Origin of the sequence: Caulobacter segnis, assembly GCF_019931575.1 — a bacterium.
GTDB classification, from domain to species: Bacteria; Pseudomonadota; Alphaproteobacteria; order Caulobacterales; family Caulobacteraceae; genus Caulobacter; species Caulobacter segnis_C.
The window spans coordinates 4,010,463-4,237,912 of record NZ_CP082923.1; the positions used below are offsets into that span (position 1 = coordinate 4,010,463).

The following is a 227,450-nucleotide window of genomic DNA, read 5'->3' on the forward strand; positions in this document are numbered from 1 at the left end:
CCCGGTCAAGTTTCACCATCGAATTGTTAACGCGTTGAATCCTCGCGAAAAGCTCGACAAGAGCGAGCGACGTTTTTTTGTGGATCAAAAACCCTTGCCCTGCCTTTGCTCGGCCTGAACCTGGTCGACTTCGGCGGCGCCGCATCGTTACTCGACGACGACATAAACCTTAACGATCATGCTTAATCAGGACCTGAGGCGACGCCGCCCCGGCGCCGGTCCGGGACGGGCGCCGGGCGGGGGTCTAGCGGCCCCGGATCAGGCGCCGGCCGTCGACGAACAGCTTGGTCACATTGATGGCGATGATGACCACCATCCCGACCTGCACGCTCAGATCGACCGTCCGCTGCAGCTCGACGATCCCCGCGTTGGACGACGCGAGCGCGGTGAACGAGACCAGCGGCTGGGCCGACCACATCGCCGCGCTCAGCGCCAGCCCGCCCAGCGCGCAGACGAGCTCGGCGCCGGCCCGCCCGCGCACCCAGCCGGGCTTGATCACCAGGATGAGAGACGAGACCACCTGCCCCACGGCCAGCGCCAGGATCGGCCAGTACAGAGTCTGGAAGATCGGGCTGAACGTGATCGCCGTCATGTCGTCGCCGTGCGCCCGTCCCGTCGGGAACGGCAGCGCATGCGTCCACCAGGCGATGAACAGGGCGACGGCCGCCAGTTCGAACAGGCCGTCGAAGCGGCTCTTGGCGAACCACGACTTGCCCTCCGGGACGCGGGGCAACTCGCTGGCCTTCCAGTTGGCCAGGCCGCCCACCTTGATCCAGCCGCGCTCGATCGCCGCCCCGACCAGGGTGGCCGCGCCGATCAGGCTGAGCGCCGTGGGAATGAAGTCGCCGAAAACGCCGTTGAACGCGTGGGCGTCGGTATGGCCCGTGGCCAGCAGCACGCCGGCCGGGACCACGGCGGCGAAGGCGGCGATGACCAGCATCACCTTCACCCCGACCAGCCAGAACGGATAGAGCTCCGGCCCGATCAGGGCGCGGTGGGGCCCGTAGCGGCCGGCCACGGCGATCGGATGGCCGATCTCGCGCAGCAGGTCCTCGGTCTCGCGCTTGTCGAGCGGACGGCCCAGGCGCGCCTCGGCCTCCTCGACCCGGTTCATGACCATGTCGCGCAGCTCGGCGACGATGTCCTGGCGCTGAGCCTTGGGCAGCAGGGCGGCGACGGCCGCCAGATAACGATCGACCAGATCGCTCATGGCTTGGTTTCCTTGCGAATGAGGGGCCGCGTCGCTCACAGCAGCGGCTCGAGGGCGGCGTTGATCGCGCGCCATTCGTCGGCGAGGCGGGCCAGCACCGCCCGGCCCTCCTCCGACAGCTGGTAGAAACGCTTCTTGCGCTTGTCTTCCTCGCGCCACTCGCTGGCCAGCAGGCCCTGGGCCTCCAGCCGCCGCAGCATGGGATAGAGCGCGCCTTCGTCGATCTCGACCCCCACCGACGAGAGGGCCTGGCGCAGGCTGTAGCCGTAGCGCTCCTCCCGCAGCTGGGCGAGGACAGCCAGGATCAGGGTCCCGCGCCGCAACTCCTGACGGAGCGATTCAAAGATGTCGGTATCGGTCGGCATGGGGTGTGTGACGCATAGTGTGTGGCACATGGTGTGCGATGCACACTGTGTGATATACAGTATAAGCGAGAGTCAAGTCGACGGAACGCCGTTCGCCTTCGAGGCTTTCCTCCGACGAACGAGACGGAGGTTCATGAATGCTCGGCGATCAGGACGCCCAGGCGACGGTGGCGGTGAGGGACCTGAAGGTCGCGCGGCCCTTCTACGAGAAGGTGCTCGGCCTAAAGCCCCTGCCCTCCGACCAACCCAGCGTGCAGGCCTTCCAGGCCGGGAAGTCGCTGGTGCTGGTCTACGAGTCCGAATTCGCCGGAAGCAACAAGGCCACCGTGCTGACCTGGGCGCTGGGCGAGACCTTCGACGCCGCGGTCGAACTGCTGAGGGACCGGGGCGTGACGTTCGAGCGCTACGACCTGCCGGCGATGAGCCACGACGGCGACGTCCATGTGGCCGGCGGGATGCGGGTCGTGTGGTTCAAGGACCCGGACGGCAACATCCTGAGCCTGGGGAACTACTAGGCGGTCGTTAAGAGAGCCCCTCTCTCTTAGAGAGAGGGCTTCAAACGATCCCCCCGTTCACCCGGATCACCTGGCCGTTGACCCAGGCCCCGTCCGGGCCGGCCAGGAAGGCGATGGCGGCGGCGATGTCCTCGGGCTGGCCCAGGCGCTCCAGCGGCGCGGCCTTGGAGAGGCGCTCGACGACCTCAGCGGGCTTGCCGTCCAGGAACAGCTTGGTGGCCGTCGGTCCGGGCGCGATCGCGTTCACGGTGATCGAGCGGCCGCGCAGCTCCTTGGTCAGGATGGCGCTCAGCGTCTCGACGGCCGCCTTGCTGGCCGCGTAGACGCCGTAGGTCGCGGGCAGCAGGCCGACGACGCTGGACGAGATGTTGATGATCCGGCCGCCGTCGCGCAGGCGGCGAGCGGCCTCGCGCAGGGTGTTGAAGACGCCCTTCAGGTTCACCGCGATGGTCTGGTCGAACAGGGCGTCGTCGGTGTCGGCGATATTGGCCAGCTTCATGATCCCGGCGTTGTTGACCAGCACGTCGACGCCGCCGAAGGCCGCCTCGGCGTGGTCGAACAGCCGGCGCACGGCGGCCGGGTCGCTGACGTCGGCCTGGGCGGTGAGGGCCTTGCCGCCAGCCGCCTCGATCTCGCGGACCACCGCCTCGGCGGGGGCTACGCCGCCGGCGTAGTTGACGATGACGGTGAAGCCGTCGCGGGCCAGGCGCCTGGCGGTCTCGGCGCCGATGCCGCCCGAAGCCCCGGTCACCAGCGCCACCTTGGTTTCGATCGATTGGGTCATGGCAGGTCTCCTTTGCCGGGAGACCATGCGCCTTCGCCGCGCTTGAATAATTCAGCCATCCACGACATCACTGTTCGTATAAGCGAACAATGGAGACGGACGCGTGGATCGGTTCGAGGCGATGCGCCTGTTCGTCCGGATCGTGGAGCGGCGCAGCTTCACCCAGGCGGCCGCCGACCTCGACCTGCCGCGCTCGACCGCCACCGAGGCCGTGCAGCAGCTGGAGGCGCGACTGGGCGCGCGGCTGCTCCAGCGCACCACCCGCCAGGTCAGCCCCACCCTGGACGGCGAGGCCTACTACCAGCGTTGCCTGCGCCTGCTGGACGAGCTGGAGGACGCCGAGGGCGCGTTCCGCCAGCACAAGCCGCGCGGCCTGCTGCGGGTGGACGTCCAGGGCGCCCTGGCGCGACGGTTCCTGCTGCCGGACCTGCCCGACTTCCTGGCGGCCTATCCCGAGCTGCGGATCCAGATGACCGAGGGCGACCGTCTGGTCGACCTGGTGCGCGAGGGCGTCGACTGCGTGTTGCGGATCGGCGACCTGACCGACAGCGCCATGGTCGCGCGGCGGGTGGCCATGCTCCCCGAGGTCACCTGCGCCGCCCCGGCCTATCTGGCGCGCCGCGGCGTTCCGAAGGCGCCGTATCACCTCGCCGACCACCGCATGGTCGGCTTCCTGCAGGCCGCGACGGGCCATCCCCATCCGCTGGAACTGACCGTCGAGGGCAAGCCTCGCCAGGTCGCCGTCGAGGCCGACGTGATCGTCAACTCGGCCGAGAACACGGTGGCCATGGGCCTGCTGGGCCTGGGCCTGATCCAGGTGCCCCGCTACCGCGTCGAGGACGCCCTGGCGGACGGGAGCCTGGTGGAGGTGCTGGCCGACTTCCCGCCGACGCCGACGCCGGTGTCGCTGCTCTACCCGCGCAGCCGCCAGCTGTCCCCGCGCGTGCGGGTGTTCATCGACTGGGTGGTCAGGCGGTTCGAGGTCCAGCGCGCCGCCTAAGTAGTTTTCCGACCCGTAACGCCCCGAACTGACGCCCCGGCGGGCCCGGGCCTAGGGTGGCGGCCACCTATCCGCCATCCGGGAGACGCCACCATGCAAGCGATCATGAAGGCCGCCGTCGTACGCGCCTTTGGCCAGCCGCTGGTCTTCGAGGACGCGCCAAAGCCGACGCCGGGCCCCGGCCAGGTGCTGGTCAAGATCGCCGCCTGCGGCGTCTGCCACACCGACCTGCACGCCGCCCACGGCGACTGGCCGATCAAGCCGACCCTGCCGTTCATTCCGGGCCACGAGGGCGTCGGCGCCGTCGTCGAGCTGGGCCAGGGCGTCACCCACCTGAAGCTGGGCGACCGGGTCGGCGTGCCGTGGCTGCACACCGCCTGCGGCCACTGCGTCCACTGCCTGGGCGGCTGGGAGACCTTGTGCGAGGCCCAGCAGAACACCGGCTATTCCGTCGACGGCGGCTTCGCCGAATACGTGCTGGCCGACGCCGACTATGTGGGGCTGATCCCCGACGCGCTGAGCTATGTCGAGGCCGCCCCGATCCTGTGCGCCGGGGTCACGGTCTACAAGGGCCTGAAGGTGCTGGACGCCAAGGCCGGCGACTGGGTGGCGATCTCGGGCATCGGGGGCCTGGGCCACCTGGCCGTGCAGTACGCCAAGGCCATGGGCTTCAAGGTCGCCGCCGTCGACGTCGCCGAGGACAAGCTGGCCCTGGCCCGCGACCTGGGCGCGGAGATCACCATCGACGCCAGCCGCGAGGATCCGGCGGCGGTGTTGCGCAAGGCCATCGGCGGCGCCCAGGGCGTGCTGGTCACGGCCGTCTCGCGCATCGCCTTCTCGCAGGCCCTGGGCATGGTCCGGCGCGGCGGCACCGTCTCGCTGAACGGCCTGCCGCCCGGCGACTTCCCGCTGGCGATCTTCGACACCGTGCTGCGCGGCATCACCGTGCGCGGTTCGATCGTCGGCACCCGGCTGGACCTGGCCGAGGCCCTGGCCTTCGCCGCCGACGGCCGGGTCAAGGCCACCACCGAGACCGCCCGCCTGGGCGAGGTCAACACGGTGTTCGACCGCATGGAGAAGGGCCAGATCAGCGGCCGCGTGGTGCTGGATTTCGAGGCCGACGCTTGAAGCCGGCGGGCGTCCTGCTGGCCGCCGTCGCCCTGACCCTGGTCGCCGCGCCGGCCCTGGCGCGGCAGGCCTCGGCCAGCAACGGCGAGCGGCTGGCGCGGCGCCACTGCGGCGGCTGCCACGCCGTCCGCGACGGGGTCAGCCCCCTGCCCGACGCCCCGCCGTTCGCCAGCCTGTACGCCCGCTATCCGCCCGGCGGCCTGGCCACGGTCCTCGAGGAGGGCATGCTGGCGCCCCGGCGGCCGCCCGAGGAAGGCGCGCCGCGCAGTCATCCGCGCATGCCGATGACCCAGCTGGACGACGACCAGCGCGCCGACCTCGAAGCCTATCTGCGCGGCCTGGATCCGCGCCGCCCGGCCCCGCCCAGACCCCGCCTGTAGCCTCCGCTCCGCCAGGGCGCGAAGCGTTGCAAGAACAGCACGTCCCCTCCCTTCTTGTTGCAAGTCATTTTCATTTGCGAAAAGGCGGACTATAGGTCCCGCCAATGTCGGACAAACCGACGTCGTGGCGCACTCCCCGCGCCGCGCCCGCCGGCGCTAGGCCGCGCGGGGATTTGTGGAATCCAGTTTTAGGTGGGGCATATGGTTCTGAAGACTACGCTGCTCGCGGGCGGCGCGTTCCTGGCGCTCGTTTCCCAGGCTTCGGCGCAGACGGCGACGTCGTCGAAAAGCGAAGACACGCGCGTCGACGAGGTGGTCATCAACGGCGCGTACACGATCAACAGTCGTGTCGACACGGCGACCGGCCTGGGCCTGACCCTGCGCGAGACCCCGCAGTCGGTGACCGTGATCACCGCCCAGCGCATCAAGGACCAGAACCTGCAGACGATCTCCGACGTCGTGCGCAACACCGCCGGCGTCTCGCTGGTCGAGGTCGACGACGTCCGCAACGTGTTCAACGCCCGCGGCTTTGAGATCAAGAACTACCAGATCGACGGCGTGCCGCTGTCGTGGAGCCTGGCCGGCGACTCCGGCGAGACCGTCGTCGACATGTCGATCTACGAGCGCGTCGAGATCGTGCGCGGCGCCACCGGCCTGCTGACCGGCGCCGGCGATCCGTCCGCGTCGATCAACCTGGTGCGCAAGCACGCCGACGCCCGCGAGTTCACCGGCTCGGTCTCGGCGACCCTGGGCAGCTGGGACAAGCGCCAGGTCGAGGCCGACGTCTCGGGCGCGATCAGGGGCGGGACGATCCGCGGCCGCCTAGTCGGCAAGTACGAGAAGCGCGACACCTATTTCGACCGCCAGAGCACCGAGAAGAACGTCCTCTACGGCGTGGTGGAAGCCGACCTGACTCCCGACACCCTGCTGCGTGTCGGCGCCAGCCGTCAGGAGACCAACCCGAACGCCGCGTTCTGGGGCGCCCTGCCCTCGTTCTACACCGACGGCGGCCGCACCAACCTGCCGGTCTCGACCAACACGGCGGCGAACTGGGCGTACTGGGACACCACCAACACCAACTACTTCGCCAACCTGTCGCACACCTTCTCGAACGGCTGGAAGCTGTCGTTCAACTACAACCGCCTGATCAACGAGCAGGATTCCCAGCTGCTCTATCTGTACGGGACCATCGACCGCGCCACCGGCGTGGGCCTGGCCACCTGGCCCTACAAGAGCAAGGGCAAGACCACCCAGGACAGCTTCGACGTCCAGCTGCACGGCGACTACGCGCTGCTCGGCCGCACGCATGAGTTCACGGCCGGCGCGCTCTACAGCAAGCAGGACTCCGACGTGGTCTACTACGTCGCCGGCGGCGCCAACGCCTTCCTGCCGGCGACCAGCATCTACAGCTGGGACGGCAACTTCCCCATGCCGACCTTCTCGTCGACGCCGACCCAGTACACCGACAACGAGACCAAGCAGACCGGCGCCTTCGCCGCCACGCGCCTGAACGTCACCGACAGCCTGAAGGTGATCGGCGGCGCGCGTCTGTCGACCTGGGAACGCAGCGGCGTCAACGGCGGCGCGGCCGACAACTACGAAGCCAAGAACGTCGTCATTCCCTATATCGGCGTGCTCTACGACCTGACGCCGTCGCACCGCCTGTACGGCAGCTACACCGAGATCTTCCAGCCGCAGAACCTGCGTGACATCAACGCCAAGGTTCTCGACCCGATCACCGGCAAGGCCTACGAACTGGGCCTCAAGAGCGCCTTCTTCGACGATGCGCTGCAGTCGACCGTGGCGGTCTTCAAGATCCAGCAGGATGGCGTGGGCCAGGCCACCGGCCAGGTCGTGCCGGGCTCGAGCCCGCCCGAGCAGGCCTACGCCCCGGCTGACGGCGCCAAGAGCACCGGCTTCGAGGTGGAACTGCTGGGCCGCATCACCCAGGGCTGGAACGTCAGCGCCAACTACGCCCAGTTCGAGGTCGAGGACGCCGACGGCGCCAAGGTCAACACCGACCAGCCGCGCAAGAGCTTCACCGTCTTCTCGACCTACAAGTTCGGCGGCGGGCTGGACGGCCTGGTGGTGGGCGGCGCGTCAACTGGCGCGACACGATCTACTCGGTGACCGGCGCGGCGCGGATCGAGCAGAAGGCCTTCGCGCTGGTGAACCTGATGGCCCGCTACGAGATCAACGAGAACCTGTCCGTGCAGGCCAATGTCGATAACCTGTTCGACAAGACCTACTACAGCCAGATCAGCTATTTCAGCCAGTACCGCTACGGCGCGCCGCGCAACTACACGGTCGCCCTGAAGTACGCGTTCTAGGCGCTGTCCGGGCGCCTCCGGCGGTCAACGACCGCCGGAGGCAAGCCCAACGCTTGCGATCATTCCCCCGAAATGCAATTATAAAGAGCACTGTTCGACGAACACTGCTCTAGCGCGCTATCCGCCTTTGCATTCGGGGGAGCGGATGACACGACACATCCTCTTCCTCGTGCACGGCATGGGCCGCTACGGCGTCTGGGCCGACGGCGGCTACAAGCCCGACCCGAACAGCTGGTTCGAGGCGTGCGAAAAGGAACTCAGGGACAACTACGCCCGGTTCATCCAGGACACGGTCGGTGCCGCCTTCGACGACCTCTTCGTCATCAGGCGCATCGAGTACGACAGCATCCTCGACCACTTCCGCGCGGCCTGGAAAACCCAGTCCGACGACTGGAGCCAGCTTGGGGTCGGCAAGGGCTTCATCGGCGAGATCCAGACGTTCTTTCGCAAGAACAGCGACGACGCCTTCCTGTGGACCCACCTGGCCGATGTCGCCCTCTATATGGCGCCGACCGTCCGGGCCCACGTCCAGGCCCACGTGGCCACCGAGATCACCAAGGTCCTGGCCAAGGCGCTCCGGGACCGCCAGTTCGGTCAGTGGAGCGTGATCGCCCACTCGCTGGGCACGGCCGTCACGCACGACACGGTCTCGCAACTGGCCCGGCTGACCAAGACGCCCTGGGGCGCGGAACTGGGGCCGATCCCCGCGCCGCGCGCCCTGGTCATGGTCGCCAACGTCGCGCGCCTGCTGACCGACAGCACCTCCACCCTGTACGCCGAAACCCTGGCGCCCATCGGCGCGGGCCACCCGACCTACTACATCAGCTGCGCGCATGTCCTCGACCCGTTCACGCGCCTGGCACCGTTCCAGCCGGGCTGGACAAGCCCGCGCTACAGGGCGCTGTCGAAGCTGGGCGTCTACTACCTCGCGCCCGAGGTCATCGACGTCCTGCGTTCGGGGGAGAACCACAACAAGTTCGGCCAGGTCGTTCCGCACGGCTTCAAGCACTACCTGCGCCAGCCCGAGGTCACGGCCACGATGTGGCCGCTGCTGCTGGCCGAGGATCCGGCCGACTATCCCGACATCGCCGACGCGGTCCTGGAAGCCTATCGCGACGAGGAGCGGAAGGCGCTGAAGGCCAAGCTGAAGCCCAAGCTCGACGACCTCCTGGCCCATCTGCCGCCGGCCGACCCGGTTTTGGAGCAACTCCTCAAGCTGCTGAAGGGGCTGCTCTGATGCGCCTCGCCACCCTCCCCTTCACCGCCCTCGCCCTCGCCGCCTGTCTCGCCGCGCCCCTGCCGGTCCGGGCGCAGACTCCGCCGCCGCTGTCGTTCGAAGCGACGCGGACGGCCTGCATCGCCGCCGTCCAGGCCGCGCTGCCGGCGGGATCGACGGCGGACCAGGCGATCGGCGTCCTGGCGCGACAGACCCGCGACGCCGGCCCCACCGACTGCAAGGGCCCCGATCTCGAGCCCTATTCGCCGCCCCGGATCCTGGACGCCGTCCAGGAAGGCGTGACGCGCGGGCGGCTCGACAACGGCTGCTCCGGTGACCTCGCCCAGCCCGCCTGCGAGGGTCTGGCGGCCGCGGCGACGCGCCTGACGACGGCCCGCGCCCTGCTGGGCCTGGACGGTCCCGCCAAGACGGCGGCCCAGCAGAGCGCCCTCGCCGACTACACGACCGCCGTTCACTGGGATCACGCCTATCTCGGCTTCGGCCAGTCCGCCGCGGGCGTCAGCCTTCTGAAGCTGGCCCTGAAGGCCGGCCCTGGCGCCGCGGCGGCGGCCACGGTCGACGCGGCCACCGTCGCCGGCGATTTCCGCACGACGTTCCGCGCCACGCCCGAGGGCGCGGCGCCGTGCGACGCGGCCTGCGCCGCCGCCACGGCCAGGGTCGTCGCGCTGTTCCCCCTGCTGCATGGCCTGGACGTCGCCTGGCAGGGGCCGGCCGGCGAGGGCATGGCGGCGTACGCCGACCACCTTCAGGTCACGCGCGACCGCTGGGACGCCTATCACTTCGGCGGCGGCGACGCCCGGGTGCAGCTGCCCTGGGAGCTGGCGGTCAACGGCCTGATCTTCCAACGGACCCGGCCGCGCCTGCAGGACGGCTCGCGCGAGCCCTTTCCGCGTCCGCCCCGATGGGCCCTGACCGTCGCCCACCCCACCGTCGGCCTGTCGCTGAAGGACACGCGCGGCGCGGACTCCAACCTGGTCGGGGTCGTGGAGGCGCTGGGCTTCTCCAAGTGGACCTATGGCGAGGACAACAGGCGGTCGCGCGAATGGGGCGTGTCGGCGGTCGCCGCCTACCAGCCGCGCGACAACGGGCATGACTGGGGCTACGGCGTGCTGGCGCGCCTGCCCTGGCGCGGGATCAACCTGGCCTGGACCCGCGCGCGGCTCGACAACGGCCAGGATTTCGACCAGCTGCTGGTGAGCGTCGACGTCTCGAAATACATCGGCGGCGGGGCGGGAAACCTGGCGAAGCTGTTCAAGCTCCAGGACCCGGCGAAGTAGATCGCGCCCCTCCCGCCACCTTGCTGCCAGTGCTGTCAGCAGCCCCTCTAGCGTTCGCGTACCGGCGCTCCTAATTTGGAGCCATGCCTCGCAATCCAGATTCCGGCGTTTCCGACGTCTCCACGCCCTTCGTCATGGACGCCGTCGGCGATGTCGCCGCGGGTGTCATGCCCATGCTGTGGACCCCGCACCGCCCCGCGCGGCCGGACAAGTCCGAGGGCGGCAAGAAGTTCAAGCTGGTCAGCGACTACCAGCCCGCCGGCGACCAGCCGACGGCCATCGCCGAACTGGTCGAGGGCATCAACAACCGCGACCAGGACCAGGTGCTGCTGGGCGTCACCGGCTCGGGCAAGACCTTCACCATGGCCCAGGTCATCGAGCGCACCCAGCGCCCGGCCCTGATCCTGGCCCCGAACAAGACCCTGGCGGCCCAGCTCTACAGCGAGATGAAGTCGTTCTTCCCGGAGAACGCGGTCGAGTACTTCGTCAGCTACTACGACTACTACCAGCCCGAGGCCTACGTGCCCCGGACCGACACCTTCATCGAGAAGGATAGCTCGATCAACGAGCAGATCGACCGCATGCGCCACTCGGCCACCCGGGCGATCCTGGAGCGCGACGACGTCATCGTCGTGGCCTCGGTCAGCTGCATCTACGGCATCGGTTCGGTAGAGACCTACACGGCCATGACCTTCACCCTGACGGTCGGCGACAAGGTCAATGAGAAGCAGCTGATCGCCGACCTGGTGGCCCAGCAGTACAAGCGCAACGACCAGGCCTTCGAGCGCGGCACCTTCCGCCGTCGCGGCGACACCATCGAGATCTTCCCTGCCCACTACGAGGACCGCGCCTGGCGCGTGACCATGTTCGGCGACGAGGTCGAGGCGATCTCCGAGTTCGACACCCTGACAGGCAAGAAGACGTCCGAGCTGGAGACCATCAAGGTCTACGCCAACAGCCACCACGTCACGCCGCGCCCGACCCTGCGCCAGGCGATCATCGCCATCCGCCAGGAGCTGAAGGAGCGGCTGGAGTGGCTGGTCGCCAACGGCAAGCTGCTGGAGGCCCAGCGCCTGGAACAGCGCACGACCTTCGACCTGGAAATGATCGAGACCACCGGCTCGTGCGCCGGCATCGAGAACTACAGCCGCTATCTGTCGGGCCGGAAGCCCGGCGAGCCGCCGCCGACCTTCTTCGAATACATCCCCGACAACGCCCTGCTGTTCACCGACGAGAGCCACCAGACGGTTCCGCAGATCGGCGCCATGTACAAGGGCGACCGCAACCGCAAATGGACCCTGGCCGAGTACGGCTTCCGCCTGCCCAGCGCCCTCGACAACCGCCCCCTCAAGTTCGAGGAGTGGGACGCCATGCGGCCGCAGTCGGTGCACGTCAGCGCCACCCCGGCCGACTGGGAGCTGGAGCGGGCCGGCGGCGTCTTCGCCGAGCAGGTCATCCGCCCCACCGGCCTGATCGACCCGCCCGTCGAGGTGCGCCCGGTCTCGAAGGACGGCGCCTCCCAGGTCGACGACGTGGTCGACGAGATCCGCCAGACCATCAAGAAGGGCTACCGCACCCTGGTCACCGTGCTGACCAAGAAGATGGCCGAGGATCTGTCGGAGTACCTCAACGAGCAGGGCATCAAGGTCCGCTACATGCACTCCGACATCGATACGCTGGAGCGCATCGAGATCATCCGCGAGCTGCGGATGGGCAATATCGACGTCCTCGTGGGCATCAACCTGCTGCGCGAAGGCCTGGACATCCCCGAGTGCGGCTTCGTGGCCATTCTCGACGCCGACAAGGAAGGCTTCCTGCGCTCGGAGACCTCGCTGATCCAGACGATCGGCCGGGCCGCGCGGAACGTCGACGGCAAGGTCATCCTCTACGCCGACCGGATCACCGGCTCGATGGAGCGGGCCATGGCCGAGACCGCCCGCCGTCGCGAGAAGCAGCACGCCTACAACCTCGAACACGGCATCACGCCCGAGAGCGTCAAGCGCGACATCAAGGACATCCTCAACAGCCCCTACGAGCGCGGCGACCGCGTGCTGGTGCCGATGGGCATGTCCGAGACCGACGACCGCCCGTTCAGCGGCGACAACTTCAAGGCCGCGCTCAAGGACCTGGAGGCCAAGATGCGCGAGGCCGCCGCCAACCTGGAGTTCGAGACCGCCGCCCGCCTGCGCGACGAGATCAAGCGCATGAAGCTGATGGACCTGGAATTCGCCAACGAGGTCCTGGCCGCCACCGGCGACGAGGTCGACCGGGCCGCGCCCAAGCGTATCCGGGCGGAGATCCGCCAGGAGAAGGCCGAGGAGTTCCGGAAGAAGCGGCGGTGACCCTCTCCCCTTGCGGGAGAGGGTGGCCCACGCAGTGGGCCGGGTGAGGGGTCGCGCGGGTCTGTCGGATAGGACTTTCAACCCCTCATCCGACCGCCTCTGGCGGCCACCTTCTCCCGCAAGGGGAGAAGGATACTCCGCTTGCGGAACGTCGTTATCTCACACAAGCTTGACTGGTCACCCGCCGCGTGGAGCGCGCCAACCATGACCGCCAGGATCCTGATCGTCGGCCAGGACGCCGATACGGTCGACTACGCCGCGCCGGGCATCATGCCCGGCATGACGGCCGAGAAGGTCCGCGCGGGCCTGGCCGCCTCGAAGGCGGCGCTGGAGGCCCAGGGCCACGCCTGCGACGTGCTCGAGGTCCAGCCCGACCCGGCCACCGCCGAGGCCGAGGTCCGCGCCGGCTGGCCGGCGCGGCCTACGACGTGGTGGTGGTCGGCGCGGGCATCCGCAATCCGCCGCCCAAGCTCTTCCTGTTCGAGACGGTATTGAACGCCATCCACACGGGCGCGCCGACCGCCCGGATCGCGTTCAACACCCGGCCGGACGACAGCGACGCGGCGGCCCTGCGCTGGTTGACGTGAAGAGGCGGGCGGGACGCTAGGTTCTCGCCTCACCGGCCAACTCGCGATAGTCAGGGCCCCGGCGGCCGCGCGGGCCGCGCCAGGACGCCGCCGCATGACCGAAGGCCCACGGGACGCCGCCGCTGCTCCGGCCTCCTTCGCCGACAAGCTGACCGGGGGGCTGGTGACCATCGCCCTGGTGAGCGGCGGCCTCGCCAGCCTGACACTGATCCAGGTGCTGTTCGAGCACCGCGACGCCCGGATTCTGCGCACCATTCCCGATGTGCTGGTCACCTGGCGCGAGCCGGCCGACCTGTTCCTGCCGATGATGCTGATCGGCGTCGCGCCGCTGATCCTGGTGCCCGGCTTCTTCGGCCTGAACCGCGCCATGACCGTCTTCGCGCTCCGGACCCGCTGGCGCATGGTGGCCCTGGCGGCCGGCGCCGTCGCGGCCGGCGTCGCCTGGGGCGCGTTGGCCGGCCGCGCCGAGGTCGGGGTCGCCACGCGCTTCGGCGCGGCCTGGCTCTATGACGGCAAGCCTCGCGAGCACTGGTCCTGGGGCGCGGCGACCAGCGTTGGCGCGGCCTGCGTCAACCAGCGCGACGAGGCGACGGGCAAGGTCACGCCGCGACTGAACTACGACGTGGCCTTCCCGAGCGGGCGGGAAGCCAACCTGGCGCGCGACGCCGGCGATGTGCGGAAACTGATGGGGCGGCTGGCCCCGATCGACGAGAGCCTGCGGGCGCGGGGCGTGCCGAGGTTCGTCAGCACCGACGAAGGGTGCATGGCCTATTACGGGCGGGGACTATCCCCAGACGAACAGGCGCGGTTGCGCGGCCTGCTCGGCCGCTGAACGCGGCCGTGCGGGCTTTAAGGATCAGCCGATCTGATCGATGACGATGGCGCGCAGCTCGGCGCGCGTGAGGCCCGGCCACACCCAGTCCGAGGCGGCGGGCCGCGTCGACGAGGTCTTGGCATGAGAGGGCGTGGTGTTGCGGAGCTCGCGCCGAATGGCGGCCTCGCGGGTAACGGTGGTTTTCATAAAGTTCCAGACAAGGGCCGGGCGTGTCGCCAGGCCGTAAAGATCGAAAGAGTGGATGGTTCCGCCCGGGAGCGTCGCGAACGACGCGACCAGCGGGCGACGGAAAACGCCTCAGGCGTTCGACCCTTTCTCCGGTTGGGAGACGGCGGGCCGGAAGCGATTAGCGGCTTCCTGTGTAGCATATGGTTAGCCGTTTGTCGGATTCAACCGCCGCGACATGAACGCGCGGGGAGGACACCCTCGGCGGGCCGCCGACGGACGTTGACAGACGACGGCTTTGCAAACCTGATGGCGGGGTTCGCGCGACCGGATGGCCTGGATGCTGATCAGCCTCTTGCTCTTCTTCTACATCTTCATCTGGCCGCTGATCCTGCCCTTGATCTGCATCGTCGCCGTGGCCCGCGCCCCGCGCTCGACCCTGGTGAAGGTCATCGTGCGCATGGCCGTGCTGATCGCGGTGTCGACCCTCCCGCTCATCGTCGAGATCCAGACCGCCGCCGACCACGACCTCCCCGCGGCGTCCCTGATGCTCTATCCGATCGCGGTGGCCTGCCTGGCGGTCACCGCTCTGGTCCGGGCGATGCTGATCGGGGTGGGCAAGAAGGCGCCGGCTTAGGGGCGGCGATCCCCACCCGACCCGCTACGTGGAGCCTCTTTCCCACACGGAGGAGAGAAGAGCGCGACGCGCGAGTTGACGATCCGGCTCCACCATGACTAGAACATTCCATGAACACGCCGTCTCCATTGCGGAAGCTGGGCGGGAGGATCCGGGCGCTGCGGACGGCGGCCGGACTGGCGCCGGCCCGGCTGGCGGCGGCGGCGATGATCGAGGAGGAGACCCTGGCGGCGATCGAGGCGGGGCGGCGCGACCCCGACTATCTGGTCCTGAAGCGGCTGGCCGAGGCGCTGGGCGTCAGCGTCGGGGCGTTGCTGTCGGCGATGGAGGATCCGGACCAGCCTCCGTAGAGCCACATTCCGCTCATCCCCGCGAAAGCGGGGACCCAAGCGGCGGCGGAGCGTAGAGCCCCGAGCCCAGAAGATCAGACTCGGCTTGGGTCCCCGCTTTCGCGGGGATGAGCGGCGTCTAGCGCATATTGGTTCAGAGCCGCCCGACCAGCTCCGACAGCCGGATCTCCAGGGCGCGGGCCAGCTGGAACAGCGTGGTGGCGCTGGGATTGCGCTCGCCGCGCTCCAGCAGGCCGACATAGTTGCGATGCAGGCCGGCCAGCTCGGCCAGGGCTTCCTGGCTGAGGTTCCGGGCCTTGCGGCGGTCGCGGATTTCTCGCCCCAGGGCGGTCAGGTCGGAGTCTTCGGCCACGCGCGACCCTTGCCTTGGTCGCTCCGCGCATCTACACACCTTCAGTGTGTATTTTTCGCGCCGAAGTCGAGGATCACACGCATGGGTCGCCAAACACGTCCGCTGTCCGTCGCCGTCCATCCGGTCGACCGCCATGTCGGCCAGGTGCTGCGCGCCCGCCGCCGGGCGCTGCAGCTCAGCCAGTCGGCGGTGGCAGCCCGCCTGGGGATCAGCTTCCAGCAGCTGCAGAAGTACGAGCGCGGGACCAACCGGATCAGCGCCTCGGCGCTGCACGGCCTGTCGCTGGCGCTGGACCTGCCGGTGGCGCGGTTCTTCGAGGGCTTGGCCGAGCCGCAGAGCCCCGACAGCGCGCGCGGCCGCGACCTGGTCGCCGAGATGGTCGCCGCCCCGGAGGGCCCGGCCCTGGCCGAGGCCTTCCTGAACCTGCCGCCGGGCCCGATCCGCAACCGGCTGACGGCCCTGGCGCGCGCGATCGGGACGGTGCGGTGAGGCCCAGATCCTCCCCCTAGCGGGGGAGAGGGATGCCCTAACTCTCCTCCCCCTCTGGGGGAGGGGGACCGGCGAACGCCGGTGGAGGGGGCTTTGGGGCGAAGTATGGTCGGCGCCGCTTCGCGGACCCCCTCCGTCTCCGCGCGTATTCGCGCGGATCCACCTCCCCTAATGGGGAGGAGATTTCCGCCCCTACCCCACCATCCCCGCCAGCCGCTGGCGGATGATCGCCTCGGCCTCGGCCACGATCCGGTCGACCAGGTCCTTCACCGTCGGCACGTCGTGGATCAGGCCCTGGACCATGCCGGCGGTCCAGACGCCGTGGTCGACATCGCCGCTCTCCAGGCCCTCGCGGCCGCGCGCGCCCTTCACCAGCTGGGCGACGTCCTCAAACTTGGCGCCGCCGGCCCGCTCGATGGCCACGACCTGCTGGCTGATGGCGTTGCGGGCGACGCGAGCGGTGTTGTGCAGGGTGCGGAAGATCAGGTCGGTGGCGCGCTCGTCGTTGGCGACCATGGCCTGCTTGAAGTTCTCGTGGATCGGCGCCTCCACCGTGGCGCAGAAGCGGGTGCCCATGTTGACGCCGTCCGCGCCCAGGGCCAGGGCCGCGACCAGGCCGCGCGCGTCGCCGAAGCCGCCCGAGGCGATCATGGGGATCTTCACCTTGTCGGCGGCGACCGGGATCAGGATCAGGCCGGGGATGTCGTCCTCGCCCGGATGGCCGGCGCACTCGAAGCCGTCGATCGAGATGGCGTCGACGCCCATCCGCTCGGCCGACAGGGCGTGGCGGACGGCGGTGCACTTGTGGATCACCTTGACCCCGTGGGCCTTCAAGTCATCCACGTGCTCTTGCGGCTTGTAACCTGCGGTCTCGACGATCTTGATCCCGCTCTCGATGATCGCCGCCCGGTACTCGGCGTAGGGCGGCGGGGACATGGCCGGCAGGATGGTCAGGTTCACCCCGAACGGCTTGTCGGTCATCTCGCGGGTGCGGGCGATCTCCTTCGCCAGGGCCTCGGGCGTCGGCTGGGTCAGGGCGGTCAGGAAGCCCAGCGCGCCCGCATTGGCGACGGCGCCGACCAGCTCGGCCTTGCCGACCCACTGCATGCCGCCCTGGGCGATCGGGTGCTCGACCCCGAACAGCTCGGTGAAACGGGTCTTGATCGCCATGGCCTGATGCCTCCCTCTGTTTCGAGGGACTATGCGGCGGCGGCCCTAAGGTCAGGCAAGAGGGCGCAAGCGTCCTACTGCAGGCCCGCGCGGCCGATGGCGTAGAAGCGTTCGGCGCGCTGCTCGCGCAGCTGCTGGGCGCTCATATGGGCCATGGCCTTCAGCTCTTCCTCGACCGCGTCGCCGACGGCCTGGATGGCCACGTCCTGGTTCGAGTGGGCGCCGCCGGCCGGCTCGTCGACGATGCGGTCGACGATGCCCAGCTTGATCAGGTCCTGGGCGGTGATGCGCATGTTGGTGGCCGCGTCCTTGGCCCGGGCGCCGTCGCGCCACAGGATCGAGGCCGCGCCTTCCGGCGAGATCACCGAATAGATCGAGTGCTCCAGGATCAGCACGCGGTTGGCGCCGGCGAGCGCGATGGCTCCGCCCGAACCGCCCTCGCCGACGATCGTGGCGACCATCGGGGTGCCCAGGGTCAGGCAGCGCTCGGTCGAGCGGGCGATGGCCTCGGCCTGGCCGCGCTCCTCGGCGCCCAGGCCCGGATAGGCGCCGGCGGTGTCGACGAAGGTGATGACCGGCAGGGAGAAGCGCTCGGCCATGTCCATCAGCCGGACGGCCTTGCGGTAGCCTTCCGGGCGGGCCATGCCGAAGTTGTGCTTCAGGCGCGTGGTGGTGTCGTGGCCCTTCTCGTGGCCCATGACCACGACGGGCTGGCCGCGGAAGCGGCCCAGGCCGCCGACGATAGCCTGGTCGTCGGCGAACTTGCGGTCGCCGCGCAGCTCGACGAACTCGTCGATCAGGCCCGCGACATAATCGCGCAGGTGCGGACGCTGCGGATGCCGGGCGACCATGGTCTTCTGCCAGGCGTCCAGATTGGCGTAGGCCTCCTTGCGGAGTTCCTGGGCGCGGTCGCGCAGGGCCTGGATCTCGAGGTCGAACGCCCCCGGTCCAGCGGTCTCGGAGAGCCGGGACAGCTCCTCGATTTTGCTTTCCAGGTCAGCGATTGGGCGTTCGAAATCGAGATAATGGGCGGCCATGGACTCTTAAACGTCGCCGTGAATGAAAGGGTGCGAACCTAGTGGCGGAATGCGCCGAGGGAAAGAGGCGAGATTCCGTCGGGCAACCGCCCTCATGACGCCTCGTTTTATCCACAGGCTGAAAGACGCCTTCCCCAGGTGAGTCTCGAAACGAGACTCTCTGCTCTGGTGAATCGCGACATAGAGTCCTATGTTCTTTTGTAGCAGGTCGCGGAAGACGACTTGCGCCCGCGGCCCCCGCCATCGAACGTGAGCGGCCCCGCCTGATGAGAGCGCACAGTTCCCATGCAGGTGTTCACTTTTTTCTGTGTCGAGTCCGACGGCTCGGTCCCCCGCTTCGACGTCACGGCCTGCGCCGATGACAAGGCCGCCCGCGCGCGCGCCTTCGAACTCCTGGACATGCACCACCGCTGCGACTTCGTCGAAGTCTGGCGCGGCTCGCAGCGCGTGTTCGACGTCAGCGCCCAGGCGGTGGCCGCCTAGAGCGCGCCGCCTTCCGCGCGCCATGTCCCGCGCGACGCATGATTGCGCCGCAACCTGAGCGGCTGTAGCCTCCGCGTCCGGATGGCGCCCGAGACGGGCTCCGCATTCCGGAAGGCCGCCGCTCCATGGACGCCACCGTCCTTTCCGCGCCGCTGATCCCACCCGCCCCGAAAGTTCACGCCCGTCCCCTCGGCGGCTCGGTCCTCGGCGACGTCCGGATCGCCCTCGAGATGGGCCGCAACCTGATCGGGGCCTGGTCCGAGGCCGACTTCGACGACCTGATCACCCCCTATCGCTTCATGGGCCAGCCGGGTCTGGTGGTCAGCGACCCCGTCGGCGTGCGTCAGGTCCTTTCGTCTCCCCATTTCCGCCGCCCGGTGAAGCTGGGCCGCCCCTTGAAGCCGCTGGTCGGCGAGGGCCTGCTGCTCAGCGAGGGCGAGGCCTGGAAGCGGCAGCGCAAGAGCCTGGCCCCGGTCTTCACCCCCGCCGCGATCGGCGGCCTGACGCCGCACTTCGTCGACGCTGGCGCCACGCTGGTCGAACGCCTGGCCGGCCGCGATCGCGCCAACCTGTCGGAGGCCTTTCACCACGCCGCCCTCGACGCCGTGCTCCGCGCGCTCTTCTCGCGCCGCGCCGACCAGGATGGCGCCGTGCTCGCAGAGATCGCCCGCCGCTACCTGGAGGGACCTGCGCATTTCCGCTTCCTCGACTTCGTCGGCCGGGGCCTCGACGACCTGACCTTCGCCGATGGCGACCGCCGACGGCTGGGCGGGCGCTGGCTGGCGGCGGTCGATGCGATCATCGCCGAGCGGCGCGTCGCGCCTCAAGCCGGCGACCTGCTGGACCGCCTGCTGGCCGCGCGCGACGAGGACGGCCGCCCCCTGCCCGACCACGAGGTGCGCGACCAGTGCAGCTCGATGCTGGCGGCGGGCTTCGAGACCACCTCGCGGCTGCTGTTCTGGGCGACCTATCTTCTGGCCCTGGACCCGGCGACGCAGGACCGCGTCCGCGCCGAGGTCCAGGCCTTCCCGGCCGCGCGCGTGGCCGGCCTGGACGACCTCAAGGCCTGGCCGCTGATGCGGTCGGTGCTGTTCGAGACCCTGCGGCTCTATCCCGCCGCCCCGACCTTCGGCCGCCAGGCCCTGGTCGATGGCGAGGTGCTGGGCCATCCGATCCAGGCTGGCGGCTCGGTCACCATCAGCCCGTGGCTGATGCACCGGCACCGCAAGCTGTGGGACGCCCCGACCGCCTTCCGGCCCGAGCGCTTCATCGACCAGGCCCATCCCTGGGGCCACGAGGCCTTCATCCCGTTCGGCGCGGGCCCGCGCGTCTGCATCGGGGCCGGCTTCGCCCTGGCGGAGGCCCAGATCGTGCTGGCCAGCCTGTTGGCGCGGTTCCGGCTGGCCATGGCCGACGAGCGGCCCGTGCTGCCCAAGGCCTCGATCACTCTGGGGCCCGACCACGAACCCGAGTTCGTTCTGGAGCCGATCCTGCAAGCGCAGACTTAGATGGGCGCGGCCTTGATGCCGGTGCTAGGAAGCGCGAGCTTCCGCCCATCGCTTCAGGGGATCTCCGCATGACCGACGCCGTCCACACCCGCCCGTTCGCCACGGCCACCGACACCGGCAGCGGCGGCCTGCAGACCTTCGTCACGGCGGGGCCGTCGACGATCGTGGCCGACATCTCGGTCGCCCAGGGCGGGCTGGACCTGGGGCCCGACCCGCACGAGCTGGTCGCCGCCGGCCTGGCGGCCTGCACCAGCATGACCCTGCGGCTCTACGCCAACCAGAAGGGCTGGGAGATCAGCGCCATGCACGTCGAGGTCTTCTCGCACTTTGACGCCGACCAGACCCCGCACGAGCGCTTCGAGCGGATCATCACCCTCGAAGGCAACCTCAACGACGACCAGCGCGAGCGCCTGTTCCAGATCGCCGACAAGTGCCCGATCCACAAGCTGCTGACGGCGGGGGCCAGGGTGGTGACGACGGTGGGCGGGGAGTGAGGATCCCGCCCCTCTCTCCTCCCCCTTAGGGGGAGGGGGACCGGCGAACGCCGGTGGAGGGGGCTTTGGGGCGCTGAACGTCAGAACCGCTTGCGCGGACCCCCTCCGTCTCGATGCGTATTCGCATCGATCCACCTCCCCCTAATGGGGAGGAGGGCTAAAACCCGTACAGCGCCTTGTACTCCGCGTCCTTGCCCGCGATCTGCCGCGCGCAGTCGACCATCACCTTGGCCTGTTTCCAGGTCGCGTCGTCCTGCATCTTGCCGTCGAGCATGGCCACGCCGGTGCCGTCCGGCATCGCCTCCAGGATGCGCTTGGCGAAGGCGACCTCGTCGGGGGCGGGGCTGAACACCGTCTTGGCGATGGCGATCTGGCTGGGGTGCAGGCTCCAGGCGCCGGCGCAGCCCATCAGGAAGGCGTTGCGGAACTGCTGCTCGCAGGCCACGGGATCGTCGATGGCGCCGAACGGGCCATAGAACGGCTTGATACCATGGGCGGCGCAGGCGTCGACCATCTTGGCGAAGGTGTAGTGCCAGAGATCCTGCTGCACGGACACGCGCGGCGATCCGTCCGCATGCGGATCCTCGATGACGCGGTAGCCCGGATGGCCGCCGCCGACCCGGGTGGTCTTCATCGCCCGGCTGGCGGCCAGGTCGGCCGGGCCGAGTGAAATGCCCTGCATGCGCGGGCTGGCGCCGGCGATGGCCTCGACGTTCATCACCCCCTCGGCGGTCTCCAGGATGGCGTGCAGCAGGATCGGCCGGGTGACGCCGTGCTTGGCCTCCAGCGAGGCTAGCAACTGGTCCATGTAGAAGATGTCCCAGGGCCCCTCGACCTTGGGGACCATGATCACGTCGATCTTGTCGCCGGCCTTCTCGACGATGGTGGCGACCTCGTCCAGGTGCCAGGGCGAGTTCAGGCAGTTGATCCGGGTCCAGAAGCCGACGCCCAGCGCCTTGAAGTCGACCTCGCGCGACATCGCCACCAGCCCGGCCAGGGCCGCGCCCTTGGCGTCGGCGGGGATGGCGTCCTCCAGATTGGCCAGGATCACGTCGACGGTCGGGGCGATCTCGGCGACCTTGGCGCGGACCTTGTCCAGGTGCGGCGGCACGAAGTGGATCATCCGCTCCACGCGAGCGGGCGGCTCGCGATACGGCGTCGGCGCCCCGATGGCCAAGGGTTTGAAAAAGCCGCGCGCGGTTTTCATATGATCGCACTCCCCGTTTTTTGTTCTGCCCAAGCCCGCTCATCCCCGCGAAAGCGGGGATCCAAGCGGAGCTGACCGAGGGCGCGCCTGATCTTCGGCTTGGGTCCCCGCTTTCGCGGGGATGAGCGAAATTGGGAGCCATTTCGCAATTGCGAGAAGATTGCGGCGGCGCGGCATGAAGGTCAAGACTGACGCGCGGGTCAGGTCTTGCCCGCCGATGGCGGCGGGGGCCGGGGCGCCTCCTCCGGATCCTCGCGCTCGAGGTCGGCGGCGGCGTCGTTGCTGGAGCCTGGCTTGACCCGGGCGGCGGCCTTGCGGCGGCGGGCGGCGGGCTCCAGGCGCAGGCTGGTCAGGGCGTCCTCGCCCTCTTCTCCGAACAGCCCCCGAACGCGGATGTCGCGCTGCGGATAGGGGATCTCGATCCCCGCCCCGCGCAGCGCGTCGTCGATCAGCCAGGTATAGGCCGCGAAGATCGCCGCCGGGCGGCGCACGGCCTCGACGGTCGGCCAGACGATCAGCTCGAACTTCAGGGCGTGCTCGCCATAGCCGACCAGCCAGACCTGGGCGCGCCGGCTGGCGTCGTCGGGCGAGGTGAACGGCGCGGCCTTGGCGGCCTTCAGCACCGCCTCGCGCACCCTGTCCTTGTCGGCCCCGAAGGCGGTGACGAACGGCACGCGGATGCGGCGGTTGGTGCCGCGCAGGGTCCAGTTGATCACCTGGTCGTTCACCAGCACCGAGTTGGGCACGACGATGTCGGTGCTGTCGTTGGTGCGGATGCGGGTGGCGCGCGGGCCGATCTCGTGGACCACGCCACGCCCGCCGTTGGGCAGCTCGACGAAGTCGCCCACCGCCACCAGGCGCTCGAACACCAGGGAAACCCCCGAGGCGAAGTCCTTGATGATCCCCTGCAGGCCCAGGCCCACGCCGACGCCCAGGGCCCCGGCAAAGACGGTCAGCGAGGTCAGGTCCAGGCCCATGGTCGACAGGCCGGCCATCACCCCGATGATCACCAGGCCGTAGGTGGCGACCTTCTCGACGACGTACAGCGAGGCGGCGCTGCCCGCCGCCCGCTCGCGCAGCCGGCGCAGGCCCGCCGAGGTCAGCCGCGCGGCGATGATGGCGGCCACGACGATCAGCACCCCGGCCGCCAGCCCGCCGACCGTCACCGACGCCTTGCCCAGCTTCAGGAGTTCGAAGGAATCGAGCGTGCGAAGCGGGTTTGCGGCCATGGGTGGGAGTGTGCGGGAAGGTCGCGCGAAGGATCAAGGGTCCTGCGCGCCATGCCCCCGCCCTACCGCACCCAGTTCACCGCCACCGCCGGCGTCACCGAGGCCGTCGTGTTGCGCCCCGCCGGCACGATCCGCGCGCCGACGATCACCCCGACGCTGGGGCTGAAATTGTATTCCACCGCCGGGGCCAGGATCAGCGCCTCGCTGACCGGATAGCGGCGCTCGAAGGCCGCGCCGTCCAGCTGGCCCGTGACCTTGGTCGAGGCGTCGCGCTGCCAGCCGATGTCCATGGCGGCCACCCAGTTGCGGGTGAGGCTGTATTCGAAGGCCAGGTTGACCAGGAAACTGTCGCCCGGCTGGGCCTTGCCGGCGAACCCCTTGGCCGTGCCGTAGACGCTGGCGCCCTTGAGCCTGGCGGTGTCCGAGCGGGTGTAGGCCACGTTCAGCCGCGTGCGCAGGATGCGGCCGTTCGGGGTCCAGAAATAGTATTGCGAGTTGACGCCGAGGGTCGTGGCGTAGGCGCCGCTGCCGAAGCCGTCGTTGGGCCGCTCGTCCAGGCCGTCGTGGCGGCCGATAGGCAGGTTCTCCTGCAGCATGACCGAGAGGGTCGGGACGCGGCCGCCTTCCTTGTACTGGGTCAGGCGGTACTGGACCTGGGCGGTCAGGTCGCCGATCCCCAGCCCCTGGCTCCAGCGTCCGCCCGCGCGGCGATAGCCCAGGTGCGGGATGAAGCCGGCGGTCAGGGTGTCGGTGACGCCGTACAGCATGTAGGCCGACGAGCCGATGTTGTCGGCGTCCGGGGCGCCGTGGCGCTTGCCGTCGGCGTCGAAGCGACCGTACGGCTTGGCGTCGTAGAGATAGGGCTCGAACAGGATATGACCCTTGGGCAGGGTCGAGGCGCCGGACGCCAGCAGCGGCCCGGTCCACCAGGCGTCGTCCAGGCTCTGGCGTTCCGGATTGGGGCGTTGAGGATCGAGGCTTGGGGGCGCGTCGGCCAGGGCCGGCGGGGCCAGGGTCAGAAAGGCCGTCGCCAGGGCGGCGCGGCGGATGGTCCAGCTCATGGAGGTCCTCCCGATCAGCATCGCCGCCGCCTTAGGGCGCGTTCGGTCGCGACGCCGCCCGGAACTTGCGGCAGGACGATCCCGATGCTGTCAGCAGGCCTTTTGGTCGCCCTTCTCCCCCTGCGGGAGAAGGTGGCCCGGAGGGCCGGATGAGGGGTCGCGTCAACGAGAACCGCCGCGACAGCTGTTCGGCTGTAACGGCGGTTATGGCTTTCAACCCCTCACCCGACCGCCTGCGGCGGCCACCCTCTCCCGCAAGGGGAGAGGGAGTCTTTTACCGCCCGACCATCGCCATGCCGGCGGGAGCATAGCGGTCGCCCTCGATCGCCGTTTCCGGCACGGCGGCGGCGATGCGGGCCAGGTCTTCGGGCGAGAGCACGACGTCGACGGCGCCGATGTTCTCCTGCAGGCGCGGAATCTTGGTGGTGCCGGGGATCGGGGCGATGTCCTCGCCCTGATGCAGGATCCAGGACAGGGCCAGCTGGGCCGGGGTGATCCCCTTCTCGGCGGCGATCTGGGTCAGGGCCTCGACCAGGCTAAGATTCTTGGTCAGGGCCTCGCCCTGGAAGCGCGGCAGGCCGCGGCGGAAGTCGTTCTCGGCCAGGGTCTCGGGCTTGATCGCGCCGGTCAGCAGGCCCCGGCCCAGCGGGCTGTAGGGCACCAGGCCGACGCCCAGCTCACGCAGGGTCGGCAGGATCTCGGCCTCCAGCTCGCGGAACCACAGCGAATACTCGCTCTGCAGGGCCGCGACGGGCTGGACGGCGTGGGCCTTGCGGATGGTCGCCGCGCCGGCTTCCGACAGGCCGAAGTGCTTGACCTTGCCCTCGGCGATCAGGTCCTTGACCGCCCCGGCCACGTCCTCGATCGGCACGTTGGGATCGACGCGGTGCTGGTAGAACAGGTCGATGACCTCGACGCCCAGGCGCTTCAGCGAGGCCTCGGCGACTTCGCGGATGTGCTCGGGCCGACTGTTGACCCCGCGCATGCGCGAATAGCCCGAACCCAGCCCCTCGGGGCCGATGTCGAAGCCGAACTTGGTGGCGATCACCACCTTGTCGCGGAAGGGCTTCAGCCCCGCCCCGACCAGCTCCTCGTTCAGGAACGGGCCGTAGACCTCGGCGGTGTCGAAGAAGGTGATTCCCAGCTCGACGGCCTTGGCCAGCACCTCGTTCGCGGCGCTGGCGGTCAGGGGCGTCCCGTAGACCTGGTTCATCCCCATGCAGCCGAGGCCGATGGCCGACACTTCCAGGCCGTCGCCGAGTTTGCGCGTCTTCATGGGGGGATCTCCTTGTGCGGATGGCCAGGCGGCCCCTGCCGCCGGCCGTTCGAAGATGGGGCCTGGATCGCGCCGGATAAGGCCCGGTCGCTCACCACTCTGCTGAGCGCAATTCAGCAATCGCCCCCGCGCTAATCACCGACATGAAGGAATTTCACGGCCGATGTCGGAACGGTCGCTCCGGTTTCGTCCTAGGATCGCGACAACGGAGGACGCCCATGCCCAAGATCACCCCGTTCCTGTGGTTCGACAACCAGGCCGAGGAGGCCGCCAAGCTGTATGTCTCGATCTTCCCGAACGCGCGGATCATCGACGTCGCCTACTATCCCGGCGAGGCGCCCGGCGGCGGCAAGCCGGGCAAGGTGATGACCGTGGCCTTCGAGATCGACGGCCAGAAGATCACCGCTCTCAACGCCGGCCCGACGTTCAAGCTGGACGAGGCCTTTTCGTTCGTCATCGACTGCGACGGCCAGGACGAGGTCGATCACTATTGGAACGCCCTCACCGCCGATGGCGGGCAGGAGAGCCAGTGCGGCTGGCTGAAGGACCGATACGGCCTGTCGTGGCAGGTCACGCCGCGCCAGCTGATCGAGGCGACCACCAGCCCGGACCGCGAGGCCGCCGGCCGCGCCTTCCAGGCCATGATGGGCATGAAGAAGATTGACGTCGCCCAGATCCAGGCGGCGTTCCGGGGAGAGTAGAACACCCCCACCATTCTCCCCCTAACATGCCTCCCTGGGCCTTGTGCCCAGGGCCCAGGTTTCAGCTGGCATGAAGGCGGCCAGGTGTTCGCTAGCGCTGACGGCGCACGGCTCGCAAGCTCCCAGCCCAGCCGCGCCATGGGTCCTCGCCACAAGGGCGAGGAAGGCGGTGTTGTTTTAGCGTGTGACTTCTAAACGCCGCTCTCCGCCTTCACCGGCATGTTCGCCCGGTAACGGAAATTGCTCAGCCGCGCCTCGCCCATCCCGGCGGCGTAGAGCCCGACGCGCAGGGCGAGGAACCCGCCGAACACGTTGTGGTGCAGGCCCGACACCTCCATCCGCGTGCCGTGGCGCGTCCAGGTCCGGCCGTTGTCGTACGAGTAGTGGAAGGTCACCACGTTCTCGACATTGCCGATCCGCAGCCGGACCTCGCGGACGTCGTGCGCGATCCGCGCCCAGGGCAGCTCCTCGGAATATTCGAAGATCTTCAGGGCCGTCGGGGTGAAGCCCAGGCCCACGAAGGCCTTGTGATTGTAGAACAGCAGGATCCCCGCCTCGGCCTCGCCAGACAGCGTGATCGTCACCTCGGTCTCGTACGAGCGGTCGCCGACCAGGCAGGTCAGCGGCGCAGAGTCGGCCGGCGAGGTCCCGCGCCCCGCCAGCCGCAGGCCGCCGGGGACGAAGGCCGCGCGGCCGGCCTCGTCGGGCTTGGGATCGTGGAAACTCCACTGCACGCCGAAGCGGTCCTTCGAGAAGTCGTCCGACAGGCCAGGCGCGGACGGTCCCGTCACGCCTCCCTTGGGCTTGGGCAAGGGCTTGGAAAGGTCGCCGCCCAGGACCCGGAACCAGCCGTCGGCGGTCCACTCGACCGGCGCCAGCAGGGTCTGGCGGCCCAGGGTGCGGTAGCCGTTCTCGTAGCCGTGATAGACCATCCACCAGTCGCCGGCCGGCCCCTCGACCAGGCTGGCGTGGCCACGCGACCACCAGGGCTCGGCGGCGCTCCTTGTGCGGACCAGCGGGTTGCGCGGGCAGTGCTCCCAGGGCCCGTGGATCGAGCGCGAGCGGGCGGCGATGACCATGTGGCCGGTAGCCGGCCCGGCCGTGCCGCCGACGGCGGTGATCAGGTAGAACCAGCCGCCCCGCCGCAGCAGCTTGGGTCCCTCCGGCGCGAAGTTCTCGACCACCCAGTCGTCGGGATAACGCCAGGGCTCGTAGGCCTTCTCCAGCGGCCCGTCGGTCGCCAGGCCGTCGTCGGTCAGGCGGATCCTGCGCACGCCGTTGACGAACAGATAGCGCCGGCCATCCTCGCCGACGACGTGGCCGGGATCGATGCAGCCCGAGATCTTCAGGTCGACGGGCTCACTCCACGGCCCCTCGATGCGGTCGGCCCAGATGGCGTAGATCGACCAGCCCTCGCCCTTCGGATCGGCCGGGATGTAGATGAAGTAGCGGCCATCGTGCTTGATCAGGTCGACCGCCCAGATGACCCCCAGCGGCTTGTGGAGCGCCGCCCCCACGGGGCTCCAGTTCACCAGGTCCGTCGATTTCCAGATCACCAGGCCGGGATACGAGAAGAACGACGAGAACGTCATGTAGTAGGTCCCGCCATCCTTCAGGATGGTCGGGTCCGGATGGTCGCCGCTGACGATCGGATTGCGGAACGTCCCGTCGCCCAGGTCCGCCTTGCGCTGGCCCCCGGCGCCGACGCCCCAGGTGGGAGCGCTGGCCGGCGCGGCGGGCGGCGCGGCCTCGGCCAGGGCGGGCAAGGCGGCCCCCGCCAGCAGGCCCTTGAACAGATGACGACGCGGCAGGGCCATGCGGAGAGGTCCGAGATTGATAGCGCTATCAATCTCTAGAGAGGCGCTCCCGCGTCGTCCAGAAATACGGCCTCAGGCCTTCTTCACGAACTCGGTGCGCAGGACCAGGCCCTTCACCTTGTCGACATTGGCCTCGATCTCTTCGGGGTCGCCGGTCAGGCGGATCTTCTTGACCACCGTGCCGCGCTTGAGCGTGACGCCGCCCGAGCCCTTGACCTTGAGGTCCTTGATCAGGGTGACGGTGTCGCCGTCGGCCAGGACATTGCCGTTGGAGTCGCGGGTTTCGTCGGACATGGAAGCCTCGTTCGGATCGGGCGCCATCGGCAAACCCACACACTAAGTACGGGCTTTCCTAAGGTTTTCCCGGCGCGGGTCAACCGGGCGTCTTCTTCCGCCCTCCGTCTGGGCGTCCCAGCGGGTGCTTGGTCTGGACGACCTGGGCCAGGTGTTCGCCGGCCACGTGGGTGTAGATCTGGGTCGTGGCGATGTCGGCGTGGCCCAGCAGGGTCTGGATGACCCGCAGGTCCGCGCCGCCCTCCAGCAAATGGGTGGCGAAGGCGTGGCGCAGGACGTGCGGGCTGACCTTGGCGCGGTCGATGCCGGCGGCGATGGCGGCGTCTTCCAGCAGTTGCGAGACGCGCCGGGCGGTCAGCCGGCCGCCAGCCCCGCGCGAGGGGAACAGCCAGGGGCTCTCCTTACTCCCCTTGGCCAGGAAGGCTGGCCGCTGGACGAGATAGGCCTTCACCGCCGTGCGGGCCGCGTCGTTGAGGGGCGCCAGCCGCTCCTTGCCGCCCTTGCCCTTGACGATCAGGTAGGCCGGATCGCGCGCCAGGGCCGTCAGCGGCAGGGCCAGCAGCTCGGAGATCCGCAGACCCGAGGCGTAGATCAGCTCGATAATGCAGGTCAGGCGCAAGCCCTGGGCCCCGTCCTTCTGGATGGCGGCGGCCAGCAGGCGCTCGATCTCCTGGCGCTCCAGCACCTTGGGCAGCGGGCGGCCGGCCTTGGGGGCGGCGACGCGGCGGGAGGGATCGTCCTGACGCCAGCCTTCGCCCAGCACGAAGCGGTAGAACTGGCGCACCGAGGAGCGGCGGCGGGCGGCGGTGGCCGGCGACAGGCCGCGCGCGCCCAGGTCCTGGAAATAGGCCTCGATGGTCTCGGCGGCGGCGTCGTCCAGGTCGTGGCCCGAGCGGGCGAGGAAGGCGCGGGCGTCTTCCAGGTCCTTGCCGTAGGCGGTCAGGGTGTTGCGGGCCGCCGCGCGCTCGACGGCCATCATCTCGAGGAAGGCGTCGACCCAGCCGGCTCCCTTCGTGCTCATCTGGCCGTGCTCATTTCACGAAGGCCAGGCCCAGGATTCCCTCGACCACGATGGCGCGGGCGTCGGCGTCCAGGCCGGCGCGGTTCAAGGCGTGGGCGATGCGGGCGCGGTCCACGGGGATCGGGCCGGTCGCGCCGGCGTCGACCGCGATCGACAGGGCCAGCAGGCCGGCCTCGCCCTTGCGCCTGGCCGCCGCGGCGTCCTCCAGAACGATGACCCGCGCCGGCGAGGCGGCGGGCTTGCCGAGGTCGAAGCCGGCGAACTGAGCGCGGGCGTCGGCGCTCAGAGCCCCGCCCAGGCTGGCCAGCAGCACGGCGGCGGCCTGGGTCTTGCCGCCGCCCGAGACGCCGCGACCGATCAGGTTGTCCAGCACCTGGGCGTCGACCTTGCCGGAAGCGGCCGCGATCAGGGCGTCGAGGATGGCCAGGTCGGCGGTCGTCGCGCCGGGAATGGTGTCGCCGGTCAGGCGGCCGCGAATGGCCTGGGCGCTGGCGACGTCGCCGGCCGCCAGGGCCGCGCGGGCCATCAGCACGGGGTCGCGCAACGGCGCGCCGGCGGCGGCCAGGGCGGCGATCGAGGCGGACGAGGCGCGCGACGCGTCCAGGAACGCGGGAAGCGTCTTGGCCTGGCGCAGAAAGGCCAGGTCCGAGGTCTCCTGCGCGGTCAGGTCGGCGCCGGGCGCGACGCCCGACAGGTCGCCGCCGGTCTTGAGCACGGCCTTGAGCGCCGGCGAGGCCGAGGCGATGGCGGCGGCCGACTGGACGTCGAGGTTCAGGCGGCGCGACAGGGCGTAGTTGACGCCGTTCTTCAGGCTGGGCGCGCCGGCCTTAAGGTTAGAGGAGGGCGCCGTCCCGGCCAGGGCCGCGCCCATCAGCCGGGCGTAGTCGAGGTCCTTGGTCTGTTGCTGGGCCAGCTGGAAGGTCAGCTGGGCGGCGTCGGTCTGGCCGGCCTTCAGCTGGCAGAAGGCCCGCAGGCGCAGCCAGTAGGCGCCGCCGCGATCGACGGTCAGGGCGTCCTGCGTGCGGCAGGCCTTGTCGTCGTCGCCGGTGATCAGGGCGGCCTCGGCCGTGGCCATCGACAGGGCGGCGCTGCCCGGCGCGCCGGTCGCGCGGTCGAGGATGGCGTTGGCGCCCTTGGCCTCGCCCAGGGCGATCAGGGCCAGGGCCCGCTGGGCGCCCATCTCGACGTCGTCGCCCACCCCGGCCGGGCCGTTGGCGCCGGTCGACAGCAGCCGCCGCGCCAGGTTGGCGAAGGCCGGCGACAGGGGCTTGGGGCCGGCCAGCTTGGGCAGCACATCGCGCATGATGTCGGGCGCGGCGTCCTTCCAGAGGTCGCCGGGCAAGCCGGTGTCGGCCACCGGGCCGGAGAAGTAGTCGGGGGCGGCCAGGCTCTTGACCTTGACCTCTTCCTGGGCGGCCGCCGGAGCGACGGCGGCCAGGGCCAGCAGCAGCGCCAGGGCGCTTCGAGAACGCATCGAAATGACCATGGACCGGTTATGACGCATGACGGGGTTCTCGCAAACTTGGCGGTTTGGCCAAGCGTCGTGTAAACCCGCGACCGCATCATGACCGAGCCCGACCAAAACCTGGAAACCACCGCCCCCCAGGCCGCCCCCGCGCCGAGGGACGACCTCGCCCCGCTGCGCGAGAAGACGATCGTGCTGGTCGGGCTGATGGGCGTGGGCAAGTCCAGCGTCGGGCGGCGGCTGGCGGGCGTCCTGGGCCTGCCGTTCCGCGACGCCGACCACGAGGTCGAGGCCGCCGCCGGCCGGTCGATCTCGGAGATCTTCGCCGAACTGGGCGAGGCCGCCTTCCGCGACGGCGAGCGCCGGGTCATCGGCCGCCTGCTGGACGAGCCGCCGCACGTGCTGGCCACCGGCGGCGGGGCCTTCGTCAATCCCGAGACCCGGGCCCTGATCAACCAGAAGGCCGTCTCGGTCTGGCTGAAGGCCGACATCGACCTCTTGGCCCGCCGCGTCTCGCGCAAGGACAACCGGCCGCTGGTCAAGGGCAAGGACCCGGTCGAGGTCCTGACCCAGCTGGCCGAGGTCCGCTATCCCGCCTACGCCGAGGCGCAGGTGCATGTTCAGACCGGCGACACGCCGCACATGGTGGCGGTCGACGCCATCCTGGCGGCCCTGCGCCAGAGCCGCGCGTAAGGAGTTCGTCCATGATCCGCACCGTTTCCGTGGGCCTGGGCGACCGCGCCTATGACGTCGTCATCGGTCCGGGCCTGATCGACCGGGCCGGCGAGCGGATCGCGCCGGTCTTGGGCAAGCGCAAGCGCGTGGCCATCGTCACCGACTCGAACGTCGGCGAGCATCACGGCGAACGCCTGGCCGTCTCGCTGGAGAAGGCCGGGATCGCCGTCGATGTGATCAGCATCCCGCCGGGCGAAGAGAGCAAGAGCTTCGAGGGCTTGGCCGACCTGTCCGACCGCCTGCTGGCCCTGGGCCTGGAGCGTGGCGACCAGATCGTGGCCTTCGGCGGCGGCGTGGTCGGCGACCTGGCCGGCTTCGCGGCGGCGATCTACAAGCGCGGCATCGACTTCGTGCAGGTGCCGACCACCCTGCTGGCCCAGGTCGACAGCTCGGTCGGCGGCAAGACCGCCATCGACACCCCGCGCGGCAAGAACCTGATCGGCGCCTTCCACCAGCCGCGCCTCGTCCTGGCCGACCTGGACGTGCTGTGCACCCTGCCCGCCCGCGAGCTGGCCTGCGGCTACGCCGAGATCGTCAAGTACGGCCTGCTGGGCGACTTCGCCTTCTTCGAATGGCTGGAGAAGAACGTCCACGCGGTGCTGGAGCGCGACGTCGACGCCCTGGTCCGCGCGGTTGGCCGCAGCGTCGAGATGAAGGCCGAGATCGTCGCCGAGGACGAGAAGGAGGCCGGCCGCCGCGCCCTGCTGAACCTGGGCCACACCTTCGGCCACGCGATCGAGGCCGAGATGGGCTTCGGCGACGCCCTCAAGCACGGCGAGGCGGTCGGCGTGGGCATGGCCCAGGCGTTCCGCTTCTCGGCCCGGCAGGGCCTGTGCCCCAGCCAGGACGCCGTCCGCGCCACCGTCGCCATCAAGGCCGCCGGCCTGCCGACCACCCTGGCCCAGGTCCGCTCCCAGCCCTTCTCGGCCGACGCCCTGGTCGCCCACTGCGGCCAGGACAAGAAGGCCGAGGGCGGCGCCCTGACCTTCGTCCTCGTGCGCGGCATCGGCGACGCCTTCGTGGCCAAGGACGTGGACCGCGCCGCGCTGAAGGCTTTCCTGATCGAGGAAGGCGCGGTTTAGCGACCAGCGCCCTCCTCCCCTCTGGGGGAGGAGGGGTGAGCGCCTAACCCCGCTTGCGCCCCTTCAGCGCCAGCGAGATCCCCGCCGCCAGGAAGTAGAAGGCCCCGAACGCGGCGTAGGGCGCGATCTCCACGGCCGCCGGCGGATGGCCGCCGCCGCCGATCGAGCGGGCGATCATGAAGACGCCGGCCAGCATCGACTGGGCGCCGCTCAGCACCATCGGCCACTGCGCGCCCACGGCGCGCCAGCGGCGGACGCCGGCGACCAGCTGCAGCAGGCCCGCGAAGCCGGCCCACACGCCGAACACGGTCAGGACCCGGCCCGGCTCCGTCAGCAACGCCAGCAGTACGGCGCCAGCGACCAGCAGGCTGACCGCCACGTTGAAGGTCTGGGGCGGATTGGCCCGGAAGCCGCCGTTCGAGCGGGCGTCCAGGGCGTTGGCCAGGGCGTCCCAGGCCGGATACGCGACCAGCAGCACGCCGGCGGCCAGCGGATTGCCCGCCCCCACCGCGACGGCGGCCAGGATCCAGGCGACGGACACGCCGGCCCGCAGGAAATAGTAGCGCTTGAGCGCGTTGGCGTCGTCGGAATGGACGGGGGCGTGGGCCATGGCGGCCTCCCTGAAGCGTTGAGCGATTTATATGCCGAGACATTATATGTCGCGACATATGATTGCCTCTAGCGACACCCCGCCGGCGAGTCCAGCCGATATTTGTCACGACATATATTTTCGCTGTAGGTAACCGTGCGACCAGGAGCCCGCCGTGTCCGACTACATCCCCACGCTCGACCAGCAGCTTTGCTTCTCGCTGTACGGCGCCAGCATGGCGATCAACCGCGCCTACAAGCCGCTGCTGGACGCCCTGGAGATCACCTATCCGCAGTACCTGGTGCTCAGCGCCCTGTGGGAGACCGACGGCCTTTCGGTCGGCGCCATCGGTGAACGGCTGGGCCTGGACTCCAGCAACGTCACGCCGCTGGTCAAGCGCATGGAGGGCGCGGGCCTGGTCAGCCGCGTCCGCAATCCCGCCGACGAGCGTCAGGTGGTGGTCAGCCTGACCGACGCCGGCCGCGACCTGCAGGTCCGTAGCACCTGCCTGGGCCAGACCCTGTTCGCCGCCGGCGGCATGAGCATCGAACAGCTGGTGCGGCTGAACAAGGACGTCCAGGCGTTCAGGGACTCGGTCGCGCGCTTTGTCAGCGACGCGCCGAAGCCTTAGGAGAGACCCATGCTGACCGCCCTCCTCGGCCTCGCCCCCGTCGTCATCGCGCTGCTGACGCTCTCGGCCCTCTTCTCGGCGGCCGAGACCTCGATGACCGGCGCCAGCCGGGCGCGGATGCACCAGCTGGAGCGCGAGGGCGATCGGCCCGCGCGGCGCGTCAACAAGCTGCTGTCCGACCAGGAGACGATGATCGGGGCCGTCCTGCTGGGCAACAACCTGATCAACATCCTGGCCTCGGCCCTGGCGACCCAGGTGCTGACCACCCTGATCCCCGGCCCCTGGGGCGTGGCCGTGGCGACGGCGGTGATGACCGTGCTCGTCCTGGTCTTCGCCGAGGTGCTGCCCAAGACCGTGGCCATCATCCGCTCGGACGACGTGGCGCGCACCCTGTCAGGCCCCACCCTGCTGGTCGTGCGCCTGTTCGGCCCGATCATCTACGCCATCCAGTGGATCGTCCGCCGCACCCTGCGCGTCTTCGGCGTCAAGCTGGACATGGCCGTCGACGTGCTGGCCGCCCACGAGGAGATCCGCGGCGCGGTCGACTACCACCACTCCGAGGGCCTGGTCGAAAGCGGCGACCGGCGGATGCTGGGCGGGGTGCTGGACCTGTCGGACATGGACGTCTCGGAGATCATGGTCCACCGCAAGTCGATGGTCCTGCTGGACGCCGGCCTGCCCGCCCGCGACCTGGTGCGGGAGGTGCTGGAAGCCCAGCACACCCGCGTGCCGGTCTATCGCGACGAGCCCGACAACATCGTCGGCGTGCTGCACGCCCGCGACCTGCTCAAGGCCCTGGCCGAGTCGCCGAACGGGGTCGAGGGCCTGGACATCGCCGCCATCCTGCGCGAGCCGTGGTTCATCCCCGACACGACGAACCTGAAGGACCAGCTCAACGCCTTCCTCAAGCGCAAGAGCCACTTCGCCCTGGTCGTCGACGAGTACGGCGCCCTGCAGGGCCTGGTGACGCTGGAGGACATCCTCGAGGAGATCGTCGGCGAGATCGACGACGAACACGACACCAGCCTGGAGGGCGTGCGCCGTCAGGCCGACGGCTCGGTCAATGTCGACGGCCACGTCACCGTGCGCGACCTGAACCGGGCCATGGACTGGCGCCTGCCCGAGGGCGAGGCCGTGACGATCGCCGGCCTGGTCATCCACGAGGCCCAGATGATCCCCGAACCCGGCCAGACCTTCATCTTCCACCGTCACCGTTTCCAGGTGTTCCGTCGACAGAGAAACCAGATCACGGCCCTGCGGATCAGCGCACCTCTGGACGACGACAACGAACTCTGAACGTTTTACGCGAAATCATACGGTCAAGGTTCTTGGGAACCAGATCGAGAAAGGCGCGTTTTCGGTCCTTACGGACCAGGGGCGGTCCGCGTGGAGGGGCGTTTGGCCAGGCTGGCTGAGACTGACATTCGCGAGGACGGCGAAGCCGATCTGCGCGCGCGTCTGATCGAGGTCGAGACCGCGCTGGCCGACGAGGTCCACAAGGCCCAGACCCTGGCCCGCGTGGGCGAAGCGGTCGCTTCCAGCACCGACATCGACGCCTGCGTCCAGGCCGTCATCGACGGGGCCCGCGAGATCAGCGGCGCCGCCTACGGGGCCTTCTTCTACAACACAGCCGATGCCGACGGGGACGCCTACACTCTGTATCGCCTGTCGGGCGCGTCGCCCGAGGCGTTCAAGAGCTTCCCGACGCCGCGCAAGACCGAGGTCTTCGCCCCGACCTTCGACGGGACGGGCGTGGTGCGCTCTGACGACATCACCCGCGATCCCCGCTACGGCCGCAACCTGCCGCACCGGGGCATGCCCCACGGCCACCTGCCGGTGCGCAGCTACCTGGCCATTCCGGTCGCCAATCGCCGGGGCGAGGTGCTGGGCGGGCTGTTCTTCGGCCACCCCGAACCCGGCAAGTTCTCGACCCGCGACGAGACCCTGCTGGTGGGCCTGGGCGCCCAGGTCGCCGCCACCATCGAGTCGATCAAGCTGAAAACCGGCGCCCTGGGCGAGCTGGCCCAGCGCCGGCGCGCCGAGGAACGCTTGAAGTTCGCCCTCGACTCCGGCCGCATGGGCTCGTGGGACCTGGACGTGGCCTCCAAGACCTACGAGGCCTCGGACCTGTGCAAGGCCAATTACGGCCGCCGGCCGGACGAGACCTTCACCTTCGCCGACCTGATCGCCACCATCCATCCCGAGGACCGCCCCCGCATCCTGGCGGCGATCGAGGCTGCGATCCGCGACGGGGCCGACTACGACGTCGAATACCGCGTGGTGCACCCGAACGGTGAGCTGCGCTGGCTGCACGCCCGCGGCCGCGCCGCCCAGACCGCCGACGACGGCGGCGTGCGCCGCCTGGCCGGGGTCTCGCTGGACATCACCGAGCGCAAGCGCGCCGAGGAACGCCAGAAGCTGCTGGTCAACGAGCTGAACCACCGGGTGAAGAACAGCCTGGCCACGGTGCAGTCGATCGCCGCCCAGACCCTGCGCTCCAACGCCTCGCCCGAATTCTTCCGCGAGGCCTTCGAGACCCGCCTGATCGCCCTGTCCCAGACCCACGACCTCCTGACCCGCGAAAGCTGGGCCGGCGCCAGTCTGCGCGAGGTGTTCGACGTCGAGTTGAACGCCATGGCCGGCGAGGACCGCGTGGGCTTCACCTACCAGACCGACGTGCGCCTCAACCCGAAGGCCGCCGTGGCCCTGGGCATGGGAATCCACGAACTGGCGACCAACGCGGTCAAGTACGGCGCCCTGTCGGGCCCCGACGGCCGTGTGGCCGTGGACTGGTCCGTCGAGGACGGCGTCCTGCGCCTGACCTGGACCGAAAGCGGCGGTCCGCCCGTCACCCCACCGGCCCGTCGCGGCTTCGGCGCCCGCCTTCTGGAGCGAGGCCTCGCGGCCGAGCTATCCGGCGGGGTCGAGCTGACCTATGATGCGACGGGACTCGTCTGCCAAATGGCGTTGCCCCTGCGCGCGCTGGAGCCCTGACACATGACTACACTCTCGTCCCTCAAGGTCCTGGTCGTCGAAGACGAGGCGCTGGTCTCGATGCTGGTCGAGGACATGCTGACCGATCTGGGCTGCGCGATCGTCGGCCCGGCGGCCGAGATCGAGGAAGCCCTGCGCCTGGCAAACTCGGCCGAGATCGACGCGGCCCTGCTGGACGTCAATCTGGGCGGCCGGCCGATCTTCCCAGTCGCCGACGCCCTGAAGGCGCGCGGCGTGCCCTTCGCCTTCGCCAGCGGCTACGGCGAGGCGGGCCTGACCGAGGACCACAGGGGCGCGACGGTGCTGCAGAAGCCCTTCCGCGAGGCCGACCTGCGCCGCGTCCTGGAAAGCCTGGTCGGCCAGACGGCCTGAGTTTGCATCTTAGATGGGCGGCGGACGTCTGAATTTCAGGCGGCCGCGAAAGCCTAGGTGAAGACCGCGCGTTGGCGTGGTCACATTACGGCGCGCAAATCCGGCCTTTTGGCGCTCAAAAGCCGGCATGTTGGCGCGACGCCGCTATCCCATGCGCAAGATTTACCCCCCAAACCCCCTTGGTTGGGACGCCAACTGCGTCGCTTCACGATCAAAATATTCCAAGATTGACGTGAGTTCGTCGATTTTGTGACTTTTTGGTAACGAACGGCGACCCACGTTGCCCAATTTCGCCACAATCCCTTCTAGCCAGCGCGAAAGCCGATAACGTCGTCATCGAGGAATGGCCCTCTTTTGCTTCCAGGCGCGCGCCGCTCACGCGCACCGGGAGCCCGTATCTTTGAGGACGACTAAAATATGGCGTTGAAACACAAGCTGCTCCTGGCAACGACGATGCTGGGTGGGCTGACGGTGTTCGCACCCTCCGTGACTCTGGCGCAAACCGCGCCGGCCGCGGACAACACCTCGGTTGAGGAAATCGTGGTCACCGGTTCGCGCATCCGTCGCGACACCTTCAACGCCCCCGTGGCCATGTCGGTGATCAGCGGCGAGCAGATCCGTGACTCGGGCAACACGTCGATCGCCGAGACGCTGCTCGACGTTCCGATGATCAACGCCAACACCAACGCCCAGAACTCGTCCAGCTCGCTGTACCTGTCCGGTCAGGCCCGCGCCGACATCCGCGGCCTGGGCGCCTCGCGCACGCTGGTTCTGATGGACGGTCGCCGCATCGTCTTCTCGGACGCCTCGTCGCCCGCCGTCGACCTGAACCTGATCCCGTCGATGATGGTCGAGCGCATCGAGACCGTCGCGGGCGGCGCTTCGGCCGTCTACGGCTCGGAAGCCATCGCCGGCGTCGTCAACGTGCTGATGAAGAAGAAGTACGACGGCTTCGAACTGGACGCCCAGTTCGGCGCCTCGCAGGAAGGCGACGGCCGTGAGCGCCGCATCTCGTTCCTGGCCGGTCACGCCTTCCTGGACGGCCGCCTGAACGTGCTGGCCGGCGGCGAGGTCTCGCACTCCGACCCCGTCTGGCAAAAGGATCGCGACTGGGCCCTGCCGGGCATCCGCCGCAACACCCTGGCCACGCCGCAGACCATCATCCCCAACAGCCGCTCGAACACCGCCCCGACGGCGACGTTCCAGCTGCTCGGCGGCGCGGTTGGCACGGCTCGCTCGGTCACCCTGGACTACCGCGACCCGACCAAGGTGGTGCGCCTGAGCGCCCCCTGCTCGACCCCGACGGTCCAGCCGACCTGTCAGGACGAAGCGCTGATCTACAGCGGCATCTACAACGCGCTGCAGGGCGAGAACAACCGCAAGACGTTCCGCACCTATATCGACTACGAAATCAACGACAACGTGAAGGCGTTCCTGGACGTCAGCTACGCCAAGGTGAAGGGCTACGGCTACTTCCAGCCGCCGTTCTCGTCGGCCGTTGGCGGCGGCACCATGCCCGTCACCCTGAAGGGCGACAACGCCTACCTGGCCGGCACGGACGCCACGGCGACGGCCCTGCGCACCGAGTGGCTGGCCGCGGGCAAGGCCCTGACCTCGACCTCGACCGCCCAGGTCGGCAAGTTCTGGGTCGAGTTCGGCGGTCGTAACGTGATCACCGACCGCGACACCACCCGTCTGGTCGCCGGCATGGAAGGCAAGTTCAACTTCCTGGACCGCAACATCCACTGGGATTGGTACGGCCAGTACGGCGAAACCGGCGGCGCGACGACCTCGCTGAACGTTCCGAACGTGGCGCGAGTCCAACAAGCCACCGACGCCGTCCTGCTGAACGGCCAGATCGTCTGCCGCGACGCCACCGCGCGCGCCAACGGCTGCCAGCCCTGGGACCTGATCCACGGGGGCTCGGCCGCCGCCATCGCCTGGACCAACGCCCAGTCGACCACCGACCAGAAGGTCAAGCAGACGGTCCTGTCGGGCAACCTGTCGACCGACCTGTTCAACCTGCCGGCCGGTCCGGTCGGCGTGGCCGCCGGCCTCGAGTACCGCAAGGAACAAAGCAGCTTCGAACAGGACGCCCTGGGCGCCTCTGGCGCGCTGTTCTTCAACGCCATCGGCGCCCGCAAGGGTAAGTACGACGTGCGTGAAGCCTATGGCGAAATTCGCGTCCCGCTGCTGAAGGACGTGATCCTGGCCGACGACCTGTCGCTCGAGTTCGCCGGCCGCGCCGCCGACTACTCGACGATCGGTCACACCAAGCAGTACGAGATGCGCGCGCTGTGGGCTCCGGTCCGCGACGTCCGCTTCCGCGCCAGCCAGGGCAGCGCCGTCCGCGCCCCGAATATCGTCGAGCTGTTCTCGCCGCAAAGCGTGAACTTCACGACGGCCGCGATCGACCCCTGCGACAAGGACGCCTACGCCGGCGCCTCGGCCACGCAGAAGGCCGCTCGTAACGCGACCTGCGCCGCCGCCATCCCGGGCTGGAACCCGGCGACCTTCGTGTCGAACATCGGTACGGGCCGCTCGTCGCTGCAACTGACCCAGGGCGGCAACCCGGAACTGGGTCCGGAAACGGCCAAGACCTACCAGCTGGGCGTCGTCATCCAGCCGCGTTGGATCCCGCGCCTGTCGGTCTCGCTGGACTTCTTCAAGTACAACATCTCGGATCAGGTCGGCACGATCCCGATCAACACCCTGTTCCAGCAGCTGTGCTATGACTCGACCCAGGCCTACGCCAGCAACCCGTTCTGCGCTCTGATCGTCCGCGATCCGACCGGCACCAACGGCGGCGGCGTGGTCGGCGGCGTGAAGACGGTCAGCCTGACCAACCAGAACGTGGCCAAGATCAAGGTCGAGGGCTGGGACGCGTCGGCCGAGTACGGCTTCAACACCGAAGACCTGTTCAAGCGCGACCTGGGCTCGCTGGCGTTCCGCGTCGACGCGACCTGGATGTACCGCTGGGCCCTGCAAGGCCTGCCGGGCCAAGCCTACACCCAACTGGCGAACAACATCTCGAACGCCACGCCGGAGTGGAAGGCCCAGGGTTCGGTGCAGTGGAGCTACAACAAGTTCTCCGCGGCCTGGACCACGCACTACATCGGCTCGATGGCCTCGACGACGGCCTTCACGCCGACCCAGCTGGACCCGTACTACACGGGCGACTACTGGAGCCACGACGTGCGCGCCAAGTACGAGATCGACGACAAGCTGCAAATCCGCGGCGGCATCCAGAATGTCACCAACGAGACGCCGCCCTACCTGCCGGAAACCCTGACGGGCACGGGCACGGGTTCGTCGAGCTACGACAACCGCGGCCGCTACTACTATGTCGGCGTGACGATGCGTTACTAGGACAGGCGCTTCCGCCGGGCCTTCGGGCCTGGCGGGACACCGTCGAAACGGAAAGGGGACGCCTCGGCGTCCCCTTTTTTGTTGTTCGATCTCGGGAGGAGCGACGCTCAGTCCAGGTCGCGGGGACCGAAAGAGTGGGGCAGCAGGGACCAGAAGGCGACCCGCTCGGTCGGCGCGCCGCCCTGCACCGAGATGATCTCGCAGGTCTGGCCGGCGAACTCGGCGATGCGCTGGCGGCAGCCGCCGCAGGGCTGGACGACGGCGTCGGTGCCGGCCGCGATCAGGACCTTGGCGATGCCGCGCGAGCCGCCGGCCGTGATCATCGCCCCGATCGCCGTCTGCTCGGCGCAGGTCCCGACCGGATAGGCGGCGTTCTCGACATTGACGCCGTAGTGGACCCGTCCCTCGTCGTCGATCACCGCCGCGGCCACCGTGAATTTCGAATAGCGCGCGTACGATCGCGACAGCAGGTCCGGCAGGATCCGCGCGGCTTCGATTTCAAGGTCGGTCGGAGAAGTGACGGCGCTCATGGCGTTCCCTGCCTCCCGGCGGGATCGCGCCGGGGACAGAGGCAATCAGCCGCAGCGACCCAAATCAAGTGAAAAAAGTAAGCGGCCTCTTACGTTTCTCCGGGCGCCGTGGCGATGATCGAAAGGGCGTGGACGGGGCCCGCCAGCTCGTCGGCCAGCACCTTCATGACCATGCGCTGGCGCATCACCCGGGCCTTGCCCGCGAAGGCCTCGGCCTCGATCCGCAGGTTGAAGTGACTTTCGCCCGAACCGCTGTGGCCGGCATGGCCGTGGTGGCGGTCGCTGTCGTCGACCAATTCCAGGCGAGAGGGCGAAAAAGCCTCGGTCAACTTGCTGCGAACGGTGTCGGCGACGGCGCCCATGATGCGACTCTTGCTTGTCAATCCTTGAACGGAAATAGCGCGAGACTACTCTAGACGCCATGAACCGGCCGTTCGAGTACCGTCCCAAATTCACCGACATCCGGGTCCGGCCGCCCAAGAAGGGCGAGGACGACCCGGTGAACGACGTCCTGGGCCTCAAGCCCGGCGAAAAGCGCTGCGATCATCCCGACTGTCGTTTGGCGGGATCGACCAAGGCGCCGAAGTCGCGCGACCTGCCAAACCAGCACTACTGGTTCTGTCAGCAGCACGCGGCCGAGTACAATAAGAACTGGAACTTCTACGCCGGCATGAGCGAGGCGCAGATTCGCGCGGCCCAGGAGGCCGAGCGGATGACCGGCGGTCGTCCGACCTGGAGCTTCAAGGCCGACGCCAATTCGCGCGAGGCCGCCGCCGCCGCCGCCCGCGACGCCCGCGCCTTCGCCGACCCGTTCGGCATCTTCCGCGCCCAGCAGCGCCGCGCCGAATCACAGCGCACGGCCGCCGAACGCAGCCTGGGCAAGCTGGAGCGGCAGGCCCTGGCCGACCTGGACCTGGAAGCCGGCGCCGACAGCGCGGCGATCAAGGCCAAGTACAAGGAGCTGCTCAAGCGCTGCCACCCCGACGCCAACGGCGGCGACCGCAGCGCCGAGCACAAGCTGCAGCGGGTCATCAAGGCCTACAAGCAGCTGCAGAAGTCGGGAATGGTGAAGTCCTGACGGCCTAGCCATCCTGGATGTCGAAGCGGGCCACCTTGCCGTCGCGCAGGTGGAAGACGTGGCCGACCGTCTTGTCCTTAAGGCCGTGCGCCTGATCCTGGCTCGGCGCGCCGTCGAGGTTGCGGATCGTCTGGATCACCTCGGCGACCACCGCCCCGTCCTCGGCGCGCTGGAAGGCCACGGGCTCGACATGCGGGCTGATCAGGCTCCATTGACGCGTCCAGTAGGCGCGGACGCCCTCGTGGCCATGGACGTGGCCGCCGTCCATCCCGTTGGCCCAGGCGACGTCGTCGGTCAGCTGGCGCAGCACCCCGTCGATGTCGCGGGCGTTGAAGCGCGCGTAGAGCCCTTCGATCACGCGGATTTCGTCGTCCATGGCGGCGCTCCTGGCCTGTCGGGTGTTGCGGAAACGGATTTACATATGCACATATGTATCTCGACGAGAACGCGCGCAAGGGGCCGGACGTGATGGAACTGGACGTACTTTCGACGCCGGGACACCTGATCAGCCTGGCGTCGCGCGGCTTCACGCGGCTGAGCGAGGCGCGGCTGAAGCCGCTGGGCTTCGGCGTCGGTCACCTGCCGGTGCTGGTCGCGCTGCGGGACGGCCAGGCCAGCACGCAGCGGGATCTCGCCCGCTTCGCCCGCACCGAGCAGCCGCCGATGGCCCAGATGCTGGCCCGCATGGAGCGCGACGGCCTGATCGCGCGCACGCCCGACCCGGCCGACGGCCGCAGCAGCCTCATCACCTTGACCCAGGCCGCCCAGGCGCGCCTGCCAGACGCCATCGACACCCTGCTTCAGGGCAATCGCGAGGTGCTGAGCGGCTTCACCGACGCGGAGACCGCGCAGCTGGTCGACCTGCTGACCCGCCTGATCGCCAACTTGGACCGGATCGCCAGCGCCGAGGGCTAGCCCCTTGCCGCACCCGGCGCGCGCACCTATAAAACATATACGAAACGTATATGCCGGAGTGTTCCGTGGGCATCGTCAATATCGAGGATGAGCTGCATGAGCAGCTGCGTCGGGCCAGCAAGGCCTCGTACCGGTCGATCAACGCTCAGGCGGCGTTCTGGATCAGGATCGGCATGCTGTGCGAGCTGAACCCGGGCCTGACCTTCCAAGAACTGGTGGCGCGCGAGCTGAAGGCGGCGGGCGTCGACGCCGTCGATCCCGCGGCTGCCCCGCCCCTGAAAGACGTTGGCCTGGCGAAGACCCCCGCATGACCATCGAGCACGAGGACCAGCTGGAGAAGCTGCGCATCGTCGGCAATCTGGTGGCCCGCACCCTGGCCGCGATGGGCGCGGCGCTGGAGCCGGGCATGACCACCAAGGAGCTGGACGATATCGGCCGCGCCCTGCTGGAAAAGGACGGCGCCCGCTCGGCCCCGGAGCTGACCTACAACTTCCCGGGCGCGACCTGCATCTCGGTCGGTCCCGACTGCGCGCACGGCATCCCTGGCGACACGGTGGTAAAGGCCGGCGACCTGATCAATATCGACGTCTCGGCCGAGCTGGACGGCTATTTCGGCGACACCGGCGCCAGTTTCGCCGTCCCGCCAATCACCAAGCGCGTCGAGCGCCTGTGCCGCGACGGCCGCCGGGCGATGTGGGCCGGCATCCGGGCCGTCAAGCCCGGCGCGCGCCTGAACGAGATCGGCCGCTCCATCGAGACCTTCGCCCAGAAGAACGGCTACAGCCTGGTCCGCAACCTGGCCAGCCACGGCGTCGGCCGCTCGCTGCATGACGAGCCGCGCGAGATCGCCACCTGGAACGAGCCGCGCGACCGCCGGCTGATCCCCGAGGGCCTGGTCTTCACCATCGAGCCGTTCCTGTCGCTGGGCGCGGACTGGGTCGAGGAGCTGGACGACGGCTGGACACTGCGCCCGCCGCGCGGTCAGCCCACGGTGCAGTACGAACACACCCTGGTCGCCACCCGGAACGGCCCGGTGGTCCTGACCCTGATCTAGCCCGTAGGTCGTTGCAGCCAGCGACGATATGATCCCCGCCTAGTCTCCACTCTTGCGGAACACGGAAGACCGGGATGGATCGTATCGAAGCGATGCGCGTGTTCGTCGCCGCGCTGGACGAGGGCAGCCTGGCGGGCGCGGGACGACGGCTGAACCGCTCGCCGGCCGCCGTCAGCCGGGCGATCGCCTTCCTGGAAGGCCATGTCGGGGTCGAGCTGCTGCATCGCACGACCCGCACCCTGCGGCTCAGCGAGGCGGGTGAGCGCTACGCCCCGGCCTGCCGCCGCATCCTGACCGACCTGGAGGAGGCCGACCTCGCCGCCATGGGCGAACGCTCGGCCCCGCGCGGGACCCTGACCCTCTCGGCCCCGCCGATCAGCGGCGAGGACATCCTGCGGCCGGTCATCGACGCCTATCTGGAGGCCTTCCCCGCCGTCTCGGTGAACCTGCTGCTGCTGGACCGCCCCGTGAACCTGGTCGAGGAAGGCGTCGACGTCGCCCTGAGGGTCGGCCACCTGCCGGACTCCGCGTTGATCGCGACGCGGATTGGCGGCGACGTGCGGCGGGTCGTGGCCGCCTCGCCCCGCTATCTGGAGACCCATCCGCGCATCGCCGAGCCCGCCGACCTGGCCAAGCACCAGATCGTCACCACCACCCATTTCGGCCACGACACCTGGGTCTTTCCGCCCGGTCCCGGCGAAGCGATCGCCCGGTCGGTGCGCTTCAAGCCGCGCCTGGTGGTCAACAGCGTGCGCGCGGCCCTGGCCTCGGCGGTCGCCGGCGTGGGGGTGACGCGGCTCTACACCTATCACGTCGCGCCCCGCGTCCTGGACGGCTCCCTGCGGATCGTGCTGCGCGACGCCGAGCCGCCGCCCCTGCCCGTCCACCTGATCACCCCCCAGGGCCGGACCTCGACCCCGAAGGTGCGGGCCTTCCTCGACTTCGCCACGCCCCGGCTGAAGGCGGCCTTCGCGGGCCTGTCGGCGGACGCCGAGGCCCTGGCGGTCGACTGAAACATTCTCTCGCCTTGCGGAAGAGTAACCGCCGCAAGGCGGCCATTCAGTTGCTTCGTGGATGAACCGACATTGACGCTCATCGGTCCAGCAAGGACCTCCGGCCGCGATCACCGGGCCGGGAACGTCATCGAGGCAAGTCATGAGCAACGCACAGAAGGTCGCCATCATCACCGGCGCGTCGCAGGGCATCGGCGCGGAACTGGTCAAGGCGTATCGGGACCGGAACTACCGCGTGGTCGCCACGTCCCGCTCCATCCAGCAGGGGACCGACCCCGACATCCTGGCCGTCGCCGGCGACATCGGCGACCCGGCCACCGCCGACCGCATCGTCGCCGAGGCCTTGGCCCGCTTCGGCCGCGTCGACACCCTGGTCAACAACGCCGGGATCTTCCTGGCCAAGCCGTTCACGACCTACACGACCGACGATTTCGCGGCCAAGGTCTCGACCAACCTGGCCGGCTTCTTCCACATCACCCAGCGCGCCGCCACGCAGATGCTGAAGCAGGGCTCGGGCCATATCGTCAGCATCACCACCAGCCTGACCGACCACGCCGTCGCCGACGTCCCCTCGATGCTGGCCAGCCTGACCAAGGGCGGGATCAATTCGGCGACCAAGTCGCTGGCCATCGAGCTGGCCGACAAGGGCGTGCGGGTGAACGCCGTCTCGCCGGGCGTGATCCGCACCCCGATGCACGCCCCCGAGACCCACGCCTTCCTGGCCGGCCTGCACCCGGTGAACCGCCTGGGCGAGATCCGCGATGTTGTCGACGCCGTGCTCTATCTGGAAGGCGCCGGCTTCGTGACGGGCGAGATCCTGCACGTCGACGGCGGCCAGAGCGCCGGTCACTAGGCTAGGGCCGAGAGGAGAACCGCCATGCCGATGGTCAATATCCAGGTCACCCGCGAAGGCTCCGCGCCGGACCGCGACGCCGTCACCGCCGACGAGAAGGCCCGGCTGATCGCCGGCGTCAGCCAGCTCCTGCTGGACGTCCTGGGCAAGCCGCTGGACTCGACCTTCGTGGTCATCCAGGAGGTCGAGTTGGAAAACTGGGGCTGGGGCGGCCTGCCCGCGCTCGAATACCGCAAGCGGCTCGCCGCCGGCGGAAAGTCATGAGGTTTCCCGGGCCGTCCCTCGCGGCGGCCCCCACCTTGAAAAGGAGGCCGGACATGGCCGCTTCCAACCGCCTGCTGGACCTGCTCGGCGTCGAGCTGCCGATCATCCAGGCCCCCATGGCCGGCGCCACGACGCCCCAGATGGCCGTCGCGGTCAGCAACGCCGGCGGCCTGGGCTCGCTGCCCAGCGCGCTCTATTCCGAAGCCGAGCTGCGCGCGGCGCTGGAGACGGTGCGCAACGGCACGTCCAAACCGATCAACGTCAATTTCTTCAGCCACGAAAACCCTCCCGAGGACACGGCCCGCCAGGCCGCCTGGCGCCGGGCCCTGGCCCCCTACTATGTCGAGGCCGGGCTGGATCCCGACGCGCCGCTGGCGGCTGGCGGCCGCGCGCCGTTCAACGCGGCCTTCGCCAGCGTGGTCGAGGACCTGCGGCCCGAGGTGGTCAGCTTCCATTTCGGCCTGCCCGCCCCGGAGCTGGTCGACCGGGTCAAGCGGACCGGGGCCAAGGTGCTGTCCTCGGCGACCACCGTGGCCGAGGCCCTGTGGCTGGAGGCGCGCGGCGTTGACGCGGTCATCGCCATGGGCGTCGAGGCCGGCGGCCATCGCGGCAACTTCCTGACGCCTAATTCCTTGGTTGGCGACATGAGCACCCAGGTCGGGACCTTGTCGCTGGTCCCCCGGATCGCCGACTCCGTCTCGGTCCCGGTGATCGCCGCGGGCGGGATCGCCGACCGACGCGGCGTCCTGGCCGCCTTCGCCCTGGGCGCGGAGGCCGTCCAGGTCGGCACCGCCTACCTGCTGACGCCCGAGGCCAGCGTCAGCGCCGTCTATCGCCAGGCCCTGGCCTCGGCCGAGGAGGCCACGGCGGTCACCAACCTGTTCACCGGCCGTCCGGCGCGCGGGATCGTCAACCGCCTGATGGCCGAGTTGGGGCCGCTGTCCGACCTGCCACCGGCCTTCCCGACCGCCGGCGGCGCGATCGCCCCGCTGCGCAAGGCGGCCGAGGCGGCGGGGCGCGGCGACTTCAGCCCGCTGTGGGCCGGCCAGGCCTTTCGCCTGGCGCGCCCGATGTCGTCCGCCGAGCTGACCCGGAGCCTGGCCGGCGTGGCGTGAACCGCTTCCAAGGTCTTCTCCGCCTTTACCTTGCGAAGCGCCCCTCGCCTGAGCCATGCTTCACCGCCGCCAGGTGAGGGACGACCTTTTCGATGACCGACAGCCAGCCGGCCAGTCCTGATCCCGCGTGGCGCGCGCCCAGCGAGCCGCCGACGCCGGTGACGCCCGTCCCGTTCGGCAAGCCGTGGAGCATCTGGTTCTGGGGCGGGGTGCTGTCGACGGCGGGCCTGGCCCTGGCCGTGGCGCCGCGCCCGGTGCTGCATCTGCTGGACGCCCATGTCGACGCCACGTCCCTGCCCTGGGTGCGGTTCGCGGGCCTTGTCCTGCTGGCCTACGCCATGGGCTATCACGTCGCCGGCTGGACCGGGCAGCGCACCTATATGCGGGCCTCGGTGGTGCTGCGGGTGTTCTCGCTGGTGGTGATCGGCGCCTTCGTACTGCTGGACTGGCTGCCCAAGGCCTGGTTGGCCGTGGGCCTGGTCGACTTCGCCGGGGCGGTGTGGACGACACTGGAGCTCAGGTGGCGGCCAAAGCCTAGGACTTGAGGGCCGGAGGCCGCTTGAGTCCTCTCTGCACGAAGAAGGCCGCCAGCCAGCAGGCCATGGCCCAGGCCGCGCCGACGCACCAGCCGGCCAGCACGTCGCTGGCCCAGTGGACGCCCAGATAGACGCGGCTGGCCCCCACCAGCAGGCTCACCAGCACCGCCGCCCCGATGGCCAGCGCCTTGACCCGCCGCTTGTCGGCGAAGCGCGCGGCCAGGACGCCCAGGGTCAGGAACACCACGGCCGACAGCATGGCGTGGCCGGACGGAAAGCTGGCGTTGACCGCCTCCACCGCCCGATAGGCCAGATCCGGCCGCTCGCGCTCGAACACCCGCTTCAGGGTCTGGCTGATGATCAGGCCGCCGCCGGCGCCCGCGACCAGCAGCAGGCCCTCGGCCCAGCGCCGCAGGGACGCCAGCAGGGCGAAGGCCAGCAGGATCAGCAGGCCCAGCACCGTCACCGACCCCAGGGCCGTGACGTCGGTCGCGGCGATGTGCAGCCACTTGGGCCCGACCAGGTCGTGCGGCAGGCCGTCGACGCGCAGGGCCCGCAGGATCGAAAGGTCCAGGGCCCGCGTCTCGCCCTCGGCCACCTCGTCGGCGATCGACAGGAAGCCCCAGCCGCCCACCGCCACGACCAGCAGGGCGAGGGTCGCGCCCAACTCACCGCGGGCGGCGCTCACAAGTCGGCGAAAGTCGATGCGGATCAAGCGGATAAGACCTTCCCGGCAATCTTCAAGTTACAATATTTCCCTTTTGAAACATGAACTTAAGCTGATCAAGGCCGTTCAGGTTCCGACCATGTCGAAAATCGTAGGTTCGACATCTGTTCAAGGAGACCTGTCATGAAACGCTTTATCACCGCCTCTCTCGCCGTCCTGATGCTGGCCGGCGGCGCGGGCGCCGCCTCGGCCCAGGACTGGCGCAAGGACCACAATAACAATGGCCGCTATGACAGCCGCGACCGCGCCTACGAGCAAGGCCGCCGCGACCAGGCGCGCGCCGAGGATCGCCATGACCGTCGCGAATATCGCCGCTGGGCCAAGGGCCAGCGTCTGGAGCAGCGCTATCGCGACAACCGCTACTATGTCAGCGACTATCGCCGCTACGGCCTGCGCCAGCCTCCGCGCGGCTATCGCTGGCAGAAGGTCGACAACCAATACCTGCTGACGGCCGTCGCCACCGGCCTGATCGCCTCGGTGATCATCGCCAACCACTAAAAAAACAGGCCTAGAGGGGGCGCTGCAGCGCGGCGCCCTCTTCCCTCCCCCTACGGGAAGGCGCTAATCCGGTGGACATGCCCGAGTTCGCCGAAACCAGCTCCGCCGCCGATCCGCTGATCACCCTGGTCCCCGACAAGTGGGTGACCCTCCGCGACGCCTTCGGCGTGGACAGCGACATGAAGGTCCAGGCCTTCTCGCACCGCGATGCCCACGTCCCGGAAATCGACACGGCCTACAAGTTCGATCCCCAGACGACCAAGGCCATCTGCGCCGGCTTCGCCAAGGATCGCCGCGTGATGGTCCAGGGCTACCACGGCACCGGCAAGTCGACCCACATCGAGCAGATCGCCGCCCGCCTGAACTGGCCGCTGGTCCGGGTGAACCTGGACAGCCACGTCAGCCGCATCGACCTCGTCGGCAAGGACGCCATCGTCCTGAAGGACGGCAAGCAAGTCACCGAGTTCCGTGAAGGCATCCTGCCCTGGGCGCTGCAGCGGCCGATCGCCCTGGTGTTCGACGAATACGACGCCGGCCGCCCGGACGTGATGTTCGTGATCCAGCGGGTGCTGGAAGCCGGCGGCAAGCTGACCCTGCTGGACCAGAACCGCGTCATCCGCGCCAATCCGTATTTCCGGCTGTTCTCGACGACCAACACCATCGGTCTGGGCGACACCACCGGCCTCTATCACGGCACCCAGCAGATCAATCAGGGTCAGATGGACCGCTGGTCGATCGTCACGACGCTGAACTACCTGGAGCACGACGTCGAAGCCGCCATCGTGCTGGCCAAGAACCCGTCGTACGACACGGCCGAGGGCAAGCGCACCCTGGCCGCCATGGTCCGCGTCGCCGACATGACCCGCAACGCCTTCATGAACGGCGACATCTCGACCGTCATGAGCCCGCGCACCGTGATCACCTGGGCCCAGAACGCCGAGATCTTCGATCACGACGTCGCCCTGGCCTTCCGCCTGACCTTCCTGAACAAGTGCGACGAACTTGAGCGCCCCACGGTGGCCGAGTTCTTCCAGCGCGCGTTCGGGACGGACCTGCCGGAAAGCGCGGCGCGGGTGAAGGTGGCCTAAGGCCCGAAGCATTTCCGACAAGACAGCGTCATCGGAACCGCCTCTACTGGCGGTCCGTTGACCTGCGACACTTTTCGGAGCCTCCCCCATGACCGACATCACCTACACCATCGTCGAGCACGACGGCGGCTGGGCCTACAAGGTGGGCGACACGTTCTCCGAGACCTTCGCCAGCCACGACGCGGCCCTGGCGGCCGCCAAGCGCGCGGCCGGCGAGCAGACCGTGCCGGGCGACGATGTCGGCATCACCTACGAGGACAAGAACGCCGTCTGGCACGGCGAAGTGGCCGACGGCGACGACCGTCCGACCACCCACGTCCGCGACGCCAAATAGCCGCCATCCTCCCCGTTTTCTGACGCCTTTTTCGGCGCCCGAGGGTGCGATGTGGCCCGGCGGCCACGTTGCACAGCTTTCCGGGAAAAACGGGGAACGCGGGCCCAAAGCCAGGCTTTGATACGGTGTGGGCCGGCGCGGACCGGCCCTTATCGAGGAGCCCCAATCCATGGCCGGCAAGCCGTTGAAGATCGTGCCGCCCGTCTCGAGCGTGGCGGAAGTCTATGACCTGGGGCGCGGCCCCGAGACCACCGCTCAGCGCGTGAAACGCCTGCAGAACGAAGCCCGTCTGCTGGCCCGCGAGGAGATCGAGCGTCTGGACCGCGACCTTCGCAAGCTGGCCGATCAGGCCAGGAGCATCGCCGACGGCGGCGAGGCCTATCCGGCCGGCGTCCGCGACCTGGCGGGCCGCATCTCGGTCGACACGGCTCAGCGCGCCGAGATTCTGCGCGCCCTGCTGGAACGCTCGCACTGACGCCCAGGCCGCTCATTCCCGTCTTGGCGGAATGAGCGGATCCGGGTCTTTCAAAAAATTCCTCAGCCGCCGGCGTTGGCCATCTTGCGCAGCCGGCGGGCCAAGTCCTCGGGCCGCTCGGCGATCTGGTCGAACAGGGACTGGACCTCGGCCTCGCCGAACCCCGCCGCGCGCAGGGTGCGCCAGGCGCCGGCCAGCACCGCCTCGGCGATGTCCAGGCGGTCGTCGGGCATGGCCAGCCCGGAACCCAACGAGTCCTGGCCGAACGGATTCTGACAGACGGAATAGCGAGCGGCGAGCGACATGACGGCCTCCTACGGTCGTCGGTAATGTTCCCCTTTTGTTCTCTTCGCGCAAGAGGCTTGCGTCCCCGTTTCGGGCTCGGTTCCGGCGCGGAGTCTGGCAGGCACGAAAAACCCCGAGGTCGGGGGGGACCTCGGGGCTCGAAGCATCGCCGGGGCGGACGACGCGACATTTGGTCGCCGGCTCACAACGGCGACCAAATTTCAGGATGTCAGCGGCAGACGGTCCGCTCGCGATAGACGCCGTTCCAACGGTCGTAGTCGCGGGTCGTCCAGCACTCGCGGTCGTCGTAGTAGGGGCGCGGGGCGTAGCCGTAGCCATAGCCGTAACGCGGCGGGGGCGGCGGCGGGGCGTAGCGGCGGCCGTAGTAGCGATCGTCATAGCGGTCGTTGCGGTTGCCGTCCGAGATCGCCGCGCCGACAGCCAGGCCAACGATTCCGGCCGCGATGGCGGCCGTGGCGACGTCACCGCCGCGGTCCCGATGGTGGCGGTAATAGCGCGGATCGGCCGAAGCGGCGGTGGCGGTCACCAGCGACAGGGCGGCGACACCGGCGGCGACCCGACCGATCGTGCTCATCATCTTGTTGGCCATGAAAGCCTCCGTGGGTCTTCGCTTCCCGGCGCCCTTCGCGTCGTCTCAAGCGTCACGGAGGACAATCGGACGGCGCGCCTGAACGGTGCCTGAACGAGTCATTCAACGGAATACAGAACCGGTTTGTTCACCTTTTCGCGTCAGGGTGATCGAACCGAGGGCCCCGACGCGGCCTTCGCGCCTACGGAGACCGCCATGTCCAATACCGTGTCGTACGCCCAAGGCCAGGCCTTGCAGGTCCTGTCGTTCGAGGTCGGTGCCCAAACCTATTGCGTCCCCGTCAGCGCCGTCCGGGAAATCCGCGGTGTCACGCCGCCCACCCCGCTGCCCGACGCGCCGCCCTTCGTGCGCGGCGTCATCAACCTGCGCGGCCAGGTCATGCCGGTCATCGATCTGTCGTGGCGCCTCGGCAAGGGCGCGGCGCAGGACGGCCCGCGCCAGGTGATCATCGTGGTCGAGAACCAGACCGACGTCGCCGGCCTGCTGGTCGACGCCGTCTGCGACAGCTTCACCGTCGAGGCCGAGCAGATCAATCCGCCCCCCGCCCTGGGCGACGGCGAGGACTCGCCGCTGGTCTCGGCCGTGATCACCGCCGGCGAAGGCGACATGACGGTCCTGCTGGCCGTCAGCCGCATCCTGCCGGAACGCCAGGAAGCCCTGGCCGCCTAATTTGGGGGCGGCCTAAGGCCGCCTAGCTCGGCATCCCGTCGAACTGGGGCAGGTCCAGCGGCCTGGCCCAGTGAAGTCGACGACGATCGAACATCTCCAACTTGGGCTCGATCAGGTCGGGCTGGTCCAGGCTGCCCAGTTGCACGAACACCGTGCCGGGGAAGCTGTCCAGATTGCTGGTGAAGATCCGCGAGCCGCACTCCGGACAGAAGTTGCGGTCCAGCCCCGCGCCGGAATTGGCGATGTAGTGGAACGCCTTGGGCGCGCCGCTCAACAGCTCAAAATCATCGGCCGGCACGGCGAAGAAGGTGGCCATCTCGCCGCCCGACGCGCGCTTGCAGTCGTTGCAGTGGCAGTTGGCGACGAATGACGGGTCGGTGTCGAACGCGAACTTCACGGCGCCGCAGGCGCACTGGGCCGTATACTTCTTGGGCATGATCCGGTCCTTTCGACGTGACGAAAGCCGGCGAAGGGCGCCGCCCGACCCGGCGGCCCAGAATTACACGCTCCCGCTCGACCGCAAGCGCCTCAGCGCGTGCGGTCCGGGTCGATGAGCCAGACCCGCCAGCTTTCGAACACCACGATCACCGCGATCGCCAACACGCAGAAAGTCACCGCCTGGAAGCCCTCCGGCTGGGGCGCGAACGGCGCGGCCAGCATGCCCGCCAGGCCGCCCCAGAAGAACAGCCGCCCGGCCAGCCGGTTGGCCTTGTCCCAGGCCAGACGGCTCTGGAACGTCCAGGGCGTGCGCACCCCGATCAGGGCGTTGGGACTGGTCTTGCCCAGCACGGCGCCGACGAAGCCCAGGATGGCGCTGACCATCGCCATGCCGAACCGGGGTCCGGGCTTGTCGCCCCAGCCCCAGGTCAGGCAGGCGTCCAGCAGGGCGATCAGGGCCAGGACCAGCAGGACGACGAACCGCGCCGCCGCCTGACCTCGCCGCGCGCTGGTCCCGCCCAGGCCCGCCGGAGCCCTGCGCGCCCCGATCCAGCCAGAGACGGTGATCACCGCCGAGATCACGGCCAGCACCAGCACGAACAGGGCCATCTCGCCCCGGCCGCCCCAGCGGTCGACCTGCCCCTCGGCGTTGAAGTGCATAGGCAGCGGATGGGTCGGCCCGAACAGGGCGATGGTCCCCGCCAGGCCAAACTGGCCCACGGTCAGGATCCACGACGCCGCGTCGGCCCCGCGCGTTCGATCAGTCATGGTTGAGTTTCCCCGTCGGCTCGGCCTTCGGGACCGAGTCCATAAGCTCCAGCAGCACCGCCACCGCCTCCTCGATCGCCGAGATGCACAGGCGGTAGCGGATGGCGGTCCCGTCGCGCTCGGCCTCGACCAGGCCCGCGTCCTTCAGGGCGGTCAGGTGGCCGGTGATCGTCGGCCAGCTCATCTCGAACGCGGCGGCGATCTCGCCCGACAGCATCGGACGGTCGCGCAGCATCGCGATGATCTGCCGGCGGGCCGGATGGCCCAGCGCTTTGAAGACGCCACTCATAGGCAAGAAGCTAATTAGGAGTTTTCCTAATATCAAGAGGCAGCATCGCCAAACTCCAAACATTTGTTCGAATTCCCCCTTCCTCTGGCCCCGACCGGAACGCTAGTCTCCCAGCCAAACAAGGGAGAGACGGGATGAAGGCCGCTGTTCTGCGCGAGGTGGGCAAGCCCCTCGAGATCGAGACCGTGGCCATCGGCAAGCCCGGCCCGCGCGAGGTGCTGATCCGCACCAAGGCCGCCGGCGTCTGCCATTCGGACCTGCACTTCGTCGAAGGCTCCTACACCCACCCCCTGCCCGCCGTGCTGGGCCACGAGAGCGCCGGGATCGTCGAGGCGGTCGGCGACGAGGTGCGGACGGTCAAGGTCGGCGACCATGTCATCACCTGCCTCAACCCCTATTGCGGCCACTGCGAGGTCTGCCTGACCGGCCACATGAACCTGTGCATCAGCCCGGAGACCAAGCGTCCGAAGGGCGCCGAGCCCCGGCTGTTCAAGGAGGACCTGAACGGCGGGACCGGGCCCATGGCCCAGTTCCTGAACCTGTCGTCCTTCGCCGAGATGATGCTGGTGCACGAGCACGCCTGCGTGGCGATCCGCAAGGACATGCCGTTCGACCGCGCCGCCCTGATCGGCTGCTCGGTGATGACCGGCGTGGGCTCGGTGATGCACACCTCCAACGTCCGGCCGGGCGAGACCGTGGCGGTGATCGGCTGCGGCGGCGTGGGCCTGGCCACGATCAACGGCGCGGCGATCGCCGGGGCCGGCCGGATCATCGCCATCGACCGCATGCCCTCCAAGCTTGCGCTGGCCAAGACGTTCGGGGCCACGGACGTGGTCGACGCCTCGGCGGTCGACGACGTGGCCAAGGCGGTGCTGGAGCTGACGGGCGGCGGCGTCCACCACAGCTTCGAGGCCATCGGCCTGAAGGCCACCGCCGAGGCCTCGTTCAAGATGCTGCGTCGGGGCGGCACGGCCAATGTCATCGGCATGATCCCGGTCGGCACCAAGATCGAGCTGCACGGCGTCGACTTCCTGGGCGAGCGCCGTATCCAGGGCAGCTACATGGGCTCCAACCGCTTCCCGGTCGACATGCCGCGGCTGGTCGACTTCTACATGAACGGCAAACTGAAGCTGGACGAGCTGATCTCGCGCCGGATCAAGCTGGAGGACGTCAACAGCGCGTTCGACGAGCTGAAGCGCGGGGAACTGGCGCGGTCGGTGATCGTCTTCGATTGATCACGCGAGCGGCTGGTCTAGTCCAGTTGTCACACCACTGACGAACCCTGCGTGTAACTCCGGCCCAGCTTATCGGAGTGTCCCCATGTCCCAGATCGACCGCCGCGGCCTGCTGGCCGCCATCGGCGCCATGGCCCTGCCGCCGGCCCTGGCCCGCGCCGCCGCGATCGACGCCGACATCCGCACGGGCACGATCAAGGACGTCGAGCACGTGGTGATCCTGATGCAGGAGAACCGCGGCTTCGACCACTATTTCGGGACGCTGAAAGGCGTGCGCGGCTTCGGCGACCGCTTTCCGATCCCCGTGCGCGACAAGGGCTCGCGCCAGGACGGCTCGGTGTTCGTCCAGGCGCATGGCGACCGGCTGCTGGCCCCGTTCCCGCTGGAGACCACCAAGACCTTCGCCCACATGCGGGTCGAGAGCACGCCGCACAGCTGGACCAACGCCCAGGACGCCTGGGACCAGGGGCGCATGGACCGCTGGCCCGACTCCAAGGAGCCCTGGTCGATGGGCTATTTCGAGCGGGCGGACATCCCGTTCCAGTTCGCCCTGGCCGAGACCTTCACCGTCTGCGACGCCTATCACTGCTCGACCCAGACCGGGACCAACACCAACCGCCTGTTCCTGTGGACCGGGACCAACGACCCGGCCGGAACCCACGGCGGCCCGTCGATCTCGAACTCGCACGACAACTTCGCCGAACAGGGCGGCGCGGCCGAATCCTACACCTGGACCACCTATCCCGAGCGGCTGCTGAAGGCCGGCGTCTCCTGGCGGATCTATCAGGACATGGCCGACAACTTCACCGACAACCCGCTGGCCGGCTTCAAGGCCTATCGCGACGCCCACAAGGATCTTCCGGGCTCGGACAAACGCCTGAAGGACCTGGCGCTGACCACCTGGCATCTGGACAAGCTGCGCGAGGACGTGGTGGCGGGTCGCCTGCCTCAGGTGTCGTGGATCATCGCCCCGGCCGCCGACAGCGAGCATCCGGCCCCGTCCAGCCCGGCCCAGGGCGCGGACTACACCGCCCGGGTCATCGACGCCCTGACCGCCGATCCCAAGGTCTGGGCGCGGACGGTGTTCCTGGTGATGTTCGACGAGAACGACGGCTTCTTCGACCACATGCCGCCGCCGGCCCCGCCCTCGCGCGACGCCGCCGGCAAGCCGATCGGCGGATCCACCGTCGACGTCGCCGGCATGCATCATCAGGTGCGCAACCCCACCGAGGCCAAGGCCGAGCGCGACGACCTGATGGGCCGTCCCTACGGCCTGGGCCCGCGCGTGCCCCTCTACGCCATCTCGCCGTGGAGCCGGGGCGGCTTCGTCGACAGCCAGGTCTTCGACCACACCTCGGTGATCCAGTTCCTGGAGAAGCGCTTCGGGGTCATGGAGCCGAACATCGCGCCCTGGCGGCGGGCGGTGTGCGGCGACCTGACCAGCTGCTTCGACTTCAAGACGCCGAACGACAAGCCGTTCGCACCCCTGCCCCCGACCGCCGAGACGGCCGCCCGCGCCGCCAAGCTGCCCGAGATCAAGCCGCCGACCCCGACCACGATCGTCGCCCCGGTCCAGGACACGGGAGCCCGCCCCTCGCGCGCCCTGCCCTACGCCCCGGCGGTCGACGGACGCTTCCGCGACGGGGCCATGACCCTCAGCCTGGCCAATACTGGCGCGGCGACGACCGTGCTGCAGGTCTATGACCGCCTGCGGCTGGACGCCGTCCCGCGCCGCTACACCGTGGGGCCGGGCAAGCGCCTGGAAGACGCCTGGCCGACCGGGGCCTATGACCTGTGGGTGCTGGGCCCGAACGGCTTTCACCGGCGCTTCACGGGCGAGGACGCCGGCGTCGAGATCGCCACCCGCGCCAAGGGGGCGATGCTGCTGGTCACCCTGAGCAATATCGGCAAGACGCCTCGCAAGGTCTCGCTGACCAGCCCCGAGGGCCTGGACGCCGCGCCCTGGCAGGTCACCCTGGCGCCCTACGAGACCCACGCCCGCGCCGTCCCCACCCGCCAGGGCTGGTACGACCTGACCGCCCGCCTGAACGGCGAGGAGACCTGGCTGCGCCGCCTGGCCGGCCGGGTCGAGACGGGAAAGGACTCGATCAGCGATCCGCTGATGGGCGGGGCGGCGCTGCTGACGCTCTGATCGGCGGCAGGCTAGAGTGTGCGCGAAGTTCGAGGATTCGCCGCATGCTCCGTCCCTCCCTGTCCGCTCTCGCCCTCGCCACGGCCCTGGTCGTCCTCCCCGCCTCCGCCGCGACCGATCCCGCCAAGCTGGTCGCCTCGCCAGCGTTCAAGAAGGCCGTGGCCAAGCTGGATGCGGACTACGACCGCACGGTCGCCGACATCGTCACCCTGACCGAGATCCCGGCCCCGCCGTTCAAGGAGGAGGCCCGCGCCAAGGCCTATCTCGAGATGCTGAAGGCCCACGGCCTGACCCATGTCGAGATGGACGCCGAGGGCAACGTCATGGGCGTCCGTCCGGGCGCGGCGACCCAGGGCAAGGGCCCGTTCGTGGTCATCGCCGCCCACCTCGACACCGTTTTCCCCGAAGGCACCGACGTGAAGGTCAAGCGCGAGGGCACGCGGCTGATGGCCCCCGGCATCGGCGACGACACCCGCGCCCTGGCCACCCTGCTGGCCTATTTGCGCGCCCTCGACGCGGCCGGGATCAAGACCAAGAGCGACATCCTGTTCGTCGGCAATGTCGGCGAGGAGGGGCCCGGCGACCTGCGCGGCATCCGCCACCTCTTCAACAAGGGTGCGTACAAGGGCCGGATCAGCGCCTTCTTCTCGATGGACGGTTCGGACCCGTCGCGGATCGTCGACAAGGGCGTCGGCTCCAAGCGCTATCGCGTGACCTTCAAGGGTCCGGGCGGCCACAGCTACGGCGCGTTCGGCATCGTCAACCCGATGGCGGCCATGGCCAAGGCGGTGACCGACCTCTACGCGGTCGAGACGCCGAAAGAACCGAAGACCACCTATTCGGCCAGCGTCACCGGCGGCGGCACCTCGGTGAACTCGATCCCGGGCAGCGTCTTCATGGAGTTCGACATGCGCTCGGAGAGCGCGGCCGAGCTGGCCAGGCTGGACCAGACCCTGGTCGGCATCCTCGACAAGGCGGTGGCGGGCGAGAATGCCGCGCGCTCCACCAAGGACGGCAAGATCAGCTACGAGGCCAAGGTCATCGGCGAGCGGCCGGCGGGGAACACGCCGCAAACGGCGGACATCGTGGTGCTGACGGCGGCGGCGGCCACGGCCCTGGGCTTCACACCCCAGCACGAGGACAGCTCGACCGACTCCAACGTGCCGATGAGCTTAGGGATTCCCGCCGTCACCATCGGCGCCGGCGGCAAGGCCGGCCGCGCCCATGCCCTGGACGAGTGGATCGACGTCGAGAAGGCCGAGAGCCTGAAGGGCATGCAGGTCGGCCTGGCCGCCCTGCTGGCCGTGGCGGGGGTGGACTAAGGCTTCGCCGGCGCCTTCCGCGTCACCAGCCAGATCCCGCCGCACACCAGGGCCAGCGCCGCGGCGTTCTTCCAGGCCAGCACCGGCTCGTGCAGGAACAGCGCCGACAGCAGCACCCCGAACACCGGGATCAGGAAGTTGAACACCGCCAGCAGGCCGACCGGGTTGTGCTTGATCAGCAGGCTCCACAGGGCGAAGGCGGCCGCCGACAGCCCGGCCATATAGGCCAGCAGGGCCAGGGAGCGCGCGTCGAAGCCCGTGAGCGCCCCGCCGCCGGCGAAGCCGATGGCCAGGAGGCCCGCGCCGCCGATCGACAGCTGCCAGCCGGTCATCACCATGGGGTCGACCTTCTGCGAGATCGACTTGCCCCAGATCGAGGCGGCGGCCAGCACGAAGGCGGCGGCGACCACGAAGCCCTCGCCCAGCAGGCTGAACTCGAAATCCAGCCCCTTTCCCCCAAGGTTCACGGCCAGCACGCCCGCGAAGCCCAGCAGGCAGCCGGCGACCTTGCGCGGCGTCAGGCGATCATCGGGGAACAGGAAGTGGGCCAGGATCACGCCGAAGAACGCGCCGGTGGCGTTCATGATCGACGACTTCACGCCGGTGGCGTGCGCCAAGCCGACATAGAAGAACACGTACTGCAGCGTGGTCTGGAAGACGCCCAGGCCGACCACCCGCGCGACCTGGTCTTTCGGCACGGCCAGCGGCTTGCGGTTCAGGACGGCCAGCACCAGCAGGATCAGCCCGGCCGCCAGGAACCGCCAGCCGGCGAACAGCATCTGCGAGGCCGTATCGGTCTTGGCCACGTGCAGCAGGGCGTAGCCCGCCTTCACCGCCGGAAACGCGCTGCCCCACAGCAGGCAGCACAACACCGCCATGCCGACGACGAAGCGGCGGTCCTGATAGAGATTGGCTGGGTGAAGGGTCTGGGAGGGGGACAAGGCGGAACCTGAAAAAGACATCGCCGCTCCACGACAGGCGGAGCGGCGACTCGACGGTCCTTCTAGGCAGGCCGATCCGGCGGTTCAACCGCCCTAGGCGAATACGGTGAGCAGGACGGGCAGCACCGTCCCGGCGATCAGCAGGCCCCAGGCGACCTTGCGGTCACGCCCGTAGTTCACCGCCATCCAGACGCCCAGGACGGTGGCCGCCGTGAGCGCCAGGGCCACGACCAGGAAGATGGCCTTCAGCAGCACCGTGCCGACCTGGGGGCCTTCCTCGCGTTTCTCCGGCGTGGCCGCCTTGGCGGCCCCGGGCGCGGTCGGCGCGGCGGCCGGCGGCGCGCGCTTGGGCTTCAGCTGGAAGACCTGGTCCTTGTGCAGCATGCCCAGCTTCTCGATCACCGGCGCCGGCTGGTAGGCGCCGCCGTGCGACTCGTGGAGGCCGTACAGCTGGAGCGCGCCGGTCAGCGCGAAGAAGATGACGCTGGGCGCGATGAAGACCCCCAGCCAGGTGTGGATGCGGCGGATGAAGGCCAGCCTGAGGGCCGGGTTGGCGCGCGGGGGCTTGGTCACGACGGGCTCCTGATGCGGCCGCTGGCCGGCCGGGAGCTTGACCTTAGCGGCTCGGCCGCGCCGCGCCCTTGATATGGCTCAGGTCAGCGCAGGCTGCTCTTGACCCTGTCCAGGTCCGCCGCCGCCAGCTTGGGCGTGTCGTCGCCGACGACGGTCGCGCCACCATCGGCCAGCATGCGGTCGATGCGGGCCTTCTGCGACTTGAACGAGGCCAGTTCCGAACCGGCCAGGATGGTGCCCTGCGGGACCTTGGCCCCGACCGGATTGATCCGCTCGCCCTTCAGCCAGACCTCGTAGTGCAGGTGCGGGCCGGTCGCCAGGCCGGTCGAGCCGACATAGGCCACCACCTGGCCCTGGCGGACATGGACGCCCGGACGGATGCCGGACGCGTAGCGCGAGATGTGGCCGTAGCCGGTGTCCCACTGGCCCGAATGGCGGATGCGCAGCCAGTTGCCATAGCCGGCCCAGCGGCGGGCCTCCAGCACCACGCCGTCGCCGGCGGCCAGGATCGGCGTGCCCGTCCCGGCCCCGAAGTCGACGCCCTTGTGGGCGCGGGTGTAGCCCAGCACCGGGTGCTTGCGCTGGCCGAAGGTCGAGGTGATCCGCGCGCCGTCCACCGGCGTGCGCAGCAGGAAGCCCTTGATGTTCTTGCCCAGCGCGTCGAAGAACTGTGTCTTGCCCTCGGCGTCGCCCTTGCGGTCGAAGGCGTAGAATTTCTGGCCCTTGACCTCGGCGTATTCCAGGTCGCCAGCCTCGATGGTGCGGCCGCTCTCGGTGACCTTGCGGTCGAACACCAGGCAGAAACGGTCGCCTTCCTTGATGTCGCGCGAGAAGTCGATCTTGTGCGAGAACAGCTTGGCCGCCTGGCTGATGATCGCCGGCGTGCCGCCGACATTGGCCACGCTCTCATAGAACGAGCCGTTCATCTCGCCGCAGGCGACCTTCTGCTCGTCGCGGACCTTTTCCTCCAGCTCGCGCAGGCGCAGGGCGCCGTCGAAGGTGCGCGAGACGGTCAGGGTCGAGGATGGGCTGGCCCGCATCGACAGGCCGACCAGACGGGCCGGGCCGCGCTGGCCCCGACGCTGGGCGATGGCGGCCTCGAAGGCCATGCCGGCCTTGATGTTGACGGTGTCGATGGCGCCTTGCAGGACCGAGACGACGGCCTGGGCCTCCTCGGGAGCGACGCCCGCGCGCTGCACGGCGCCTTGCAGGGTCTCGCCGGGGCGAACCTTGACCGCGACGTTCTCGGGACGCTCGAAGCCGGGCTGGGCCTCGGCGCTGGCGAAGGCCACGTGTTGCAGGGCGACCAGGGCGGCGGGATCCAACGCCGCCTTCTCCGTTCCCGGAGTCTTGGCGTCGTCGGCGGTCAGCTTCCAGCCCAGGCCCAGCGCCGCCAGGCCGGCGACGGCGATGAAAATCCTCGGCGCCCAGCGCGTCGCGCTGCGTCGCGGATCAAATTCCTGCATCGTGCCCCCGTCGGTGCGATGCCGCGCAAGTCAAGATGACACGGCTAGGATGCCCCCCTAGCGGTCGTCGGACCGGACCATGCTCAGACATGCTCGCGGCGGCAAGGACTATTCGGCGCTTCGGCCGATTTGTCACGGCATGGTTAACATCGGTTAACAGCCGAAACGTAACCATATGATCCAAATAAGAAAACGCCCACCGTCTCCGGTGGGCGTCTTGTGTACGCTTCACATTTACGCTTACTGAATTCGTCCGAGATCAGGCCGCGTTGACCTGTTCGTTCGGGTCGCGCAGCACGTAGCCGCGGCCCCAGACCGTCTCGATGTGGTGCTTGCCATGCGCCGAAGCGGCCAGCTTCTTGCGCAGCTTGCAGATGAAGACGTCGATGATCTTCAGCTCGGGCTCGTCCATGCCGCCGTACAGGTGGTTCAGGAACATTTCCTTGGTCAGGGTCGTGCCCTTACGCAGGGAGAGCAGCTCAAGCATCTGATATTCCTTGCCGGTCAGATGCACGCGGTTGCCGTTCACTTCGACGGTCTTGGCGTCGAGGTTGACGATGATGTCGCCGGTCTTGATAACCGATTGGGCGTGCCCCTTCGAACGACGGACCACCGCGTGGATGCGGGCGATCATCTCGTCCTTGTGGAAGGGCTTAGTCATGTAGTCGTCGGCGCCGCCGGCGAAGGTCTTCACCTTCGTATCGATCTCGGCCGTGCCCGACAGGATCATGATCGGGGTGTTGATCTTCGCGACCCGCAGGGTGCGCAGAACATCGATGCCGCTCATGTCAGGCAGATTGAGGTCGAGCAGGATGAGATCGTAGTCGTAGATCTTGCCCAGATCGACGCCTTCCTCACCAAGATCCGTCGTATAGACGTTGAAGCCCTCAGACTTCAGCATCAGTTCGATGGTCTGCGCCGTCGCGCTGTCATCCTCGATCAACAGTACGCGCATGAGCCCCTCCACGCCAAATCTGGCGTATTCGAACGTCTTAGGCGGAGAGCCGCCGGTCAAACTCTTCGACCACTTTGCCGGAGAGTTAATTTAAGACTGGTTAATGGTGAATGTTTCCGTCGGTCGAATGGTTAATCTGATTTGCGAATCGGGTGCAAGCGGGTCTCGACCCCTTGGTCACATTGGTCGCACGCGTCGCAGGGGGCCTGTTGGGACGCCCGAGCGACCGCCGGAAATCGCCAGGATCCGTGCCCTGAAAGCGGTCCGAACGCCGTTACTCCGTTAAGGCGCGGGTCGACGCCATTCGCACCTGAGGCAAGATTGCGGCGTTCCGTCGCGGGAATTTGATCGCCATGCTCGCGCTTTCCGGGTGCTCTCCTGACGACCGAAGCTGAGCCGTTTCAAGGGGCCGCGACGCCCCGCCGCAGGGCTTCAGGCCGGCTTTTCCGCCGCCAGCCAGCCGGCGGCCCGCAGCCTGGCCACCGAGGCGCGGCTGACGGGGGCCGTTTCGCCGTCCACCAGCCTCAGGCGCAGGTTGCGGCCGTCGCGCTCGACGCCGGCGATCGCCCGCCGCGCCACCCACCACGAGCGGTGGACCTGCAGCCCCTCGACGCCCGTCAACCCCGCCGTCACCCGCGCCAGCGGCCCCATCTCCAGGCGCGAACCATGCTCGGTGCGGATCCGGACATAGTGGTCCTCCATCCTCAGATAGAGGACGGCGCCGGGGTCCAGCGCCGGCGCGGCGGTCTCGACGGGGACTAGCCCCTCGCGCGCGGGCGCATGCGAGCGCGGGTACGGGTAGGGGCGCACGCGGATGAAGTAGTAGGCCAGCACCAGGGTCGTCGCGATCGCCACGCACTGGCCGTACCATTCCAGCGGCGACACGGCCCGGGCGATCCCCGGCCACAGGGCGATGGCGACAACGCGCAGCGGCGCGCCCTGCAGGACGCTGCCGACCAGGATGACCGGCGGGATCATCGTCCAGTCCGGCCAGCCCAGCCGCCGCGCGCCCACGCCGGCCAGTCGCGCCAGGCCGCCGAACAGCAGCATCCCGCAGGTGAGGCTGCCGGCCCAGTAGGCGATCCGCAGCGCTGGCCCGCCGTTGAAGAAGCTGCCGAACGGCCCCATCAGCCCCAGCAGCACCCCGACGCCCACGGCCACGCCAAGGTCGACCGCCCATTCACGGGCGGTCCCCAGCAGCGGCGGGTCGGAGACGCGGGTGGTCATGCCCCTCGTATAGATCGCCGTTACGCGGAGTCGCCAGTCTCCGCCCGTTCGCCGCTTCGCGAACCCATTCGCCCATTCGCGCAGGAACGCTGGCCGGACGGCGTTTCCGCCCTCAAAGCGGGGGCCATCGTCACTCGCTGAAGGACCGTCATGTCGCTCCGCCACGCCCTCGCCGCCGCCCTGCTGGCGGCTGTCGTTTCATCCCCCGCCCTCCTTCCCTCCCAGGCCCTCGCCGCCAACGCCGGCTTCATGGTGCTGCGGGAGCCCCGCGCCGATGGTCAGGCGCCGGTCGAGGTCGGTATCTGGTACCCCACCGACGCCAAGCCCACCTTCATGGCGCTGGGCAGCTGGGGCCACACGGTGGCGGCCGGCGCGCCGGTCGCCGGCGAACACCTGCCGTTGATCGTCATGTCGCACGGCAACGGCGGGTTCTTCGGCGGCCATGCCGACACCGCCCAGGCCCTCGCGGAAGCCGGGTTCGTGGTCGCCGCCCTCACCCACCCCGGCGACAACTACAAGGACCAGAGCCGCGCCAGCGCCATGAGCGACCGTCCCGCCGCCCTCTCGGCCCTGATCGGCTGGATGCTGGAAAGCTCGCCGCTGAAGGCGAAGTTGGACCCCGCCCGCGTCGGCGCCTTTGGGTTCTCGTCGGGCGGCTTCACGGTGCTGGCGGCGGCCGGCGGCGAGCCGGACCTTTCCAAGGTGCTCGCCCACTGCCAGGCCCATCCGGCCAATTACGACTGCCAGCTGACCGCTCGCATCCCGATCCCCGCCGACGGCCTGACGGCCCGTTGGATCCACGACCCGCGCATCAAGGCCGTGGTCTCGGCCGCGCCGGCCCTGGGCTTCACGTTCGGCGCCGACGGCCTCTCGGGGATCACCGCGCCCGTGCAGCTGTGGAAGGCCGCCGACGACGAGATCCTGCCCGGCGACGACTACGCCGAGGCGGTGCACCGGAACCTCTCCCGCCCCCACGATTATCGCGTCGTCCCGGGCGCGCGGCACTTCGACTTCCTCACCCCTTGCGACACCGCGCCGCCGGGCGGGGCCCAGGCCCTGTGCGCCAGCGCGCCGGGCTTTGACCGGCGGGCGTTTCACCGGACGTTCAACGCCGCCGTGACCCAGTTCTTCACCGACCAATTGGTCGCACCGGTGAAGTCGCTTCCGGGTCACTGAGTTCATACCCGATTAACCACGATGGCCGAGTCTGCGCGGGTGCTTCAGGAGCTGTCTTGCGTAGCCTCATCGCCGCCGTCGAACGTATCGATCCCCTGACCGTCTATGGCCGCGTGGCCGCCGTGAACGGTCTCTTGATCGAAGCCCGGGGCGGCCTGACCCGCCTGGCGGTCGGCGCGCGCGTCGAGATCAGCCGCATGGGCGAGAAGCCGCTGCCGGCCGAGGTCGTCGGCTTTCGCGAGACCCGCGCCCTGCTCATGCCCTTCGGCCCCGTCGAGGGCGTGGCCCCGGGCGCGGAGATCCGCATCGTTCCCGAAGGCGCCGTGGTCCGTCCGACCAAGGCCTGGCTGGGCCGGATCATCAACGCCTTCGGCGAGCCGATCGACGGCCTGGGCCCGTTGCCCCAGGGCGAGGTCCCCTATCCGCTGAAGACCTCGCCGCCGCCGGCCCACGCCCGCGGCCGGGTGGGCGAGCGCCTGGATCTGGGCGTGCGCTCGATGAACGTCTTCACCACCACCTGCCGGGGCCAGCGCCTGGGCATCTTCGCCGGCTCGGGCGTCGGCAAGTCGGTGCTGCTGTCCATGCTGGCCAAGGAGGCCACCTGCGACGCCGTCGTCGTCGGCCTGATCGGCGAGCGAGGCCGCGAGGTCCGCGAGTTCGTGGAAGAGACCCTGGGCGAGGAAGGCCTGCGCCGCGCCATCGTCGTGGTCGCCACCTCGGACGAGCCGGCCCTGACCCGCCGCCAGGCCGCCTACATGACCCTGGCGATCAGCGAGTACATGCGCGACCAGGACCAGGAAGTCCTGTGCCTGATGGACTCGGTCACCCGCTTCGCCATGGCCCAGCGCGAGATCGGCCTGGCCGCCGGCGAGCCGCCGACCACCAAGGGCTACACGCCCACCGTCTTCACCGAGCTGCCCAAGCTGCTGGAACGCGCCGGCCCCGGCCCGATCCGCCCGGACGGCACCACCGCCGCCCCGATCACCGCCCTCTTCACCGTCCTGGTCGACGGCGACGACCACAACGAGCCGATCGCCGACGCCACCCGCGGCATCCTGGACGGCCACATCGTCATGGAGCGGGCCATCGCCGAGCGCGGCCGCTTCCCGGCCATCAACGTGCTGAAGTCGATCAGCCGGACCATGCCCGGCTGCCAGCACCCGCACGAGCGCGACATCGTCAAGGGCGCGCGCCAGGTGATGGCCGCCTACGCCAACATGGAAGAACTGATCCGCATCGGCGCGTATCGCGCCGGGGCCGACCCGGTGGTCGACCGCGCGATCCGGCTAAATCCTGCGATCGAGGCTTTCCTCAGCCAGGATAAGGAAGAAGCAACTAGTCTGGACGACTCTTTCGGTCATCTGGGGCAGATCCTGGCGAGTGAGTACTGATGACCAAGTGGGCCGCCTCGCTGATCCGCATCTCGAACCACGAGGTCGAGACGCTGCAGAAACGCCTCGCCGAGATCACCGAGCGTCGCGTCGCCGCCGAACTGCGCATCGCCATGCTGGACGCCGAGGCCGAGCTGGAAGCCAAGAACGCCGAGGGCGACGCCGCCGCCGGCTGGTACATGATCGGCTACCGCGAGGGTCACAAGCGCCGCAAGGCCGACATGCTGCTGCAGGTCGAGCAGTGCCAGCAAGAAGAGGTCGGCGCCCGCGACGCCCTCTCCGAGGCCTTCGAGAACCTCAAGAAGTACGAGCACGTGGCCGAGCAGGCCAAGGTGCTGGCCGCCAAGAAGCTGGGCGCCTTCGAGTCCGCGCAGCTGGACGAGCTGAGCATCCGCCGCGCCGCCGTCGGCGGGCGCTGAGCGCCGACACGCGAAAACGGACGATCCTCGCCCGGGTCCGCGCGCATACACCAAATCTCAAGCGGCCCGCGACATTGTGTCCGCATGAGACCGACCCTCCAGGACATGGACCGCCGCGACGCCGGCCCGGCCAAGTCCCCGATCGCGATCCGCACTTAGGGGGCGCGGCGGGATGTGGGGCTTCGCGCGAACCGAGACGACGAGGGCCAACGCCAGGTTGGCCGCCCTGGTCTGCGCCTATGTCTGCGGCCTCGGCTACAGCCTGTTCCTGGCGGGCGCCACGCACAACATCCCGACGATCTGGACCGCCAACGCGGTGGCGATCGCCGCCTTCCTGGTCCTGAATCGGCGCCAAGCCGTGGCCTTCATGCTGGTCACCGCCGCGCTGCACGCGACGCTGGAGCTGACGATCGGCGCCTCGGCGCGGTTCGTGGCCCTGGTCACCGTGCTGGACACCCTCCAGACGGCCGGGACCGCCGCCCTGCTGCACGGGATGCGCGTGCCGACCCGCGTGCGCGATCCGCGCAGCCTGTTCACGGTCATCGTCGCCGCCTCGGCCTTGACCGCCATCGGCGCGATCCTGGTCAACGGCCTGATCGCGATCAGCGGCGGCCACGCCTTCTTCCGACGCTGGGGCGACTGGACCACCTCCAACGTGCTGGGCGTCGCCGTCATCCTGCCCGTCGCCCTGATCCTGATGGACCGCCGTCACCGCGAGGGCTTCCACGTCCGGCCGCTGGAGGCCGCCGCCACCCTGCTGCTGGTGATCGCCATCTCGTCCTGGGTGTTCGTCAACGACGCGACGCTGCAGGTGCTGCTGTTCGCCCCGGCCCTGCTGGCGGCGTTCCGGGGCGGTCCCCGCGCGGTGGCGGTTGTGGTCACCACCTCGCTCGCCGTGGCCATCCCGGCCGTGCTGCATCGCACGGGCCTGGACATCAGGGTGGCCCTGTCGCCGCTGCGCCACGCCCTGCTCTTCCACGTGGTGCTGTACGCGGTCAGCTTCGTGGCCGCCCTGGCCCTGAGCCGCCAGGCCCGCCTGCAGGCCCTGCTGCTGCGCCGCCAGTCGGCCGCCCGCGCCGCCCAGAACCGCGCCCTGGCCGCCAGCCAGGCCAAGTCCGACTTCCTGGCCACGATCAGCCATGAGATCCGCACCCCGCTGAACAGCATCCTGGGCTTCGCGGCGCTGGTCGCCGACGACCCGAACCTGTCGCCCGAGAACCGCCGCCGCCTGGACCTGGTGAGCCGCGCCGGCCGCTCTCTGGCCGAGATCGTCGGGGACCTGCTGGACTTCGCCAAGGTCGAGGCCGGGCGCCTGGACCTGGCCCTGACCCCGACCTCGCCCGCCGCCCTGCTGCGCGACGCCGTCGCCATCCTGGCCCCCGAGGCCGCCGCCAAGGGCCTCTATCTGCGCACGGTCTGCGCGGCCGAGGGCGAGGGCGACGTCGACCGGACGCTGGCTTTGGACGAGACCCGCCTGCGCCAGGTGCTGATGAACCTGCTGGCCAACGCCCTGAAGTTCACCGCCCAGGGCGGGGTCACCGTCAAGCTGACCGCCGGTCCGGAGCCGGGCGCCCTGCGGTTCGAGGTGTCCGACACTGGCATCGGCATCGCCGCCGAAGTGCAGGCGCGCCTGTTCCAGCGCTTCTCGCAAGCCGACAGCTCGATCAGCCGCAGCTACGGCGGCACGGGCCTGGGCCTGGCGATCAGCAAGGCGCTGGTCACCCGCATGGGCGGCGCCATCGGCGTCGAGAGCCAGCTGGGCGAAGGCGCGCGCTTCTGGATCGCCCTGACCGCCGAGCCCGCCGCTGTCCCTCCGCCCGCCGTCGCGCCGACGCCGGAAACCACCACCGAGCGCGCCGCCCGCGTGCTGCTGGTCGACGACCATCCGATGAACCGCGAGCTGGGCAAGGCGCTGCTGACTCTGGCCGGCTGCGAGACGATCACCGCCGACGACGGCGCCCAGGCGCTGCGGGCCGTCCAGGCCGGCGACTTCGACCTGGTGCTGATGGACGTCCACATGCCGGGGATGGACGGCCTGGCCGCCGCCCGCGCCATCCGCGCCCTGGCCGGTCCCGTCGCCGCCATCCCGATCGTCGCGCTCAGCGCCGACGTCCTGCCCGAGCAGATCGCCCGCTGCCGCGCCGCCGGCATGGACGACCACGTCGCCAAGCCTATCCGCCGCGAGGAGCTGATCGCCGCCGTCGCCCGCGCCCTGCAAGGCGCCGCCGAACGGCCGGCCGCGGCCAACGCGTAGGGCTTGGTCGACGAAAGAACAACGTTCGTCGTTTATGACCAACTTGTAAGTTGAGACTTACCTCGTCCGCCCGTACATCGCGCGGCCTCGGCGAAGTAACGCCGGTATTTCTCCTTCAAAAGCGTACCCGGGACCGCGCGCGACGGCTGTTGCGCGCCGCGCGGCCGGTCGCGCCCAAAGCCTGAAAGCAAGACTTCAAATGATCCACCACCTGTCCGTCAGCGCCGCCGACCCGCAAGGCGCGGCCGAGTTCTTCGCCAAGGTCATGGACGGCGTCGTCGTCGACTTCCCGCCCAATCCCGGCAGCTACATGGTGTTCAAGGCCGACGGCATGGGCACTGGCATCGAGATCTATCCGGCCGGCAGCGTCATGGTCCCGAACGGCGATCCGGGCGCGATCTTCACGCGTCAGTCGGAAGCTCAGGACCGCCGCTCGCCCACCCACTTCGCCCTCAGCGTCTCGACCTCGCGCGACGACGTGCTGGCCATGGCCGCCGACAAGGGCTGGGAGGCCTATGTCTGCGATCGCGGCGGCCACTTCCACGTCATCGAGGTGTGGGTCGAGAACGCCTGGCTGGTCGAGATCCTGCCGCTGGACTTCGCCGCCGAGTACCTGACCTTCGCCAACGCCGTCTCGGCCCTGGCCGACCCCAACACGGCGCTGGACTCTCACCAGCCCCAGGCCCGGACTCTGGAACACGCCTGAGGGGCGCTAAACTCTCCGCGCTAACAAGTGTCATCCCGGAAGCCTCGCAGAGGCTATCCGGGACCCAGGGGCCAAGCGCAGTGTGGTGACCCCTGAGTCCCGGCTCTCCGCTTCGCTACGCCCGGGATGACACTGGAGAGTAGCAGTGACAGGGTCCCTCACCCGCCGGCGAAATAGGCCTTCAGCCGCGCGGCCTCGGCCGGGGTGATGGCCATCACCGCCCCGTGCTTGGGCCCCGCGAAGTTCGTCGCCTTCATCGGCGAGCCGGGCTCGTTGAAGCGGCCCAGGTTCTTGAAGTGGACGAAGTCGGTGGTCTCCGAGAAGCCCATGTTGTTCTTCGGCTTGGCCCCGAACACGTCGTACATCAGCACGTAGGTCCCCGTTCCGTGGCGGCGCCAGAGGTTCGGCGCCTCGGTGCTGACGGTCTCGGGATCGACCTTGGCCGGGTCGAAGACATAGCCGCCATTCGCCCGGTCCGAGATCGCCTGCTTCAGATAGCCGGGCGTGTCATGGGCCACGTAGAACAGGTGGTACTTGCTCCCGACCTTGGTGATGTCGCCGTCGATGGCGGCCTTGCCGGCCACCGGATACGTAAACAGCGACTGGGGCGCGGCGGTCAGGGTCGTGAAGGCCGGGTCGGCGTAGGCGTAGACCAGCGAAGCCGGCTCATCGAGGAAACGGGTCGTGAAATAGACCATCAGCTTCTTCTCGGCCGGGTCCCAGATCGTCTCGGGCGCCCAGGCGGCGCTGCGGGTCTCGTCCTTGTCGAACAGCTTGGCGACCGGGACCCGCGCATGGGTCCAGTGGATCAGGTCGTACGACCGCATCAGGATCAGGTTCCGGTTGTTGCCCCAGCCATAGGGCTTCTGCGGCCGCTCCCACTGGGTGTCGCGCAGCCCCGCCTCCTTGGCGAAGATGTGCAGGTCGGTCATGGCCAGGTAGAAGGCCCCGTCCGGACCGCGCATGATGTGCGGGTCGCGCACGCCCTTCTGCTCGGCCAGCTGGCCGCCGGTGAAGATCGGCTCGCCGCCGTTGACGTCGGTGAAGGTGTAGCCGTCGGCCGAGGTGGCGAAGTAGACCGCGTGGGTCTCGTCCTTGAAGTAGACGAGAAGATAGGCGCTCTGGGCCTTGTCGGCTGGGACCGGCTGGGCGCGGCCGGCCAGCTTGTCGACCAGCTCCAGGGTCTTGGACGCGACGGGGGACCCAGCGATCGCCGGGGCGGCGCAGGCCAGGAGGGCGACGGCGGCGACGGCCGCCCGCAGCAGACGTTTCATGCGCATCGCTCCTACTTCACCGGATCCAGGCCGATCACGGTCACCGAGTGCGGCGGCAGCTCCAGCGTCGCCGATGACCCGGCGGCCTTGATCGCTGCGGGCTGCGGCTTGACCCGCGTGGGCGCTGCGAAGGTGTTGAACGCGCCCATCTCGTCGGCCGCCAGGGTGTCGCCCTGGGCGCCCTTGAAGGTGTAGCCGGGCGCCGTCGGCGTGATCTTCAGCGGCTGGCGGGGATCGAGGTTGGTGAACGACAGCCACAGCTTGCCATCCTTGCCGACCGCCCCGATGGCGTCCAGGCGCGGCAGGGTCACGTCGCCTTCCTGATAGGTCCCGGCGTCGTAGGCCAGCGGCACGACCTTGGCGTCCTGGAACGCCGTGTACATCCGGAACAGGTGGTAGGTCGGCGTCAGCAGCATCTTGTCGCCGTCGGTCAGGATCATCGCCTGCAGGACGTTGATCGTCTGGGCGATGTTGGCGCCCTTCACCCGGTCGGCGTGGCGGGCGAAGATGTTGAGGTTCAGGGCCGCGACGATGGCGTCGCGCTGGGTGCTCTGCTGGTACAGCGACGAGCCCGGCGCGCCCTCCTCGACCTTGAACCAGGTTCCCCACTCGTCGACGAGCAGCCCGACCTTCTTGGCCGGATCGTACTTGTCCATGATCGCCGCGTGCTTGCTGACCAGCTCCTCCATCCACAGGGTGGACTTCAGCAGTTCGGCGTACTGATGGGCGTCAAAGCCGGTGGCCCGCTCCGGCTTCTTGGGCCAGGTGTAGCTGTGCAGGGAGATCGCATCGATGTCCCAGCTGTAGATCTTCTTGCTCCAGGCCTGCATGACCGTCTCGGTCCAGCCGTAGTCGTCGCGATCCGCGCCGACGGCCACCTTCAGCATCTTGTCGGGCCCGCTCTTCTGGGCCGGGTTGAAATTCTTGGTGAAGGTCGCGAACTGACGCATCTCCTTGGCGTAGTCGCTGGCCGTCATCGAGCCGCCGCAGCCCCAGCTCTCGTTGCCCAGGCCCACCATCGCCACCTTGAACGGCTTTTCGCGCCCGTTGGCGACCCGCAGCTTGCCCAGTTCCGAAGGCTTGTCCGTGGTCATGTATTCCAGCCACTCGGACGCCTCCTGCGGCGAGCCGGAACCGACATTGACCGAGACGTAGGCGTCGGCCCCGATCTGGTCGACGAAGTCCATGAACTCGTGGGTGCCGAACTGGTTGGTCTCGAGCACGCCGCCCCAGCTGGAATTGGTCGTCGTCGGGCGTTCCTTCCCGACGCCGTTGCGCCAGTGGTACTCGTCGGCGTAGCAGCCGCCCGGCCAGCGAACGTTGGGAACCTTGATCGCCTTCAGCGCCGCCACGACGTCGTTGCGGATGCCGCGCGTATTAGGGATCTTCGAGTCCGGCCCGACCCAGATGCCCTCGTAGACACCCCGGCCGAGATGTTCGGAAAATTGTCCGAGTATATTGCGGTTTATGATGGGACCGGGCTTGCCGGCGTCCACCGTGACGGCGACGTCGGGCGCGGCGGCATGAGCCAAAGCGCCGATCGACAAGGCGAACGCGAGCGGCGCGGCGAACCAAAGCGGCTTCATGAAAGCTTCCGACCCCAAATTTTATTTGTCTGATTATTCGACAGCGTAGACCCTGGCGCCCTGCGCTTGTCAAGACTGGCCAAGGCGGCCGCGCAAGGCCCGCTGACGCCTTCTTTCGCGCATTACGGCGAGTTCACTTCCCTCGCTACACGTGTAGCGCTACGTATGTAGCGACACACTGGCGAACAGTGAGCGGAGGCCGCCTTGATCGACACCCTGCCCCGGCGCGAACGCGAGGTCTTCGAGACGCTGTGCCGGCTGGAGGCCGGGACCACGGCTGAGGTGCGCGGCGCCCTGTCTGATCCGCTCAGCGACTCCGCCGTGCGCACCATGCTCTCGCGCCTGGAGGCCAAGGGCCTGATCGAGCGGACCAGCGGCCCCGAGGGGGTCCGCTACCGCCCGGCCCAGGAGACCGAAACCGTCGCGGTCGGGGCCCTGCGGCGGGTGATCGACACCTTCTTCGCCGGCTCGGCCGCCAGCGCCGCCAGCGCCCTGCTGGGCATGGGCCAGCGTCTGACGCCCGACGAAGCCGCCGCGCTCGAGGCGATGATCGACAACGCGGTCGAGACCAAGGCCCTGGGGGAGGACAAGTCGTGACCTGGACCCTGCTGTTCTCCCTGCTGGTCAAGTCCAGCATCGTCGCCGGCGGCGGCCTGGCCGGCGCCCGGTTCCTGACCCGCCGGCCGGTCGAGCGCGTCGACATCCTGCGCGCCGCCGTCTGCCTGCTGCTGGCCCTGCCGGCGATCATGAACATGCTGCCGCCGCTCGAGCTGGCGCTGCTGCCGCCGCTGCCGGCCGAGCCCGCCGTCGCGCCCCTGGCCGGCGGCCTTCCCGCGCCGACCGAGACGCCCCTGTGGTGGACCACGCCCGGCGCGATGATGGGCGGCGCCTGGCTGCTGGGCGCGGCGCTGATCGGCGGCCGCCTGGCCCTCGGCCTGCGCACCCTGGAGCGCTGGACCCGCAAGGGCCAGCCCGTGACCGACGCGGCCTGGCTGGCGCCGATCAAGACCCTGCCGCCGATCGACCGCCCAGGCGTGGTGGCCAGCGACCGCGTCGCCGGCCCGCTCAGCTGGGGCGTGGCGCCGGGGACCATCCTGCTGGACCCGGCCACCCTGGCCGAGCCCCGCGCCGCCCCGGCCATCATGGCCCACGAGCTGGCCCACCTGCGTCGCCACGACTGGATCTTCCTGATCCTGTCGCGCCTGACCCTGGCCATCTTCTGGTTCAACCCGCTGGTCTGGCGGCTGCACGCGACGCTGGCCGAGCGCGCCGAGGAAGCCGCCGACGCCGCCGCCCTGACCCATGTCGACCGCGCGCTCTACGCCCGCACCCTGGTGCGTCTGGCCGCGACGCCCGCCCCGCTCGGCGCCCCCAGGGAAGCCCTGGCCATGGCCGCCGACGCCAAGACGCTCAAGACGAGGATCGCCTGCATCATGACCGATACGCCCGAACGCCGCCGCCCCCTGACCGTGGGTCTCACCGTCGCCGCCCTGGCGATCGTCGCCACGCCCCTGGCCGCCTTCGGCCTGAGCCGTCAGATCGCGCCGCCCGCGCCGCCGGCTCCGCCCGTCGCGGTCACCAGCGCGCCCATGCCGCCCGCGCCGCCCGCCGAAGCGGCCCCGCCTGCGCCGCCCGCGCCGCCGGCTCGCCACGCGAGAACGGAGTCCGACGCCTACGACACGGTCCAGGCCCGCGCCCAGGCCGAATGGGATCGGAACCAGGCGCACGCCCAAGCCGAGTGGGCCAGGGCCCAAGCCGAGGCCGCGCGCGTCAACGCCGAGGAGATTCGCCGTCAGGTCGAAGCCCACCGCGACGAGATCGAGGCCGCCGCCCGCCTCGCCGCCCAGCAGGCGCGCCTTTCCGGCGAGGAAGCCCGTCGCATCGGCGAACAGGCCCGGCTTGCGGGCGAGGAGGCGCGCCGCGCCGGTGAACAGGCCCGCCGCGACGGCGAGCGCATCCGGGTCCAGGCCATGCGGCAGGCCCGTGTCGACATGGCCAAGGGCGCGGTCCAGATGCGCGACGGCGCCCGTCAGATGCGCGATGAGGCCGCTCGCCTGCGCGATCCGGCCTACCGCGCCAAGCAGATCCAGGACAACCGCGCTCGCGGCCACGACGTCACCGACGCCGAACTCCAGGACCTCTCCCGCCGTCTGCCAGGCCAGGCCGACGACCTGGAACGCCAGGCGGATCGGCTGGCCGAGCAGGTCAAGGACATGACCTGAGCCACGGGACAGGCATCCGAAAACAAAAACGCCCCGGTCCTGCGACCGGGGCGTCTTCGTATCTAAAGCCTGGATCCTCGGGACAAGCCCGAGGACATGCTTACGAGTCCAGGAAGCTCCGCAGCTTCCGCGACCGGCTCGGGTGCTTCAGCTTGCGCAGGGCCTTGGCCTCGATCTGGCGGATGCGTTCGCGGGTCACCGAGAACTGCTGGCCGACTTCTTCCAGCGTGTGGTCGGTGTTCATGCCGATGCCGAAGCGCATGCGCAGCACGCGTTCCTCACGCGGGGTCAGCGAGGCCAGCACGCGAGTGGTGGTTTCCCGCAGGTTCGACTGGATGGCGGCGTCGATCGGCAGGACGGCGTTCTTGTCCTCGATGAAGTCGCCCAGGTGGCTGTCTTCCTCGTCGCCGATCGGCGTTTCGAGGCTGATCGGCTCCTTGGCGATCTTCAGGACCTTGCGGACCTTTTCCAGCGGCATGGCCAGCTTCTCGGCCAGCTCTTCCGGGGTCGGCTCGCGGCCGATCTCGTGCAGCATCTGGCGGCTGGTGCGGACGATCTTGTTGATCGTCTCGATCATGTGCACCGGGATGCGGATGGTCCGCGCCTGGTCGGCGATCGAGCGGGTGATCGCCTGACGGATCCACCAGGTGGCGTAGGTCGAGAACTTGTAGCCGCGGCGATATTCGAACTTATCGACGGCCTTCATCAGGCCGATATTGCCTTCCTGGATCAGGTCCAGGAACTGCAGGCCGCGGTTGGTGTACTTCTTGGCGATCGAGATCACGAGGCGCAGGTTGGCCTCGACCATTTCCTTCTTGGCCTGACGGGCCTCGCGCTCGCCCTTCTGCACGGTCTGGACGATGCGGCGGTAGTCGTCGATCGGCACGCCGGTCTCGGTCGCCAGCGCGGCGATTTCCTGGCGGATGTCCAGGACCGACTGGTTGTCGTTCTCGACAAACTTGGTCCAGCGCACGCCCATGCCCTTGACCTGTTCCGACCAGGTCGGGTTCAGCTCGGAGCCGAAATAGGCCTTCAGGAACTCGCCGCGGCTGATGCCGTAGCTGTCGGCCAGGCGCAGCAGGCGGCCTTCCAGGCCGATCAGGCGCTTGTTGATCGCATAGAGCTGCTCGACCAGAGCCTCGATGCGGTTGTTGTTCAGCTTCAGCGTCTTCAGGTGCTGGATGATCGTCGCCGACAGGCCTTCGTAGGCCTTGCGATCGGCGTCCGACAGGTCTTCGCCCTTCAGGCGGCTGCCGACCAGCTTGTCCTGCAGCTTGCGGAAGCTTTCGAACTCGCTGGCGATGGCGTCCAGGATGGCCATCACGCCTTCGCGCAGTTCGCCTTCCATGGCGCTGACGGTCGGCCCCGCGCCATCGTCGAAATCGTCGTCGTCCTCGCCGCCTTCGCCCTCGGGCTTGGCTTCGCCGGCCTCGTCGTCGACAGGTTCGGCCGGCTCGGCCTCCTCGTCGGCGGCCGGCTGGGCGGCCACGCCGTTGATCGCGGCGTAGGTGGCTTCCAGGTCGATGACCTCACGCAGCAGGATGCGGCCGGTGCCCAGTTCCTCGCGCCACACCATGATGGCTTCGAAGGTCAGGGCGGACTCGCAGAGGCCGCGGATCATGGTGTCGCGGCCGGCCTCGATGCGCTTGGCGATGGCGATTTCGCCCTCGCGCGACAGCAGCTCCACCGAACCCATCTCGCGCAGGTACATGCGCACGGGGTCGTCGGTGCGGTCGTAGGCGGCCGGCTTGTCGCTGGTGATGACCGTGGTGTTCTCGTCGCGGGTGGCGACCTCGCCGCCCTCCGAGCCCTCGGCGTCCTCTTCGGCCTCGACCACGTTGACGCCCATCTCGCTGAGCATGGCCAAGGTGTCTTCGATGGCGTCCGGGCTGACTTCCTCGGACGGCAGCACCTTGTTCAGCTCGTCCATGGTGACGTAGCCGCGGGCTTTCGCCTGCTTGATGAACTTCTTGACGCCGGCGTCGGTCAGGTCGAGCAGCGGACCATCGCCACCGGTGGCTTCGGGCGCTTCCGTCTCGGCCGAGGAATTGTTGCTCATCAAGCTCTCCGAAATCGACGCCGGCCGGTCTGTGCAAGAGCGGCGCCGAGAAAATCCGTTTCGAAAAGGACTGCCTTGGTCGGTCGGCGCTGTGATTCAGCGCACTCCCAGTGATCACGTTCCCGTCAGACGTCGCTCAAGCGCGCTCTTTCGCCATGTGCGAACGCTCCGCGGGAGACCCGGCGGAGGCCGTAAGGCGTGAGCGCGGCCTGGCGTCTTCCCTGAAAGGGTCAACGACCGCTGGGGACCTGTGGCAGCGGCGAGGGTGACATCCTGTTTCGAATGAGGGCGCGCGCTTCGGCGGCCCGGCCGATGTCAGTCAGCTGCTTGGCAGTTCCTTGAGTCGGCATGTGGCTTTGGGTGACGCCAGTGTCAAGATGTGAAGCGTCCGCGACCGCAAAGATTTGCGGCTCTTTTCCTCGCCTCTTCGCCCTTTTCCCGCTTTCCCCGGCGAAAGCCGGGGCCCAGATTCAGCCTGAGTGGTTGGGCGGATACGCCCCGGCGCCTCGGCCGAATGACCAATGCCCTGGGTTCGACCTGGGCCCCGGCTTTCGCCGGGGAAGTGGGTTGTGGGAGCTACGGGGAGACGGGTGGAGCTACTGCGCCCCGCGCCAGAACTCCAGATTGCTGATCTGGCGCTGCAGCACGGCGATGCGGTCGCGCAGGTCGCGGGTGGCCGCCAGGCTGGCGGCGGTCACGTCCTCACGGCGCATGCCGTCCAGGGCGCGCTCGGAATCGGCGATCTCGATCACCGCCTCGTAGCAGGCCGCCCACAGCGCCCGCGCCTTGGCCGGGTCGTAGCGGGCGTCCAGGAACGGAGCATCGGACTGGGCGACGCGCTCGACCTCGGCCAGGGGCTCGGACAGGCCCTTGCGCGACAGGCGCTCTCGCAGCGGAACATCGTCGCCGTGGTCGTCGCACAGGGCCAGGAACAGCTCGTGGGCCAGGGGCTGCAGGCGCGGATCGCCGAAGCCGACCCGCTCTATGGCCTCGTCATAGGCGCGCGCCCAGCCGGGATGGTCGATAGCCGCCAGGGCGATGGCGGCGCTGAACGGCTTGATGCGCCCGACGATCTGGGCCTTGGCGATCGGCCGCAGGCCGGGGTCCGGCGGCTCGCGCTTGCCGTTGCGCCAGGTTCCGCCGCCGCCATTGCGCGGGGTGAAGGGCCGGCCGCCGTCGCGGAAGCCGCCTCCGCCGCCGCCATAGCCGCCGCCGTCCTGGGGCGGTCCCGGCCGCGCGCGCTGGAACAGCGCGTCATAACGTTCGCGCAGGTCGTCCTTGTAGGCCTGGGCCAGGTCCTTGTCGGCGATGGTCCCGGCCGCCGCGCGCAGGCGCTGGCGCAGGCCGGCCTTGCGCTCGGGGGTGTCCAGCGGCTCCAGGTCCCGCTCGCGCTCGAACAGGGCGACGACGAAGGGCTTGGTGTCCGAGAGCTGCCCGCGCAGCGCGTCCGCCCCCTGCTCGCGCAGCACGTCGTCGGGGTCCTTGCCGCCGACCGGCATCGAGAAGCGGAACGAGCGACCAGGCTTGAGCAGCGGCAGGGCGCGGTCGATGGCCCGGTGGGCGGCGCGCTGTCCAGCCTTGTCGCCGTCGAAGCAGAGCGTGGGCTCGGGATGCAGGCGCCACAGGGCCTCCATCTGCTCCTCGGTCAGGGCCGTGCCCATGGCCGCCACGGCCGGCACGTTGGCGCGCTGGCAGGCGATGACATCCATATAACCCTCGACCACCACCATCGGCGTGCGCTCGTTCGGAGTAGCGCTCTGGTTGGCGTGCAAGATCTTGCGGGCCTCGAACAGGCCGTACAGCACCCGCCCCTTGTGGAAGAGGCCGGTCTCGGGACCGTTCAGGTATTTGGCGCGGGCGTTGGGATCCATCGCCCGACCGCCGAACGACACGACCTTTCCCCGGCTGTCGGTGATCGGGAAGATGATGCGGTCGCGGAAGCGGTCGTAAGGCTGGCCGCCGTCCTCGGGCGAGATCAGCACCCCGGCGTCCACCAGATCGCCCGGCTTGGCGCCCTTGGCGATCAGATAGTCCTTTAGGGCCGTGCGGTTGTTGGGCGAGAAGCCGATGCGGAAGCGGCTCCACTCGGTCTCGGGCAGGCCGCGCTTTTCGAGGTAGGCGCGGGCCGTCTGGCCGCCGGGACGGCGCAGCTCGGCCTCGAACCAGGCGGTGGCCAGCTCCATCCAGTCGCCCAGGGACGAGCGCTTCTGCTCCTCGCGGGCGGCGTGCGGGTCGACGGCGGGCAGGCTCATGCCGGCCTCGGCCGCCAGCCGCTCGACGGCCTCGGCGAAGGTCAGCCGCTCGGTCTCCTGCAGGAAGCTGATGATGTCGCCGTGCTTGCCGCTGGAGAAGCAGTGATAGAAGCCCTTCTCGTCATTGACGAAGAACGAGGGGCTCTTCTCCTTGGTGAACGGCGACAGCCCCGCGTACTCACGCCCCTGCCGCCGCAGCTTCACCGTCTTGCCGACGACGTCGGACGGGCGAAGGCGGGACTTCAGTTCTTCGAGGAAGCGGTCGTCGAAACGCATCTAGGGCGGGGGCCGATCGGTGGATCGCGCATCATAGTGAAGCGGGAGGGCGTCGATATCGGACGTCGGCGCTTCGCCCACAAGTTTGCTGAGTCTGTGGATATCTCAAGCGCGGCATTAGGAACATCGACTCCTGCCCGCCCGTTTTGAAAGCCGGGGCGCCTCGACGCGCCCGCAGCTTCCAAGAACGCCACGGAGAAGACCCATGCCCCAGAGATGGAATGACCGCGAAGGCCGCTTCGACGTCGAGCCCGACGGCGATTTCGACCGCGAGCGCGGCTATGGCTACGACGCCTCGCGACGCCGGGACCCGGCCTATGACAACAGATCCACCTACGAGAATTCAGGCTATGAGGCGTCTCGCGGCCCCGAAGCCTATCGCGGCGAACGGCCCCGTCGCCGCGGCGGCGAGTTCCTGCGCGCGGCCCAGCAGGGCGGCGACATCGGCTATGGCCGCACGCGGTCGGGCGCCGACTACGGGGCCGGCGCGAGCGGTTCTCGCGGACCGGGCGACTGGGGCCGCGTGGGCGGTCACGACTTCGGCGGCGCGACCGGCGACTACGGCTCCAGCGGCTATTCCAGCCGCACCGCCGACTATGGCGACGAGCGCTATTTCGACCACCGCGACCGAGGCCGAGACGGCGCCTATGGCGACTACAACCCCTACCGGTCGTTCGGTCCGCGCGGCGGCCCCGGTGACGGACGACGACCGCACCACGAGGAACGCACCTGGTTCGATCGGGCCCGCGACGAGGTCTCCTCGTGGATGGGCGACCAGGACGCCCTACACCGCCGCGAGGCCGACGGCGCCCATCGCGGGCGCGGGCCCAAGGGCTACCGTCGCTCGGACGAGCGCATCCGCGAGGACGTCAGCGACCGCCTGACCGACGACAGCTGGCTGGACGCCCACGGCGTCGAGGTCTCGGTGTCCGACGGCGACGTCACCCTGAGCGGCACGGTCCGCTCGCGCGAGGACAAGAAGCGCGCCGAGGCCCTGGCCGAGAGCGTCGGCGGCGTCGACAACGTCCAGAACAACCTGCGGGTCGACCGCGGGACGGACACGACGGCGTCGACCGCGCCACTGTCGGATCCGATGTAGCCCTCAATCCTCCCCTAGTGGGGGAGGTGTCGGCTCGAAGAGACGACGGAGGGGGAATAGGCAAGCTCGCCACACTCCCCCTCCAGCCTTCGGCCAGTCTCCCCCGCTGGGGGAGGATCTACCATCCGCATACCCACGTTCTGCGCGTCGCGGCCAACTTGGCCTCGACAAGTGGGTGTTAACGCCACAAACATCCCGGCTTCTCGCCGCGGGAGGGAGCCCGCGCGCCGCATTTGGGGTGTTTCGTGAAAGCGCTGTTCTTCTCCGTCTCCGTCCTGTCCCTGGCCGCGACGGCCGCCCTGGCTCAGCAGCCCCTGCCGGAGTCGGCGCCGCCCACCCCGCCGATCGAGGCGCCGCGCGACGTTCCCTATGTCGGCCCGCTCAAGCTGACCGTCGACGCTACCGATCTGGACCGCAAGATCTGGAACGTCACCACGACCATCCCGGTCAGCAAGGCCGGCGACTTCGTGTTCCTGTATCCGCAGTGGGTCCCGGGCGGCCACTCGCCGCGCAACGACCTGGACAAGCTGGCGGGCCTGGTCGTCACCGCGGGCGGCAAGCGCATCCCGTGGACGCGCGACGTCGTGCAGGTCAACGCCTTCCACGTCGACGTCCCGGCCGGCGTCAGCGCGCTGGAGATCAGCTACCAGTTCCTGACCGCCGTCGAGGCCAAGGTCGGCCGCACCGAGGTCACGCCCGAGATGCTGAACCTGCAGTGGCTGCAGGTGACGATGTATCCGGCCGGCTACTACACCCGCAGATCCCGATCGAGGCCAGCGTCAAGCTGCCGGAGGGCTGGAAGCTGGCCACCGCGCTGGAGACCGCCTCGACCTCCGGCCAGGTCACGACCTTCAAGCCGACCACGGTCGAGACCCTGGTCGACTCGCCGATCTTCGCGGGCAAGTACTTCAAGTCGATCGACCTGGATCCGACCGGCCCGGCTCCCGTGCGCCTGAACCTGGTGGCCGACAGCCCCGAGCTGCTGGAGGCCAAGCCCGAGCAGATCCAGATCCACAAGGATCTCGTGCAGCAGGCCTACAAGCTGTACGGCTCGCACCATTACGACCACTATGACTTCCTGGTCGCCCTGTCGGACAAGATCGGCGGCATCGGCCTGGAGCACCACCGCTCGTCCGAGAACCGCGTGGTCCCGAAATACTTCACCGAGTGGGACAAGAGCTTCGTCGGCCGCGACCTGCTCAGCCACGAATACACCCACTCGTGGAACGGCAAGTTCCGCCGCGCCGCCGACCTGTGGACCCCGAACCTGAACGTGCCGATGCGCGACAGCATGATGTGGGTCTACGAGGGCCAGACCCAGTACTGGGGCAACGTCCTGGCCGCCCGTTCGGGCCTGCTGACCAAGCAACAGGCGCTGGACAGCCTGGCCGCCACCGCCGCCGCCTACGACAACCGCCGCGGCCGCGACTGGCGTCCGGTGCAGGACACCACCAACGACCCGATCATCGCCAACCGCAAGCCGCTGTCCTGGCTCTCGTACCAGCGCAGCGAGGACTACTATTCGGAAGGCCTGCTGGTCTGGCTCGACGCCGACACGCTGATCCGCGAGAAGACCGGCGGCAAGAAGTCGCTGGACGACTTCGCCAAGGCCTTCTTCGGCGTCGACAACGGCTCGTATGTGCCGCGCACCTACACCTTCGACGACGTGGTCAGCACGCTGAACGGCGTGGTGGCCAACGACTGGGCCACGTTCCTGAAGACTCGCATCCAGGACGTCCAGGAAAAGGCCCCGCTCGATGGCTTCGCGCGCGGCGGCTACAAGGTGGTCTACACCGACACCCAGACCGAGTTCATGAAGACGGCCGAGAGCAAGGCCAAGAACACCGCCCTGCCCTACGCGCTGGGCCTGACGGTGGGCTCGGACGGCGTGCTGACCGACGTGCAGTGGGGCGGCCCGGCGTTCAAGGCCGGCCTGACCCAAGGACTGACGGTGGTCGCGGTCAACGGCGAGGCCTTCGACGGCGACAAGCTGAAGGCCGCCGTCACCGCCGCGGTGAAGCCCGAGAACCCGCTGGTCGAGCTGCTGATCAAGGACGGCTCGCGCTACCGGATGGTCAAGATCGACTACCGCGGCGGCCTGCGCTACCCGCGCCTGGAGAAGATCGCCGGGGTTCCAAGCCGCCTCGACGACATCCTGACGCCGCGCAAATAATTAACCATGCTCGCCGCCAGGTTGCGAACTGTTCGCGGCCTGCGACGATTTGGGGAAGAGCGGAAGGGCGGCCTCTGTGTCACCTTTCCGACTGTTCAATCCCTCTGAACGCGTACCGAAAAGGGCCCGCCCCCTCCCAAGCGGGCCCTTTTTTGTGTCTGCGGTTCGGGCCTAGTCGGCGACGGGCGGCGGCGGCAGCGGAGACGGCAGCTTCACGTCCTGATCGACATAGGCCGTCATCACCGTGCCCTTCTTGATGCTGACGTCCTTGCCCCGGATGAAGGGCGCGGCCGGCCAGAACAGGATCACCGTCGCGACCGTGGCGCCCACGCGGGTCTCGCCCTTGGAGCCGCGGTTGGCGCGCAGCCGGACGCGGTCGTCGCCGACCTTCATGTAGAGCAGGCGGACGTTCAGCTTGCCGTTCTTGCCCAGCATGCCGTTGTCGCGCGCCTCGACCACCTCGCCCACGCCGCGATAGCCCGCGCGCAGGATGGTTCCGTCGGACAGCTTGACGTCCTCGTCCAGGCTGACCGTGAACCGGTCGCCTTCGTGGGCCGTCTGGCTGGAGATCGCGTCCTCGAGACGCATCGCCAGTTCGGCGCCCTCCGGAATGACGGTTTCGGCGAAGGCCGACGTGGACGCGAGCAGCGCCAGGCCGCCCAGCGCGGCGGCGAATTTGACTTTCATAGATTCCCCCCAGAAGTCGAACCTCAGGCTTAAGGTCAAGCTCGCATCGCGTCTAGGACGCGCTACCGGACTTGGGTCCGCAGAGGTTGAAACGCGCGAACGCCTCCTGCCACGGGTGTTGGCGTCCGGTCGGCGGGACCGGTATCCTCGACTCTCCGTCAACCGCGAGACCCAAGATGCGGGAAAGTCCCGAGCTGCAGCGCGTCACGACCGAGTACGTGGTCACCGAGGACCGGATCCGGCTTTCGGGCGCGACGGCCGACGACCAGACCGTGGTGCTGTGGCTGACCCAGCGGCTGCTGAACCTGCTGGCGCCGCAGCTGACGGGGTGGCTAGAGCGGCAGGGCGCCTCCGAGGTGATGGACAGCGAACTGGCCCAGGGCTTCGCCCAGGAGGCGGCCGAGGCGTCGCTGGCCGCCGAGCCGGCGGTCCAGGCCGCGTCGCCCGCCGGCGCCTGGCTGATCGAGTCGGTGGACATCCACATCGGAACGGACGGCGTGGTCCTGACCTTCAAGTCCGAGGAGGGTGTGGTCGCCAACCTGACCCTGATGACCCAGGCCCTGCGGCAATGGCTGGGCATCGTGCGCGGCCAGTACGGCGTGGGCGGGTGGCCGAAGGATGTCTGGCCAACCTGGATGGGCGAGACTCACGCCCTGACGGCCAAACCCTCGACCACCGCCCTGCACTGAACCCGCGCGCCAGAAATGAGACCGGTACCATTTCTGGCTTGAGTGGTCTGACAACTGCCCCCATAGTGCCTGGCAACAGCGGCCCTTGAGAGCCGCCAACGCCATTGCGCAGCCTCGGGGAAACACCAGGATGACCACCACCCTCACCCGCCGCCTGTTCGGCGCGAGCCTCGCCGCCCTCTCGGCCGCCGCCATGCCGGGCCTGGTCCAGGCCGCCGAGAAGGCCGCCAAGACCTCAGGCGACAAGCCGCTCTACAAGGATCCGGCCCAGCCGATCGACGCCCGCGTCCGGGACCTGCTGGGTCGCATGACGCTGGAAGAGAAGGCCGCCCAGCTGATCGGCATCTGGCTGACCAAGGCCAAGATCCAGACCCCCGAGGGCGAGTTCTCGCCGGAAGAAGCCAGCAAGAACTTCCCCAACGGCCTGGGCCAGATCTCGCGCCCGTCCGACCGCAAGGGCCTCAAGCCCGCCACCGTGGTCGACGCGGCCGCCGGCGCCGACGACGGCGCGGTCAACCGCAACGCCAAGGAAACCGCGCGCTACACCAACGCCGCCCAGAAGTGGGCCGTCGAGAAGACGCGCCTGGGCATCCCGCTGCTGATGCACGACGAGGCCCTGCACGGCTATGTCGCCCGCGACGCGACCAGCTTCCCGCAGGCCATCGCCCTGGCCTCGACCTTCGACCCCGAGCTGACCGAGAAGATCTTCGCCGTCGCCGCCCGCGAGATGCGCGCCCGGGGTTCGAACCTGGCGCTGGCGCCCGTGGTCGACGTGGCCCGCGACCCGCGCTGGGGCCGCATCGAGGAGACCTATGGCGAGGACCCGCACGTCTGCGCCGAGATCGGCCTGGCCGCCATTCGCGGCTTCCAGGGGACCACCCTGCCGCTGGCCAAGGACAAGGTCTTCGTCACCCTCAAGCACATGACCGGCCACGGCCAGCCCGAGAACGGCACCAATGTCGGCCCTGCCCAGATCGCCGAGCGCACCCTGCGCGAGAACTTCTTCCCGCCGTTCGAACGGGCGGTGACCGAGCTGCCGGTCCGCGCGGTCATGCCGTCCTACAACGAGATCGACGGCGTCCCCTCGCACGCCAACCGCTGGCTGCTGACCAAGGTGCTGCGCGAGGAGTGGGGCTACAAGGGCTCGATCCAGAGCGACTACTTCGCGATCAAGGAGCTGATCGCCCGCCACAAGCTGACCGCCGACCTCGGCGAGACGGCGGTGATGGCCATGCACGCCGGCGTCGACGTCGAGCTGCCCGACGGCGAGGCCTACGCCCTGATCCCCGAACTGGTGAAGGCCGGCCGCATCCCGCAGTTCGAGATCGACGCCGCCGTGGCCCGCGTCCTGACCATGAAGTTCGAGGGCGGACTGTTCGAGAACCCCTACTGCGACGAGAAGACGGCCGACGCCAAGACGGCCACGCCCGACGCCGTCGCCCTGGCCCGCGAGGCCGCCCGCAAGGCCGTGGTCCTGCTGAAGAACGACAAGGGCTTGTTGCCGCTGGACGGCAAGAAGGTCAAACGCGTCGCCTTGCTTGGCACGCACGCCAAGGACACCCCGATCGGCGGCTATTCCGACATCCCGCGCCACGTGGTCTCGATCCACGAGGGCCTGACCGCCGAGGCCAAGGCGCAGGGCTTCGCCCTGGACTACGCCGAGGCCGTGCGGATCACGGAGTCGCGCATCTGGGCGCAGGACGAGGTCAAGCTGGTCGACCCGGCCGTCAACGCCAAGCTGATCGCCGAGGCCGTCGCGGTCGCCAAGAACGCCGACGTCGTCGTGATGGTGCTGGGCGACAACGAGCAGACCAGCCGCGAGGCCTGGGCCGACACGCACCTGGGCGACCGCGACAGCCTGGATCTGATCGGCCAGCAGAACGATCTGGCCAAGGCGATCTTCGACCTGGGCAAGCCGACGGTGGTGTTCCTGCTGAACGGCCGTCCGCTGTCGATCAACCTGCTGGCCCAGCGCGCCGACGCCATCATCGAGGGCTGGTACCTCGGCGAGCAGACCGGCAACGCCGCCGCCGACGTGCTGTTCGGCCGCGCCAATCCGGGCGGCAAGCTGCCGGTCAGCATCGCCCGCGACGTCGGCCAGCTGCCGATCTACTACAACCGCAAGCCCACGGCCCGCCGGGGCTACCTGCTGGGCGACACCAGCCCGCTGTACCCGTTCGGCTTTGGCCTGTCGTACACCACCTTCGACATCTCGGCCCCGCGCCTGGCCAAGGCCAGGATCGGCCAGGGCGAGACCGTCAAGGTCGAGGTCGACGTGGCCAACACCGGCAAGGTCGCCGGCGACGAGGTGGTGCAGCTCTACATCCACGACGAGGCCGCCTCGGTGACCCGTCCGGTGCTGGAACTGAAGCACTTCAAGCGCGTGACCCTGGCCCCCGGCGCCAAGACCACGGTGAGCTTCGAGATCAAGCCGTCGGACCTGTGGATGTGGAACCTGGACATGAAGCGCGTGGTCGAGCCGGGCGACTTCAAGATCCTGGTGGGTCCGAACTCGGTGGACCTGAAGACGGCGACGCTGACGGTGGCGTGAGGCCACGCTCAGCACTTCCAAAAATCCGATCTCCCCGGCGAAAGCTGGGGCCCAGATCGAACCCAGAGCTTAAGGGAACTTGCCAAAGCTGTAGGCGGGCCCTCCCAAACCGCTCAGGATGAATCTGGCCCCGGGCTTTCGCCGGGGAAACGGAGTTAAGTGATACCGCCCAAGAGAGGCGGACGGAGGAGAACACCCATGCGCCGCGCCTTGCCGATCCTGCTGGCCGCCCTCGCCGCCTCGCCCGCCGCCGCCCAGTCTCTCTTGAACGGCCTGTTCTCCGACCACGCCGTGGTCCAGCGCGACCGGCCCCTGCCCGTGTTCGGAACCGCCAAGCCGGGCGAGACGGTCACCGCGTCCTTCGCCGGCCAGACCCTGAGCGCCAAGGCCGGCCCCGACGGCGCCTGGCGTGTCGACTTCCCGGCCACGCCCGCCGGCGGCCCGTATACCATCGCCGCCTCCACGCCCTCGGCCAGCGCCACGGCCAGCGACGTGCTGGTCGGCGACGTCTGGCTGTGCTCGGGCCAGTCGAACATGGAGATGCAGGTCGGCGCCTCGGGCGACGCCTGGAACCAGATCAACAACGGCGCGCCCAACGACACCATCCGCATGGCGACGATCGAGAAGGCCGACGGCCGCGCGCCCGCCGCCGACTACAAGAAGCCGCCCGTCTGGAAGCCGACCAACAAGGACACCGTCGGCGGCTTCTCGGCCAGCTGCTTCTACTTCGCCCGCGAGCTGCAGAAGACGCGCAAGGTTCCGCTGGGCCTGGTCCACGCCTCGTGGGGCGGATCGGGCATCGAGGCCTGGCTGACGCCCGCCGCCCTGCACAAGGTCGGCGGCTACGACATCGCCATCCAGACCCTGGACCTCTCGATCAAGGACCCCGTCGCCGCCAACCGGCTGTGGGGCGAGACGATGAAGAACTGGTGGGGCGCCAAGCATCCGGGCGAGACGCCGACCGCGCCCTGGACGGGCGCCGGCGCCTGGACCGCCGCGCCCGAAGGCCTGGGCGTCTGGGAACGCTGGGGCGTCCCGGCCCTGGCCGACTTCAACGGCGTGGTCTGGTTCAAGACCGAGGTGACGCTGACCGCCGCCCAGGCCAAGCAGGCCGCCACCCTGACCGTCGGCCAGGTCGACGAGATGGACACCACCTATGTCAACGGCGCGGGCATAGGCGCGACCTCGGGTTCGTGGTTGGACCGGTCCTATCCGCTGGCGGCCGGAACGCTGAAGGCCGGCAAGAACACGATCGTGGTCGCGGCCTACGACACCTACGCGAATGGCGGCATGTACGGCGATCCGGCCAAGCGGGCCCTGACCCTGGCCGACGGGACACGCCTGCCGCTGGCTGCCTGGACATACCGCATCGAGCCCCGCATCGGCGTCGATCCGCCCCGCGCGCCGTGGGACACCCTGGCCGGCGTCTCGACCCTCTACAACGGCATGCTCGCGCCCATGGGGCCTTACGCCTATGCGGGCGTCGCCTGGTACCAGGGCGAGACCAATGTCGGCCGCGACCAGACCTACGCCCCACTGCTGCAGGCGCTGATGGCAGAGCGCCGCCAGGGCCAGGCCGCCGCCCTGCCGTTCCTGGTGGTGCAGCTGGCCAACTACGGCGCCTTCGCCGAGCGGCCCGGCCCCGCGCCCACCGCCGCCCTGCGCGACGCCCAGCGCCGCGCCGTCGCCGCCGACGGTCACGCCGGCCTGGCGGTCACCCACGACATCGGCGATCCCTACGACATCCACCCCGGTAACAAGCAGGAGGTCGGCCGCCGCCTGGCCCTCGCCGCCCGCCGCCTGTACGGCGAGGCCGTGACCACCGGGCCCGAGGTCGTCTCGGCCAAACGCAGCGGCGACACCGTCGTGGTCAGTTTCGCCCAGGTCGGCGGCGGCCGGCTGGTCGCGCGCCAATCCGACCGCGTGATCGGCTTCGAGCTGTGCGACGCGGCCTGCCGCTGGGTCGACGGGCGGATCGACGGCTCGACCGTGGTGCTGGCGGGCGCGGGGACCAAGGTCCGCTTCGCCTGGGCCGACAGCCCGGTGTTCAACCTGTTCGACGCGGCGGGCCTGCCCGCGGGGCCGTTCGAGATCGAGGTGAACTAGGTCCGCCCGCCCCCCTTAAGTAAGAATTCGAAGTGAAGTTTGATCCGCGCGGGGTTCAGTCGCGGGGCCGAAAGTCCCATGTTCCGACCATGGCCGTTCCCCCGCCCCTCTTCACCGATGACGAGATCGACCGCCTGGTCGAGACCTTCTACGCACGCGTCCGCCGGCACCACCGCCTGGGTCCGATCTTCGAGGAGGCGGTCGGCGAGGACGGCTGGCCGGCGCACCTGGCGATGCTGAAGGACTTCTGGTCGTCGGTGCTGAACACCTCGGGCCGCTACAAGGGCCAGCCGATGGTGGTCCACCAGAAGATCCCTGCCCTGACCGAGGGCCTGTTCACGCCCTGGCTGAACCTGTTCCATCAGACTTGCGTCGAGCTGTTCGACGCCCCGCGCGCGGCCATCGTCGGCCAGAAGGCCGAGCGCATCGCCGCCAGCCTGAAGCTCGGCTTGTTCTTCAAGCCGGACGCGGTCGCTTGAGCGATCTGGCCAAGGATGGCTTCGTCCGCTTCGAGGCCGACGAGACCCGGGCCCTGCTGGGACCCGAGGCCGTCGCCGCCTGGGACGCCTTCGCCGACAGCTGGAACGATCTGGGGCTGGACACCTTCATGGCCGACGGCGGCCGCTATCGCCGCCGCAGGTTCGCCGCCTTCGCCGCCACGCCCGAGGGCGTCGCGCGCAAGCCGCACCAGCCGCACTGGCAGAGCCGTGACTACAACCCGCTGAACGGCGGGGTGCAGCGCTGGTTCGAGCCCGTCACCGAGGCGATCGCCGAGCATCCGGTGACGCGCGGCGTGATCCAGGCGGGCCTAGCCCTCTTCCACCCGCTGTCGCCCGCCTCGGACCAGCCGTGGCACGTCGAGCTGCACCAGTTCCGCATCGAGGCCCGGGCCGGCGAGCAGGGCCTGCCCACGCCCGAGGGCGCGCACCGCGACGGCGTCGACTGGGTGATCGTCATGCTGGTGGACCGCCGCAACGTCGACAGCGGCGTCACCGACGTCTTCGCGCCGGACGGGACCAGCCTGGGCTCTTTCACCCTGACCGCGCCCGGCGACGCGGTGTTCCTGGACGACCACCGCGTGCTGCACGGCGTGACCGCGATCCGGCCGCTGGACCCCGCCGCCCCGGCCATTCGCGACGTCCTGGTGGTCACCTATCGGCGCGAGTCTTCGGCCGACTGACGCGCGGGTTGTTGCTGCGACCGCTTGTCGCAGCCGTTTACCGTTTGGACTGTGATCACGACGTGCCACGGTGAGGCTTCAGCGCCCTCGTAGGATTGAGCGTCCGTCGACATGTCTCGAGACGACCAAGCCCTGCCGTCCTATCCGCCCCTGGAGAGACGCGCCGTCTTTTCCAGCGCCATGGCCGACGCGGTGCCGATCCTGATCAGCTATGTCGATCGCGAGGAGCGCTATCGCTTCGTCAACCGGGCCTACGAGCGCTGGTTCGGCGTCGACCGCTCGCAGATCGAGGGCAAGACCCTGGTCGAGGTGCTCGGCGAGGAGGCCTATGGCCGGCTGCGCCATCACGTGGCCCGCGCCCTGGCCGGCGAGAGCGTCGTCTTCGAGGGCCAGGTCAACTACCAGGACGCCGGGCTGCGCCATGTCGAGGCCCAGTACGTGCCCGACATCGCCCGCGACGGCGAGGTCCCCGGCTACTACGTGCTGGTCACCGACATTTCCGAGAGCAAGAAGGCCGCCGCCGAGCTGGAGCGGATGCTGGCCGGCGAGCGCCGCCGCGGCGCCCTGCTGGACCTGGGCCAGAAGTTGCGCGACGAGGCCGATCCCGTCGCCATCGCCAAGACCGCGGCGCGCATGCTGGCCGAGCAGTTGGGCGTCGGCCGCGCCGGCTACGCCGAGCTGGACGAGGACGGGGTGGCCGTCATCGTGGCCGACGACGGTCGCGCCGGAAGCGGCGTCGTCCCGATGAAGGGCCGGCGGTTCCGCCTCGAGGACTTCGGCGCCCCGATGAGCGCCGACCTGCGCGCGGGCCGCACCCTGGCCATCGGCGACGTGGCCCTGGACGAGCGCACCAGCGGCGTCGACGCCCTGGAGGCCTACGCCGCCGTCGGCGTGCGCGCCTTCATGACCATCCCGCTGATCAAGTCCGGCGAGCTGTCGGCCTATCTGTTCGTCTGCCACGACGCGCCGCGCGCCTTCGCCCCCGACGAGATCGCCTTCGTCTCGGACGCCGCAGAGCTGATCTGGACCGCCAGCGAGCGGGCCCGCTCGGACCAGGCCCTCAAGCGCGCCCAGGAGACCGAGCGCCTGCTGATCCGCGAGGTCGACCACCGCGCCAAGAACGTGCTCGCCGTCGTCCAGTCGCTGGCCCAGCTGACCCCGTTCGAGCACAAGGACCAATACGTCCAGGCGCTGTCGGGCCGCATCGGCTCGCTGGCCCGGGCCCACAGCCTGCTGTCGACCGGCCGCTGGAGCGGCGTCGACCTGCACGATCTGTTGCGGCTGGAGCTGGATCCCTATGGCGGGTGCCGAGACGGCCAGGGCGGCGATCAGGTGACGATCGAGGGCCCGCCGGCCCTGATCGACGCCCAGGCCGCCCAGTCCCTGGCGCTGGTGATCCACGAACTGGCCACCAACGCCAGCAAGTACGGCGCGCTCTCGCGACCGCTGGGCCGGCTGAGCGTGACCTGGACCTGGGGCGCCACTGGGGGCGCGGGCGAGGCGCTGAACCTGATCTGGCGCGAGGACGCCGGCGTCCATGTCGACGCCCCGGCCCGCCGCGGCTTCGGCTCGACCCTGATCGAGAGCGCGGTCAAGCAACTGGGCGGCCGGGTCGAGCTGATCTGGCGGCCGCAAGGGCTGAAGGTTCGGCTGGACATCCTGAAGGGCGCCCAGGCCCGGGCGGCCGAGAGCACGCCCGCCTATCGCCCCGGCCTCGCGGTCGAGGACAACCCCGCCCTGCGCGACCAACGCGTGCTGATCGTCGAGGACGAGGCGGTCGTGGCCATGGAGCTGACCCGCGTGCTGACCGCCGCCGGCGCCAAGGTCGTGGGCCCGGCCGGCACGATCGAGGAGGCGCTGAACCTGCTGGACGACCAGCCGATCGACCGCGCCCTATTGGACGTCAATCTGGGCGGCCGGCCGATCACGCCGGTGGCCAAGGCCCTGGCCCGCCGCCGGATCCCGTTCGTCTACCTGACCGGCTACCAGGAGCCCGACGTCGACGACGGTCCGGTCCTGCGCAAGCCCGTCGCGGCCAGCGCCCTGCTGGGCGCCCTGGCGCGCGGCGCGCCGGTCGTCGCGCAATAAACCCGCAACACGCCGACACGCCGCTGACATGTCGCCGCGTGATTGAAAAAGCGCCGCCCGCGCCAAGTCCGCTCGATAGAGCTTGAACTTGCAACTCGTTCTCAAGTAAGGACGAGCTTCTCCTCGCCAAGGTTACGCTCGTCCTCGTGAAATCCGCCGCCGATCAGCACCGACGCTCCTTCTGGCTGAAACAGCTGCATCAGTGGCACTGGATCAGCGCGGCCGTGTCCCTGATCGGCATGCTGCTGTTCGCGATCACCGGGATCACCCTGAACCATGCCGGCCAGATCGAGGCCAAGCCCGTGGTCGTGTCGCGCAAGGCGACCCTGCCGCCCGACCTGATGGCCCTGCTGGCCAGGGGCCCGGAAGAGGGCAAGCGCCCCCTGCCCATCCAGCTGGAGCCGTTCCTCGACAAGGCCGTCGGCGCCGACGTCGCGGGCCGCGAGGGCGAGTGGTCGGCCGACGAGGTCTATGTCGCCCTGGCCCGTCCAGGCGGCGACGCCTGGGTCTCGATCGACCGCGAGACCGGCGCCGTCGAGCACGAGAAGACCACGCGCGGCGTGATCTCCCTGCTCAACGACCTGCACAAGGGCCGCAATTCCGGCAAGGCCTGGAGCTGGTTCATCGACGTGTTCGCCGCCGCCTGCGTGATCTTCACGGTCACCGGCCTGATCCTGCTGCAGTTCCACGCCCGCGCCCGGCCGCTGACCTGGCCCCTGGTCGGGCTGGGCCTGGCCGCCCCCGTCCTTCTCGTCATCCTGTTCGTCCACCTTTGAGGCAGACCCCGTGAAGCGTTCGATCTCCCTGCTCACCTTCGCTGGCGCGGCCGTCGCTGGCGCCCCGGCGCTCGCCGCCGACCTGAACGTCACCGTCGAGGTGCCGAAGCTGACGGTGGCCGAGTACCATAAGCCCTACGTGGCCATCTGGATCGAGAACCCGGCCGACAGCACCGCCGCCGGCACCCTGGCCGTCTGGTACGACGCCGACAACCGCGAGGACAAAGGCGCCAAGTGGCTGAAGGACATGCGCCAGTGGTGGCGCAAGGCCGGCCGCGAAATGAGCTTCCCCGCCGACGGGATCAGCGGCGCCACCCGCGCGCCGGGCCCGCAGAAGCTGGTCTTCGCCGGCTCGAAGGGCGCGCTGAAGGACCTCAAGCCCGGCGCCTACAACCTGGTTGTCGAGGCCGCCCGCGAAGTCGGCGGCCACGAGGCCGTCCGCGTCCCGTTCACCTGGGGCCAAATGGGGGGCAAGCCCGGCAAACCGGCTTCGGCCAAGGGCGCGTCCGAGCTGGGCGCCGTCACCGTTTCCGTGAAGTGAGAAAAGCCATGACCTTCAAGAAGCGCCTACTCGCCGTCGCCGCTGTCGGCGTGGCCCTCGCCTTGCCGATGACCGCCTCGGCCCACCGCGGCTGGATCGTGCCGTCGGCCACCGTGCTGTCGGGCGACGTCTGGGTGACGTTCGACGCGGCCGTGTCCAACGAGCTGTTCTATCCCGACCACAACGCCATGCGGCTGGACGGCGTCGTCGCCACCGCCCCCGACGGCTCGGTCGACAAGATCCAGAACGGCGCCACCGGCAAGTACCGCTCGACCTTCGACGTGGCCCTGACCAAGCCGGGCACCTGGAAGATCGGCACGGCCAGCCAGAGCGTGATGGCCAGCTACACCGAGAACGGCGAGGTCAAGCGCTTTCGCGGCAGCGCCGAGGACTTCGCCAAGCAGGTTCCGGCCGGCGCCGCCGACCTGAAGACGATCAAGAGCTTCAATCGCAACGAGGTCTATGTCACCCGCGACAAGCCGACGACCGACGTCTTCAAGCCGACCGGCAAGGGCCTGGAGCTGTCGCCGATCACCCACCCCAACGACCTGGTCGCCGGCGAGGCCGCCAGCTTCAAGTTCCTGCTCGACGGCAAGCCCGCCGCCGACCTGGAGGTGACGATCGCCGAGGGCGGCTCGCGCTACAGCCCGCGCCCGGACATCAAGGTCAAGACCGGCCCCGACGGCGTCGTGAAGTTCACCCTGCCGGAAGCCGGCATGTACTGGATCAACGCCTCGGTCCGCACCGGCGCCATGCCGGGCCGTGGTCCGGGCGGCCCCGGGGGTCCGGGTGCTCCGGGCGGCGCGCCCGGCGCGGGCGGTCCCGGCGGCGGGATGGGCGGCATGCCCGGCATGGGCGGCGGCCAGCAAGGCCCGGCCCAGCCCCTGACCGGCGACGGCTACAGCGCCGGCTTCACCGCCGTGATCGAAGCCCAGCGGCCGTAGTCGAAAATACCGTGTCATCCCGGGCGGCGAACCCGGGATGACACGGCTTTTGTTGTTGAAAAGAATGCCCCGCGTCCTCGTCCCCGCCCTGACCACGCCGCCTGCCCGTCCCGTCGGCGGGACCGTGCGCGCGTTCGGCGGCGCGACCATGGGGACGACCTGGTCGGCCAAGGCGGTGCTGCCGGCCACCGCCGACCTCCCAGCCCTCGAAGCCATGGTCCAGCGCGCCCTCGACGCCGTGGTGCGCGAGATGAGCCCGTGGGAGCCGCTGTCGGACCTGTCCCGCTACAATCACAGCCCGGCCGGTAGTTGGACGCCACTGCCCGTCGCGACCGTCACGGTGCTGCGCCGCGCGATCGACGTGGCCGAGGCCAGCGACGGCGCGTTCGACCCGACCCTGGGGGCGTTGGTCGACCTGTGGGGCTTCGGTCCGCGTCCCTTTTCCGGGGAGCCGCCGGCTCCCGCCGACCTCGCCGTCCTGCGTGGCGCCGGCGGCTGGAAGCGCCTGACGCTGGATGGCGACGCCCTGTTCCAGCCGGGCGGCCTGAAGCTGGATCTCAACGGCATCGCTAAGGGCTTCGGCGTCGACCAGGCCGCCGCCGCCCTCGATCGGGCCGGCGTGAAGAGCTACCTCGTCGAGGTCGGCGGTGAACTGCGCGGCGTGGGCGCCAAGCCCGACGGCCAGCCCTGGTGGGTGGAGCTGGAGCGCCCGCCGACCGCCAATGATTCAGAGCAGACGCTCGTCGCCCTGCACGATCTGGCCGTCGCCACCTCGGGCGACTACCGCCGGTTCTTTGACCACGACGGCCGCCGCTACGCCCACACCCTCGATCCGGCCACCGGCGCGCCCAGCAAGACCCCCACCGTCAGCGTCACCGTGCTGGCCAGGGACTGCATGAGCGCCGACGCCTGGGCCACGGCCCTGACCGTCATGGCCCCGGACGCCGCCCTGGCCTTCGCCGCCGCCCACGATCTGGCCGCCCTGATCGTCAGCCGAGGCGCTTCCGGCCTGGAGGAGCGCCTGTCGCCGGCCCTGCGGGCGATGCTGGACTGATGCCAGAGTGATGTTCGCCCTCGAAGCCTTCTCGCCCGAAACCCGCCGCCTGATCGCCGCCGGCGCCGTGACTGGGGTCTACGCCCTGTTCTGCGCGGGGATCGCCGCGCGCGAGGCCCTGCGCCGCGCCGCCGCCCGTCGCGAGGCCGAGGCCCTGTCGCGCGGCGCCGGCGAGCCCGTGCTGGTCGCCTATGCCAGCCAGACCGGCTTCGCCGAGGAACTGGCCAGCGCCACCGCCAAGGCGCTGTCCGAAGCCGGCGCGCCCGTCACCCTGCGCGAACTTGGCGCCGTCACCGCCGCCGACCTCACCGGCCGCGCCCTGTTCGTGGCCAGCACTACCGGCGAGGGCGACGCCCCCGACCCGGCCCGCGCCTTCATCCGCGACGTGATGAAGGACGGGGTCGACCTTTCGGCCCTGCGCTACGGCGTGCTGGCCTTGGGGGACTCGACCTATGCCGCGTTCTGCGCCTTCGGCCGCTCGCTGGACGCCTGGCTGGCGCGATCGGGAGCTTCACCGCTGTTCGACCGGGTCGAGGTCGACGACGGCGACCCGGCCGCCCTGCGCCACTGGCAAGGGCAGCTCAGCCTCCTGACCGGCGTGACCAACGCGCCCGACTGGAGCCGCCCCGCCTACGGCCGCTGGACCCTCACCGAGCGGACCTTGCTGAACCCCGGCAGCCCCGGCGGCGAGGCCTGGCACGTGCGCCTCGCCCCCACCGACGGCGCGACCTGGCAGGCCGGCGACATCCTGGAGATCGGCCCGCGCAACAACCCCGGCGAGGTCGCCGCCCTGATAGCAGCCCTCGGCCTGCCCGCCGCCGCCGCCGCCGCCGAGACGCTCGCAGGCCTGCGCCTGCCGCACGACCTGGAAGCCCTGAGCGGCCTGCCGGTCGAGGCCATCGCCGAGCGCCTGACCGCCCTGCCGCACCGCGAATACTCGATCGCCTCGCTGCCGTCCGACGGCGGGGTCGAGTTGATCGTCCGCCTGACGCCGCGCGCCGACGGCCAGCCGGGCCTGGGCTCGGGCTGGCTGTGCCGCTTCGCCGAGGTCGGCCAGGCGATCGACGCTCGGGTGCGGACCAACCGAAGCTTCCATGGCCCCGACAAGGCCCGGCCGCTAATCCTGATCGGCTCGGGTACGGGCCTGGCCGGCCTGCGCGCCCACCTCAAGGCCCGCGCCGTCGCGGGCGCGAGCCGCAACTGGCTGGCGTTCGGCGAGCGGACCCGCGCTCACGACTACTTCCACCACGCCGAGATCGAGGGCTGGAAGGCCGACGGCGTGCTGGAGCGCCTGGATCTGGCCTTCTCCCGCGACCAGGCCGACCGGATCTACGTCCAGCACCGCCTGCGCGCGGCGGCGGACTCGTTGCGGCAGTGGGTCGCCGACGGCGCGGCGATCTATGTCTGCGGTTCGCTGGAGGGCATGTCGCGCGATGTCCACACAGCCCTGGTCGAGGTGCTGGGGGCCGATGTGCTCGAGCGTCTGACGGACGAAGGACGGTATCGGCGGGACGTGTACTGAACCCCATAAGTTCCGCTCATCCCCGGGAAAGCGGGGACCCGAGCGGTGTTGGCCATCAAGCGCCGCGCACCAAAGTCTCGCTCAGCTTGGATCCCCGCTTTCGCGGGGATGAGCGGTTTTGGTGAGGGCTTTGAATTCCTCCAGCGTATTCGCTCCCCGCAGACGCCCCATCGCGCCTTCCGGTACCGGCAAGCTCGCCAGTCCCGCCCGCTCCACGAACCGCCGCAGCGGCCAGCCGGCATCGGCTTCGGCAGGGATCGCGCCCGCATCCAGCACCATCGGCACGGGCAGCCCCTCGTAGTAGCCGCCCGCCGCCAGCAACGGGGCCAGGTCCTCGGGCGTCATCGTCGGCGCATCCACGGCCAGCACGAGCAGCCGCGTGGTCCCCAGCGCCGCGGCGCCGGCCAGCACGCCGCCGACCGGGCCCGCGCCGGCCTCGTCGTCCGGAACCCAGGGCAGGCCGAGATCCGCGCCGGCGGTGACCAGCGCCTCGGCCCCGACCGCCCGCGCCAGATCCGCGACCCGGTCCACCGCCCGCCGCCCGTCCCAGTCGAGCAGCGCCTTGTCGCGCCCCATCCGCCGGGAGCCGCCGCCGCACAGGATGATCGCGCCGAGAGAAGCCATGTCGCGGTCTTAGCAGGATTTCCCGCTGCTCTTCCAAGCTCTACCCGAAGCGGTCTAGTGTCCGGCCCGCAAAGGGACGGAAAAAGAATGAGCCAGCCTGCCGAGCGCCAGCGTCGTCGTACGACCCAGAGCGCCACGATCCGTGACGTGGCCGCCCGCGCGGGCGTGTCGCCGATGACCGTGTCGCGGGTGATCAATCGCGAGAGCACGGTCAAGGAAGAGACCCGGGCCCTGGTCGAGAAGGCCATCGCCGACCTCAACTACGCCCCCAACCCCGCCGCCCGCAGCCTGGCCGGCAGCGCCCCGTTCCGCATCGGCCTGCTCTACGACAATCCCTCGACCGGCTACCTGTCGGAATTCCTGGTCGGGGCGCTGGACGAGAGCAGCCGCACCGGGGCCCAGATCGTCATCGAGAAGTGCGCCGAGCCCGAGCTGGCCGGCGCCACCCTGGCCCGCCTGCTAAAGACCGGCGTCGACGGCCTGATCCTGCCCCCGCCACTGTGCGAGTCGCCCCAGGTCCTGGCCGAGGTGAAGGCCGCCGGCGCGGCCGCCGTGGCCGTCGCGCCCGGCATGGCCAGCAGCGACATGGCCACGATCCGCATCGACAACGAAGCCGCCGCCTTCGAACTGACCCAGCACCTGCTGAGCCTGGGCCACAAGCGCTTCGGCTTCATCAAGGGCCACCCGAACCAGACCGTCAGCCAGCAGCGCCTGGACGGCTTCATGGCCGCCCTCAAGGCCGCCGGGATCCCGATGGAGGACATCCGGGTCGAGCAGGGCTACTTCACCTATCGCTCGGGCCTGGAGGCGGCTGAGCGGCTGCTGGGCGTCGAGCCGCGCCCGACGGCGATCTTCGCCGGCAATGACGACATGGCCGCCGCCGCCGCGGGCCTGGCCCATCGCCTGGGTCTGGACGTGCCGGGCGACATCTCGATCGTCGGCTTCGACGACACCTCGATCGCCGACAACATCTGGCCGGCGCTGACGACCGTCCACCAGCCGATCGCCGCCATGGCCCGCGCCGCCGTGGACCTGGTGCTGGAGGAAATCCGCCGCCACCGCGACGGCGGCGGCGAGCCCCGGCAGCTGATGCACCCGCACACGCTGATCGTGCGGGATTCGAGCGGGCCGGTAAGCGAGTAAAACCCTCTCTCATGGAGAGAGGGAGGGGCCCGCGCCGAAGGCGTGGGAGGGTGAGTGGGTAAGACGGTTCAGACCTGGGCTCGGCCTCGGGAAAAAACGGTGAGAGCGTAACCACTCACCCTCCCACCGCTTCGCGGCGGGCCCCTCCCTCTCTCTAGAGAGAGGGATTGTTCAGCGCCTCACCGAAATTGGTCTGACAACGCGCTTGCCGTCCCCGCATGTTAGCGCTACCAAGTCTCCGACGAACGAGCGCCGCCGACCGTAGCGGCAGCCTTGAGACGCTCGACACAGGGGAGACGACGCCGTGGGCGTGAGTGAATTCCTTCCGGAAGACTGGAAAGACGCGACCCTGCTGGGCCGCATCGACTTCGGCGAGGGCCCGACGCCCGTACTGGTGCGCGGCGGCCGCGTCGAGGACGTCTCCAAGATCGCTCCCACCGTTGCCGACCTGATGAACGCCTACGGCCCCGGCGCCACGATCCCGCGCGGCGAGGACAAGGGTCCGCTGGAAGCCCTCGACATCCGGCCCGTCTGGGAAGACGCCGACGGCGCCGCGGCCGTGAAGCTCTTGGCCCCCGTCGACCTGCAGGTGCTGAAGGCCGCCGGCGTGACCTTCGCCGTCTCGACCCTGGAACGGGTGATCGAGGAGCGCGCGCGCGGCGACGCCGCCGCCGCCCTGAAGATCCGCGAACAGCTGTCGGCCAGCATGGGCGGCGACCTCAAGAGCGTGAACCCGGGCTCGGACGGCGCCGAGCGCCTGAAGCAGACCCTGATCAAGGACGGCCTGTGGTCGCAGTACCTCGAGGTCGCCATCGGCCCCGACGCCGAGATCTTCACCAAGGGCCCGACCCTGTCCTCGATGGGCTGGGGCGATCATGTCGGCGTCCGCTATGACAGCCACTGGAACAACCCCGAGCCGGAAGTCGTGCTGCTGTGCGACGGTTCGGGCCAGATCCGCGGCGCCGCGCTGGGCAACGACGTCAACCTGCGCGACTTCGAAGGCCGCTCGGCCCTGCTGCTCAGCAAGGCCAAGGACAACAACGCCTCCTGCGCCATCGGCCCGTTCTTCCGCCTGTTCGACGAGACCTTCGCCCTGGACGACGTCCGCTCGGCCGAGGTCGAGCTGAAGATCACCGGCCGCGACAACTTCGTGCTCGACGGTCACAGCAACATGAGCCTGATCAGCCGGGACCCGGCCGTGCTGGCCGGCCAGGCGTTCGGCAAGCAGCACCAGTATCCGGACGGCTTTGCCTTGTTCCTGGGCACCATGTTCGCCCCGATCCAGGACCGCGACGCGCCGGGCCAGGGCTTCACCCACAAGGTCGGCGACCGCGTCCGCGTCTCGACCCCCAAGCTGGGCGTGCTCGAGAACGAAGTCACCACCTGCGACAAGGCCCAGCCGTGGACGTTCGGCATCTCGGCCCTGATCCGCAACCTGGCCGGCCGCGGCCTCCTCTAATCCAGATCGAAGGAGCTCGGCGATGACCGACACCCTGCGCCACTACATCGGCGGCGAACGCGTCGCCGCCGACGCCCCCGCCGAGAGCCTGAACCCGTCCAACACCAACGACGTCGTCGCCAAGGTGCCGATGGGCGGCCAGGCCGAGGTCGACGCCGCCGTCGACGCCGCCAGGAAGGCCTTCCCCAGCTGGTCGGAAGCCTCGCCGGAAGTCCGCTCGGACCTGCTGGACAAGGTCGGCTCGACCATCATCGCCCGCAGCGCCGACATCGGTAAGCTCCTGGCCCGCGAAGAAGGCAAGACCGTCGCCGAGGGTATCGGCGAGACCGTCCGCGCCGGCCGCATCTTCAAGTACTTCGCCGGCGAGGCCCTGCGCCGCCACGGCCAGAACCTGGAAAGCACCCGTCCGGGCGTCGAGGTCCAGACCTATCGCCAGGCCGTCGGCGTGTTCGGCCTGATCACGCCCTGGAACTTCCCGATCGCCATCCCGGCCTGGAAGGCGGCTCCGGCCCTGGCTTTCGGCAACACCGTGGTGATCAAGCCGGCCGGCCCGACCCCGGCCACCGCCAACGTGCTGGCCGACATCTTCCAGGAAAGCGGCGCCCCCGCCGGCGTGTTCAACATGCTGTTCGGCCGCGGCTCGATGGGCGACGCCCTGATCAAGCACAAGGACGTCGATGGCGTCTCGTTTACCGGCTCGCAGGGCGTAGGCGCCCAGGTGGCCGCCGCCGCCGTGGCCCGCCAGGCCCGCGTGCAGCTGGAGATGGGCGGCAAGAACCCGCTGATCGTCCTGGACGACGCCGACCTGGAACGCGCCGTCGCCATCGCCCTGGACGGCTCGTTCTTCGCCACCGGCCAGCGCTGCACCGCCAGTTCGCGCCTGATCGTCCAGGACGGCATTCACGACAAGTTCGTGGCCCTGCTGGCCGAGAAGGTCGCCGCCCTGCGCGTGGGCGACGCTCTGGACCCGAACACCCAGATCGGCCCGGCCGTCTCCGAAGACCAGATGGAGACGAGCTACAAGTACATCGACATCGCCAAGGGCGAAGGCGGCCGCCTGGTCACCGGCGGTGATCGCCTGAAGCTCGACAATCCGGGCTGGTACGTGCAGCCGACCCTGATCGCCGACACGCAAGCCGGCATGCGGATCAACAACGAGGAGGTCTTCGGCCCCGTCGCCTCGACCATCCGCGTCGGGTCGTACGAGGAAGCCCTGGAGATCGCCAACGGCGTCGAGTTCGGCCTGTCGGCCGGCATCGCCACGACCTCGCTGAAATACGCCCGCCACTTCCAGCGTCACGCCAAGGCCGGCATGACCATGGTCAACCTGGCCACGGCCGGCGTCGACTACCACGTGCCGTTCGGCGGCACGAAGAGCAGCTCGTACGGCGCGCGCGAACAGGGCTTCGCCGCGGTCGAGTTCTTCACCCAGACCAAAACCTCCTACTCGTGGTCGTGAGCAGCATGTCCTCAGCCATCTATCCCAGCCTGAAGGGCAAGCGCGTCGTCATCACCGGCGGCGGCTCGGGCATCGGGGCCGGCCTCGTCGCCGGCTTCGTGCGCCAGGGCGCGGAGGTGATCTTCCTCGACATCGTCGACGAGGATTCCACAGCCCTGGTCGCCGAGCTGTCGAAGGACGCGGCGATCGCGCCGGTCTACAAGCGCTGCGACCTGATGGACCTGGCCGCGCTGAAGGCGGTCTTCGCCGAGATCGGCGACGTCGACGTGCTGGTCAACAACGCCGGCAACGACGACCGTCACAGCCTGAGCGACCTGACGCCCGAGTACTGGGACAACCGCATCGGCGTGAACCTGCGCCACATGGTGTTCGCGGCCCAGGCCGTGGCGCCCGGCATGGCCAAGCGCGGCGGTGGGGCGATCATCAACTTCGGCTCGATCAGCTGGCACCTGGGCCTGGAGGACCTCGTCCTCTACGAAACCGCCAAGGCCGGCATCGAGGGCATGACCCGGGCCCTGGCCCGGGAGCTGGGTCCCGACGACATCCGGGTCACCTGCGTGGTGCCGGGCAACGTCAAGACCAAGCGCCAGGAGAAGTGGTACACCCCGGAAGGCGAGGCAGAGATCGTCAAGGCCCAGTGCCTGAAGGGCCGCCTGGTCCCCGAGAACGTCGCCGCGCTGGTGCTGTTCCTGGCTTCGGACGACGCCTCGCTCTGCACCGGTCACGAGTACTGGATCGACGCGGGCTGGCGGTAGGCTTTGAGACGCTGTCGCCCGGCAAGGCGTAGCGCGCCGCGTCGGGACCGTGCTAGGCGCTTGCTTCGACGGTTCCGGCTGGCCGCTACGCCGGGATGACAATTCGAGAAGAGCACATGACCGCTACCCCTACCTGCGTCTGGGATGTGAAGGCGACCTTGGGCGAAGGCCCGATCTGGTACGGCGACACCGTCTGGTTCGTCGACATCAAGGGCCAGAAGATCCACCGCTACGACCCGTCGAACGGCCAAGCGTTCAGCTTCGACACGCCGGAACAGGTGACGTTCGTGGCCCCGCTGAGCCAACGCCAGGGCTTCGTGGTCGGCCTGAAGAGCGGCCTGCACCGTTTCCAGCCAGCGGTTGGCGCGCTCCAGCCCCTGGTCCAGGTCGAGGATCCGGCGCTGGACAACCGTCCCAACGACGCCACGGTCGACGCCGAGGGCCGCCTGTGGTTCGGCACCATGCACGACGGCGAGTTCACCAAGACCGGCTCGCTCTACCGCATGGACGCCGAGGGCGTGGCGCGGATGGACAAGGACATCTGCATCACCAACGGCCCCTGCGTCTCGCCGGACGGCAAGACCTTCTACCACACCGACACCCTGGAAAAGACCGTCTGGGCCTATGACCTGGCCGCGGACGGGACGTTGTCGAACAAGCGCGCCTTCGTGAACGTGAAGCTGGGCGACGACATCTATCCGGACGGCACGGTGGTCGATTCCGAGGGCTGCCTCTGGATCGCCCTCTGGGGCGGCGCCGGCGTGATCCGCGTCTCGCCGGCCGGCGAGATCGTGGGCCGCATCGACGTCCCCGCGCCCAACGTCACCAAGGTCGCCTTCGGCGGCCCCGACCTGAAGACTCTCTACATCACCACCGCCCGCAAGGGCCTCAGCGACGAGACCCTGGCCCAGTATCCGCTGGCCGGCGGCCTGTTCGCTATCGGGGTCAATATCGCGGGCCAACCCCAGCACGAGGTCCGCCTTGCCTGATCGCACGCCCCGCCGGTTCCGGTCCCGCGATTGGTTCGATAACCCCGACCACATCGACATGACCGCGCTCTATCTGGAGCGCTTCATGAACTACGGGATCACGCCGGAGGAGCTGCGAAGCGGCAAACCGATCATCGGCATCGCCCAGACCGGCAGCGACATCTCGCCGTGCAACCGCATCCACCTCGACCTGGTGACGCGAGTGCGCGACGGGATCCGCGACGCCGGGGGCATTCCCATGGAGTTCCCGGTCCACCCGATCTTCGAGAACTGCCGTCGTCCGACGGCGGCGCTGGACCGGAACCTCTCCTACCTCGGCCTCGTCGAGACCCTGCACGGCTATCCGATCGACGCCGTCGTCCTGACCACCGGCTGCGACAAGACCACCCCGGCCGGCATCATGGCCGCCACCACGGTCAATATCCCGGCCATCGTCCTCTCGGGCGGTCCGATGCTGGACGGCTGGCACGAGAACGAGCTGGTCGGCTCGGGCACGGTGATCTGGCGCTCGCGTCGCAAGCTGGCGGCCGGCGAGATCACCGAGGAAGAGTTCATCGAGCGCGCGGCCTCGTCGGCCCCCTCGGCCGGCCACTGCAACACCATGGGCACGGCCTCGACCATGAACGCCGTGGCCGAGGCCCTGGGCCTGTCGCTGACCGGCTGCGCGGCCATCCCGGCCCCGTACCGCGAGCGCGGCCAGATGGCCTACAAGACCGGCCAGCGCATCGTCGACCTGGCCTATGAGGACATCAAGCCCAAGGACATCCTGACCAAGAAGGCCTTCGAGAACGCCATCGCCCTGGTGGCGGCGGCCGGCGGCTCGACCAATGCCCAACCGCACATCGCGGCCATGGCGCGGCACGCGGGCCTGGAGGTCACCGCCGACGATTGGCGGGCGGCCTACGACATCCCGCTGATCGTCAACATGCAGCCGGCCGGCAAGTACCTGGGCGAGCGCTTCCACCGGGCCGGCGGCGCCCCCGCCGTGCTGTGGGAGCTGCTGCAGCAGGGCCGCCTGCACGGCGACGTCCTGACGGTGACCGGCAAGACCATGGCCGAGAACCTGCAGGGTCGCGAAACCAGCGACCGCGAGGTGATCTTCCCGTACGCGGAGCCGCTGGCGCAGAAGGCCGGCTTCCTGGTGCTGAAGGGCAACCTGTTCGACTTCGCGATCATGAAGGCCAGCGTCATCGGCGCCGACTTCCGCGAACGCTACCTGTCCAAGCCGGGCCAGGAAGGCGTGTTCGAGGCCCGCGCCATCGTGTTCGACGGCTCGGACGACTATCACCACCGGATCAACGACCCGGCCCTAAACATCGACGAGAGCTGCATCCTCGTGATCCGCGGCGCGGGTCCGATCGGCTGGCCGGGTTCGGCCGAGGTCGTGAACATGCAGCCGCCGGATCACCTGCTGAAGAAGGGCATCATGAGCCTGCCGACGCTGGGCGACGGTCGCCAGTCGGGCACCGCCGACAGCCCCTCGATCCTCAACGCCTCGCCGGAAAGCGCCATCGGCGGCGGCCTGTCGTGGCTGCGCACCGGCGACACCATCCGCATCGACATCAACACCGGCCGCTGCGACGCCCTGGTGGACGAGGCGACGATCGCCGAGCGCCGCAAGGAAGGGATCCCGGCCGTGCCGGAGACCATGACGCCCTGGCAGGAGATCTACCGCGCCCACACCGGCCAGCTGGAGACCGGCGGGGTGCTGGAGTTCGCGGTCAAGTACCAGGACCTGGCCGCCAAGCTGCCGCGGCACAATCACTGACATCGACAAAAAGCCCCCGGATCGCTCCGGGGGCTTTTTTCTTAGTCTTCCCCGAACGAGCGCCGTTCGGGGTCGATGCCGCTCTGCTCGAGCACTTCGTTGGCCGTCGCCACCACGTTCTCGGCGGCGCGGCGCGAAGGCGAGACGAGCACGACCTCGTCGCCGACCGCGATCGCCCAGCGGTCGCCGTAGCGGCGGATCGTCAATTGTCTGCTCTGCTCGGCCATGAGAACGCTCGACTCCAGCCCGCAGCCTCGACGTTCAAGATGGCCTCAACGTGGCAGCTTGACCGTCTCCCCGGCCGAACAGTCCCGTCGCCCGCGCGGCGAAGTAAAGAAAAATGACCATTACAGAAATGGTTAAGTAATCCTTAAAAAATCGGCAAACGATTGCGAAATTCTTGTGTAGGTTGAACGCGCGACGCAGCGTATAACGACGTTCAATGTAGGCGTCTTTTCATAACGCAAACAGCACGTTGCACTCGACATGACCTTCGAAGAATCTCGCGAATGGCCAAGCTTTCCGGCCGAGATCGCCACGCAAAAACCCGCAATAGTAGTGTTTTCGAGATTTCCAGCCCCCACCCTCGCGGCATCCGCCCAGCGGAGGCGGCCATGAGCGTCCGGCCTGCCCAGATCATGGATTTCGCACCCCTGGCGCGCCTCTGGTGGCAGGGCTGGCGAGACGGCCACATGGCGCATGTCGACAGCGCCCTGGTGACCCGGCGCACACAGGAGAGCTTCATCGACCGCCTGGCCGTCGCCCTGCCCCGCGTCCGCGTCACGGGTCCCGCCGGCGCCCCACTAGGCTTCCACCTGATCAAGGGCGACGAGCTGAACCAGCTCTACGTGGACGAGGAGGCGCGCGGGGCGGGCGTCGCCGCCCTGCTGATGGCCGACGCCGAGGAGCGCCTGCTGGAGGCCGGGGTCACCCGGCCCTGGCTGGCCTGCGCGGTCGGCAACCTGCGCGCCGCGCGCTTCTACGAGAAGGCCGGCTGGTCTAGGACCCGGATCCAGACCATACCGACGGAGATCCCGGGCGGCTGGTACCCGCTCAGGATCTGGCGCTACGAGAAGCGGCTGTCGAACGAGGCCTCAGCTTGGGCCGCCCGCGCTGAAGTCGAACTGTTCGGGCCGCGGCTTGCCGCCCCCGAAGGCGTAGCTGAACCCAAAGAACACCGACCGGATGTTGGCGATGCGCCGCGTACGATCATGTAGCGTCGGGGTCTCGGTGACGATGACCTCGCGGGCCCAGTCCGCGGCGTCCTGGGCCGTGACCACGAACGAGAGCTTGTCGTTGACCTTCCGGCGGTAGCCGAGGTTCAGCATCTTGAACGGCTCGCGATAGCCCTGCGGGGTCAGCCGCTTGCCCGAGCTGAAGATGTTGGCCTGGAAGAAGTCCTTGGGCGTGGCCTGCCAGTTGAGGTTGGCGCGGCCCGACATGGTCATCTTCGAGCGCGCGCCGGCGAAGCCCAGATTGGCCGCGTCGATCTCGTTCTGGAACACGTTGCCGCTGAGGTTATAGGTCAGGGCCTTGGTCAGGCGGCCATTGGCGACCAGTTCCAGCCCGGTGGTGCGGCCCTTGCCCAGGTTCTCGCGGGTGGTCAGGAAGACGCCGCTCCCCAGGTCGCTGACCACGTCAGTGACGCCGTCGCGGATGTCGCGGAAATAGGCCGTGGCCAGGTAGGTGGTCGGCCCCTTCCGGTACTGCCAGCCCAGCTCGTAGGAGTCGGTGATCTGCGGCTTCAGGTTCGGGTTGCCCTGCCGGTAGTTGTACGGGTCGATATAGACCCGATACGGATGCAGGTCCTGGGCCCCCGGGCGCTGGACGCGGCGGCTGAAGCTGGCGCTCAGGCTCTGGCTGTCGCTCAGCCGATAGCCGGTGTGCAGGGTCGGATAGACCTTGAAATAGCTGTTGTCGGCCTTCAGGCCGTGGGTCACGTCGTTCAGCTCGATCTGGACCTGCTCGGCCCGCAGGCCGCCCTGCACGGTGAAGTCGCCGAACGGCCGCTCGTAGGTGACATAGGCGGCGTAGACGTCCTGGTCGTAGACATAGCGGTTGGTGCGGGCCGGATCGGTCACGAGGCCTGCCGCTGTGGCGCCGCTGGCCCCGAAGTTGGTGAAGTCGTTGCTGGACAGCTCGAAGTCCACGCCGGTCTTCAGCTTGACGTCCTTGGGCAGCGGCTTGGTGTAGTCCAGCTTGAAGTTGGCGCGCTCCTGGTCGACGCCCAGGCCGACATGCTCGTAGACGGTGGCGCCGGGGGTGTTGCGGGTCACGGCGTCGCCGTCGCGCTGGAAGTCGGTGACCTCGTACTCCAGATGGGTGGTCAGCAGGTGGTCGGCGCCCCTCAGTTGGCGGCGCCAGTCGCCGCTGATCGCGGCGTTGTCGCGGGTCATGTCGCCCGACAGGTTGCGGACATAGGCCCGCGCCGGGGCGCCGGCCGCGTTCAGGGCCGAATAGGTCTCGTCGATGTCGGTGTCGAAGGCGATGCGGCGGCCGCGCAACTCCAGGCTCAGCCGGTTCTGCTTGTCGAGGTCGTAGTCCAGCCCGCCGCGCAGGTTGACCATGCCGCCGGCATTGTCGACGGCCGCGTCCTGGGTGCTGGGCAGGAACTTGCCGCTGGCGGTGTCCAGGGTCTCGCGCCGGATCAGTTGCTGGGCGTCCTGGGTGTCGTGGCGATAGCTGGCGTCGCCGGTCAGGGTCAGCTTGCCGTTGCGGCGCGTGGCGCTGATCCCGCCGTTGTGGCGGCCGGCGGTGTCGACGTTGAAGCGGACCGTGCCGCTGGTCCCCGGCTTCATGGTCTTCTTGGTGATCAGATTGATGATCCCGGCCGAGCCGTCCGGGCGATAGGCGGCCGAGGGATTGGTCATCACCTCGACGCGTTCGATCTGGTCGGCCGGCATCGACATCAGGGCGTCGCCCTTGCCCTCGCCGGTGAACTGGTTGCTGGGCTTGCCGTCGATCATGATGGTGACGTTGGCGTCGCCGCGCAGGCTGACATTGCCGCGCACGTCGACCTCGACCGAGGGCACGTTGCGCAGGGCGTCGGCGATCGAGCCGGTGCGGGCCGACAGGTCGTTGGAGACGCTGTAGCTGCGGCTGTCGATCGAGGTGCGCATGGCCGTCGAGTCCGACCGGATCGTCACGCCCTCGACCGCCGTCGGCGCGTCCTTCGCCGCTGGCTTCGGCGCGGTCTGGGCGGCGGGCGCGGCGGGCGTCTGCGCCAGGCCCATGGTCGGCGGCAGCAGCGCCGTGGCGGCGGCGAACAGAGCAAGCTTCAGGCGCACGGTAATCCCCCAGAACGAACCGGCCGGCGGCTCCCCGCCCCCGACACCGGTATCATTACAAAATGTACATGTGTAAAATACGTACATCGCCGTTTAAGCCCGACTTCCCGGCCCAAGACAAATATCTTTTCCGCAATGTTCGGCGTCGCGCGTCCTACGAGACGGGCGTCGCGCGACTCCGCGCGCCTCTGCTATCGAAGGACGGCAGGAGTGAGTCCCGCGCGCCGGAGAGGGGTCGTCAGAACCACCGCTTGCGCGCTGATACCGGTAACACTAAGGTCGCCGGCAACTTAAGGTCCGACAAGGACCAAAGGGCATCAACGGGCCGGAGAGGCCCCATGGGGAGGACACCTGTGGCTTCAGTTTCAAACGCTGGCCCGAGCGCCGGCATGAGCGCCGAGGGCGCGAAGGTCAACATGGCCTTCGTGGCCGCGATCGTCGCCGTCGCCACGATCGGCGGCTTCATGTTCGGCTATGACAGCGGCGTCATCAACGGCACGCAGGAAGGCCTGGAGAAGGCCTTCAATCTCAGCAAGCTGGGCACCGGCCTGAACGTCGGCGCCATCCTGATCGGCTGCGCCGTGGGCGCCTTCGCCGCCGGCCGTCTGGCCGACGTCTGGGGCCGCCGCACCGTGATGATCATCTCGGCCCTGCTGTTCCTGGTCAGCGCCCTGGGCACCGGCGCCTCGCACACCTCGCTGGTGTTCATCGCCTTCCGCCTGATCGGCGGCCTGGGCGTCGGCGCGGCCTCCGTGCTGTGCCCGGTCTACATCTCGGAAGTCACGCCCGCGAACATCCGCGGCCGCCTGTCGTCCGTGCAGCAGATCATGATCATCACCGGCCTGACCGGCGCGTTCGTGGCCAACTACGTGCTGGCCCATACCGCCGGCAGCTCGACCGCCGAGTTCTGGATGGGCCTGCCCGCCTGGCGCTGGATGTTCTGGATGCAGACCATCCCGGCCGCGATCTTCTTCTTCGCCCTGCTGGTCATCCCGGAAAGCCCGCGCTTCTTGGTCGCCAAGGGCAAGGACGCCGAGGCCGAGAAGGTCCTGTCGCGCCTGTTCGGCGCGGGCCAGGGCGCCAAGAAGGTCGATGAGATCCGCGCCTCGCTAGCCGTCGACCACCAGCCGAAGTTCTCGGACCTCTTGGACCCGGTGACCAAGAAGCTGCGCCCGATCCTGTGGGCCGGCCTGGTCCTGGCCGTGTTCCAGCAGCTGGTGGGCATCAACATTGTCTTCTACTACGGCTCGGTGCTGTGGCAGTCGGTGGGCTTCACCGAGGACGACAGCCTGAAGATCAACATCCTGTCGGGCGCTCTGTCGATCCTGGCCTGCCTGGCCACCATCGCCGTCATCGACAAGGTCGGCCGCAAGCCGCTGCTGCTGATCGGCTCGGCCGGCATGGCCGTGACCCTGGGCGTGATGACCTGGTGCTTCTCGACCGCCACCACGGTCAACGGCGCCCTGCACCTGGACGCCAGCATCGGCCCGATCGCCCTGGTCGCCGCCAATCTCTACGTGATCTTCTTCAACCTCTCCTGGGGTCCGGTCATGTGGGTGATGCTGGGCGAGATGTTCCCCAACCAGATGCGCGGCTCGGCCCTGGCCGTCGCCGGCTTCGCCCAGTGGATCGCCAACTTCGCGATCTCGGTCAGCTTCCCGGCCCTGGCGGCGATCAGCCTGCCGATGACCTACGGGTTCTACGCGGTCAGCGCCCTGGTCTCGTTCTTCCTGGTCCAGAAGCTGATCCACGAGACCCGTGGCAAGGAGCTGGAGGCGATGGAGGGCTGAGGCTCTTTCTCGACCGAAGACAAGGAACGCCCGGGCGCTTTTCCCGGGCGTTTTTTTGTGCGGATTTCCGGGTCCGTGACGTTGTTACCACCCCAGCTTGGCCGCTCGGAAAAACGTCATAGAAATCAACCGTGACAAAGAATGACACCGGTGGACAGTCCGGCGCGCTTACCGCTAAGTGAGCGCCAACAGACGTAAGCGTACTCGTCGGGAGGAATACCCCATGGTCGACATCAACCGCCGCGGCGCGCTGGGCTCGCTGCTGACCGGCGCGGGCTTGGCCGCCCTGCCCGCCTCGGGTGAAGCCGCGCAGATGGGCCTCCTGCCCGCCAAGAGCACCGGCGGCCCGACCTGGACCAAGGGCGTCGAGGGCCAGCGCAAGGCCGACCTGGGCGACGGCACGTTCCTGAATCCGATCCTGGCCGGCGACCACCCCGACCCGTCGATCCTGAAGGACGGCGCCGACTACTACATGACCCACTCGTCGTTCGACGCCTATCCGGGCCTGCTGATCTGGCATTCGCAGGACCTGGTGAACTGGACGCCGGTCACCACGACTCTGAAGACCAATGTCGGCTCGATCTGGGCCCCCGAGCTCTGCAAGCACAAGGGCCGCTACTACATCTACCTGCCGGCCAAGAAGCCGAACAACAACACCAGCTACGTGATCTGGGCCGACAAGATCGAGGGCCCGTGGTCCGAGCCGGTCGACCTGAAGCTGCCGCGCTACATCGACCCCGGCCACGTGGTCGACGAGAAGGGCGAGCGGTGGCTGTTCCTGTCGGGCGGCGACCGCATCAAGCTGGCCCCGGACGGCCTGTCCACGGTCGGCGAGCCCGAGCATGTCTACAATCCGTGGCGCTATCCCGACACCTGGGACGTCGAGGGCTTCTCGCCCGAGGGCCCCAAGGTCATGCGCAAGGGCGAGTACTTCTATCTGGTCACCGCCGTGGGCGGCACGGCCGGCCCGCCGACCGGCCACATGGTCATCGTGGCCCGCGCCAAGTCCCTGGCCGGCCCGTGGGAGGACCACCCGCGCAATCCGATCGTCCGCACGGTCGACAACAGCGAGAAGTGGTGGTCGCGCGGCCACGCCACCCTGGTCGAGGGCCCGACGCCGGGCGACTGGTGGACCGTCTATCACGGCTACGAGAACGGCTATTACACCCTGGGCCGCCAGACCCTGCTGGCCCCGGTGACCTGGACCGCCGACGGCTGGTTCGAGGTGGGCGGCGGCGACCTGTCGAAGCCGATCCCGAAACCCAAGGGCGGCAAGGCCGGCCCGCACGGCATGGCCCTGTCGGACGACTTCCAGGCCGACAAGTACGGCGTGCAGTGGAACTTCTTCGACCCCAAGCCGGACGAGCACCAGCGTCTGTCGCGCGCCAACGGCGTCCTGACATTGAAGGGCGCGGGCGAGGCCCCGTCCAGCGGCGCGCCGCTGATCTTCGTCAACGGCGACCAGGCCTACGAGATCGAGTGCGAGATCGAGGTCGATCCCGAGACCCGCGCCGGCCTGATCCTGTTCTACGACCGCCAGCTGTATGCCGGCCTGGGCTTCGATCAGAAGAACTTCGTCACCCACCAGTACGGCATCGAGCGCGGGCGCCCCGCGAACCCGCACGGCGCCAAGCTGCTGATGAAGCTGATCAACACCCGCCACATCGTCAGCTTCCACACCAGCGGCGACGGCGGGAAGACATGGCATCGCTTCGACCGGGGCATGGAGCTCAGCGGCTACCACCACAACGTCCGCGGCGGCTTCCTGATGCTGAAGCCGGGCATCTACGCAGCCGGCAAGGGCTCGGCCCGGTTCAGGAATTTCAAGTATCGGGCGCTGGACTGATCCCAACACCGATCTCCCCGGCGAAAGCCGGGGCCCAGATCGAACCCACGAGCGCTTGATAGGCGGACAGGGAGGTTGGCGCGAGCGCTCCAGCCTCCCAGGATGAATCTGGGTCCCGGCTTTCGCCGGGAAGACGGGAGTGTTGAGATGTTGTTGAGAGCTTTCGCGGCCGCCGCCCTGCTCCTCCTCCCCCTCGCCGCCCACGCCCAGGAGCCCCTGTTCAAGGCCCCGAAGATCGTGCTGGTCGGCGACTCCACCACCGCCGTGAACAGCGGCTGGGGCGGCGCCTTCTGCGCCAGGCATGTCAGCTCGAACGTCGCCTGCGTGAACCTGGGGCGCGGCGGGCGGTCCAGCCGCACCTATCGCGAGGAGGGCTCGTGGGCCCTGGCGCTGAAGGAGATGGGTTCGGGCGGCTTCGCCAAGACCTGGGTCCTGATCCAGCTGGGCCACAACGACCAGCCGGGCCGGCCCGAGCGCTCGACGGACCTCGTCACCGAGTTCCCGGCCAACATCAGGCGCTTCGTCGACGAGGCCCGCGCGGCCGGGGCGACGCCGGTGCTGGTCACGCCGCTGATCCGCCGCCAGTTCAAGGACGGCCAGGTGCATGACGACCTCGCCCCCTGGGCCGACGCCATCCGAAAGGTCGCGGCCGAGACCGGGACGCCGCTGGTCGACCTGCACGCCCTGTCCAAGGCCGCCGTCCAGGCCCTGGGCCCGGTCGAGGCGATGAAGTTCGGCGAGATCCCGCCGCCGCCCGAGGTCGCGGCCGCCGCCCGGTCGGGCACGACCACCGGCGCGATGTTCTACGAGCCCGCCATTCCCGGCGCCGTGGTCCCGCCGCGCCCGCCGGCCGCGCCGCCGTCACCGCCTGGCCCGATGGGCGAGTTCAAGCCGGTGTTCGACTACACCCACATCGGCCCCGAGGGCGCGGACTACTTCTCGGCCATGGTCGCCAAGGCCCTGGCCCAGGCGGTCCCGGAGCTGGGCCGCAACCTGCTGCCCTAGGCGCGCTGGCTGGCCTCCAGGAACGCCCGCAGGCCCTTCAGCAGTTCCTCGCGCTCGGCGTCGTTGGCGGCGGCCTTCAGGGTCTCGCCCAGCATGATCTGGAAGGCCGCGCGCTGATTGTGCCAGTCCAGCGCGCCCGGCGCCTTGGCCGGCAGGCGCGGCCGCGCCTCGCCCGCCCGGGCCGCCGCGCCCTCGCCCAGGACGAAGCCCTCGTCCAGCGCCGGAATGACCACCCGCTCGGCGGCGAAGCCCGCCGCCGCCAGCCGCGTGCTCAGCCCCAGGGCCGCGTCCGGCTCGCCGTGGGCGATGAACACCGTGCCCGACACCGGCTGACGGGCCTTGGCCCAGTCGACCAGCTCCGAGGCGTCGGCGTGGCCGGAATAGGCGTCCAGCTGGCGGATGCGGGCCCGCACCCGGATCTCGTCGCCTCGGATCGAGACGCGCGGCGCCCCGTCGGCCAGCAGGCGCCCCAGCGTGCCGGTCGCCTGGTAGCCGCACAGCAGCACCGTGGCCTCCTTGCGCCACAGCAGGCGCTTGAGGTGCTTGCGCACCCGGCCCGCGTCGCACATGCCGCTGGCCGCCAGGATCACGTGCCAGCCGCCCAGCCGCTCCAGCCCGTCGCTCTCGGCCGGCGAGTCCAGGAACCGCAAGCGCTCGGAGGGCCGCAGCGACTCGAAGGGGTTGGACTGGGTGCGCGGGTTCCAGCCGCGCGCCTGGAAGACCTTGGTCGCCTCGATGGCCAGCGGCGAGTCGAGGAAGATGTCGCCGGACGGGACCTGGCCCTCCGCCATCAGGTCCAGCAGATCGACCAGCAGCTCCTGGCTGCGCTCGACGGCGAAGGCGGGGATCAGCAGCGGGCCGCCGGCGGCGTGGGCGGCGCGAACCTCCTCGGCCAGCTGCCGCCGGCGTCCGGCGCTATCGGCCCCCGTGCGCTCGCGATCGCCATAGGTTGACTCGATGATCAGGTGGTCGACCCCGGCCGGCGCGTCGGGATCGTCGAGGAACGGGCTGTCGCCCGGCCCCAGATCGCCGGAGAACAGCAAGCGCTTGATCTGGCCCGGCGGGCCGACGTCGACCGCGATCGAGGCCGAGCCCAGCATGTGGCCGGCCGGCCACCAGGTGGCGGTTATGTCCTGCGCGATCCTGACCGGCTCGCCCAGCTTCACCTTGCTGAACTGGGCGGCGACGCGCTTGCCGTCCTGCGCGGTGTAGATCGCCTCGACCGGCGGCAGGCCCCGGCGCTGGTTGCGGCGGTTCAGGCTCTCGACCTCGTTCTCCTGGATGCCGCCCGCGTCGACCAGCATCACCGCGCCCAGGTCGCGCGTCGCCGCCGTGGCGTGGATCGGCCCCTCGAACCCGGCCAGCATCAGCTTGGGCAGCAGGCCAGAATGGTCGATGTGGGCGTGGGTCAGCAGGACGGCGTCGACCTTGCCCGCCTCGAACGGAAACGGCTGATAGTTCAGGGCCTTCAGCGTCTTGGAGCCCTGGAACATGCCGCAGTCGATCAGCACCGTGGCGTGCTCGGTGACGAGCCGGGCGCAGAAGCCGGTGACGCAGCCGGCGGCGCCGTGAAAGGTCAGGGTCGGGGTCATCCGCGGGCGGTCCTCGAACGGAAGGGAACGCGATCCAAGACTTGCGAAAGGGCGCGCCGCCCTGATCTAGGTCAAGCCCGCGCGGCGATCGCCGCATAGTCTGCCCCTTTCGCACCAATCGAGCGATCCGCCGTGACCGAAGTCCCCCTGCCCACCAACGCCCCCGACAACCGCGCCCAGCTGACCTCGCCGTCCTATCGGCTGGCGGCCCTCGACCAGGACTTCCTGCTGGGCGAGTCGATGCGCGGGGTGCGGTTCCTGCTGGAGTTCGCCAAGGCCGACGAGGCGCTGCGCCGCTGGGGCGTGCGTTCGACGGTCGTGGTCTTCGGCAGCGCCCGCGTGCGCGAGGACGGCCCTGGCCAGCAGGCGCGGTGGTACGCCGAGGCCCGCCGCTTCGGCGCCCTCGTCTCCGAGCGCGGCGGGGCCAAGGTGGAGAACGGCGACCACGTCCGCGACAACGTCATCGCCACCGGCGGCGGCCCCGGCGTGATGGAGGCCGCCAATCGCGGGGCCTACGAGGCCGGCGCGCCGACCATCGGCTTCAACATCACCCTGCCGCGCGAGCAGACCCCCAACCCGTACTGCACGCCGGACCTGACCTTCCGTTTCCACTATTTCGCCATGCGCAAGATGCACCTGGCGATGCGGGCCAACGCCCTGGTGGTGTTTCCCGGCGGCTTCGGCACCTTCGACGAGCTGTTCGAGATCCTGACCCTGCGCCAGACCAACAAGGCGCCGCCGATCCCGATCGTGCTGTTCGACGAGGCCTACTGGCGCTCGATCATCAATTTCGAAGCCCTGGTCGAGCACGGCATGATCGAAGCGGCCGACCTTGATTTGCTGCGCTTCGCCGACGACGCCGAGGACACTTGGGCCGAACTGGTGCGGGGCGGGCTGAAGCTGCCCGAGGAGCCCTAGGCCCCCGGCAGGACGATCGTCGCCGAAAGCCCGCCGCCCTCGCGATTGGCCAGGACCAGCCGGCCGCCGTGCGCCTGGGCCAGGGCCTGGACGATCGAGAGTCCCAGGCCCGCCCCGCCGGTCCGCCGGTTGCGCGAGGCCTCGCCGCGCTCGAACGGGGCGGTGATGCGGGCCAGCACCGCGTCGGGCAGGCCAGGGCCGCGATCCAGCACGGCGATGCGCGCCTCGCCCGCCGCGACCTCGGCCTCCAGGGTCACCGCGCCGCCATAGGCGACGGCGTTGTCGACGAGGTTGTTCAGCATCCGCCGCAGGGCGACCGGCGAGACCAGGGCGCTCACCGCCGGGCCGGGCGACAGGGTCAGGGCCTGGCCCATCTCGGCGCGCAGGGCGACCAGGACCTCCAGCTCGCGGCGGACCTCGACCGGCCGGGCGCCCTCGCCGCGTCCGGCCTCCTGGCGGGCGAACAGCAAGGTGTCGTCCAGCAGCTGGGCCATCTCGGCCAGGTCGCGGGTCGCCTTGGTCCGCTGCTCGGGGTCGGCGATGAACTCGGCCCGCAGGGTCAGGCGGGTCAGGTAGGTGCGCAGGTCGTGGGCGATGGCGGCCAGCATGCGGGTGCGCTCGTCGACCAGCCCCCGGATCCGACCGCGCATGGTGTTGAAGGCGGTCGACAGCTCGCGGATCTCGCGCGGCCCCGTCGCGGAAAGCGGCGCCGCGTCCAGGTCGTCGCCGAACCGCGCCACCGCCCGGGCCAGGCCCTCGACCGGCCGCGTCGTCTGGCGCACGGCGACCAGGATCATCAGCAGGGTGACCGCCAACAGGGCGGCGCAGGCCAGGGTGACGCGGCCCAGATAGCGGCGAGCCGCCTCCGGGGCGCGGCGGCGCAGGGTCAGCACCGATCCGTCCTCCAGCCGCACCGACAGGCGCAGGGCCGCGCGGCCGGGCATGAAGCCCTCGCGCAGCCGCCCGCCGCGCCGCACCTCGATCCGCCAGTCGCGCCCCGCCAGCGCCCGGTCATAGGCTGCGTAGCCGGGATCGCGGGCGTCGGCCGGGCGAGCCCGGCGCAGGGCGGCGGGGAAGTCCTTGTCGAGCGTGGCGCGGATCACCCCGGTGTCCAGCGCCTTCATCACCGCTGGCCGGGCCGACGGCGGCGAGGCGTCCAGGGCCTCGACCATGGCCACCGCCTCGGCCGGCTGCGGCAACTGGTAGAAGCGCACCCCGCCGCCGCTGCCGGTCGGCCAGATCAGCAGGGCCGCGCCCATGACCAAGAGGATCGTCAGCCCCGCCAGCAGGATGGCGGCGATGCGCGAGGAGAGGTTGTCCAGCAGCACCATCAGAGGCGCTCAACCGGCGCGCTGAACAGGTAGCCGCCGCCGCGCACGGTCTTGATCAGACCCTGCCCGCCCGCGCCCGAGGCCAGCTTGCGGCGAAGCCGGCCCAGCAGGACGTCGATCGAGCGGTCGAAAGGGCTGGCGCTGCGGCCTCGCGTCCAGTCCAGCAGCTGGTCGCGGCTCAGCACCCGCTGGGCGTGGCGCAGGAAGGCCATCAGCAGGTCGTGCTCGCCGCCCGTCAGGACGACCGGCGCGCCGGCGGCGTCGAGCAGGTCGCGACTGGCGGAATCCAGCCGCCAGCCGGCGAAGCCGTAGACCTCGCCCGGCGGGACGGCGGCCACGCGATGGACGTCGCGCGTGCGGCGCAGGATGGCGCGGACGCGGGCCAAGAGCTCGCGCGGATTGTAAGGCTTGGCCAGGTAGTCGTCCGCGCCGATCTCCAGGCCGATCACCCGGTCGATGTCGTCGCCCTTGGCCGTGACCATCAGGATCGCCGTGTCGCCCGTGGCCCGCAGGCGGCGGCACAGCGACAGGCCGTCCTCGCCCGGCATCATGATGTCCAGCAGGACGAGGTCGACGCGGCGGCGGGCGGCCAGGCGGTCGAAGGCCGCGACGTCCTCGCAGCCCACGGCTTCCCAGCCCTCGCGGCGCAGCAGGCCCAGCGTCAGGTCGCGGATCTCGGCGTCGTCCTCGACGACCGCGATCAGGGTGTTGTCGATCATGGCCAAAGCCTTGCCCCAGCCGCGCGGCGCGGAAAAGGCCGAGCGGCCCACGATTACATTTCGACACGTTTCGTCGGCGGCGGAACATCAAGGCGAGCCATGCGGCGTGTTTTCTGTGCGGCGACGAGGGACGTCACAATTCGATGGAAGACACGATGCGTAAGAAGACCGTTCTCGCCGCCGCCGGCCTGACCGCCACGGCCCTGTTCATCGCGCTAGCCCCCGCCGCGGAGGCCGGCCAGCACGGCCGCACCGTCCGCGTCCAGGGCGCCTACGGTCGCGGCTACGTCCACGACCGCCACGTCAGCCGCCAGCCGGGCGCCGTCTCGGTGTCGCGCGGGACCCAGACCAACGGCGGCTATGGGGTCGCCAGCCAGCGCAGCGCCAGCTGGGGCGACGGCGCCTATTCGGGCGGGGCCAGCCGCACGTTCAACAACGGCGCCTCGGCCAGCCGCGCGACCAGCGTCGTCAATAACGGCGACGGCTCGTACAGCTACAACGCCAGCCGCACCGGCTACGACGGCGACACCCGTTCGGTCAGCGGCACGGTCAGCCGTCCCTGATCGCAACCAGGGCCGGCGTGAGCCCCCGCGCCGGCCCGCCTTCCCCTTCCAAGAGATCGCCCGTGAAGAAGACCCACCTGCTCACCTTGACCCTGGCCGCCGCCCTGGCCGTGACCAGCGCCGCCGACGCCCAGATCGGCCTGCGCGGCAAGATGCGCGAGCGCATGATGCAGCGCCTGCAGGAGAAGAAGGCCGAGGAAGAGCGTCCGATCGACCTCCAGGCCATCCTGCCCGGCGCCCGCAAGCTGACGGCGTCCTACGGCGTCGACCCGGCCCAGGCGGTGGACGTCTACGTCCCGCCCGGCGCTTTGCGCGACGCGCCCGTGATCGTCATGGTCCACGGCGGGGCCTGGAAGATCGGCGACAAGGCCAATACCGGGTCGGTCGAAAACAAGCTGCGCCACTGGCTGCCCAAGGGCTACGTGTTCGTCAGCGTCAACTACCGCATGCTGCCCCAGGCCATGGCCTACGCGCAGGCCCAGGACGTGGCCGCCGCCCTGCGCTGGACGCAGAGCCACGCCGCCGACTGGGGCGCCAGCGACCGCAAGATCATCCTGATGGGCCACTCGGCCGGGGCGCACCTGGTCGCCCTGCTGTCGTCCAGGCCCGACATGGTCGGTCAGCCGTGGGCCGGGACGGTGGTGCTGGACTCGGCGGCGATGAAGATCTCCACGACCATGGCCGGCCGCCATCCCAAGTTCTACGACGAGGCGTTCGGGACCGATCCGGCCGGCTGGGCCCGGGCCTCGCCGATGGACCAGTGGACGCCCTCGGCCGCGCCGATGTTCCTGGTCTGCTCGACCAAGCGCCCCGACAAGCCCTGCGACGACGCCCGCGCCTTCCAGGCCCTGGCCAAGCGCTCGGGCGTCCCGATGCCGGTCCTGCCCCAGCCCCTGACCCACGCGGACATCAACCGCACCCTGGGCCTGCCCGGCGACTACACCGACGCGGTGGACCGGTTCATCGCCGAGCGGCTTGGGCGCTGAGGGTTCGGATACAGGCGCGTTCCTGGGCGGGCGTCAGCGCCTCGGGGACGGTCAGATGCTGAAAGCGCACCGTCGCCCTGCCCTCGGGCCGATATCGGACGACCTGCTCATGTCCGGACGCGTCGGCGACGCGGTAGACGATCTCGACGCTGGAGTCGTTCATCGCACCGCCTTCGCGCCCGAGCCGCCTCATGCCGTCGCGCAGGCCGGCCGCATGAGCCGGCCCCGCCGGGTCGACGCCGGCGAAGACGCCCGTGCTCGCCGTGGCCTCCAGGTCGAAGCCGACATCGAAGGCGGGCTGGGTGACGGTGCGCAGAGTGAGGCAGGCGAAGGCGTCGTCCGGCAGGGTCAAGGTCTCGCCGCGCGTCTGGAAGCGCTCGATCTCCAGCGCCGGCGAGCGGCCCGCGACGGCCTGGAACGCCGCCAGGAAATTGAGCTTCAGATCTCCCTGGGTCGTCTTGCGGTCGATGACGCGCATCCGGCGCATGACTGCGTCCAATCCGCGCCCGTTCCGCCGCAGTTCAGCGTCGAACAGCGCGGCCATCAACGCGCCGCGCAGGTAGCTCATTCCCTCCAGATCGCGGTCGCGCCAGTAGTTCTCGGCGATCTTCGCCTCGGGCGCCTCTCGGGCGGGCGAGACCGCATAGGCCAGGAGATCGGCGTTCCAGGCCTCGGCGTAGTCGTTCAAGCCATACAGCCCGGCGCGCAGCAGCAGCCGGCGGGCGTAGAAGTCGGTGAAGCCCTCGGCGAGCCAGGCCGATGACCGATCCTTGCCCATCCTGCCCAGTTGACCAGGGTTCCAGGTGTGGAAATGCTCGTGGGCCAGCAGGCGGCGCAGATCGGCCAGCGGCAAGGACGTCCCGACCCATAGGGCGAAGGCGTCGTCGCGTCCCGTGCCGCTATAGGCCTCGCCGACGCGCGGGGCCAACGGCGCCAAGGTGACCAGGAACGGGGTGGCGGGATCGCCCCAGAACGCGCGCTCGGTCCGGATCGTGCGAAAGGCCATGTCGGCGAACGCCTGATCGTCGAAGCGCTCGTAGGCGCCGAGAACCGCCACCCGCACGCCGGCGTCCGCTCCGCCTCCTCGGATCACCCGCAGGCGCGGCGAGCCCGCGACGATGCTGTCAAGGACGTCGTTGACCGTGCCTGACGCCGGGTTCAGTTGCTCAAGGTCCGAGGCGAAGCGGAAACCCTCCGGTGCGCCGGCCCAGGCGAAGGTCGCGTGCGCGTCTCGGCGACCGGCGGGAAAGGCGAAGATCAGTTCGCCCAGCGCGTAGAACCAGTCGGGCAGGATGACCGGCTTGGTCTGGGTGGCGTCCTGGGTGGTTGGCGGCGCGTCGTAGCCGGAGCGGATGCGGTAACGGGCGTGCAGGGCCGCCCCGGGCGCCGAGCGGATCTGGGTCTGGTCGCCGTCCAGCGGCGTGACCTCCTCGCCCCCCGTGATCACCAGCTCCTGCGCGTATCGGCCGGGCCGGGTTTCTTCCTGCAGGCGATCGACGAATCTCAGGCGGGTCAGACCGTCGGCGTCGGCCTCGAAGTCGATGTCGACGGCCAGGGCCTTCAAGGCGCCGTTCTCTACGACCGGCGAAAGCGTGTAGCGGATCGGCCCGGCCCGGGCCTCGGTGATCAGGGGAAAGGCCGCCAGGAACAGGGCGGTCAGCGCCGCCTTCGAAAACCGCCCCACGCGCCCTCCCGCCCATCGCAACCTAGAGTCGCGTAGCGTGGCCTTGGGGCGAGATCAAGGCGTCGTCGCCCGCGCGTCAGGTCAGCAGGTGCCGCACGGTCGAGCGCAGCACGGCGATCAGGGCCTCGCGGTCCAGGTCGGGGTGGTTGACGCCGCGCATCAGCAGACCGTCGAAGATCAGGCCGATGACCTCGCAGCGGGCCTGGAACTCGGCCTCGGTCCATTCGGGCTGGCGGTCGCGTTCCATCATGGTCTTGGCCAGCTCGCGCTCCTGGTCGTCGGCGGCGCGGACGATGGCGGCGACCTTGGGATTGCGGGCCGCCTCGGCCACGACCTCGAGGGCCAGGGCCGCGCGGCGCGGGTCGAAGCACTTCTCGACCGCTTCGGGCAGGTGCTCGTCGATGGCGTCGCGCAGCGTGCCCGGCTGGCTCTCCATCTCGTCGAACTTGTCGCGCATCTCGGCCAGGTCCTGGGCGACGATGGCGGCGATGATCGCTTCCTTGTTCTCGAAATAGCGGTAAATCTGTCCGACGCTGAGGCCCGCGGCCTTGGCGATGTCGGCCATGCTGGCGCCGTGGAAGCCCGACTGCCGCACGCGCTCGCACGCGGCGTCCAGGATCTGCTGACGGCGAGATTCCGGCGACGGGCGGCTCGAATGTGTCTCGTCAGCCATTGCATATACCAGTCGGCATTACATTTCCGTTAGGTCAGTCAAAGCTTCGGCACGGGAGGTTGACTTGCTTCAAGTCCGCTCCTATGTCCAGCCCGCTTGAGAATGAACGTTCATTCTCAGATTGTTCATCACGTCGGTTTCGTCAAGAGCAATAGCTCGCGAGGCCGTCGCATCCGGGGTCAAACATGCACTTCCAACGCTCGGCCGCCATCGGCGCCGTGGGTCTCGCCGCCATCGCCCTCACCCTCGCCGCCTGCGGGCAGAAAGGCGGCGCCGGCATGGGCGCGGGCGGCCCGACCGAGGTCGGCTACGTCGTCGCCCAGGCCCAGCCCGTCGGGCTGACCACCGAACTGGCCGGCCGCACCTCGGCCTATCTGGTCTCGGAAGTGCGCCCGCAGGTGGGCGGCGTCATCAAGGCGCGCCTGTTCCAGGAAGGCTCGATCGTCCAAGCCGGCCAGTCGCTGTATCAGATCGACCCGGCCACCTATCAGGCCAGCGTCAACAGCGCCGCCGCCGCCCTCGCCCAGGCCCAGGCCCAGGCGACCGCCGCCAAGCTGAAGGCCGACCGCTACAAGACCCTGGTCGAGACCGGGGCCGTGTCCAAGCAGGACAACGACGACGCCCAGGCCAGCGCCGCCCAGACGGCCGCCGCCGTCGCCGTGCAGAAGGCCGCCCTCGACAGCGCCCGCATCAACCTGAACTGGACCAAGGTCGCCGCGCCGATCACCGGCCGCATCGGCAAGAGCTCGGTCACCCCGGGCGCCCTGGTCACCGCCAGCCAGGCCACGGCCCTGGCCACGGTGCAGGACCTGTCGAAGATCTATGTCGACCTGACCCAGACCTCGGCCGAGCTGCTCAAGCTCCAGCAGCAGTTCGCCTCGGGCAAGATCGGCCGGTCCGGCTCGGCCCAGGTGACCCTGAAGCTGGAAGACGGCTCGACCTATCCGGTCCCCGGCCGCCTGGAATTCTCGGACATCAGCGTCGACCCGGGCACTGGCTCGGTGACGCTGCGCGCCATCTTCGACAACCCGAACGGCACCCTGCTCCCGGGCATGTACGTCCGCGCGGTGCTGAGCCAGGGCGTGGCCTCCAGCGGCATCCTGATCCCGCAAGGCGCCGTCCAGCGCGACCCGAAGGGCGCCGCCATGGTCACCGTCATCAACGCCAAGGGCGCCACCGAAGCCCGTCCGATCACCCTGGGCCAGACCCAGGGCGACAAGTGGCTGGTCACCAGCGGCCTGGCCGCGGGCGACAAGGTCGTCACCGAAGGCCTGCTGAAGCTGCGCCCCGGCGCGCCGATCAAGCCCGTCCCGGCCGGCTCGACCACCCCCGCCGCTCAAGCTCAGCGCTAAGGTCAGCCTCCGATGCTTTCCCGATTTTTCATCGACAGGCCCATCTTCGCGTGGGTCATCGCCATCGTGATCATGCTGGCCGGGGCGCTCGCCATCCGGACCCTGCCGATCGCGCAATATCCTGAAATCGCCCTGCCCCAGGTGGCGATCTCCGCCAGCTATCCGGGCGCCTCGGCCAAGACCGTCGAGGACAGCGTCACCCAGGTCATCGAGCAGAAGATGAAGGGCCTGGACGGTCTGGACTACATGTCCTCGACCAGCGACAGCTCGGGCTCGGCCACGGTCACCCTGACCTTCAAGGCCGGCACCGACATCGACATCGCCCAGGTGCAGGTGCAGAACAAGCTGCAGACGGCCACCGCGCTGCTGCCGCAGGAAGTGCAGCAGCAGGGCCTGACCGTCGCAAAGTCGGCGCGTAACTTCATGATGGTCGTGGGCCTCTATTCCGAGGATCCGAAGACCACCAACACCGACCTGGCCGACTACCTGGCCTCGAACATCCAGGACTCTCTGAGCCGCGTCGACGGCGTCGGCGACATCCAGCTGTTCGGCGCCCAGTACGCCATGCGCATCTGGCTGGACCCGCAGAAGCTGGCCAGCTTCAGCCTGACCCCGGCCGACGTCTCGACCGCCATCAAGGCCCAGAACGCCCAGGTCTCGGCCGGTCAGCTCGGCGGTTCGCCGAACCTGCCGGGCACGGGCCTGAACGCCACGATCACGGCCCAGTCGCGCCTGCAGACGCCGGAACAGTTCCGCCAGATCATCATCAAGAACACCACCGGCGGCGCTACCGTGCGCCTTGCCGACGTGGCTCGCGTGGAGCTGGGCGCCGAGAACTACGTCTCGGTCGCCAAGTACAACGGTCACCCGGCCGCGGGCATGGCCATCAAGCTGGCCCCCGGGGCCAACGCGCTGGACACCGCCGCCGCCGTCAAGGCCAAGATGGCCCAGCTCGAGAAGTCGTTCCCCGCCAACTACAAGTACGTCGTCCCCTATGACTCGACGCCGTTCGTGAAGCTGTCGATCGAGGAAGTGGTCAAGACGCTGATCGAAGCCATCGTGCTGGTGTTCATCGTCATGTTCCTGTTCCTGCAGGACTGGCGCGCGACCCTGATCCCGACCATCGCCGTGCCCGTCGTCCTGCTCGGCACGTTCGGCGTGCTGGCGGCCTTCGGCTACTCGATCAACACCCTGACCATGTTCGGCCTGGTGCTGGCCATCGGCCTGCTGGTCGACGACGCCATCGTCGTCGTCGAGAACGTCGAGCGCGTGATGTCCGAGGAGGGCCTGTCCCCCGTCGAGGCCACCCGCAAGTCGATGAACGAGATCACCGGCGCCCTGATCGGCATCGCCCTGGTGCTGGCCGCGGTGTTCGTGCCGATGGCCTTCTTCGGCGGCTCGCAAGGTGTGATCTACCGTCAGTTCTCGATCACCATCGTCTCGGCCATGGGCCTGTCGGTGCTGGTGGCCCTGATCCTGACACCGGCCCTCTGCGCCACCCTGCTCAAGCCTGTCGAGGCGGGCCACAAGGACCACAAGACCGGCTTCTTCGGCTGGTTCAACCGCAGCTTCAACGACCTTTCCGGCCGCTACCAGGGCTCCGTCCGGGGCATTCTGGGCAAGAGCGGCCGCTGGATGGCCGTCTACGCGGCGATCATCGTCGCCATGGGCCTGCTCTTCGTCCGTCTGCCCAGCGCCTTCCTCCCCGAAGAGGATCAGGGCACGATGTTCACGCTGGTCCAACTGCCCGCCGGCGCGACCGAGGAGAAGACCTTGGCCGTGCTGGACAAGGTGCGCGAGCACTTCCTGGTTGGCGAGAAAGACGCCGTGCAGGCGGTGTTCACCGTCTCGGGCTTCAGCTTCGCCGGCGCGGGTCAGAACGCGGGCCTGGCCTTCGTTCGCCTGAAGGACTTCGAGGAGCGCAAGCCGGCCAAGCTCAAGGCGGCGGCCATCGCTGGCCGCGCCATGGGCGCCTTCAGCCAGATCCGTGACGCCATGGTCTTCGCCGTGGTCCCCCCGGCCGTGTCGGAACTGGGCACCTCGTCGGGCTTCGACTTCCAGCTGCAGGACATCGGCGGCGTCGGTCACGAAGCCCTGATGAACGCCCGCAACCAGATGCTGGGCATGGCGGCGCAAAGCCCCGACCTGGCGGGCGTGCGCCCGAACGGTCAGGACGACACCCCGCAGCTCAAGATCGAGGTCGACCAGGCCAAGGCCGGCGCCATGGGCCTGACCACCGCCGACATCAACAGCGCGCTCAGCGCGGCCTGGGGCGGCAGCTATGTGAACGACTTCATCGACCGCGGTCGCGTGAAGAAGGTCTACATGCAGGCCGACGCTCCGTTCCGCATGACTCCCGAGGACCTTGACCGCTGGTACGTCCGCAACGGCCAGGGCCAGATGGTGCCGTTCCCCGCCTTCGCCACGGCCAGCTGGACTTACGGCTCGCCTCGCCTGGAGCGCTACAACGGCATCTCGTCGGTCAACATCCAGGGCTCGCCCGCTCCGGGCAAGAGCTCCGGCCAGGCGATCGCCGCGATGGAAAAGCTGGCCGCCCAGCTGCCCGCCGGGATCAGCTATGAATGGACCGGCCTGTCGGCCCAGGAACTGGAGTCCGGCAACCAGGCCCCGGCCCTGTACGGCATCTCGATCCTGGTCGTGTTCCTGCTGCTGGCCGCCCTCTATGAGAGCTGGTCGATCCCGCTGGCCGTCATCATGGTGATCCCGCTGGGCATCGTCGGCGCCCTGCTGGCCACCTTCATGCGCGGCCTCAACAACGACATCTACTTCCAGGTCGGCCTGCTAACGACCATGGGCCTGGCGTCGAAGAACGCCATCCTGATCGTCGAGTTCGCCAAGGACCTGTACGAGAAGGGCATGGGCCTGATCGACGCGACGCTGGAGGCCGTCCGCCTGCGCCTGCGCCCGATCATCATGACCTCGCTGGCCTTCGTCTTCGGCGTGCTGCCGCTGGCGATTTCCAACGGGGCCGGCTCCGGGGCCCAGCACGCCATCGGCACCGGCGTCATCGGCGGCATGCTGTCGGCGACCCTGCTGGCGATCTTCTTCGTCCCGCTGTTCTTCGTGGTGGTCGAGAAGATCTTCAAACCGAAACACAAAGGCCATGACGAGGCCGTCGCCCACCAAGGCGAAGCGCCGTCGACGGAGGCCCACTGATCATGTTCCGTAACCTCACCCTGATCCTGATCGCCTCCACGGCGGTCGGCGCCTGCACCATGGCCCCGGACTACAAGCGTCCGAGCCTGCCGGTGGCCCAGACCTGGTCCACGCCGACGACCGAGCCCACGGGTTCGGTCACGGCCGCCGACCTCGACTGGCACCAGGTGCTGGTCGATCCGCGCCTGCAAGGCGTGGTCGACCTGGCCCTCAAGCAGAACCGCGACCTGCGCGTGGCGGTGCTGAACATCGAGAAGGCCCGCGCCCAGTACGGCATCCAGCGCGCGAACCTGTTTCCGGGGATTAACGGCACGCTCAGCGAGACCCGCAGCCACACCCCGGCGGCGACCTCTCAGACCGGCTCGGCCCTGGATGTCGAGGCCTACAGCGCCACGATCGGCTTCACCGCGTACGAGCTGGACCTGTTCGGCCGCGTGCGCAGCCTGAACGCCCAGGCCCTGCAGGCCTTCCTGGGACAGCAGGAGACCGCCCGCTCGGTGCGCGTCAGCCTGATCGCCGAGACGGCCAACGCCTGGCTGACCCTGGCGGCCGACCAAGAGCGCCTGGCCCTGGCCAAGAACACCCTGGCCACCCGCGAGGACTCGCTGCGCCTCGTTCAGCAGCAGGTCGACGGCGGCGTCGGCTCGGTGCTGGACCTGCGCAACGCCCAGACCCTGGCCGAGACCGCGCGCTCGGACGTGGCGACCTACACGGCCCAGGTGGCCCAGGACCTCAACGCCCTGGTGCTGCTGACCGGCGGCGACGTGCCCGCCGACTTGCTGCCGTCCGGGAACCTGGCCTCGGCCAATATCCTGGCCGACCTGCCGGCGGGTCTGCCCTCGGACGTGCTGGCCCGTCGTCCCGACGTGCTGGCCGCCGAGCACAGCCTGCAAGGCGCCAACGCCAATATCGGCGCGGCCCGGGCGGCCTTCTTCCCGCGTATCGCCCTGACCGGCTCGACCGGTTCGGCCAGCGGCGACCTGGACGGCCTGTTCAAGGGCGGCACCAAGGCCTGGAGCTTCACGCCCTCGATCACCCTGCCGATCTTCGCTGGCGGGGCCAATGTCGCGGGCCTGAAGAGCGCCAAGGCCGACCGCGACATCGCCGTGGCCACCTACGAGAAGACGGTGCAGACGGCGTTCCGCGAGGTCTCCGACGCCCTGTCGACCCGCCAGACGGTCACCGACAGCGTCGCCGCCCAGGAGCGCCTGGTCACCGCCGCCACCGACAGCCAGCGGCTGTCCAAGCAGCGGGCCGACGCCGGCCTCGACAGCGCCCTGACCCTGCTCGATTCCCAGCGCACGCTGTACTCGGCCCAGCAGGGCCTGATCACCGCGCGCCTGGCCCGGGCGACCAACCTCGTGACCCTCTACAAGACCCTAGGCGGCGGCGCGCCCGCCGCCTAGGGATCCTTGAAGCCCTTCCCCGGCCTCGGCCGGGGGAGTTCGTTGGCCATCATCCCCCATCCCGATGGTCGCGAACGGAACGGGCGTGCTCCTCCCCCCATCCCTGGAGCCGCCCGTTCCACCCGTTTTGGCCGGCAAGCCTTGCTTGTCGGCCTTTTCACTTTACAGCCGCCCCGCCACACGCGACCCAAGGTTGACCGTGTCGCAGAGGGTTCGCATGCGCTTCCTGTTCCCGCTTATCGCCGCCGGCCTGCTGGCCGCCGCTCTTCCCGTCGCCGCCCAGCCGGCGCCCCCGGCCCGGCCCGTCACCCTTCCGCTGGAGCCCTATCTGGGCGTGCTCTGGGCGTTCCAGGCCAAGGATGGCGGCCGCTATCTCCTGGACACCGCCGGCGGCCTGACCGCCATCACCCCGGCCGCCGCCAAGGCCGCTGGCTGCGAGCCCTGGGGCCGCATCACCGGCCACCGCATGCGCGGCGACCGCGTCGACCTGGCGCGCTGCGACAAGGTCACGATCGACGCCGCCGGCGTGACCCTGGCGCCGCCGACCGTGGGGGTGTTCGACTTCTCCAAGCTGCTGCCGCCCGACGCCCCGACGCTGCAGGGCTCGGTCGCCCTGGACGCCTTCGCCGGTCGCGCCGTGACCCTGGACCTCGGCGGCCAGCGCCTGATCGTCGAGACGCCCGACAGCCTGAAGGCCCGCGTCAAGGGCGCGGCCGAGGTCCCCGTCCGCTTCGCCCGCGACGCCGGCGGCCTGGCCCTGACCCCGTTCGTCCCCGTGCCGACGCCCAAGGGCCCGGTGTGGATGGAGCTGGACAGCGGCAGCAACGGCGCGGTCGTTGTCGCCCAGCACAACGCCGTCCTGCTGGGACTGAACCCGGACGCCAAGGAGCGCCAGCCCTTCACCCTCGCCGTCCAGGGCGGCCCCAAGGCCGACGTCCAGGCCCTGGTCATGGACCTGGTCATCGACGGCAATATCGGCGTGCCGGTGCTGAAGGACTGGGTGGTGACACTGGACCTGGCCGGCGAGCGGGCCTGGATCGCCAAGCGGTAGGGCGCCGCCGGCGGTCCTACCTCTCCCGTCGCCACGCCGAGATCGGCACATTGCCGTCCGGCGCCGTCGGGACGCGGTAGCTCAGCACGTCGCCCTTCAGGTCGTAGGCCCGCCGCTGGGTCGTGCCCTCCCAGTTCTTGAACGCCGATCCGTCGATCTTGAACACCAGCTGGTGGGCGGTCTCGTCGATGGCGATGGTCCCGTAGTGGGTCGACGAGCCCAGGACCGCGTCCAGATAGTCCTCCGGCGTGCCGCGTTTCTTGTCGCCCGAGGCGAAGCCGGTGCGCTCGCTCTTGTAGATCTGCAGGCTGTAGCGGCCCGTGGCGTCGACGATCAGCCGGCCCTTGGGCGCGGCGCCATAGTCGTGCTCGCGCACGCCCGCCGGGGTGATGCGGTCGGCCGCCGTCAGGGTCCAGGTCCCGGCCAGCGGGAAGTCCGCCGCCCCCGCCGCGCCGGCGCTGGTCAGCAGCAGAACCAGGCCCGTCATCGCATTTCTCATCTCGCACCCCATGTAACTTATCAGATCGGTTACTGGCGCAAACTCGGCGAACGCCGCTAACCTGTCAATCTGGTTTCTGGCAGGTTCCCCGTGAGACGTTCGTGACGCCCAAGCTCGAAGAGACCCGTGACGGCTTCCGCTTCCGGGGCGGCCGCCTGCCCCTGGACCTGCCGGCCACCCTGGCCGGGCGGGTCAGCGGCCAACACCGCGACGCCCTGGCCGCGCCCGGCGACTTGGACCGCTGGCTGGTCGCCGCCGGCCTGGCCGACGGCGCATCGGGCGCGAACGTCGAAGATCTTTCGGCCGCCCGCGACCTGCGCGAGACGCTCTACGTCCTGGCCCTGGCGCGCGCCGAAGGCCTCCCCCTGCCCGAGGCCCCGCGCGAGGCGCTCAACGTCTTCGCCACCCAGCCCGCCGCCGCGCCCTGGCTGGACGCCTCGGGCGGGACGCGGCTGACCGGCGGCGCGCGAGCCCTGCTGGCCGGCGTGGCGCGCGAGGCCGTGCTGCTGCTGGGCGGCCCCGACGGCGCGCGCATCCGCCAGTGCCAGGGCCCGACCTGCGCGATCCTGTACCTGGACGCCTCGCGCAAGGGCGACCGGCGCTGGTGCTCGATGAGCGCCTGCGGCAACCGGGCCAAGGTGGCGGCGTTCCGCGATCGGGAGCGCGGGCCGATCGCCGATTGAGACGGTCGCCCCGAAACGGGGTCGTTGACGCCTGGGTTGCGTGATCGCGCAAACGATTGCCGATAGAGTCGCCCCATCGTCGCGACAGGGCCTCCAGCGCCTTCCGAAGCGACGAGCGTCAGGGCCGACGCCTCCAACGCGTCGCCAGGATCGAGACCGCGCCTCTGCCCCATTGGAAGGCGCGGTCATTCCCTACAGCGGCAGCTGCACCGTGCTCTTGACCTCTTCCAGCACCGCGTAGGTCCGCGTCTCGCGCACGCCGGGCATCTTGACCAGGATGTCGCCCAGGAAGTTGCGATAGGCCTCCATGTCGCGCACCCGGGCCTTGATCAGATAGTCGAAGCCGCCGGCCACCATGTGGCACTCCAGGATCTCGGGCGCGCGCCGCACGGCCGCGGCGAAGTCCTCGAAGGTCTCGCCGGTCGTGCGTTCCAGCACCACCTCGACAAAGATCAGCAGGGCGCGGTCGACCTTGGCCGGGTCCAGCAGGGCCGCGTAGCCGGTGATGTAGCCCCGCTCGCGCAGTCGCCGGACGCGGTCGAAGGTGGCCGCCGGCGAGAGGTTGCAGCGCTTGGCCAGCTCGGCGTTGGTGATGCGGCCGTCAGCCTGCAGCACCTTCAGAAGCCGGCGATCGGTGTCATCCAGAGCGGAAATGGCCATATCGAACTACCACCGAAGAAGCTTCGAAAAGTAGCGCTCACAAACGGAGCACCTTCGGCAAGCTTAGCGTTACACCCTCGATCGTTCCAGACCCGTTCGCGCCTACCCCCCCTCCCCCAAAGGCGCCGGCGGACCGGTCAGTCACCGGAAGTCTGGACCCCTACGCGACGCTCGCACTCTCCCCCTGACCGGGCGTCGCGCTAGAGAGGAAGGGGCGCGCCGTCTCCCCCCAGAACGCGCCCCTTCCTCCCTCCCCATTTCCAGAGCATCCTCGCCGGAGTCCTCGGGCCGCGCCGCCGTCGCGCGCTGGAGCGGATGATTGTTTTTCGCGGCTCGACCGAAGAACAGACGGCCTCAACACACAACAAACGAAGCACCTTTGGCTGAAGGCGAGTTAGACCGACGATATTCTAACACGGGAACGACCATGACCGACTTGGCCGATTGGGACAGCCTCGACGACGGCAAGTATCGCGACGAAGCCACGGTGATCGCCGACCTGCTGGCCGCCAGGCCCCTTTCGAGCGAGGACCGCGCCGCCGTCCGCGCCGAGGCCGAGGCCCTGGTGCGCGGGGCCCGCCGCAGCGTCCGCAAGCAGGGCGTGGTCGAGAGCTTCCTGCAGGAGTTCAGCCTGGGCACCCGCGAGGGCCTGGCCCTGATGTGCCTGGCCGAGGCCCTGCTGCGCACCCCCGACGACGAAACGCGCGACCGTTTGATCGCCGAGAAGATCGGCTCGGCCGACTGGGCCAGCCACCTGGGCGGCAGCGACAGCCTGTTCGTCAACGCCTCGACCTGGGGCCTGATGCTGACCGGCAAGATCGTCGAGCCCGACGACCAGGCCCAGAAGGACCTGCCCGGCTTCATCAAGAAGCTGGCCGGCCGCATCGGCGAGCCGGTGATCCGCGCCGCCGTCGGCCAGGCCATCCGCATCATGGGCGAGCAGTTCGTCCTGGGACGGACGATCGAAGCCGCCATCAAGCGAGCGGCCAACGAAGACGCCATGTGCTCGTTCGACATGCTGGGCGAAGGCGCCCGCACCGCCGCCGACGCCGAGCGCTACGAGAAGGCCTATGCCGACGCCATCGATACGGTCGGCAAGCTGTCGAAGGGCGCCGGTCCGGAAGCCGGTCACGGCGTGTCGGTCAAGCTGTCGGCCCTGTGCCCGCGCTACGAGGCCACGCACGAGGACCGCGTGTGGGAGGAGCTCTATCCCCGCACCCTGCGCCTGGCCAAGATCGCCGCCCGCCACGACCTGAACTTCACGATCGACGCCGAGGAGGCCGATCGCCTGGCCCTGTCGCTGAAGCTGCTGGACCGCCTGTGCCGCGAGCCGGAGCTGGGCGACTGGACCGGCCTGGGCCTGGCCGTCCAGGCCTACCAGAAGCGCTGCGGCGAGGTCATCGCCCGCCTGCGCGCCCTGTCCGAAAAGACGGGTCGCCGCCTGATGGTGCGCTTGGTCAAGGGCGCCTACTGGGACAGCGAGATCAAGCGCGCCCAGGTCGCCGGCCGCCCGGACTATCCGGTCTACACGACCAAGCCGGCCACGGACCTGTCGTACCTGGTCAACGCCAAGGCCCTGATCGACGCGGCCCCGCACCTCTACGCCCAGTTCGCCACCCACAACGCCCACACCCTGGCGGCCGTGGTCCGGATGGCCAAGAACGCCGGCGTCCGCATCGAGCACCAGCGCCTGCACGGCATGGGCGAGGCTCTGTATAAAGCCGCCGACGACCTCTATGACGGGATCACCCTGCGGGCCTACGCTCCGGTCGGCGGCCACGAGGACCTGCTGCCCTACCTGGTCCGCCGCCTGCTGGAGAACGGCGCCAACACCTCGTTCGTGCATGCCTTGCTGGACGAGCGGGTGCCGGTCGAGAAGGTCGTCACCGACCCGATCGACACCGTCGAGGCCCACCCCGACCGCCACGCCAAGATCCCGACGCCGATCGACGTCTATGGCCCGCGCCGCCAGAACAGCGCCGGCCTCGACCTGTCGGTGAAGGCCGACCGCGCACGCCTGGAGAAGGCCGTCGCCGCCCTGGACGCCGTCACCCTGTCGGCCGGCCCGCTGGTCGGCGGCAAGGTCACCGCCGGCGGCCCGCCGCTGCCGGTGGTCGCGCCCGCCAATGAAGCCAAGGTGGTCGGCGCGGTGTCGGAAGCCCAGATCCCGCAGATCGACGAGGCTTTCGCCCTGGCCCGCGCCGCGCAACCGGCCTGGGACCAGGCCGGCGGCCCGGCCCGCGCCCGGACCCTGCGCGCCATGGCCGACGCGCTCGAGAGCAACATCGACCGCCTGATCGCCATCCTGGCCCGCGAGGCCGGCAAGACCCTCAGCGACGGGATCGCCGAGGTCCGCGAGGCGGTCGACTTCTGCCGCTACTACGCCGTGCTGGCCGAGGACCAGTTCGGCGCGGGCGAGGTGCTGAAGGGCCCGGTCGGCGAGACCAACACCCTGCGCCTGGCCGGTCGCGGCGTCTTCGCCTGCATCAGCCCGTGGAACTTCCCGCTGGCCATCTTCACCGGCCAGATCGCCGCCGCCCTGGCGGCCGGCAACGCCGTGCTGGCCAAGCCCGCCGAGCAAACGCCGCTGATCGCCTTCGAGGCGGTGAAGCTCTATCACGCCGCCGGTCTGGACCCGCGCCTGCTGGCCCTGCTGCCGGGACGCGGCGAGACCGTCGGCGCGGCCCTGACCAGCCACGAGGGCCTGGACGGCGTCGCCTTCACCGGCGGCACCGACACCGCCTGGCGGATCAACCAGACGCTCGCGCAACGGCAAGGTCCGATCGTGCCGTTCATCGCCGAGACGGGCGGCCTCAACGGCATGTTCGTCGACACCACCGCCCAGCGCGAGCAGGTCATCGACGACGTCATCGTCTCGGCCTTCGGATCGGCCGGCCAGCGCTGTTCGGCGCTGCGCCTGCTGTTCCTGCCGGAAGACACCGCCGAAGGCGTCATCGACGGTCTGAAGGGCGCCATGGACGCCCTGGTCATCGGCGATCCGACCCTGGCCGTCACCGACGTCGGCCCGGTGATCGACGCCGAGGCCAAGGACGCCCTCGACAAGCATCAGGCCCGCCTGGCCCAAGAGGCCAAGGTGCTGCACGCCCTTACTGCCCCGGCCGGCGGGACCTTCTTCGCCCCGGTCCTGGCCGAGATCCCGGCCGCCGACTTCCTGGAGCGCGAGGTGTTCGGCCCGATCCTGCACGTGGTCCGATACAAGCCGGAAAACCTGGAGCAGGTCGCCGGCGCCCTGGCCGCCCGCCGCTACGGCCTGACCCTGGGCGTCCACTCGCGGATCGAGAGCTTCGCGGCCGACGTCCAGCGTCTGGTCCCGGCTGGCAACGCCTATGTCAACCGCTCGATGACCGGCGCCGTCGTCGGCGTCCAGCCGTTCGGCGGCGAGGGCCTGTCGGGCACCGGCCCCAAGGCCGGCGGCCCTCACGCCCTGCTCCGCTTCGCCGTGGAGCGCGCCGTCAGCGTCAACATCACCGCCCAGGGCGGCGACCCGGCGCTGCTGAACCTGTAGTTCAGACGCTTAGACGCTTCACAATCTCAGCGCGCACGGCTTAAGCTCCCCCGTCATCGGGGGAGCTTTAAGCCACATGCGTTTCCTGCCTCGCGCGGCGTTCGTCGCCGTCCTGCTCGCGCCCGTCGTCGCCATGGCCCAGGTCGCGCCCATCGCGGGCGACTGGTACGGGACCTTGGCCATCCCCAACGGCCCGAAGCTCGCCCTGGTCTTCCACATCAAGCCGGACGGCTCGGCGACCGTGGACAGCCCCAACCAGATGGCCAAGGGCATGCCGGCGACAGCGACCCTGGCGGACGGCAAGGTCGCCGTGACGCTGAGCGCCATCCCCGCCAGCTTCGAGGGCGCCGTCTCGGCCGATGGCCAGAGCCTGCAGGGCCAGTGGCTGCAGGGCGGCGGCGCTTTGCCGCTGACCATGAGCCGCACGGCGCCCGTTCTGAACCGGCCGCAGGCGCCCAAGCCGCCCTTCCCCTATCGCGCCGAGGAGGTCTCGTACCGCAACCCCGCCTCGGGCCTGAAGCTGGCCGGGACCCTGACCCTGCCCGAGGGCGCGGGTCCATTTCCAGCCGTGGTGCTGATCACCGGCTCGGGCGCGCAGGACCGCGACGAGACGATGTTCGGCCACAAGCCGTTTCTGGTCATCGCCGACGCCCTGACCCGCAAAGGCGTGGCGGTGCTGCGCGTCGATGATCGCGGGACCGGCGGCTCGGAGAAGGGCGACGCCTCCGCAGCCTCGATCCCCGCCTTCGCGACCGATGTGGCGGCGGGCGTCGCCTTCCTGCGCGGCCGCCCGGACATCGATCCGGCCCGCGTCGGCCTGCTGGGCCACAGCGAGGGCGGCCAGGTCGCGCCGCTGGTCGCCCAGAACCGGGCGCTGTTCGCCGCCAGCGGCATGCCGGACGACCAGGTCGAAATCCTGGTAAAGAACCGCGCCGAGCGGTTCGCGGCCGTGCGCGACGCCAAGGACGCCGACGACGCCCGCGTGCGCCTGACCGAGGTGCTGAACCGCCAGGGCCTGCCGCCGACCTCGCCGGAGCGGGTCGCCACCCTGACCCTGGCCTCGCCCGCCTGGCGCTATTTCCTGTCCACGAACCCGGCCGACGCCCTGGCCAAGGTCAAGGTCCCGGTGCTGGCGATCGGCGGCTCCAAGGACCTGCAGGTCGACGCCAAGACCAACCTGGCGGCGATCCGCGCGGCCCTGGCCGGCGACCAGGACGTCACCGTCAAGGAACTGCCCGGTCTGAACCACCTGTTCCAGACCGCCAATACGGGCCTGGTCATCGAGTACGGCCAGATCGAGGAGACCATCGCCCCCGCGGCGCTGGCGACGATCGTCGACTGGACCGCGGCCCACGCGGCCAAGCGCTGATGCCGGCGATTTATTCCATCATCTTTATTTAATCACCTTCCACCCTGGCGTGCGCTCGGCTAGGCTCCCCGGAAAACACGGATCTTCAAAACAGAGATCTTCCAGGGGAAACACCGGACCATGTTCACCAGACGCTCCATCCTGGCCGGCTCGGCCGCCAGCCTGCTCGCCGCTCCCGCCCTCGGCGCCGCGCCAAAAAAGACAGCGCTGCCTAAGGGCTTCGTGGCCGTGAAGAACGGCCGCCTCGTGCTGGACGGCAAGCCCTACCGCTTCACCGGCGCGAACCTGTGGTACGGGGCCTGGCTGGGCTCGCCCGGCGCCACCGGCGACCGCGAGCGGCTGAAGCGGGAACTGGACCGGCTGAAGGCCCTGGGCGTCACCAATCTGCGCGTCCTGGGCGCGGGTGAGCGCTCGCCGGCCAAGGCCGCCGTCGCCCCGACCTTCCAGGAGAAGCCCGGCGTCTACGACCAGGACCTGCTGAAGGGTCTCGACGTCCTGCTGGCCGAGATGGCCGCGCGGGACATGAAGGCGGTGATCTATGTCAACAACTTCTGGGACTGGTCGGGCGGCATGCCGGCCTATCTGAACTGGGTCGGCAACGGACCCTGGTTCCAGCAGGGCGATCCCGCCCACCCCTGGCCCGAGTTCCCCGACTATTCGGGCCGCTTCTACGGCGACGAGAAGGCCAACGCCCTGTTCCGCCGCTACCTGCTGGGCCTGGTCGGGCGGGTCAACAGCGTCACCGGCAAGGCCTATCGCGACGATCCGACGATCATGGCCTGGCAACTGGCCAACGAGCCGCGCCCCGGCGGCACCGAGGCGTTCGGGAACAAAAACCTGACGACCTATTACAAGTGGATCCGCGAGGTCTCGACCATCATCAAGACCCTGGATCCCCGGCACCTGGTCAGCACCGGCAGCGAAGGCAGCATGGGCTGCCTGCACAGCGAGGCCTGCGTGGTCGAGGCCCACAAGCCGGCGACCATCGACTACCTGACCCTGCACGTCTGGCCCAACAACTGGGGCTGGATCGACGTCAAGAAGCAGCCCGCCACCTATGCCGATGGCGAGGCCAAGTGCCGCGAGTACGTCACCCGCCACATCGCCCTGGCCAGGCAACTGAACAAGCCGCTGGTCATCGAGGAGTTCGGCCTGATCCGCGAGGACCGCTCGTTCGTCCCCGGCTCGGCCGCCGCGGACAAGGACCGGTTCTACAAGACCATCTACGGCCTGGCTTTGGACGACATGAAGGCCGGCGGACCGGTGGCGGGCACCAACTTCTGGGCCTGGAACGGCGAGGGCCGCGCCCAGCATCCGGACGCCTGGTTCGTGCACGGCGACAAGAGCTTCGTCGGCGATCCGCCCCAGGAGGAACAGGGCCTGTACGGCGTCTTCGACAGCGACGCCTCGACCAAGGCCGTGATCGCCGAGCACGCCGCGGCGGTGCGGGCCCTCTAAGGCCCGCCCGTCAGGCCGACTTCCAGATGATCAGCAGAGACCCGCCCTGCAGGGCGGGGATCAGCTTCTGCACGTCGCCCATCTCGATGGCGGGGCAGCCCAGGCTGCGGCCGATCCGGCCCGTGCTCTTGATGACCTCGGGCGCCACGTAATCGGCGCCGTGCATCACGATGTGGCGGCGGCGGGCGTTCGAATTCGTCGCCTCCAGGCCGTCCAGGTACAGCGTCTTGCCGTGCTCGCCGACATAGGTGACGTCGCAGTGATAGATCCCCAGCGACGAGCAGTTCGAGCCGTCCTCGTTGGAGAACACCTCGGCATAGCCGTCGTCGGCCGGCCCCTCCGAGCCGCGCCCGTGGGCGCAGAGGTGGGCCGAGGCAGTCCCCGCCACGCAGTCGAACAGGAACAGGCGCGGCCTGGCCGAGTGGAGGTCGAAATTGACCACCGCCCAGTAGCGGGGATTGCTGGTCGGCCGGTACTTGTCGCGATAGGCGAGCAGGCGCGCCGCCGCCGCCTCGACGCCGGCGTTGGCCGCCAGCCGCCGGAGAATGTCGGCGCGCGAGCCGCCCGTGACCGGCGGCGGATCGGCGTCCTCGACCTCGCCCAGGAACGGCACGACCGCGTCGGCGACCGGCTTGGGAATGGCCGGCGTCCTGGGAACCTCCGGCGCGCCCTGGTCGTCGACCCGCACGCCATTGGCCAGGATCGGCAGGTGGGCGAGGTCCCAGTTGCCGCCCTTGATCTCGCGCAGCAGGTCGCGGGTACGGTAGGCGGACGGCCGCAGGTCCGGGTTGGAATGGGTCGTCAGCCACCGGTCGCGGACCTCGACATAGGCGCGGATCCACGCCTTCTCGTCGCCGCCTTTCTTGGGCGTCAGCTCGGCGAAGCGCGAGCGCAGGAACGGCAGGATCCCGCCGCTGTGGATGAAGGAGTCGTAGATGACCAGCATCGACAGGGGCAGGACGAAGCCGTTGTCGGTCGCCCACTTCAGGGCGGGCTGGAAATAGGCGAGGTCGAAGAACCTGTCCTGCGTCGCCCACATGACCGGGTCGCTCTCGCCGGCGCGCCGCAGCAGCGCCTTGAAGGCGTCGTTGTCGACCAGCGGCGTGGCGCCGATCAGCTGAACGTACGGCGCCAGCTCCGCCGCGTGGGTCCCGCCGGCCTTGACGTACATGTCCACCAGGCGGGCCAGGTTGCCGTACTCGGTGGTCTGCGAGCGTCCATAGGTGATCTGGCGAACCCGGTGCGGCCCGTCGTTGTAGACGCTGATCGCGCCGTACTTGCCCTTGACCGACCCCGTCTCGAACACGTTGACCACGCGCTCGCAGACCAGCCTCTGCTTAGCCGAGATGTCCATCGCTCCCCTCCAGAGGCGAACCCTCTCGTAATGCTACCATAGATTGCTTATGGACGGAAGAGCACGTCCGGCGACGCGGAGGTCCACGTCGCAAAATAGTGGATTGTCACCGGTGTCATCCGTGATACCGCTTCCGCCGAGCTTGCTAGAAAGCCAGCCGGAGGAAGCCCCGTGGACACTACTCGCCGCACCCTGATCACTGGCGCCGCCGCCCTAGCCGCCTACGCCGCCCTGCCCAGCGCGGGGTTCACGGCCGAGAAGCGCTCGCCGGTGGTGACGACCACCAACGGCAAGGTGCGCGGCTATGTCGACGGCGAGGTCAGCGTCTTCAAGGGCCTGCGCTACGGGGCCGACACTGGCGGGGCGCGACGCTTCGCGGCTCCGGTCAAGCCCGAGCCCTGGACCGACGTTAAGGACGCCCTGGCCTATGGCGCGGCCTCGATGCAGCAGGGCAAGGGCGAGGAGGGCGAGACGCTCTCGGAGGACTGCCTGTTCCTCAACATCTGGACGCCGGCCCCCCTTGGAAAGAATGGGGCGAGCAAGAAAGACAGTCTCGCGGACGGCGGCAAACGGCCGGTGATGTTCTACATCCACGGCGGCGCCTACAACGGCGGCTCGGGCTCCAGCCCCTGGTACGAGGGGACCAAGCTGGCCAAGCGCGGCGACGTCGTGGTGGTCACGGTCAACCACCGCCTGAACGCCTTCGGCTACCTCTATCTCGCCCGCCTGTTCAACGAACCGACCGTGGCCGACAGCGGCAACGCCGGCCAGCTGGACCTCGTCCTGGCCCTGCAATGGGTGCGGGACAATATCGCGCGGTTCGGCGGCGATCCGGATCGGGTCATGCTGTTCGGCCAGTCGGGCGGCGGCGCCAAGATCGCCACCCTGATGGCCATGCCGGCCGCCAAGGGCCTGTTCCACCGCGCCGCCACCATGAGCGGCCAGCAGGTCACCGCCGGCGGCCCGTTCAACGCCACCAAGCGCGCCAAGCTGTTCCTGGACAAGCTGGGCGTGAAGGACCTGACGGCCCTGCGCGCCCTGCCCGCCGACCAGCTGCTGAACGGCCTGAAGGCCGTCGACCCGGTGGCCGGTTCGGGCGGGGTCTATATGGGCCCGGTGCTGGACCAGCGCAGCCTGGACCGCCACCCCTTCTTCCCCGACGCCTCGCCGGTGGGCCTGTCCGTGCCGATGATGTGCGGCAACACCCACGACGAGACCAAGGGCTTCATCGGCTGGGACGCCAAGGCCTTCCCCCAGAGCTGGGAAGAGGTGATCGCCAGGCTGCCGGGCCAGTTCAACGCCCGCATCGACATCGACCCCGAGACGGTGGTGGCCTTCTACCGCCAGACCTATCCGAACTATTCGCCGTTAGACGTCTATTTCGCCGCCTCGACGGCCGGCCGCTCGTGGAAGGCGGCGATCATCCAGGACGAGGAGCGGGCCCGCGCCGGCGCGCCGGCCTTCGCCTACCAGGTCAACTGGAAGTCGCCGGTGCAGGGCGGAATCTTCGGCGCGCCGCACACCATCGACATCGGCCTGGTGTTCGGCACCCTGGACGCCAAGGGCTCGATCGTCGGCACGGGCCCGGAGTCTGTGGCCATGTCCAACACCATGAGCGACGCCTTCGTGAACTTCGCCCGCAGCGGCGATCCCAACGGCGGCGCCCTGCCCAAGTGGGAGCCCTACACCCTGCCCCGCCGTCAGACGATGGTGTTCGACAACACCTCGCGGATGGAGGACGACCCGCGCGGCGCCGAGCGTGAGTTCTTCAACCGCGTGCCGTTCACTCAGTTCGGGACTTGAATTGGTAGGGACCCGCCGGCGGCAGGTGCTCGACGAGGATCCGCGCGGTCATCTCGGAATCGACCTCGATGGGCGGCGGTTCGCCGAACACGGCCGCCCAGAGTTCGTTCCACGCCTGACGCTCTTCGAAACTCAATTCGAGGCTCCCTTACGAGAGCCCAATGATCAGCGTGAACAAAGGGTTGCTGGTTAACGGCGCGGTAACCAAGGAATCGTGCTGAAGCTTGTTCAGGGCAGCGGCAGCTCGAACGGCGTCGCCGGCAGGCCCGTGACCCCGAACAGGTTGATGATCGGACTGTCGGCCCAGGCGTAGCGGACCTTCGTCGCCGAACCGCCCCCCGCCAGCCGCACGCTCGCGCCCTCGACCGTGGCGTCGACGAACCGGCAGGCCGCCGCGTCGCACAGCTCGAAGCCGATCGGACGCGCGCCGCCATAGACCACCGCCGGCTGGTCCAGGGTCACCACGACATCTCCGCCCTCGCGGCGGGCCGACAGCGGGGCCGGGCCCGCAGCGATCAGGCCGGTCTCGCCATAGGCCAGCTTGCGGGCCAGCAGCGCCAGGCGCTGGCCGACGCGGGCCTTGTCGGCCGGGTGGATGTCGTAGGGCGAGCCGATGTCGACCGCACTGGCCATGCCGACCTTGGGATCGGCGGCGGCCGTCCGGCGCTGGACATCGCGCAGGGCGGCCCAGCTGGACTCCTGGACGCCGGGCTTCTGCGGCCCGAAGGCGGCCAGCTGGACCAGCAGGAAAGCCTTGTCATCCCCTCCGAAGGCCTTGCGCCAATCGGCGATCATGGCCGGCATCAGACGGGCGTACTCATTGGCTTCAGTGACGTTGGCCTCGCCCTGGTACCAGGCGAAGCCCTTGACCCCGAACGGGACCAGCGGGGCGATCATGCCGTTGCGCAGGGTGGAGAGGCCACTGGCCCCCAGCCACGGCGCGTTCGGCGGCAGGGCGGTCTGGGCCAGCGGCGCGGCGATCTTGTAGCGCCAGGTTCCGCTCAGCGGGACGAAGGCCCCGTCGTCGAACTTCAGGCCCTTGTCGGCGGCCTTGCCCCAGGTCCCGCCGCCGCCGCCGCTGTCAACGGCGCGGACAGCGATGAGGTTGCGGCCCGCCTTCAGCACGCCGGGCGCGATCCTGTAGTTCCGCGGTCCGTTCCAGCTCTGGGTCGCCCCGACCTCGCGACCATTGACGAAGGTGGTGTCCATGTCATCGACCGGCCCCAAGGCCAGGGTGGCGCCCTGGACGGCCTGGGCCTTGGTCAGTCTGAGTTCTGTTCGCAGCCAAATGGTCCCGTCGAAGGTCTCCAGGCCCGGATAGCTCTCCCAGAACTGCTCCATCGGCATGGTCTTCCAGGCCCGGTCATCCAGGTCGGGCCGCTGGCCGTCATTGGCCGCGCCCAGCTTGGCGACCGCCCAGCGGTCCAGCATGGCGGCCCACTGGGTCTGGCCCAGGGCCGGGTCGCGGGCGTAGGCGTCGAGGATCGTCAGGCCCTCGTCATAGGTCTTCAGCGCCGAGAGGCTCTCGCGGCTGATCCAGTCCTGGATCACCGAGCCGCCCCAGGTGGCGTCGATCAAGCCGATCGGGACGCCCTGGGACTTGCGCAGGTCCTTGCCCAGGAAGAAGCAGGCGGCGCTGAACTCGGCCGCGCTCGTGGGCGTGGCGGCTTTCCAGACGACGCCGGCCGGCAGGTCGTCCTGCGGCGCCGGCTTGCTGATCTTGCCCGTCTGCAGCAGGCGGATATCGGGGTCGCCCGCGCTGGCCACCTCGCCATCGCCAGCCAGGGCCCGGCGCAGCGGATACTCCATGTTCGACTGGCCCGAGCACAGCCAGACGTCGCCCATGACGAGGTCGGAAACGGTCTGGCGCTCGGCGCCCGCCTGGACGGTCAGGGTCAGGGCTCCGCCGCCGGCCGGACGCGCCGGCAGGGCCGCGCTCCAGCGCCCTTGGATGTCGGCCGTCGCGCTGGCGGCGGTCCCCGAGAGGTCGATGCTGACCGCCGCGTTCGGCGCCGCCTTGCCCCAGACCCGAATGGGCTGGTCGCGCTGCAGCACCGCGTGGTCGCTGAACACCGAGGCCAACGGCGCGGCCAGGGCTTGGGTAGAAAGACCCATGGCGGTGGCCAGGATGAGAGCTTTCAGCCGCATGGGTCTTCCTCCTTTCTAAAACTTCCCCACCAACCCCACCTTCCCGGCGAAAGCCGGGATCCAGATCGTAAGGCGGAGCAGCGCCGGACGGGGCCAAAGCTCAGGCTGAACCTGGGCCCCGGCTTTCGCCGGGGAGACGGGTTTGGGCTTACTTCAAGCTACCGCGCCGTGGGCGGACACACCGCCCCGGCCGGGTCCGCCGTCAGCTTCACGTTGGCGATCGAGACCTGGAAGGTTCCGGCCGTGCTCAGGTCGAACGGCGCGACCACCTTGGTGACGTCGGTCCCGGCGGCCTGGAAGCACTTCAGCGGGATCTTGACGCTGAGCCACTGGCCCAGCGGCGCGCCCGCCTGCGGGGTGGCGTTCAACTTGCCCTCGCCCATCGCCAGGACCACCGGCGCGGAGGCCATGGCGTCGAGGCGATACTCGAAGCTCAGCGCCATCTCGGCGTTGGTCTGGAAGCTCAGGTCCAGCGGCCGGTCGCCGACGATCGTGACCCGGCCCAGCTTGTCGCCCGCGAAGGTGACCTGGCGGCCGGCCTCCTGGACGTTGCCGGCGTCGACCGGGGCGATCTGCACCGACGACGAGGGCGAGGCCTTGAACCCGAACGGCGCCGGGGTCTTGCCGCCGACGAAGTAGTTCACCGCATTGTCGGCCACCGGCTTGACGCCCGAGACCTCCGACAGCTTGGCGACCTTGCCGGGCCTGGCGTAGGTCAGGCCGTAGCCATAGGCGAACAGCGGGTCGTAGGTCTTGTCGCCCTTGTTCAGGCTGAACTGGTCGGCGCGCTTGGGCCAGCTGAACGACAGCTTGCCGTGGAAGTCGTTGCGCGGCTTGCCGGCCTTGTCGCCCACCAGGACGTCGGCGATCCCGCCGCCTTCCGAGCCCGGCAGCCAGGCGGCGACGAAGGCGTCCGAGGCGTTGATCTCGGGATTGACCCACAGCGGACGCCCGCTGAGGAACACCGCCACCACCGGCACGCCCCTGGCCTTCAGGCTCTTGAGCAAGGCCAGGTCCGTCTTGGCGCCCGGCTGATACTCGAGCGTTGTCTTCAGGTCGCCGACACCTTCCGCATAGGGATTTTCACCGAAGACGACGATGGCGACGTCGGGCTTCTTGTCGAACTTGCCGTCGACCGACAGGGTCGCCGAGCCGCCGCCAGCCTCGACCGCTGCCTTCACGCCGGCATAGATCGACTCGGCGTTGGGGAAGTCGGCGTTGGTGTTGCCCGTGCCCTGCCACGACAGGGTCCAGCCGCCCGACTGCTTGCCGATATCGTCCGCGCCCGAGCCGGCGACCAGCACGTTCGCGCTGGCCCTGACCGGCAGGACGCCGTCGTTCTTCAGCAGCACCAGCGACTTGCGCACCGCCTCGCGGGCGATGGCGCGGTGCTCGGCCGAGCCGATCACCCCCTCGCGGCCTTCGTAGGGACGGGCGGCCTGGAACAGGCCCATCTTGGCCTTCACGCGCAGGATCCGGGTGACGGCGTCATCCAGGCGGGCCATCGGGATGACGCCCGACTTCACCTCGGCCAGGGTGTTGGCGTACAGCGCCTTCCAGCTGTCCGGCGCCATGAACATGTCGAGGCCGGCGTTGATCGAGGCCGGGCAGTCGGTGGGCTTGCAGCCCTGCACCTGGCCATGGCCGTTCCAATCGCCGACGACGAAGCCGTCGAAGCCCATCCTGCCCTTCAGCACGTCGGTCAGCAGGCTCTTGTTGCCGTGCATCTTCTGGCCGTTCCAGCTGTTGAACGAGGCCATGATGGTCAGGGTCCCGGCGTTGATGGCCGGCACATAGCCCTGGGCGTGGAGGCGGATCAGCTCGGCCTCGGAGACCTTGGTGTTGCCCTGGTCGACGCCGTTCTCGGTGCCGCCGTCGCCCAGGAAGTGCTTGGCGCTGGCGGCGACGTGGCCCTGTTGGATGACGCCGCCTTGGGACACCGCGCCCTGCAGGCCCAGGATCATCTCGCCGGCATATTGGCGAATGATCGCCGGATCCTCGGAATAGCCCTCGTAGGTGCGGCCCCAGCGGTCGTCGCGCGGCGCGGCCAGGGTCGGGCCGAACGCCCAGTCGAAGCCGGCGGCCGAGGTTTCAAAGGCCGTGGCCTTGCCGATGCGGCGGATCAGTTCGGGATCGTGCGCCGCGCCCAGGGCGATGTTGTGCGGGAAGAGGGTCGCGCCGACAACGTTGTTGTCGCCGTGCACGGCGTCGATGCCGAACATCAGCGGCACGTGCGCGCCGCCTTGGCGCTGGGCCGCGGCCTCGCGGAACGCCTTGGCGGTGTCGACCCAGGGTTTCTGCGGCGAGCGGTCGGGCGCGCCGATCGGCGGCGAACTGCCCCCGCCCAGGATCGAGCCCAGCGGATAGGTCTTCAGGTCCTCGGGCTTGATCTGGCTGATGTCGGCCTGAATGACCTGACCAACCTTCTCCTCGAGAGTCAGTTTGGACAGCAGGTCGGCGACGAAGGCCTCGGTGGCCTGGTCGACCAGGCCCTGGCTCTTGGCGGCCGGCCACTTGCTCGGATTGGCCGTATTCTGGGGGCCCGTTTCCGCCATGGCGGCGCCGGACAGAAAGGTCGACGCCAGCAGGGCGACGCAGAGGGTCCTGGTGTTCATACTCCCCAACTCTTTTTCTTCGTTACCGCCAAGTACGGCGCGGACAACGTTGTCATACCCCTCGACGGTTCTCCATAGGCCGTCTAGTTTGTACGATAAATACGCAGAACAAATACGGGTTGGGAACTCCTAATGAAGCGGTCCGCGCACTTTTTGACAGCGCTAACATCGGTCATGGCGTTCGGGAGCGTGGCGCAGGTCGCCGCCGCCGCCGAAACGGTCACGACGTCGCCCGGTGGTCGGACAGAAATCCGGATCTCGGACGAAGGTGATCAAGCCAATTTCACCTTGAAGTTCAAGGGTCAGGCCCTGGTCACGCCCTCGGCCCTGGGCCTGGCCCTCGACAAGGGCGGGGCTCTGTCGCGGAACCTGAAGATCGTCGGAACCACCACCCGCGACGTCGACCAGACCTACGAGCTGGTGGTCGGCAAGACCCGGACGGTGCGCGACCGCTTCGCCGAGACCACCGTAGAATTTCTCGAAACGGGCGGCCTGCAGCGGCGGCTGAAAGTCGTGGCCCGCGCCTATGACGACGGCGTGGCCTTCCGCTACGTGCTGCCAGACCAGCCGAGCCTGGCCGGGGTGGCGGTGCGTGGCGAGGAGACCAAGTTCGCCCTGGCCGGGGACGACCGCTGCTGGGCGCTGAACCTGGGCCGCTTCGGCACCTCGCACGAAGGCGAGTACGACCCGATCCAGGCGCGCGACTTCCGCGCCGCCGCGCTCTACGAGCTGCCGGTGGTCTGCCAGACCCCGGAAACAAAGGCGAAAGGAGCGGCCTTCGCCATCGCCGAGGCCGATCTGAAGAACTGGGCCGGCCTCTATCTGAGCGGCCGCGAGGACGGGGGCCCTGGCCTGCAGGTCAAGCTGTCGCCGCGCCTGGACGATCCCTCCAAGGCCGTGACGACGCGGATCGGGACCGACACGGTCTCGTCCTGGCGGGTGGTGATGATGGGCGACACGCCCGGCGACCTGGTCAGCTCGAACCTGATGACCAGCCTGAACCCGCCGACGACGCTCACCGACACCCGCTGGATCAAGCCCGGCAAGGCGGCGTGGGACTGGTGGAACGGCCTGAAGGCGGACGTGCCGGACAGCGGCATGAACGACGCGACGATGAAGCGCTTCATCGACTTCGCCGCCGCCAACAGGCTGGAATACATGCTGATCGACGACGGCTGGTACGTCGGCTCGGGCCAGGCGCCGCGAATTCTTCCGGGTACGGATGTTACGAGGTCGATCCCGGCGATCAACCTGCCGGCGCTGGTCGCCTATGGCCGCGACAAGGGCGTCGGGATCATGGTCTGGGTCCACTGGAAGGCCCTGGACGACCAGATGGACGAGGCCCTGGCGGCCTATGAGAAGCTGGGCCTGAAGGGGATCAAGGTCGACTTCATGGACCGCGACGACCAGCAGATCGTCGACTACTACCACCGCCTGCTGACCAAGGCCGGCGAGCACCGCCTGATGGTCGACCTGCACGGCGCCTATCGCCCCACGGGCCTGATCCGCACCTATCCGCACTATGTCACCCAGGAGGGGGTGATGGGGGCGGAGTACAACAAGTGGAGCGCGCGGGTGACCGCAGCCCACAACGTCACCCTGCCCTTCACGCGGATGCTGCTCGGGCCGATGGACTACACGCCCGGCGGCTTCAGGAACGTGCGGCCGGCGGACTTCAAGGACCAGTTCATCCTGCCGACCGTGCAGACCACGCGCGGCCAGGCCCTGGCCATGTACGTCGTCTATGACAGCCCGCTGAGCATGGTCAGCGACAGCCCCCTGACCTACGCCGCCTCGCCGGCGGGCCTGGACTTCGTCAGCGCCGCGCCGACCAGCTGGGACGAGACCCGGGTGCTGTCGGGCGAGATCGGCCAGTCGATCGTCATCGCCCGCCGCAAGGGGGCCGAGTGGTGGGTCGGGGCCATGACCAACGAGACCGGCCGCACCGTGAAGGTCCCGCTGGACTTCCTGGGGGCCGGGACTTTCCAGGCCGACATCCGCGAGGACGGGGCCGAGCCCACGACCCTGAAGACCCGCGCCCAGGCGGTCACCGCCAAGCAGACCCTGTCCCTGACCCTGGCGCCCAGCGGCGGCGGCGTCGTGCGGCTGACCCCGGCCCAGTGAGCGCATCGATGACCTTCACCCGCAGAGACCTGATCGCCACCGGCGCGGCCCTGGCCGCGTCTCCCGCCCTGGCCGCCGCGAAAGGCCCCTTCCAGCCCAGCTGGGACTCGCTGGCCGCCGGCTACAAGGTTCCGGACTGGTTCCGCGACGCCAAGCTCGGCATCTGGTCGCACTGGGGCCCCCAGTGCGTGCCCGAGTTCGGCGACTGGTACGGCCGGCTGATGTATGTCCAGGGCGACCCGGTCTACGAGCACCACCTGAAGACCTACGGCCATCCGGCCGACTTCGGCTTCATGCAGTTCATTCCGCGCTGGAAGGCCCAGAACTGGGACCCCGAAGGGCTGATGAAGAAGTACGTCGCCGCGGGCGCGAAGTACTTCATGTCGATGGCCAACCACCACGACAATCTCGACATGTACGACAGCCGCCACCACGCCTGGAACACCACGCGGGTCGGGCCCGGGCGCGACATCGTCGGGACCTGGGCCAAGGTCGCCCGGGGCCACGGCCTGAGGTTCGGGGTCTCCAACCACAGCGCCCACGCCTGGCACTGGTGGCAGACGGCTTACGGCTACGACGCCGAGGGCCCCCGCAAGGGCCAGCGCTACGACGCCTTCAACCTGACCAAGTCGGGCGGCCGGGGCCAGTGGTGGCGCGGGCTGGACCCGCAGGACCTCTATACCGGCCGCAACATGGTCATCCCCGACGGGATCGACAGCATCAAGGCCGCCAACGCCTGGCATGAGAAGCACGACGGCGACTGGATCGAGACCCCGCCGCCGAACAATCCGGCCTTCACGCGCAACTGGCTGCTGCGCCAGAACGACCTCGTCGACCGCTACCGGCCCGACCTCGTCTATTTCGACAACTACACCCTGCCGCTGGGCCAGGCCGGCCTGGACGCCACGGCGCACTACTACAACCGCCAGAGCGGCGACGTGGTGGTGACCGGCAAGAAGCTGTCGCCGCTGCAGCGCCGGGCTATCGTCGAGGATGTCGAGCGCGGCTTCTCGGACCGCCTGCGCGACGAGCCCTGGCAGACCGACACCTGCATCGGCAACTGGCACTACGATCGTCGCGTGTACGAACGCGGCGGCTACAAGTCGGGCCAGCAAGTCATCCAGCGGCTGATCGACGTGGTCAGCAAGAACGGCTGCCTGCTGGTGTCCATCCCCCAGCGCGGCGACGGCTCGATCGACGACAAGGAGGAAAAGGTCCTCGCGGACATGGCCGGTTGGATCGCGATCAATGGCGAGGCGATCTACGGCACGCGACCCTGGCGCGTGTACGGCGAGGGCCCGACCAAGCTGGTCGAGGGCATGATGAACGAGGGCGGCGCCAAGCCGTTCGAGGCGACCGACATCCGCTTCACCACCAAGGCCGGGGCGCTCTACGCCCTGCCGATGGCCTGGCCGCAAGGGCCGCTGACGATCGAGAGCCTGAAGACGGGGGGCGCGCCGGGCGAGGCGCGGCGCGTGACCCTGCTGGGCGGCGGCGATCCCCTGCCCTTCCGCCGCGAGGCGGGCGGCCTGGTCGTCGACCTGCCGGATCGCCGGCCGGCCTTCACCCCGGTGCTGAAGATCGAGGGACCGGGCCTGGTCTAGACAGGAAGGGGGCGAGCCAAAGGCTCGCCGCCCCCCTCAAGAAAAAGGGGCGAGCCAAAGGCTCGCCCCAGGGTCTCAGGCGACCAACAGTACGGTCGCGAGGGGAAAGGCTTAGCGGAACAGGCTCAGGATCGACGAGGTCGACTGGTTCGCGATCGATAGGGCCTGGATGCCCAGCTGCTGCTTGGTCTGCAGCGATTGCAGCTTGGCGCTTTCCTTGGCCAGGTCGGCGTCCACCAGGTTGCCGACGCCGGCGTCCAGGCTGTCCTGCAGCTTGCCGACGAAGGTCAGGTGGGTGTCGAGACCGGTCGAGGCCGTACCCAGCGAGGCCAGCTTGTTGGTGGCCGTCTGGATGGCGTTGGCGAGGTCCGTCAGCTTGGCCTTGGCGTCGGCGGCGTTGGTGATCGTGGTGCCCGTCAGGTTCAGGCCCGCCAGCGACAGCGTCTGGGCGTTGACGGTGAAGCCGTCACCGTCCGAATTGGCCAGGAAGGTCAGCTTGGTGGTCGAGCCGTCGGCGATGCTGATGCCGTTAAACTTGGCGTTGGTGGCGGCCTTCTCGATCTGTTCGCGCAGCGACTCGTAGTCCGCCTTCAGGGCGTTGAACGAGGTCGTGTTCAGCGAGGTGTCGGAAGCGGCCAGGGCCTTTTCCTTCATCTTGCCGAGCAGGTCGGTGATGGTGTCGCCGGCGGCCAGGGCCACGTCGATGGTCGACTGGCCGCGTTGCAGCGAGTCCTTCACGGCGTTCAGGCTGCCCGAGGTGCCCTGCTGGGTCTTGGCCATCGCCCAGATCGCGCCGTTGTCCTTGGCGTTGGCGATCTTCTTGCCGGTGTTGATGCGCTGCTGGGTGACCTGCAGCTCGGCGTTCGTGGTGTTTAGATTCTGCAGGGCGATCAGGGCCCCGGCGTTCGTATTGATGCTGTTGAGCGCCATAACGAAACAACTCCCATTCGAGGTGCTCCGGTGTCATTTTGACGACCGGCGGGCATTTTGCCCGTCGCGACAATATGACGCTGCGTCTTTCCATATCATTGATACGGGAGGAGGCCGGAGCGCCGCGCGCTGGTAAAATCGGCCACTTCTTTAAGATTGAAGCCCCGCGCGTTAGTATTGATTACCAAAAGGCGGAAATCTTCGCGCCGGCGCCCGAGTCTAGGACGCCGCCCTCGCCGGGTTTCATCACGCGCGATTCTGGCCGCGCGACGCCGAGGAATCGACCAAAGAAAAAGGGCGAGTCCGAAGACTCGCCCCGATCGACGACCGAAATCGCCGAAGTCCGATTGGAGTGTGAACTCTTAGCGGAACAGGCTCAGGATCGACGAGCTCGAGGAGTTCGCGATCGACAGGGCCTGGATGCCCAGTTGCTGCTTGGTCTGCAGCGATTGCAGCTTGGCGCTTTCCTTGGCCAGGTCGGCGTCCACCAGGTTACCCACACCGGCGTCCAGGCTGTCTTGCAGCTTGCCGACGAAGGTCAGGTGGGTGTCGAGGCCGGTCGAGGCCGTACCCAGCGAGGCCAGCTTGTTGGTGGCCGTCTGGATGGCGTTGCCCAGATCGGTCAGCTTGGCCTTGGCGTCGGCGGCGTTGGTGATCGTGGTGCCCGTCAGGTTCAGACCGGCCAGCGTCAGGGTCTTGGCGTTGACCGTGAAGCCCGAACCGTCCGAGTTGGCCAGGAAGGTCAGCTTGGTGGTCGAACCGTCAGAGATGCTGATGCCGTTGAACTTGGCGTTCGTGGCGGCCTTTTCGATCTGATCGCGCAGCGACTCGTAGTCCGCCTTCAGGGCGTTGAACGAGGTCGTGTTCAGCGAGGTGTCGGAAGCGGCCAGGGCCTTTTCCTTCATCTTGCCGAGCAGGTCGGTGATGGTGTCGCCGGCGGCCAGAGCCACGTCGATCGTGGACTGGCCGCGTTGCAGCGAGTCCTTCACGGCGTTCATGCTGTTGGACGTGCCTTGTTGCGTCTTGGCCATGGCCCAGATCGCGCCGTTGTCCTTGGCGCTGGCGATCTTCTTGCCGGTGTTGATGCGCTGCTGGGTGGTCTGCAGCTCGGCGTTCGTGGTGTTCAGGTTCTGCAGGGCGATCAGGGCCCCGCTGTTCGTGTTGATGCTGTTCAGCGCCATAACGAAACATCTCCTATTCGAGGTGTTCCGGCGTCTTTTTGACGACCGGTGGGCCTTTTGCCCACGAGCATCATCACAAAGCTTGCTTACAGTTTCGTTTAAGAAACAGTATTGTTATAATTAAGATATCACTCTATTTCGTTAATCACGAGGCATGAAGTCAATAGATACTCGATATGGGGATGAGTATACCTTGTATCAAAATGGCACAATTTGACCATTACTGAATTCGACCTGGAGCAGCGACAGCGTCGAATCCGTCTGCCTCGACATCGACCGGATACAGGCGGCGGGAACGGTAGGGCTTGGCGATCGCGCGCAAGGTCATGACGAACATCACCGACCGCCAGATCCGCGACAGGAGGCCAGTCGGAGAGAAACCAGAACGACGACGCATCGAGAGACTCCCTTTCTTTCCTACTCAACGAAGAAAAGGCCGACCGGCTCCCCCGGCGCCAGAGAATGGCAGAGGAAGGAGCCGGCCGGCCTCTATCGCCGGTCACGGGGGAGATGACCGGTTACGAACCGTCTCGAGATCAGCCGTGCAGCTTGATCGCGGTCTCGGCGATGCGGCGGCCCTGATAGCGGGCGCCGGTCAGCTCGTTCTCGCTGGGCTGACGCGAGCCGTCGCCGCCGGCGATGGTGGTGGCGCCGTACGGGCTGCCGCCGGTGATCTCGTCCAGGGTCATCTGGCCGGCGTGGCCATAGTCCATGCCCACGATGGTCGTGCCGAAGTGCAGCAGGTTGGTGATGATCGAGAACAGGGTGGTTTCCTGACCGCCGTGCTGGGTCGCCGTCGAGGTGAAGGCGCCGGCCACCTTGCCGTGCAGGGCGCCGCGCGCCCACAGGCCGCCGGCCTGGTCGAAGAAGGCCGCGACCTGCGAGGCCATGCGGCCGAAGCGCGTCGGGGCGCCGACGATGATGGCGTCGTAGTTGGCCAGGTCCTCCACGGCCGCGACCGGAGCTTCCTGGTCGAGCTTGAAGTGGGCGCCCTTGGCGATTTCCAGCGGCACGGTTTCCGGCACGCGCTTGATGTCGACGGTCGCGCCGGCTTCGCGGGCGCCCTCGGCGACGGCCTTGGCCATCGTCTCCAGGTGACCGTAGGACGAATAGTAGAGAACCAGAACCTTGGCCATGACGGCTAATCCTCGGAATGTCTGTCGCGGGAGCGCCAGTGCTCCCGTCGTCGAGGGGTCTTTTGCGCCAGCTTGGACTTGCGAAACAGCCGAATAAAATCGTTTAGTACGTTCGATTTTTTAGAACGACTGGATCATCCGTGACCGAGCCGGGCGCGCCCACCCTGGACCAGCTGACCGTCTTCCTGGCCATCGTAGAGGCCGGGAGCTTCGCGGCCGCCGCCCGGAGGCTGAACCGGGCCAATTCGGTGATCAGCTATGCGATCGCCAATCTGGAGGCGCAGCTGGGCCTGGCCCTGTTCGACCGCGAGGCCGCCAAGTCGCCGGTGCTGACCGAGGCGGGCAAGGTGATGCTGGCCCAGGCCCGGGTGATCGCCGGCGACGTCGCCAACCTGCGCGCCCAGGCCAAGGGCCTGCTGCAGGGCCTGGAGGCCGAGGTCCACCTGGTGCTGGACGTCATGCTGCCGACCGCGCGGGTCGTGGACGCCCTTCGGGCCTTCCGCGAGGCTTTCCCGACCGTGACCCTGCGCCTGCACGTCGAAGGCCTGGGGGCGGTGACCCAGATGGTGCTGGACCGCCGCGCCACCCTGGGCGTGGCCGGGCCGCTGGACGTGGTCAACGGCGGCGACCAGCTGGACTATATCAGCGTCGGCCACACCCTGCTGATCCCGGTCGCCGCGCCGGACCATCCGCTGGCCCGAGGGGCGAACCCGCCGGGCGCCGGGCGGGCCCACACCCAGCTGGTCCTGACCGACCGCTCGCGCCTGACCGACGGCCGCGACTTCGCCGTCGCCAGCGTCCACACCTGGCGACTGGCGGACCTGGGGGCCAAGCACATCCTGCTGAAAGAGGGCCTGGGCTGGGGCAACATGCCCGAGCCGATGGTCCGCGAGGACATCGCGGCTGGCCGGCTGAAGCGGCTGGAAATGCCGGAGCTGGCGCAGGCGCACTACGCCCTGCACGCCATCTATCGCAGCGACACGCCGCCCGGGCCGGCGACGGCGTTCCTGATCGAGCGGTTCAAAAGCCAACCCAACTAACCCCCCCTCCTCATGCGGGAGAGGGTGGCCGCCGAAGGCGGTCGAGTGAGGGGTCGCGCGAACGAGAAACGCCGCGGCCCGCGGCAAGGCCGGTCGCGGCGTTCAGGTCTTTCAACCCCTCATCCGTCGCCTGGCGGCGACACCTTCTCCCGCAGGGGAGAAGGAGGTTACTTCTTCCGCGTCACCACCACCGGTTCGCCGGCGTACGCCACCGTCGCGTCGGCCGCGGCGTCGAAGTCGGTGGGCTTGGCGCCGGCGCCGATGAAGCGGACCTTGAAGGTGCGCTTGTCGACCATGCCGTCGAACTTGCCTGAGCGAGCGCCGATCACGACCCGACCCGACGCGTTGTCATAGCTGACCGGGATGCGGCTGTAGGCCCCGCGCTGGTAGGCCAGGGTCAGGCCGTCATCTTCATACAGCTCGTACTTGCCGTCCTTGCCCGTGTAGATGACCAGGGTGATCGGCAGGTCGGGCTTCTCGCCGACATACTGCTGGACCTCGGTGGTCGGCACGATCGACCCGGCCTTCACGAACAGCGGCATGCGGCCCAAGGGCGCGTCGGCCTTAATGGTCTGGCCGCCCGCGTGGGCCTTGCCCGTCTGGAAGTCGTACCAGGTGGTCCCGGCCGGCAGGTAGACGTCGCGCGCGCGGGCCTTGAAGCTGGTCACCGGGGCGACCAGGAAGGCCGAGCCGTACAGGTACTCGTCATTGACGTCCCGCGCCTTCAGGTCGCTCGGGAAGTCCATCACCAGGCCGCGCATGATGCTGCCGTCGCGGTGATAGGTCTCGCCCGCCAGGGTCAGGGTGTAGGGCATCAGGCGGTAGCGAAGCTGGTCGTACCAGACCAGCGAGTTGTAGACCTCGGTCCCCTCGTCGGCGAGGTTCCAGATCTCGCGGAAGGGCTCCTCGCCGTGGCTGCGGAACAGCGGGCTGAAGGCGCCGAACTGGTACCAGCGCAGGTTCAGCTCCTGCCACTCGGCCCAGTGCTTGGGATCGCGGTTGATGTAGCGGTCCTCGACCGAGAAGCCGCCAATGTCGGTGGTCCAGTTGGGAATGCCCGACATGGAGAGGTTCACGCCGGCCGAGATCTGGTCCTTGAAGTCGTCCCAGCGGGCCACGACGTCGCCGCTCCACAGCGCCACGCCCTGGCGCTGGATGCCGCCGAAGCCCGAGCGCGAGAAGATGTACGAGCGCTTGTTCGGGGCGCGCTCATGCTCGCCGTCGAAGACGCTCTGGGTGTGGATCAGCGGGTAGGAGTTGAAGAACTCCGCGCCCGGCCCCTTGGCCGTCGGCCCCATGCGCAGGGTGCGCTCTGGGATATCGAGGTTGGAGTGCATGTCCGGCTCGTCGCTGTCCATCCACCACGCGTCGATGCCGATGCCGCCCAGGTTCTCCTTGACCTGGCGCCAGTAGATGTCGCGCGCTTCCTTCGTATAGGGGTCGTAGAACGAGTTCAGATAGCCGGGCCCCACCCAGTCCAGCGCGCCCTGCTCGACGTTGCGGTGATACATGAAGCCCTTGGCGTCGAGCTCCTTGTAGTTGTCGGTGGTCGGATAGAACTTCGGCCAGATCGAGATCATGAAGTGGGCGTTCTCGTCGTGAACGTCCTTCAGCATCTTCTTCGGGTCGGGGAAGCGCGTCTCGTCGAACTTGTGGCTGCCCCAGCTGTCGTCCTTCCAGTAGCGCCAGTCGAGGACGATGTTGTCCAGCGGGACCTGGCGCTTGCGATACTCCTTGACCACCCCGACCAGCTCGTCCTGGGTGTTGTAGCGCTGGCGGCTCTGCCAGAAGCCGTACGACCAGCGCGGCAGGGCCTGCGACTTGCCGGTCAGCTCTCGATAGCCGCTGACCACCTGGTCCAGGTTGTCGCCCGAGACGAAGTAGTAGTCGATCGTGTGGGCCACTTCCGAGGTCAGGGTCAGCGACTTCTGCTGCGCGGCCGGGATCGGGTCGTTGTGCAGCAGGGCGACGTAGCCGTCGTTGGGATCCCACTCGACGCGCACCTTGTGCTTCGTCCCAGCCTTCATCGGGACGGTGAAATTGTGGAACCACGGGTTCCAGTTCTGCCGCCAGCGGTCGATCTTCAGCTGCCCGTCGACCCAGATCTTGGCGTAGCTGGACGAGTACAGCTTGAACTTCTGCACGCCGCTGGTCTTGGGCTCGACATAGCCTTCCCAGACCACGGTCGCGCCCTTGACCGGCTTCTTGTCGACGGTCTGCAGCTCGGCCGGCCACTTGGGCAGGTCGTCCAGGAATTGGTAGTCGATGTCCGCCTCGGCGCGGGTCAGCTTCAGCTCGCCCTTGACGTAGTACTTGGCCGTGAAACCGCCGGGCTTGCCGTTGGCGTCGGTGATCTTCAGGTCGCGCGAGGCCAGGGCGTAGGGGGTCGGGTCGCCGAAGCGGCTAATGCCGTTGTTGTCCCACAGGACGCCATAGTTGCGGGTCGACAGCACGAACGGGATGGCGATGTCGCGATTGTACTGGGCCAGCTCGACGTCCTGGCCGTTGTAGTTCATCTGGCCATTCTGGTGCTGGCCCAGGCCGTAGAAGCCTTCATCCGTGTTCGGATTGAAGCGCTGCGAGATGGCGTAGAAGCCCTTGCCGTCGATGGTGTGCGGCTTGAAGGCCTGGCGGCCCTGCTCGGCCAGGACGATCTTGCCCGAAGCGTCCTTGAACGACACCGCGCCGTCCTTCAGCATCACCTCGGCGGTGGCCTTGCCGGCCTTCAGCACGACCTTGCCGCCGACCTCGGTGACCGTGAAGCCGCTGGTCTTCGGCTGGGCGATCACCATCAGGCTCTGCGGCGCGTCGATGGTCTCGGTCGGCGAGGCGGTGACGCGGATGGCGCGGTCGCTCATCACCTGCAGACGGACCTTCTTGGCCGGCCCCGAGGCGGGGGTGACGATGACGCCGTCGGCGGTCTTCTCGAAGCCGCCGTCGAGGGCGAGCGCCGAGGTGGAGGCCATCAAGGCCAGGCTGAAGGCGGAGAGAGCTAGGATACGCATGGCTGGTCCCGTCAGTAGGTGGCGAGCTTGACCCGCAGGATCTGCGAGCCGCCGGTGAAGTTGAGGCCGTAGTCGGTCTGGTCGCCGTTCCACAGGCGGTCGAAGACCCATTGGCCGTTCTCGAAGTGACCCTCTTCCACGCGGGCCATCAGCATCGGCTTGTTGTCCTTTGCCGCGCGGCCGAACTCGAAGCGGACGTTGCGGCCGGTGACCAGGAACTCGTCGGGCGACAGCTGGGCGACGATCCCGCCGCCATCGGGCCCCTGCGGGCCCGGCGGACGGTCCTTGAGCCAGGCCCAGTCCGAGGCCCCGAACTGCCACTTGCCGTAGCGCAGGGTGACGGTCCAGGCGCCCATGGTCGTCGTCTGGGGGGCGCGGTCGTCAGGCTCGGCGCCGCCAAACACCTTGTTCTCGTAGGAGAGCTTGGCCCACGCCCGGGCCATCGGCGCCAGCAGGCGGTAGTTGGCGGCGAAGGCCTCGATCGTGGCCTCGTCCAGCTTGGCCGCGCCCAGCGGGAAGTTGGCGTAGCCGGTATAGTCCATGCCGAACGGCGAGAAGCCGATGCCCTGGCGGCCCAGGGTGTCGAAGACATAGCGGGCATAGACCGGATCGTTGCCGGTCTCGGCCACGAACAGGGCGTTGCCGGGCCGCTTGTAGTGGGCCAGGGCCGCCGAATACTTGACCGACTCCTTCATGTAGATGTCGGGCGCGATCAGGTCGATCGAGGGGGCGGCGGCCTTCCAGACGTCGAGGACGTTGTCGGTCGGGCCGCCGGCCGAATAGCTCTTGGGCTCGCCCGGCTTGATCGGATCGCGCAGGGCGGCGTTGACGTACATCGGCAGCGGATAGACGGCCTTGCCGGCCGCGGCGACCTGGTCGACGAAACGGCCGATATGCCAGGCGTGGAAATATTCGTCGGCGTCCTTGCCGAACGCCTGACTCCAGGTCCCGGGCTTGGCGCCCACGGCCTTAACCAGGGCGGCCGGCGCGGGGCCGTCGAACACCTTCTGGGCGGCCGGGCCGAAATCGCGGACCGTGCCGTAGGTGCCGGTCTCGTTCTCGACCTGGACCATGATCACCGTCTTGTCGGCGCTGTCCTTGGCCTTCAGGTGGGTCATCAGGGCGACGAAGGCCTTGCGGTCGGCGTCCAGCGTCGATTGGGCCAGGGGCGACATCGAATAGGACCGCCCGCCGGTCTCGGTCTTCAGGCGCGGGAAGCGCTTGTCGTCCAGCTTGACCCACTCGGGCGCGTAGGACGGCGAGGAGTTTTTCCAGGTGCCGAACCACAGCAGCACCAGGCGGACATCATGCTCGCGGGCCTGATTGAGCAGCAGGTCCAGGTACGAGAAGTCGAACTTGCCCTCGACTGGCTCGATCTGCTCCCAGGCGATCGGGACCTGAACGGTGTTGGCGCCCATCTTGGCGACGGCCGGCCAGACCTTGGGCATTTGCGAAGGCCAGGCGCTGGAATTGTTGACCTGGGCGCCCAGCACCAGGAATGGCGCGCCATCGACCATCAGGGCGTGACGGCCGTCCTTCTCGACGAGGCGCGGCATCTCGCGATCGGCCGCGACGGCGCCGCTGGCCAGCACCAGGGCCAGCGCCGAGACCATGCCCGTCGCGAAGCGTGAAACTGCCATCCGCCTCCTCCCTTACGCGCGCGCCAATCGATGTTAGCGCTATCAATTCTATTGTCGGACGATTGTCGCGCCGAGATGGAGTGACAGGTCCGGTTGAACGGTCTTCTCAGTCAAAAAAATCCGCGCACCGCCGCAGGAGACGATGCGCGGGATAAGACGTCGCGCGACCTCGGGGAGAGGTTGCCGCGCGAGGCGCGCCGAGAACAAAAAGGCCCTCGTCACGCCGCCGAAGCTAGTCAGACTATAGTCGTATAATTCAGACCAACAAGCGATTTTGATAGCGTTGTCATTTGGTTTTAGCCATCCGATATCCGCCCGCGCCCAACGCCGCTCATCCCCGTGAAGGGGATGAGCCGATGAGGGATGCGCTCGTCGGACCATGATCCCTAGACCCCCACCGGATCGGCCTTGCAGGTGGCCGCGATGAAGGCGTCGTGGGTGGGCAGGCGCGAGGCCAGGCCGTGGATCTGAGCGCCGATCTGACGGACCCGCGCGGTCAGGTCCGGATAGGCCGGGACGTCGGCCAGATGGTCGTAGTCGCGCGGCTCGATCCCCTGGCCGAAGAACACCGCCAGCCAGCTGGGCTCGGCGAACAGCTGGTCGTCGAAGCGGGCCACCTTCGCGCGGTTGCGGAACAGTTCGATCTTGTGGGTCAGGCTGTCGGGGATCGGCATGGTCCGGCAGTAGTTCCAGAACTCGGAATCGTCCCGCTCGGTGGCGTGGTAGTGCAGGATGATGAAGTCGCGGATCTGCTCGTATTCGATCTGGGTCAGGCGGTTGTACTCGGCCTCGGCGGCCGGGTCGTAGCCGCCCAGCGGCAGCAGCGACAGCAGGCGCAGGGCGCCGGTCTGCACCAGGTGGATGCTGGTCGACTCCAGCGGCTCCATGAAGCCGCCCGCCAGGCCTAGCGCCACGACGTTCCGGTTCCAGGTCTTCTTGCGCCGGCCGGCCGTGAAACGCAGCGGACGCGGATCGGCCTGGGCCTTGCCGTCCAGATTGGAGAGCAGGATCTCGGCGGCCGCGTCGTCGTCGATGAAGCTGGAGCAGTAGACGTGGCCGTTGCCGATCCGGTGCTGCAGCGGGATCCGCCACTGCCAGCCGGCCTCGCGGGCCGTGGCGCGGGTGAACGGCGTCATCGGCGTGACGCCCTCGCATGGCGCGGCCAGGGCGCGGTCGCAAGGCAGCCAGCGCGACCAGTCCTCGAATCCGGAGTTCAGCGCCTGCTCGATCAGCAGCCCCCGGAAACCGGAGCAGTCGACGAAGAAGTCGCCCTCGACCCGGCGGCCGTCGGCCAGTTTCAGGGCCGAGACGAAGCCGTCCTCGGGCCGCAGCTCGACCTCGGCGATCTTGCCTTCAGTGCGCTTGACGCCGCGGGCTTCCGAATAGCCCCGCAGGTACTTGGCGTAGAGCCCGGCGTCGAAGTGGTAGGCGTAGCCCAGGCCCGGCACGCCCGGCGGCAGGTCCTTGGGCGGCACGGCGAACTTGCCCATGCGGGCCGTCACCGCCGCCATCGAATAGTCGTCCAGCGCTCCGCCCTCGCCCTGGGCCCGCAGGCGCATCCAGTAGTGGTGGAACGACAGCCCCTCCATCGACTGGCCGGTGGGGCCGAAGGGGTGCAGGTACTCGTCGCCGATCCGCCGCCAGTCGCGGAACTGGATGGCCAGCTTGAAGGTCGCCTGGGTCTTCCGGATGAAGTCGAATTCGTCGATCCCCAGGATGCTGTTGAGGAACTGGATCGGCGGGATGGTGGCCTCGCCGACGCCGACCGTACCGATCTCGTCGGACTCGATCAGCTCGATCTCGCCCACCCTGCCCTTCAGGGCGTGGATCAGGGTCGCGGCGGCGATCCAGCCGGCGGTGCCGCCGCCGACCACGACGAACTTGCGATAGGGTTTGCCGTCCATTTCCGCCCCGAACGCGATGTCGACCGAGGCTAGTCCTCGGCCTCCGAAACAAGAAGGCCCCCGCCGAAGACGACGGGGGCCGACCTATGTCCGACTTGACGGGACCTAGAAGGTCCCGCGCAGCACGACCGAGTAGCGCCGGTCGGCGTCGGTGAAGTTGTGCTCCGTCAGGCCTTCTTCGGGCTTGCCGGGATAGCTGACCAGGATCTTGGTCCGGGTGTTCAGCAGGTTCACCGCCTGGAACCCGATCTTCAGGCTGTCGGAGACCGTGTAGAAGATCGAGGCGTCCATCTGGCCGTAGTCATCGGCCCAGGCCGGGATGTTGATGTTCGCGGCCGTGGTGGTCAGCAGGTAGCGCTCACGCCAGTTGTAGGCCACGCGCGCCGAGATCTTGCCCAGGTCATATAGCGCCGCGACGTTGTAGCTGGTCTTCGACATGCCCTCGAGCGGCAGCGACTCCAGCTTGGCGTTGCTGATCTGGGTGGTGTCGTACGGATTGACCGCCGCGTTCCGCGCGCCGCTGCTGTCGATATAGGTGAAGTTGGCCTGCACCCCGAAGCCCTTCAGGGCGCCCGGCAGCATGTCGTAGTACTGGGTGTAGGCGAGTTCGAAGCCCTGCACCTTGCCATGGCCGCCGTTGTACGGCTGGAGCACCTCGACATTGCGCGTCACGCCGTTGTTCGTGAACTGCTGGATCGACGTGCCGTTGGTCACGAAGTTGTAGATGTCCTTGTGGAACAGCGCCGCCGTCAGGCTGCCGGTCGGGGCGAAGTACCATTCCAGCGACACGTCGAACTGGGTCGAGCGCACCGGCTTCAGGTTCGGGTTCCCCGCCGTGGCCGTGTACTTGTAGACGCAGTTGGCCTGCACGCCGCCGGGGATGCTGCTGGAGCACGGAACGCCCGAGCTGGCCTGGTAGCCCGTGGTCTGCGAGACACTGAAGATCGGCTCCAGCTGGACCAGGTCCGGCCGGACGATCGACTTGGCCGCCGCGAAGCGGACGAACAGGTCGGGCTGCACCTTCAGGCGAGCGTTGAGGCTGGGCAGGATGTTCGTGTACTTGCGGCCGCCCGTCAGGTCACTGCGCGCGCCGTTCGAGAACTTGGCGTCGTCGGCCGGCATGCCCGCCGCGGTCGGGTTGAACAGCAGCAGGCCCTTGGACTGCGAGTCCGTCTGGACGACGCGCAGGCCGATGTTGCCGTCGAGCTCGCGCTCCTCGCCGCCGATCGACACGTCGTGGCCGAAGCGCAGCAGGCCATAGGCGGCCAGGGTCTTTTCCTTCTGGCGGTTGATGCCGCCGTTGCCGCCGCCGCCCGTGAAGCCGTCGTAGTTCTGGTTGAACTGGCCCCACCAGCCGCCGTACTTGGCCGACATCTGGGCGATCACCGGGGCCCACTTGCCGTAGTTCTGGACCAGCTCCTCGCCCGGCATCACGAAGGTGGCCGGCAGCTGGACGTCGCCGCGGAAGAAGTTGTCGAAGGTGTAGAGGCCATAGTGGCCCTGATACTCCGGCAGCTTGTCGATCGACGGGGCCGACCAGCTGGGGGCGACGCCGGCCCAGTTGTAGTTCGTCTCGCGGGTCGTCGACTCGCGGAAGGTGTTGCGGACGCCGAAGCGGAACGACCGCAGCCAGCCGCCGTCGTCGAAGGTGTAGGCGCCGTCCAGGCGCTCGGCCCACTCGCGCGCCTCGTTGCGGTCGTGGTGGTCCATCGCGGCCATCAGGTAGTAGCTGGCCGGGTTGGACGTATAGGCCTTGTCGTTGTTCATCGTGATCACCGGCGTCGAGCCGGTGACGTCCAGCGTCGCCGGCGAGGCGTCGCCGCTCAGCGCGTTGAACAGGGTGAAGTCGACGGTCTTGGTCTTGGCGTAGACATACTGGATGTCGCCGCTGAACGACCACTTGTCGTTCGGATTGTACTTCACGTTCAGGGCGTAGTCGCTCGTCACCGAGCTGCGCTCGGCGTAGCGGGTGTCGATCGTCGACGAGCCCAGGCTCGTGCCGCCCGGCGAGCCGGCCAGCGTGCCCTTCAGGAAGTGGCCGGTGTCGTCGTAGGTGAAGCTGGTGCCGGCGGCCGGACCGTTGGTCGAGCCGGGATTGAAGCCCACGGCATGCTCGGTCGAGGCCGCCAGGGCCGACGAGCGCAGGAACTGCAGGCTGGCGTCCCACTTATCGTTCGGGCGCCACTGCAGGGCCGCCGCGATGCCCTTGCGCTCGCGATCGAAGGACAGGCTGCGATAGCCGAAGCCGCCGGGGACGTAGACCGTCTTGCCCGGGACCAGGTCGGTGCGGGCGAAGTAGGGGTCGACCGAGATGGTGTCGGTGCGGCTCTTCAGCTTGGAGTCCGAGACGTCGACCAGGAAGCCGACCTCGCCGATGCCGGTGTCCCAGCGATCGCTGTACAGCAGCGAGCCGCTCGGCTTCCACTTCTTGGCCAGGTCGCCGTACGAGGCGTCGAGCGAATAGGCCAGGATCCGCTTGTTGCTGTCGAACGGCAGGCGGGTGCGCAGGTTGACGGTGCCGCCCAGGCCGCCTTCGACGATGTCGGCCGAGGGGTTCTTGTAGACGTCGACGCCGGCCATCAGCTCGGGCGGAACATCTTCGAAGCTCAGCGTACGGCCGCTCTTGGCCGAGAAGTTGTCACGGCCGTTCAGTTCGCCGCGCACCCACGACAGGCCGCGCACCTGCACGCCCGAGCCCTCGACCGACAGACGGTCGGCGTCGCGGCCGTCCGAGGTCCGGCCGATGGTCACGCCGGTGACGCGCTGCAGGGCTTCGGTGACCGAGCGGTCCGGCAGGGCGCCGATGTCCGTGGCGGTGATCGAGTCGACCAGCTGTTCGGCGTTCTGCTTGATCTTCTGCGACGACTGGATCGAGGCGCGCTGGCCGGTGACCACGACCTCCTCGACGACGTCGTCGCTCTTGGCGGGCGCGGTCTGAGCCAGCGCCGCGACAGGCGCGAGCGCGCAGAAGACCAGCGCCGAGGCGCCGGCGAGCATGAGTTTGCGATGAGACGAATCGAGGCGCTGCATGGCCGTTCCCTTCCCCCTGTTTCGAGCCGTCCCGGTCCGTTCTATGGCGTCCGGTGACGTGCGGCCTTCAGGCGCCGCGTGCTCCACATCGGTAGCTATAATCGTATAATTGCTACCTTCAAGCCGAAATTGATAGCGCTATCATTTCGGACATGACAGCGTTGTTTCGGCCACACCTCGGCCATTGACACCGCGATCAATCGTCGGAAATCCGGAAGCGCTTCCAAAGCTGGCGCGCCCACCGACCAGATTGCGTCGATCATTATTATACTATAAATGCCCGCCTGAATGATGGGGTCAGGCCTATGGGCCGGCGTTAGGGACGGATATGAGCGACGGTAACGCGGGCAAGCGCCTGCGCAGCGGCGGCACCTATGGCAAGCTGGATCGAGACGGGTTCATCCATCGATCCTGGATGAAGAGCCAGGGCCTGCCCGACGACGTCTTCGACGGTCGCCCGGTGATCGGCATCTGCAACACCTGGTCGGAAATCACTCCCTGCAACGCCCACCTGCGCGAGATCGCCGAGCACGTGAAGCGCGGCGTCTGGGAGGCCGGCGGCCTGCCGCTGGAGTTCCCGGCCATGTCGCTGGGCGAGACCCAGATGCGGCCGACGGCGATGCTGTTCCGCAACCTGCTGGCCATGGAGGTCGAGGAGTCGATCCGGGGCAATCCGATCGACGGCGTCGTGCTGCTGGGCGGCTGCGACAAGACCACGCCGGGCCAGCTGATGGGCGCGGCCAGCGTCGACCTGCCAACCATCGTCGTCTCGTCCGGCCCGATGCTGAACGGCAAGTTCCGCGGCAAGGACATCGGCTCGGGCACCGACGTCTGGAAGTTCTCCGAGGCCGTCCGCGCCGGCGAGATGAGCTTGGCGGACTTCATGTCGGCCGAGAGCGGGATGAGCCGCTCGCCCGGCACCTGCATGACCATGGGCACGGCCTCGACCATGGCCGCGATCATCGAGGCGATGGGCCTTTCGCTGCCCTACAACGCCAGCATCCCCGCCGTGGACGCCCGCCGCCGGGCGATGTCGCACGAGACCGGCCGCACGATCGTCAAGATGGTCAAGGAAGGCCGGGTCCTGTCGCAGGTCGCCACCCGCGCGGCGTTCGAGAACGCCCTGCGCGTCCACGCCGCGATCGGCGGCTCGACCAACGCCGTCGTCCACCTGCTGGCCCTGGCCGGGCGCCTGGGCGTGACGCTGGAACTGGAAGACTTCGACCGCCTGTCGCGCGACGTGCCGCTGCTGGTCGACCTGCAGCCGTCGGGCCGGTTCCTGATGGAGGACCTGCACTATGCCGGCGGCCTGCCAGCGGTGATGAAGCAGCTGGAAAAGGTCCTCGATCCCGAGGCTCCGACCGTGGCCGGCCACCGCATCGGCGCCCAGTACGAGAGCGCCGAAGTGTTCAACGCCGAGGTCATCCGCTCGATGGCCGATCCGGTGAAGCCCGACAGCGGCATCTGGGTGCTGCGCGGCAACCTGGCTCCCGGCGGCGCGGTGATGAAGCCCAGCGCCGCCTCGCCCGAGCTGCTCAGCCATCGCGGCAAGGCCGTGGTCTTCGAGACCATCGAGGACTTCCGCGCCCGCATCGACGATCCGGACCTGGACGTCGACGAGACCTCGATCCTGGTCTTGAAGGGCTGTGGCCCCAAGGGCTATCCGGGCATGCCCGAGGTCGGCAACATGCCGTTGCCTCGCAAGCTGCTGGAAAAGGGCGTCAAGGACATGCTGCGGATCAGCGACGCCCGGATGAGCGGCACCGCCTATGGCGCGGTGATCCTGCACGTCTCGCCTGAGTCCGACGCCGGCGGCCCGCTGGCCGTGGTGCGCAACGGCGACGAGATCATCTTCGACGGCCCGGCGCGCTCGCTGACCCTGTCGATCAGCGACGCCGAGCTGGAGAACCGCCTGACCGCCTGGCGCGCCGACCGTCCGGCCCCGAAATACACGCGCGGCTACGCCAAGCTCTATGTCGACCACGTGCTGCAGGCCGACCAGGGCGCGGACCTCGACTTCCTGGTCGGGGCCTCGGGCTCGGTCGTCACCCGCGAGAGCCACTGATGGACCAGGACGTCGTCATCGTCGGCGATTGGGGCACCTCGCGCCTGCGGCTCTGGCTGCGCCAGGGCAAGAGCGTGATCCATCGCCGCGACGGCCCCGGGGTCTCGGCCCTGACCGACACGCCCGAGAAGACCTTCCTGGACCTGATCGGCGACTGGCGCGAGGCCAATCCGGCCGGCGCCCTGCTGTGCGGCATGGTCGGCTCCAGCATCGGCTGGACTCTGGCCCCCTACGCCCCCTGCCCGGCCGGTCCCGCCGACGTGGCCGGGAAGGCCCTGCGCTTCGAAGCCGACGGCCTGCCGGTGACCCTGGTCCCGGGCCTCTCCTGCGTGAACCCGCTGGGCGGTCCCGACGTGATGCGCGGCGAGGAGACCCAGGTCTTCGGCGCCCTGGCCCTGGACGAGACCCTGCGCAGCGGCCGCCACCTGCTCGTTTTGCCCGGCACCCACAACAAGTGGACCGTGGTCGAGGACGGCAAGATCATGGGCTTCGTCACCGCCCCGGTCGGCGAGACCTTCGCCCTCTTGAAGCAGCACTCGACCCTGGCCGCCGGCGGCGGCTCGCAGGCCGATGGCTCGGCCGAGGGTTTCGCCAAGGGCCTTGAGCGCATCGCCGAGCACGGCGCGGCGCGCCTGCCCCACCTGATGTTCGAGACCCGGTCGCGTCAGCTGCTGGACGGCCTCTCGCCCGCCGACGCTATGGGCTATCTGTCGGGCCTGCTGATCGCCGCCGACGTCGCCGCCGCGCGCGACTGGTTCGGGCCGATGACCGCCGTGACCGTGATCGGCGCTGGGTCCCTCAGCGACCTCTATGTCCAGGCCCTGGCCAAGATCGGCGTCGGCGCGTCCGTCGTCGACGGCGACGCGGCTGTCCTCGCCGGCCTCTCGGCGATTTCCAGATCTCAAGAGAAGTGAGCGTCATGTCCGAACTCGCCCCGCCCCCCATCGTGGCCATCCTGCGCGGCGTGAAGCCGGACGAGATCGTCGACATCGCCGCCGCCCTGGTGGCCGCCGGGATCAAGGGCATCGAGGTGCCGCTGAACTCGCCCGATCCGCTGGAGAGCATCGGCAAGCTGTGCGCCGCCTTCGGCGACCAGGCCCTGTGCGGGGCCGGCACGGTGCTGTCGCCCCAAGCCGTCGACGACGTCGCCGGGGTCGGCGGCAAGCTGATCGTCACGCCCAACACCGATCCCGAAGTCATCGCCCGCGCCGTCGCCCTGGGCCTGACCGCCATGCCCGGCTTCGCCACGCCCTCGGAGGCCTTCGCCGCCGTGAAGGCCGGGGCCAAGGCGCTGAAGCTGTACCCGGCCAGCTCGTTCGGCCCCGGCCACGTCAAGGCGGTCAAGGACGTGCTGCCCAAGGACATCCTGGTCTACGCCGTCGGCGGCGTCGGCGCGGCCAATCTCGAGCCCTGGCGCGCGGCCGGCGTGGCCGGCATCGGCGTCGGCGGCGAGCTCTATCGTCCGGGCTACACGGCCCAGGAGGTCGGCCAGCGCGCCGCCGCCCTGGTCGCGGCCTGGAACGCCGGCTGACCAGCCGGACAGCGATAAAAGCAAGGGGGAGGAAACCGTGAACCTAGCAGCCATCGATATCGCGGTGCTGGCGGTCTACGCCGTCGCCATCTTCGGCCTGGCCCAGTGGGTCAGCCGCGACAAGAGCGGTCACCAGAAGGACTCGACCGACTACTTCCTGGCCGGCAAGGCCCTGCCCTGGTGGGCCATCGGCGCCTCGCTGATCGCCGCCAACATCTCGGCCGAGCAGATCATCGGCATGAGCGGCTCGGGCTACGCCATCGGCCTGGCCATCGCCTCGTACGAGTGGATGGCGGCCCTGACCCTGCTGATCGTCGGGAAGTACTTCCTGCCGGTGTTCCTGAAGAACGGCGTCTACACCATGCCGCAGTTCCTGGAGCAGCGGTACGGCCCCAGCGTGCGGACCCTGATGGCCGTGTTCTGGCTGGGCCTATACGTCTTCGTGAACCTGACCTCGATCCTGTGGCTGGGCTCGATCGCCATCCACACCGTCACGGGCCTGGACCAGATGTGGGCCCTGGCCGCCATCGGCGCCTTCGCCCTGGCCTATCAGATCTGGGGCGGGCTGAAGGCGGTGGCCCTGACCGACATCGTCCAGGTGGCCTTGCTGGTCACCGGCGGCCTGATCATCGCCTGGCTGTCGCTGGGCAAGATCGGCGGCGGCGACGTCGTGGCCGGCTTCCACCAGCTGACCACCCAGTTCCCCGAGAAGTTCGACATGATCCTCTCGAAGGACAACCCGCACTACAAGGACCTGCCCGGGATCGCGGTGCTGGTCGGCGGCCTGTGGATCATGAACATCAGCTACTGGGGCTTCAACCAGTACATCATCCAGCGCGCCCTGGGCGCCAAGGACCTGAAGGAAGCCCAGAAGGGCATCGCCATGGCGGCCTATCTGAAGCTCTTGATGCCGGTGATCGTGGTGCTGCCGGGCATCGCCGCCCTGGTCCTGGCCCCGCAAGGCATCAAGCCCGACCAGGCCTATCCGGAGATGATGAAGCTGTTGCCGCCCGGCCTGCTGGGCCTGGTGTTCGCGGCGCTGGTGGCGGCGATCGTCGCCTCGCTGGCGGCCAAGATCAATTCGATCGCCACCATCTTCACCCTCGACGTCTACGCCAAGGCCCGCCCGGGCCAGAGCGAGGGCCACCTGGTCACCGTCGGCCGCCTGACCGCCGTGCTGGCCGTGATCGTCGGCGTCCTGACCGCCAAGCCGCTGCTGGGCGGCGCCGAGCAGGCGTTCCAGTTCATCCAGGAGTTCACCGGCTTCTTCACGCCCGGGATCGTGGTGATCTTCATCCTGGGCATGTTCTGGAAGAAGGCGACCACCGCCGGAGCCCTGACCGCCGCCATCGGTTCGGCCGTGCTGTCGGCGTTGTTCTGGTACCTGCAGGAGCAGGCGATCTACACCATGCCGTTCATGAACCGCGTCGGCGTCGTCTTCCTGCTGTCGCTGGCCGGGGCCGTGCTGGTCTCGCTGGTCGCGCCGCAGAAGAAGGTCGTCAGCGTCGTGACGCTGGAGGGCATCAGCTACAAGACCTCGACCGGTTTCAACATCGCCGGCGTCGGGGTGATCCTGATCCTGATCGCGCTCTACGCGACCTGGTGGTGACGCAAGGGTGGGCTGCCGCGCGCGACGCCGGCTGCCCATTTTTTCCGTTTTGGTCAGACCTCCGACCTGAACACTCTTGCCGAACGCCCCCGGCGCGGATGTATTCAGCTCAACCGCTCCGTTCGCGAGCGGAACAAATCAAGGTAGCCAGCGGCGAATCCCTTTCGTTCGCCGCCGCAGGAAAGAAGATCCGCCGATGCGCACCCAGCCCGGTCTGAGTTTGACCTACGGTCTGGTCGAGCAGCTTGGTCAGGCCATTGTCACGGGCGAATACGTCGAGGTCGGTTTTCCGACCGAGGGCGAGCTGTCGAAGCAGTTCGGCGCCAGCCGCACGGTGACACGCGAGGCGGTCAAGATGCTGACCGCCAAGGGCCTGCTCAGCGCCCGTCCCCGCCACGGCACCGTGGTCGAGCCGGAAGCCGAGTGGAACATGCTCGATCCCGACGTGCTGCGCTGGCTGCTGGAGCGCAAGTTCTCCCTGCGCCTGCTGGCCGACTTCACCGAGATGCGCTTGGGGATCGAGCCCGCCGCCGCGGCCCTGGCCGCCCGCAACGCCGACGAGGCGGGGCTGGAAGAGATCCGCAAGGGCCTGCGCCGGATGAAGGCCGCCGCCCAGGGCGAGGACGACCCGCTGTCGGCCGACATCGCCTTCCACATCGCCATCCTCAGCGCGACCAAGAACCCGTTCTATCGCGAGCTGCACGAGCTGGTGAACACGGCCCTGCGCATCTCGATCCGCTTCACCAACCGCATCAAGGGCCGCACCGCCTCGATCCCCTCGCACGAGGACGTGGCCGAGGCGATCATCGCCCGCGACGCCGCGCGGGCCTCGGCGGCCATGCGCGAGATCATCGTCGACGTGCTGGAGCTGATCCGCGCCGCCTCGCCGGCCACCGAAAGCGAAGCGGCCCGTCGCGAGGCGTAATGGCCGGCGCTTGCTTTTCGGCGAATATTTGACAACGTTGTCAAGACAGCGACAAGGCCATCCGAAGCCGCGCGCCGCCGACGAGGAAAACGCCATGATCTCGATCCGCAAAGTCCTGGCGCTGGGCGTCCTGGCCGCCGCCCTGGCCCTGCCGGCCGCCGCCCGCGAGCTGTCGCCGAAGGCCCAGGTCGCGGCCATGAAGCGCGGCGTCAACGTGCTGGGCTACGACCCGTTGTGGCAAGACCCGGCCAAGGCCCGCTTCCAGCTGGACCGCCACTTCCAGATCCTCAAGGCCGGCGGCTTCGACACGGTGCGGGTCAACCTGCAGGCCTTCGCGCACATGGACGCCGACAGCCGTCTGGACCCGGCCTGGCTGGCGACCCTGGACAAGGTGGTCGAGCAGGCCCTGGCCGCCAAGCTGACCGTCATCCTCGACGAGCACGACTTCAACGTCTGCGAGGCCGACCCCGTCGCCTGCAAGCCGCGCCTGACCGCCTTCTGGGCGCAGGTCGCCGAGCGCTACAAGGCCGCGCCCGACCAGGTGGTGTTCGAGCTGCTGAACGAGCCCAGCCGCAAGCTGGACGACGTCTGGAACGCCTGGATCCCGGACCTGCTGGCGACCATCCGCGCCACCAACCCAACCCGCAACGTCATCGTCGGCCCGGGCCAGTGGAACAGCCTGCATCGCCTGGCGGACCTGAAGCTGCCCAAGGCCGACCGTCACCTGATCGTGACGTTCCACTACTACGATCCGTTCCCGTTCACCCATCAGGGCGCGTCGTGGGCCGATCCCGTTCCGCCCGTCGGGACAAGCTGGGGAACCCCGGACGAGCATGCCCGGATCGACAAGGATTTCGACGCCGTCGCCGCCTGGGCCAAGGCGGAGCGCCGGCCGGTGCTGCTGGGCGAGTTCGGGGCCTACGACAAAGGTCCAATGGATTCCCGCGTCGCCTACACGCAAGCTGTCGCCCGGTCGGCCGAGGCCCATGGCTTCGCCTGGGCCTACTGGCAGTTCGAGAGCGACTTCAATGTCTACGATGTCGACGCCGACCAGTGGATCGCCCCGATCCACGACGCCCTGATCCCCGCCAAATAGGCCCATCGATAGGATAGCCCGTGCAGATCCCCTACGTCGCCGCCGCCGACCGCTATTCGTCGATGCCCTATCGCCGCACGGGCCGCAGCGGCCTGGACCTGCCCGCGATCTCGCTGGGCCTGTGGCAGAACTTCGGCGGGGCAGACGTGTTCGAGACCGGCCGCGCCATCCTGCGCCGGGCCTTCGACCTGGGCGTCACCCACTTCGACCTGGCCAACAACTACGGCCCGCCCTATGGCTCGGCGGAAGAGAACTTCGGCCGGGTGATGGCGACCGACTTCAAGGCCCATCGCGACGAGCTGGTCATCTCGACCAAGGCCGGCTGGGACATGTGGCCGGGCCCCTACGGCGGCATCGGCGGCTCGCGCAAGTACCTGATCGCCAGCTGCGACCAGAGCCTCAAGCGCATGGGCGTCGACTATGTCGACATCTTCTATTCGCACCGCGTCGATCCCACGACGCCGCTGGAGGAGACCATGGGCGCCCTGGCCCACCTGCACCGCCAGGGCAAGGCGCTATACGTCGGGATCTCGTCCTACTCGCCCGAGCTGACCCGCCAGGCCCACGCCATCCTCAAGAGCGAGGGCGTGCCGCTGCTGATCCACCAGCCGTCCTATTCGATGGTCAACCGCTGGATCGAGGACGAGTTGCTCGACACCCTCGACACGCTGGGCGTCGGCTGCATCGCCTTCTCGCCGCTGGCCCAGGGCCTGCTGACCAAGAAGTACCTGAACGGCGCGCCGGCGGACTCGCGGGCGGCCCGCAACGGCTCGTTCGGCGGCCACCTGCTGAGCGAGGACAACCTCGCCCGCATTCGCGCCCTGAACGCGATCGCCGAGCGGCGCGGCCAGACCCTGGCCCAGCTGGCCCTGGCTTGGGTGCTGCGCGATCCGCGCGTCACCTCGGCCCTGATCGGCGCCCGCACGGTGGCTCAGCTGGAGGATTCCCTGGCGGCCCTGAACGGTCTCTCCTTCACCGCCGAGGAGCTGGCCGAGATCGACCGGCATGCCTCGGAAGGCGGCGTGGACCTGTGGAAGGTGTCTTCGGAACTCGCAACAAGCGACCTGCCGTAAGGTTAATAGCCAAGGTTTAATGTTTCTTCGGCTTGTGGAACCCAGGCGTTCGCATAAAGTTCTGCCGCTATGGCCAAGGGCGACCAATCCCTTTCCGACCAGGTCGAAGGCCTCGACCGTCTCACCGAGCGTGAGCGCGAGTGTCTTCGTCTCGTCGACCGCCACATGAGCTCCAAGGAGATCGCCCGCGAGCTGGGCCTCTCCAAGCACACCGTCGACTGGCATCTGGACAAGGCGCGACGACGCCTGGGCGCGGCCGACCGCTACGACGCCGCGCGCCGGGTCTTCGACCGGGCCCGTCAGCCCTCCTCCGAAACCGCCTCCGATCAGGGGGGGCTCCCCCCTGTCACCCCCCCTCCGATCGCGTCGGGGTCCGATCCGTCCCGGCTAGGCGAACGCCCTTCCTCACGGTCAGCTGACCGCATCGAGGAAGGAGTTCCCAGTGAACGATTTGACCCCCCATCAGAACGAGCTGACGCCTCACCAGAAGGACGCGATCGGCCGAGCCGCTCACCTGCGGCGGGAAGTGTCGAGCTTCCAGGACATGTGGCCGCGCCTGAATTCGGCCGAACTGCTGCCCCCGATCACCTGGAGCGAGCTCGAGCGCCAGCTTCAGAGCCTGGCGGTCAACCCGACCGCCGCCGCGATGGTGCCGGACCTGGTGGCGGCTACGCGCAAGCAGGCTTCATTCAAGCCCCACGAACTGGTGATGCGGGAGATCCTGTGCATCGCCAGCGCGGTGATGGACGAGACCTTCCTGTCGGACTCCTTGTCTTCGGACTTGGAGGAGGACGACCCAATCAGCTGAGCCTTCCCCTGCGACTGGCCTTCATCGCGGCCGTCATGATCGTGACCGCTCTCGCGTTCGGCTCGATCCTGACGGGGCTCCACGCTCTCGAAAGCCTGTTTCCGTAAGATTGCGCCTCTCAGGAGCCGAGGCGCCCCTCTCTCTCGAACCCATACCTTAGCAACGCGCCAGCATCGCTTGGCGCGAGGAGACTTCTCATGTTCAAGCAACGCCGGATGGCTGCCGTGACTGTGGCCGAAGCTCTGTTCGCCGCCGAAAAGGCCATCGACGCCGCCATCGCCAGCACGGCCGCCCTGGCCGGGCTGATGCCGACCACCCGCCAGGAGGCCAAGCTGTCGGCCCTGATCGGCCAGGACGCCATCATGTCGGCCATCAGCACCATGCAGGCCCTGGGCGTGGCCCGCGAGGGCATCGTCACCACGCACAAGCACCTGACGGTCGCCCAGCACGACATCGGCCTTTCGTCCATGTCGCTCGCCGAGGACGAGTTCGGCAAAGGGCCGGGCTTGGGCATGGCCAACGCCCGCCTGACCGTCGCCGCCTAGAGCTTCAAGGCCCGACACAAGATCCTCGCCGGTCCCGATCGGCGAGGATCATTGCAATCTGGCGGAAAGCCGCCACCCTAGCGCGATGCCGCCGCTCAACTCCCTCCCTCAATGGTCAAGCCTCGCCGCGTTGCTGATCACGGCCGGCTTGGCGCTGTGGCGTGGCGGCTGGCCTGAACGCCTGGCCGGCGTCGCCATGATCCTGGCCTGGTTCGCCACCAGCTTGCTCTACAACACCCACCAGAAGTTCGGTCCTCAGACCGCGGTGTTCCTGGTGGATCTGGCCCTGATGCTGGTGTTGCTGTTCATCGCCCTGCGATCGAATCGCTGGTGGCCGATGTGGGCCTGCGGCTTCCACGGCCTGAGCCTGATCCTGACGCTGGCCACCCTGGCCGATCCCAGGATCCCCAACCGGGCCAGTCTGAACGCCGGCGGCGGCATCTTCAGCTACCTGGCCATGGCGGCGTTGTTCTTCGGCGCCCTGCCCCGCCAGCCACGCCATGCGCCCCCCCGCGCCCCTGACGCCGCGTCACCGCTGACATAGCCTCGAACGCCTGTTTCACTCCCGGCAACGAAGGGAGAGAACTCATGGGCGAAGCCTATATCGTGGCCGCCGCGCGCACGGCCGGCGGACGCAAGGGCGGCAAGGTCTCGGGCTGGCATCCGGCCGACCTGGCCGCAGTGGTGCTGGACGCCCTGGTGGCGCGCAGCGGCGCCGACCCCGCCCTGATCGAGGACGTGATCATGGGCTGCGTCGGCCAGGTGGGCGAGCAGGCCATCAACATCGCCCGCAACGCGGTGCTGGCCTCCAGCCTGCCCGAGAGCGTGCCGGCCACCTCGGTCGACCGCCAGTGCGGCTCGTCCCAGCAGGCCATCCACTTCGGCGCCGCCACCGTGATGTCCGGGGCCATGGACGTGGTCATCGCCGCCGGCGTCGAGAGCATGAGCCGCGTGCCGATGGGGCTGTCCTCGGCCCTGCCCTACAAGAACGGCTTCGGGACCTACAAGAGCCCGCGCATGGAAGAGCGCTATCCGGGGATCAACTTCAGCCAGTTCGCCGGCGCCGAGATGATCGCCCGCAAGTACGACCTGTCGCGGGCCGAGCTGGACGCCTACGCCCTGTCCAGCCACCAGCGAGCGGCGGCCGCCACCCGGGCCGGCAAGTTCGCCGCCGAGATCGTGCCGATCGCGGTCACCCTGGAGGGCGGGGCGACCGAGACCCACGCGACCGACGAAGGCATCCGCGCCGACGCCAGCCTGGAGTCGATCGGGTCGGTGAAGCTCCTGACCGAGGACGGCCGCCTGACCGCCGCCACCTCCAGCCAGATCTGCGACGGCGCGGCCGGGGTGATGATCGTCAACGAGCGGGGACTTAAAGCTTTGGGTGTCTCGCCGCTGGCTCGAATCCACAGCATGACCGTGATCGGCCACGACCCGGTGATCATGCTGGAAGCCCCGATCCCCGCCACCCAGAAGGCCCTGGAGCGAGCCGGGCTGAAGATCGGCGACATCGACCTCTACGAGGTCAACGAGGCCTTCGCCTCGGTGCCGACCGCCTGGCTGAAGGTCCTGGGCGCCGATCCCGACCGGCTGAACGTCCATGGCGGCGCCATCGCCCTCGGCCATCCGCTGGGCGGCTCGGGCGCCAAGCTGATGACCACCCTGGTCCACGCGATGCAGGATCGCGGCGCACGCTACGGTCTGCAGACCATGTGCGAGGGCGGCGGCCTGGCCAACGTGACGATCGTGGAACGGCTTTAGACGCTTTAGACCCTCCCCCTAGCGGGGGAGGTGTCGGCGAAGCCGACGGAGGGGGAAGTAACCGGATAACCCGCTGTTCCCCCTCCGGCCTTCGGCCGCCTCCCCCACGGGGGGTCTAAAGTTTATCGTCTTACGGCAAATTAACTCAGCGACCGGGGGTTTGTCGGCTAGAAGGCCGGTGGGCTCTAACAGTCGCTGGGGATTATCGTGCTTTACCGGATCAATGGGCGCCGCCCGTCTATGAGCGCGCTGGTCTTGGTCCTGGGCGTGAGCGCGATCGCTCTGGCCGGATGCGGCAAGAAGCCGGCCAAGACCGAGAAGGCCTCGGCCGCCGCCTCCGCGACCGTCAGCGTCGCCGTGGTGGCCAGCCAGCCGATCGCCCGCCAGATCAACGCCACCGGCACGATCTCGCCGTGGGAAGAGGTGCCGGTCGGCGCCGAGACCGGCGGCCTGACGGCCGTGGCGGTCAACGCCGAGGAAGGCCAGGTCGTCCAGGCCGGCCAGATCCTGGTCCAGCTGAACAGCACCCTGATCGCCGCCCAGCTGCGCCAGCAGGACGCCAGCGTCGCCAGCGCCAAGGCCACCCTGGCCGAGGCCAGCGCCGCCCTGAACCGCGCCCGCGAGCTGCAGGCCAAGGGCTATCTCAGCCAAGCCGGCCTCGACACCGCCACCGCCCGGCAGGGCACCGCCGCCGCGGGCCTGGCCGCCGCCGAGGCCGCCCGGGGCGAGACCGCCGCGCGCCTGGGCCAGACCTCGGTCCGCGCCCCGGTCGGCGGCCTGATCAGCCGCCGCAGCGTCACCAAGGGCCAGATCGTCAGCGCCGGTTCGGAACTCTTCCGCATCGTCCGCGACAGCCGCCTGGAGCTGGACGCCGACATCCCCGAGACCGACCTGGCCGCCGTCAAGGCCGGCATGTCGGCCAAGGTCTATTCCGAGAAGGTGGGCGAGATGACCGGTCGCGTCCGCATCGTCACCTCCGAGGTCAACGCCACCAACCGCCTGGGCGTGGCCCGCATCGCCCTGTCGTCGATGGGCGGCTTCCGTCCGGGGATGTTCGCCCGCGCCACCATCGACGCCGGCGACCAGCCGGCCCTGGTCGTGCCCAGCGCCTCGGTGCTCTATCGCGAGAACCGCCCCGGCGTGTTCGTGGTCGACGCCGGCCGGAAGGTCCACTTCCGCCGCATCACCATCCTGGCCAACACCGGCGACCGCGTCGCCGCCACCGGCCTGACCGCCGGCGACCGCGTCGTGGTCGAGGGCGCCGGCTTCCTGGGCGAGGGCGACCTCGTTCGCATCGGCCAGGCGCCCGCCGCGCCGGCTCGCTGAGGATCGGCCGATGCGCAACATCTCGTCCTGGGCGATCAAGAACCCGATCCCCGTCATCCTGCTGTTCCTGCTGCTGACCGTCGCCGGCATCGCCGGCTTCAAGAGCATGCGGATCAACAACAATCCCGACGTCGACCTGCCGATCGTCGTGGTCACGGCCGTGCGCCCCGGCGCCGCGCCGAGTGAACTGGAGACCCAGGTCACCCGCCTGATCGAGGACTCGATCGCGGGCCTGGGCCAGGTGCGCCACACCCGCTCCACCGTCGTCGACGGGGCCTCGACCACGGTCATCGAGTTCGAGCTGGGCGTCGACCACGAGCGCGTCACCAACGACGTGCGCAACGCCATGTCCAACCTGCGCGGCTCGCTGCCGCAGGACATGCAGGAGCCGATCGTCACCCGCGTCGACATCTCGGGCGATCCGCTGATCACCTATGTCGTCAGGGCCCCGACCCTGACGCCCGAGCAGCGCAGCTGGTTCGTCGACAACGACGTCAGCCGCGCCCTGCTGGCCATCAAGGGCGTCGGCGAGGTCAACCGCCAGGGCGGCGTCAGCCGCGAGATCGAGGTCGCCCTCGATCCCGACCGCCTGGCCGCCCAGGGCGTCACCGCCGCCGCCGTCAGCCAGGCCCTGGTCTCGTCCAACGCCGACCTGCCCGGCGGCCGGGTGACCATCTCGGGCGCCGAGCGCGCCATCCGCACCCTGGGCGCGGCCGGTTCGGTCGAGCAGCTGCGCGAGACCCGCGTGCCCGTTTCGTCGGGCGGCGGCGCCGTGCGCCTGGCCGACCTGGGCCAGGTCAGCGACCACTGGGCCGAACCCCGCTCGCGCGCCCGCTACGACGGCCAGGAGGTCGTGACCTTCAACATGGTCCGCTCGCGCGGCGCCTCGGAGGTGCAGACCGCCGAGAAGGTCCGCAAGGCCATCGAGATCCTGGACAAGGAGCATCCCGAGCTCGAGATCCGCGAGATCACCTCGAACGTGAAGTACATCGAGGAGAGCTATATCGCCTCGATGGAGGCGCTGATCATCGGCGCGGTCCTGGCCGTGCTGGTGGTGCTGCTGTTCCTGCGCGACTGGCGCGCCACCCTGCTGTCGGCCGTCGCCATCCCGATGTCGCTGCTGCCGACCTTCGCGGTGCTGGCGCCGATGAACCAGTCGCTGAACGGCGTGACCCTGCTGGCCTTGTCGCTGACCGTCGGCATCCTGGTCGACGACGCCATCGTCGAGATCGAGAACATGGTCCGCCACATGCGCGGCGGCAAAAGCCCCTACGCGGCGGCCATGGAGGCGGCCGACGAGATCGGCCTGGCGGTCGTGGCCACCACCTTCACCATCGTGGCGGTGTTCGCGCCCGTGGGCTTCATGCCCGGCATCATCGGCCAGTTCTTCAAGGCCTTCGCCCTGGCCGCCTGTATCTCGGTGCTGTTCTCGCTGGTGGTCGCCCGCCTGCTGACGCCGCTGATGGGCGCCTACATGCTGAAGGCCGACGCCAAGCACGAGGACAAGGACCCGCCGTGGATGGGTCCGTACCTGAAGAGCCTGAACTGGGGCCTGCGCAATCGCTGGAAGGTGCTGGCGATGGGCATCCCGATGTTCGTCATCTCGATCTTCCTGGCCACCCGCCTGCCGTTCGAGTTCCAGCCTCAGGCCGACCGCGGCCGGGCCGAGTTCTCGATCGAGCTGCCGCCGGGCGCGACCCTGGACGAGACCGACGCCGTCGTGCAGCGCGTCACCAAGGAACTGATGGCCCGCGAGGAAGTGGTCGGGGTCTACGCCTCGGTCGGCGGCAACGCCGTCAACAAGGGCGAGCTGACCGCCGACCTGACCGACAAGTCCAAGCGAATGAGCCAGCAGCAGTTCAGCCGCCAGATGGTCGACAAGTTCGCCGAGATCCCCGGCGCGCGGATCGGCGCCGGCAGCAACAACGGCGGCGGCCCGTCCAGCGGCGGCAGCTACACGCTCAGCCTGCTCAGCGACAACGGCCCGGCCCTGGAAGCGGCCGCCCGCCGCGTCGAGGCCGAGATGCGCGGCGTCCCGGGCCTGGCCCACGTGGTCAACACCGCCTCGATCGCCCGTCCCGAGATCGTCGTGACGCCCAAGCCCGACCAGGCCGCCCGCGCCGGCGTCTCGGCCGGGGCGATCAGCCAGGCCGTACGCGTGGCCACCATCGGCGACGTCGACCAGAACCTGCCCAAGTACAATCTGGGCGACCGCCAGGTGCCGATCCGCCTGCGCCTGGACCAGAGCGCCCGCGAGGACATCGCCGTCCTCCAGACCCTGCAGGTGCCCTCGGCCACCGGCTCGGTGCCGCTGAACGCGGTGGCCGACGTGCGCTTCGGCGCCGGTCCCTCGCAGATCGACCGCCGCGACCGCTCGCGCGTGGCCACCATCACCGCCGAGCTGGATGGCATCGTCGTCGGCGAGGCGGCCAAGCGGGTCCACGCCCTGCCCTCGGTCAAGAACCTGCCGAACGGGGTCAAGGAAGTGGCGGCCGGCGACACCGAGTTCATCCAGGAGATGGTCAGCGGCTTCCTGGGCGCGCTGATCACCGGCATCCTCCTGATGTACGTCGTGCTGGTGCTGCTGTTCCGCAGCTTCGCCCACCCGATCACCATCATGGTGGCCCTGCCCCTGGCCATCGGCGGCGCCTTCGGCCTGCTGGTGCTGGCCAAGTCCAGCTTCTCGATCTCGACCCTGATCGGGATCCTGATGCTGATGGGCATCGCGGCCAAGAACTCGATCCTGCTGGTCGAGTACGCGATCATGGCCATGAAGGAACACGGCATGGACAAGCGCACGGCGATCATCGACGCCGCGCACAAGCGGGCCCGGCCGATCCTGATGACCACCGTGGCCATGGGCGCGGGCATGCTGCCCACCGCCATCGGCCTGGGCGCGGAAGTCGAGTTCCGGGCTCCGATGGCCATCGCGGTCATCGGCGGCCTGATCACCTCGACCCTGCTGTCGCTGCTCTACATCCCGGTGGTCTTCATCCTGATGGACGGCCTCAAGACCCGCTCGGAACGGCTGATGGGCCGGATCTTCGGCGGCCATCACCACGTGGCGGCGAAGCCGCCGACGGTGGTGGAGTAGCCAAGACCCGATCTTCCCGGCGAAAGCCGGGACCCAGATCGAACCCAGAGCGCCCTTCGTCGAACTCCGGCGGAGGGCGCCTTCGCATCCGACGCCCCGGATGGACCTGGGCCCCGGCTTTCGCCGGGGACACGGAGATGGGTTAAGTCCTCAGCGCCTGGGCCACCACCGGCGCCAGGCGCTCGGCGATGATCCGCGCGCCCTCGGCGTTGGGGTGGATGCCGTCGCGCTGCATGAAGCGCGAGACGCCGATCACGCCGGTGAAGAAGTCCGGCGCGTAGAACACGCCCAGCTCGCGCGCCAGGTCCGGATAGACCTGGGTGAAGCGGCGGGCGTAGTCGATCCCCAGCAGGGCCGGGGCCTTGACGCCCGCCAGCACCACGCGGATGCCGCGCCCCTTCAGGCGCTCGACGATGGCCCGCAGGTTGGCCTTGGTCCGGGAGGGGTCCAGCCCCTGCAGCAGGTCGTTGCCGCCCAGGGCCACCACGCAGACCGAGGTCTCGGCCGGCACCTGGTCGACGCGGGACAGACCGCCCCAGGTGGTGTCGCCCAGCACGCCGAAGCCGCGCACCCGGGCATGGGCGCTCATCCGATCCAGCGCCGCCTGCAGGCGGGCGGGCATGGCGAGATCCGAAGCCAGGCCGATGCCGGCCGTGATCGAGTCGCCCAGCACCGTGACCAGCGGCGGCGGAGGGGGCGGCGGGGGCGGCTTGGGCGGAGCCTTGCGGCGCGAGGCCGCGAAGGCCGCGCCCGGCGCGGCCGAGCCCAGGAGGCCCGCCAGCAGGGCGCGGCGATCGAGGGCTTTGGCTGAAACGCGGGACTGAGACTTCACCATGGTCAAACCGTATCGAAACTCCGAACGTAGTAGACGCCCCATGCGTTGAACGCGGGGTGAATGGGAGAAGCGCCACATGACACGCCGGTTTCGCGAAATCTTGATCGTCGGCGTCGCCATGACCGCCCTCGCCGCCTGCGGCCAGAGCAACGGCCAGCAGAACAGCAAGGTCGGCTATGGCGCGAACCCCGCCCTGCCCGAGCCGCGCCAGACCCTGATCCCGACCGTGAAGGTCTCCGAGGTGGTCGGCTGGCCGGCCGGCGTGACGCCCCAGGCCCCGGCCGGGTTCCGCGTCCAGCCCTTCGCGACCGGCCTGGACCATCCGCGCTGGCTGTTGGTCCTGCCCAATGGCGACGTGCTGGTCGCCGAGAGCAACGCCCCGCCCAAGAAGGAGCCGCCCAAGGGGATCAAGGGCTTCTTCGAGACCCGGCTGATGAAGAAGGCCGGGGCCGGCGTCCCCAGCGCCGACCGCATCACCCTGCTGCGCGACGCCGACCATGATGGGGTGGCCGAGCTGAAGACGCCGTTCCTGACGGGCCTCTATTCGCCGTTCGGCATGGCCCTGGTCGGGGGGACGCTGTACGTCGCCAACGCCGACGCCATCGTCGCCTTCCCCTATGCCGAGGGGAACACCCGCATCACGGCCCCAGGCCGCAAGGTCGCCGACCTGCCGGGCGGGCCGATCAACCACCACTGGACCAAGAACATCATCGCCAGCCGCGATGGCTCGAAGCTGTTCGCCACGGTCGGCTCCAACAGCAATGTCGGCGAGAACGGCCTGGACAACGAGACCGACCGCGCCGCGATCCTCGAGGTCGACCTGGCGACCGGGGCCAAGCGCGTCTTCGCCTCGGGCCTGCGCAACCCCAACGGCCTGGGCTGGAACCCCGCCGACGGCGCGCTGTGGACCAGCGTCAACGAACGCGACGAGTTGGGCGACGACCTGGTGCCCGACTACATGACCTCGGTGCGCGAGGGCGGCTTCTACGGCTGGCCCTACAGCTATTTCGGCCGCCACGTGGACAAGCGGATCAAGGACGCCGATCGCCGCCCCGACCTTGTCGAGCGCGCCATCGTCCCCGACTACGCCCTGGGTGCCCACACCGCCTCGCTGGGCCTGACCTTCTACGAAGGCGCCAGCTTCCCGGCCCGCTATCGCGGCGGGGTCTTCATCGGCCAGCACGGTTCGTGGAACCGCAAGCCGCAGGCCGGCTACAAGGTGATCTTCGTGCCGTTCGCCGGCGGCAAGCCGGCCGGGCCGGTCGAGGACTTCCTGACGGGCTTCCTCGACGCCGACGGCAAGGCGCAAGGCCGGCCGGTCGGCGTCGCGGTCGACACGTCCGGCGCGCTGCTGACGGCGGACGACGTGGGCAACGTGGTGTGGCGGGTCAGTCCGGCGCGCTGACCAACTCGGCCTCCGCCCCCCGCACGATCAGGTCCAGCCCGCGCTCGAACAGCCCGGCGTGGTCGCTCGTCCGATAATAGGCGATCGCCTCGGCCAGGGCGGGATAGGCCCGGGCGGCCTCGTCCAGCCGCGCCTGTTCGGTCGAACCCGTGATCGGCGAGGCCTGCTCCTCCAGCACGCAGCCGACGACAAAGCGGCTGACGGCCACGAACAGCTGCAGGGCCGCGCCGGGCGAGAAGCCCGCCGCGGCCAGATGCAGGATCTGGATCTCGACATGGTCCAGGTCGTCGGGCGCGGCCTCGGTGCCGGCATGGACCCGCGCGCCGTCGCGATAGGACAGCAGGGCGGCGCGGAAACTGCGGGCGTTGCGGCGCAGGAACGCCTGCCAGGTCTCGCCCGGCCGGGGCGTGCGCGCGTCCTGGGCCCGCGCCAGGATCTCGCCGTTGATGGCGTCCAGCAGGGCCCGCTTGTTCTTGAAGTGCCAGTAGAGGGCCGGCTGGCGCACGCCCAGACGCTCGGCGATCAGGCGCGTGGACAGGGCGTCGACCCCAACCTCGTTCAGGAGCTCCAGCGCCGTCTCCAGGATGCGCCGGCGATCGACCTTCATCGTGTTCCTTCTCGGACGGCCCGCATGAATCGCTTGACCTCGCGGCCGATCCGGACTTTATCGCCGATAAGGAACTTTATCGATGATAAATTTTATGACGCGTATCTTCCGTGACCGTTCGAAAGCCGCCTTCGGCCTGATCCTCGCCACCGTGGCCCTCGACATCGCGGGCCTGGGCCTGGTCATGCCGATCATCCCCCGCCTGCTGCGCGAAGTCGGCCACACCGGCGACCTGGGCTGGCGGTTCGGAGCGTTCCTGGGCCTCTACGCCCTGATGCAGTTCCTGTGCGCCCCGGTGCTGGGCGCGATCAGCGACAAGGTCGGCCGCCGGCCGGTGCTGCTGGTCTCGCTGGCCGGGGCGGCGATCGACTATGTGTTCATGGCGTTCGCCCCGACCCTGGCCTGGCTGTTCGTCGGCCGCGCCATCGCCGGGATCACCGGGGCCAACCTGGCCGTCGCCCAGGCCTATATCGCCGACATCACGCCCGAGGAGCAGCGGGCCCGGCGCTTTGGCCTGTTCAGCGCCATGTTCGGCATCGGCTTCATCCTGGGCCCGTTGCTGGGCGGCTTCCTGGGCGCGGCCTGGGTGCGCGCGCCGTTCCTGGCGGCCGCGGCGCTGAACGGCGTCAACCTCTTGATGGCGATCTTCATCCTGCCGGAGTCGCACAAGGGGAAGGGCGGAGCGTTCGACCGCAAGGCCTTCAACCCGTTCGCCTCTCTGCGCTGGGCGGCGGCCTTCCCGGCCCTGCTGCCGCTGATGGTCGCCTTCGCGGCGCTGAACATCGTCGGCGAGGTCGGCGGCACGATCTGGGTGCTGTACGGCGAGGACAAGTTCGCCTGGGATCCGTGGACGATCGGCTTCTCGCTGGCCGGCTTCGGCGCCTTCACCGCCCTGACCCAGGCCTTCGTGGCCGGGCCCCTGGCCGAGCGGTTCGGCGAGCGCAAGGCCCTGACCTTCGGCATTCTGTGCGACGCCTTCGCCTATGTCGCCATCGCCCTGGCGACCAAGGGCTGGATGGCCTTCCTGCTGCTGCCGATGTTCTGCCTGGGCGGCGTCGGCCAGCCGGTGATCCAGTCGCTGCTGTCGCGCCAGGTGGGCGAGGACCAGCAGGGCCGCCTGCAGGGGGTGCTGGCCAGCCTGGCCAGCCTGGCCTCGATCATTGGCCCGGTGGTCATCGCCCAGGTCTATTTCGCCAGCCGGGCCTGGTTCCCCGGCCTGGTCTGGGTGGCTGGCGCGGCCCTGGGCCTGATGTGCCTGCCGATCTTCCTGACCCGACGCCCCGATGGACCTCAAGGGAAACTTGCACAACAGGACTGACTAGTCCTAGGCTTCCCCGAAATCAGGGAGGAGCCGCCATGAAAATAGACCGCCTGCCCAAGGTGCGCACCTCGCTGTCGCCGACCAACCACCCGTACATGACCGGCGCCTGGACGCCGCTGCACGAGGAGGTCAACGCCTGGGACCTCACGGTGCTGGAAGGCGCCATCCCGACCGACCTGGACGGCGTCTATCTGCGCAACACCGAGAACCCGGTCCACGACCCGCTCGGCCGCTACCATCCGTTCGACGGCGACGGCATGGTCCACCAGATCGAGTTCAGGGACGGGGCGGCGACCTATCGCAACCGCTTCATCCGTACACGGTGCTTCGAGGCCGAGCAGGAAATCGGCGAGGGCCTGTGGGGCGGGCTGATGGACGGCCCGGGGACCTCCAAGCGCCCCGGCTTCGGCGCCCATGGCGGCCTGAAGGACACGGCCAGCACCGACATCGTCGTCCACAACGGCGAGGCCATCGCCACCTTCTACCAGTGCGGCGAAGCCTATCGCCTGGATCCCCTGACGCTGGAGAACCTGGGCGTCGCGGCCTGGGCCCCGCTGGAAGGCGTCTCGGCCCATCCCAAGGTCGACGAGGCCACGGGCGAGCTGATGTTCTTCAACTACTCCAAGGCCTGGCCGCACATGCACTACGGCGTGGTCGACGCCACGGGCCGGCGGACCGTCTACCAGCCCGTGCCCCTGCCCGGCCTTCGCCTGCCCCACGACATGGCCTTCTCCGAGCACTGGGCGATCCTCAACGACCTGCCGGTGTTCTGGGACCAGGACCTGATGGCGCGGGACATCCACGCCGTGCGCCTGCACAAGGGCCTGCCGTCGCGCTTCGCCCTCGTCCCGCGCCAGGGCGGCGAGCCGCGCTGGTTCGAGGCCGCCCCGACCTATGTCCTGCATTGGCTCAATGCCTACGAGGACGGCGACGAGGTGGTGCTGGACGGCTACTTCCAGGAGAACCCGATCCCGCGCCCGCTGGAGACCGCGCCGGACGGCCACGGCCACCTCATGGCCTATCTGGACGAGCACAGCTTCCGGCCCAAGCTGCACCGCTGGCGCTTCAACCTGAAGACCGGCGAGACGACCGAGAAACACCTGGACGACCGGATCCTCGAGTTCGGCATGTTCAACCAGAAATACGCCGGCAAACCGTATCGCTACGCCTATTCGACCACGTCCAAGCCGGGCTGGTTCCTGTTCAACGGCTTCGTCAAGCACGACCTGGAAACGGGCGCGAGCTGGTCGATCGCCCTGCCCGAGGGCGTCTACGCCAGCGAGGCGCCGTTCGCGCCCAGGGTGGGGGCGACCGCCGAGGACGACGGCTACCTGATCAGCTTCCTGATCGACGAGAACAAGGGAACCTCCGAGTGCGCGATCGTCGACGCGCGCACCTTCCAGATCGTCTGCCGCGTGGCCCTGCCCCACAAGCTCAGCAGCGGCACCCACAGCGTCTGGGCCGGGCGGGAGATGCTGCGCGGCTAGCCGAAACGGACGCCGGTCATCTGCTCGGAGATGGCCCAGAGGCGGGCGGCGGCCAAGGCGTCCAGCGCCGGAGCCGGGAACCGCGCCCGAGTCGGATAGCCGCGCGTCTCGCCAAGACGGTCCGGACCGTAATAGGCGCCGCCGCGCGCGTCCGGGGCGGTCGCGGCGAACAGGGTCGGCAGGGCGCCCCTGGCCGCCGGCTGGAACAGGAACCACAGCAGGCTCCGGACCCGGCTGACGGCGCTGGCCCGGCCGGGGGCGTTGAACAGCAGGTCGGTGCGGGCGATGCCGGGGTGGGCGGCCAGGCTGGCCACGCCCCAGCCGGCCGCGTCGCTGCGTCTCTGCAGTTCCAGGGCGAACATCAGGCAGGCCAGCTTGGACTGGCTGTAGACTGGCATGGGCTGGTAGCCGCGCTCGGCGTTCAGGTCGTTGAAATTGATCTCCCCGCCACGCGCCGCCACGCTGGACACGGTGACGACCCGCGCGCGCCCCGCCTTGCGCAGCAGCGGCAGCAGGTGCGCCGTCAGGGCGAAGTGGCCCAGATAGTTGGTCCCGAACTGCAGCTCGAAGCCGTCCGCCGTGGTCCGCCGGGTCGGGGGCGTCATCACCCCGGCGTTGTTGATCAGCAAGTCCAGGCTGTCGCGCTGGGCCCGCATGCGCGTCGCGAAGTCGGCGATCGAGGCCAAATGGGCCAGGTCCAGGCGCTCGAACCGGATGCTCGCGGCCGGGACAGCCTCGCGGATCCTGGCGACCGCCTCGGCCCCCTTGTCCGGATCCCGGCCGGCCAGGATCACTTCGGCCCCGGCGCGCGCCAGGGCCAGGGCGTCCTCGAAGCCCAGCCCTCCCGTGCCGGTGACGACGGCGCAGCGGCCGTTCTGGGGCGGAATGTTCGCGGTCGTCCAGCTAGCCATGGCCTCGCCTTTGTGGGAAATTCGCACTCGGTGCAGTTCAAATATTGCACTCAGTGCGACTTTTCAAGCCGGCCGGAGTCGATGGCGGAGAACAAGGGTCCGAACACGCCCGCGGAGGGCCTGCGCGAACGCAAGCGGCGCGAGACCTTGCAGCGCATCACGGACGCGGGGACCCGCCTGTTCATCGCCCACGGCTACGAGGGCGTGACGCTGGACGCCATCGCCGCCGAGGCGGGCATCTCGCGGCGGACGTTCTTCTATTACTTCAAGTCCAAGGACGAGATCCTGCTGGCCATGCAGGCCGGGCTGGGCGACATGCTGGCCGCCGCTCTCGACCAGGAACCGCCGGGCCAGCGCCCGCTGCAGGCCGTCCGCCACGCCATGCTGCGGATCAGCGGAGCCTACGACCCCGCCGAGATGCTGGTCCTGGACCGCCTGATGCGATCCAGCGAGACGGTGATGGCCCGCAAGCAGGCCAGCTACGTCCAGCATGAGGCCACCCTGTTCGCCGCCCTGCGCGAGCGCTGGCCCGAGCCGGCGCGCGAGATGGCCCTGCGGCTGGTCGCCATGCTGTCGATCGGCGCCCTGCGGGTGTCGCTGGAGACCTTCAATCGCGAGGACGGCCAGCGCCCGATCGCGGTCCTGCTGAACGAGGCCTTCGACGCCCTCGAGGCCGAGGTCTGAACCGCGTCCGGCCCTCGCTTCCTTCCGCAAGGTCCGCTTGCCGGCTCGCATAACGCCGGTACACTCACCTGAACAACGATAAGTCAGGGATGGGTGGAATGACGACCAGGCTCCCGAAGGCGTGCGTCATCGGCGCGGGCTGCAGCGGCTTCACCACCATCAAGCGGCTGAAGGACTTCGGCGTCCCCTACGACTGCTTCGAGATGTCCGACGAGATCGGGGGCAACTGGTACTACAAGAACCCCAACGGGATGTCGGCCTGCTACGAGAGCCTGCATATCGACACCAGCAAGTGGCGGCTGGCGTTCGAGGATTTCCCGGTGCCCAAGGACTGGCCCGACTTCCCGCACCACGCGCAGCTGTTCCAGTACTTCAAGGACTATGTCGACCATTTCGGCCTGAGGCCGACCATCACCTTCAACACCCGGGTCGAGAGCGCCCGCCGCACCGATGACGGCCTGTGGTCGGTGACGCTGTCGACGGGCGAGACGCGGCTCTACGACGTCCTCTTCGTCTGCAACGGTCACCACTGGGACCCGCGGATCCCGGAATATCCCGGCGAGTTCGACGGCCCCGCCTTCCACGCCCACGCCTATAGCGACCCGTTCGATCCGGTCGACATGCGCGGCAAGAACGTCGTGGTGGTCGGCATGGGCAACTCGGCCATGGACATCGCCAGCGAGCTGTCCCAACGGCCGATCGCGAAAAACCTCTGGGTCTCGGCCCGGCGCGGGGTCTGGGTGCTGCCGAAGTACATGAACGGCAAGCCGTCCGACAAAAGCGCCATGCCCGCCTGGATGCCCAAGGCGCTGGGCCTGAAGCTGGCGCGCTCGGTCATCAAGAAGACCATCGGCCGGATGGAGGACTACGGCCTGCCCAAGCCCGACCACGAGCCGCTGGAAGCCCATCCATCGGTCTCGGGCGAGTTCCTGACCCGCGCAGGCTGCGGCGACATCAAGTTCAAGCCGGCGATCAAGGCGCTGGAAGGCAAGCGCGTACGCTTCGCCGACGACAGCGTCGAGGACGTCGACGCCATCGTCTTCGCCACCGGCTACAAGATCACCTTCCCGTTCTTCGACGACCCGGCCCTCAAGCCGGACGCCGACCACCGCTTCCCGCTGTTCAAGCGGATGATGAAGCCGGGGATCCCGAACCTGTTCTTCATGGGCCTGGCCCAGCCGTTGCCCACCCTGGTGAACTTCGCCGAGCAGCAGGCCAAGCTGGCGGCGGCCTATCTGGTGGGCCAGTACGCCCCGCCGCCCGAGGTCGAGATGCGGCGCGTCATCGCCAAGGACGAGGAACGGCACCTGGGCCAGTTCTATCAGGCGGCCCGGCACACCATCCAGGTCGACTTCAACGTCTACTGCGCCGACCTGAAGAAGGAGATCGCCAAGGGCGAGGCGCGGGCGCGAAGTCAGGGCGGGCGGTTGCCAGTCGCGGCCCTGGCTGAGATCAAGATGGAGCCGCTGCTGGCCTCCTGACGGATTCGCGAATGCCCAAGATCACCTTCGACAAGGACACCCGCGCCAAGCTGGTCGGCGGGCTCTCGGACTACATGCGGACCGAGCTGGACCTGGAAGTGAAGGGCTTCGACGCCGAGTTCCTGCTGGATTTCATCAGCGAGCGGCTGGGCCCCTACTACTACAACCAGGGTCTCCACGACGCCTCGGCCCTGTACCGCGAGAAGCTGGAGGCGATCACCGAGGCGGTCTACGAGATCGAGGTCCCGGTGAAGGGGCTGTGAGGTCGCTTCCCCTCGCGTAAACATTGACCTCCCCGGCGACGGGCGCATGCTTCCTGAACAACGATAAGTCGCGGCATGCCCCGCGATGGGAGGAAGCTCGATGGCCGACGGTTCGACCGTTCCCGCCCGCACGCGCGCGCCCGATCCCGCCCTGCCCCGGGTCTGCGTCATCGGCGCGGGCTCTTCCGGGATCGCCACGTGCAAGCAGCTGCACGAGGCCGGCATACCGTTCGACTGCTTCGAGGCCTCGGACCGGGTCGGCGGCAACTGGGTGTTCCAGAACCGCAACGGCATGAGCAGCGCCTATCGCTCGCTGCACATCAACACCAGCCGGGACAAGATGGCCTATTCGGATTTCCCGATGCCGGCCGACTATCCGGACTATCCGCACCACACCCACATCGCGACCTACTTCGACAACTATGTCGACCACTTCGGCTTCCGCCAGCACATCACCTTCCAGTGCGCGGTGACCTGGGCCAAGCGGCGCGAGGATGGACCCCATGGGGGCCTGTGGGAGATCACCCTCGAGACCGGCGAGAAGCGGCTCTACGACGTGCTGTGCGTCGCCAACGGCCACCACTGGGACCCGCGTTGGCCCGATCCGAAGCCGCCCGGCAAGTTCGACGGGCTGGAGATGCACAGCCACGACTACATCGACCCGGCCACGCCCGAGGACCTGCGCGGCAAGAAGGTCGTCATCGTCGGCTTCGGCAACTCGGCCCTGGACCTGGCCTGCGAGCTGGGCCGGCGCGAGAACACCGATGGGGTCTGGCTGTCGGTCCGCCGGGGCTACTGGGTGGTGCCGCGCTATTTCGGCAACGAGGTGCTGGACCACTTCAACAACCACCCCAGCCAGGACCCGCCGCTGCTGTCGCGGATCCTGCCGCCCAAGATGGTCGCGCGGATGCTGGAGAAGAAGATCGCCGCCGTGCACGGCCGGCCGCAGGACCACGGCCTGCCCAAGCCCGACCACGACTTCGGGGCCAGCCACCCGGCCATCAGCCACGAGCTCTACAACCGCATCGGCTCGGGCGACGTGACCATTAAGCCCGACATCGAACGCTTCGACGGCAAGCAGGTGATCTTCAAGGACGGCTCAGTGGTCGAGGCCGACGCCGTCATCTGGTGCACCGGCTACAAGATCACCTTCCCGTTCTTCGACAAGCTGACCATCGACGCGCCCGACAACGACATCGCCCTGTGGAAGCGGATGGTCGACCCGCGCTTCGACAACCTCTTCATGGTCGCCCTGGTCCAGCCGCTGTGCGCCATGATGCCGATCGCCGAGGAGCAGTCGAAGCTGATCGCCGCCTACCTGACCGGCCGCTACGCCCTTCCCGACCCGGCGACCATGGCCCGCGAGCGCGACGCGATGCACCTGGCGGTCAAGTCGCACTATGTCGCCTCGGCCCGCCACACCATTCAGATCAACTGCGGGGAATACGCCTACGATCTGCGCAAGGAGCTGAAGCGAGGAATCAAGCGCGCGCGCGCACGCAATAACCCTCTGCCTATCAAACCACGCGCCGCGAAAGTCTTGCGTGTTGCCGCGGAGTAAGGCTGTGATCATGACGGGGCGTCACGAACGTCCCGTCGTCGAGTCGCGGCCCATGTCGAATATCGCCTATTTCCCCAAGCCCCACGTCGACCAACGGCCGGGCAAGCGGGAGCGCACCAAGACCGCCAACCGCCAGGCGATCCTGGACGCCGCGCGCGAGGTGTTCGGCGAGCTGGGCTACGACGCGGCCACGGTGCGCGACATCATCCGTCGCACCGGTTTGGCCTCGGGCACCTTCTACAACTACTACAAGTCCAAGGAGGAGGTGTTCGACGCCCTGGCCGACGACGGCGCCCGCCGCTTCCGGCCGCTGCTGCGCGAACAGTCCGAGAAGGCTGTCGACTTCGAGAGCTTCCTGCGCGGCGCGATCCTGGCCTATTTCGACTTCCTGGCTGTCGAGCAGGAGAGCTGGCGCCTGAACCGCCCGGCCGGCGAGCAGATCCCGCACGCCCGCGCCACGCCCGAGATCGTGGCTGTGTTCGACGAGGTTCGGGAGGCCTTCGCTCGCGTGCTGGAGCACGAACACGCGCCCAAGGTCGACCTCGACTACCTGACCAGCGCCTGCATCGCCGTGGCCCGCGAGATCGGCGACAAGATGCTGGAGCGGCGACCGGTCGACACCGCCAGCGCGACGGACTTCGCGGTCAAGCTGATCCTGGGCGGCCTGCCCGCCCTGCCGAGACTTTAGAGACCGCAACAACGACAAGAACAACGAACAGAGTGGGGAAACCATGGCTTCCGACGCCGCCCAGAAGACCATCCTGAAGCTGATCCTGTCGCTGCCCAGCCCGGTCCTGCGGGCCATGTCGGGCGGCGGCGTCGTCTATCGTGGCGGGCGCACCCTGGACCCGCGCTTCCAGTTCTTCGCCCACGCGGCCAAGAAACTCCCCCCCATGTCCAGCGTGTCGCCCGCCGAGGCGGTGGCCGGCAGCGCCAAGGGCCTGGCCGCCGTCCAGGGTCCGCTGGAGCCGGGCGTGCGCACCGAGAGCCTGTCGATCGAGGGACCCAACGGTTCGATCCCGGCCCGCGCCTATCGTCCCGAGAACCAGGACAGCGCGGCGCCGCTGATCGTCTACGCCCACATGGGCGGCGGGGTGATCGGGGATCTCGAGACCTGCCACGCCTTCTGCTCGATCCTGGCGCGGGTCGTGCGCACGGCGGTGATCTCGGTCGACTACCGCCTGGCCCCGGACCACAAGTTCCCGGCCGGGCTGGAGGACGTGCTGGCCGCCTATCGCTGGGCGCGGGACAATGCCGGACGCTTCGGCGCGGCGTCGGCCCCGCCGGCCATCGGCGGCGACAGCATGGGCGGCAACTTCGCCGCCATCGTCGCCCAGGAGATGAAGCGCACAGGCGAGCCCCAGCCGGCCGCCCAGATCCTGATCTATCCCGCCGTCGACGTCGCCAGCGAGACGGCCTCGATGACCACCTATGCCGACGCCTATCCGCTGACCCGGGCGACCATGGACTGGTTCATGGGCCACTACATGGGCGCCGACGCCGACCCGGCCGACCCGCGCCTGTCACCCGACAAGACGCAGGACCTGTCGGGCCTGGCCCCCGCCGTCATCGCCACCGCCGGCTTCGATCCCCTGGTCGACCAGGGCGAGGCCTACGCCAAGCGCCTGAAGGCGGCCGGCGTCCCGGTGCTCTACCGCTGCTACGACAGCCTGGCGCACGGCTTCACGGCCTTCACCGGCGCGATCCCGGCGGCGGACGGCGCGTGCCGGGAGATCGCCAGCCTGGTGCGGGAGACGGTCGAGGCTCGGGAGGGCTGATGCGCGCCCTCGTCGTCGAGGCCCTCGCGCCCGACTTCGCCGGCTGCGCGGTCCGCGACGTCCCCACGCCCTCGCCCGGTCCTGGCGAGGCCCTGGTCCGGGTGCGGGCGGCCAGCGTCAACTTCCCCGACCTGCTGATGACGCGGGGCGAGTACCAGTTCAAGCCGCCCCTGCCCTTCACGCCGGGCCTGGACATCGCCGGCGAGGTCGTCGCCCTGGGCGAGGGCGTCGCGGGCCTTTCCATCGGCGACGCCGTGGTCGGCGGCGCGCGGCTGGGCGGGTTCGCCGAATATGCCGCCCTGCCGGCCGAGGGCCTGCGCCCCAAGCCCGCGCGGCTGTCGTTCGCGCAGGGGGCCGCCTATGGCGCGGCCTATCTGACCGCCTATGTCGCCCTGATGCGCCGCGCCTGGCTGGAGCCCGGCGAGTGGGTGCTGGTTCACGGCGCGGCCGGCGGGGTGGGGCTGGCGGCGGTCGACATGGCCAAGGCCCTGGGCGCGAAGGTCATCGCCGCCTCGGCCTCCGACGCCAAGCTGGCCCGGATCCAGGATCTCTATGCGCCCGACGCCGTGGTCAATGTCGCCGGCGGCTTCCGCGAGCAGGTGAAGGCGATCACCGGCGGCCGCGGGGCCGACGTGATCTACGACCCCGTGGGCGGCGACATCTTCGACGAGAGCGTCCGCTGCATCGCCTTCGACGGGCGGCTCCTGGTGATCGGCTTCACCTCGGGGCGGATCCCGACGGTCTCGGTCAACATGCCGCTGATCAAGGGCTTCTCGGTCATGGGCGTGCGGGCCGGCGAGTATGGCCGGCAATTCCCAGAGAAGGGCCGCCAGAACGCCGAGGCGGTGTGGCGCATGGCCGACGAAGGGGCCATAAGCCCCCACGTCCACGCCGAGCTCCCGCTGGAGCGCTGGCGGGAGGCGTTCGACCTGCTGGCGGATCGCAAGGTGGTGGGCAAGGCGGTGATCACGCCGTGACCCCACGCGGCCAACCGGGCCAGGCAAGTGATTGAACCGACTCAGGTTGACATCCCGCGCCCGTTCTTCTATCCACCGCCCCTCACTCGCGGAGCCCTTGGCCTCGCGTTCAACGTTTTTGCATTTCGGAGCCACGTCGTGAAGCGCACCTTCCAGCCGTCGAAGCTCGTGCGTGCCCGCCGTCACGGCTACCGCGCGCGTATGGCCACCAAGAACGGCCAAAAGGTCGTCGCGCGTCGCCGCGCCAAGGGCCGCAAGCGCCTGACCGCCTAATTTCTCTTCCTCCCTCGGGAGGTAAGACGATGATCAAAGCCGCCTTTTCCACAGACCTGGTCTCAGGTTCTCGCCGGAAGGGCGGCTTTTTTCATGTCTGAGCCCCAGGGCCTCGAGTTCGGCCCTCTTCGCTTCGAGCGGCTGCGCAAGCGCCCCGACTTCCTGCTGGCGGCCAAGGCCCCGGCCCTGTCGCGCGGGGCGGTCTTCGTCCAGATGCGCCAGCGGGCCGACGGGGATCCGACGGTGCGGGTCGGCTTCACCGCCACCAAGAAGATCGGCGGCGCCGTCGATCGCAACCGCGCCAAGCGTCGCCTCCGAGAGGCCGCGCGGCTGATCCTGCCCCTTCATGCGCGCCCTTCGCACGACTATGTGTTCATCGCGCGCGGCGGCACGACCGCCCGCGAATGGGGGCGTTTGCTTGACGATGTTAAAACCGCGCTGATAAGCCTCGCCGCCGAGCACGATCGGGCGGGACCCAGAGTCCCGCGACCGTCGTCCGGCGCATCTACTGAAGCCGCCTCTTCCCAGTCACCCGATCTCAAAGTTTCCGGTTAAGCGCTCCATGCAGAACGACAACAAAAACACGCTGATGTTCATCGTCAGCGCGTTCGCGATCCTGATCGGGTACCAGTTCTTCGTCCTGGGTCCGCAGCAGAAGAAGGCCGAGGCCGAGGCGCGCGCCAAGAAGGTCGCCGAGGCCAAGGTCGCCGCCACGCCGGGCGTGACGCTGGACGCCAACGGCAATCCCGCGCCGCTGCGCCTGTCGCGAGACCAAGCCAAGGCCCAGAGCCCGCGCATCGTGGTCGACACCCCGGCCCTGTCGGGCTCGATCGCCCTGAAGGGCGCGCGGATCGACGACCTCTATCTGCGCAAGTACGCCGAAACGATCGACAAGAACTCGCCGCCGGTCGAGCTCTTCCGTCCGGAAGGGGCGGAGCACGCCTGGTTCGCCGATTTCGGCTGGGCTGGCGCCAACCTGCCGGGCCTGCCCGACAGCCGCACCGTCTGGACCGCCGCGCCGGGCCAGGTGCTGCGCCCCAATTCGCCCGTCACCCTCACCTATGACAACGGCCAGGGCCTGACCTTCACCCGCGTCATCGCCGTCGACGACCAGGCGATGTTCACCGTGACCGACAGCGTCCGAAACGCCGGGACCGACGGCCTGCAGCTGGCGCCCTACGCCACCGTCCAGCGCCAGGGCATCACCGATCACCTGGGCAAGACCCAGATCGTCCATGAAGGCGCCATTGGCGTGCTGGGCTCGGGCAAGGACCAGAAGCTGGAACTGGCCAAGTACGGCAAGTGGAAGAAGGACAAGCCACTCGCGACCTTCGACTCGGTCGGCGGCTGGGCCGGCATCACCGACAAGTACTGGCTGGCGGCCCTGATCCCGAACCAGGACCAGACCCTCAAGGCCCAGTACCGCGTCACCCAGGCCGGCGGCACCGACATCTACGACGTCAACATCGTCGGCCCGACCCAGGCCCTGAACCCGGGCGCGACCCTGACCCAGAAGACCCGCCTGTTCGCCGGCGCCAAGACCGTGCCGCTGCTGCGCAAGTACGAGTACAACGGCCAGGCACCCGAGTGGTGGAAGTTCTGGGACAGCCGCAAGGCCGAGATCCCGCGCTTCGACTGGGCCGTGGACTGGGGCATGTTTTCCATGTTCACCCGTCCGATCTTCAACATCCTGGAGATCTTCTATCGCCTGGTCGGCAACTTCGGCCTGGCCATCATGGCGCTGACCGTCCTGCTCAAGCTCATCCTCTATCCGATGGCGGACAAGAGCTATGAGAGCATGGCCAAGATCAAGAAGATCCAGCCCGAGGTCGAGAAGCTCAAGGCCAAGCACAAGGACGATCCGGCCAAGCAGCAGCAGGAAATGATGCAGCTGTACGCCAAGGAGAAGATCAACCCGATGATGGGCTGCCTGCCCATGCTGGTGCAGATCCCGGTCTTCTACTCGCTGTACAAGGTGCTGACCGTCACCATCGAAATGCGCCACGCGCCGTTCTTCGGCTGGATCCACGACCTGTCGTCGCGCGATCCGACGACGATCTTCAACCTGTTCGGCCTGATCCCGTGGGATCCGGCGACGGCCCCGCTGATCGGCGGCATCCTGGGCACCAGCCTGCACATCGGCGTCTGGCCGCTGCTGTACGGCTTCACCATGTGGCTGACGACGGCGATGAACCCGCCGGCCGGCGACCCGATCCAGCAGCGCATCTTCCAGCTGTTCCCGATCATCTTCACCTTCACCCTGTCGCAGTTCTCGGTGGGCCTGGTGATCTACTGGTGCTGGTCGAACATCCTGACCATCATCCAGCAGTACATCATCATGCGCCGCTACGGCGTCGACAACCCGATCGACAAGATCATCGCTCGCCTGCAGGGCAAGCCAGTTAGCGCGACCTGATGAGCGAGAACCCGACCATCACTCCGGACTTCTCGGACAACAGCCAGTTCTCCGAGGAGCAGATCGAGACGGCGCGGGTGTTCTTCGCCCAGCCCGTCTCGTTCATCATGGGCGCGGTGCGCATGGACGCCATGCCCGCCGCGGACCTGCCGGAAGTGGCCTTCGCCGGCCGCTCCAATGTCGGCAAGTCCAGCCTGATCAACGGCCTGGTCGGCCAGAAGTACCTGGCCCGCGCCTCGAACGAGCCGGGCCGCACGCGGGAGATCAACTTCTTCCTGCTGGCCGAGAAGGTGCGGCTGGTCGACCTGCCCGGCTACGGCTTCGCCCGCGTCTCGCGCTCGATCGCCGACAAGTTCCAAGACCTGGGCCGGGCCTATCTGCGCGGCCGGCCGAACCTGAAGCGCGTCTATGTCCTGATCGACGCCCGCCATGGCCTCAAGAAGGTCGATCTGGAGGCGCTGGACGCCCTGGACGTCGCGGCGGTCAGCTACCAGATCGTCCTGACCAAGGCCGACAAGATCAAGCCGGCCGAGGTCGACAAGGTCGTCGCCGAGACCCTCAAGGCCATCGCCAAGCGCCCCGCCGCCTTCCCCCGCGTGCTGGCCACCTCGTCCGAGAAGGGCCAGGGCATGCCGGAGCTGCGCGCGGAGATCGTGCGGCTGTGCATCGAGGAATAGTCCAACCCTTATCGTGTCATCCCGGAAGCGCGTAGCGCTATCCGGGACCCAGGGGCCAAGCGCAGCGCGGTCGCCCCTGGGTCCCGGCTCTCCGCTTCGCTGCGGCCGGGATGACACATCTTGTTGTTTGGCTTGAGGGGCTATCCACAGCCCTATTGTCGTCCATTAACCCTGCGCTAGGTTCCGCCCGTCAGAACCGCCCGCTTCCCGTTTTCGTAGAAAAGTCCGCCGCCATGAACCGCCACGAACTGAAGACCTGGCCCAAGTATTTCGCCGCCGTGCGCTCGGGCCAGAAGCGCTTCGAGATCCGCCGCAACGACCGCGAGTTCGCGGTCGGCGACATCCTGGTGCTGCGCGAGTTCGACCCGGCCACCGACACCTATACCGGCCAGGCCGAGGAGCGGCAGATCACCTTCCTGCTGTCCGAAGAGGACTATGGCGGCGTGATCCACGGCTTCGTGGCCATCGGCTTCGGCGACGTCGCCCCGCACCCGGACGCGGCCGCCGAGGTCACCGCCGAGCAGCTGGCTGACTGGCACGAGACGGCCGCCTCCAACGCCGCCCTGCGCGGCCAGGAGGCCCGCAAGGTCTCGGAGAGCTACGCGGCCAGCAATATGGGCGTCGCCCGTGACCGCCACGCCGCCGTGGCCGACGCGGCCGAGGCCGAAGCCGGCTTCCACGCCGCCGCGGCGCGGATCGTGCGCAAGGGGTGATGTGAGCTTGCTCTCCTCCCCCTCCGGGGGAGGGGGACCGCCGAACGGCGGTGGAGGGGGCTTTGGGCTGAAGCGTCGTATCGCTTCGCGACCCCCTCCGTCTCGGCGCGTATCCGCGCCACCTCCCCCTCATGGGGAGGAGAAACCGGGACCGTGTTAGGCCGCTTCGCTGATCTGGGCCGGGAACACGTCGTCCATGCGCAGATAGGTGATCAGGCGGTTTTCCATCGAGATGATGGCCTGGATGTAGCGCAGCTCTTCCACGCCGACGTCCGGGGCCGGCTGCAGGCTGTCGCGCGGCACGGTGAAGGTTTCCGACACGGCGTCGACCAGGATGCCGGCCAGGCGGTCCTGGCACTCGACGACCACGATGACGTGGCGGGTCTCGGGGATGGTGACGCCCAGGCCCAGGCGGTTGCGCAGGTCGATGACCGGCATGATCGCGCCGCGCAGGTTGATGACGCCGCGCATATAGGCCGGCGCGTGCGGGATCGGGGTCGCCGGGGTCCAGCCGCGGATTTCCCGCACCGTCTTCACGTCGATGCAGAACTCCTGCTCGCCGATGCAGAACGAGATCAGCTCCAGCGCGGGCGCGGTGTTGTCGGTCATGGTGGTCCCCGGGTCGAATAGGTCGCCCGGAGCCGCGTTCGGCGCGCTCCTCGGGCTGGCTGCCAGAAGAGCGCCCGGCCCCTTTAACAAGCGTTAAGCCAAACCGAGGAAAGGCGCGGCGCAACGTCGCGCCCCCTCATTTTGAGTCTGTCGGGGCGCCCCTAAGGCTCCGACAGGCCCTCGTCGCCCTCGTCCGACAGGTTGAACTCGTACCAGACGCCGTTCAGCACGCCGAAGGCGACGGCCAGGCCCAGGCCCAGGATCCAGGTGAAGTACCACATGGTTCTCTAGCTCCTCAGTACAGGTCGGGGTTGGTGACGAGGGCGCCGGTGGTGCTGCGGCCCCACAGGACTTTGTAGACCCAGGCGGTGTAGAGCAGGATCAGCGGCAGGAAGATCGCCGTGACGATCAGCATGACGAACAGGGTCAGGTGGGTCGACGAGGCGTTCCACACCGTCAGGCTGGAGCGCGGGTCGAAGCTGCTGGGCAGGATGAACGGAAACATCGACAGGCCCACGGTGCCGACGATGCCGACGGCCGAGGCCGACGAGCCGCCGAACGCCGCCCAGGCCTTGTTGTAGCGCATGCCGATCAGGGCCAGGCCCGCGCCGGCGAAGCCCAGCACCGGGGCGATGATCATCCAGCCGTGGCGGCCGTAATTGTCCAGCCACGCGCCGGGGGCCCTGACCGCGGCGGCGCCGCGCAGCGGGTTCGACGGCCCGGCCGCGTCGGCCAGCCCCTCGATCCGGAAGCCCATGCCGCCGAACGCGACCCAGAAGCCGCCGGCCGCGAACAGCACGATGCTGGCCAGGCCGGCGATCTCGCCGATGCGGCGGGCCCGCTCGGTGACCGGGCCTTCCTCGGCCTTGACCGTCAGCCAGGCCGCGCCGTGCAGCACCAGCATGGCCACCGACAGCAGGCCGCACAGCAGGGCGAACGGCGAGAAGAGGCCGATGAAGCTGCCCTCGTAGAAGGCCCGCAGGTCGCTATCCAGGCGGAAGGGCGCGCCCTGCAGCACGTTGCCCAGGGCCACGCCGAAGCACAGCACCGGCACGAAGCCGCCGACGAACAGGCCCCAGTCCCAGAACGACCGCCAGCGCGGGTCCGGCCGCTTGGAGCGGTACTTGAAGCTGACGGGTCGCAGGATCATCGCCGCCAGCACCACGAAGAGGGCCAGATAGAAGCCCGAGAAACTGATGGCGTAGACGAACGGCCAGGCCGCGAAGATCGCGCCGCCGCCCAGGATGAACCACACCTGGTTGCCTTCCCAGGTGGCCCCGACGGTGTTGATGACCATGCGTCGCTCGGCGTCGTCCTTGGCGACGAAGGGCAGCAAGGCCCCCACGCCCATGTCGAAGCCGTCGGTCAGGGCGAAGCCGATCAGGAGGATCCCGACCAGGGCCCACCAGATGACGCGAAGGGTGGCGTAGTCGATAGGGAGTTCCATCTCTGTCTCTCCTTATGCGGTCTGAGGCTCGGGCTCGGCCGGTTCCCCATCCGGGACGGGGTCGTGCTGAGCGAACGGGCCCTTCTTGATGGCGCGCAGGATCAGGCCGACCTCGACCACGGCCAGCGCGCCGTACAGCAGGGTGAAGACCGCGATGCTGGTCAGCAGCTGCGGCACGGAGAGGCTGGAGGCCGACAGGAAGGTCGGCAGCACGCCGTCCACCGCCCACGGCTGGCGGCCCATCTCGGCCAGCACCCAGCCCAGCTCCGTCGAGATCCACGGCAGCGGCAGGGCCGCCACGGCGATGACCAGGAACCACTTGGTGTCGTGCCGGCGCAGGGTGACCAGCACGAACGCGGTGGCGAACATCAGGATCATCAGGACGCCGATCCCGGCCATGATCCGGAAGCTCCAGAACATCAGCGGCACATTGGGCACCGCATCCCAGGCGGCCTTCTTGATCAGGTCCGGGCTGGCCTGGCGCGGATCGGGCACATAGCGCTTGAGCAGCAGGGCGTAGCCCAGGTCGCGGCGGTGTTCCTCGAAGGTCTGGCGGGCGGCCATGTCGCCGGGATTGGCCTTCAGCGCCTCGACCGCGCCATAGGCGACCACACCCGACTCGATGCGGTCCTCGGCCTTGGCCACCAGCTGGAAGATGCCCTCCACCGGCTTGTCGAAGCTGCGGGTGGCGATCAGGCCCAGGACGTAGGGGATCTTGACCTCGTAGTGGGTCTCGCGCGCCTTGAGGTCCGGGATGCCGAAGGCCGTCAGGCCGGCCGGCGCGGGCTCGGTGTTCCACATCGCCTCGAGGGCGGCCAACTTCATTTCTGGTTGTCGGTCAGGGCGTAGCCGCTCTCGTCGCCCAGCACGACGACCGACAGCGACGAGGCGAGACCGAAGGCGGCGGCGACGGTCATCGACCGCTTGGCCACGCCGATGTGCTTGCCCTTCAGCAGGTACCAGGCCGAGATCCCCAGCACGAACACCGAGGCGATCACGTAGCCGGCGCTGACCGTGTGGACGAACTTGGCCTGGGCCACGGGGTTGAACAGCACGTCGCGGAAGCTGGTCACCTCCATGCGCATGGTGTCGGGGTTGAAGGCCGCGCCCATCGGGTTCTGCATCCAGCCGTTGGCGACCAGGATCCACAGGGCCGACAGGTTGGTGCCCAGGGCCGTCAGGAAGGTCACCGCCAGATGGCCGACGCGCGAGAGCTTGTCCCAGCCGAAGAACATCAGCCCGACGAAGGTCGCCTCCAGGAAGAAGGCCATCAGCCCCTCGATCGCCAGCGGGGCGCCGAAGATGTCGCCGACATAGTGCGAATAGTAGGACCAGTTCATGCCGAACTGGAATTCCATGGTGATGCCGGTGGCCACGCCCAGGGCGAAGTTGATCCCGAACAGCACGCCCCAGAACCGGGTGACCGTTCGCCAGATCGGCCGCTTAGTCATCACATAGATGCTCTCCATGATGACCAGCATGAAGCTGAGCCCCAGGGTGAGCGGCACGAACAGAAAGTGGTATAGGGCTGTGAGCGCGAATTGCAGACGCGACAGGTCGATGACGGCGGGGTCCATGGACAGCTCCGAGACGAACGGCCGATACGACCGGACCGATCGAGGACTTCGCCCTAGACCCGCCCGATCGCCTCATCCTTGATGAGGATCAAGGATAGAGGATGAAGCCAGCCTACACTCAACCCATGGGCGCTCGTATAGTACCGTTAGATCGTTTCTCGACGGCCAAGGCTTGGCTGGGCGGAATTGGCCGCGACAATGGCCCGTTCCTGCGTCCGGCGCAAACCCTGACGCTTTTGGACGGCCTGGCCGCGATCGGCTTCGCCGCCGGCCTGGCGTTCAGCGTCGACGCCATCGCCACCCGTCGCGGCGTCGCGGCCTTGAGCGCCTGGCTGGTCGTGGTGGTCGCCGCGATGGTCGCGCGCGGCCTGCTGGCTCGCGCGGCGGGAACGGCCGGCGCCCGCGCCGCCGCCTCGGCCAAGGCCGGGGTGCGCGCCGACATCGCCCGCGCCATCTTTGCCGGTCCGCGCCGTCCCGCCGGCGAGGCGACCACGGCCCTGGTCGAGGGCGTCGAGGCGCTGGACGGCCACTTCGCCCACTTCCTGCCCGCCCGCCTGTCGGCCGCCGTCCTGCCGTTGGCGCTGATCGCCGTCGCCGCGATCGCCAGCCCGATCAGCGCCGCCATCCTGCTGGCCGCTCTCATCCCTTTCGTCGGGGCCATGATCCTGGCGGGCTCGGCGGCCGCCGCCGAATCCCGCGCCCAGTTCACGGCCCTGGAGCGGCTGTCGGCCCTGTTCCTGGACCGCGTTCGCGCCCTGCCCGTGGTGCTGGCCTTCCAGGCCGAGGGGACCACGACCAACGCGCTGCGGCGCTCGGCCTCCGATCTGGCCGAGCGGACCATCAAGGTGCTGCGCGTGGCCTTCCTGTCGTCGGCGGCCCTGGAGTTCTTCGCCGCCCTGTCGGTGGCCCTGGTCGCGGTCTATTGCGGCTTCAACCTGCTGCGCCTGCTGCCCTTCCCGGTTCCCGAGCAGCTCGACCTCAAGCGCGCCTTCTTCGTCCTGGCCCTGGCCCCGGAGGTCTACGCCCCGATGCGCCGGCTGGCCGCCGCCTATCACGACCGCCAGGCCGCCGAGGCCGCCGCCGGCCGCCTGTCGAGCTTCGAGGCCCCAGCCCCGCGCCCCGTCCCCGCGCCGCTGGCCCCCATTTCCTTGGCCAAGGCCCCTGAGATCCGCTTCGAGGGCGTCAGCGTCCGCTATCCAGACGCCGACGCGCCGGCGCTGGACGGCTTTTCCCTGACCGCCCCGGCCGGAACCATCACCGCCTTGGTCGGGGCCAGCGGCGCGGGCAAGAGCTCGCTGCTGAACCTTCTGCTGGACCTGGCCCCGCTGACCGGCGGGCGGATCCTGGTCGACGGCGCCGCGCGCCCCGACCTCTCCGCCGACATCGCCTGGGCCGGCCAGTCGCCGCTGATCCTGCCGGCCTCGATCGCCGACAACATCGCCCTCGCGCGCCGCGACGCCCCCCGCGCCGAGATCGAGGCGGCCGCCCGCGCCGTCGGCTTGATCCTCGACCGGCCCGGCGGCCTCGACTTCGTGCTGGACGAGCGCGGCTCGGGCCTATCGGGCGGCGAGCGCCGGCGCCTGTCCCTGGCCCGCGCCCTGCTCAAGCCCGCTCCGATCCTGCTGCTGGATGAGCCGACCGCCAACCTGGACGCAAAGGCCGAGGCCGAGCTGCTGGCCGCCATCCGCGTCGCCGCCCGGGGCCGCACCACCCTGATCGCCACCCACTCCGAGGCCCTGGCCGCTCTCGCCGACCAGGTGGCGCGCCTGTGAGCAAGATCGTGAACAGCCCCCTCGAAGACCTGATCCGCGCCCAGAAGCGCGAGCGCGCCGGGGCCCTGCGCCTGGCCGTGCTGAGCGCCGTGGTGCTGGGCGGGGCCTCGACCCTGCTGCTGGGCCTGTCGGGCTGGTTCATCGTCGCCAGCGCCGTCGCCGGCGCGGCGGGGCTGGCCACAGCCCAGGCGTTCAACGTGCTGCTGCCCGGCGCCATGATCCGCCTGCTGGCCATCCTGCGCACCGCCGCCCGCTACGGCGAGCGGCTGTCGGGTCACGCCGCCGCCCTGCGGGCCCTGGCCGCCATCCGGCCGGCGGTGTTCGCCAGCCTGGCCGCCGCGCCGCCCCGCGAGGCTCTGTCGCTGTCGCGCGGCGAGGCCTCGGCCCGGCTGGTGCAGGACGTCGACGCCGTCGAGACCCGCTTCGTCCGCCTGTCCGCGCCGTGGAGCGCCGTCGCCGGCCTGCTCGCCGGCTGGGCCCTGGCCGCCCTGGCCGGCTGGCCGCCCGCCCTCGTCATCCTGGCGGCCGCCGGCGCCGCCGTGTTCAGCGCCCGCGCCCTGGCTCGCCGTTTCTCGGCCCCGGCCCGCGCGACCGTGCAGGCCAGGGTCGGCGCGCTGAAGGAGACCACCGCCGCCCTGGTCGCCGCCTCGGCCGAACTGCGCGCCTACGGCCTGGAGGCCTGGGCTGGCCAGACCCTGAACGCCAAGGCCGCCGACCTGGACGCCGCGCGACTGGACGCGGCGCGGGCCAACGGCCTGATCGTCGCCAGCCAGGCCGCCATCCTGGGCGCGGCGGTGGCCGCCGCCGTCGCCTTCGCCGCCCCGGCCGGCGCGCCCCTGGCCGCCCTCGCCGGCCTGGCCGCGGCCATGAGCGTCGAGGCCCTGGCGGGCCTGGCCCAGGCCTTCGACCAGTCCGGCGCGGCCGCAGAGGCCCGCCGGCGGCTGGACGCCATCCTGCGCCACGCGCCCCGGCCCGCCGTTCCGGCTCCGGCCACGCCGCCCAGCCTGTCGCTGCTGGGCCAGACCTTGACCCCCGGCAAACGCCTGGCCGTGGTCGGCGCCTCGGGCTGTGGCAAGACCACCGCCATCGAGACCCTGCTGGGCCTGGGTCGTCACGGCGGCGAGGACGCGTCCGCGCGCGCCGCCATCGCCTGGCTGCCGCAAGACGCCGGCCTGATCGCCGGCACGGTGCGCGAGAACCTGCGCCTGGCCGCGCCCAAGGCGACCGACGCCATGCTGTGGGCCGTGCTGGAGGACGCCGCCCTGGCCGACCGGATCCGCGCCGCGCCCGAGGGCCTTGGCGCCTGGCTCGGCGACGACGGCGAGCGGCTGTCGGGCGGCGAACGCCGGCGCCTGGCCCTGGCCCGCGCCTATCTGCGCGAGGCCGCCTGGCTGGTGCTGGACGAGCCCACCGAAGGCCTGGACGCCGCCACCGAGGCCAAGGTGGTCGAACGGCTGGACGCGCGCCTGACCCGCACCGGCCAGGGCCTCGTTTTGGTCAGCCACCGCCCCGCGCCGACGGCGATCTGCGGGCGTCGGGTGGAGATGGGCGCGGGCGACACGAAGCGCGGCGTCCCGGCCGACCTACGCAAAACCCCCGCCTTGACCGGCCTCGAACGGCCGGCGCTATAAGACCCGACCTTCCACGGAGCGCCTTTTCGTCCATGAAGCCGGCCCGGGGCCTGTCCTCGACCCTGTTCAGCGATCCCCACCCGACCGCCTATCTGGCGGCCTTCGCGGCCGTGATGGCGACGGGCGTGGCGCGCCTGTACCTGCCCGAGGCCTTCACCGCGCCCTCATCGTTCCTGCTGTTCGTGCCGGCGGTGCTGGTCAGCGCCGCCCTGGGCGGCCTCGGGCCCGGCGTCTTCGCCACGACCTTCGCCTGGGGCAGCGTCTGGTGGGTGACGCGCGACATCCCGTTCAACCTGGTCAGCGGCATCTGCGCGGCGATCTTCCTGTCGGTCGGCTTCGGCATGGCCGTGGGCGGGGGCTGGTTCCACGCCGCGCGCCGGCGGGCGGCGGCGGTCAACGACCACCTGCGCTCGATCCTCGACACCGTGCCCGACGGGGTGGTGGTCATCGACCGCGACGGCCTGATGACCTCGTTCAACCCCGCCGCCGAGCGGATGTTCGGCTGGCGCGCCGAAGAGGTGCTGGGCCGCAATGTCAGCCTGCTGATGCCCGCCCCGCACGCGGCCGACCACGACGCCTATATCCAGCGCTACCACGCCAGCGGCGACAAGCGGATCATCGGCGTCGGCCGCGTCGTGGTCGGCGCGCGCAAGGACGGCGCGACCTTCCCGATGGAACTGGCGGTCGGCGAGACCCGGGGGCCGACGCCCTCGTACACCGGCTTCATCCGCGACCTGACCGAGACCCAGAAGACCGAGACCCGCCTGCAGGAGCTGCAGAACGAGCTGGTCCACGTGTCGCGCCTGACGGCCATGGGCGAGATGGCCTCGACCCTGGCCCACGAACTGAACCAGCCGCTGTCGGCCATCGCCAACCTCTTGACCGGCTCGCGTCGGCTGATCGACCGGGGCCGCGAGGCCGACCAGACCAAGGTGCGCGACGCCATCGACCGCGCCGCCACCCAGGCCCTGCGGGCCGGCGAGGTCATCCACCGCATGCGCGACTTCGTCCGCAGGGGGGCCAGCGAGCGCGGGCCCGAGAGCCTGTCCAAGCTGATCGAGGAGGCCTCGGCCCTGGCCCTGATCGGCGAGAAGGACCGCCAGGTCGACGTGCGCCTGGCCCTGGATTCCGCCGCCGACGCGGTGTTCGCCGACCGGGTCCAGGTGCAGCAGGTGCTGCTGAACCTGATCCGCAACGGCATCGACGCCATGCATGACGGCGAGACCCGCCGCCGGGCCCTGGTCATCACCACCGAGGTGACCGACGAGGGCTGGTCGCGGGTCAGCGTCGCCGACTCCGGCCCCGGCATCGCCGACGCGGTGCGCGAGCGCCTGTTCCAGCCGTTCATGACCACCAAGCCGCAGGGCATGGGGGTGGGCCTGTCGATCTCGCGCTCGATCATCGAGGCGCATGGCGGCCGCATCTGGGCCGAGGCCAATCCCGGCGGCGGAGCCCTGTTCCGCTTCACCCTGCCGCCCGCCGAACAGCACGCCCACACCGGCGCCCCCAAGGAGACCATCCATGACTGACGCGCCTGTCGCGCACGTGGTCGACGACGACGAGAGCGCCCGCGAGTCGCTGGCCTTCCTGCTGGAGTCGGCCGACTTCGAGGTCGTGGCCTATCCTAGCGCCCCGGCCTTCCTGGAGGCCCTGCCCGGCGCCAAGCCGGGGGTGATCATCACCGACGTGCGCATGCCCGAAATGAGCGGCCAGGAGCTGGTCGCTCGCCTGGCGGCGCTGAAGGTGCGCATGCCGATCGTCATGATCACCGGCCACGGCGACATCCCGATGGCGGTCGAGGCGATGCGCTCGGGGGTCGTGGACTTCATCGAGAAGCCGTTCTCGGACGCCCGCATGCTGGACGCCCTGGAGCGGGCCCTGAAGGCGGCCGAGAGCGCGCCGGTCACCGACGACCAAGCCGCCATCCTGCACCGCCTGGAGACCCTGTCCGAGCGCGAGCGCCAGGTGCTGGACGGCGTCGTCGCCGGCCACGCCAACAAGGTCATCGCCCGCGAGCTGGGCATCAGCCCGCGCACCGTCGAGATCTACCGCGCCAAGCTGATGACCAAGATGCAGGCCGACAACCTGGCGGCCCTGGTGCGGATGACGCTGTCGGCGCGCGGGGGCTGACGGATCCGTTCAGGTGAGGATCTGGGCGAGCCGCTCGCTCAGGGCGTCGCCCAGCAGCGGCTTCTCCACCAGCGACACGCCGCGCACGCCCCGGCGGAGGAAGCGCTGGATGTCGCCGGTCAGGACTATGGTCGGGGCCCCGCCCAGGTCGGGCCAGACCGCCTCGTCGTCGTCGATGATCACCGCCGCCGCGGGCCGGCCGTCCGGACGCTCGGCGACGGCGTAGCCCTCGATCTCCAGCGAGAAGCGCAGGGCCTCGCGCAGGGGCTGGTCGCCGACGAGGAGCAGGATCAGGGGCCGATCGCACATGATCCACAGGATGCGCGCTCGGCGGGCTTTTGCCTTGATCCGGCTCAATCCGGGGGTTGTCCGTAGGGCCGCCTAAGGAGGTTTCCTTAGGAGGGTTTCCCGAATATCCGGCGCGGCGGAAAAGGCGCAAGACCCTAGCAACAAAGGGGTCTTTCCATGCTGTCTCCGATCCGCATCGACACCGTTTCCGCGCTCGACGCCGTGCTGGCCATTCCCGGCGCCTGCCCGCGCTTCTGCCGCGACGAGGAGATCTTCGGCGAGGGCGAAAGCGCCGACTATGTCTACCAGGTGGTGTCGGGCGCGGTGCGCACCCACCGCATCCTGCGCGACGGCCGCCGGCAGATCGACGAGTTCCACTTCGCCGGCGACTATTTCGGCCTGGAGCTGGGCGAGAGCCATCGCGTCACCGCCGAGGCCATGTGCGACGCCAGCATCCGCCTGATCCGCCGGGGCGCGCTCAGCGACTTGGCCGCCCGGCGCGGCGACGCGGCCCGCGCCATCCTGCGCCTGACCGCCGAGGGCCTGCAGCGCAGCCAGGACCACGTGCTGATGCTGGGCCGCCGCTCGGCCATCGAGCGCGTCGCGGGCCTGCTGCTGGACATCGCCCATCGCACCAACGCCTTCGCCGAGCTGGACGTGCCGATGAGCCGCCAGGACATGGCCGACTATCTGGGCCTGACCATCGAGACCGTCTCGCGCACCCTGACCAGCCTGCAGGACGAGGGCCTGATCGCCCTGCCGACCGTCCGCCACGTGGTGCTGAAGGACCGCCGGGCGCTGGAACGGATGACGGCCTAGACTCCCCCCTCGTCCGAGCGCTCCAGCCCCGCGATCGTCGCCTCCTCGCGGGCGCCGCCCTGGCTGACGGCGCGCAGCACGGCCTGGCGCAGGGCGTAGGCCAGCATGGCCGCCAGGATCAGGGCGTTCAGCACGAACGGCCCCCAGCCGATCTTCTCGTAGAGCAGCACGAACAGCGGGGCGACCACGACGTTCAGGCCGTTGATCGCGGCGATGGCCCCGGCCGCGCCCGCCTGGTCCTTGGCGTCCACCGACAGCGAAGCCCCCGCCGTGAAGCCCGGCCGGGCGAAGCCGTAGCCCAGGCTGGCGATGGCGTAGCCGATGGCCACGGCCGCGTAGTCCGGCGCGAAGGCGACGACGATATTGCCCACCGCCGCGCAGCCGACGCCCCAGCGCATCAGGTCGCGCGGGCCCATCCGGAACATGCGGATCAGGCCCCACTGGGCCAGCAGGCCCGCCACGGCGCCGGCCGCCATGGCCAGGGTGATGAAGCCCTGGGCCTTGACCGGCGGCAGGCCCAGCTTGTCGATGATCAGGAAGCCCAGGGTCTGGGTCTGGGCCGTCTGGCACGAGGCCACGAGAAAACCGAAGATCAGGAACGGCTTGAGGCGCGGGTCCTTCCACAGCGCCGCGCCCTCGCCGCGCCAGGGCAGGCCGAACCGCCGGCGGGGCGGGGTGTCGCCGCGTCCGGGAGAAAAGGTCTCGGGCAGGCCGCGCTTGACCACCACCAGCATCACCGCCGCCAGGGCCGCGAAGGCGAACATCGGCCCGGCCAAACCCACGATGGGGAGCACGAACAGCGGGGCCAGCAGCGGCCCCACGACCGTGCCCAGGCCGAAGGCCCCGGCCAGGGTGGCCATGGTCTGGGTGCGCTCCTCGCGGCTGGTGCGCTCGGCCATGTAGGCCTGGGTCGCCGGATTGGCCGCCGAGCCGAAGCCGCCGAACAGCGCCCGGGCCATCAGGAACAGCCCGAAGATCACCATCGGCGGCGCCAGGTGACGCAGGCCCGCCGAGACCACGAGGCCGCACAGGATCATCGACACGCAGAAGCCGGAAAGCCCCAGCATGATCAAAGGCTTGCGACCTCTCAGGTCCGACTGCCGAGCCCAGAACGGAGAGGTCACCGCCCACAGCACGGCCGAGAGGGAGAAGATGCCCGCCACCAGGGCGTCGGGGATGCCGATCTGGCGGCCGATGGCCGGTAGCACCGACAACATGCCGGTGTTCCCCAGGGCGGTCGCCACCGACACGCCGAAGAGGATGGCGAACGGGCCTCGGTGATCCCGGGCTTCCTTGATCTCCCCACTCATCAAACAATCGTTAGAGCTTGAAATCGCCACGCGCAATGTGTCGCGGGTCACAGCGCCGATCGCGATTTCGCGGGAACCTTGGATTAATGATTAAAACGCATGATGCGCCGTCATTCTCGGGGTCGGCTTAAACCAAAATGTTCCAGATCATCGGCATCGTGATGCTCTTCGCCATGGTGTTCGGCAGCTACCTGATGGGTGGCGGCAAGCTGGACGTCATCATCGAAGCCGCCCCGCACGAGCTGATGGCCATCCTCGGCGCGGCCGTCGCCGCCTTCCTGATCTCCAACTCGATGGTGGTCATCAAGGCCACGGCCGGCGGCTTCGGCAAGATCTTCAAGGGCCCCAAGTGGAAGCCCTCCGACTATCGCGACCTGCTGTCCCTGCTGTTCCTGCTGACCAAGACGATGAAGTCCAAGGGCGTCATCGCCCTGGAAAGCCACATCGAAAAGCCGCACGAGAGCACGATCTTCGCCCGCTATCCGAAGGTCACCCACGACCACTTCGCCGTCGACTTCATCTGCGACACCCTGCGGATGATGACCATGAACCTGGAAGATCCCCACCAGGTCGAGGACGCGATGGAGAAGCAGCTCGAGAAGCACCACCACGAGGCGCTGGAGCCGGCCCACGCCCTGCAGAGCATGGCCGACGCCCTGCCCGCCCTGGGCATCGTCGCCGCCGTGCTGGGCGTCATCAAGACCATGGGCTCGATCACCGAGCCGCCGGCCGTCCTGGGCGGCATGATCGGCGGCGCCCTGGTCGGCACCTTCCTGGGCGTGTTCATCGCCTATGGCATCGTCGGCCCGATGGCCACGCGCCTGCAGGCCGTCGTCAACGAGGACGGCGCCTTCTACAAGATCATCCAGTCGGTCCTGGTCGCCCACCTGCACGGCAACGCCGCCCAGATCTCGGTCGAGATCGGCCGCGGCAACGTCCCCTCGCCCTCGCAGCCCAGCTTCGCCGAGCTGGAAGAGGCGCTGTCGCAGATCCCGCCCGAATAGGTCCGGGTCCCGAGGGATGGCGCCGGCGCGCGAGGTTAGCGCCTCGTAACTTGCGCGCGCTGTCGAACCGGTATTCCTTTCGCGCAACGCCGTCGCCCACAAGGCGATCGCATCCGTCGCTAGGGAAATCCGATGAACACCACCATGCTCCGCAAACTCCTGATCGCCGGCGTGGCCGTCTCGGCCCTGTCGCTGGCCGCCTGCGGCGGCAAGCATGAAGAGGCCTCGGGCGACGACGCGGCCGCCAAGGCCGCCGCCGCCGACGCCAGCACCGTGACCGACGCCGCCTCGGCCAAGGACCAGGCCGCCGCCGACGCCAACAAGGCCGCCGCCGACGCCGCCGCCGCCCCGGCCGATCCCGCCGACACCGCCGCCGCCCAGACCGCCGCCGACGCGGCCGCCACCGGCGCGACCAGCGCTCCGGCCGACGCGCCGAAGCCGGAAGAGAAGAAGGCGGCGCACTAAGCGCCCGCGACTTCGCCACGAGATCGAAGGGCCGCCCCCTCCAGGGCGGCCCTTTTTCGTTGACGCCCGCCGCCCGCCGGCGCTCTAGCAGGCCGATGGATCCCACCGCTCCCTCCCCCCTCGTCTGGCGCGAGGACGGCCTGCCGCAGTCCAGCCTGTACGGCGACGTCTACTTCTCCAGCGTCGACGGCCTGGCCGAGACGCGGGCGGTGTTCCTGGCCGGCTGCGGCCTGCCGGAACGGTTCACAGAGCAACGGGACTTGGTGGTCGGCGAACTGGGCTTCGGCTCGGGCCTGAACATCGCCGCCCTGCTGGACCTGTGGCGGCGCAAGAAACCGGAAGGCGGCCGGCTCCACATCTTCTCGATCGAGGCCCATCCGCTGGCGCGCGACGAGGCCGCGCGGATCCTGGCCCACTGGCCCGAGCTGGGCGCGGCGGCCCAGGTGCTGCTGGACCACTGGCCCGGCCGCGCGCGGGGCTTCCACCGCGTCGACCTGCCCGGCTTCGACGCCGTGCTCGATCTCGCCGTCATGGACGTGGTCGAGGCGCTGGAGGCCTGGGAGGGCGCGGCCGACGCCTGGTTCCTGGACGGCTTCTCGCCCGCCCTCAACCCGGCCATGTGGCGCGACGAGGTGCTGGCCGCCGTGGCGAAACGCTCGGCTCCCGGCGCCCGCGCGGCGACCTTCACCGTGGCCGGCGCCGTGCGGCGCGGCCTGCAGGCCGCCGGCTTCGAGGTCGCCAAGCGCCCCGGCTTCGGCCGCAAGCGCGAGCGGCTGGAGGCGTGGCTGCCGGATGGTCGCGAGGTCCCGCCCCGCCCCGAAAGCCTAGCCGTCATCGGCGGCGGGATCGCCGGCGCGGCCCTGGCCCGCGCCGCGCGCGCCGAGGGCCTGGCGGTCACCGTCATCGACGATCCGCACGGGGTCGCCGCCTCGGGCAATCCGGCCGGCCTGGTCACCCCCGCCCTCGACGCCGGCGGCGGCCCGCGCGCGGCGCTGTACGCCCAGGCCTTCGCCCGCGCCGTCCAGCTGTACGCGGCCATGCCCGAGGTGATCGTCGCCCGCGAAGTGCTGCAGCTGCCCCAGACCGAGCGCGACCCGGCCCGCTTCGCCACCGTCGCCGGCCAGGACCTGTTCGAGCCCGGGACCATGGCCGTGACCGACGCCTCGGCCCTGGCCATGCGCGCGGCCCTGGTGGTCGAGCCGCCGGCGATCACCGCCGCCTGGTCCGGTGCGGTCGTCCGCCGCCGCGTCGCCCGACTGGAGCGCGATGCAGAGGGTTGGCGCCTTCTGGATGAGGCCGGCGACCTGATCGTCCGCGCCGATCGCGTGGCCCTGGCCGGCGGGGCGGACAGCGCCGGCCTGGCCCCCGACCTTGCCCTGAGCCCTGTGCGCGGCCAGGCCAGCTGGACTGACGGCGTCTCGACCCGACCCACGGCGTTCGGCGGCTATGCGGTTCCCACCCGCGCGGGCGTGCTGTTCGGCGCCACCCACGACCGGGGCCAGACCGCCATCGACGTCCGGCCCGAGGACCACGACCGCAACCTGGCGACCCTGGCCAAGGGCTTGCCGGACTTGGCCAAGCAGCTTTCGGGACGAACCTTCGAGGGCCGCGCGGCGGTGCGGGCGACCACGTCGGACCGCCTGCCGCTGGCCGGCGTCCGTGCGGACGGCGTGCTGGTTCTGACGGGGCTGGGCTCGCGCGGCCTGTGCCTGGCGCCGCTGCTGGCCGAGCATCTGGTGGCCAGGGCGTTGGGCGTCCCCTCGCCGCTGCCGCGCCAATTGTCGCACCTGGTCGAATCGGCCCGTTTCGACTCGCGCGCCCCCGGCGTCGGCGTATAATCGAACGCGGTTATCGGAGCGTCCTTGGCGGCCCCTTCCGCCTTGGCGTCACCAACCCACGCCAGGCCAGCGCCCCTTCAAGCCGGCCGCGTGACGGCGGTCCTCCGCCCTCTTGGCCCGCCGGAATTGGACGCTCCCGACGCCCCATCGGGAGCGTCTTTTCGTTGGACCTCCCCTCACGCGGGGAGGTGGCCCGACGCCCCATCGGGAGTGTCTTTTCGTTGGACCCTCCCCGCACGCGGAGAGGTGGCCCGACGCCGCATCGAGAGCGTCTTTTCGTTGGGCCGTCCCGGGAAACAGACCCCCACAAAAGGCTAGGGGGCCGACCCTAAGGCCGACCCCCAATCACCCCACCAATTTAGTTTCTTATTTTTAGAAGTTGATCGACACCGTCGAGCGGCGGTTCAGCGGTTCCTTCACGCCATCGCCGGTAGCGACGGCCGGAGCGCTTTCACCCTTCCAGTCGACCGACAGCGCCGTGGCGTTGACGCCCAGGCTGACCAGACCGTCGGCCACCGCCTTGGCGCGGCGTTCCGAGAGCTTCTGGTTGTACTTGTCCGAACCCGAGGTGTCGGTGTGACCCGTCACCACGATCTTCGAAGCGCCGCCGCCCTTGGCGTATTCAGCCGCTTGCTGGACCACGGCCTGGGCTTCCGGCGTCAGCACGTACTGATCGAACGGGAAGTAGACCACGAATTCGCGGGCCTCGTAGGCCGGCGCGGCCGGAGGCGGCGGCGGGGGCGGAGGAGCCGGCTCGGGCGGAGGCGGCGGGGGCGGCGGGGGCGGCGGCGGGGGCGGCGGGGGCGGCGGCGACCCGAAGGTGTAGCGCAGACCCAGGGTCACCGAGGTGTCCTTGTACTTGCCCGAGAAGGTGCCGACGTCGGTGATCGAGCCACCGGCCGGACCGGCGTTCTGCGTGACCGAACCCCAGTCGAGCTTCTTGGTCTCGAGGTAGCGGCCGGTCAGGTCCAGCGACCAGTTGGTGGCGAAGTTCCAGCCCAGGCCGACGATGCCCTGATAGGCGAACGCCTGGTCGACGTCATCGAAGCTGGTGTTCTGGAAGCGCGCCGCGCCGGTCGGAACACCCGACAGCTGGCCATAGACCTTGTTATGCACCCAGGCCGTACCGGCGCCGACGCCGACGAACGGGTTCAGGGCGGAGTTGGGCGCGAAGTCGTAGATGACGTTGGCCATCAAGGTCGAGGCCTTGAACTTGCCCACCGGCTCGCCGCAGTCGGGCGAGGCGGCCGAACGGCCGACGCCGGCGGTGCAGAGGCCGATCGGCTGGGCGCCGGACAGGCCCGCGCCGTGCACGCCCTTGATGTCGCTGGGGCGGTAGCCGTATTCGGCTTCCACACGCCAATTCGGAGTGAACTTGTAGCCCAGGCGGCCGAACGCGGCCCAATCGTGGTCGCTGCCGAAATTCCACTGATAGCCGTTGGAGGACGTCGCCTTGACGTCCTTGGGCTCGTGGTAACCGGCGTCCGCCGCGACGTAGAAGCCGCTCGTGGCGCTTTGGGCCAGAGCGCCCGAGGCGGCGCTTAGCGCAACCGCCGCGACGCCAACCAGCAAACGCATTCTCATCTCAATACCCTCTCAACAGAATGTCGCGGGCCCGACATGTCCCCGGGACCCAGCACGACAAACGCGCCATGTTCGAAATTAGGTGTGGCCCGCGCGCCACAGCGGCGCCCTTTTGCGAAAATTAAGGCGTCGTCCGCCATCATCCGGCAGCGCTTAGCTTGGCCAAAAACCTGCGCCTACTTGTCGCAAATAGCGGAGATTGCAGGAGAAATCAGTGAGGCCCATACTCTCGATCAAAGGCGCGTGGAGTATCGCCGTGAGCATTGAACCGTTTCCTCTGGCGTCTGACGATTCCGCGTCGATCTCGGGCGGCGAGACGCCCAACGCCTTCGTCAACGCCGACTCCCGCACGGGTGTCGTGGCCGGCAAGACCAGCCTGACCGTCGCCCAGGCGGCCTCGCAGCTGCTGCGCGGCGAGCCCGGCTGGTCGGCCGCGCTGAACACGGCCTTCACGGTGACCTACGCGTTCCGCGAGACCGCGCCGACGACCATGCCCAGCGACACCGGCGGCTTCTCGCAATTCTCCGCCGCCCAGATCCTCCAGGCCGAGAAGGCGCTGCAGGCCTGGTCGGACGTGGCCAACATCACCTTCGTCCGGGTCGGCGAGGGAACCACGGGCGTCGGCGCCTACAGCAACAGCGCCGCGATCCTGTTCGGCAACTACAGCTCTGGGGAGTCCGGCGCGGCGGCCTTCGCCTACTATCCGGGCAACATCGCGGCCAGCAGCATCTCCGGCGACGTCTGGATCAATTCCAGCCTCAGCTACAACGCCAACCCGACGGCCACCAACTACGGCGGCATGGTGCTGGTCCACGAGCTGGGCCACGCGATCGGCCTGGCCCACCCGGCCGACTACGACGCCGAGGCCAACACCACCCTGACCTACGCCGCCGACGCCGGCTATTACGAGGACAGCCGCCAGTACACGGTGATGTCCTATTTCAGCGAGAGCAACACCGGCGGTTCGTTCGGCGGCGTCTACGCCTCGGCCCCGCTGCTGGACGACATCGCCGCGGCCCAGCTGGCCTATGGCGCAAACATGACCACGCGCACGGGCGATACGGTCTACGGCTTCAACTCCAACGCCGGCCGCGACGTGTTCAGCGCCACGACCGCGTCGACCAAGCTGGTCTTCGCCGTCTGGGACGCGGGCGGGACCGACACCTTCGACTTCTCCGGCTACAAGGTCGCCCAGACCATCGACCTGCGCTCGGGCTACTTCTCCAGCGTCGGCGGCTCGACCGGCAATGTCACCATCGCCATGGGCGCGACCGTCGAGAACGCCATCGGCGGCACGGCGGCCGACACCATCAACGGCAACGCCGTCGCCAACCGCGTCACCGGCGGCCAGGGCAACGACGTGATGGACGGGGGCGCGGGCCTGGACACCGCCATCTATGTCGGCAAGTTCGCCAGCTACGCCATCAGCGCCAAGAGCGACGGCGGCTGGTCGATCAAGGACAACGCCGGGACCGACGGCACCGACAGCGTGATCAACATCGAGACCCTGGCCTTCTCGGACCGCACGGCCTGGCTCGTCGACAGCCGCGTCGCCGCCGCCATGACCAGCGTCCTGCGCCTGAACGCCCTCAATGTCAGCGCCGAGGCGACGACCAAGAGCCTGGCGACCGCCATGGCCTCGGGGACCAGCTACACGGACGCCATCACCCTGGTGACCAAGGCGGCGATCTCGACCAGCGCCGTGGCGGTGCTGTCCTACCAGTTCTTCACCGGCAAGACGCCCGGCGCGGCCGGCATGGACTACCTGGTCAATCCGGAAGGCGTGAACGGCAACAACCTCAACAGCGCCTACTACCAGTCGTTCAACATCGAGAACCGCTACATCAACTTCGCGGTCAACCTGGGCAAGGTGGGCGAGGGCAAGGACGCCTTCGCGGCGACCTACGGCGCCCTGTCGCTGTTCGAGGCCACGCGGAAGGCCTATGCGACGATCTTCGGCCTGAACCCGACGGACGAGAAGGTGCACGCCCTGATCGACGGGCGCGCCGACTACTTCGCCATCTATGGCGGCGACGGGGTCAACGGCCAGGGGACCAAGGCGGCCATGGTCGGCTGGCTGATGGCCGAGGCCGAGAAGGCCGACGTCGGCGTCTACGCCAAGTCCGCCGACGCCCTCTTCGCCGACCAGGTCACGCACAATGTCTATGGCGTCGACCTGATCGGGACCTACGCCAAGCCGGAATACAACCTGACCTGAGGCCCCCTCCCCGGACCTAGTTCAGCAAGCTCGCCCGCCGGCTGTAGGCCAGGTAGACGATCAGGCCGATCACGTTCCAGACCAGGAAGCGGATCAGCGTGCCCATCGGCAGGCTGGCCATGAAGTAGAGGCAGCCGACCACCGCCAGGGGCGCGACGACCCAGGCCGCCGGGCAGCGGAACAGCCGCGGCAGGTCGGGCCGGCGCACGCGCAGAACCATCAGGCACACCGCCACGCAGATGAAGGCCAGCAGGGTGCCGGCGTTGGACAGCTCGGCGATCTGGTCCAGCGGCAGGAAGCCGCCCACCACCGCCACCACCGCGCCGGTGATCAGGGTCAGGGTGACCGGGGCCCCGCTCTTGGCGTGCAGCTTGCCCAGGCCGCGCGGCAGCAGGCCGTCGCGGGCCATGACGAAGAACACCCGCGTCTGGCCGAACATCATCACCAGGATGACGCTGGGCAGGGCGATGATCGCGGCCGCGGCGATGCCGAAGGCGGCGGCCGGATGGCCCAGACCGCGCAGGATGAAGGCCAGCGGCTCGCCCGAGCGGGCGAACTCGGCATAGGGCCAGGCCCCGACCGCGCAGGCGGCGACGATCATGTAGATGATGGTGCAGATGATCATCGAACCGATGATGCCGATGGTCAGGTCGCGCTTGGGGTTCTTGACCTCCTCGGCCGAGGTCGACACCGCGTCGAAGCCGAAGAAGGCGAAGAACACGATGGCGGCGGCGGCCATCACCCCGCGCGGATGGCCGCCCTCGGTGTGGGCCGCGAAGCCGTAGGGCATGAACGGCGTGAAGTTCTGGCCCTTGATGGCCGTGAAGGTCAGGGCGACGAACACCGCCAGGGCGACGATCTTGATGACCACCAGGAAGATGTTCAGCGTGGCGCTCTCGCGCGCGCCCTTGGCCAGCATGGCGGTGATCGCCACGGTGATCAGCACGGCCGGCAGGTTGATGATCCCGCCGGCGTGGGGTCCGGCCAGGATCTCGGGCGGCAGGGTGATCCCCGCGCTCTTGAGCAGCCCGACCATATAGCCTGACCAGCCGACCGCCACGGCCGCGCAGGTGACGGCGTATTCCAGCACCAGGCTCCAGCCGACGATCCAGGCCAGGCCCTCGCCCAGCACCGCATAGGCATAGGTGTAGGCGCTGCCGGCCGCCGGGATCAGGGTCGCGACCTCGGCATAGGCCAGGGCGGCGAACACGCACAGCACCCCGCAGGCGGCGAAGGCCAGGATCACCGCCGGCCCGGCCCGCTCGGCGCCGATGCCGGTCAGGGTGTAGATCCCCGTACCGATGATCGCCCCGATGCCCAGGGCCAGCAGGTGCGGCCAGGACAGGGTCGGCTTCAGCCGGCGATCGGCCTCCACCGCGACGATCGCGTCGAGCGCCTTGCGGCGGGTCCAGAAACTCATGTGATCTCCCCCAGAACTCTAATGGTCGGCCCGCGGTCAGGCCTCGCCGAACGGCGCGTCGATCGAGGGCGAGGGCTCGGTGAACCAGGCCGCGCCGTCCTCGGTGACATGGAAATGGTCCTCGAGCCGCACGCCGAAGCGGTCGGGCAGCACGATCATCGGCTCGTTGGAAAAGCACATGCCGGGCGCCAACGGCGTGCGGTCGCCGCGCACCAGATAGGGCCCCTCGTGGATCGACAGGCCAATGCCGTGGCCGGTGCGGTGCGGCAGGCCCGGCAGGGCGTAGTCGGGACCCAGGCCGTGGCGCTCCAGCACCTGGCGGGCGGTCTGGTCGATCACCTCGCACGGCACGCCCGGGCGCACGGCGGCGAAGGCGGCGGCCTGGGCCTCGTGCTCGATGTCCCAGATCCGGCGATGCTCGTCGCCCGGCGCGCCGAAGACATAGGTGCGGGTGATGTCGGCGTTGTAGCCCTCGACCTGGCAGCCGGTGTCGATCAAGACGAGGTCGCCCTCGCCCAGGGTCTGGTCGCCGGGCAGGCCGTGCGGATAGGCGGTGGCCAGGCCGAACTGCACCGCGCAGAAGGTCGAGCCGCCGTCGGCGCCCGCCGCGCGGTGGGCCGTGTCGATGAACCGCTTGACCGCGCTGGCGGTGATCCCCGGCGCCAGGATCGCCCCGGCCCGGCGGTGGACGTCCAGGGTGATGGCCTTGGCGTAGCGCATGAGGGCCAGCTCGGCCGGCGACTTCACGCCCCGGCAGCCGTCGATCACCGGGGTGGCGTCGATCGCCTTCAGGGACGGCGCGGCCTTGCCCAGGGCGCTGAACAGGGAGAACGGCGCGGCCGGATCCAGGGCCAGGGTTCCGGCGCCGACTTCCGACAGGGCGCGGCCCACCAGGACGGCGGGATCCTCGTGTTCCTGCCACAGGCGGATGTCGGCCTCGATCTTCAGGTCGGCTTGCAGCGAGCCCAGTTCGAAGCCGGGACAGATCATGATCGGCCGTCCCCGCAGGGGCAGCAGCAGGGCCACCAGGCGCTCGGTCGCGCCCCAAGGCACGCCGGTGAAGTAGCGCAGGCTGGCGCCGGCCCCGACCAGCAGGGCCTCGCCGCCCAGGGCGGCGGTCAGGCTTCGCGCCCGCTCCAGCCGCGCCCCGTACTCGGCGACCGTGATGGCCGGCGGACGCCCCGGGCGGGGCGAAAGGCCCGCCAGTTGCAGGTCCATGGTCGAACCGCCGACGCCCAGGGTCATGCGTTGCTCCTCGTGTTCCATCCGCGCTCGAACCGGGCCAGGTCGAACGGCGCCAGGTCGGTGGCCGGGGCCGCGCCGCCCACCAGGGCCGCGACCCGCTCACCGGTCGTCGCCGCCAGGGTCAGCCCCAGATGCTGGTGGCCGAACGCATAGTAAAGATTGTCGACCCGCCGGCTGGCGCCGATGGCCGGAAGATAGTCGGGCAAGGTCGGCCGGGCGCCCATCCATTCGGCGACAGGGCCCTCCAGGCTCACGTCCAGCTCGGACAGATGCCGCCGCAGGCGGGCCCACTTGCGCGGATCGGCGGGCGAGGCTTCGCGGCCGAACTCGACGAAGCTGGCGGCCCGCAGGCGGTCGCCGAAGCGGGTCAGGATCAGCGAGCGGTCCTCGAACACCACCGGCGGCAGGTCGTCCCAATGGTCCGCGCCGCCCTCGAGGTGATAGCCGCGCTCGGCGATGATCGGCGCGACATGGCCCAGGCCCCGCATCAGCGCGCCGGACCCGACGCCGCCGGCGACCAGCACCCGCTCGGGCGCCAACTGCTGGCCGTCAGAGAGTTCGGCGACCACGCGACCGTCGACATTCGCCAAACGCCGGACCTGGCCGACTCGCCGCCGGCCGCCGGCCGCATCGAAGGCCTCGTCCAGCAGGCGCAGGACCAAGGCCGGATCGCTGACCTGGCCGGTGTTCTGGAAGGCGACCCCGCCCGCGATCGCCGGCTGGATCAGCTGCTCCAGGCGCGCCTTGGTCGGCTCGGCCAGGGGCGCCAGCCGGGCCTGGCCGATGTCGGCGGCTTCCCAGGCGGCGCGTCCGGCGCGGGCGCTGGCGGCGCTTTCCCAGACCACGACATGGCCGCGTTCGATCAGAAGGTCGGGGCGGCCCAGGCTCTCGGCCAAGCGCCGCCAGGCCGGCAGGGCGTTCTTGAGCAAGCCGCTCAGGGCCCGCTGTCCGTGCGCCGCGCCGTCAGCCGTCGAGGCCGCCACGAAACGGGCCGCCCATGGCCCCCAGGCGCCGATGTCCGCGAGACGGAAATCCAGGGCTCCGCCCAGGGCGAACAGCCGGCGGAAGGCCGAGGCCAGGGCGGCTGGCGAGGCCAGGGGCGCGACCTGCTCGGTGGCGATGTGGCCGGCGTTCCCGTACGAGGCCGGACGGGCCGACCCTTGCGGGTCCAGCAAGGTCACGGACTCTCCGGCGCGGCGCAGCGCCAGGGCGCAGGCCTTGCCGACCACGCCACCCCCGATCACCAAGGTTCCCGACATCCTGTCCACCCAGGCTTTACCTCCGCCGCTCCATTTCGTATACAGTATCCGAAGCAGCCGGAGGTGCAAGGCGTATGAGTTCCATGAATTGGTCGGGCGTGTTCCCGGCCGCGACGACCCAGTTCAACCCTGATCTGTCCATCGACATCGACGCCAGCCAGCAGGTGCTGGACGCCTTGATCCGAGATGGCGTGCACGGTCTCGTGGTGCTGGGCACCTGCGGCGAGAACAACTCCCTGGAAGCCGACGAGAAGCGCACGCTGCTGAAGGCCGCCGTCGAGGTGGTGGCCGGCCGCGTGCCGATCATCGTCGGCGTCTCGGAGCTGACCACGACCCGCGCCGCGGCCTTCGCCAAGGACGCCGAGACCCTGGGCGCCAACGCCCTGATGGCCCTGCCGGCCATGGTCTACGTGCCCACCGAGGCCGAGCTGGAAGCCCACTTCCGCACGGTCGCCCAGGCGTCCAGCCTGCCGATCATGCTGTACAACAACCCGCCGGCCTATCGCGCCGCCATCACCCTGGGGGTGCTGAGCCGCCTGGCCGACGAGCCGACCATCGTGGCGGTCAAGGAGAGCGCGCCCGACACGCGTCGCTTCACCGACCTGGCCCGCACGTTCGGCGATCGCTTCATCCTGATGGCCGGCCTCGACGACGTCGCGCTGGAAGGCCTGATGCTGGGCGCCCGGGGCTGGATCTCGGGCCTGACCAGCGCCTTCCCGCAGGAGTCGGTGGCCCTGGTGGCCGCCTTCGATCGCGGCGACCTGGAAGAGGCGCGCCGCATCTATCGCTGGTTCATGCCGCTGCTGCACCTGGACGCCGAACACGACCTGGTCCAGTCGATCAAGCTGGCCGAGACGATCATGGGCCGTGGGACCGAATATGTGCGCATGCCGCGTCAGCCCCTGGCCGGCGACCGCCGCGCCCAGGTCATCGCCATGGTCGAGGAAGCCGCCGCCACCCGGCCGCAGCTGACCCCGGCCGCTGCCGCCTAAGAAGCTACAGAGGAAGTCCATGCGTCACACGTTCTTCTGCGTCGACGGCCACACCGCCGGCAATCCGGTGCGTCTGGTGGCCGGCGGCGCGCCGCTGCTCCGCGGCGACACGATGAGCGCCCGACGCCAGGACTTCCTCGCCCGCTTCGACTGGATCCGCACCGGCCTGATGTTCGAGCCGCGCGGCCACGACATGATGTCGGGCGGGTTCCTGTATCCGCCGACCCAGGCCGACTGCGACGCCGGCATCCTGTTCATCGAGACCAGCGGCTGCCTGCCGATGTGCGGCCACGGCACGATCGGCATCGTCACCTTCGCCCTGGAGAACGGCCTGGTCACCCCGCGCGAGCCGGGCAAGCTGCGGCTGGAGGTCCCGGCCGGGGTCATCGACATCGCCTACCAGACCTCGGGCGACCGGGTCACGGCCGTGAAGATCCGCAACGTCCCGGCCTATCTGGCCAAGGAAGGGATCGCGATCGACGTGCCCGGCTTCGGCCCGCTCAGCATCGACGTCTCGTACGGCGGCAACTTCTACGCCATCGTCGAACCGCAAGGACCCTACGCGGGCATCGACGCCCTGGGCGCGGCCGAGATCCTGCGCCTCAGCCCGATCATCCGCACGCTGGTCCGCGAGGCCTACGAGCCGGTCCATCCGCTGGACCCGACCATTCGCGGGGTCAGCCACGTGCTGTGGGCCGACGCGCCCCGAGCCGCGGACGCCGACGGCCGCAACGCGGTGTTCTACGGCGACCGCGCCATCGACCGCAGCCCCTGCGGCACCGGCACCTCGGCCCGCCTGGCCCACCTGGCCGCCAAGGGCAAGCTCAAGGTCGGCGACGCGTTCGTCCATGAAAGCATCATCGGCAGCCGCTTCATCGGTCGCGTCGAGGCCGAAACCGAACTGGCCGGACAGAAGGCCATCATCCCCTCGATCGAGGGCTCGGCGATCGCCACGGGGCACAATATCCTCTGGATCGACCGCGCGGATGCATTCTGGGCGGGCTTTCAGGTGATCTAGACTCCCGCCGCCCGGTGGGTGACGGTATACGATAACGCCTCCCTCGACCGTGGAGGGCCGTCTTCCGCCCGCCCAAGAGACTCATTCCGCGCCTATGAACATCGTCGTCCGCTCGCTGTCCGACCAGACCTACGAGATCGTCCGCCGCCGCATCCTGGTGGGGGCGATGCAGCCCGGGGCCGCCGTACGCCAGGACGTCATCGCCGCCGAGCTGGGCGTCAGCAAGATTCCGCTGCGCGAGGCGCTGGGCCGGCTGGAGCAGGACGGCCTGCTGAAGTCCTATCCCAATCGCGGCTACGTGGTGCGCGACCTGTCCACCGACGAGGCCAGCGAGGTCTTCGCCCTGCGCCTGAAGCTGGAGCCCGGTGCGGTCGCCGACGCCTGCGTCCGCGCCACGCCCGGGGACCACGCCGACGCCGAAAAGGCCCTGGCCGCCCTGGAGGCCGAGCTGGCCAAGCCCGACGGCGACCATGTCAGCCTGAACCGCGCCTTCCACCTGGCCCTGATGCGGCCGGGCGGCCACATCACCTTCCAGCTGATGGAGCGCCTGCAGATCCTGGCCGAGCGCTATGTGCGGGTGCATCTGGAGCCCAACGGCCGCGACGAGCGGGCCAGCCGCGAGCACCGCGAGATCCTGGACGCCTGGATCCGGGGCGACGCCAAGACCGTCGAGGCCCTGACCGCCAACCACATCCGCGGCACCCTGTCGGACCTGAAGCAGCAACTGGCGGGCTGAGGGGCTCTACCGCCCCCTCGCCTTCAGCAGCACCGCGCCCTGCGGCGGCACGACGAAGCTGGTCCGCGTCGCCGCCAGGTCCGCGCCGGCCCACACGTCCCGCACGCCCTCCAGCGAGGCAAAGCCCGCATCGGCCGCCGAGACGGCGATGGTCGCTGGCGCGTCGCCGCGGTTGAACAGGGCCAGGGCCACCGCGCCGTCGGCCAGCGGCTTCTTCCAGACCTCGGTCGTCCCCTCGCGCCGCGCCGCCTGGCCCTGGACGCCCAGGGCATCCTGGTCCACCGCGATCACCTCGCGGTTGGTCAGGAGCTTCAGCACCTCGGGGCTGGTCTGGCGCAGGTCGTGGCCCATCATCAGCGGCGCCGCCGACATGGCCCACAGGGTCATGTGGGTGACATAGGCGTCGTGGCTCATGCCGCCGTTGCCGATCTCCAGCATGTCCGGATCGTTCCAGCCGCCGGGGCCGGCGTGCTCGGCCTTGCCGTTCTTGTCGAAGCCGATCTTGGCCATGGTCGGATAGTCGTCGGTGATGTCGCCCGTCGTGCGCCACAGGTGGCCGCCGACCTCGCGCCCCCAGGCCCCGACGTCGAAGCGCCCGTACTCGCACAGCGAATAGACGATCGGCCGCCCCGTCGCCCGCAGCGCCGCGCCCATCTCGTAATAGGTGCGCCGGACCTTGTCGGCGTCGTCGTAGAACCACTCGCCCGAGCACAGGTCGTATTTCAGATAGTCGACGCCCCAGCTGGCGAACGTCTTCGCGTCCTGCTGGACGTGGCCGTAGCTGCCCTCGTAGCCGGCGCAGGTCCGGGGCCCCGGGGCGCTGTAGATGCCCAGCTTCAGGCCGCGCGCGTGGACGTAGTCGGCCAGGGCCTTCATGTCCGGGAACTTGGCGTTGGGGCGCAAGCTCCCGTCCGAGCCACGCGCCCCCTGCCAGCCGTCGTCGATATTGACGTGGATGTAGCCGGCGTCGCGCAGGCCGGTGGCGACCAGGGCGTCGGCCATGGCGCGGACGGTCTTGTCGTCGATGTTCTCGGCGAACTTGTTCCAGCTGCTCCAGCCCATCGGCGGGGTGCGCGCCTGGCCGTCGGGGGCCAGGGTCCCCAGCGGCGGCAGGGTCGTGGGCTTGAAGGCGCGGGCCTTGGCGTCCTTGGCCGTTCCGCGCCGGCCGGTCTGCTCGGCGTGGGCGTACCAGATGTCCCCGGCCAGCTTCAGGGCCTGGCCGTCCAGCACCGCCGTCCACTGGCGGGTGGCGTGGGCCTTGTCGTTGAGATTGCGCAGTTCGAAGGTCGCCTGGCCGTCCTTGACGACCAGGTTCTGCATCTCCATCGCCCCGTACCAGGCCGTGGTCACCACGCCCTTGGGCTTGCCGCCCTGGCTGGTCAGCTGGACCATGGTGACGCCCGGATAGGACGGCGCCTTGTCGAACAGCCAGACGCCATCGAGCGGGGTCGCGGCCTGGGCCGGCGCGGCGGCCATGACCATGGCCCCCAGGGAAAGCGTCATCAGGCCGCGCAGCATGGCGTGTCTCCGTTCAGGCATCAGGGTTTGGCGTCGCAGGGCGGCGCGATCGAGGTTGAGACGCGAACGGGCTGGACCTTCGGGGCCAGGACCTCCCACTCCTGCACGGCCACGCCGGCGCCGGCGGTCTCGAACACGGCGCGCACGCAGCGGGTGGTCACCGGCGCGAAGCGGGCCGACTGGAAGGCGTCGACGCCGGTTCCGAAGCCCCGGGGATCGCGCACCGGCGTCCAGCCGTCGTTCCAGTATTCCATCCGCCAGGCCTTGGGCGCGGCGACCCCGGCCGACGGATCGGCCCAGAAGCGCATGCGCGCGCCGTCCAGGGTCACCGGCTTGTCGAAGCGGTACTCCAGCCACTGCTGGGTCGGGCCGGGCTCGGCGGCCCACAGGTCGGGCGGCAAGGGCGTCGGCCGCACGATCCCGTCGTTCAGCGCCTTGATCCAGTATCGCACCGGGATCGAGACGTTCGAGGCCGTCGCGGTCGCTCGGCCGGCGATGTCGCGGCTGGGCGGGGGCGGCGGCGCGGGCCGCCGGGTCGGGATCACGGGCAGGATGGTCGGCGGGCTGACCTTGTCGTCGAAGGCCATCGGGTCGATCGCCACGCTGCGCCGGAAGTGGCCGCCCCCGATAGCGTCGGCGGTGTGATAGGCCAGCCACCACCGCCCCTTGAATTCGACTGCGCCCGCGTGGGAGGTGGTCGAGGACACGGGCTTGAGGATCACCCCGCGATAGGTCCAGGGCCCCAGCGGCGAGGTCGCCGTCCCATAGGCGATGCAGGCGTGATAGAGCGCCGGCGTGCAGTCCGTCCCCACCTTGTTGCCGGCATAGAGCAGGTAGTAGACGCCCTTGCGCTTCATCAGCCACGGGGCCTCGAAGAAGCCATCCAGGCCGGTGATCGTCTGTTCCGGCCCCTTGGGCGTGACCATGTCGGCGGCCAGCTCCAGGCCGCGCAGCCGCCCGAACGTGCCCCAGTAGATATAGACCCGGCCGTCGTCGTCGATCAGCACCGTCGGGTCGATGTTCTGGATGGTGTTGGGCTCCGGAACCGCCTGCGAGATGATCGGTCCGGCCGGATGGGCGTCGGTCCACGGGCCGTTGGGCGCGTCGGCGACGGCCACGCCGATGGCGAACCGGTCCTTGCTCTGATCGGCCTTCTGCAGCACCGGCGCATAGAGCCAGAACCGCCCGTCGCGTCCCTGGACGATCTGGCCGGCATAGGCGCGGCCGGGCTCGGCCCAGGCGAACACCGCCTCGGGCCGGGCGATGGCGGGGTAGTGCGTCCAGTCGCCGGACGCGGGGTCCTTGGTCGCCAGCGCCTGCCACTCGTTCATGATGAAGTCGTCGACGTCCGGCGCGGCCTCGTCGCGGCCGGCCAGGATCCACAGGGTGTCGCCGACCACCACCGGCGCGGGATCGGTCGAGTAGGAACGGCCGTCCGCCAGGATAGGGTTGCCCGGCGCGTGGATCGCGACGGGCGGGGCCTCACTCCACATCGGGATAGGGGCCCTTGCCGCCGTCGGCGATCAGCTGGTCGACGCGGGCGTCGATGACCGGCAGCGGCACCGAGCCCAGCTCAAGCACCGCGTCGTGGAAGGCGCGGATGTTGAACTTCGGCCCCAGCGCCTTCTCGGCCCGATGGCGGGCGTCCACGAAGGCCAGCATGCCCATGTAGTAGGACAGGGCCTGGCCCGGCCAGGCGATGTAGCGGTCGACCTCGGTCTGGATCTCGTGGTCGGCCATGGCGGTGTTGTCGTGCAGGTATTTCTGGGCCTGCTCGCGGGTCCAGCCCTTGGTGTGCAGGCCGGTGTCGACCACCAGCCGCGCGGCCCGCCACATCTGGTAGCTGAGCATGCCGAAGCGGTCGTAGGGCGTGTCGTACAGGCCCATGTCCTCGCCCAGCGCCTCGCTGTACAGCGCCCAGCCCTCGCCATAGGCCGACAGGTAGGTGTCGCGGCGATAGGCCGGCAGACCCTTGTTCTCGGCGGCCAGCGGCATTTGGAAGGCGTGGCCCGGCGCGCTCTCGTGCAGGGTCAGGGCCATCTGCGAGTACAGCGGCCGGGACGGCAGGTTGTAGGTGTTGACCAGGTAGATCCCCGGCCCGCCGCGCCCGCCGGTGTAGAACGGCGCGATCTCGTCCGGCACCGGGCGAATGGCGAAGCGGCTGCGCGGCAGGCGGCCGAACCATTGCGAGGCCACGCCGTCGAAACGCTTGGCGTTCCAGGCCGCGCGGTCCAGCAGGTCCTGCGGGGTCTTGGCGTAGAAGCGCGGATCGGTGCGCAGATAGGTCAGGAAGGCCGGCAGGTCGCCCTCGAACTTGACCTCCTTCATCACGTCCAGCATCCGGGCCCGGATCTTGGCCACCTCGGTGAGGCCGATCTGGTGGATCTGCTCGGGGCTGAGATCGGTGGTGGTGAACTCGGCGACCTTGGAGCGGTAATAGGCCTGGCCGTCCGGCAGGGCGTAGGCGGCCAGCTCGCGCCGGGCGCCGGGGATGTATTCGTCGCGGAGGAAGGCCCGCAGGCGGGCGTGGGCCGGGACCACCGCCTGGGAGATCGCCTCGGCGGCCTCGCGGCGCAGGGCGGCCTGGGCCTCGGCCGGGATCACCGCCGGCATGGTCTTGAACGGCGCGTAGAACGGCGAAGCCTGCGGCGTCGGCGCCTCGGCGACCAGGGCCACCCCGGCGTCGCGGCCCTGCAGGGTGATCTGCGGCGGGGTGAAGCCGCGCTTCAGGCCGGCCCTCATGTTGACGATCTGCTGGTCGTAGTAGCGCGGCATGTCGCGCAGCATGGCCAGGTAGCCGCGATAGTCCGCCTCGGTCAGCAGGCTGTCGCGCGCCGACTCGGCGACGTCGCCCCAAAAGCTGCTGTCGGCGTTCAGCGGCTTTTCGTATTCGCGGTAGCGCTGCTCGGCCAGCAGGGCGTCTATCTGGCCCTTGTAGACGGCGTAGTTGACCTGGTTGGTCTTCGACAGCTTGGCGACCGGGATCGCGGCCAGCTGTTTCGAGACTTCGGTCCAGCGGGCCAGGCGCTCGGCCTGGACCTTCGCGCCGACGTCGGGAAGCTTGAAGCGTTCGGACTTCGGACCATCCTCGCTGGGGCCCATCTGGGCCCTGCGCCAGGCGTATTCGCCGTCGGCGATGGCGCCGAAGCGCTGGTCGGCCGAGGGCGCGGCCAGGACGGGCGTCGCCGACAACGTCGCCGCCGCCAGGACGCAGATCACGGCCGTGTCGAAGAGCCCGTTGCGACGCATGGCTAGTCCTTCCGTTCGAGCAGCTTGAGAATGTCGCGGTGCAGGGCCGCCGGGATCGTCACGCCCTCGCGCTCGCTGACCGCGCGGGCGGCGTAGCGGCGCTGCGAGGGCAGGCGCGCGCCCTGGGCCTGGATGGCCTCGAACAGCGTCTCGGCCCGCGCCAGGTGCTGGCCGGCGGCCGCGCCCAGGAAGCCGGCCGGATCCAGGGCGACAATCAGCTCCCCGCCCAGCGGCGAGCCCTTTCGGCCGGCGTCGGCGTCCAGCGATTCCTGGCTGGTCAGGTCGCCGATCAGGGGGCCGGCCAGCAGCTCGACCATCGCCGCCAGGGCCGAGCCCTTGTGGCCGCCGAAGGTGCGCATGGCCCCGGCCAGGACCTCCTCGGCCACCGTGGTCGCGGCGCCGTCGGCGTCATAGCCCCAGTCGGCCGGCACGGCCTGGCCGGCGCGGCGGCGCAGCTCGATCTCGCCGCGCGCCGTGGCGCTGGTGGCGAAGTCGAAGACGAACGGATGCCGGCCCGGCCGAGGCCAGCCGAAGGCGATCGGATTGGTGCCGAACACCGGCCTAGTCCCACCCTCGGGCGCGACCCAGGCGTGGCTGGGGGTGAACGCCAGGGCGACCAGGCCATCGCGGGCCAGGGCCTCGACCTCGGGCCACAGGGCGGCGAAGTGGACGACGTTGTTCAGGGCCAGGGCGGCGATCCCGAACCGCCGCGTCTTCTCGACCAGCAGCGGCCGGCCGCGCTCGAAAGCCAGCTGGGCGAAGCCGCCGCCGCCGTCCACCCGCGCCAGGGCCGGGGCCGGCTCGTCCAGCACCGGGGCGGCGTCGACCGACACCACGCCCTTGGCGATGCTGTCGGCGGCCACCAGCAGGCGATAGAGGCCATGCGAGGCGCAGCCGTCCCGCTCGCCCGCGACCATGGTCTCGGCGACCGGATCGACATGGGCCCGCGACAAGCCCGCCGCGCTCAGCACCCGCCGCGCCAGGCTCCGGGCCTCGTCCAGCGACAGCCGGACGGCGTCGGCATCCGGCGTCACGCTCATGCGACCGGCTTGCTGACGGGTTGAGCCGTGAACAGGCGCACGCCGAACACCGGGCCGGCCGTGTTGCGCTCGGGCGGGGCGAACCGCACCCGGACCTTGGTCTTGCCCTGGGTCAGGGCCTCGGGCACCGGATATTCGACGTCGAAGAACTTGCCCGGATGGTCGGCCTGCAGCTGCTGGGTGGCGATCCGCACCCCGTCGACCAGGATGTCGAACTGGCGCTTGCGCTCCTCGCCCCAATAGGTGGCCTGCAGGATCAGCGGGCCGGGCCGAACCTTCATGTCGAACTCGAAGAAGCCTCCGGAGCGGGCGTCCCGGCCGTTGCGGTTGCGATAGGCCACCGGGTACGAGATCTCGGAGGTCAGGTTGTGGTCGCGCTCGGGCTGCATCTCGCCCAGGTGCATGACGTCGACCGACCGGGCGCTGATGTCCTTCAGATGCGCCTGCTCGGCCAGGAACGCGGCCTCCTCGGTCTTCCAGGCGTCCTCGGTGAAGCGGCGGAAATAGACGGCGCTGCGGCGCTCGTACTGGCTGTAGAACGGGACGAAGGTCAGGTCCGTCGGCCGCATGATCCCGCGCGCCACATAGGTCGCCTTCTCCGCCGCCACCGGCTGGAAGCGGCCCAGCAGGTTCTCGCCGACCATGGCCGGATCGACACCCTGCCACGGCGTGGCGACCGGGCCGAGATCGGCGGCCAGCACCATCGGGCCACGCAACACCGCCACGGCGCCGGCGTCGCCCGGCGCGGACTCCAGGCGCAGATCCAGAGGCAGGCTGATCGTGACGACGTCGCCAGCCTTCCAGGCCCGCTCGACCAGGG

General features: G+C 69.3%; 199 protein-coding genes and 7 pseudogenes (2 of these 206 cut by a window edge). 129 read left to right on the top strand and 77 right to left on the bottom strand.

Annotated features, from left to right (window positions below; genetic code table 11):
• A protein-coding gene (locus K8940_RS18490) for a hypothetical protein (protein ID WP_223391531.1) crosses the window boundary here: on the top strand, positions 1-118 show its 3' portion. Its footprint begins 83 nt before the window's first position; only the last 118 of its 201 coding nucleotides appear in the window; its start codon lies beyond the left edge, outside the window; it ends in the stop codon at positions 116-118.
• 126 nt (positions 119-244) lie between these two features.
• On the opposite strand, the gene K8940_RS18495 is transcribed toward K8940_RS18490, so the two are convergent.
• Both K8940_RS18495 and K8940_RS18500 read right to left on the bottom strand, forming a co-directional pair.
• Positions 245-1,210, bottom strand: a complete 966-nt coding sequence (locus K8940_RS18495; RefSeq protein ID WP_223391532.1) for an HAAS signaling domain-containing protein — start codon at positions 1,208-1,210, stop codon at positions 245-247.
• A gap of 35 nt (positions 1,211-1,245) precedes the next feature.
• Positions 1,246-1,575 (bottom strand): PadR family transcriptional regulator, encoded by a 330-nt coding sequence (locus K8940_RS18500; protein ID WP_013080539.1) that lies wholly within the window; start codon positions 1,573-1,575, stop codon positions 1,246-1,248.
• Positions 1,576-1,712: 137 nt separating this feature from the next.
• Here K8940_RS18500 and K8940_RS18505 point away from each other — a divergent pair, with 137 nt between their 5' ends.
• A complete protein-coding gene (locus K8940_RS18505) occupies positions 1,713-2,090 on the top strand; it encodes a VOC family protein (protein WP_223391533.1) in 378 nt (125 codons plus the stop codon).
• A gap of 40 nt (positions 2,091-2,130) precedes the next feature.
• Here the strand turns inward: K8940_RS18505 and K8940_RS18510 are convergent, their stop codons facing one another.
• The gene (locus K8940_RS18510; RefSeq protein WP_223391534.1) at positions 2,131-2,874 is read right to left on the bottom strand and encodes an SDR family oxidoreductase; all 744 of its coding nucleotides are present in this window, start codon (positions 2,872-2,874) and stop codon (positions 2,131-2,133) included.
• A gap of 103 nt (positions 2,875-2,977) precedes the next feature.
• Here K8940_RS18510 and K8940_RS18515 point away from each other — a divergent pair, with 103 nt between their 5' ends.
• The 10 genes from K8940_RS18515 to K8940_RS18555 all read left to right on the top strand — a co-directional run bounded on the left by K8940_RS18515 (position 2,978) and on the right by K8940_RS18555 (position 13,987).
• On the top strand, positions 2,978-3,874 hold the full coding sequence (locus K8940_RS18515) for a LysR family transcriptional regulator (protein ID WP_223391535.1): 897 nt from the start codon (positions 2,978-2,980) through the stop codon (positions 3,872-3,874).
• A gap of 93 nt (positions 3,875-3,967) precedes the next feature.
• Positions 3,968-5,002: an alcohol dehydrogenase AdhP gene (adhP, locus tag K8940_RS18520; protein WP_223391536.1), complete on the top strand. Its 1,035-nt coding sequence runs from the start codon at positions 3,968-3,970 to the stop codon at positions 5,000-5,002.
• Positions 4,999-5,382: a c-type cytochrome gene (locus K8940_RS18525; protein WP_223391537.1), complete on the top strand. Its 384-nt coding sequence runs from the start codon at positions 4,999-5,001 to the stop codon at positions 5,380-5,382. The genes adhP and K8940_RS18525 overlap by 4 nt, the downstream gene beginning before the upstream one ends.
• A 201-nt stretch (positions 5,383-5,583) precedes the next feature.
• Positions 5,584-7,512 carry a TonB-dependent siderophore receptor gene (locus K8940_RS18530; protein WP_263285781.1) on the top strand — a complete coding sequence of 643 codons (1,929 nt, stop codon included), beginning with the start codon at positions 5,584-5,586 and terminating at the stop codon, positions 7,510-7,512.
• Positions 7,509-7,712 carry a TonB-dependent receptor gene (locus tag K8940_RS23880; protein WP_263285782.1) on the top strand — a complete coding sequence of 68 codons (204 nt, stop codon included), beginning with the start codon at positions 7,509-7,511 and terminating at the stop codon, positions 7,710-7,712. The genes K8940_RS18530 and K8940_RS23880 overlap by 4 nt, the downstream gene beginning before the upstream one ends.
• Positions 7,713-7,857: 145 nt before the next feature.
• Positions 7,858-8,949 (top strand): hypothetical protein, encoded by a 1,092-nt coding sequence (locus K8940_RS18535; protein WP_223391538.1) that lies wholly within the window; start codon positions 7,858-7,860, stop codon positions 8,947-8,949.
• Positions 8,949-10,226 (top strand): hypothetical protein, encoded by a 1,278-nt coding sequence (locus K8940_RS18540; RefSeq protein WP_223391539.1) that lies wholly within the window; start codon positions 8,949-8,951, stop codon positions 10,224-10,226. The genes K8940_RS18535 and K8940_RS18540 overlap by 1 nt, the downstream gene beginning before the upstream one ends.
• A gap of 83 nt (positions 10,227-10,309) precedes the next feature.
• Positions 10,310-12,568 (top strand): excinuclease ABC subunit UvrB, encoded by a 2,259-nt coding sequence (gene uvrB, locus K8940_RS18545; protein ID WP_223391540.1) that lies wholly within the window; start codon positions 10,310-10,312, stop codon positions 12,566-12,568.
• Between the two features lie 204 nt (positions 12,569-12,772).
• Positions 12,773-13,063 (top strand): hypothetical protein, encoded by a 291-nt coding sequence (locus K8940_RS18550; protein ID WP_223391541.1) that lies wholly within the window; start codon positions 12,773-12,775, stop codon positions 13,061-13,063.
• Between the two features lie 186 nt (positions 13,064-13,249).
• Complete coding sequence (locus K8940_RS18555) at positions 13,250-13,987, top strand: hypothetical protein (protein WP_223391542.1); 738 nt, start codon at positions 13,250-13,252, stop codon at positions 13,985-13,987.
• A 24-nt stretch (positions 13,988-14,011) separates the two neighbouring features.
• Here the strand turns inward: K8940_RS18555 and K8940_RS18560 are convergent, their stop codons facing one another.
• Positions 14,012-14,176 (bottom strand): hypothetical protein, encoded by a 165-nt coding sequence (locus K8940_RS18560; RefSeq protein WP_223391543.1) that lies wholly within the window; start codon positions 14,174-14,176, stop codon positions 14,012-14,014.
• A 319-nt stretch (positions 14,177-14,495) separates the two neighbouring features.
• Here K8940_RS18560 and K8940_RS18565 point away from each other — a divergent pair, with 319 nt between their 5' ends.
• Positions 14,496-14,792 (top strand): hypothetical protein, encoded by a 297-nt coding sequence (locus K8940_RS18565; RefSeq protein ID WP_223391544.1) that lies wholly within the window; start codon positions 14,496-14,498, stop codon positions 14,790-14,792.
• Between the two features lie 110 nt (positions 14,793-14,902).
• Positions 14,903-15,142: a helix-turn-helix domain-containing protein gene (locus K8940_RS18570; protein ID WP_223391545.1), complete on the top strand. Its 240-nt coding sequence runs from the start codon at positions 14,903-14,905 to the stop codon at positions 15,140-15,142.
• Between the two features lie 133 nt (positions 15,143-15,275).
• Here K8940_RS18570 and K8940_RS18575 read toward each other — a convergent pair whose 3' ends face one another.
• A complete protein-coding gene (locus K8940_RS18575; protein WP_223391546.1) occupies positions 15,276-15,494 on the bottom strand; it encodes a helix-turn-helix domain-containing protein in 219 nt (72 codons plus the stop codon).
• Between the two features lie 81 nt (positions 15,495-15,575).
• Here K8940_RS18575 and K8940_RS18580 point away from each other — a divergent pair, with 81 nt between their 5' ends.
• Positions 15,576-15,983: a helix-turn-helix domain-containing protein gene (locus tag K8940_RS18580; RefSeq protein ID WP_223391547.1), complete on the top strand. Its 408-nt coding sequence runs from the start codon at positions 15,576-15,578 to the stop codon at positions 15,981-15,983.
• Positions 15,984-16,175: 192 nt separating this feature from the next.
• Here the strand turns inward: K8940_RS18580 and K8940_RS18585 are convergent, their stop codons facing one another.
• The gene (locus K8940_RS18585; protein ID WP_223391548.1) at positions 16,176-17,153 is read right to left on the bottom strand and encodes an NAD(P)H-dependent flavin oxidoreductase; all 978 of its coding nucleotides are present in this window, start codon (positions 17,151-17,153) and stop codon (positions 16,176-16,178) included.
• A 74-nt stretch (positions 17,154-17,227) separates the two neighbouring features.
• Positions 17,228-18,190, bottom strand: coding sequence for an acetyl-CoA carboxylase carboxyltransferase subunit alpha (locus K8940_RS18590; protein WP_223391549.1), 963 nt, complete (start codon positions 18,188-18,190; stop codon positions 17,228-17,230).
• A 285-nt stretch (positions 18,191-18,475) separates the two neighbouring features.
• Between K8940_RS18590 and K8940_RS18595 the strand changes: the two genes are divergently transcribed.
• From K8940_RS18595 to K8940_RS18605, 3 genes are all read left to right on the top strand, one after another.
• Positions 18,476-18,673, top strand: coding sequence for a hypothetical protein (locus tag K8940_RS18595; RefSeq protein ID WP_223391550.1), 198 nt, complete (start codon positions 18,476-18,478; stop codon positions 18,671-18,673).
• Between the two features lie 125 nt (positions 18,674-18,798).
• Complete coding sequence (locus tag K8940_RS18600; RefSeq protein WP_223391551.1) at positions 18,799-20,181, top strand: cytochrome P450; 1,383 nt, start codon at positions 18,799-18,801, stop codon at positions 20,179-20,181.
• Between the two features lie 68 nt (positions 20,182-20,249).
• The gene (locus K8940_RS18605) at positions 20,250-20,675 is read left to right on the top strand and encodes an OsmC family protein (protein WP_223391552.1); all 426 of its coding nucleotides are present in this window, start codon (positions 20,250-20,252) and stop codon (positions 20,673-20,675) included.
• 157 nt (positions 20,676-20,832) lie between these two features.
• Here K8940_RS18605 and K8940_RS18610 read toward each other — a convergent pair whose 3' ends face one another.
• The 4 genes from K8940_RS18610 to K8940_RS18625 all read right to left on the bottom strand — a co-directional run bounded on the left by K8940_RS18610 (position 20,833) and on the right by K8940_RS18625 (position 25,448).
• Positions 20,833-21,882 carry an HpcH/HpaI aldolase/citrate lyase family protein gene (locus K8940_RS18610; RefSeq protein WP_223391553.1) on the bottom strand — a complete coding sequence of 350 codons (1,050 nt, stop codon included), beginning with the start codon at positions 21,880-21,882 and terminating at the stop codon, positions 20,833-20,835.
• A 200-nt stretch (positions 21,883-22,082) separates the two neighbouring features.
• Entirely contained in the window at positions 22,083-23,111 is a 1,029-nt protein-coding gene (locus K8940_RS18615; protein ID WP_223391554.1) for a mechanosensitive ion channel family protein, read from the bottom strand.
• Positions 23,112-23,173: 62 nt separating this feature from the next.
• Positions 23,174-24,172, bottom strand: a complete 999-nt coding sequence (locus tag K8940_RS18620; protein WP_223391555.1) for a transporter — start codon at positions 24,170-24,172, stop codon at positions 23,174-23,176.
• 274 nt (positions 24,173-24,446) lie between these two features.
• The gene (locus K8940_RS18625) at positions 24,447-25,448 is read right to left on the bottom strand and encodes an aldo/keto reductase (RefSeq protein ID WP_223391556.1); all 1,002 of its coding nucleotides are present in this window, start codon (positions 25,446-25,448) and stop codon (positions 24,447-24,449) included.
• Positions 25,449-25,666: 218 nt separating this feature from the next.
• On the opposite strand from K8940_RS18625, the gene K8940_RS18630 reads away from it, so the two are divergent.
• Positions 25,667-26,149, top strand: a complete 483-nt coding sequence (locus K8940_RS18630; protein WP_223391557.1) for a VOC family protein — start codon at positions 25,667-25,669, stop codon at positions 26,147-26,149.
• Between the two features lie 191 nt (positions 26,150-26,340).
• Here K8940_RS18630 and K8940_RS18635 read toward each other — a convergent pair whose 3' ends face one another.
• From K8940_RS18635 to K8940_RS18650, 4 genes are all read right to left on the bottom strand, one after another.
• Positions 26,341-27,966, bottom strand: coding sequence for a family 43 glycosylhydrolase (locus K8940_RS18635; protein ID WP_223391558.1), 1,626 nt, complete (start codon positions 27,964-27,966; stop codon positions 26,341-26,343).
• A 72-nt stretch (positions 27,967-28,038) separates the two neighbouring features.
• Entirely contained in the window at positions 28,039-28,260 is a 222-nt protein-coding gene (locus K8940_RS18640; protein ID WP_223391559.1) for an alkylphosphonate utilization protein, read from the bottom strand.
• A gap of 79 nt (positions 28,261-28,339) precedes the next feature.
• The gene (locus K8940_RS18645) at positions 28,340-29,281 is read right to left on the bottom strand and encodes a site-specific tyrosine recombinase XerD (RefSeq protein WP_223391560.1); all 942 of its coding nucleotides are present in this window, start codon (positions 29,279-29,281) and stop codon (positions 28,340-28,342) included.
• 10 nt (positions 29,282-29,291) lie between these two features.
• Entirely contained in the window at positions 29,292-30,785 is a 1,494-nt protein-coding gene (locus K8940_RS18650; protein ID WP_223391561.1) for a hypothetical protein, read from the bottom strand.
• A gap of 60 nt (positions 30,786-30,845) precedes the next feature.
• Between K8940_RS18650 and K8940_RS18655 the strand changes: the two genes are divergently transcribed.
• Together K8940_RS18655 and aroB are read left to right on the top strand one after the other, a co-directional pair.
• Positions 30,846-31,439 (top strand): shikimate kinase, encoded by a 594-nt coding sequence (locus tag K8940_RS18655; RefSeq protein ID WP_223391562.1) that lies wholly within the window; start codon positions 30,846-30,848, stop codon positions 31,437-31,439.
• Positions 31,440-31,450: 11 nt separating this feature from the next.
• Positions 31,451-32,563, top strand: coding sequence for a 3-dehydroquinate synthase (gene aroB / locus K8940_RS18660; RefSeq protein WP_223391563.1), 1,113 nt, complete (start codon positions 31,451-31,453; stop codon positions 32,561-32,563).
• Positions 32,564-32,606: 43 nt separating this feature from the next.
• On the opposite strand, the gene K8940_RS18665 is transcribed toward aroB, so the two are convergent.
• Positions 32,607-33,173 (bottom strand): DUF308 domain-containing protein, encoded by a 567-nt coding sequence (locus K8940_RS18665; protein WP_223391564.1) that lies wholly within the window; start codon positions 33,171-33,173, stop codon positions 32,607-32,609.
• 154 nt (positions 33,174-33,327) lie between these two features.
• On the opposite strand from K8940_RS18665, the gene K8940_RS18670 reads away from it, so the two are divergent.
• The 5 genes from K8940_RS18670 to K8940_RS18690 all read left to right on the top strand — a co-directional run bounded on the left by K8940_RS18670 (position 33,328) and on the right by K8940_RS18690 (position 40,518).
• Positions 33,328-33,783: a MarR family winged helix-turn-helix transcriptional regulator gene (locus K8940_RS18670; protein ID WP_223391565.1), complete on the top strand. Its 456-nt coding sequence runs from the start codon at positions 33,328-33,330 to the stop codon at positions 33,781-33,783.
• Between the two features lie 9 nt (positions 33,784-33,792).
• Positions 33,793-35,079 (top strand): HlyC/CorC family transporter, encoded by a 1,287-nt coding sequence (locus tag K8940_RS18675; RefSeq protein ID WP_223391566.1) that lies wholly within the window; start codon positions 33,793-33,795, stop codon positions 35,077-35,079.
• Between the two features lie 102 nt (positions 35,080-35,181).
• A complete protein-coding gene (locus K8940_RS18680) occupies positions 35,182-36,777 on the top strand; it encodes a sensor histidine kinase (protein WP_223391567.1) in 1,596 nt (531 codons plus the stop codon).
• 3 nt (positions 36,778-36,780) lie between these two features.
• On the top strand, positions 36,781-37,149 hold the full coding sequence (locus K8940_RS18685; protein WP_223391568.1) for a response regulator: 369 nt from the start codon (positions 36,781-36,783) through the stop codon (positions 37,147-37,149).
• A gap of 417 nt (positions 37,150-37,566) precedes the next feature.
• The gene (locus K8940_RS18690; RefSeq protein ID WP_223391569.1) at positions 37,567-40,518 is read left to right on the top strand and encodes a TonB-dependent receptor plug domain-containing protein; all 2,952 of its coding nucleotides are present in this window, start codon (positions 37,567-37,569) and stop codon (positions 40,516-40,518) included.
• Between the two features lie 107 nt (positions 40,519-40,625).
• On the opposite strand, the gene cdd is transcribed toward K8940_RS18690, so the two are convergent.
• Positions 40,626-41,048, bottom strand: coding sequence for a cytidine deaminase (gene cdd, locus K8940_RS18695; protein ID WP_223391570.1), 423 nt, complete (start codon positions 41,046-41,048; stop codon positions 40,626-40,628).
• 89 nt (positions 41,049-41,137) lie between these two features.
• On the bottom strand, positions 41,138-41,413 hold the full coding sequence (locus K8940_RS18700; RefSeq protein WP_223395900.1) for a BolA family protein: 276 nt from the start codon (positions 41,411-41,413) through the stop codon (positions 41,138-41,140).
• A gap of 56 nt (positions 41,414-41,469) precedes the next feature.
• Between K8940_RS18700 and K8940_RS18705 the strand changes: the two genes are divergently transcribed.
• The gene (locus tag K8940_RS18705; RefSeq protein WP_223391571.1) at positions 41,470-42,126 is read left to right on the top strand and encodes a J domain-containing protein; all 657 of its coding nucleotides are present in this window, start codon (positions 41,470-41,472) and stop codon (positions 42,124-42,126) included.
• A 4-nt stretch (positions 42,127-42,130) separates the two neighbouring features.
• On the opposite strand, the gene K8940_RS18710 is transcribed toward K8940_RS18705, so the two are convergent.
• Positions 42,131-42,502, bottom strand: coding sequence for a nuclear transport factor 2 family protein (locus K8940_RS18710; RefSeq protein ID WP_223391572.1), 372 nt, complete (start codon positions 42,500-42,502; stop codon positions 42,131-42,133).
• A 53-nt stretch (positions 42,503-42,555) separates the two neighbouring features.
• On the opposite strand from K8940_RS18710, the gene K8940_RS18715 reads away from it, so the two are divergent.
• The 8 genes from K8940_RS18715 (at position 42,556) to K8940_RS18750 (ending at position 47,885) form a co-directional block, all read left to right on the top strand.
• Positions 42,556-43,041, top strand: a complete 486-nt coding sequence (locus K8940_RS18715; RefSeq protein ID WP_223391573.1) for a MarR family winged helix-turn-helix transcriptional regulator — start codon at positions 42,556-42,558, stop codon at positions 43,039-43,041.
• Between the two features lie 65 nt (positions 43,042-43,106).
• Positions 43,107-43,352 carry a ParD-like family protein gene (locus K8940_RS18720; RefSeq protein WP_223391574.1) on the top strand — a complete coding sequence of 82 codons (246 nt, stop codon included), beginning with the start codon at positions 43,107-43,109 and terminating at the stop codon, positions 43,350-43,352.
• Positions 43,349-44,095 carry a type I methionyl aminopeptidase gene (gene map / locus K8940_RS18725; RefSeq protein ID WP_223391575.1) on the top strand — a complete coding sequence of 249 codons (747 nt, stop codon included), beginning with the start codon at positions 43,349-43,351 and terminating at the stop codon, positions 44,093-44,095. Before K8940_RS18720 ends, map begins: the two co-directional genes overlap by 4 nt.
• A 74-nt stretch (positions 44,096-44,169) precedes the next feature.
• Complete coding sequence (locus K8940_RS18730) at positions 44,170-45,108, top strand: LysR family transcriptional regulator (protein WP_223391576.1); 939 nt, start codon at positions 44,170-44,172, stop codon at positions 45,106-45,108.
• A gap of 142 nt (positions 45,109-45,250) precedes the next feature.
• Positions 45,251-45,961: an SDR family NAD(P)-dependent oxidoreductase gene (locus tag K8940_RS18735; RefSeq protein WP_223391577.1), complete on the top strand. Its 711-nt coding sequence runs from the start codon at positions 45,251-45,253 to the stop codon at positions 45,959-45,961.
• A gap of 24 nt (positions 45,962-45,985) precedes the next feature.
• Positions 45,986-46,225: a tautomerase family protein gene (locus K8940_RS18740; protein WP_223391578.1), complete on the top strand. Its 240-nt coding sequence runs from the start codon at positions 45,986-45,988 to the stop codon at positions 46,223-46,225.
• A gap of 53 nt (positions 46,226-46,278) precedes the next feature.
• The gene (locus tag K8940_RS18745) at positions 46,279-47,340 is read left to right on the top strand and encodes an NAD(P)H-dependent flavin oxidoreductase (protein ID WP_223391579.1); all 1,062 of its coding nucleotides are present in this window, start codon (positions 46,279-46,281) and stop codon (positions 47,338-47,340) included.
• 92 nt (positions 47,341-47,432) lie between these two features.
• The gene (locus K8940_RS18750; RefSeq protein WP_223391580.1) at positions 47,433-47,885 is read left to right on the top strand and encodes a hypothetical protein; all 453 of its coding nucleotides are present in this window, start codon (positions 47,433-47,435) and stop codon (positions 47,883-47,885) included.
• Here K8940_RS18750 and K8940_RS18755 read toward each other — a convergent pair.
• Positions 47,875-48,591: a phosphatase PAP2 family protein gene (locus K8940_RS18755; protein ID WP_223391581.1), complete on the bottom strand. Its 717-nt coding sequence runs from the start codon at positions 48,589-48,591 to the stop codon at positions 47,875-47,877. The two genes, K8940_RS18750 and K8940_RS18755, sit on opposite strands and share 11 nt — an antisense overlap.
• A gap of 135 nt (positions 48,592-48,726) precedes the next feature.
• Between K8940_RS18755 and K8940_RS18760 the strand changes: the two genes are divergently transcribed.
• From K8940_RS18760 to K8940_RS18775, 4 genes are all read left to right on the top strand, one after another.
• The gene (locus K8940_RS18760; protein WP_223391582.1) at positions 48,727-49,101 is read left to right on the top strand and encodes an RcnB family protein; all 375 of its coding nucleotides are present in this window, start codon (positions 48,727-48,729) and stop codon (positions 49,099-49,101) included.
• 77 nt (positions 49,102-49,178) lie between these two features.
• Positions 49,179-50,189 (top strand): cobaltochelatase subunit CobS, encoded by a 1,011-nt coding sequence (cobS, locus tag K8940_RS18765; RefSeq protein WP_223391583.1) that lies wholly within the window; start codon positions 49,179-49,181, stop codon positions 50,187-50,189.
• Between the two features lie 88 nt (positions 50,190-50,277).
• On the top strand, positions 50,278-50,523 hold the full coding sequence (locus K8940_RS18770; RefSeq protein ID WP_223391584.1) for a DUF2188 domain-containing protein: 246 nt from the start codon (positions 50,278-50,280) through the stop codon (positions 50,521-50,523).
• Between the two features lie 169 nt (positions 50,524-50,692).
• Positions 50,693-50,998 carry a hypothetical protein gene (locus K8940_RS18775; protein WP_223391585.1) on the top strand — a complete coding sequence of 102 codons (306 nt, stop codon included), beginning with the start codon at positions 50,693-50,695 and terminating at the stop codon, positions 50,996-50,998.
• Positions 50,999-51,060: 62 nt separating this feature from the next.
• Here the strand turns inward: K8940_RS18775 and K8940_RS18780 are convergent, their stop codons facing one another.
• On the bottom strand, positions 51,061-51,303 hold the full coding sequence (locus K8940_RS18780) for a hypothetical protein (RefSeq protein WP_223391586.1): 243 nt from the start codon (positions 51,301-51,303) through the stop codon (positions 51,061-51,063).
• 209 nt (positions 51,304-51,512) lie between these two features.
• Complete coding sequence (locus K8940_RS18785) at positions 51,513-51,893, bottom strand: hypothetical protein (protein ID WP_223391587.1); 381 nt, start codon at positions 51,891-51,893, stop codon at positions 51,513-51,515.
• A 195-nt stretch (positions 51,894-52,088) separates the two neighbouring features.
• Between K8940_RS18785 and K8940_RS18790 the strand changes: the two genes are divergently transcribed.
• Positions 52,089-52,562 (top strand): chemotaxis protein CheW, encoded by a 474-nt coding sequence (locus K8940_RS18790; protein WP_223391588.1) that lies wholly within the window; start codon positions 52,089-52,091, stop codon positions 52,560-52,562.
• Positions 52,563-52,584: 22 nt separating this feature from the next.
• On the opposite strand, the gene K8940_RS18795 is transcribed toward K8940_RS18790, so the two are convergent.
• The 3 genes from K8940_RS18795 to K8940_RS18805 all read right to left on the bottom strand — a co-directional run bounded on the left by K8940_RS18795 (position 52,585) and on the right by K8940_RS18805 (position 54,057).
• Positions 52,585-52,998, bottom strand: a complete 414-nt coding sequence (locus K8940_RS18795; RefSeq protein WP_223391589.1) for a GFA family protein — start codon at positions 52,996-52,998, stop codon at positions 52,585-52,587.
• Between the two features lie 92 nt (positions 52,999-53,090).
• Positions 53,091-53,768, bottom strand: coding sequence for an SdpI family protein (locus K8940_RS18800; RefSeq protein WP_223391590.1), 678 nt, complete (start codon positions 53,766-53,768; stop codon positions 53,091-53,093).
• Positions 53,761-54,057 carry a metalloregulator ArsR/SmtB family transcription factor gene (locus K8940_RS18805; RefSeq protein ID WP_223391591.1) on the bottom strand — a complete coding sequence of 99 codons (297 nt, stop codon included), beginning with the start codon at positions 54,055-54,057 and terminating at the stop codon, positions 53,761-53,763. Before K8940_RS18805 ends, K8940_RS18800 begins: the two co-directional genes overlap by 8 nt.
• 134 nt (positions 54,058-54,191) lie before the next feature.
• Here K8940_RS18805 and K8940_RS18810 point away from each other — a divergent pair, with 134 nt between their 5' ends.
• The 3 genes from K8940_RS18810 to K8940_RS18820 all read left to right on the top strand — a co-directional run bounded on the left by K8940_RS18810 (position 54,192) and on the right by K8940_RS18820 (position 58,766).
• The gene (locus K8940_RS18810) at positions 54,192-55,292 is read left to right on the top strand and encodes a Zn-dependent alcohol dehydrogenase (protein WP_223391592.1); all 1,101 of its coding nucleotides are present in this window, start codon (positions 54,192-54,194) and stop codon (positions 55,290-55,292) included.
• Positions 55,293-55,377: 85 nt separating this feature from the next.
• On the top strand, positions 55,378-57,444 hold the full coding sequence (locus tag K8940_RS18815) for a phosphocholine-specific phospholipase C (protein ID WP_223391593.1): 2,067 nt from the start codon (positions 55,378-55,380) through the stop codon (positions 57,442-57,444).
• A gap of 44 nt (positions 57,445-57,488) precedes the next feature.
• Positions 57,489-58,766 carry a M20/M25/M40 family metallo-hydrolase gene (locus K8940_RS18820; RefSeq protein WP_223391594.1) on the top strand — a complete coding sequence of 426 codons (1,278 nt, stop codon included), beginning with the start codon at positions 57,489-57,491 and terminating at the stop codon, positions 58,764-58,766.
• On the opposite strand, the gene K8940_RS18825 is transcribed toward K8940_RS18820, so the two are convergent.
• The 5 genes from K8940_RS18825 to K8940_RS18845 all read right to left on the bottom strand — a co-directional run bounded on the left by K8940_RS18825 (position 58,763) and on the right by K8940_RS18845 (position 63,928).
• Positions 58,763-59,728 carry a DMT family transporter gene (locus K8940_RS18825; RefSeq protein ID WP_411675566.1) on the bottom strand — a complete coding sequence of 322 codons (966 nt, stop codon included), beginning with the start codon at positions 59,726-59,728 and terminating at the stop codon, positions 58,763-58,765. The genes K8940_RS18820 and K8940_RS18825 overlap by 4 nt on opposite strands.
• 72 nt (positions 59,729-59,800) lie before the next feature.
• Entirely contained in the window at positions 59,801-60,280 is a 480-nt protein-coding gene (locus K8940_RS18830; protein ID WP_223391595.1) for a hypothetical protein, read from the bottom strand.
• An 83-nt stretch (positions 60,281-60,363) separates the two neighbouring features.
• Positions 60,364-61,746, bottom strand: a complete 1,383-nt coding sequence (locus K8940_RS18835; RefSeq protein ID WP_223391596.1) for a M23 family metallopeptidase — start codon at positions 61,744-61,746, stop codon at positions 60,364-60,366.
• Positions 61,747-62,005: 259 nt separating this feature from the next.
• Entirely contained in the window at positions 62,006-62,701 is a 696-nt protein-coding gene (gene ctrA, locus K8940_RS18840; RefSeq protein ID WP_223391597.1) for a response regulator transcription factor CtrA, read from the bottom strand.
• 432 nt (positions 62,702-63,133) lie between these two features.
• Positions 63,134-63,928 (bottom strand): LytTR family DNA-binding domain-containing protein, encoded by a 795-nt coding sequence (locus K8940_RS18845; protein WP_223391598.1) that lies wholly within the window; start codon positions 63,926-63,928, stop codon positions 63,134-63,136.
• A gap of 150 nt (positions 63,929-64,078) precedes the next feature.
• Between K8940_RS18845 and K8940_RS18850 the strand changes: the two genes are divergently transcribed.
• The 5 genes from K8940_RS18850 (at position 64,079) to K8940_RS18870 (ending at position 69,874) form a co-directional block, all read left to right on the top strand.
• The gene (locus K8940_RS18850; protein WP_223391599.1) at positions 64,079-65,104 is read left to right on the top strand and encodes an alpha/beta hydrolase family protein; all 1,026 of its coding nucleotides are present in this window, start codon (positions 64,079-64,081) and stop codon (positions 65,102-65,104) included.
• Between the two features lie 56 nt (positions 65,105-65,160).
• Positions 65,161-66,495, top strand: coding sequence for a flagellar protein export ATPase FliI (gene fliI / locus K8940_RS18855; protein WP_223391600.1), 1,335 nt, complete (start codon positions 65,161-65,163; stop codon positions 66,493-66,495).
• Positions 66,495-66,914: a flagellar export protein FliJ gene (locus K8940_RS18860; protein WP_223391601.1), complete on the top strand. Its 420-nt coding sequence runs from the start codon at positions 66,495-66,497 to the stop codon at positions 66,912-66,914. Before fliI ends, K8940_RS18860 begins: the two co-directional genes overlap by 1 nt.
• A gap of 172 nt (positions 66,915-67,086) precedes the next feature.
• Complete coding sequence (locus K8940_RS18865; RefSeq protein WP_223391602.1) at positions 67,087-69,168, top strand: ATP-binding protein; 2,082 nt, start codon at positions 67,087-67,089, stop codon at positions 69,166-69,168.
• 199 nt (positions 69,169-69,367) lie between these two features.
• A complete protein-coding gene (locus tag K8940_RS18870) occupies positions 69,368-69,874 on the top strand; it encodes a VOC family protein (RefSeq protein ID WP_223391603.1) in 507 nt (168 codons plus the stop codon).
• A gap of 158 nt (positions 69,875-70,032) precedes the next feature.
• Here the strand turns inward: K8940_RS18870 and K8940_RS18880 are convergent, their stop codons facing one another.
• On the bottom strand, positions 70,033-71,148 hold the full coding sequence (locus K8940_RS18880; protein WP_223391604.1) for a glycoside hydrolase family 43 protein: 1,116 nt from the start codon (positions 71,146-71,148) through the stop codon (positions 70,033-70,035).
• Positions 71,149-71,159: 11 nt separating this feature from the next.
• Positions 71,160-72,734, bottom strand: coding sequence for an alpha-N-arabinofuranosidase (locus tag K8940_RS18885; protein WP_223391605.1), 1,575 nt, complete (start codon positions 72,732-72,734; stop codon positions 71,160-71,162).
• 204 nt (positions 72,735-72,938) lie between these two features.
• Between K8940_RS18885 and K8940_RS18890 the strand changes: the two genes are divergently transcribed.
• Together K8940_RS18890 and K8940_RS18895 are read left to right on the top strand one after the other, a co-directional pair.
• A complete protein-coding gene (locus K8940_RS18890) occupies positions 72,939-73,331 on the top strand; it encodes a BlaI/MecI/CopY family transcriptional regulator (RefSeq protein WP_223391606.1) in 393 nt (130 codons plus the stop codon).
• Complete coding sequence (locus K8940_RS18895; protein WP_223391607.1) at positions 73,328-74,956, top strand: M56 family metallopeptidase; 1,629 nt, start codon at positions 73,328-73,330, stop codon at positions 74,954-74,956. The genes K8940_RS18890 and K8940_RS18895 overlap by 4 nt, the downstream gene beginning before the upstream one ends.
• A 100-nt stretch (positions 74,957-75,056) precedes the next feature.
• Here the strand turns inward: K8940_RS18895 and rpoD are convergent, their stop codons facing one another.
• Positions 75,057-77,015, bottom strand: coding sequence for an RNA polymerase sigma factor RpoD (gene rpoD, locus K8940_RS18900; protein WP_223391608.1), 1,959 nt, complete (start codon positions 77,013-77,015; stop codon positions 75,057-75,059).
• Positions 77,016-77,611: 596 nt separating this feature from the next.
• The gene (gene dnaG / locus K8940_RS18905; protein ID WP_223391609.1) at positions 77,612-79,543 is read right to left on the bottom strand and encodes a DNA primase; all 1,932 of its coding nucleotides are present in this window, start codon (positions 79,541-79,543) and stop codon (positions 77,612-77,614) included.
• Between the two features lie 205 nt (positions 79,544-79,748).
• On the opposite strand from dnaG, the gene K8940_RS18910 reads away from it, so the two are divergent.
• Positions 79,749-80,642, top strand: coding sequence for a BON domain-containing protein (locus K8940_RS18910; RefSeq protein WP_223391610.1), 894 nt, complete (start codon positions 79,749-79,751; stop codon positions 80,640-80,642).
• 233 nt (positions 80,643-80,875) lie between these two features.
• Positions 80,876-82,815: pseudogene (locus K8940_RS18915) on the top strand (M61 family metallopeptidase).
• A 171-nt stretch (positions 82,816-82,986) separates the two neighbouring features.
• On the opposite strand, the gene K8940_RS18920 reads toward K8940_RS18915, so the two are convergent.
• A complete protein-coding gene (locus tag K8940_RS18920) occupies positions 82,987-83,502 on the bottom strand; it encodes a hypothetical protein (RefSeq protein WP_223391611.1) in 516 nt (171 codons plus the stop codon).
• A 176-nt stretch (positions 83,503-83,678) separates the two neighbouring features.
• Here K8940_RS18920 and K8940_RS18925 point away from each other — a divergent pair, with 176 nt between their 5' ends.
• From K8940_RS18925 to K8940_RS18980, 11 genes are all read left to right on the top strand, one after another.
• On the top strand, positions 83,679-84,191 hold the full coding sequence (locus tag K8940_RS18925; protein ID WP_223391612.1) for a hypothetical protein: 513 nt from the start codon (positions 83,679-83,681) through the stop codon (positions 84,189-84,191).
• Positions 84,192-84,321: 130 nt separating this feature from the next.
• Positions 84,322-86,742: a glycoside hydrolase family 3 N-terminal domain-containing protein gene (locus tag K8940_RS18930; protein WP_223391613.1), complete on the top strand. Its 2,421-nt coding sequence runs from the start codon at positions 84,322-84,324 to the stop codon at positions 86,740-86,742.
• Positions 86,743-86,940: 198 nt separating this feature from the next.
• Positions 86,941-88,848: a sialate O-acetylesterase gene (locus tag K8940_RS18935; RefSeq protein ID WP_223391614.1), complete on the top strand. Its 1,908-nt coding sequence runs from the start codon at positions 86,941-86,943 to the stop codon at positions 88,846-88,848.
• An 89-nt stretch (positions 88,849-88,937) separates the two neighbouring features.
• On the top strand, positions 88,938-89,327 hold the full coding sequence (locus tag K8940_RS18940) for a group III truncated hemoglobin (RefSeq protein WP_223391615.1): 390 nt from the start codon (positions 88,938-88,940) through the stop codon (positions 89,325-89,327).
• Complete coding sequence (locus tag K8940_RS18945) at positions 89,324-90,028, top strand: 2OG-Fe dioxygenase family protein (RefSeq protein ID WP_223391616.1); 705 nt, start codon at positions 89,324-89,326, stop codon at positions 90,026-90,028. The genes K8940_RS18940 and K8940_RS18945 overlap by 4 nt, the downstream gene beginning before the upstream one ends.
• Before the next feature lie 111 nt (positions 90,029-90,139).
• On the top strand, positions 90,140-92,116 hold the full coding sequence (locus K8940_RS23905; protein WP_317847004.1) for a PAS domain-containing protein: 1,977 nt from the start codon (positions 90,140-90,142) through the stop codon (positions 92,114-92,116).
• A 146-nt stretch (positions 92,117-92,262) separates the two neighbouring features.
• Positions 92,263-92,892, top strand: a complete 630-nt coding sequence (locus K8940_RS18960; protein ID WP_223391617.1) for a PepSY-associated TM helix domain-containing protein — start codon at positions 92,263-92,265, stop codon at positions 92,890-92,892.
• A gap of 10 nt (positions 92,893-92,902) precedes the next feature.
• Positions 92,903-93,433: a DUF2271 domain-containing protein gene (locus K8940_RS18965; RefSeq protein WP_223391618.1), complete on the top strand. Its 531-nt coding sequence runs from the start codon at positions 92,903-92,905 to the stop codon at positions 93,431-93,433.
• 8 nt (positions 93,434-93,441) lie between these two features.
• Positions 93,442-94,377 carry a DUF4198 domain-containing protein gene (locus K8940_RS18970; RefSeq protein WP_223391619.1) on the top strand — a complete coding sequence of 312 codons (936 nt, stop codon included), beginning with the start codon at positions 93,442-93,444 and terminating at the stop codon, positions 94,375-94,377.
• A 64-nt stretch (positions 94,378-94,441) separates the two neighbouring features.
• Complete coding sequence (locus K8940_RS18975; RefSeq protein ID WP_223391620.1) at positions 94,442-95,431, top strand: FAD:protein FMN transferase; 990 nt, start codon at positions 94,442-94,444, stop codon at positions 95,429-95,431.
• A 10-nt stretch (positions 95,432-95,441) separates the two neighbouring features.
• Positions 95,442-96,953 carry a sulfite reductase subunit alpha gene (locus tag K8940_RS18980; RefSeq protein WP_223391621.1) on the top strand — a complete coding sequence of 504 codons (1,512 nt, stop codon included), beginning with the start codon at positions 95,442-95,444 and terminating at the stop codon, positions 96,951-96,953.
• Between the two features lie 81 nt (positions 96,954-97,034).
• Here the strand turns inward: K8940_RS18980 and K8940_RS18985 are convergent, their stop codons facing one another.
• On the bottom strand, positions 97,035-97,577 hold the full coding sequence (locus K8940_RS18985) for a molybdenum cofactor guanylyltransferase (protein WP_223391622.1): 543 nt from the start codon (positions 97,575-97,577) through the stop codon (positions 97,035-97,037).
• A gap of 87 nt (positions 97,578-97,664) precedes the next feature.
• Here K8940_RS18985 and K8940_RS18990 point away from each other — a divergent pair, with 87 nt between their 5' ends.
• The 6 genes from K8940_RS18990 (at position 97,665) to xylD (ending at position 105,150) form a co-directional block, all read left to right on the top strand.
• Positions 97,665-98,720 carry a LacI family DNA-binding transcriptional regulator gene (locus tag K8940_RS18990; RefSeq protein ID WP_223391623.1) on the top strand — a complete coding sequence of 352 codons (1,056 nt, stop codon included), beginning with the start codon at positions 97,665-97,667 and terminating at the stop codon, positions 98,718-98,720.
• A gap of 304 nt (positions 98,721-99,024) precedes the next feature.
• Positions 99,025-100,179, top strand: coding sequence for a fumarylacetoacetate hydrolase family protein (locus K8940_RS18995; RefSeq protein ID WP_223391624.1), 1,155 nt, complete (start codon positions 99,025-99,027; stop codon positions 100,177-100,179).
• A gap of 22 nt (positions 100,180-100,201) precedes the next feature.
• Complete coding sequence (locus tag K8940_RS19000) at positions 100,202-101,638, top strand: aldehyde dehydrogenase family protein (RefSeq protein WP_223391625.1); 1,437 nt, start codon at positions 100,202-100,204, stop codon at positions 101,636-101,638.
• Positions 101,639-101,643: 5 nt separating this feature from the next.
• Entirely contained in the window at positions 101,644-102,393 is a 750-nt protein-coding gene (xylB, locus tag K8940_RS19005) for a D-xylose 1-dehydrogenase (protein WP_223391626.1), read from the top strand.
• Between the two features lie 116 nt (positions 102,394-102,509).
• Positions 102,510-103,382 (top strand): SMP-30/gluconolactonase/LRE family protein, encoded by an 873-nt coding sequence (locus K8940_RS19010; protein ID WP_223391627.1) that lies wholly within the window; start codon positions 102,510-102,512, stop codon positions 103,380-103,382.
• The gene (gene xylD / locus K8940_RS19015) at positions 103,375-105,150 is read left to right on the top strand and encodes a xylonate dehydratase XylD (protein ID WP_223391628.1); all 1,776 of its coding nucleotides are present in this window, start codon (positions 103,375-103,377) and stop codon (positions 105,148-105,150) included. The genes K8940_RS19010 and xylD overlap by 8 nt, the downstream gene beginning before the upstream one ends.
• A 41-nt stretch (positions 105,151-105,191) precedes the next feature.
• Here the strand turns inward: xylD and K8940_RS19020 are convergent, their stop codons facing one another.
• Positions 105,192-105,377: a hypothetical protein gene (locus tag K8940_RS19020; RefSeq protein WP_223391629.1), complete on the bottom strand. Its 186-nt coding sequence runs from the start codon at positions 105,375-105,377 to the stop codon at positions 105,192-105,194.
• Between the two features lie 465 nt (positions 105,378-105,842).
• Here K8940_RS19020 and K8940_RS19025 point away from each other — a divergent pair.
• Positions 105,843-106,145, top strand: a pseudogene (locus K8940_RS19025) (GNAT family N-acetyltransferase); the annotation flags it as partial.
• Between the two features lie 99 nt (positions 106,146-106,244).
• Here the strand turns inward: K8940_RS19025 and K8940_RS19030 are convergent.
• Positions 106,245-108,437 carry a TonB-dependent receptor domain-containing protein gene (locus K8940_RS19030; RefSeq protein WP_223391630.1) on the bottom strand — a complete coding sequence of 731 codons (2,193 nt, stop codon included), beginning with the start codon at positions 108,435-108,437 and terminating at the stop codon, positions 106,245-106,247.
• Positions 108,438-108,790: 353 nt separating this feature from the next.
• Between K8940_RS19030 and K8940_RS19035 the strand changes: the two genes are divergently transcribed.
• From K8940_RS19035 to K8940_RS19045, 3 genes are all read left to right on the top strand, one after another.
• Positions 108,791-110,227, top strand: a complete 1,437-nt coding sequence (locus K8940_RS19035) for a sugar porter family MFS transporter (protein ID WP_223391631.1) — start codon at positions 108,791-108,793, stop codon at positions 110,225-110,227.
• 223 nt (positions 110,228-110,450) lie between these two features.
• Positions 110,451-112,073 carry a family 43 glycosylhydrolase gene (locus K8940_RS19040; protein ID WP_223391632.1) on the top strand — a complete coding sequence of 541 codons (1,623 nt, stop codon included), beginning with the start codon at positions 110,451-110,453 and terminating at the stop codon, positions 112,071-112,073.
• A gap of 147 nt (positions 112,074-112,220) precedes the next feature.
• Positions 112,221-113,078, top strand: a complete 858-nt coding sequence (locus K8940_RS19045) for a rhamnogalacturonan acetylesterase (RefSeq protein WP_223391633.1) — start codon at positions 112,221-112,223, stop codon at positions 113,076-113,078.
• Here the strand turns inward: K8940_RS19045 and K8940_RS19050 are convergent.
• The gene (locus K8940_RS19050; RefSeq protein ID WP_223391634.1) at positions 113,075-114,670 is read right to left on the bottom strand and encodes an MBL fold metallo-hydrolase RNA specificity domain-containing protein; all 1,596 of its coding nucleotides are present in this window, start codon (positions 114,668-114,670) and stop codon (positions 113,075-113,077) included. The genes K8940_RS19045 and K8940_RS19050 overlap by 4 nt on opposite strands.
• Before the next feature lie 147 nt (positions 114,671-114,817).
• Between K8940_RS19050 and K8940_RS19055 the strand changes: the two genes are divergently transcribed.
• Positions 114,818-115,588 (top strand): TIGR00730 family Rossman fold protein, encoded by a 771-nt coding sequence (locus tag K8940_RS19055; protein ID WP_223395904.1) that lies wholly within the window; start codon positions 114,818-114,820, stop codon positions 115,586-115,588.
• Here K8940_RS19055 and K8940_RS19060 read toward each other — a convergent pair.
• Positions 115,585-116,919, bottom strand: a complete 1,335-nt coding sequence (locus K8940_RS19060; RefSeq protein WP_223391635.1) for an ATP-binding protein — start codon at positions 116,917-116,919, stop codon at positions 115,585-115,587. The genes K8940_RS19055 and K8940_RS19060 overlap by 4 nt on opposite strands.
• Positions 116,919-117,638 (bottom strand): response regulator, encoded by a 720-nt coding sequence (locus tag K8940_RS19065; protein WP_317847038.1) that lies wholly within the window; start codon positions 117,636-117,638, stop codon positions 116,919-116,921. Before K8940_RS19065 ends, K8940_RS19060 begins: the two co-directional genes overlap by 1 nt.
• A gap of 155 nt (positions 117,639-117,793) precedes the next feature.
• Here K8940_RS19065 and K8940_RS19070 point away from each other — a divergent pair, with 155 nt between their 5' ends.
• Complete coding sequence (locus K8940_RS19070) at positions 117,794-118,201, top strand: hypothetical protein (RefSeq protein ID WP_223391636.1); 408 nt, start codon at positions 117,794-117,796, stop codon at positions 118,199-118,201.
• 62 nt (positions 118,202-118,263) lie between these two features.
• Positions 118,264-119,187, top strand: a complete 924-nt coding sequence (locus K8940_RS19075; protein ID WP_223391637.1) for an alpha/beta hydrolase — start codon at positions 118,264-118,266, stop codon at positions 119,185-119,187.
• Here the strand turns inward: K8940_RS19075 and K8940_RS19080 are convergent.
• Both K8940_RS19080 and K8940_RS19085 read right to left on the bottom strand, forming a co-directional pair.
• Positions 119,162-120,871 carry a M61 family peptidase gene (locus tag K8940_RS19080; RefSeq protein ID WP_223391638.1) on the bottom strand — a complete coding sequence of 570 codons (1,710 nt, stop codon included), beginning with the start codon at positions 120,869-120,871 and terminating at the stop codon, positions 119,162-119,164. The two genes, K8940_RS19075 and K8940_RS19080, sit on opposite strands and share 26 nt — an antisense overlap.
• 76 nt (positions 120,872-120,947) lie before the next feature.
• Positions 120,948-121,544 (bottom strand): TetR/AcrR family transcriptional regulator, encoded by a 597-nt coding sequence (locus K8940_RS19085; RefSeq protein WP_223391639.1) that lies wholly within the window; start codon positions 121,542-121,544, stop codon positions 120,948-120,950.
• A 185-nt stretch (positions 121,545-121,729) separates the two neighbouring features.
• On the opposite strand from K8940_RS19085, the gene K8940_RS19090 reads away from it, so the two are divergent.
• From K8940_RS19090 to K8940_RS19105, 4 genes are all read left to right on the top strand, one after another.
• Positions 121,730-122,896 (top strand): efflux RND transporter periplasmic adaptor subunit, encoded by a 1,167-nt coding sequence (locus K8940_RS19090; RefSeq protein ID WP_223391640.1) that lies wholly within the window; start codon positions 121,730-121,732, stop codon positions 122,894-122,896.
• A 12-nt stretch (positions 122,897-122,908) separates the two neighbouring features.
• Positions 122,909-126,073, top strand: a complete 3,165-nt coding sequence (locus K8940_RS19095) for an efflux RND transporter permease subunit (RefSeq protein ID WP_223391641.1) — start codon at positions 122,909-122,911, stop codon at positions 126,071-126,073.
• Positions 126,074-126,075: 2 nt separating this feature from the next.
• Positions 126,076-127,479: an efflux transporter outer membrane subunit gene (locus K8940_RS19100; RefSeq protein ID WP_223391642.1), complete on the top strand. Its 1,404-nt coding sequence runs from the start codon at positions 126,076-126,078 to the stop codon at positions 127,477-127,479.
• Positions 127,480-127,696: 217 nt separating this feature from the next.
• The gene (locus K8940_RS19105) at positions 127,697-128,530 is read left to right on the top strand and encodes a hypothetical protein (RefSeq protein ID WP_223391643.1); all 834 of its coding nucleotides are present in this window, start codon (positions 127,697-127,699) and stop codon (positions 128,528-128,530) included.
• A gap of 16 nt (positions 128,531-128,546) precedes the next feature.
• Here the strand turns inward: K8940_RS19105 and K8940_RS19110 are convergent, their stop codons facing one another.
• Entirely contained in the window at positions 128,547-129,017 is a 471-nt protein-coding gene (locus K8940_RS19110) for a lipocalin-like domain-containing protein (RefSeq protein WP_223391644.1), read from the bottom strand.
• A gap of 113 nt (positions 129,018-129,130) precedes the next feature.
• Here K8940_RS19110 and K8940_RS19115 point away from each other — a divergent pair, with 113 nt between their 5' ends.
• Positions 129,131-129,712 carry a CGNR zinc finger domain-containing protein gene (locus tag K8940_RS19115; protein WP_223391645.1) on the top strand — a complete coding sequence of 194 codons (582 nt, stop codon included), beginning with the start codon at positions 129,131-129,133 and terminating at the stop codon, positions 129,710-129,712.
• A gap of 192 nt (positions 129,713-129,904) precedes the next feature.
• On the opposite strand, the gene K8940_RS19120 is transcribed toward K8940_RS19115, so the two are convergent.
• Positions 129,905-130,372, bottom strand: a complete 468-nt coding sequence (locus K8940_RS19120; protein WP_172270800.1) for an Lrp/AsnC ligand binding domain-containing protein — start codon at positions 130,370-130,372, stop codon at positions 129,905-129,907.
• A 436-nt stretch (positions 130,373-130,808) separates the two neighbouring features.
• Here K8940_RS19120 and putA point away from each other — a divergent pair, with 436 nt between their 5' ends.
• The 3 genes from putA to K8940_RS19135 all read left to right on the top strand — a co-directional run bounded on the left by putA (position 130,809) and on the right by K8940_RS19135 (position 136,725).
• Positions 130,809-133,898, top strand: coding sequence for a bifunctional proline dehydrogenase/L-glutamate gamma-semialdehyde dehydrogenase PutA (putA, locus tag K8940_RS19125; RefSeq protein WP_223395907.1), 3,090 nt, complete (start codon positions 130,809-130,811; stop codon positions 133,896-133,898).
• A 76-nt stretch (positions 133,899-133,974) separates the two neighbouring features.
• A complete protein-coding gene (locus K8940_RS19130) occupies positions 133,975-135,267 on the top strand; it encodes an alpha/beta hydrolase family protein (protein WP_223391646.1) in 1,293 nt (430 codons plus the stop codon).
• 120 nt (positions 135,268-135,387) lie between these two features.
• Positions 135,388-136,725: a glycoside hydrolase 5 family protein gene (locus tag K8940_RS19135; protein WP_223391647.1), complete on the top strand. Its 1,338-nt coding sequence runs from the start codon at positions 135,388-135,390 to the stop codon at positions 136,723-136,725.
• A 10-nt stretch (positions 136,726-136,735) separates the two neighbouring features.
• On the opposite strand, the gene K8940_RS19140 is transcribed toward K8940_RS19135, so the two are convergent.
• A complete protein-coding gene (locus tag K8940_RS19140; RefSeq protein WP_223391648.1) occupies positions 136,736-138,079 on the bottom strand; it encodes a murein L,D-transpeptidase catalytic domain-containing protein in 1,344 nt (447 codons plus the stop codon).
• A 171-nt stretch (positions 138,080-138,250) separates the two neighbouring features.
• Between K8940_RS19140 and K8940_RS19145 the strand changes: the two genes are divergently transcribed.
• A complete protein-coding gene (locus tag K8940_RS19145; protein WP_223391649.1) occupies positions 138,251-139,882 on the top strand; it encodes a carboxylesterase/lipase family protein in 1,632 nt (543 codons plus the stop codon).
• Here the strand turns inward: K8940_RS19145 and K8940_RS19150 are convergent.
• From K8940_RS19150 to K8940_RS19160, 3 genes are all read right to left on the bottom strand, one after another.
• Positions 139,863-140,018 (bottom strand): hypothetical protein, encoded by a 156-nt coding sequence (locus K8940_RS19150; protein ID WP_223391650.1) that lies wholly within the window; start codon positions 140,016-140,018, stop codon positions 139,863-139,865. The genes K8940_RS19145 and K8940_RS19150 overlap by 20 nt on opposite strands.
• Positions 140,019-140,110: 92 nt before the next feature.
• Positions 140,111-142,030 (bottom strand): sialate O-acetylesterase, encoded by a 1,920-nt coding sequence (locus K8940_RS19155; RefSeq protein ID WP_223391651.1) that lies wholly within the window; start codon positions 142,028-142,030, stop codon positions 140,111-140,113.
• Positions 142,031-142,188: 158 nt separating this feature from the next.
• The gene (locus K8940_RS19160) at positions 142,189-144,654 is read right to left on the bottom strand and encodes a glycoside hydrolase family 3 protein (RefSeq protein ID WP_223391652.1); all 2,466 of its coding nucleotides are present in this window, start codon (positions 144,652-144,654) and stop codon (positions 142,189-142,191) included.
• Between the two features lie 123 nt (positions 144,655-144,777).
• Here K8940_RS19160 and K8940_RS19165 point away from each other — a divergent pair, with 123 nt between their 5' ends.
• The gene (locus tag K8940_RS19165; protein WP_223391653.1) at positions 144,778-146,769 is read left to right on the top strand and encodes a glycoside hydrolase family 97 protein; all 1,992 of its coding nucleotides are present in this window, start codon (positions 144,778-144,780) and stop codon (positions 146,767-146,769) included.
• Positions 146,770-146,777: 8 nt separating this feature from the next.
• Positions 146,778-148,373, top strand: a complete 1,596-nt coding sequence (locus K8940_RS19170; RefSeq protein ID WP_223391654.1) for an alpha-L-fucosidase — start codon at positions 146,778-146,780, stop codon at positions 148,371-148,373.
• A gap of 111 nt (positions 148,374-148,484) precedes the next feature.
• On the opposite strand, the gene K8940_RS19175 is transcribed toward K8940_RS19170, so the two are convergent.
• The 4 genes from K8940_RS19175 to wrbA form a co-directional block, all read right to left on the bottom strand.
• Positions 148,485-149,303 (bottom strand): flagellin, encoded by an 819-nt coding sequence (locus tag K8940_RS19175; RefSeq protein WP_223391655.1) that lies wholly within the window; start codon positions 149,301-149,303, stop codon positions 148,485-148,487.
• Positions 149,304-149,665: 362 nt separating this feature from the next.
• Positions 149,666-150,484 carry a flagellin gene (locus K8940_RS19180; RefSeq protein WP_223391656.1) on the bottom strand — a complete coding sequence of 273 codons (819 nt, stop codon included), beginning with the start codon at positions 150,482-150,484 and terminating at the stop codon, positions 149,666-149,668.
• Positions 150,485-150,704: 220 nt separating this feature from the next.
• The gene (locus K8940_RS19185) at positions 150,705-150,881 is read right to left on the bottom strand and encodes a hypothetical protein (protein WP_223391657.1); all 177 of its coding nucleotides are present in this window, start codon (positions 150,879-150,881) and stop codon (positions 150,705-150,707) included.
• Between the two features lie 139 nt (positions 150,882-151,020).
• A complete protein-coding gene (gene wrbA, locus K8940_RS19190; protein ID WP_223391658.1) occupies positions 151,021-151,620 on the bottom strand; it encodes an NAD(P)H:quinone oxidoreductase in 600 nt (199 codons plus the stop codon).
• 140 nt (positions 151,621-151,760) lie between these two features.
• Here wrbA and K8940_RS19195 point away from each other — a divergent pair, with 140 nt between their 5' ends.
• Positions 151,761-152,660, top strand: a complete 900-nt coding sequence (locus K8940_RS19195) for a LysR family transcriptional regulator (RefSeq protein WP_223391659.1) — start codon at positions 151,761-151,763, stop codon at positions 152,658-152,660.
• 167 nt (positions 152,661-152,827) lie between these two features.
• Here K8940_RS19195 and K8940_RS19200 read toward each other — a convergent pair whose 3' ends face one another.
• The 4 genes from K8940_RS19200 to K8940_RS19215 all read right to left on the bottom strand — a co-directional run bounded on the left by K8940_RS19200 (position 152,828) and on the right by K8940_RS19215 (position 162,239).
• Positions 152,828-155,776: a TIM-barrel domain-containing protein gene (locus tag K8940_RS19200; protein WP_223391660.1), complete on the bottom strand. Its 2,949-nt coding sequence runs from the start codon at positions 155,774-155,776 to the stop codon at positions 152,828-152,830.
• Positions 155,677-157,305, bottom strand: a complete 1,629-nt coding sequence (locus K8940_RS19205) for a DUF5597 domain-containing protein (RefSeq protein ID WP_223391661.1) — start codon at positions 157,303-157,305, stop codon at positions 155,677-155,679. The genes K8940_RS19200 and K8940_RS19205 overlap by 100 nt, the downstream gene beginning before the upstream one ends.
• Before the next feature lie 386 nt (positions 157,306-157,691).
• Complete coding sequence (locus tag K8940_RS19210) at positions 157,692-159,209, bottom strand: tryptophan halogenase family protein (RefSeq protein ID WP_223391662.1); 1,518 nt, start codon at positions 159,207-159,209, stop codon at positions 157,692-157,694.
• A 105-nt stretch (positions 159,210-159,314) separates the two neighbouring features.
• Positions 159,315-162,239 carry a TonB-dependent receptor gene (locus tag K8940_RS19215; protein WP_223391663.1) on the bottom strand — a complete coding sequence of 975 codons (2,925 nt, stop codon included), beginning with the start codon at positions 162,237-162,239 and terminating at the stop codon, positions 159,315-159,317.
• A gap of 328 nt (positions 162,240-162,567) precedes the next feature.
• On the opposite strand from K8940_RS19215, the gene K8940_RS19220 reads away from it, so the two are divergent.
• The 12 genes and pseudogenes from K8940_RS19220 to K8940_RS19275 all read left to right on the top strand — a co-directional run bounded on the left by K8940_RS19220 (position 162,568) and on the right by K8940_RS19275 (position 173,652).
• Positions 162,568-164,304 carry an IlvD/Edd family dehydratase gene (locus K8940_RS19220; RefSeq protein ID WP_223391664.1) on the top strand — a complete coding sequence of 579 codons (1,737 nt, stop codon included), beginning with the start codon at positions 162,568-162,570 and terminating at the stop codon, positions 164,302-164,304.
• Positions 164,304-165,218: a 2-dehydro-3-deoxygalactonokinase gene (locus tag K8940_RS19225; protein WP_223391665.1), complete on the top strand. Its 915-nt coding sequence runs from the start codon at positions 164,304-164,306 to the stop codon at positions 165,216-165,218. Before K8940_RS19220 ends, K8940_RS19225 begins: the two co-directional genes overlap by 1 nt.
• A gap of 5 nt (positions 165,219-165,223) precedes the next feature.
• Positions 165,224-165,835, top strand: coding sequence for a 2-dehydro-3-deoxy-6-phosphogalactonate aldolase (locus K8940_RS19230; protein WP_223391666.1), 612 nt, complete (start codon positions 165,224-165,226; stop codon positions 165,833-165,835).
• Between the two features lie 37 nt (positions 165,836-165,872).
• On the top strand, positions 165,873-167,444 hold the full coding sequence (locus tag K8940_RS19235) for a sodium/sugar symporter (RefSeq protein ID WP_223391667.1): 1,572 nt from the start codon (positions 165,873-165,875) through the stop codon (positions 167,442-167,444).
• A gap of 196 nt (positions 167,445-167,640) precedes the next feature.
• Complete coding sequence (locus K8940_RS19240; RefSeq protein ID WP_223391668.1) at positions 167,641-168,369, top strand: FadR/GntR family transcriptional regulator; 729 nt, start codon at positions 167,641-167,643, stop codon at positions 168,367-168,369.
• 94 nt (positions 168,370-168,463) lie between these two features.
• On the top strand, positions 168,464-169,465 hold the full coding sequence (locus K8940_RS19245) for a glycoside hydrolase family 5 protein (RefSeq protein ID WP_223391669.1): 1,002 nt from the start codon (positions 168,464-168,466) through the stop codon (positions 169,463-169,465).
• Between the two features lie 62 nt (positions 169,466-169,527).
• The gene (gene mgrA / locus K8940_RS19250; RefSeq protein ID WP_411675605.1) at positions 169,528-170,538 is read left to right on the top strand and encodes an L-glyceraldehyde 3-phosphate reductase; all 1,011 of its coding nucleotides are present in this window, start codon (positions 169,528-169,530) and stop codon (positions 170,536-170,538) included.
• Positions 170,539-170,703: 165 nt separating this feature from the next.
• Positions 170,704-170,757, top strand: a pseudogene (locus K8940_RS23885) (hypothetical protein); the annotation flags it as partial.
• Between the two features lie 223 nt (positions 170,758-170,980).
• Positions 170,981-171,346 (top strand): hypothetical protein, encoded by a 366-nt coding sequence (locus tag K8940_RS19260; protein WP_223391670.1) that lies wholly within the window; start codon positions 170,981-170,983, stop codon positions 171,344-171,346.
• 197 nt (positions 171,347-171,543) lie between these two features.
• Positions 171,544-171,891 carry a hypothetical protein gene (locus K8940_RS19265; RefSeq protein ID WP_223391671.1) on the top strand — a complete coding sequence of 116 codons (348 nt, stop codon included), beginning with the start codon at positions 171,544-171,546 and terminating at the stop codon, positions 171,889-171,891.
• A gap of 130 nt (positions 171,892-172,021) precedes the next feature.
• Positions 172,022-172,435 (top strand): hypothetical protein, encoded by a 414-nt coding sequence (locus K8940_RS19270; protein WP_223391672.1) that lies wholly within the window; start codon positions 172,022-172,024, stop codon positions 172,433-172,435.
• 44 nt (positions 172,436-172,479) lie between these two features.
• Positions 172,480-173,652: an acetyl-CoA C-acetyltransferase gene (locus K8940_RS19275; protein WP_223391673.1), complete on the top strand. Its 1,173-nt coding sequence runs from the start codon at positions 172,480-172,482 to the stop codon at positions 173,650-173,652.
• Between the two features lie 8 nt (positions 173,653-173,660).
• Here K8940_RS19275 and K8940_RS19280 read toward each other — a convergent pair.
• Positions 173,661-173,765 (bottom strand): annotated as a pseudogene (locus tag K8940_RS19280) (hypothetical protein); the annotation flags it as partial.
• 127 nt (positions 173,766-173,892) lie between these two features.
• Here K8940_RS19280 and K8940_RS19285 point away from each other — a divergent pair.
• Complete coding sequence (locus tag K8940_RS19285; protein WP_223391674.1) at positions 173,893-174,978, top strand: efflux RND transporter periplasmic adaptor subunit; 1,086 nt, start codon at positions 173,893-173,895, stop codon at positions 174,976-174,978.
• A 10-nt stretch (positions 174,979-174,988) separates the two neighbouring features.
• The gene (locus K8940_RS19290) at positions 174,989-178,072 is read left to right on the top strand and encodes an efflux RND transporter permease subunit (protein ID WP_223391675.1); all 3,084 of its coding nucleotides are present in this window, start codon (positions 174,989-174,991) and stop codon (positions 178,070-178,072) included.
• Positions 178,073-178,214: 142 nt separating this feature from the next.
• On the opposite strand, the gene K8940_RS19295 is transcribed toward K8940_RS19290, so the two are convergent.
• Positions 178,215-178,907 (bottom strand): arylesterase, encoded by a 693-nt coding sequence (locus tag K8940_RS19295; RefSeq protein ID WP_223391676.1) that lies wholly within the window; start codon positions 178,905-178,907, stop codon positions 178,215-178,217.
• Between the two features lie 76 nt (positions 178,908-178,983).
• On the opposite strand from K8940_RS19295, the gene K8940_RS19300 reads away from it, so the two are divergent.
• Positions 178,984-180,312 carry a PQQ-dependent sugar dehydrogenase gene (locus K8940_RS19300; RefSeq protein WP_223391677.1) on the top strand — a complete coding sequence of 443 codons (1,329 nt, stop codon included), beginning with the start codon at positions 178,984-178,986 and terminating at the stop codon, positions 180,310-180,312.
• Here the strand turns inward: K8940_RS19300 and K8940_RS19305 are convergent.
• A complete protein-coding gene (locus tag K8940_RS19305) occupies positions 180,296-180,919 on the bottom strand; it encodes a TetR/AcrR family transcriptional regulator C-terminal domain-containing protein (RefSeq protein ID WP_223391678.1) in 624 nt (207 codons plus the stop codon). The genes K8940_RS19300 and K8940_RS19305 overlap by 17 nt on opposite strands.
• A gap of 94 nt (positions 180,920-181,013) precedes the next feature.
• On the opposite strand from K8940_RS19305, the gene tet reads away from it, so the two are divergent.
• The gene (gene tet / locus K8940_RS19310) at positions 181,014-182,237 is read left to right on the top strand and encodes a Tet(A)/Tet(B)/Tet(C) family tetracycline efflux MFS transporter (RefSeq protein ID WP_223391679.1); all 1,224 of its coding nucleotides are present in this window, start codon (positions 181,014-181,016) and stop codon (positions 182,235-182,237) included.
• A gap of 38 nt (positions 182,238-182,275) precedes the next feature.
• Positions 182,276-183,727 (top strand): carotenoid oxygenase family protein, encoded by a 1,452-nt coding sequence (locus K8940_RS19315; protein WP_223391680.1) that lies wholly within the window; start codon positions 182,276-182,278, stop codon positions 183,725-183,727.
• Here K8940_RS19315 and K8940_RS19320 read toward each other — a convergent pair.
• A complete protein-coding gene (locus tag K8940_RS19320; protein WP_223391681.1) occupies positions 183,724-184,638 on the bottom strand; it encodes an SDR family oxidoreductase in 915 nt (304 codons plus the stop codon). The genes K8940_RS19315 and K8940_RS19320 overlap by 4 nt on opposite strands.
• An 81-nt stretch (positions 184,639-184,719) precedes the next feature.
• Here K8940_RS19320 and K8940_RS19325 point away from each other — a divergent pair, with 81 nt between their 5' ends.
• The 11 genes and pseudogenes from K8940_RS19325 to yihA all read left to right on the top strand — a co-directional run bounded on the left by K8940_RS19325 (position 184,720) and on the right by yihA (position 194,748).
• A complete protein-coding gene (locus tag K8940_RS19325; RefSeq protein WP_223391682.1) occupies positions 184,720-185,322 on the top strand; it encodes a TetR/AcrR family transcriptional regulator in 603 nt (200 codons plus the stop codon).
• 98 nt (positions 185,323-185,420) lie between these two features.
• Positions 185,421-186,803: a flavin-containing monooxygenase gene (locus K8940_RS19330; protein WP_223391683.1), complete on the top strand. Its 1,383-nt coding sequence runs from the start codon at positions 185,421-185,423 to the stop codon at positions 186,801-186,803.
• An 11-nt stretch (positions 186,804-186,814) separates the two neighbouring features.
• A complete protein-coding gene (locus K8940_RS19335) occupies positions 186,815-187,066 on the top strand; it encodes a DUF2164 domain-containing protein (RefSeq protein ID WP_223391684.1) in 252 nt (83 codons plus the stop codon).
• 100 nt (positions 187,067-187,166) lie between these two features.
• On the top strand, positions 187,167-188,627 hold the full coding sequence (locus tag K8940_RS19340) for a flavin-containing monooxygenase (RefSeq protein WP_223391685.1): 1,461 nt from the start codon (positions 187,167-187,169) through the stop codon (positions 188,625-188,627).
• Positions 188,628-188,679: 52 nt separating this feature from the next.
• Positions 188,680-189,315, top strand: a complete 636-nt coding sequence (locus tag K8940_RS19345) for a TetR/AcrR family transcriptional regulator (RefSeq protein ID WP_223391686.1) — start codon at positions 188,680-188,682, stop codon at positions 189,313-189,315.
• A gap of 34 nt (positions 189,316-189,349) precedes the next feature.
• Positions 189,350-190,405 (top strand): annotated as a pseudogene (locus K8940_RS19350) (alpha/beta hydrolase); the annotation flags it as partial.
• Positions 190,405-191,382: an NADPH:quinone oxidoreductase family protein gene (locus tag K8940_RS19355; protein WP_223391688.1), complete on the top strand. Its 978-nt coding sequence runs from the start codon at positions 190,405-190,407 to the stop codon at positions 191,380-191,382. The pseudogene K8940_RS19350 and the gene K8940_RS19355, both read left to right, overlap by 1 nt.
• Before the next feature lie 138 nt (positions 191,383-191,520).
• Positions 191,521-191,655, top strand: a complete 135-nt coding sequence (gene rpmH, locus K8940_RS19360) for a 50S ribosomal protein L34 (protein ID WP_004622337.1) — start codon at positions 191,521-191,523, stop codon at positions 191,653-191,655.
• Positions 191,656-191,748: 93 nt separating this feature from the next.
• Positions 191,749-192,210: a ribonuclease P protein component gene (gene rnpA, locus K8940_RS19365; RefSeq protein ID WP_223391689.1), complete on the top strand. Its 462-nt coding sequence runs from the start codon at positions 191,749-191,751 to the stop codon at positions 192,208-192,210.
• A gap of 7 nt (positions 192,211-192,217) precedes the next feature.
• Positions 192,218-194,071: a membrane protein insertase YidC gene (gene yidC, locus K8940_RS19370; RefSeq protein WP_223391690.1), complete on the top strand. Its 1,854-nt coding sequence runs from the start codon at positions 192,218-192,220 to the stop codon at positions 194,069-194,071.
• Positions 194,071-194,748: a ribosome biogenesis GTP-binding protein YihA/YsxC gene (yihA, locus tag K8940_RS19375; protein WP_223391691.1), complete on the top strand. Its 678-nt coding sequence runs from the start codon at positions 194,071-194,073 to the stop codon at positions 194,746-194,748. Before yidC ends, yihA begins: the two co-directional genes overlap by 1 nt.
• Positions 194,749-194,757: 9 nt before the next feature.
• On the opposite strand, the pseudogene K8940_RS19380 reads toward yihA, so the two are convergent.
• A pseudogene (locus tag K8940_RS19380) lies at positions 194,758-194,864 on the bottom strand (hypothetical protein); the annotation flags it as partial.
• Between the two features lie 117 nt (positions 194,865-194,981).
• On the opposite strand from K8940_RS19380, the gene K8940_RS19385 reads away from it, so the two are divergent.
• Positions 194,982-195,461, top strand: a complete 480-nt coding sequence (locus tag K8940_RS19385) for an ASCH/PUA domain-containing protein (RefSeq protein WP_223391692.1) — start codon at positions 194,982-194,984, stop codon at positions 195,459-195,461.
• Between the two features lie 156 nt (positions 195,462-195,617).
• Here the strand turns inward: K8940_RS19385 and K8940_RS19390 are convergent, their stop codons facing one another.
• The 4 genes and pseudogenes from K8940_RS19390 to K8940_RS19405 form a co-directional block, all read right to left on the bottom strand.
• Positions 195,618-196,070 (bottom strand): chemotaxis protein CheW, encoded by a 453-nt coding sequence (locus K8940_RS19390; protein WP_223391693.1) that lies wholly within the window; start codon positions 196,068-196,070, stop codon positions 195,618-195,620.
• 161 nt (positions 196,071-196,231) lie between these two features.
• Positions 196,232-196,351, bottom strand: coding sequence for a cytochrome bd-I oxidase subunit CydX (cydX, locus tag K8940_RS19395; protein WP_223391694.1), 120 nt, complete (start codon positions 196,349-196,351; stop codon positions 196,232-196,234).
• A 14-nt stretch (positions 196,352-196,365) separates the two neighbouring features.
• Positions 196,366-197,517: a cytochrome d ubiquinol oxidase subunit II gene (cydB, locus tag K8940_RS19400; RefSeq protein ID WP_223391695.1), complete on the bottom strand. Its 1,152-nt coding sequence runs from the start codon at positions 197,515-197,517 to the stop codon at positions 196,366-196,368.
• Positions 197,518-197,529: 12 nt separating this feature from the next.
• Positions 197,530-199,094: pseudogene (locus K8940_RS19405) on the bottom strand (cytochrome ubiquinol oxidase subunit I).
• A gap of 125 nt (positions 199,095-199,219) precedes the next feature.
• Between K8940_RS19405 and cydD the strand changes: the two are divergent.
• From cydD to fixJ, 4 genes are read left to right on the top strand one after another with little or no spacing between them, the layout of a single operon-like run.
• Positions 199,220-200,866, top strand: coding sequence for a thiol reductant ABC exporter subunit CydD (gene cydD / locus K8940_RS19410; RefSeq protein WP_223395909.1), 1,647 nt, complete (start codon positions 199,220-199,222; stop codon positions 200,864-200,866).
• A 5-nt stretch (positions 200,867-200,871) separates the two neighbouring features.
• Entirely contained in the window at positions 200,872-202,497 is a 1,626-nt protein-coding gene (locus K8940_RS19415; RefSeq protein WP_223395910.1) for an ATP-binding cassette domain-containing protein, read from the top strand.
• A gap of 32 nt (positions 202,498-202,529) precedes the next feature.
• Positions 202,530-204,026, top strand: a complete 1,497-nt coding sequence (locus tag K8940_RS19420) for a PAS domain S-box protein (protein WP_223391696.1) — start codon at positions 202,530-202,532, stop codon at positions 204,024-204,026.
• The gene (gene fixJ, locus K8940_RS19425; protein WP_223391697.1) at positions 204,019-204,627 is read left to right on the top strand and encodes a response regulator FixJ; all 609 of its coding nucleotides are present in this window, start codon (positions 204,019-204,021) and stop codon (positions 204,625-204,627) included. The genes K8940_RS19420 and fixJ overlap by 8 nt, the downstream gene beginning before the upstream one ends.
• A 9-nt stretch (positions 204,628-204,636) precedes the next feature.
• Here fixJ and K8940_RS19430 read toward each other — a convergent pair whose 3' ends face one another.
• Complete coding sequence (locus K8940_RS19430; protein ID WP_223391698.1) at positions 204,637-204,936, bottom strand: nucleoside transporter; 300 nt, start codon at positions 204,934-204,936, stop codon at positions 204,637-204,639.
• Between the two features lie 156 nt (positions 204,937-205,092).
• Between K8940_RS19430 and K8940_RS19435 the strand changes: the two genes are divergently transcribed.
• The gene (locus tag K8940_RS19435) at positions 205,093-205,734 is read left to right on the top strand and encodes a helix-turn-helix domain-containing protein (protein WP_223391699.1); all 642 of its coding nucleotides are present in this window, start codon (positions 205,093-205,095) and stop codon (positions 205,732-205,734) included.
• On the opposite strand, the gene K8940_RS19440 is transcribed toward K8940_RS19435, so the two are convergent.
• Positions 205,731-207,044 carry an MFS transporter gene (locus K8940_RS19440; protein ID WP_223391700.1) on the bottom strand — a complete coding sequence of 438 codons (1,314 nt, stop codon included), beginning with the start codon at positions 207,042-207,044 and terminating at the stop codon, positions 205,731-205,733. The genes K8940_RS19435 and K8940_RS19440 overlap by 4 nt on opposite strands.
• Before the next feature lie 137 nt (positions 207,045-207,181).
• Between K8940_RS19440 and motA the strand changes: the two genes are divergently transcribed.
• From motA to mnmD, 3 genes are all read left to right on the top strand, one after another.
• Complete coding sequence (gene motA / locus K8940_RS19445; RefSeq protein ID WP_223391701.1) at positions 207,182-208,048, top strand: flagellar motor stator protein MotA; 867 nt, start codon at positions 207,182-207,184, stop codon at positions 208,046-208,048.
• A 132-nt stretch (positions 208,049-208,180) separates the two neighbouring features.
• Positions 208,181-208,513 (top strand): hypothetical protein, encoded by a 333-nt coding sequence (locus K8940_RS19450; RefSeq protein ID WP_223391702.1) that lies wholly within the window; start codon positions 208,181-208,183, stop codon positions 208,511-208,513.
• A 95-nt stretch (positions 208,514-208,608) separates the two neighbouring features.
• On the top strand, positions 208,609-210,351 hold the full coding sequence (gene mnmD, locus K8940_RS19455) for a tRNA (5-methylaminomethyl-2-thiouridine)(34)-methyltransferase MnmD (RefSeq protein WP_223391703.1): 1,743 nt from the start codon (positions 208,609-208,611) through the stop codon (positions 210,349-210,351).
• A gap of 372 nt (positions 210,352-210,723) precedes the next feature.
• Here mnmD and K8940_RS19460 read toward each other — a convergent pair whose 3' ends face one another.
• Positions 210,724-211,935, bottom strand: a complete 1,212-nt coding sequence (locus K8940_RS19460; protein WP_223391704.1) for an OmpA family protein — start codon at positions 211,933-211,935, stop codon at positions 210,724-210,726.
• Between the two features lie 256 nt (positions 211,936-212,191).
• Between K8940_RS19460 and K8940_RS19465 the strand changes: the two genes are divergently transcribed.
• Complete coding sequence (locus K8940_RS19465) at positions 212,192-214,153, top strand: M10 family metallopeptidase (RefSeq protein ID WP_223391705.1); 1,962 nt, start codon at positions 212,192-212,194, stop codon at positions 214,151-214,153.
• A 16-nt stretch (positions 214,154-214,169) separates the two neighbouring features.
• On the opposite strand, the gene K8940_RS19470 is transcribed toward K8940_RS19465, so the two are convergent.
• Genes K8940_RS19470 through K8940_RS19480 form a run of 3 tightly spaced genes read right to left on the bottom strand, consistent with a single transcriptional unit; the run spans position 214,170 to position 218,077 of the window.
• Entirely contained in the window at positions 214,170-215,573 is a 1,404-nt protein-coding gene (locus tag K8940_RS19470; RefSeq protein WP_223391706.1) for an amino acid permease, read from the bottom strand.
• Positions 215,574-215,609: 36 nt separating this feature from the next.
• Positions 215,610-216,818, bottom strand: coding sequence for a M24 family metallopeptidase (locus tag K8940_RS19475; protein WP_223391707.1), 1,209 nt, complete (start codon positions 216,816-216,818; stop codon positions 215,610-215,612).
• Positions 216,815-218,077 carry an NAD(P)/FAD-dependent oxidoreductase gene (locus tag K8940_RS19480; RefSeq protein WP_223391708.1) on the bottom strand — a complete coding sequence of 421 codons (1,263 nt, stop codon included), beginning with the start codon at positions 218,075-218,077 and terminating at the stop codon, positions 216,815-216,817. Before K8940_RS19480 ends, K8940_RS19475 begins: the two co-directional genes overlap by 4 nt.
• Positions 218,078-218,151: 74 nt before the next feature.
• Between K8940_RS19480 and K8940_RS19485 the strand changes: the two genes are divergently transcribed.
• The 3 genes from K8940_RS19485 to K8940_RS19495 all read left to right on the top strand — a co-directional run bounded on the left by K8940_RS19485 (position 218,152) and on the right by K8940_RS19495 (position 220,823).
• Positions 218,152-219,069 carry a dihydrodipicolinate synthase family protein gene (locus tag K8940_RS19485; RefSeq protein WP_223391709.1) on the top strand — a complete coding sequence of 306 codons (918 nt, stop codon included), beginning with the start codon at positions 218,152-218,154 and terminating at the stop codon, positions 219,067-219,069.
• 19 nt (positions 219,070-219,088) lie between these two features.
• Positions 219,089-220,087 carry a 4-hydroxyproline epimerase gene (locus tag K8940_RS19490; RefSeq protein WP_223391710.1) on the top strand — a complete coding sequence of 333 codons (999 nt, stop codon included), beginning with the start codon at positions 219,089-219,091 and terminating at the stop codon, positions 220,085-220,087.
• A gap of 94 nt (positions 220,088-220,181) precedes the next feature.
• The gene (locus K8940_RS19495; protein WP_223391711.1) at positions 220,182-220,823 is read left to right on the top strand and encodes a GntR family transcriptional regulator; all 642 of its coding nucleotides are present in this window, start codon (positions 220,182-220,184) and stop codon (positions 220,821-220,823) included.
• A 6-nt stretch (positions 220,824-220,829) separates the two neighbouring features.
• On the opposite strand, the gene K8940_RS19500 is transcribed toward K8940_RS19495, so the two are convergent.
• The 5 genes in view from K8940_RS19500 to K8940_RS19520 are tightly spaced (at most 2 nt apart) and all read right to left on the bottom strand, a layout consistent with a single transcriptional unit that may run on beyond the window.
• Positions 220,830-222,362, bottom strand: a complete 1,533-nt coding sequence (locus K8940_RS19500; RefSeq protein ID WP_223391712.1) for a glycoside hydrolase family 27 protein — start codon at positions 222,360-222,362, stop codon at positions 220,830-220,832.
• Positions 222,362-223,834, bottom strand: a complete 1,473-nt coding sequence (locus tag K8940_RS19505; protein ID WP_223391713.1) for a family 43 glycosylhydrolase — start codon at positions 223,832-223,834, stop codon at positions 222,362-222,364. The genes K8940_RS19500 and K8940_RS19505 overlap by 1 nt, the downstream gene beginning before the upstream one ends.
• A complete protein-coding gene (locus K8940_RS19510; RefSeq protein ID WP_223391714.1) occupies positions 223,824-225,590 on the bottom strand; it encodes a DUF885 domain-containing protein in 1,767 nt (588 codons plus the stop codon). The genes K8940_RS19505 and K8940_RS19510 overlap by 11 nt, the downstream gene beginning before the upstream one ends.
• 2 nt (positions 225,591-225,592) lie before the next feature.
• Positions 225,593-226,630, bottom strand: coding sequence for an Ldh family oxidoreductase (locus tag K8940_RS19515; RefSeq protein ID WP_223391715.1), 1,038 nt, complete (start codon positions 226,628-226,630; stop codon positions 225,593-225,595).
• Positions 226,627-227,450 carry the 3' portion of a glycoside hydrolase family 127 protein gene (locus K8940_RS19520; protein WP_223391716.1) on the bottom strand. The gene runs 1,546 nt beyond the window's last position, so the window shows 824 of its 2,370 coding nt (coding positions 1,547-2,370); its start codon lies beyond the right edge, outside the window — the gene reads right to left on this strand; its stop codon occupies positions 226,627-226,629. Before K8940_RS19520 ends, K8940_RS19515 begins: the two co-directional genes overlap by 4 nt.

Coding starts and splice junctions, on each gene's coding strand:
- K8940_RS18500 (WP_013080539.1), bottom strand. CDS start 1,575: ATGCCGACCGATACCGACATCTTTGAATCGCTCCGTCAGGAGTTGCGG.
- K8940_RS19000 (WP_223391625.1), top strand. CDS start 100,202: ATGACCGACACCCTGCGCCACTACATCGGCGGCGAACGCGTCGCCGCC.
- K8940_RS18615 (WP_223391554.1), bottom strand. CDS start 23,111: ATGGCCGCAAACCCGCTTCGCACGCTCGATTCCTTCGAACTCCTGAAG.
- K8940_RS19300 (WP_223391677.1), top strand. CDS start 178,984: ATGACACGCCGGTTTCGCGAAATCTTGATCGTCGGCGTCGCCATGACC.
- K8940_RS19245 (WP_223391669.1), top strand. CDS start 168,464: ATGATCTCGATCCGCAAAGTCCTGGCGCTGGGCGTCCTGGCCGCCGCC.
- wrbA (WP_223391658.1), bottom strand. CDS start 151,620: ATGGCCAAGGTTCTGGTTCTCTACTATTCGTCCTACGGTCACCTGGAG.
- K8940_RS18610 (WP_223391553.1), bottom strand. CDS start 21,882: ATGAAAACCGCGCGCGGCTTTTTCAAACCCTTGGCCATCGGGGCGCCG.
- K8940_RS18630 (WP_223391557.1), top strand. CDS start 25,667: ATGCCCAAGATCACCCCGTTCCTGTGGTTCGACAACCAGGCCGAGGAG.
- K8940_RS18790 (WP_223391588.1), top strand. CDS start 52,089: ATGTCCAATACCGTGTCGTACGCCCAAGGCCAGGCCTTGCAGGTCCTG.
- K8940_RS18990 (WP_223391623.1), top strand. CDS start 97,665: ATGAGCCAGCCTGCCGAGCGCCAGCGTCGTCGTACGACCCAGAGCGCC.
- K8940_RS18565 (WP_223391544.1), top strand. CDS start 14,496: ATGCTGATCAGCCTCTTGCTCTTCTTCTACATCTTCATCTGGCCGCTG.
- K8940_RS18850 (WP_223391599.1), top strand. CDS start 64,079: ATGTCGCTCCGCCACGCCCTCGCCGCCGCCCTGCTGGCGGCTGTCGTT.
- K8940_RS18825 (WP_411675566.1), bottom strand. CDS start 59,728: ATGTCTTTTTCAGGTTCCGCCTTGTCCCCCTCCCAGACCCTTCACCCA.
- K8940_RS18740 (WP_223391578.1), top strand. CDS start 45,986: ATGCCGATGGTCAATATCCAGGTCACCCGCGAAGGCTCCGCGCCGGAC.
- K8940_RS19315 (WP_223391680.1), top strand. CDS start 182,276: ATGAAAATAGACCGCCTGCCCAAGGTGCGCACCTCGCTGTCGCCGACC.
- K8940_RS18585 (WP_223391548.1), bottom strand. CDS start 17,153: ATGGCGATCAAGACCCGTTTCACCGAGCTGTTCGGGGTCGAGCACCCG.
- K8940_RS19435 (WP_223391699.1), top strand. CDS start 205,093: ATGCTGTCTCCGATCCGCATCGACACCGTTTCCGCGCTCGACGCCGTG.
- K8940_RS19290 (WP_223391675.1), top strand. CDS start 174,989: ATGCGCAACATCTCGTCCTGGGCGATCAAGAACCCGATCCCCGTCATC.
- K8940_RS18975 (WP_223391620.1), top strand. CDS start 94,442: ATGCCCCGCGTCCTCGTCCCCGCCCTGACCACGCCGCCTGCCCGTCCC.
- K8940_RS19220 (WP_223391664.1), top strand. CDS start 162,568: ATGAGCGACGGTAACGCGGGCAAGCGCCTGCGCAGCGGCGGCACCTAT.
- K8940_RS19480 (WP_223391708.1), bottom strand. CDS start 218,077: ATGTCGGGAACCTTGGTGATCGGGGGTGGCGTGGTCGGCAAGGCCTGC.
- K8940_RS19335 (WP_223391684.1), top strand. CDS start 186,815: ATGCCCAAGATCACCTTCGACAAGGACACCCGCGCCAAGCTGGTCGGC.
- K8940_RS19065 (WP_317847038.1), bottom strand. CDS start 117,638: ATGATCGACAACACCCTGATCGCGGTCGTCGAGGACGACGCCGAGATC.
- ctrA (WP_223391597.1), bottom strand. CDS start 62,701: ATGCGCGTACTGTTGATCGAGGATGACAGCGCGACGGCGCAGACCATC.
- K8940_RS18860 (WP_223391601.1), top strand. CDS start 66,495: ATGACCAAGTGGGCCGCCTCGCTGATCCGCATCTCGAACCACGAGGTC.
- K8940_RS19200 (WP_223391660.1), bottom strand. CDS start 155,776: ATGGGTCTTCGACCGCCTGTGGAACGGCGACCAGACCGACTACGGCCT.
- K8940_RS18710 (WP_223391572.1), bottom strand. CDS start 42,502: ATGGACGACGAAATCCGCGTGATCGAAGGGCTCTACGCGCGCTTCAAC.
- K8940_RS19265 (WP_223391671.1), top strand. CDS start 171,544: ATGTTCAAGCAACGCCGGATGGCTGCCGTGACTGTGGCCGAAGCTCTG.
- K8940_RS19155 (WP_223391651.1), bottom strand. CDS start 142,030: ATGCGGCTGAAAGCTCTCATCCTGGCCACCGCCATGGGTCTTTCTACC.
- xylB (WP_223391626.1), top strand. CDS start 101,644: ATGTCCTCAGCCATCTATCCCAGCCTGAAGGGCAAGCGCGTCGTCATC.
- K8940_RS18845 (WP_223391598.1), bottom strand. CDS start 63,928: ATGACCACCCGCGTCTCCGACCCGCCGCTGCTGGGGACCGCCCGTGAA.
- K8940_RS18620 (WP_223391555.1), bottom strand. CDS start 24,172: ATGAGCTGGACCATCCGCCGCGCCGCCCTGGCGACGGCCTTTCTGACC.
- K8940_RS19180 (WP_223391656.1), bottom strand. CDS start 150,484: ATGGCGCTGAACAGCATCAACACGAACAGCGGGGCCCTGATCGCCCTG.
- cobS (WP_223391583.1), top strand. CDS start 49,179: ATGCCCGAGTTCGCCGAAACCAGCTCCGCCGCCGATCCGCTGATCACC.
- K8940_RS19170 (WP_223391654.1), top strand. CDS start 146,778: ATGACCTTCACCCGCAGAGACCTGATCGCCACCGGCGCGGCCCTGGCC.
- K8940_RS18940 (WP_223391615.1), top strand. CDS start 88,938: ATGGCCGTTCCCCCGCCCCTCTTCACCGATGACGAGATCGACCGCCTG.
- K8940_RS19320 (WP_223391681.1), bottom strand. CDS start 184,638: ATGGCTAGCTGGACGACCGCGAACATTCCGCCCCAGAACGGCCGCTGC.
- K8940_RS18510 (WP_223391534.1), bottom strand. CDS start 2,874: ATGACCCAATCGATCGAAACCAAGGTGGCGCTGGTGACCGGGGCTTCG.
- K8940_RS18980 (WP_223391621.1), top strand. CDS start 95,442: ATGTTCGCCCTCGAAGCCTTCTCGCCCGAAACCCGCCGCCTGATCGCC.
- K8940_RS19420 (WP_223391696.1), top strand. CDS start 202,530: ATGAAGCCGGCCCGGGGCCTGTCCTCGACCCTGTTCAGCGATCCCCAC.
- K8940_RS18590 (WP_223391549.1), bottom strand. CDS start 18,190: ATGGCCGCCCATTATCTCGATTTCGAACGCCCAATCGCTGACCTGGAA.
- K8940_RS18910 (WP_223391610.1), top strand. CDS start 79,749: ATGCCCCAGAGATGGAATGACCGCGAAGGCCGCTTCGACGTCGAGCCC.
- K8940_RS19460 (WP_223391704.1), bottom strand. CDS start 211,935: ATGAGAATGCGTTTGCTGGTTGGCGTCGCGGCGGTTGCGCTAAGCGCC.
- K8940_RS19275 (WP_223391673.1), top strand. CDS start 172,480: ATGGGCGAAGCCTATATCGTGGCCGCCGCGCGCACGGCCGGCGGACGC.
- K8940_RS19470 (WP_223391706.1), bottom strand. CDS start 215,573: ATGAGTTTCTGGACCCGCCGCAAGGCGCTCGACGCGATCGTCGCGGTG.
- K8940_RS19215 (WP_223391663.1), bottom strand. CDS start 162,239: ATGCAGCGCCTCGATTCGTCTCATCGCAAACTCATGCTCGCCGGCGCC.
- K8940_RS18865 (WP_223391602.1), top strand. CDS start 67,087: ATGTGGGGCTTCGCGCGAACCGAGACGACGAGGGCCAACGCCAGGTTG.
- K8940_RS19045 (WP_223391633.1), top strand. CDS start 112,221: ATGTTGTTGAGAGCTTTCGCGGCCGCCGCCCTGCTCCTCCTCCCCCTC.
- K8940_RS18925 (WP_223391612.1), top strand. CDS start 83,679: ATGCGGGAAAGTCCCGAGCTGCAGCGCGTCACGACCGAGTACGTGGTC.
- K8940_RS19430 (WP_223391698.1), bottom strand. CDS start 204,936: ATGTGCGATCGGCCCCTGATCCTGCTCCTCGTCGGCGACCAGCCCCTG.
- cydD (WP_223395909.1), top strand. CDS start 199,220: ATGGGCGCTCGTATAGTACCGTTAGATCGTTTCTCGACGGCCAAGGCT.
- K8940_RS18580 (WP_223391547.1), top strand. CDS start 15,576: ATGGGTCGCCAAACACGTCCGCTGTCCGTCGCCGTCCATCCGGTCGAC.
- K8940_RS18770 (WP_223391584.1), top strand. CDS start 50,278: ATGACCGACATCACCTACACCATCGTCGAGCACGACGGCGGCTGGGCC.
- K8940_RS19085 (WP_223391639.1), bottom strand. CDS start 121,544: ATGGCTGACGAGACACATTCGAGCCGCCCGTCGCCGGAATCTCGCCGT.
- K8940_RS18780 (WP_223391586.1), bottom strand. CDS start 51,303: ATGTCGCTCGCCGCTCGCTATTCCGTCTGTCAGAATCCGTTCGGCCAG.
- K8940_RS19330 (WP_223391683.1), top strand. CDS start 185,421: ATGACGACCAGGCTCCCGAAGGCGTGCGTCATCGGCGCGGGCTGCAGC.
- K8940_RS19050 (WP_223391634.1), bottom strand. CDS start 114,670: ATGACCCCGACCCTGACCTTTCACGGCGCCGCCGGCTGCGTCACCGGC.
- K8940_RS19355 (WP_223391688.1), top strand. CDS start 190,405: ATGCGCGCCCTCGTCGTCGAGGCCCTCGCGCCCGACTTCGCCGGCTGC.
- K8940_RS18820 (WP_223391594.1), top strand. CDS start 57,489: ATGCTCCGTCCCTCCCTGTCCGCTCTCGCCCTCGCCACGGCCCTGGTC.
- K8940_RS18495 (WP_223391532.1), bottom strand. CDS start 1,210: ATGAGCGATCTGGTCGATCGTTATCTGGCGGCCGTCGCCGCCCTGCTG.
- K8940_RS19305 (WP_223391678.1), bottom strand. CDS start 180,919: ATGAAGGTCGATCGCCGGCGCATCCTGGAGACGGCGCTGGAGCTCCTG.
- cydX (WP_223391694.1), bottom strand. CDS start 196,351: ATGTGGTACTTCACCTGGATCCTGGGCCTGGGCCTGGCCGTCGCCTTC.
- K8940_RS18750 (WP_223391580.1), top strand. CDS start 47,433: ATGACCGACAGCCAGCCGGCCAGTCCTGATCCCGCGTGGCGCGCGCCC.
- K8940_RS19495 (WP_223391711.1), top strand. CDS start 220,182: ATGAACATCGTCGTCCGCTCGCTGTCCGACCAGACCTACGAGATCGTC.
- K8940_RS18745 (WP_223391579.1), top strand. CDS start 46,279: ATGGCCGCTTCCAACCGCCTGCTGGACCTGCTCGGCGTCGAGCTGCCG.
- K8940_RS18805 (WP_223391591.1), bottom strand. CDS start 54,057: ATGAGTGGCGTCTTCAAAGCGCTGGGCCATCCGGCCCGCCGGCAGATC.
- K8940_RS19105 (WP_223391643.1), top strand. CDS start 127,697: ATGCGCTTCCTGTTCCCGCTTATCGCCGCCGGCCTGCTGGCCGCCGCT.
- K8940_RS18730 (WP_223391576.1), top strand. CDS start 44,170: ATGGATCGTATCGAAGCGATGCGCGTGTTCGTCGCCGCGCTGGACGAG.
- K8940_RS18555 (WP_223391542.1), top strand. CDS start 13,250: ATGACCGAAGGCCCACGGGACGCCGCCGCTGCTCCGGCCTCCTTCGCC.
- K8940_RS19040 (WP_223391632.1), top strand. CDS start 110,451: ATGGTCGACATCAACCGCCGCGGCGCGCTGGGCTCGCTGCTGACCGGC.
- K8940_RS18540 (WP_223391539.1), top strand. CDS start 8,949: ATGCGCCTCGCCACCCTCCCCTTCACCGCCCTCGCCCTCGCCGCCTGT.
- K8940_RS19095 (WP_223391641.1), top strand. CDS start 122,909: ATGCTTTCCCGATTTTTCATCGACAGGCCCATCTTCGCGTGGGTCATC.
- K8940_RS18505 (WP_223391533.1), top strand. CDS start 1,713: ATGCTCGGCGATCAGGACGCCCAGGCGACGGTGGCGGTGAGGGACCTG.
- K8940_RS19165 (WP_223391653.1), top strand. CDS start 144,778: ATGAAGCGGTCCGCGCACTTTTTGACAGCGCTAACATCGGTCATGGCG.
- K8940_RS19385 (WP_223391692.1), top strand. CDS start 194,982: ATGAACCGCCACGAACTGAAGACCTGGCCCAAGTATTTCGCCGCCGTG.
- aroB (WP_223391563.1), top strand. CDS start 31,451: ATGATCCGCACCGTTTCCGTGGGCCTGGGCGACCGCGCCTATGACGTC.
- K8940_RS18885 (WP_223391605.1), bottom strand. CDS start 72,734: ATGAAGCCGCTTTGGTTCGCCGCGCCGCTCGCGTTCGCCTTGTCGATC.
- K8940_RS18815 (WP_223391593.1), top strand. CDS start 55,378: ATGTCCCAGATCGACCGCCGCGGCCTGCTGGCCGCCATCGGCGCCATG.
- K8940_RS18760 (WP_223391582.1), top strand. CDS start 48,727: ATGAAACGCTTTATCACCGCCTCTCTCGCCGTCCTGATGCTGGCCGGC.
- K8940_RS18775 (WP_223391585.1), top strand. CDS start 50,693: ATGGCCGGCAAGCCGTTGAAGATCGTGCCGCCCGTCTCGAGCGTGGCG.
- K8940_RS18920 (WP_223391611.1), bottom strand. CDS start 83,502: ATGAAAGTCAAATTCGCCGCCGCGCTGGGCGGCCTGGCGCTGCTCGCG.
- adhP (WP_223391536.1), top strand. CDS start 3,968: ATGCAAGCGATCATGAAGGCCGCCGTCGTACGCGCCTTTGGCCAGCCG.
- K8940_RS19510 (WP_223391714.1), bottom strand. CDS start 225,590: ATGCGTCGCAACGGGCTCTTCGACACGGCCGTGATCTGCGTCCTGGCG.
- K8940_RS19325 (WP_223391682.1), top strand. CDS start 184,720: ATGGCGGAGAACAAGGGTCCGAACACGCCCGCGGAGGGCCTGCGCGAA.
- K8940_RS18690 (WP_223391569.1), top strand. CDS start 37,567: ATGGCGTTGAAACACAAGCTGCTCCTGGCAACGACGATGCTGGGTGGG.
- K8940_RS19240 (WP_223391668.1), top strand. CDS start 167,641: ATGCGCACCCAGCCCGGTCTGAGTTTGACCTACGGTCTGGTCGAGCAG.
- K8940_RS19230 (WP_223391666.1), top strand. CDS start 165,224: ATGTCCGAACTCGCCCCGCCCCCCATCGTGGCCATCCTGCGCGGCGTG.
- K8940_RS19120 (WP_172270800.1), bottom strand. CDS start 130,372: ATGGCCATTTCCGCTCTGGATGACACCGATCGCCGGCTTCTGAAGGTG.
- K8940_RS18835 (WP_223391596.1), bottom strand. CDS start 61,746: ATGCAGGAATTTGATCCGCGACGCAGCGCGACGCGCTGGGCGCCGAGG.
- K8940_RS19100 (WP_223391642.1), top strand. CDS start 126,076: ATGTTCCGTAACCTCACCCTGATCCTGATCGCCTCCACGGCGGTCGGC.
- K8940_RS18785 (WP_223391587.1), bottom strand. CDS start 51,893: ATGGCCAACAAGATGATGAGCACGATCGGTCGGGTCGCCGCCGGTGTC.
- tet (WP_223391679.1), top strand. CDS start 181,014: ATGACGCGTATCTTCCGTGACCGTTCGAAAGCCGCCTTCGGCCTGATC.
- K8940_RS18800 (WP_223391590.1), bottom strand. CDS start 53,768: ATGACTGATCGAACGCGCGGGGCCGACGCGGCGTCGTGGATCCTGACC.
- K8940_RS18935 (WP_223391614.1), top strand. CDS start 86,941: ATGCGCCGCGCCTTGCCGATCCTGCTGGCCGCCCTCGCCGCCTCGCCC.
- cydB (WP_223391695.1), bottom strand. CDS start 197,517: ATGGAACTCCCTATCGACTACGCCACCCTTCGCGTCATCTGGTGGGCC.
- map (WP_223391575.1), top strand. CDS start 43,349: ATGACCATCGAGCACGAGGACCAGCTGGAGAAGCTGCGCATCGTCGGC.
- K8940_RS18595 (WP_223391550.1), top strand. CDS start 18,476: ATGCAGGTGTTCACTTTTTTCTGTGTCGAGTCCGACGGCTCGGTCCCC.
- K8940_RS18535 (WP_223391538.1), top strand. CDS start 7,858: ATGACACGACACATCCTCTTCCTCGTGCACGGCATGGGCCGCTACGGC.
- K8940_RS19060 (WP_223391635.1), bottom strand. CDS start 116,919: ATGGTGCTGCTGGACAACCTCTCCTCGCGCATCGCCGCCATCCTGCTG.
- K8940_RS19515 (WP_223391715.1), bottom strand. CDS start 226,630: ATGAGCGTGACGCCGGATGCCGACGCCGTCCGGCTGTCGCTGGACGAG.
- K8940_RS19110 (WP_223391644.1), bottom strand. CDS start 129,017: ATGACGGGCCTGGTTCTGCTGCTGACCAGCGCCGGCGCGGCGGGGGCG.
- K8940_RS18870 (WP_223391603.1), top strand. CDS start 69,368: ATGATCCACCACCTGTCCGTCAGCGCCGCCGACCCGCAAGGCGCGGCC.
- K8940_RS19020 (WP_223391629.1), bottom strand. CDS start 105,377: ATGGCCGAGCAGAGCAGACAATTGACGATCCGCCGCTACGGCGACCGC.
- K8940_RS18560 (WP_223391543.1), bottom strand. CDS start 14,176: ATGAAAACCACCGTTACCCGCGAGGCCGCCATTCGGCGCGAGCTCCGC.
- K8940_RS19010 (WP_223391627.1), top strand. CDS start 102,510: ATGACCGCTACCCCTACCTGCGTCTGGGATGTGAAGGCGACCTTGGGC.
- K8940_RS18645 (WP_223391560.1), bottom strand. CDS start 29,281: ATGAGCACGAAGGGAGCCGGCTGGGTCGACGCCTTCCTCGAGATGATG.
- rpoD (WP_223391608.1), bottom strand. CDS start 77,015: ATGAGCAACAATTCCTCGGCCGAGACGGAAGCGCCCGAAGCCACCGGT.
- K8940_RS19175 (WP_223391655.1), bottom strand. CDS start 149,303: ATGGCGCTCAACAGCATCAATACGAACGCCGGGGCCCTGATCGCCCTG.
- K8940_RS19440 (WP_223391700.1), bottom strand. CDS start 207,044: ATGAGTGGGGAGATCAAGGAAGCCCGGGATCACCGAGGCCCGTTCGCC.
- K8940_RS19340 (WP_223391685.1), top strand. CDS start 187,167: ATGGCCGACGGTTCGACCGTTCCCGCCCGCACGCGCGCGCCCGATCCC.
- uvrB (WP_223391540.1), top strand. CDS start 10,310: ATGCCTCGCAATCCAGATTCCGGCGTTTCCGACGTCTCCACGCCCTTC.
- K8940_RS18625 (WP_223391556.1), bottom strand. CDS start 25,448: ATGAAGACGCGCAAACTCGGCGACGGCCTGGAAGTGTCGGCCATCGGC.
- motA (WP_223391701.1), top strand. CDS start 207,182: ATGTTCCAGATCATCGGCATCGTGATGCTCTTCGCCATGGTGTTCGGC.
- K8940_RS18715 (WP_223391573.1), top strand. CDS start 42,556: ATGTATCTCGACGAGAACGCGCGCAAGGGGCCGGACGTGATGGAACTG.
- K8940_RS18530 (WP_263285781.1), top strand. CDS start 5,584: ATGGTTCTGAAGACTACGCTGCTCGCGGGCGGCGCGTTCCTGGCGCTC.
- K8940_RS19475 (WP_223391707.1), bottom strand. CDS start 216,818: ATGACCCTGGGCGTCGGCGGTTCGACCATGGACCTGCAACTGGCGGGC.
- K8940_RS19485 (WP_223391709.1), top strand. CDS start 218,152: ATGAGTTCCATGAATTGGTCGGGCGTGTTCCCGGCCGCGACGACCCAG.
- K8940_RS18570 (WP_223391545.1), top strand. CDS start 14,903: ATGAACACGCCGTCTCCATTGCGGAAGCTGGGCGGGAGGATCCGGGCG.
- K8940_RS19285 (WP_223391674.1), top strand. CDS start 173,893: ATGAGCGCGCTGGTCTTGGTCCTGGGCGTGAGCGCGATCGCTCTGGCC.
- K8940_RS19140 (WP_223391648.1), bottom strand. CDS start 138,079: ATGGACATCTCGGCTAAGCAGAGGCTGGTCTGCGAGCGCGTGGTCAAC.
- K8940_RS19185 (WP_223391657.1), bottom strand. CDS start 150,881: ATGCGTCGTCGTTCTGGTTTCTCTCCGACTGGCCTCCTGTCGCGGATC.
- K8940_RS19345 (WP_223391686.1), top strand. CDS start 188,680: ATGTCGAATATCGCCTATTTCCCCAAGCCCCACGTCGACCAACGGCCG.
- rnpA (WP_223391689.1), top strand. CDS start 191,749: ATGTCTGAGCCCCAGGGCCTCGAGTTCGGCCCTCTTCGCTTCGAGCGG.
- K8940_RS19390 (WP_223391693.1), bottom strand. CDS start 196,070: ATGACCGACAACACCGCGCCCGCGCTGGAGCTGATCTCGTTCTGCATC.
- yihA (WP_223391691.1), top strand. CDS start 194,071: ATGAGCGAGAACCCGACCATCACTCCGGACTTCTCGGACAACAGCCAG.
- K8940_RS18650 (WP_223391561.1), bottom strand. CDS start 30,785: ATGCGTCATAACCGGTCCATGGTCATTTCGATGCGTTCTCGAAGCGCC.
- yidC (WP_223391690.1), top strand. CDS start 192,218: ATGCAGAACGACAACAAAAACACGCTGATGTTCATCGTCAGCGCGTTC.
- cdd (WP_223391570.1), bottom strand. CDS start 41,048: ATGAGCGCCGTCACTTCTCCGACCGACCTTGAAATCGAAGCCGCGCGG.
- K8940_RS19210 (WP_223391662.1), bottom strand. CDS start 159,209: ATGGACGGCAAACCCTATCGCAAGTTCGTCGTGGTCGGCGGCGGCACC.
- K8940_RS18675 (WP_223391566.1), top strand. CDS start 33,793: ATGCTGACCGCCCTCCTCGGCCTCGCCCCCGTCGTCATCGCGCTGCTG.
- K8940_RS19295 (WP_223391676.1), bottom strand. CDS start 178,907: ATGGTGAAGTCTCAGTCCCGCGTTTCAGCCAAAGCCCTCGATCGCCGC.
- K8940_RS19225 (WP_223391665.1), top strand. CDS start 164,304: ATGGACCAGGACGTCGTCATCGTCGGCGATTGGGGCACCTCGCGCCTG.
- K8940_RS18970 (WP_223391619.1), top strand. CDS start 93,442: ATGACCTTCAAGAAGCGCCTACTCGCCGTCGCCGCTGTCGGCGTGGCC.
- K8940_RS19500 (WP_223391712.1), bottom strand. CDS start 222,362: ATGCCTGAACGGAGACACGCCATGCTGCGCGGCCTGATGACGCTTTCC.
- K8940_RS19205 (WP_223391661.1), bottom strand. CDS start 157,305: ATGGCAGTTTCACGCTTCGCGACGGGCATGGTCTCGGCGCTGGCCCTG.
- K8940_RS18655 (WP_223391562.1), top strand. CDS start 30,846: ATGACCGAGCCCGACCAAAACCTGGAAACCACCGCCCCCCAGGCCGCC.
- K8940_RS18665 (WP_223391564.1), bottom strand. CDS start 33,173: ATGGCCCACGCCCCCGTCCATTCCGACGACGCCAACGCGCTCAAGCGC.
- K8940_RS19130 (WP_223391646.1), top strand. CDS start 133,975: ATGCGTTTCCTGCCTCGCGCGGCGTTCGTCGCCGTCCTGCTCGCGCCC.
- fixJ (WP_223391697.1), top strand. CDS start 204,019: ATGACTGACGCGCCTGTCGCGCACGTGGTCGACGACGACGAGAGCGCC.
- K8940_RS19070 (WP_223391636.1), top strand. CDS start 117,794: ATGCGTAAGAAGACCGTTCTCGCCGCCGCCGGCCTGACCGCCACGGCC.
- K8940_RS19090 (WP_223391640.1), top strand. CDS start 121,730: ATGCACTTCCAACGCTCGGCCGCCATCGGCGCCGTGGGTCTCGCCGCC.
- K8940_RS18705 (WP_223391571.1), top strand. CDS start 41,470: ATGAACCGGCCGTTCGAGTACCGTCCCAAATTCACCGACATCCGGGTC.
- K8940_RS18795 (WP_223391589.1), bottom strand. CDS start 52,998: ATGCCCAAGAAGTATACGGCCCAGTGCGCCTGCGGCGCCGTGAAGTTC.
- K8940_RS18550 (WP_223391541.1), top strand. CDS start 12,773: ATGACCGCCAGGATCCTGATCGTCGGCCAGGACGCCGATACGGTCGAC.
- K8940_RS18640 (WP_223391559.1), bottom strand. CDS start 28,260: ATGTCCGACGAAACCCGCGACTCCAACGGCAATGTCCTGGCCGACGGC.
- K8940_RS18600 (WP_223391551.1), top strand. CDS start 18,799: ATGGACGCCACCGTCCTTTCCGCGCCGCTGATCCCACCCGCCCCGAAA.
- K8940_RS18810 (WP_223391592.1), top strand. CDS start 54,192: ATGAAGGCCGCTGTTCTGCGCGAGGTGGGCAAGCCCCTCGAGATCGAG.
- K8940_RS19490 (WP_223391710.1), top strand. CDS start 219,089: ATGCGTCACACGTTCTTCTGCGTCGACGGCCACACCGCCGGCAATCCG.
- dnaG (WP_223391609.1), bottom strand. CDS start 79,543: ATGCGTTTCGACGACCGCTTCCTCGAAGAACTGAAGTCCCGCCTTCGC.
- K8940_RS18985 (WP_223391622.1), bottom strand. CDS start 97,577: ATGGCTTCTCTCGGCGCGATCATCCTGTGCGGCGGCGGCTCCCGGCGG.
- K8940_RS18880 (WP_223391604.1), bottom strand. CDS start 71,148: ATGAAACGTCTGCTGCGGGCGGCCGTCGCCGCCGTCGCCCTCCTGGCC.
- K8940_RS18930 (WP_223391613.1), top strand. CDS start 84,322: ATGACCACCACCCTCACCCGCCGCCTGTTCGGCGCGAGCCTCGCCGCC.
- mgrA (WP_411675605.1), top strand. CDS start 169,528: ATGCCCTATCGCCGCACGGGCCGCAGCGGCCTGGACCTGCCCGCGATC.
- K8940_RS19450 (WP_223391702.1), top strand. CDS start 208,181: ATGAACACCACCATGCTCCGCAAACTCCTGATCGCCGGCGTGGCCGTC.
- K8940_RS19135 (WP_223391647.1), top strand. CDS start 135,388: ATGTTCACCAGACGCTCCATCCTGGCCGGCTCGGCCGCCAGCCTGCTC.
- K8940_RS18605 (WP_223391552.1), top strand. CDS start 20,250: ATGACCGACGCCGTCCACACCCGCCCGTTCGCCACGGCCACCGACACC.
- K8940_RS18735 (WP_223391577.1), top strand. CDS start 45,251: ATGAGCAACGCACAGAAGGTCGCCATCATCACCGGCGCGTCGCAGGGC.
- K8940_RS18635 (WP_223391558.1), bottom strand. CDS start 27,966: ATGGCCCTGCCGCGTCGTCATCTGTTCAAGGGCCTGCTGGCGGGGGCC.
- mnmD (WP_223391703.1), top strand. CDS start 208,609: ATGGATCCCACCGCTCCCTCCCCCCTCGTCTGGCGCGAGGACGGCCTG.
- K8940_RS18685 (WP_223391568.1), top strand. CDS start 36,781: ATGACTACACTCTCGTCCCTCAAGGTCCTGGTCGTCGAAGACGAGGCG.
- K8940_RS23905 (WP_317847004.1), top strand. CDS start 90,140: ATGTCTCGAGACGACCAAGCCCTGCCGTCCTATCCGCCCCTGGAGAGA.
- K8940_RS19505 (WP_223391713.1), bottom strand. CDS start 223,834: ATGTGGAGTGAGGCCCCGCCCGTCGCGATCCACGCGCCGGGCAACCCT.